This window comes from Cupriavidus necator N-1 (assembly GCF_000219215.1).
GTDB classification, from domain to species: domain Bacteria; phylum Pseudomonadota; class Gammaproteobacteria; order Burkholderiales; family Burkholderiaceae; genus Cupriavidus; species Cupriavidus necator.
The window spans coordinates 3,495,452-3,717,732 of record NC_015726.1; the positions used below are offsets into that span (position 1 = coordinate 3,495,452).

A 222,281-nucleotide genomic window follows, 5' to 3' on the forward strand; every position below is an offset into this window, starting at 1 on the left:
GACCACGCCGTACAGGGTTACGCTCGATTGGGCATAGGCGCCACCAGCGGCCAGAGCGGCGACGGCAGCAGCAAACAGTTTCATCTTCATATCGACACTTTCCTTGTCAACTGATTGGGAAATCTTGGTTGCCCAAGTACTTGGGCGACGCATTAACGTTCACGTCTGTTGCGTATTATGTGCCAGCCCCCCCGGCCGTCAGAAGGCTTTTTCGGCGTAAACCATGCCCACTGGCGGTTTTTGTTGTCGGGGAGCAACAGGAATGGGTAGAAAAATCCCCGTTTTGGTGCAAAACAGGGATGGCAGGCCGACAAGATCTCCTACCTCAGCCGAATTAGTCCGGCTGCGTTTCCCCTGAAGCGGTGGCTTCAGGTGCCGGGCGGCCCACAAAGCGCGCCAGCAGTAGTCCCAGTTCATAAAGCGCCACCAGCGGCACGGCCAGCAGCAGCTGCGACAGCACATCGGGCGGGGTCACGATGGCCGCGATGATGAACGCCCCCACGATCACATAGGGGCGGATCTGCTTGAGCTTTTCCAGTTCCACCACGCCAAAGCGCACCAGCACGATCACCACCACCGGCACTTCGAAGGTAATGCCGAAGGCCAGGAAGGTGGTCATGGCAAAGCTGAGGTACTTGTCGATGTCGGTCGACATCTCCGCCCCCAGCGGGGCGTTGTAGTTCGCCATGAAATGGAACACCGTGGGGAACACCAGGAAATACGCGAACGCCACGCCGCACAGGAACAGGAAATAGCTGCTCGATACCAGCGGCAGGATCAGGCGCTTCTCATGCTGGTACAGGCCGGGCGCGACAAACTGCCAGATCTGGTACAGCACCCACGGCAGTGCGATCAGGAAGGCCACCAGCAAGGTGACTTTCATCGGCACGAAGAACGAGCCGGTGACGTCGGTCACGATCATCTTGCCGCCCTTGGGCAGCGACTCCATCAGCGGCGCGGCAAACAGGTTGAAGATGAGCGGCGCCCAGTAGACCAGGCTGACGAAGACCAGGATGATGCCGGCCACCGCCTTGACCAGGCGTTGGCGCAGCTCGACCAGGTGGGAAATAAAGGTTTCCTGCTGCGACTCGTCTTGCGGGTCTTGGGGATCTGGGGACCGGGTGTCGCTCATGGCGTGAACCGCTCAGCCGCGGGGGCTAGCAAGGTGGATCGATGGGGCCGCAACGCGGCGGCGCGCGAGTGCGACCAGGACTGCGGCCACGACGGCAGCGGCCGGAACGACGGCCGGCAAGGTGTTGCCGCGGCGCATGCTCACTCGAAGAAGGATCGGGATGGCCGGGTGACCGGCCGGTGGCGCTTGACGCGCGCCGCGCCTGACTGCACCCAGACGCGGACATTGTGCTGGCGCTTGAACCAGAGCGGGCGGGCGCCCTGCTTGACGCGCCAGCTCTTGCGCCCGTTGTGCGCCTTGTGGGCCGCATCCCAGCTTGGCACGAAGCCGCCACTGGCGTCGGCGCTGCCGCCGCTGGTTCCCTCGGCACCGCCCAGGGCTTCGTTCAGCGCCTGGGTCTGCTCGCTGACTTCCTTGTGGATGGTGCGCTCGACATCGCGCGCGGCGTCTTCGAATTCCGTGCGCATCTTGCGCAGCTCTTCCAGTTCAACCTCGCGGCTGACTTCGGCCTTGACGTCGTTGATGTAGCGCTGCGCCCGGCCGACCAGCGCGCCCACCGTGCGTGCAACCTTGGGCAGCCGTTCGGGACCGATCACGATCAGTGCCACGGCGCCGATCAGCGCCAGCTTGGAAATGCCGAGATCAATCATGCGGACACATCATGCGGACAACATGCGGAAAAGCGCAGGCGCGGGACGACACGCGGGCAGCGAGGTTTGCGTAGAAGGGATGGCACACCGCCGGATTACTGCTGGCGGGTCTTTTCCTTGGCTTCGACGTCGATGGTGGTGGAGTCGCGCAGTTCCTTGGACTGGGCAGGATCGGCGGCCGCCTTGCCTTCGCCTTCCTTCATGCCATCCTTGAAGCCCTTAACCGCGCCGCCCAGGTCCTGGCCGATATTGCGCAGTTTCTTGGTGCCGAACACGAGCATGACGATCACCAGCACGATCAGCCAGTGCCAAATGCTAAACGAACCCATTTCTTGCTCCTGATGAAGCCGCGGGCGCAATCAGATATGCCCGGACCCGTTGTTCCGTCCCGTTATGGCCGCGCCGGGCGACGGTTGCCGGCGCAGCTTCTGCCCGGGGCGTTTCCGCCGCGGGCGCTCCCATGCCAAGGCTGCCCGGTCAGGGCAGCGGTGCCTTCCACGCGTGGCGCGGCCCACCCAGCACATGCAGGTGCAGGTGGTAGACCTCTTGCCCACCGTCCGGGCCGGTATTGATCACCGTCCGGAAACCGTTGGCACAGCCTGCCGCGCGCGCCAGTTCAGGCACCTTCAGCATCATTCTAGCAAGCACCGCCCCTTCGCCGGCGCCGCAATCGGCCAGCGAGTCGACATGCAACCTGGGAATGACCAGAAAGTGTACCGGGGCCTTGGGATGGATATCGTGGAAGGCCACCATGTCGTCGTCTTCATAGACCTTGCGCGACGGTAGCTGGCCGGCCACGATCTTGCAGAAGATGCAATTATCCTGAGCGTTCATGAAGATTTCATTGCGACGGCCGCGGCACCCGCTGTCACCTTCGCGCGCCCGGCCTGCCCGGCATCAGAACTGCTGATCCGGGTACATCGGCTTGCTGTCATTCAGGTACAGCCAGCCCTTGACGATACGATACAGCATCCACAGCGACAGCACGCCCCAGACCGCAAAGGCCAGCGGTATCAGCACGACTGTCGCAAACAGCACCCCGCCCAGCACGCCCCACACCACCGACCACCAGAACGAGCGGATCTGCCAGGCGAAGTGCGAGGCATAGAGCGAACCGCGCGCGTCGTCGCGCTTGACGTAGTCGATCACGATGGCGATCAGCGCGGTGATGCCGCCGGTCAGCCAGAAGATCGCATACAGGGCATACAGGATGTGCAGCAGCTTGCGCAGGCTGCTCAACTGTTCGCCGCTTGGAGTGGTGACTTGCCCGGTGTAGTCGTTCGCCATCATTGCCCTTGGTTGGAAACCTGCCTTGCGGGCAGGCGGAAGACCGGCCGGCGCCTGCGCCAGCTAGTCCTTGCGCCGGGCCTTTTCCTCGAGGCCGGACAGCCCCTCGCGCCGCGCGAGCTCGTTGACCACATCCGCCGGGGTCAGGCCGAAGTTGGCCAGCAATACCATGCTGTGGAACCACAGGTCGGCCACTTCATAGACCACCTTGCCGGCCTCGGCGCCGCTCTGCCCGGCGGCGCGCGCGTCCTTGGCGGCCATCACGGTCTCGGTGGCTTCCTCGCCGATCTTCTTCAGGATGGCATCGTCGCCCTTGCTGAACAGGCGCGCCACGTAGGACTTGTCAGGGTCGCCGCCGTTGGCGGGCTTGCGCGATTCCAGCACTTCGGCCAGTCGCGCCAGGACATCATTGCTGCTGAGTTGGGTGTCGCTCATGGCTTGGTGTAGATCTGGGCAGGGTCCTTCAGCACCGGCTCGACCGTGTGCCAGTCGCCGGCTTCCACATCGCCCTCGAACTTCTGGAAGAAGCAGGAATGGCGTCCGGTATGGCAGGCGATATTGTCGATCTGGGTCACCTTGAGCAGCACCACGTCTTCATCGCAGTCCAGGCGGATCTCATGCACTTTCTGCACGTGGCCGGACTCTTCGCCCTTGTGCCACAGGCGCTTGCGCGAGCGCGACCAGAATACGGCCTCGCCCAGCTCCACGGTGCGCTGGAGCGCGTCGCGGTTCATGAAGGCGAACATCAGCACGTCATTCGAACCGACTTCCTGCACGATCACCGGCACCAGGCCGTTATCGTCCCATTTGACCTTGTTGAGCCACTTCTTTGCCATGATCAGATCCGCACGGGAATGCCCTCGCGGGCCATGAATGCCTTGGCTTCGCCTACGGTGTGTTGGCCGTAGTGGAAGATGCTGGCGGCCAGCACCGCGTCGGCGCGGCCCTGGGTGATGCCGTCGGCCAGGTCCTGCAGGCCGCCGACGCCGCCCGAGGCGATCACCGGCACCGGCACGGCGTCGCTGACGGCGCGGGTCAGTTCCAGGTCGAAACCACTCTTGGTGCCATCGCGGTCCATGCTGGTCAGCAGGATCTCGCCGGCGCCGCGCGCGGCCATCTCTCGCGCCCATTCGACCGCATCCAGGCCGGTGGCCTTGCGCCCGCCGTGGGTGAAGACTTCCCAGCGCGGCGCTTCGCCCGGGGCGGAACTGCGCTTGGCGTCGATCGCCACCACGATGCACTGCGAGCCGTACTTTGCGGTCGCGTCCGACACCAGCTGCGGATTGGCGATGGCTGACGAGTTGACGCTGATCTTGTCCGCGCCGGCATTGAGCAGGCGCCGCACGTCTTCGACCGTGCGCACGCCGCCGCCCACCGTCAGCGGGATAAAGACCTGCGACGCCACATCCTCGATGATGTGCAGCATCAGGTCACGCCCGTCGCTGGTCGCGGTGATGTCCAGGAATGTGATTTCATCGGCGCCCTGCTCATCATAGCGGCGCGCGATTTCCACGGGATCGCCCGCGTCGCGCAGCTCGACAAAGTTGACGCCCTTGACCACCCGCCCGTTGGTCACGTCCAGGCAGGGGATGATACGTTTGGCTAGCATGAGATTCCTTGTCCGCCGCCAGTTCCGGCCTGGCGGCGGCTGCGCCCGCGGCGCGTTGCCTTATTGCCCGTCGCGCAGCTTGTCCGCCAGTGCCTGCGCGGCGGCAAAGTTGAGATCCCCGGAGTAGATCGCTCGGCCGCAAATGACGCCTTCGACACCTTCGCCCTCGACCGCGCAGAGGTTGTCGATGTCGGCCAGGTTGGACAGCCCGCCGCTGGCGATCACCGGAATCGACATCGATTGCGCCAGCTTGACGGTGGCATCGATATTGATCCCCTGCAGCATGCCGTCGCGGCCAATATCCGTGTAGATGATGGCCTCGACGCCGTAGTCTTCATACTTGCGTGCCAGGTCCGCCACCTCGTGGCCGGTCAGCTTGCTCCAGCCGTCGGTCGCCACCTTGCCGTCCCTGGCATCCAGGCCGACGATGATATGGCCGCCGAAGGCCGAGCAGGCGTCCTTCAGGAAACCGGGGTTTTTCACCGCGGCCGTGCCGATGATGACGTACGACAGGCCGTCATCCAGCCAGCGTTCGATGGTGTTCAGGTCGCGGATGCCGCCCCCCAGCTGCACCGGGATCTCGTCGCCGACCTCGGCGATGATGGCCTTGATGGCCTCCTCGTTGCGGGGCTTGCCCACGAACGCGCCGTTCAGGTCCACCAGGTGCAGGCGGCGGGCGCCCTGCTCCACCCAGTGCCGTGCCATGGCGGCGGGATCTTCGGAAAAGACGGTGGCCTGGTCCATGTCGCCTTGTTTGAGGCGTACACACTGACCGTCCTTCAGGTCGATGGCCGGAATGAGCAACATATGCGTGACGAGCGTGGTTGAGTGATAGAGATTGAGCGAGACCGGCGCTGCCGGTCAGGTCGGGTCGATAGTCGATCGGAAACAGGTCGGGTGACGGGTCGAGTTAGCGGTCGATGATCGGTAAAAAAACGAATCGGGTCAGGGATTCCAGTGGACGAAGTTCCGGTACAGCTGCAGGCCCAGGGCCGCGCTCTTCTCGGGGTGGAACTGCGTCGCGAAAATATTATCGCGCGCTACCGCGCTGGTAAATACGACTCCGTATTCCGTTTCACCGGCAACATGGGCCGGGTCCTGCGCCTGCACATAGTAACTGTGGACGAAATAGAACCAGCTGTCGTCCGGGATACCGTCCCACAGCGGGTGCGGCCTGGCCTGGCGAACCCGGTTCCAACCCATCTGCGGCACCTTGTAGCGCGAGCCGTCGGGCTGCGTCATGCCGTCCAGCGCAAAGCGCACCACCTGGCCGGGCATCAGGCCCAGCGCCGGCGTACGGTCCACGCCGGCCCGGCTTTCGGTGCTGAACTGGAACAGCATCTGCTCGCCCACGCACACGCCCAGCATCGGCTTGCTGGCGGCGGCCTGCACCACCGCCTCCTGCAGCCCGGACGCGCCCAGCGCCGACATGCAGTCGGGCATCGCGCCCTGGCCGGGCAGCACCACGCGGTCGGCCGAGCGGATGCCTTCGGGGGCATTCACCACGCGCACGTCCGCTTCCGGCGCCGCGGCACGCAGCGCCTGCGCCACCGAGCGCAGGTTGCCCATGCCGTAATCCACAATTGCTATGGTAGTCATGATTTCAAAACAGGCAACAATGTCTTCAGCCCGTCCACAATGAATTCCACGGCCAGCGCCGACAGGATCAGCCCCATCAGGCGCGTGCCGATATTGATGCCGGTGCGGCCGATGACCCGGGCAATCGGGTCGGCCGCGCGAAACACCAGGTACACCACCGCACCGATCACCACGCCCAGGCCGACCAGGATCAGCAACTGGTACCAGTGCTGGGTCTTGCCGGCATAGACGATCACCGTGCTGATCGAGCCCGGCCCGGTCAGCAGCGGCAGCGCCAGCGGCACCACCGCGATGCTGGACTTTACCTCGGCCTCGTCCTCTTCTTCCGGCGTGGCCTTGGTGCGGCTGGTCTGCGCGTTCAGCATGTTCATGGCCATCATGATCATGATGAGCCCGCCACCCACCTGCAGCGACGCCACCGAGATATTGAAGAACTCGATGATCTGCTGCCCCAGCAAGGCCGACACCGCCACCACGATCGCCACCGAAACCGATGCGATCTTGATGGTACGCAGCTTTTCCGCTTCCGTCTGCAGGCTGGTCAGGCTGATGAAGAACGGGATCGCCCCGATCGGGTTGATCAGCGCCAGCAGCGAAATAAACGACTTGAGCGTATCCATCGGTTGCGGGTCGCCAGCATCGCTGGCCAGGTTCAGGCTTGGAAGGTCAGCGGGCGCCGCAACCAGCCGGCACGCCTACCGTGGTGGAAAGGTCAGAGCGTACCCTTGGTCGACGGGATCGTGTTCGCCGCGCGCGGGTCCAGCTCCACCGCCATGCGCAGTGCCCGGCCAAAGGCCTTGAACACGGTCTCGCACTGATGGTGGGCATTGATGCCGCGCAGGTTGTCGATATGCAGGGTCACGCCCGCATGGTTGACGAAGCCGCGGAAGAACTCGATGGTCAGGTCCACATCGAAGCTGCCCACGCGCGCACGCGTGAACGGCACGTGGAATTCCAGGCCGGGGCGGCCGGAGAAATCGATCACCACGCGCGACAGGCATTCGTCCAGCGGCACATAGCTGTGGCCGTAGCGGGTGATGCCCTTCTTGTCGCCGATGGCTTTTGCCACGGCCTGGCCGAGCGTGATGCCCACGTCTTCCACCGTGTGGTGGTCGTCGATATGCGTGTCGCCGGTGGCTTCGACCTCCAGGTCGAACATGCCATGCCGGGCGATCTGGTCCAGCATGTGGTCAAGGAACGGCACGCCGGACGCCAGTTTCTGGCGGCCGCTGCCGTCGAGATTCAGGGAAACGCGAATTTGCGTTTCCGAAGTATTGCGGGTGACCTCTGCAACACGCATGGTGTTAATCCTGCAGCGACGCTGCGAATGCCTCAAGGAACTGCGCGTTTTCTTCGGGGGTGCTGACCGTGACGCGCAGACAATTGGCCAGCAACGGGTGCATTTTACTCACGTTCTTGATCAATACCTTGCGGGCCAGCAGCCGGTCGAACGTCTGTGCAGCATCCGGCACGCGCGCCAGCAGGAAATTGGCGGCGCTGGGGAACACCGTCACCCCCGCGTGGGCGGCCATGCCGTCGGCCACGCGGGTGCGTTCGGCGCGCAGCTGCGCGGCCTGTTCGTCCAGCACCGACACATGCTCCAGCGCGAACAGCGCTGTCGCTTCGGTCAGCACATTGACGTTGTAGGGCGGGCGCACCTTGTCGAGCTGCGACAGCCATTCCGGCGCGCCGGCCAGGTAGCCCAGCCGGATGCCGGCCAGGCCCAGCTTGGATACGGTTCGCATCACCAGCAGGTTGCCGAATTCCGTCAGGCGCGGCATCCAGCTGTGCTGCGCGAACGGCTGGTAGGCCTCGTCGACCACCACCAGGCTGTTGCAGACCTCGCCCTGGGCGGCGCGGACGATGGCCTCCATGTCGGCGGCATCGAACAGGTTGCCGGTCGGGTTGTTCGGGTAGGCCAGGTAAATGATGGCGGGCTGGTGCTCGGCCATCGCCGCCAGCATGGCGGCGCGGTCGAGCGTGAAGTCCGCGCGCAGCGGCACGCCGACGAACTGCAGGCCGGCGAACTGCGCCGACATCGCGTACATGACGAAGCCCGGCACCGGCGCCATCACCTTGGCGCCGGGCTTGGCCGCGGCCAGCGCCAGCATGCTGATGATCTCGTCCGAGCCATTGCCGAGCAACACATCCATGCCGGCGGGCACCTGCATCACGGTCTTCAGCTTCGCGCGCAGCGCTTCGCTGCTGGGCACCGGGTAGCGGTTCAGCGCAACCTCGCCCAGGCGCTCGGCCAGTTCGCGGCGCAGATCGGGCGGCAGCCGGTACGGGTTCTCCATCGCGTCAAGCTTGACCAGACCGTGCGAATCCGGCACGTGGTAGGCGCCCATGGCGCGTACGTCGTCACGGATGATGCGTTCGATCAGGGAGGGCTCTACGGCTGACATGGGAACTCCAAAGTTGGCTGCGTTATCAGGCAGCGTGGGTCAGTAGATCAACTGCGTTTGTTGAAACGATATTCCGCGCTGCGGGCGTGGGCCTGCAGGCCTTCGCCGTACGCGAGTTCGGCGGCGATCTGGCCGAGCATCTGCGCCCCGCCCTCGCTCACTTCGATCAGGCTCGAACGCTTCTGGAAGTCATAGACGCCCAGCGGCGAAGAGAAGCGCGCGGTGCGCGAGGTCGGCAGCACGTGGTTCGGGCCCGCGCAGTAATCGCCCAGCGACTCGCTGGTATAGGGGCCCAGGAAGATGGCGCCGGCGTGGCGGATCTTCTCGCTCCACTGGCGCGGGTTCTCGGCGGAGATCTCCAGGTGCTCGGGCGCGATCGCATTGGCGATCTCGCAGGCCTCTTCCATGTCGCGCACCTTGATCAGCGCGCCACGGCCGGAGATCGACGCGGCAATCACCTCGCGCCGCGGCATGGTGCCGAGCTGGCGCTGGATGCTGGCTTCGACGCGGGCGATATAGCCAGCGTCCGGGCACAGCAGGATCGACTGCGCCAGCTCGTCGTGCTCGGCCTGCGAGAACAGGTCCATCGCCACCCAGTCGGGGTCGGTGGTGCCGTCGCAGATCACCAGGATCTCGGACGGGCCGGCAATCATGTCGATACCGACGGTGCCGAACACGCGCCGCTTGGCCGCGGCCACATAGGCGTTGCCGGGGCCGACGATCTTGTCGACCTGCGGCAGCGTCGCCGTGCCGTAGGCCAGCGCGCCAATCGCCTGGGCGCCGCCGATGGTAAACACGCGGTCTACGCCGGCGATCTGCGCGGCGGCCAGCACCAGCTCATTGCGCACGCCACCCGGCGTGGGCACGACCATGATGATTTCCTTCACGCCCGCCACGCGCGCCGGGATCGCGTTCATCAGCACCGACGACGGATACGCGGCCTTGCCGCCCGGCACGTAGATGCCGACGCGGTCCAGCGGCGTCACCTTCTGGCCGAGCATGGTGCCGTCGGCCTCGGTGTATTCCCAGCTGTGGCTGCCGCATTCGATCTTCTGCTTCTCGTGGTAGGCGCGCACGCGCGCGGCGGCGGCCTCCAGCGCGGCGCGGCGCTTGGGCTCGAGGTCTTCGAGCGCGGCTTCCAGCTGCTGCTGCGACACCTCCAGCGCGCCCATCGACGACGCTTCCACGCGGTCGAAGCGCTTGGTGTATTCCAGCACCGCGGCATCCCCGCGCGCCTTCACGTCGGCCAGGATCTGCGCCGCGGCGCGATCGATGGCCTCGTCCTCGCCAGCCTCGAAGGCCAGCACCTGGCCCAGCGCCTCGGCAAAGCCAGGCTTGCTGGAATCGAGCCGGCGGATCGGCAGGTTTTCCATTTCGGTTGCGTTCATGACTACTTTCCTCTCAGTCGGCGCGGGCCTGGTGTGGCCTTACGCCAGCGCCGCCGAAGCTCGTTCGAATGCGTCGAGAATCGGCGCAAGCCGCTCGCGCTTGAGTTTGAGCGCGGCCTGGTTCACCACCAGCCGCGACGAGATCTGCACGATCTCTTCGACTTCGACCAGGTTGTTGGCGCGCAGCGTGCTGCCAGTGCTGACCAGGTCGACGATGGCATCGGACAGGCCCACCAGCGGACCCAGCTCCATCGAACCGTACAGCTTGATCAGGTCGACGTGAACGCCCTTTTTCGCAAAATGCTCGCGCGCCGTCTGCACGTACTTGGTAGCCACGGCCAGGCGCGCGCCCTGGCGCACCGCGTTGGCGTAGTCAAACCCGGCCGGCACCGCCACCGACATGCGGCAGCGCGCGATGTTCAGGTCGATCGGCGCGTACAGGCCGGCCATGCCGCTTTCCATCAGCACGTCCTTGCCGGCCACGCCGAAGTCGGCGGCGCCATATTGGACGTAGGTCGGCACGTCCGAGGCGCGCACGATCACCACGCGCACGGCCGGGTCGGAGGTCGGCAGGATCAGCTTGCGCGAGGTCTCGGGGTCCTCGGTGACGCGGATGCCGGCGGCTTCCAGGAGCGGCAGCGTCTCGGTGAAGATGCGGCCCTTGGACAGCGCCAGCGTCAGCTGGTTGGGCGATGCGTTGAAAGTGGGGCTCATCGGACTTCCTCAGGCAATGCGGCGGATCTTCGCGCCCACTGCCGACAGCTTGTCTTCCATGCGGTCGTAGCCGCGGTCCAGGTGATAGATGCGGTCGATCACGGTCTCGCCATCGGCCACCAGGCCGGCGATCACCAGGCTGGCCGAGGCGCGCAGGTCGGTCGCCATCACGTTGGCGCCCGACAGGCGCGGCACGCCGTTGACCACCGCGGTATTGCCTTCGACCGCGATGTCCGCGCCCAGGCGGTTCAGTTCCTGCACGTGCATGAAGCGGTTTTCGAAGATGGTCTCGGTCACGCGCGCGGTGCCTTCGGCCACGGCATTGAGTGCCATGAACTGGGCCTGCATGTCGGTCGGGAAGGCCGGGTACTCCGAGGTGCGGAAGCTCACGGCCTTCGCGCGCTGCGGCATCGCCAGGCGGATCCAATCGGCGCCGGTCTCGAGCTTTGCGCCGGCTTCGCGCAGCTTGTCGAGCACGGTGTCGAGGATGTCCGGCTGCACGCCGCGCAGCACCAGGTCGCCCAGCGTCGCGGCGGCGGCGCACAGGAAGGTGCCGGCCTCAATACGGTCGGCGATCACGCTGTGGCTGGCGCCATGCAGGCGCTCCACGCCCTGCACCACCAGGCGGTCGGTGCCGATGCCTTCGATCTTCGCGCCCATCTTGACCAGCAGGTGGGCCAGGTCGGTCACCTCGGGCTCGCGCGCGGCATTTTCCAGCACGGTCTCGCCTTCGGCCAGCGTGGCAGCCATCAGCAGGTTCTCGGTGCCGGTCACGGTGATCATGTCGGTGACCACGCGCGCGCCCTTCAGGCGCTTGGCGCGGGCATGGATAAAGCCGTGTTCGATGCTGATCTCGGCGCCCATCGCCTGCAGGCCCTTGATGTGCTGGTCGACCGGGCGCGCGCCGATGCCGCAGCCGCCGGGCAGCGACACGCGGGCCTCGCCGAAGCGGGCCACCAGCGGGCCCAGCACCAGGATCGAGGCGCGCATGGTCTTGACCAGCTCATACGGGGCCTCGAGCACGTTGACGTCGGCGCCGTTCAGGGTCACGCGGGCGCCATCCAACTCGGCCTGCATGCCCATCTGGCGCAGCAGCTTGAGGGTGGTGCGCACGTCCTGCAGGTTCGGCACGTTGTCCAGCGAGACGGTATCCGCCGTCAGCAGGCCCGCGCACAGGATCGGCAGGGCGGCGTTCTTGGCGCCCGACACGCGGATTTCGCCCTTCAGCGGGCCATTGCCGTGGATCTGGAATTTGTCCATGTTCTGTCGTCTGGAGCCGGGCACGCGCCCGGCGTCATGGTTCTGGGGCCGCGCGGGTGGCGCGGCGCATATTGGCGGGGCTTACTTGCCTTCGCCCGCCTGCCACTCGGCAGGCGTCAGCGTCTTCATCGACAGCGCGTGGATCTCGGCACGCATGCGGTCGCCCAGCGCGGCATAGACGCGCTGGTGGCGCTGGATCAGCCGCTTGCCTTCAAATTCGGCGCTGACGATGGTGGCAAAGAAGTGCTGGCCATCGCCCTCGACTTGCAGATGTTCGCAGGGCAGTCCTTGGGCAATGTAATCCCTGACTTGTTCCGGTGTAGGCAGCATGGGGTTCTCTTCAGCGTGATTCAGTATGGCCGGCCACAGTTCAGTGGCGCAGCTTGTATCCGGACTTCAGCAAGCGCAGCGCCAGCGCGGCCAGCACCACGAACGCCGATCCGACCACTGCCAGGCTGAACAGCGGCGACACGTCCGAGACGCCGAAGAAGCCATAGCGGAAGCCGTCGATCATGTAGAAGAACGGATTGGCATGGGACACCGCCTGCCAGAAGGCGGGCAGCGAATGGATCGAATAGAACACACCGGACAGGAAGGTCGCCGGCATGATCAGGAAGTTCTGGAACGCGGCCAGCTGGTCGAATTTCTCGGCCCAGATGCCGGCGATCAGGCCCAGCGTGCCGAGGATGCCCGCACCCAGCAGCGCAAAGACGAGGATCCAGGCCACATAGGCAAAATGCAGGTTGGCAAACCACGCCGTCACCAGCAGCACGCCCAGGCCCACGGTCAGCCCGCGGATCACCGAGGCCACCACGTAGGCGCCGAACATTTCCCAGTGCGACAAGGGCGGCAGCAGCACGAACACCAGGTTGCCGGTGATCTTGGACTGGATCAGCGATGACGAGCTGTTGGCAAACGCGTTCTGCAGCACGCTCATCATCACCAGGCCGGGCACCAGGAAGGCGGTGTAGCTGATCTGGTCATAGACCTTGACCCGGTCTTCCAGCACATGGCCGAAGATCAGCAGGTACAGCACCGCGGTCAGCACCGGCGCGGCCACGGTCTGGAAGCTGACCTTCCAGAAACGCAGCACTTCCTTGTACAGCAGGGTGCGGAAACCCACCAGGCCGCCCACGGCCATCGGCCCAAGGCCGGTGTCGTCCAGGACCTCGATATCGCTAGGCTGCTTCATGCCACGGCCTCCATCGCCGGATCGGGCAACGCACCGGGCATATGCCCCTCGCGGCGCATGATCTGCACAAATACGTCCTCGAGGTCGGCCTTGTTGATTTCCATGTTTTCGATGTCACAGCCCGCTTCGCGGCAGGCGGCCAGGATCGGTTCAACCGCCTGGTAGCCCGACAACCGCAGGCGCACCGCGCGCTCGCCGGGGTTGGCCGGCATGCGCAGCGGCTCCAGCGCCGGCGGCAGGACGCCGCGCGCAAAGGTCAGCACCAGCTGTAGCCCGGCGAACTGCGTCAGCAGGTTGCTGGTGCGGTCCAGCGTCACCACTTCGCCGAACTTGAGCATGGCGATGCGGTCGCACAGGGCCTCGGCCTCTTCCAAATAGTGCGTGGTCAGGATGATGGTGTGCCCTTCCCGGTTCAGGCGCGAGATGAACTTCCACAGCGTCTGGCGCAGTTCCACGTCCACACCGGCGGTGGGCTCGTCCAGCACGATAACCGGCGGGCGGTGCACCAGCGCCTGCGCCACCAGCACGCGCCGCTTCATGCCGCCCGAGAGCTGGCGCATATTGGCGTCGGCTTTCCCGGTCAGGTCCAGGTTGGCCATGATCTCGTCGATCCAGTCATCGTTGCGGGTCAGGCCAAAGTAGCCCGACTGCAGCCGCAGCGTCTCGCGCACCGTGAAGAACGGATCGAACACCAGCTCCTGCGGCACCACGCCCAGCATACGCCGGGCCATCCGGTAGTCGGCGACGACATCGTGACCAAGCACACTGACGCGGCCGGAATCGGCGCGGTTCAGGCCGGCGAGGATCGAGATCAGCGTGGTCTTGCCGGCGCCGTTGGGCCCGAGCAGGCCGAAGAATTCGCCGCGTTCGACGGTGAAGCTGACGCCCTTGAGCGCCTGCAGGTTGCGGTAGCGCTTGCGAACGTCGTGGATTTCAATGGCTTTCATGGCCGATTGTTTGTGGCGGGTCCGGCTTTTTCGGGGCCGGCCGCCGGGAATTGGGGAGCAACTGCGTGCCCGGACTTCCTGGCCCGGCGTGGCATGAACCGGTAACAGGCGGGGGGATGGGCGAACAACCCGGAATTATAGGGGATGCGGGGAGGGTCCCGCTTGATCCGCCCCCAGGGGCTCGGCGACCGCGCAGGGCCGTCGCCGCGGCATCGCTGGCGGCCGCCGTGCTGGCGACCGGCGATGCCGGATCAATGTCGGTGGTGGTGCCCTTGCGGCGCGGCCGCGGGGGCCAGGCCCAGCAGGCCGTCCACGCCGTACAGGCTGGCCAGTTGCGACAGCTGCGGCGGCACGCCGCGCAGCGACAGCGCCTGGCTGCGCGCGGCGGCGGCGCGGTTCCATGCCAGCAGCACGGCGACCGCAGAGGAATCCACCTGCGCCAGGCCGGAGCAGTCGATCTGCACCTCGCCCTGCGCCACGCGTGCCAGCCCGTCACGCAGCACGGCGGCGGCGTTCTGGTTGGTCAGCGAGGTGCCTAGCGAGAGCATGGATGCGTGGCCTGGGGATCGGTAGCTTGAATACGGTGGCAAAAACGACGACTCCCGCACATCGGGCGGGAGTCTGTGCCGCGAACGGCCATTGTAAAGCAGATCGGCGCGCCGTGCTGCATTGCAGCGGCGCACCGTTGGGCACGCGCCTCAGCTCTTGGCGCTGGCCAGCTGGCGGTTGCGGTCCTGCAGCGTCTTGATCACGCCTTCGACGCCCTGCTGGCCGACGATGGTGTTGAAGCTGCCCTTGTAGGCTTCGGTCAGCCAGGCGCCCAGCACGTTGATGTCATAGACCTTCCAGCCCTGGGCGGTCTTTTCCAGGCGGTAGTCCATCTGAATCGGCTCGCCCTTGTTGACGACCTGGGTGCGGATGGTGGCATCAGTATCGTCAGCCGTGCCGCGGTACGGGCGGTACTGCACGGTCTGGTCGCGGATCTGGGCGATGGCGCCGGCATAGGTGCGGATCAGCAGGGTCTTGAACTCCTCGGTGATCTGCTTCTGCTGCTCGGGCGTGGCCTTGGACCAGTTGCGGCCCATGGCGATCTGCGTGGTCTTCTGGAAGTTGGCGTTGGGGATGATCTTCTGCTCGACCAGCGCGGTGATCTTGGCGATATTGCCGGCCTGCATGTCCTTGTCGGCCTTGACGGTCGTCATCACGTCACTGACCACGGCCTTGACCAGCCCGTCCGGGGTCGCTGCGTCCTGGGTCGCCACTTGGGCGTGCGCCGTGCCTGCGAAGGCAACTACCGTAAGGAAGGGGACCAACAGTCGCTTTATCATGGATTTTCCTTCTTTATCAAAGACATTTTTCGCCGAAGGCGAACTGGCCGGGCGCCATTGGTTGGCGCGCGGCCTTGCGGTGATTGGAACATAAGCGCGGAGCGGTGGTTGCCCCCACAAGCGCCTTTTCCGCTACTTATAAACAAATTGTTTCAGCCCTCACAGGGCATTCACAGCCTGGCGCGGGCCCTGGAGCCGCCCGCGCCACGCAGAGTCAGCGGATACGAACACCCGGCACGATCCGCTGCATCGGATCCATGGGCGGTATCGGCAGGCTCTGGCTCTCAGGCTGCAGGTCGCCCGGGGGCGTCTGCGCAGGCTGCGCCGGGGTGGCGGCCGGGGCCGAGGCGTCGGCCGGCGGCGCGGCGGGTGCCGGTGCCGGTGCTGCAGGCTGCGCGGGCGTAGCGGGCGTAGCGGGCGTAGCGGGCGTAGCGGGCGTAGCGGGCGTAGCGGGCGTGGCAGGCTTTTCACCTTCGGCCCCGCCAGGGGCTTCAGGGCGCGCCGCCGGCGCCTCCGGGGCGCTGTCTGCATCCTCGTCGCCTTCCGGCGGGTTGCCGTCGTAGACCAGGTACTGGCGCCGCTGCAGGTAGGAATCGCGCATGAACGAGTACTTGTCCAGCGCCGCCTGCTCCAGCAGGTTGCTCGCGCCCAGCAGCTGCGCCCGGCCGGCGACGATGCGCACGCCGGTCAGCGAGTTGCGCAGCGATACCGGATAGAAATAGGCCGATGGATCGAAACTGCGGTCCACCAGCATGCCGCCGGTGTCACGCACCGTGCTGGGCCCGAACAGCGGCAGCACCAGGTACGGCCCGGGCGGCACGCCCCACACGCCCAGCGTCTGGCCGAAGTCTTCCTTGTACTTGGGCAGGCCGGCCGGGGTGGCGATATCGATCAGGCCACCGATCCCCAGCACGGTGTTCATGGCCACGCGCATGGTGTCCTCTGCGGCGCGGGCGGGCTTGCCCTGCAGCAGGTTGTTCGCCGCCGAGTAGACATCGCTCACATTGGAGAAGAAGTTCTCCACCGCGCGCTGCACCGGCGTGGGCATGTAGTCGGCATAGACCTGGGCCACCGGGCGCAGGATGCCCTTGTCGAAGTCCTCGTTGATCTTCGCGACTTCGCGATTGAACGGCTCCAGCGGATCTTTCGGATTGGCGGTGGGGCCCGTGGCGCAACCGGCAAGCACGGCCGCGGCAGCCACCGCGGCCAGGCCCTTGCAGAAGGATGGGGCAACACTCATTTGAGGTCCCCTGCCGGCGCCGGTGCGCTGGCACCGGCGCCGGCATCTGCAGCCTTGTTGTACAGGAACTGGCCGATCAGGTTTTCCAGCACCACCGCCGACTGCGTCATGGTGATGCGTCCGCCTTCGGCCAGCATGGCGGTGTCGCCGCCGGCTTCCAGGCCGATGTACTGCTCGCCGAGCAGTCCGGATGTCAGGATCTTGGCCGAGGTGTCCTTGGGAAACTGGTAGCGCTTCTCCAGGCTCATCTCGACGGTGGCCTGGTAGGTCTTGTCGTCGAAGCGGATCGCCGCCACGCGGCCGACCACCACGCCCGCGCTCTTGACCGGCGCGCGCGGCTTGAGCCCGCCGATATTATCAAAGCGCGCCTGCACGCTATAGGTGTCCTGGAAGGAAAAGGCGCTCATGTTCCCCGCCTTGAGGGCCAGGAACAGCACGGCGACAAAGCCCGCCGCGACGAACAGCCCCACCCAGAAATCGAGTGCATTCTTTTTCATTGGAATCTCTTTCTTCAACCCCGTAGTGTTCTTGTCGCTGTCTTGTCGTTGGTATGGCCGCGTCATTTGCTGAACATCAGCGCGGTCAGCAGGAAATCCAGCCCCAGCACGGCCAGCGACGCAATCACCACGGTACGGGTGGTCGCGCGCGCGACGCCTTCCGGCGTGGGCTTGGCCTCGAAGCCCTGGTACAGGGCAATAAACGTCACGGCAATGCCAAAGATAAAGCTCTTGATCACGCCATTGAGCACGTCGGCGCGCACATCGACTCCGCCCTGCATCTGCGACCAGAAGGCGCCGGCGTCAACGCCGATCAACTGCACGCCCACCACGTAGCCGCCCAGGATGCCGACCGCGCTGAAGATCGCCGCCAGCACCGGCATGGCGATCACGCCGGCCCAGAAGCGCGGCGCGATCACGCGCTGCAGCGGGTTCACCGCCATCATTTCCATGGCCGTCAGCTGCTCGCCCGCCTTCATCAGGCCGATCTCGGCAGTCAGCGAGGTGCCGGCGCGGCCGGCGAACAGCAGCGCGGTCACCACCGGGCCCAGTTCGCGCACCAGCGACAACGCCACCAGCAGCCCGAGTGCCTGCTCGGACCCGTAGCGGTTCAGCGTGTAGTAGCCCTGCAGGCCAAGCACGAAGCCCACGAACAGGCCCGACACCGCGATGATCACCAGCGACAGGTTGCCGACAAAGAAGACCTGGTCGGTCACCAGCCGGAAGCGGCGCAGCAGCGTCGGGGACAGGCCCAGCAGCGTCAGGAACATGCGCGTGGCATGGCCCAGCCCCGACAGGCTGCGGCGCACGGCCGCGCCGATGGGGGTAAAGAAGTCCGTCACCGCGCACCTCCGGCGAAATCCTCGGCCAGCGAAGGTCCGGCGTAGTGGAACGGCACCGGGCCGTCGGCCTCGGCATGGACGAACTGGTGCACGAACGGGTCGGTGGAGGCGCGCAGCGCCTCAGGCTCGCCCTGCGCGACGATGCGGCCGTCGGCAATGAAATAGACGTAGTCGGCGATCTGGAAGGTCTCGTGCACGTCGTGCGAGACGATGATCGTGGTGGCGCCCAGCGCGTCGTTCAGGCTGCGGATCAGCCGCGCGGTCAGCCCGAGCGAGATCGGGTCCAGCCCGGCGAAGGGCTCGTCATACATCAGCAGCGCCGGATCCAGCGCGATCGCGCGAGCCAGCGCCACGCGCCGCGCCATGCCGCCCGAGATCTGCGACGGCAGCAGGTCGCGCGCGCCGCGCAGGCCGACCGCGTTGAGCTTCATCAGCACCAGGTCGCGGATCATCGAGTCGGGCAGGTCGGTGTGCTCGCGCAGCGGGAACGCCACATTGTCGAACACCGACAGGTCGGTAAACAGCGCGCCGAACTGGAACAGCATGCCCATCTGGCGGCGCACCTCGTACAGGCCGCGGGTATCCAGCGTGTGGATATCGGTGCCGGCAAAGCTGACCGTGCCCGCCTGCGGGCGGATCTGGCCGCCGATCAGCCGCAGCACCGTCGTTTTGCCGCAACCCGAGCCGCCCATCACCGCAATCACCTTGCCGCGCGGGAAATGCATGGTCAGGCCGGACAGGATCGGCTTGCCGTGGTCCGCATAGGCGAAGTCCACCGCAGTCAGTTCGACGAGGTTTTGAGCAGAATCGGTCACGTGGGCACCGGTCAGGACAGGCGCGCATTATAAGGTGTACTACCTAGCCCTGCTGGCGCCCGTGTGCCCCGCGCCACATGCCCCCTCTCTCAGACTTGCCCTAGCCTCCCAAACCGGTCCACCCCTTTGCTGCTCAAGGCTCCTGTGTCGGCGCAACGTCCTTCAGGATCACCTGCCATTGGATCGATTCCGAGCGGATCGCGGTGGCGAACGCCTCCGGCGAGTCGCGCAGCGGCGTGACCCCCGCTGCCTGCAGGCGCGAACGCACCTCGCGCTCGGACATGACGGCGTCGAGCTCGACCGCCAGCCTGGCGACGATCGCGCGCGGCGTCTTGGCTGGCGCCATCACGCCAAACCAGGCGGCCGCGGCATAGCCTTCCAGCCCCGATTCCTGCAGGGTCGGCACCAGCGGCGCCAGCGGCGAGCGGGCCACGCCCGTCACCCCGACCAGGCGCAACCCGCCGCTCCTGACCTGGCCCTGGACCGCGGCAAACGAACAGAAACAGGCACTGATGCGGCCGGCCAGCATTTCCTGGACCACGGCGGCTTCGCCCTTGGCGGTGACCAGCGGCACGCCGCTGCGGATGCCGCGCACGGCGTACTCGGCGTACAGGTGGGAGGGGCTGCCCGATTGGCCGTAGCCATAGCTGTAGGAGCCGGGATTCGACTTCACCGCGGTCATCCATTGCTCGGGCGTGCGCATGGGCAGCCTGGCATCGATCACCAGGAACAGCGGCGTGGTGGCCACGCGCGCCACCGGCGTGAAATCGCGCACGACGTCGTACGGCACCGGCTCCAGTCCGGGCTGGATCAGCATATTGGCCTGGTGCAACAACAGGGTGTGGCCATCGGAGCTGGCCTTGGCGACCACGTCGCCGGCAATGGTGCCGGCGGCGCCGGGCCGGTTGTCGACCTCCACCGGCACGCCCAGCCGGGCGGAAAGACGCTCGGCCAGCATGCGCGCCACCGCATCGGCAACGCCGCCGGCCGGGAACGGCACGATCAGACGCATCGGGCGGTCGGGGAACGACATGCTGCGGGCGAGCTGCTGGGTCCCGGCATGCGCCGGCATGGCTGGCACCGCCAGCGCCAGCGTGGCACACCCCAGGGCATACAGGCACAGGAAAGGCTGGAGCCAGCGCCGGACTGGGCCCATTGGGGGGCGCGGCGCCAACTTTGCTTTACCTCGCCAAAGCCGCGACAACTTGCGCACTTCGGGCATCAATTTCCTCCGGCCGGTCTCCTGAGGAGGCGGCAAGCTGGTTCTGGGGAAAAAGGATTTGCGAGGCAGTTTTCCGTTAGTTGTTTTTGAAAATTGTAAGGACATTACCCAGGCCACCACAGACACGTAAACCATAGCCGGGAGAACCCTGAAGGCCCCGCCAGGCCTTGCCAAACGCGCCATGGCGGCCAGGGCGCACGGACCTCGCCGGCTATAATCGGCCGATGACGATTTACACCCTGCGGCCCATGGTCACCACCGACCTGCCGGCCGTGCTGGCGGTGCAAGCCAGCTGCTATACCGAAGTCCTGCTGGAGAGCCAGGCAGCGCTGGCAAGCCGGCTGGCGCTGTCCCCCGCCACCTGCTGGGTCGCGGACGATCCCGGGCATCCCGGCGCGCTCGCCGCCTACCTCTTTACCCACGCCTGGCCCGAAGCCACCCTGCCGCCGCTGGACGGCGTGCTCGACGATGGCTGGCGTCATGGCGCCGGGCCGGATGCCCCTACCTGGTTCGTGCACGACATGGCGGTGGCGCCCGCCGGACGCGGCGCCGGCCTGGCGCCGCGCCTGTACGCGGCGGCACTGGCGGCCGCGCGCGCGGCGGGGCTGCGGCATTCGCGGCTGATCGCGGTGCAGTCGGCCGCGCCGTGGTGGCGCAGGCTCGGGTACGCCCCGGTGGCGGCGCACACAGCCGCCGCCCATGCGGCCAAGCTGGCCAGCTACGGCGCCAGCGCGATGCTGATGGAGCGCACGCTGGCCGACTGAGCGCTCCATCAGCACACTGGCGCCAGGACGACAAAAAGCCCGCCGGCTTGCGCCAGGCGGGCTTTTTGTTCTTGCCGGGGTGAATCAGCGCGGCAGTTCGGTGTGGCCCATCAGGAAGGCATCGACCGAACGCGCAGCCTGGCGGCCTTCGCGGATCGCCCACACCACCAGCGACTGGCCGCGGCGCACATCGCCGGCGGCGAACACCTTGGGCACGTTGGTGTGGTAAGCACGTTCGCCCTCGGTCGAGGCCTTGGCGTTCTTGCGCGCATCGGTATCCACGCCAAACGCTTCCAGCATCGAGCCCACCGGGTTGGTGAAGCCCATCGCCAGCAGCACCAGGTCGGCCGGCAGGATGAACTCGCTGCCTTCGACTTCCTGCATGCGGCCATCCTTCCATTCGACGCGGCAGGCCTTCAGAGCGGTGACCTTGCCGTTCTCGCCGATGAATTCCTTGGTCGCGACCGACCAGTCGCGCTCGCAGCCTTCATCGTGCGACGACGAGGTGCGCAGCTTGATCGGCCAGTACGGCCACACCAGCGGCTTGTCCTCTTCTTCCGGCGGCTGCGGCAGCAGTTCAAACTGCGTCACCGAGGTGGCGCCATGGCGGTTGGACGTACCCACGCAGTCGGAGCCGGTATCGCCGCCACCGATCACGATCACGTTCTTGCCTTCGGCGCGGATCTCGTTTTCGCCGTCGCCGGCCACTTCCTTGTTCTGCGGGATCAGGAATTCCAGCGCGAAGTGGATGCCGGCCAGGTCGCGGCCCGGCACCGGCAGGTCGCGCGGCACTTCCGAGCCGCCCGCCAGCACCACGGCGTCAAACTGGTCCATCAGGGCCTGGGCCGAGATGGTTTCACGGGCGTAGTTCTTGATCCCGGCCGGCAGTTCGCCGTCGGTCACCATTACGCCGGCGCGGAAGGTCACGCCTTCGGCCTGCATCTGCTCGATGCGGCGGTCGATCAGCGTCTTCTCCATCTTGAAGTCGGGGATGCCGTAGCGCAGCAGGCCGCCGATGCGGTCGTTCTTCTCGAACACGGTCACGTCATGGCCGGCGCGTGCCAGCTGCTGCGCGACAGCCAAGCCGGCGGGGCCGGAGCCGACCACAGCCACGGTCTTGCCGGTCTTGTGGCGCGGCAGCTGCGGCTTGACCCAGCCCTCTTCCCAGGCCTTGTCGATGATGGCGTGCTCGATCGACTTGATGCCCACCGGCAGTTCATTGATACCCAGCGTGCAGGCGGCCTCGCACGGTGCGGGGCAGATGCGGCCGGTGAACTCGGGGAAGTTGTTGGTCTGGTGCAGCACCTCGATCGCCGACTTCCAGTCCTGGCGGTACACCAGGTCGTTGAAGTCGGGAATGATGTTGTTGACCGGGCAGCCGTTGTTGCAGAACGGGATGCCGCAGTCCATGCAGCGCGCACCCTGGATCTTCGCTTCGCTGTCGGACAGCGCGAACACGAATTCCTTGTAGTGCTTCACGCGCTTGACTACCGCTTCGTAGCCTTCGTTCTGGCGCGGAAATTCGAGAAAGCCAGTCGCCTTACCCATGTTGCGTCCTTGGTCATGCTGCGCGGGACCGGCGGCGTCGCCGGCCCTGCGGTGGGGTCAGAATCTTGTCAGGACCGCGGCGGCTGCCGCGGCCCCTCTGCGTCGTTGCGTTGCGCTCGCTCAGGCCGCGATGGCTTCGCGGTCGCTGTCGCGGGCGGCCTGTTCCTTGGCGTACATCTCGCCCAGCGCGCGCTTGTACTCGGTCGGGAAGACCTTGACGAACTTGCGGCGTGCCGTGGTCCAGTCAGCCAGCAGCGCCTTGGCGCGCTCGGAACCGGTGTAGCGGAAGTGCTGCTCGATCAAGTTGCGCAGGATGACTTCATCCAGCACGCGCTTGCCGTCGACCTTGTGCCACGAAGCCTGGGGCTGGCCCTTCTCCTGGTCGGCCGAGGCCAGCACCGCTTCCAGCGCCACCATCGAGGTGTTGCAGCGCTTGTCGAACAGGCCGTCCTCGTCATAGACGTAGGCCACGCCGCCCGACATGCCGGCCGCGAAGTTGCGGCCCGTGCCGCCCAGCACCACCACCGTGCCGCCGGTCATGTACTCGCAACCGTGGTCGCCGGTGCCTTCCACCACGGCAACCGCGCCGGAGTTGCGCACCGCGAAGCGCTCGCCGGCCACGCCATTGAAGAACGCTTCACCGGCGATGGCACCGTACAGTACGGTGTTGCCGACGATGATGTTGCGGGTCGGGTCGCCGCGGAACTCGTGCGGGGCGCGCACGATCACGCGGCCGCCCGACAGGCCCTTGCCGACGTAGTCGTTGCCGTCGCCCACCAGGTCCAGCGTGATGCCATGCGCCAGGAACGCGCCGAACGACTGGCCGGCGGTGCCTTGCAGCTGGATGTGGATGGTGTCGTCAGGCAGGCCTTCGTGGCCATGCTGCTTGGCGACCACGCCGGACAGCATCGCGCCGACGGTACGGTTGACGTTCTTCACCGGCTGGATGAAGGAGACGCGCTCGCCCTTCTCGATCGCCGGACGCGCCTTGGCGATAAGCACGTGGTCCAGCGCCTTGCCGGCTTCCGCCGACAGGCCGTGGTCCTGCACATCGGTGTGGTACAGCGGCACGTCCGCGCCCAGCGACACCTGGTGGAAGATGCGGCTGAAGTCCAGGCCGCGTGCCTTCCAGTGCTCAATGCCCGGCTTGGTGTCGAGCAGGTCGGCGCGGCCGATCAGCTCGTCGAACTTGCGGATGCCCAGCTGGGCCATGATCTCGCGGGCCTCTTCTGCAACGAAGAAGAAGAAGTTGACCACGTGTTCCGGCTTGCCCTGGAACTTCTTGCGCAGCTGCGGATCCTGCGTGGCCACGCCCACCGGGCAGGTGTTCAGGTGGCACTTGCGCATCATGATGCAGCCTTCCGCAACCAGCGGCGCAGTGGCGAAGCCGAATTCATCAGCGCCCAGCAGCGCGCCGATGACGACGTCGCGGCCGGTCTTCATCTGGCCGTCCGCCTGCACTCGGATGCGGTTGCGCAGGCCGTTGAGCAGCAGGGTCTGCTGCGTTTCGGCCAGGCCCAGCTCCCACGGCGTACCGGCGTGCTTGATCGACGACCACGGCGAGGCGCCGGTGCCGCCGTCATGGCCGGCGATCACCACGTGGTCGGCCTTGGCCTTGGACACGCCCGCGGCCACAGTGCCGACGCCCACTTCGGACACCAGCTTGACCGAGATATCCGACGACGGGTTGACGTTCTTCAGGTCGTGGATCAGCTGTGCCAGATCCTCGATCGAGTAGATGTCATGGTGCGGGGGCGGCGAGATCAGGCCCACGCCCGGCACCGAGTAACGCAGCTTGCCGATGTAGTCCGAGACCTTGTGGCCGGGCAGCTGACCGCCTTCGCCGGGCTTCGCGCCCTGCGCCATCTTGATCTGGATCTGGTCGGCCGAAGCCAGGTATTCGGCGGTCACGCCGAAACGGCCCGACGCCACCTGCTTGATCTTGGAGCGCAGCGAATCGCCGTCGCGCAGTTCCAGGTCGTTCTCGATCACGCCGTCGCCCAGCAGGCCCTTGAGGGTATCGCCCTGCTTGATGGGAATGCCGCGCAGCTCGTTGCGGTAGCGCTTCTCGTCCTCGCCGCCTTCGCCGGTGTTCGACTTGCCGCCGATGCGGTTCATCGCCAGCGCCAGCGTGGTGTGGGCTTCGGTCGAGATCGAGCCGAGCGACATCGCACCCGTGGCGAAGCGCTTGACGATCTCCTTGGCCGATTCCACTTCTTCCAGCGGAATCGCCTTGGCCGGATCGACCTTGAACTCGAACAGACCGCGCAGCGTCATGTGGCGCTTGCTCTGGTCGTTGATGATGTTGGCGTATTCCTTGTACGTCTGGTAGGCGCCCTTGCCGTCGTCGGCGCGCACCGAGTGCTGCAGCTTGGCGACCGAGTCCGGGGTCCACATATGCTCTTCGCCGCGGATGCGGAAGGCGTATTCGCCGCCGGCGTCCAGCATGCTTTCCAGCACCGGGTTGTCGCCAAAGGCGTCGCGGTGCAGGCGCAGGGCTTCCTCGGCCACCTCGAAGATGCCGATGCCCTCGACGTTCGACGGGGTGCCATGGAAGTACTTCTGCACCAGTTCGCGCGACAGGCCGATGGCTTCGAAGATCTGCGCGCCGGTGTACGACATGTACGTGGAGATGCCCATCTTGGACATCACCTTGAACAGGCCCTTGCCGATCGCCTTGACGAAGTTCTTGACGGCCTTCTCGGGCGACAGGTCGCCGGACAGGCCCTGAGCCATTTCGGCCAGCGTTTCCATCGCCAGGTACGGATGCACGGCTTCGGCGCCATAGCCGGCCAGCAGCGCGAAGTGGTGCACTTCACGGGCGGTGCCGGTTTCGACCACCAGGCCGGTGGACGTGCGCAGGCCCTTCTCCACCAGGTGGTGGTGGATGGCGGACGTGGCCAGCAGCGCGGGAATCGCGACATGCTCGGCATCCACGCGGCGGTCCGACACGATCAGGATGTTGAAGCCCGAACGCACCGCATCCACGGCTTCGGCGCACAGCGAGGCCAGGCGGGCTTCAATGCCTTCCTTGCCCCAGGTCTTTGGGTAGCAGATGTTCAGCTCGTATGAACGGAACTTGCCGCCGGTGTAGTGCTCGATGTTGCGGATCTTGGCGATGTCCTTGAAGTCCAGCACCGGCTGGGACACTTCGAGGCGCATCGGCGGGTTGATGTTGTTCAGCTCCAGCAGGTTCGGCTTCGGCCCGATGAACGACACCAGCGACATCACCATGTTCTCGCGGATCGGGTCGATCGGCGGGTTGGTCACCTGGGCGAACAGCTGCTTGAAGTAGTGGTACAGCGTCTTGTTCTTGGACGACAGCACCGCCAGCGGGCTGTCATTGCCCATCGAGCCGGTGGCTTCTTCACCTGCCAGCGCCATCGGCGCCATCAGGAACTTGACGTCTTCCTGGGTGTAGCCGAAGGCCTGCTGGCGGTCCAGCAGCTTGGCCACCGGCTTCTTCTCGGCGGCAACGTCTTCCGGCTTGGCGTCGAGCTCGTCGAGCTTGATGCGCACGGCGTCGATCCAGCTCTTGTACGGCTTGGCGTTGGCCAGGTTGTCCTTGAGTTCCTTGTCGTCGATGATGCGGCCCTGTTCCATGTCGATCAGGAACATCTTGCCCGGCTGCAGGCGCCACTTCTCAACGATGCGCGACTCCGGGAACGGCAGCACGCCGGCTTCCGAGGCCAGCACCACGATGTCGTCCTCGGTCACGTAGAAACGTGCCGGGCGCAGGCCGTTGCGGTCCAGCGTGGCGCCGATCTGGCGGCCATCGGTGAAGCAGATCGCGGCCGGGCCGTCCCACGGCTCCATCATGGCGGCGTGGTACTCGTAGAAGGCGCGACGGTTGTCGTCCATCAGCGTGTGCTGTTCCCAGGCTTCCGGGATCATCATCATCATCGCGTGGACGAGCGGGTAGCCGGCCATCGTCAGCAGTTCGAGGCAGTTGTCGAACGATGCGGTGTCGGACTGGCCCGGGTAGATCAGCGGCCACAGCTTGGGCAGGTCGTCGCCCAGCACCGGCGACGAGATCGCGCCGGTACGTGCGTTGATCCAGTTGACGTTGCCCTTGACCGTGTTGATTTCGCCGTTGTGGGCGACCATGCGGTACGGGTGGGCCAGTTCCCAGGCCGGGAAGGTGTTGGTCGAGAAGCGCTGGTGCACCAGGGCCAGGGCCGAGACGGCGCGCTGGTCCAGCAGGTCCAGGTAGTACTCGCCGACCTGGTTGGCCAGCAGCAGGCCCTTGTACACCACGGTACGGGCCGACATCGACGGCACGAAGTATTCCTTGCCGTGCTTGAGCTTGAGCGCCTGGATGGCGTGGCTGGCGGTCTTGCGGATAACGTAGAGCTTACGTTCCAGCGCGTCCGTGGTCATGATGTCGCGGCCGCGCCCGATGAAGATCTGGCGGATCACCGGCTCGGTGGTGCGCACCGTCGGCGACATCGGCATCTTGGCGTCGACCGGCACGTCGCGCCAGCCCAGCACGACCTGGCCTTCCAGGCGGACCGTGCGCTCCAGTTCCTGCTCGCAGGCCAGGCGCGAGGCGTGTTCCTTCGGCAGGAAGATCATGCCCACGCCGTATTCGCCGGCGGGCGGCAGGCTCACGCCCTGCGCGGCCATTTCGTCGCGGTAGAACTGGTCCGGGATCTGGATCAGGATACCGGCACCGTCGCCCATCAGCGCATCGGCGCCGACCGCACCCCGGTGGTCCAGGTTCTCCAGGATCTTCAGGCCCTGCGAGATGATCTCGTGGGACTTCTTGCCCTTGATGTGCGCGACCATGCCGACGCCGCAGGCGTCATGCTCGTTGCTGGGATCGTACATGCCCTGCGCTTGCGGGCGCAGGTCAATGGCGTGGGAAGACTCGCTGGTCTGCGCTTGGGCCGAAAGATTTTTCGTTTGGTCCACGGGCTGAATTCCGGTGAAGGCTGCGCGAACTGGCTGGGCGTACCGGAACGGGGACCGCGCGCTTTCTCGTTTTCTTTATTCCTCCACCCAAACCGGAAACCGGCGGGACGGAAAATGGGGACGAAGCTGTCAGCGGGCCGCAGCGGCGTACACGAGCGTGACGCGCCGCACAATGACTGTGGGTGGAGCAACTATATGGGAATCGCGTTCGTCTCGCAAAATTTTTAAATGGGGTCAGATCACATTAAGTTACGCACCATTTCCGTGATCCATTTAAATAGGGACATATTAATTTTGCGGCGATTCTGACTCATTCGATGATGCGGCTTGCACCTTTTTGGGGCGTCCTTTCGGCAACGGCTGCACGCGCCGCGTTGCATGCCGCTCCAATTGGGCCAGGAACGCTTCGTCGCCAAGCGGCCAGCCGCTATGGGCATGGCCGCGCAGTGTCTCCAGAGTTTTGCCCGACAGGCCCTCGGCGGTCAGCATCCGGTAGTTCGACTGCCGCTCGAACGGCGTATTGCCCAGCTCCCAGTACGCGGAGTGGTCGCTCACAAACGGGCTGGCCTCGATGCCGGCGTGATGGTGGTAACTGCTCCAGCGATCGGCCTCGGGGGTGGTCACCTCGCCCGCGCGCAGCGCGTTACCCTCGACATAGAGCATCGCCGGCAGCATCCACCGGGCGGGGTCGAACACCGCGGAACGGAAGCGCCCTTCCCACAGCGTGCCGGTGCGGCTGGCCACCCGGTTGAAGTAGCGCGCATAGCGCCGCCCCACCGCCTGCATGGTCAGGCTCAGCGAGTCTGCCTCCTTGGGCGTGGCCACCAGGTGCACGTGGTTGGGCCGCAGCGCGTAGGCGTGGATGGCAAGGTCATGCTCGCGCGCGGCCATGCGCAGGCAGTCGAGGTAGTGCAGGTAGTCGTCCGGCCCCAGGAACACGGGCTGGCGGTTGTTGCCGCGCTGCAACACCAGGGCGGGAAGACCGGCGGGGGAAAAGCGGGGAAGGCGTGCCATGACAGGTCATGCGAGCATTGATGCCCGCATGATAGCCTGATCCGTCCCCACTTATGCGGCAGGCTGGCGCGCCGATCGGAGGGCCAGCCCGAACGCGGCCGTCAGTTGCCTTCGCTGACGGCGAAGATGCGGCGGTGCTCGCGGATCGCGTAGCGGTCGGTCATGCCCGCGATGTAGTGGGCAATCAGCCGCGACTGGTCGCCCCCATGGCTGGCCTGGTACTGCGGCGGCAGCAGGCGCGGGTCGGACATGAAGGCCTGGAACAGGTCACCGACAATGCGCTGCGCCTTGGCCGACATGCGCATCACCAGATAGTGCCGGTACAGGTGCCGGAACAGGAAGCGCTTGAGTTCGGCCGCTTCTTCATGCATCTGCGGGCTGAAGCCGACCAGCGGGCCGGCGGCGCGCACCGCGTCGATATTGCGCGGGTTGGCCGCGGCGATATTGCGGCTGGTGGTCTCGATCAGGTCGACGATCAGCGTATTGATCATGCGCCGGACCGTCTCGTTGATGGCGCGCCGGCCGTTGACGGCGGGGAAGACAGCGGCCACCTCGGCGCGGTGGCGGGCCCACATCGGCACCTCGTCCAGCTGCTCCAGCGTCAGCAGCCCCGAGCGCAGGCCGTCGTCGATATCGTGGTTGTTGTAGGCGATCTCGTCGGCCAAGTTGGCCAGCTGCGCCTCCAGCGACGGCTGCGTGCCCTCCAGGAAGCGCCGGCCCAGCTCGCCCAGCGCCGAGGCATTGACCCGCGAGCAATGCTTGAGGATGCCCTCGCGCGTCTCGAAGGTCAGGTTCAGCCCGTTGAAGCCGCCGTAGCGCTCTTCCAGCTCGTCCACCACCAGCAGGCTCTGCAGGTTGTGCTCGAAGCCGCCATGGTTCTTCATGCAGGTATTGAGCGCATCCTGCCCAGCGTGGCCGAAGGGGGTGTGCCCCAGGTCGTGCGCCAGCGAGATCGCCTCGACCAGGTCTTCATTGAGGCGCAGGTTGCGCGCGATCGAGCGGGCGATTTGCGCCACCTCCAGGCTGTGGGTCAGCCGGGTGCGGAACAGGTCCCCTTCATGGTTGACGAAGACCTGGGTCTTGTACTCGAGCCGCCGGAACGCCGTGCTGTGGATGACCCGGTCGCGGTCGCGCTGGAATTCGCTGCGCGACAGCGATGCGGGTTCGGCATGCACCCGCCCGCGCGTCTGCGCAGAGCGGGCGGCGTAAGGGGCGAGATGGCTTTCAAAGTCGGTCATGCGGCGCGTCCGGTGGCTGGGGCGGGGTGGCGAGGCATAACCGATCGGTCAGGCGACCGGGGCCTCGGTGGGAGGTTTGAGCACGGCGTGCGCGAGCGTGGCGCGCAGGTCAGCGTCCGGCACGGTGGTGATGAACGCTTCGCCGAGCTGCTTCAGCAGGATGAACTTGATGCTGCCCGCCTCGGCCTTCTTGTCGACCTTCATCAATTCGATATAGCGGTCGGCACCGAGTTCCGGCGCCACCACGGGCAGGTTGGCGGCCTGCGTCAGCTCGCGGATGCGGGCGCGGGTTTCAGTGTCGATAAAGCCCAGCCGGTGCGACAGGTCGGCGGCCATCACCATGCCGCAGCCGACGGCCTCGCCGTGCAGCCAGGCGCCGTAGCCCATGCCGGCCTCGATCGCATGGCCGAAGGTGTGGCCGAAATTGAGGATGGCGCGCAGGCCGCCCTCGCGCTCGTCCTGGGCCACTACGCCGGCCTTGATCTCGCAGGAGCGCTGCACGGCGAGCGCCATCAGGTCCGGGTCGCAGGCATTCAGCGGCTTGATGTTGCGCTCGATCCAACCGAAGTACTCGGCATCGGCGATCGCGCCGTGCTTGATGACCTCGGCCATGCCGGCGGCCAGCTCGCGCGGGGGCAGCGTGCGCAGCGTGTCGATGTCGGCGATCACCGCGTTGGGCTGGTGGAACGCGCCGATCATGTTCTTGCCCAGCGGGTGGTTGATGCCGGTCTTGCCGCCCACCGACGAATCCACCTGCGCCAGCAGCGTGGTCGGCATCTGGATAAAGGGCACGCCGCGCATGTAGCAGGCGGCGGCAAACCCGGTCATGTCGCCCACCACGCCGCCGCCCAGCGCGACCAGCGTGGTCTTGCGGTCGGCGCCGGCCTGCAGCAGCGCGTCGAAGATCCGGTTCAGCGTTTCCCAGTGCTTGAAGGCTTCGCCGTCGGGCAGCGTCACGGTGCGCACGGTCTTGCCGAGCGCGGCCAGCGCAGCCTCGACGCGCGCCGCGTAGAGCGGGCCGACGGTTTCGTTGGTGACGATGACGGCGTGCTGGCCGCGCACATGCGGGCGCAGCAGTTCGGCGTTGTCCAGCAGGCCGGTACCGATATGGATGGGGTAGCTGCGCTCGCCCAGGTCGACTTCAAGCGTAATCATGGATTGGGGTCCTGCGCCGGCGGCTCCGACGCTTCCTGCGGCGCGGAGGCCGGCTGCGGGGGATCGATCGGGAAACCGGCCATTTCAAGTTGCATCAACACCATATTAGCAAGCTGCGCCACCGAGGGCTTGCCGGTTTCGATGATGAAGTCCGCGACCTCGCGGTAAAGCGGGTCGCGCTCGGCATAGAGCGCCTCGAGCTTGCCCTTGGGGTCCTCGGTCTGCAGCAGCGGGCGGTTGCGGTCGTGGCGGGTGCGCAGCCACAGGTCGTGCGGGCTGGCGCGCAGGTATACGACCGTGCCGCGGGCCTTCAGCACCTCGCGGTTCTCGGCGCGCAGCACGGCGCCGCCGCCGGTGGCCAGCACGATGCCCTGGCGCGCGGCCAGCTCGCGGATCATTGCGGCCTCGCGGTCGCGGAAGCCGGCTTCGCCCTCGACTTCGAAGATCACCGGGATGCGCACACCGCAGTGCGCTTCCAGTTCATGGTCGGAATCGAAAAACGGATAGTGCAGGCGCCGCGCCACCGTGCGGCCAACGGTGGTCTTGCCGGCGCCCATCAGGCCGACGAAAAAGAGGTTGGGTCGATCGGATTCCGGTCGCTCGGAGTCGGATCGATCGGCGTCGCGCCGATCCTGGGCCTGGCGCTGTGCCGCCGGGCCTGTCGCTGAGGCTGTCACTGGACTGTCGTTCGGGAGCGTGGCATGTGGGCCGTCCTCCCCGGTTGGGAACTGCATCATCTTCTTATGTTGTGGCGCGGCCGGCAAGTGGCGAATGCGGCATGGCCCACATGGCTGGCTCGTCCCAGGGCCGCCTCCGGGCCTCCCGCGACGCGCAAAAAAAGGCCGCATCCCTCGATGCGGCCTGCCAGTCTACTGTATCCGGCGCCTCCGGACGCCATGTCCCTACCTGAGCGACACGCTCTCGTTCAGGATGCGCGGGGTCAGGAACACCAGCAGCTCGGTGCGGTTGCGCACCTTGGCGTTGCTCTTGAACAGGTTGCCCAGCACCGGGATATCGCCCAGCAGCGGCACCTTGTCGGTGTCGTTGGACTCGGTCTGGGTGTAGATGCCGCCGATCACCACCGTGCCGCCGTTCTCCACCAGCACCTGGGTCTGCACGTGCTTGGTGTCGATGGCAAAGCCCGAGGTGGTCTGGATGCCCACGCTGTCCTTGTTCACGTCCACATCGAGCAGCACATTGCCTTCGGGCGTGATCTGCGGCGTCACTTCCAGCTTCAGGTTGGCCTTGCGGAACTGCACCGAGGTCGCGCCACTGGAGGTCGCCGCCTGGTACGGCAGCTCGGTACCCTGCTCGATCAGCGCCTTGATGTTGTTGGCCGTGACCACGCGCGGGCTGGAGATGATCTTGCCCTTGCCGTCCGCTTCCAGTGCCGACAGCTCCAGCGCCAGGAAACGCGTGGCGGCGCTGTTGAACAGGCTCACCGCGATATTGGCCGGGTTGGTGCCGTTGATGGCGCCTGCCGGCAGGCTCAGGAACGGGCCGTTGTCCGAGGTGGAGCCCGGCAGCACGTTGTTGTAGGTGTTGCCGACCTTGGCGTTGTTGTACTGCCCGGCAAAGCCCAGCTTCACGCCCAGGTTGCGGCTGAAGGTATCGGTGGCCTCGACGATACGCGCCTCGATGATCACCTGGCGCACCGGGATGTCGATCTTGCCGATGAAGTTCTGCACCTCCTCCAGCTTGGTGGCGATATCCGAGACGAAGAGCTGGTTGGTGCGCGCATCGGCCGTCAGCGAACCGCGCTTGGACAGCATGCGCGTGCTGGCGCCCGCCGCCCCTGCCACGCCAATGGGCGCCGCCGCAGCAGCACCGCCGCCCGCCCCCAGGCCCAGCAGCATCTTGCGCACGTCTTCGGCACGCTGGTAGTTGAGCTGGAACACCTGGCTGCGGATCGGCTCCAGGTCACTGATCTGCTGCTGCGACTCCAGCTCCAGCTTCTCCTTGGTCTGCAGCTCCGCCTTGGGCGCTACCCACAGCACATTGCCGTTGCGGCGCGAGGCCAGGCCCTTGGCATCCATCACGATCTGCAGCGCCTGGTCCCACGGCACGTCCTTCAGGCGCAACGTGATGTTGCCCTGCACGCTTTCGCTGGTGATGATGTTCAGGTTGGTGAAATCGGCGAACACCTGCAGCAGCGAGCGGATGTCGATGTTCTGGAAGTTCAGCGACAGGCGCTCGCCGCGGTAGCCCGGGCCACTGATCAGCTTGGTCGGGTCTTCCTTGACCGGGCGCACCTCTACCACGAACTGGGTATCGGTCTGGTACGAGCTGTATTCCCAGTTGCCGCGCGGCTCGATCGTCAGGCGCGCGTTGCCGTTGGCGTCCGAGGCATGCATGCCCTGCACCGGCGTGCCGAAGTCGCTGACGTCGAAGCGACGCCGCAGGTTGTCTGGCAGCGTGGTGCCGAGGAAATCGACCACGACGTTCTTGCCCTGCTGCGCGATATTGATGCCCGAATCGCGCGAGGACAGGTCCACCACCACGCGCCCGGCGCCATCGGCACCGCGGCGGAAGTCGACATTGCGCACCGACGGCCGCGCCGCAGCGGCTGCAGGCGTCGCCGTCGCCGCCGGCGCAAACGTGGGCGCGGCGTTTTTGAGCGCCGGCGCCACGTTATCCAGCGCCACCACGAAGTAGTTGCCGCGCTGGTCGGTGCGATAGGTGGCGTTGCGCGTGAGGTCGAGGATCACGCGGGTACGGTCGCCGATCTGCACCACGTTGGCGGACTTGACCAGCTTGCCGCCGTAGTCGTACTGCGCGCGCCGGTTGGCAAAGCCGGTATCGAAGAAATCGATCGCGAGCCGTGCCGGGTTCTGCGTGGTGAAATCCGCCGGCTTCTGCGCCAGCGGCCGTTCGAGCTCGATCGTGAACACGGTCTGCTCCCCGACCATGCTGACGTCAACCGCCTTGATCCGGTTGCTCTGTGCCAGCGCGGCCGGCGCGGCAATCACCAGCAACAGCGCCAGCGCCATCGTTGTCTTTGCGGCGCCCGCAAGCGCACGGTACCAGCGCGTAAGGGTCATGCCGCCACCTCCAGCTTCAGGCTGGTCATTTTCTCTTTCCACTCTGATACCCCCTCCCGGACCAATTCGCGCAGCACGATCTCCTGATCGGTGATGCGGACCACCCGGCCATAGCTCTGGCCGAGATACTGACCCACCTTGACATGGTGGATCTTGTTATCAACCCGCACGATGCCGAAGGTCTCCCCGTGCTTCATCATCATCCCGAGCATCTTGAAGTTCTCGAGCGGGTAGTCCTCCAGCGGCTCGCGGCGCCGCCCGGCTTCGGGCGAATCCGCCAGCGTCTTGTTCAGCTCGCCGATCTTGGCCTGCGCGAACGGCTCGGGCGCCTTGGCCGCGGCGTACTCGCGCGGCACATAGGGCCGGGCGTCGGGCAGCGGCTCGGGCGGCTTGGCGCGCGCGCTGCGGGTGGCATCCATCCACTGGCGCAAGGCGTCTTCATCGCTGGCGCCGCAGGCTCCCAGCAGGCCGACGGCCAGCGCCGCCGCCGCGAACGTGCGTGGCGCCGTGGTCCAGGCGAGGCTGCGGGTACGCGCGGTGCGGCTCATTTGGCACCTCCTGCCTTGGCTGCCGCAGCGGTTGCCGCGGCCTTGCGCTGCGCGGCCTGCTCGTCCGGGTCGAGCGCGCGGTAGGCCATCGCCACCGCCTCCATCGACATCCCGCCATCCTTGGTATTGGCCAGCTGCAGGTTCTGCATCGAGACGATCCGCGACAGTGCCGCCACGTCGGCATTGAACTGCGCCACCTCGTGGTAGCGCCCGGTCACGCGCAGGTTCACCGGGATCTCGGCGAAGTAGGGCTTGATCACCGCCCCCTGCGGCTTGAACAGCTCGAACTGCAGCCCGCGTGCGACGCCGGCGTGGTTGACGTCGGCCAGCAGTGCATCCATTTCGGCCTTGTTGGGCAGCTGCCGCTCCAGCAGCGCCACGCGCTGCTCCACCTGCTTCTTCTGCTCGCGCAGCGCGTCCAGGTTGGCCACCTGCGCCACCTTGGACTGGTACGCCTGCTTCAGGCTTTCCTGCTCCTGGCGCTGGCGGTCGAGTTCGTCGAACCTGGCGCTCCAGTAGAACTGCCAGCCCAGCAGCAGCACCACGGCCGCGGCCAGCACCGCGAACAGCACGCGCGGCGCGGCCGGCCACGTCTCCGGTTCGCTCAGGTTGAGCCCGCGGAACTGGCCGGTCAGGTCGGCCAGGTTGATTTCAGTATTGAGCGCCATGGTCAGGCCTTTCCGGCTGCGGGTGCGGGAACTGGGGCGGCTGCGGGTGCGGAGGCGCCCGGCACGGCCTTCTTGCCGTCGGCCGCCGCTTCCGGCGCGCGATACGTGAAGCGCATCGAGAACTCGAACAACCGGCGCTGCTCGCGCAGGTTGTTGGTCATGGTGACGGCCTTGGATTCGACCAGCTCGGCCTTGTCCAGCCAGGCCACCCCGCTCAGGTTGCGCAGCAGCTCGGAAATGCGCTCGTTGGACTGCGCCACGCCCGCGATGGTGAAGGCCTCGCCGGTCTGCTTCAGGCTGGTCAGGTAGACGCCTTCTGGCACCTGCCGCACCAGTTCCTCAAGCAGCTGCACCGGGCGGTTGCGCTCGGTCTGCAGGCTTTCAACGGCCTTCTGGCGCTGCAGCAGCGCGTCGATGTCCTTCTTCAGGCTGTTGACCTCGCGGATCTGCCCGTCCAGCTTGGCGTTCTCAGCGCTCAATACCTGGTTGAGCGCGACCACCGAAGCGATGCGCCCGTCGATATAGTAGCCACCCAGCAGCACCACGGCAGCGCCAGCCACTGCGGCGCCGGCCAGCATCGTATAGACCTTCTTGCGGCGTGCTGCCTTGCGGGCTTCGTGGTAAGGCAGCAGGTTGACCGAAGGCAGTGTGTTCGTAGACATCTGATGCCTCCGGTGCGTTATTGCAGGCCGCGCAGGGCCAGGCCGGCACTGACGATATACGCCGGCAGGTCGCGCTGCAGGTAGCGCTCGTTGACCTTGGCGTTGGTCGCCATGTTGGCGAACGGGTTCGCCAGCGTGGTGGTGATCTTGGTCTGGTGCTGGATCGCCGATTGCACGCCGAGCAGCGACGCATGCCCGCCCGAGAGCAGGATCTCGTCGACCCGGCCCAGGCTGGAACTGGCGATGAAGTTGCCGACCGCGGACTGTACTTCCATCGCCAGTGCATCCAGCGACGGCTTGAGCAGCTGCGCGCGCCAGGCTTCAGGCAGCGTGTTCTTGCGTTTCTTGATCTCGGCCTTGAGCGCGTCGAGGGTGAACATGCGCGCCGCACTCTGCGTGAGCTGATCGCCGTAGCTGTTCAGCGGCTGCTCGTAGAGTTCTTTCCAGCCCTGGTAGAAGATTGCCTTGGAACGGCTGCCGCCCAGGTGGATCACCGCCACCACCGGCAGCGCGCGCGCATCGGCCTCGGGCATCTCATGCGGCACGCCCAGCATCTGTACGATCGAGCGCTGCACCGCGTATTCCTCGACATCCATGACCTGGGGCTTGAGCCCGGCCATCTCGGCCGCGGTCACGCGCTCCTGCACGCGGTCGCTGTTGGCCGCCGTGACGCGCACGCCGATACCGCCTTCGGTCTCGCTGGGGCCGATCACGGCGAAGTCGAAGTTGACCGCCTGCGACGGCGGATAAAGCCGGTGCGCCTCGGATTCGACCTGGGAATACAGCTCGTCTTCGGACAGGTTGTCCGGCAGGCTGACCGTCTGTGACTCCGTCAGCATGGACGGCACGCCCAGCACCACGTCCTTCGAACGGATGCCGGCCTTGCCCAGCGCGCGTTTGAGCGCGATCCCGACGGCCTCGATATTGATGACGTTGCCATCGGCAACGGCGTTGCGGTCCAGCAGTTCGCTGGCGCATTTTTCCAGCCGGTAATCTTGCCTGCTGCCCCCTACGGACAGCTCGACTACCTTGACACTGGACGACCCGATATCCACACCGACCGTAGTCCGGCGTAGAAGCCCCGACAAAATGCCCCGACGCAAGGTGACCCCCTGACTTTTGAACTCGCCCCTGGCTTGAACGCTCTAATCGGGCGAGCCTTGTTTCTTGAATGAAACGTTTGCTCTTTTATGTTGGTCGATTCTCACAAAATCCAGCATCGGTGGCAATGTGCCGAACTGGCGCCGAGTTCTTTTTGAGAAGCCCCTCGCCAATCCGTTGCCAAAACCCCACGGTCGTCGGGTTCCCTTCCGGGCGCGCTTGTGCGCCCGCCCGTACGCCTTTAGCTGCATGCAACGTCGCCGTGCATGCCAGCATTCGCCACATTACATCTTGTAACAGCGCGATAGCGGCGCCCGCACCACTGTACGCCCGGACGGGCCTATGCCGGAAGATATAATCCCGGGCACCCCTGACTAGGTATTTCCCTTATGGCCACCGCACAACACAAGTCCCACCCTGCCCGCCGCTCGATCTGGGCGCGGCTCATGTTCGGGGCGGTCGGACTGGTTGTCGCCGGAGCCGTCGTGATCGCGCTGCTGTTTGGCTACGCGCTGCTGGTGGCTGCGCCCAACCTGCCATCGCTGGACACCATCACCGACTACCGGCCCAAGATCCCGCTACGCATCTACACCGCGGACAATGTGCTGATCGGCGAATTCGGCGAAGAGCGGCGCAACTTCGTGCCCATCGCCGAGATTCCGGACGTGATGAAAAAGGCGGTTCTGGCGATCGAGGACGACCGCTTCTACGAGCACGGCGGCGTCGACTTCGTCGGCGTGCTGCGCGCCGGGCTGGCCAACCTGCGCGGCGGGCTGTCGCAGGGCGCCTCCACCATCACCATGCAGGTGGCGCGCAACTTCTTCCTGTCCAGCGAGAAGACCTACACGCGCAAGATCTACGAGATGCTGCTGGCGTACAAGATCGAGGCCAATCTGAGCAAGGACCAGATCCTCGAGCTGTACATGAACCAGATCTACCTGGGCCAGCGCGCCTATGGCTTCGACAGCGCCGCGCGCGTGTATTTCGGCAAGTCGGTGCGCGACGTGACGCCGGCCGAGGCCGCCATGCTGGCCGGCCTGCCCAAGGCGCCGTCGGCGTACAACCCGGTGGTCAACCCGCGCCGCGCCAAGGTGCGCCAGGAGTACATCCTGCAGCGCATGCGCGACCTGGGCTATATCACGCCCGACCAGTACGAGCAGGCGGTGCATGCCGAGCTGAAGGTGCGCACCGAGGGCAACGAGTTCTCCACCCACGCCGAGTACGTCGCCGAGATCGTGCGCCAGCTGATGTACGCGCAGTACCGCGAAGAAACCTACACGCGCGGCCTGACGGTCTACACCACGCTGACCAAGCCGGACCAGGACGCCGCCTATGAGTCCGTGCGCTCCGGCATCATGAACTACGAGCGCAAGCACGGCTACCGCGGCCCCGAAGCCTTTATCGACCTGCCCTCTGACCCGGCCGAGCGCGAGCAGGCCATCGACGATGCGCTGGTCGAGCACCCCGGCAGCGGCGACCTGCGCTCGGCCGTGGTCACCAGCGTGTCGGCCAGGCAGGTGAAGGCGACGCTGCTATCCGGCGAAGTGGCAACCATCGAAGGCCCGGCGCTGCGCTTTATCTCGCCGTCGCTGTCGTCCAACGCGCAACCCAAGATGAAGATGCGCCCCGGCGCGGTCATCCGCGTGACCCAGGACGAGAAACGCGACTGGTCGGTGACCCAGCTGCCGGAAGTGGCCGCGGCGTTCGTGTCGATCAACCCGCAGGACGGCGAGATCCGTTCGATGGTGGGCGGCTTCGACTTCAACCGCAACAAGTTCAATCACGTGACCCAGGCCTGGCGCCAGCCGGGTTCCAGCTTCAAGCCGTTCATCTACTCGGCCGCGCTGGAAAAGGGCTTCTCGCCGGCCACGGTGATCAACGACGCGCCGCTGACGATCGGCCCCGATACCGGCGGCCAGGTGTGGGAACCGAAGAACTATGACGGCCGCTTCGAGGGCCCGATGACCATGCGCCGCGCGCTGGCCAAGTCCAAGAACCTGGTCTCGGTGCGGATCCTGCGCGCGATCGGCACGCAGTACGCGCAGGACTACATCACGCGCTTCGGCTTCGAGGCGGACAAGCACCCGGCCTACCTGCCGATGGCGCTGGGTTCGGGCGCCGTGACGCCGCTGCAGATGGCGGGCGCGTACTCGGTGTTCGCCAACGGCGGCTACCGCGTCAACCCGTACCTGATCCAGAAGGTGGTGGACGCGCGCGGCAACGTGATCTCCGAAACCCAGCCGCAGCGCGCCGGCAGCGACGCGGTGCGGGTGCTGGACGCACGCACCGCCTTTATCGCCGACACCATGCTGCGCGACGTGGTGCGCATGGGCACCGCCAACAGCGCCAAGCAGCGCCTGGGCCGCAACGACCTGGCGGGCAAGACCGGCACCACCAACGACGCGGTCGATGCCTGGTTCGCCGGCTACACGCCCAACCTGGTGGCGATCGCCTGGATGGGCTACGACCAGCCCAAGAGCCTGGGCGTGCGCGAAACCGGTGGCGGCCTGGCCCTGCCGATCTGGGTGGGCTACATGAGCAAGGCGCTCAAGGGCGTGCCGGAGTCGCCCGAGCGCCCTGCGCCGGAAGGCGTGCTGATGGTGGGCGGCGACTGGACCTTCGAAGAGAACGCCGGCGGCGCCGGCGTGGCTTCGGTGGGCCTGGGCGATCCGTGGCCGGGCAAGCAGGAGGAATCGGCCACCGCGCCGGCCGACACCGAGGCCGAGAAGAAGAAGATCCTGGAGATGTTCGGCGGCGCCTGATCACGGCCGCCAGACAGCAGAAAGCCGGCCACGAGGCCGGCTTTTCTTTTGCCCGCGAGGCAGGCTTTGCGTCAGCCCAGCGTGAGGGCCGCGCCGGCCTGCTCGCTGACGTAGCCCGACAGCGCCGCGTACAGCTCGCCGCCGTTGCGGGTGTCGATCCAGCGCTCGCCGTCGCGGCGGAAGTGGAAGCCGCCGGCGCGCGCGGCCACCCACAGCTCCTGCATCGGCGCCTGGCTGTTGATGATGATCTTGGTGCCGTTCTCGAACTCCAGCTCCATCACGTTGCCGGTACGGCTGATCTCAATATCGGCGTCGGCCGCGTCGGCGGCCGCCTCGACCGTGGCTTCGATGCGGTCCAGCTCCTGCGTGGCCAGGGCCAGGAACTCGCTTTCGCTCAAGGGGGGCATGCTAAACTCCGAGACCGCCGTTGCCGCCGCTGCCCGGACCGGGCGTACGTGGCGCGAACGGCTTTTTTGTTAAGAATCCTTCGGATGCCCGGCCGTTGCGCGTCGGGCCATCCAACGCCTTGCCAACAGCCTAAAGGACGACCCGATGCTGCGTCGTGTTGCGATTGTATCGGCGTTTGCCGCCGCCCTTGCGATGCCCCTACTGGGCGGATGCGGCATCCGCGGGCCGCTGACCATGCCCAAAGTGCCACCCGAGCCGACCCCGCCGACCGTGACGGACCCGGGCCTGGGCCGCGCCGATGCCATGCCGGCCCCGCCTTCCACCCCTGCCCCCGCCACGCAACCGGCCTCGCCCCCTGCCGCCCCCACCACCCGATAACCATGACCGCATTTTTCCATCGCCAGGACGGCGCGCTTGCCGTCGAGCAGGTGCCGCTGGCGCGCATTGCCGCTGAATTCGGCACGCCGACCTATGTGTACTCGCGCGCGGCGCTGACCGCTGCCTACCAGGCCTACGCCGCCGCCTGCCAGGGCCGCAAGGCGCAGGTCCAGTACGCCATGAAGGCAAACTCCAACCTGGCGGTGCTGCAGGTGTTTGCCAAGCTCGGTGCCGGCTTCGACATCGTCTCGGGCGGCGAGCTCAAGCGCGTGCTGGCCGCCGGCGGCGACCCGCGCAAGGTGGTGTTCTCCGGCGTGGGCAAGAGCGCGGCGGAAATGGAACTGGCGCTGGCACACGACGTGCGCTGCTTCAATGTCGAGTCGATCCCCGAGCTGGACCGCCTGAACGAAATGGCCGGCCGCATGGGCAAGCGTGCGCGCGTGTCGCTTCGCATCAATCCGGACGTTGATGCGAAGACGCACCCGTATATCTCCACCGGCCTGAAGGGCAACAAGTTCGGCATCGCCTTCGAGGACGTACTGCCGACCTACCGCGCCGCGGCCGCGCTGCCGCACCTGGAAGTGACCGGCATCGACTGCCATATCGGTTCGCAGATCACTGAGGTGGAGCCCTATCTTGAAGCGCTGGACAAGGTGCTGGACGTGGTCGAGGCGCTGGAGCGCGACGGCATCCGCCTGGAGCATATCGACGTTGGCGGCGGCCTGGGCATCACCTACACCGACGAAACCCCGCCGGACATCACCGGCTTTGCCACTACGCTGCTGGAACGCGTGGCCGCGCGCGGTCACGGCCACCGCGAGGTGCTGTTCGAGCCGGGCCGCTCGCTGGTGGGCAACGCCGGCGTGCTGCTGACGCAGGTGGAGTTCCTCAAGCCCGGCGCGGCCAAGAACTTCTGCATCGTCGATGCCGCCATGAACGACCTGGCACGCCCGGCGATGTACGAGGCCTACCACCGCATCGAGCCGGTGGTGCGGCGCGACGCGCAAGCGGTGACCTACGACATCGTCGGCCCGGTGTGCGAATCGGGCGACTGGCTGGGCCGCGACCGCGCGCTGGCGGTGCAGCCGGGCGACCTGCTGGCAGTGATGTCGGCCGGTGCCTACGGCTTCACCATGAGCTCCAACTACAACACCCGCCCGCGTGCCGCCGAAGTGATGGTCGATGGCGCCACGGTGCACCTGGTGCGCGAGCGCGAACTGGTCGAGGACCTGTTCCGCGACGAACGCCTGCTGCAGGACTGAATCCCAAAACGCCCGGCCCGCCTACGCGGCGGGCTGGCGCGCCCCCGCGGGCTTGCGCAGCCGCCACCACAGCCGCATCCCCAGCAGCACGAACACCACCGCGGCGTAGATCGACACTTCGCCAAAGTCGTTCTTGCCCGCCTTGTGCCACCAGTAGTGCAGGATGGCCAGCACGGCGATCGCATAGACCAGCTTGTGCAGCGCCTGCCAGCGCTTGCCGCCCAGCCAGCGCACCATGCCGTTAGTCGAAGTCAGCGCCAGCGGGATCATCAGCATGAAGGCAGTGAAACCGACCGTAATGAAGGGCCGCTTGTACACGTCCTTGATCATGTAGGCGAGGTCAAAACCGCGATCCACCCCGATCCACAGCAGGAAGTGCTGCAGGCCGTAGAAGAACGCAAACAGGCCCAGCATGCGCCGCAGCTTGATCAGCCAGTTCCAGCCAGTGAGGCGGCGCAGCGGGGTGATGGTCAGCGTCAGGCACAACATCACCAGCGTCCAGGTGCCGGTGGAGCGGGTCACGAATTCAAGCGGATTGGCGCCGAACTGTTCCGTGGCACCCAGGTACAGCAGCCGTACGAACGGCAGCAGCGCCAGCAGCCAGAGCGCAAGCTTGAGCGCGCGCACGCGCTGCGGCGACAACGTGGCCAGGCCGACCGGCTTGCGCGCCGCCACGGCGGCGGCGCTGGTGGATGAGGTAGCCATGTGTTCGCCTTGCATCAGAAGAACTTCTTCAGGTCCATGCCCTGGTACAGCGAGGCGACCTGCTGGCCGTAGCCATTGAACGGCAGGGTCTTGCGCTTGGGTGCGAACAACGCGCCAAAGCCGCTGCCGCGCTCCTCGCCGATGCGGCGCTCGGTGGCCTGGCTCCAGCGCGGATGGTCCACGTCCGGGTTCACGTTCGAATAGAAGCCGTACTCCTGTGGCGCGGCCAGGTTCCAGCTGGTGGGCGGCTGCTTGTCGACAAAGCGGATCTTCACGATCGACTTGGCGCTCTTGAAGCCATACTTCCACGGCACCACCATGCGCACCGGCGCGCCATTCTGGTTGGGCAGGGCCTCGCCATACAGGCCGAAGGTCAGCAGCGCCAGCGGGTGCATGGCCTCGTCCATGCGCAGGCCCTCGCTGTACGGCCAGTCGAGCACGCCGCTGCTGACGCCGGGCATCTGCTTCTTGTCGGCCAGCGTGATGAACTGGATGTACCTGGCACCAGGCTGCGGCTCGACGCGCCGGATCAGCTCGGCCAGCGGGTAGCCGACCCACGGGATCACCATCGACCAGCCCTCCACGCAGCGCAGGCGGTAGACGCGCTCTTCCATTGCCGCCAGCTTCATCAGCTCGTCCAGGTCATAGACCTTGGGCTTCTTCACCAGCCCTTCCACCGACACCTGCCACGGGCGCGGGCGCAGCGTGCCGGCGTTGCGCGCCGGGTCGGACTTGTCGGTGCCGAATTCGTAGAAGTTGTTGTAGGTGGTGACATCCTCGAAGGGCGTGCGCTTGTCGGTGATGATGTAGGCGTTGTTGGGTGTGGCGGCCAGCTTGTGGCCGTGCTGCCCCTGCGCCAGGGCCTGGCGCGCAAACCACGGCGCCAGCGTGCTCCTGGCGGCGCCGGCGGCGGCCAGCGCCAGCACGCGGCGGCGCGCTTCGAAGACGTGACGGGGCGTGATCTCGCTGGCGGCGATATCGCCGCCGCGCAGCCATTTGGGGGAAGGGATCAGCATGGTTTTCCTCGTTGCCTGGCCGTGCCGGCGCCGGTTGCGCCAACACGCTTGCAGAATTGGACTCTGGCCTTGGTCGGAGAGTGCGGGCCAGTCCTGACAGTTTTTTGTGCCTGCGTCGGAATGCCGCGGGTCATGAGGCGTCAGACGCACGCAATGTGCCGCCTGCACCTCGCGCCCGGCTATCCGCCCTGGTATTGCTGGTACACCACCTGCGCCAGCGTCAGCAGCCGCGCCCGTTCCAGCGGGCCCGCCAGCGCAAAGCCGAGGTCGCGGTCGATCCAGTAGAAGGCCATCATTGGGTCGCGGCCGGGGGCTGGCCGCCTGGTGCCCGCGCCTGGCATGCGCTCGACGCGGAAGCCCGTATCGGGCGTGCCCTGTGCCATGCGCCGCAGCTGCAGCGACAGGCGCGTACCGTCGTCCGCTTCATACATCAGGATGGCCGACGGGCCGCCCTCGGCCACGCCCAGCCGGCCGCCGATCAGGTGGAAGCCCTGCGCGCGCAGGTCCGGCACCTGCAGCGCCTTGCCCAGGCGCTTGGACAGCCATGCGATCAGGTGGGCCTCTTCCGTCGCCGCGACTTCCACCGGGTGGCGCATTTCCGGAGCGTAGACCGCGTGCGTGGCCAGCGCCTCGCGCGCAAAGCGCTCGCCGGGCGCCATCGCCACGGACACGCCGCCAAGGCGGCCATGGGCCAGCCAGCCGAGAACGCCGCCGACAGACAGCAGCGCCACCGACGCGCAGGTGGCCGCCAGCGCCATGGTCCAGCGCGGCCGCCGTAGTCGCGCGTTGTCGCGCCGGCCATCGCCATGCAGCCCGGGCGGCAAGGCCGCGAGCGGCACCGGTTCGTTCAATATCGGATCCAGCCCCCCGTGCAAGGCATCGGCCTGCCGGCGCCAGGCGGCAACCTGCGCCGCCGCGTCCGGGTGCTGCGCCAGGTACGCCTCCACGGCCGCACGGCGCGCGCCGGAAAGCTGGCCATCGGCGTAGGCGTGGAGATCGGCTTCGTGGATGGCGGACATCATTTCACCCGCTGCAGGGGCTTGCCGGAAGCCGCCGGCGCGGCAGCGGGCGCCTTGCCGTCGAGCAGCCGGCGCATCTGCTCGCGCGCCCGCGCCAGGCGCGACATGACCGTACCCTGCGGCACGTCGAGCACGCGCGCGGCCTCCGCATACGTCAGTTGCTCCAGGCTGACCAGCAGCAGCACCGCGCGCTGCGCCTCCGGCAGTTGCGCCAGCGCCTGCACCAGGTCGCGGCGCAGGCCGGGGTCGTCAGCGGGGGCGCTGACCTCGGGCAGCGTATCGGTGGTGACCACCAGTTCCTTCCTGCGCACGGTATTCAGGCGCAGGCGGTGCATCAGGGTCAGCAGCCACGGCAGCAGGCCATCGGCGCCGTCGCCCCACCAGGCGCCGGGGCGCAGGCGGAAGCGCCAGCGGTAGCGCAGCGCGCGCTCGAGCGTGTCCTGCACCAGGTCGTCGGCCAGCGCCGCGTCGCCGGTGAGGCCGCGCGCATGGCGCCGCAGCCGCGGCGCCAGCGCGACGAGCTGGCCGTCAAACCCTTCCATGCCGTGGCTGCGGTGGTGGCTGCTGAAGCGTCAGGGCTTGGCCACGTGCCAGACGTTGTTGAGGTTGTCGCCGGCGCGGTCGCCCGGCTTGGCGTCCTTGGCAAAGCGGTACAGCGGCATGCCGCGGTACGCCCACTGCTTGCCGCCGTCCTCGCGCGTGATGATGGTGTACTGTCCTGACGCATTGGTGCCAGGTGCTGCCATCAGCGGCGGCCAGTTGGTGGCGCACGGGCCGTTGCAGGCGCTCTTGCCGCTGCCGGCGGTGTCGCGGTCGAAGGTGTACAGCGTCAGGCCCTGCGGATCGGTCAGCACGCCACTGGTCACCTTCACCGTGGGCGGCATATTGCCGGCAGTGCCGCCCATACCGGCACAGCCGGCGAGCAGGACCGCCGCGCAGCCGAGCGCGAGCGCGGCGGGACGAACGAGGGATGCTGCAGCGTTACGACGCGGACTTGCCATGATCTTGTTCTCCATGCAAACCGGTGCCGCCAACCGGCACCGCTCCTCAAGTAAACACCGGATGTGATGCCTTTATTCCTTTGGCGTCCAAAAAAATTAAAAAAAGACGAAAAAAAACCTGCCCGGAGGCAGGTTTTTGCATTGCAGCATGAGGCCGCGTCACAGTTCGCCGTAGCTGTGCAGTCCCGACAGGAACATGTTGACGCCCAGGAACGCGAAGGTCGTCACCAGCAGGCCGACCAGCGCCCACCAGGCCGCCACCGTGCCGCGCAGGCCCTTCATCAGCCGCATGTGCAGCCACGCCGCGTAGTTCAGCCAGACGATCAGCGCCCAAGTTTCCTTCGGGTCCCAGCTCCAGTAGCCGCCCCAGGCCTCGGCCGCCCACAGTGCGCCCAGGATGGTGGCAATGGTGAAGAAGGCAAAGCCGACCGCGATTGCCTTGTACATCACATCATCAAGCAGCTCCAGCGATGGCAGGCGCTCGGCCAGGATGCCACGCTGCTTGAGCAGGTAGGCTACCGAGACCATTGCCGCCAGCGCAAAGGTGCCGTAGCCGATAAAGTTGGCCGGCACGTGGATCTTCATCCACCAGCTTTGCAGCGCCGGCACCAGCGGCTGGATCTCCTGCGCATTGCGGCTGACCGTGTACCACAGCAGGAAGCCCACCGCGGCCGACACCACCAGCATCACGAACGGGCCCAGCGCGCGCGTGTCGTAGCGGCCTTCGTAGTACAGGTAGAACAGCGAAGTGATCAGCGTGAACAGCACGAACACTTCATACAGGTTGGAAATGGGGATATGGCCGATGTCAGTGCCGATCAGGTAGGACTCATACCAGCGCACCAGCAGGCCGGTGAAGCCCAGCACCACCGCGCCCCAGCACAGCTTGCTGCCGATGCTGTAGCCCGTGTCCGAGCGCGTCGCCAGCCCGAGCCAGTAGAACAGCGTGGACAGGAATACCAGTGCGCTCATCCACAGGATGGCCGACTGGCTCGACAGGAAATACTTCAGGAAGAAAGCCTGGTCCGCGCGCGCCAGTTGCCCCTGGTAGAGCTGGATCGCGAACAGCGACAGCGCGGTGAGCGCCAGCATCAGCGGGCGCACCGCCTTCCAGTGCCAGCCGAGCAGCGCGAAGGTAGGCACGGCGCCGATCAGCACGGCCTTGTCGTAGCCGTCCATCCACTGCCCGTATTGCGACAGCGCCACGCCGGCGCCAACCGCCAGCGCCAGCGCAAAGAGCCAGTCCACCCAGGTCAGGCGGCGCAGGAAGGAAGGTTCGAGATAGGCCTCGTCAGCCGCGCCGGTGTCGGCGCGCGTGGTGCCGCGCATGGCGGGACCGGCCTGGTTCACATTTGAGGACATAGCGTACCTGCTCAATTCAGTGGGGAGTGCCGGCGGGCCCGGGCGCATCGCTGCGGCCCCCTGCGGCGCGGCCGATATCGTCGCGCAGCGCCGTGAATTCCTTTTCGAAATCCATCGTGCGGCGCTGAGTCGACATCGCCATCAGCACATGGCTGCCAGGCTCGGTGTCGCCCTCGGCGGGCTTGTCCTTCACCCAGATCCAGACCCGGCGCTCACGGATATAGAACATCGCGAACACGCCCAGCACCAGCAGCAGACAGCCAAGATACACGATGTTCTTGCCCGGCGCACGGGTCAACTGGAACACGCTGGCCTTGATCTCCTTGAAGTCGTCGAGCTGCAGGAACACCGGCGCGCCGTAGAAGAAACTGTCCGACAGCGCGTTGATGGCCTGCTGCAGGAAGGTGCCGCTCTGGGCGCTGTTGGCCACCACCGGCAGCTTGTCCTGGGCGCGCGCCAGCTGCCACAGCTCCCACATCGAGCCGTTCAGGATCTTCAGGAGCACGTCGGCCGCCTTCTGCTGCTCGGCCGGGGGCACGGATTTCTCCAGGAAGGCCGCGATCGCGGTGAAGCCGCCCGGGGGCGAATCCGGCGAGGGCCGCGTGGCGCCGGCGAACAGGTCGAGCGCACGCAGCGAGCTTTCCGCCAGCTGGCGGCGCAGGTCGGCCTTGTCATCGCCTGGCATCGACGCCAGCGCAAAGCGGCGCGCGGCCTCGCCGCGCAGCGCGCGGTCCTGCAGCGCGGCGCGCAGGCGCATCCAGTCGGCCACGCTGCCCTGGTCGTCGGCGGGGATGCGCAGATAGCGGAATTGTTCGCTGGGCGATTCGCGCATGCCGGCCAGGAACACCGACTGGCCGTCCATCTGCACCGGCACCATGTAGTTGTTGTACTCGCGCGCCTGGCCGGTGCGGTCGCGCAGCTTGTACTGCACCGACGGGCCGACGTTACGCAGCGTCTTGGCGCGGTCGGTGCTGGCGGCGGCGCCCAGGTGCTTCTCCAGCGTCTCGTTGAAGGACTTGCGCGCCACGCCGCGCGCGTCGGGCTTGCCCGAGGCATCGGTGACGTTCTCGATATTCATCAGCCGGAAGTCGCTGAACTCGACCGTCAGGCCTTCGCTGTCGGCGCTGGTGCCGGTGCCCGCCAGCGGCTTGTTGCCGCCCACCGCGCCATCGATGGTGAAGGTGGCGTGGCCGCTGCCCTGCATCGGGTAGCCGACGAACTTCAGGCGCGAGCCGCCGTCCTCGAAGCTGGACTGGTAGATGGCGATGCCGTCGACGATCAGCGGCTCGTTCACCTTGATGGTGGCCTCGGTCTGCTTGCCGGTGGCGCGGTCGGTCACGACCACATCCGAGGCAAACAGCTTGGGCATGCCGGTCTCGTAGAAATCGACTTTGAACTTTTTCAGCGTGATCGCGAACGGCAGGTCCTGCACCAGCGCCCCGTCGGCGATGTTCAGGATGGCGGTGGACACGGTCGAGCCCTCGGGCACGTAAGCGTTGCCGCGAAAGCCCGGGTTGCTCGCCGACAGCCGGTGCTGCGGCGGGATCTCGCTGATGACCGCGTTGCCGCTGATCGGGGACTTGCCGCCCAGCCACATCTGCGCGCGGATCAGCAGGTCGCCATCCAGCAGGCCGCCAATACAGATCACCACGATAGCGGTGTGCGCCAGGATATAGCCGGCCTTGTTGGCCGCGCCGGCCTTGGCCGCCAGCAGCGTGGCGCCGTCATGCTCGACCGCCTTGAGGCGGTAGCCGCGGTTGCGCAGCAGCGCCGACAGGCGGCTCACCGCCTCGGTGCGCGGGCGCGCGCCGTCGAATTCACCGCGGTGATGGAAGGCGCGCAGGCTGCGCTCGCGCACATGGTCCTTCCACGAGCGCATGTCCGCCACCATCTTGGGCGCGTTGCGGATCAGGCAGAGGCTGGTCGACACCACCAAAAAGGCCAGGATCAGCAGGAACCACCAGGACCCGTAGACCTTCTGCAGCGACAGCGTATGGAACACATCGGCCCAGAACGGCCCGAACTGGTTGACGTAGTTGGGATACGGCTCGTTCTGCTTGAGCACGGTGCCGATCACGCTGGCGATGGAGATCACCGTCAGCAGCGCGATCGCGAAGCGCATCGAGGACAACAATTCGACCGCGTCGCGCAGCACGCGGTGAGAGGTCTTCAGGTGCAGCCCTGAAGTGGAAGCGGTCGACATGTGCAGGGAAACCTAAAACAACGTGCGGCTTGGAAATGAAAAAAGGGCGGACATGCTTTGGCAAGCAGGCCACCCTTTTCGATTGTGACAGGCGCGTTCGGTTGCATGCCGCGGCACACCCGCCGGAACGGGGGCCGCCAGACCAACGCGCCGGCGCCTGGCGGGCGCCAGCGGAGTCGCGGAATCGTTATCGAACGCCGGCGACGTAATCCGCCACCGCCTTGATCTCGGCATCCGACATCTTGGCGGCGATGGTCGTCATGACCGGGTTGTTCTTGCGGGTGCCCTGGCGGAATGCCACCAGTTGTGCTTCGGTATAGTCCGCCCACTGGCCGCCGATGCGCGGGTACTGGGCGGGAATGCCGGCGGCAGTAGGACCGTGGCAGGCGGCGCAGGCGGGCACGCCCTTGGCAGCGATGCCGCCGCGGTAGATCTTCTGGCCGGCTTCGATGGTGTCCTTGTTCTTGGCGGTCGCCGGCTTGAGCGACTGCTTGGCCAGGTAGGCGCCGACGTTGCGCATTTCCTCGTCGGTCAGCACCGACGCCATCGGCACCATGATCGCGTTGTTGCGTGCCTTGGACTTGAAGTCGGCCAGCTGCTTGTGGACGTACTCGGGATGCTGGGCGGCCAGCTTCGGGTTGGCGGCGGCGGCGCTATTGCCGGCGGCGCCGTGGCAGCTCAGGCAGGCGGGCACATTGCGGTCGGGGGCACCTTGCGTGTACAGCGTTTCACCCTTGGCCGGGTCAGCCTTTGCGGCGGCCTGCTCTGCGGCAGATGCCATTCCGGAAAGGGCGGCGGCAGGAACGGCCAAAGCCAGGACACCCAGAATCTTCGCAATGCGGTTCATTCGCACACCTTCTCTGAATTGTTTTGGATACCGTGATGCGTGCCGGCCCGGCGCTTTGCAGGCGGTGAGGACGCGCCGGTGCAAAGGCTGGTATCGTGGCGACCCGCGCGCGGCTGACCGATCCGCAAAGCGCTGGCCGTGGCGGCAGACCCCGCCAGCCCGCTCCCGCCGCCGCCGCACCCTCCGGTGCAACACGCAATGCGGGGCAAGGGCCCTGCCCACGATGGAACGACACACTAGGCTTCCCGCCCGGACGACGGCAGCCAAGGCACGCGGCCATGGATGCCACGCGTCACCCGTTCAGGAGACCGTTAACCGGCGTATTGTACAATAAGTTATGTGCCGGATTGATGCCTTGCGCCTTGTCATGCCCCTTTCGGGCTGCGCCAGATCAACCCCGGCGGGCGGCCTGGGCCGCCAGCCATCCCACCCTGGCGAGACCCCGGCCCCGGCATGCGCAATGCGCACAGCCTCCGCGGCCCGCCCCACCGCTCTAGCGCATGTCCCTTCTTCACCAGGCCCGCTTCTTCATCACCGTGAACCACCTGCGCGACCTGCCCGCCACGGCCGTGCCGGAGGTGGCGTTCGCCGGCCGCTCCAACGCCGGCAAGTCCACGGCCATCAACATCCTGTGCAACCAGAAGCGGCTGGCGTTCTCGTCGCGCACGCCCGGGCGCACGCAGCACATCAACTATTTCTCGGTGGCGCCGGTCAAGGCGCCCGACCCGCTCGCCTTCCTGGTCGACCTGCCCGGCTACGGCTATGCCGAGGTCTCGGGCACGGCCAAGTACCACTGGCAGGGGCTGCTGAGCGACTATGTGCAGACGCGCCAGCAACTGTCCGGCCTGATCCTGATGATGGACGCGCGCCGTCCGTTCACGGATCTCGATTGCCAGATGGTGGAGTGGTTCCTGCCGACGGGGCGCCCCATCCACGTGCTGCTGACCAAGGCCGACAAGCTCACCAACAGCGACAACGCCAAGGCGCTGCGCGAGACCCGCAAGATGCTGCAGGGCTACGCCGAGCAGATGGAAACGCCGGTGCCCATGACGGCACAGCTCTTCTCCAGCCTGAAGCGCCGCGGCATCGAAGAGGCGCAGGGCGTGATCGCCGGCTGGCTGAACCTGCCGGAAGCGCAGAAGGCCGAAGCCAAGTCCGCAGCGGAGACGAGCGAGCCGCCTGCGGCCGACCCGGCGGTGTAATCACCAGGTCAGCACACAAAAAAAAGCCCCGCTGCAAGCAACGGGGACAAACTTTCCCGCCGCAGGGGCGGGTACCCGCTCAGGGAGGAGTAGCGGGGGACACCGCGCCACGCAGGGCGCAACGCAAAGTGTCCGCGAGTATGATAGCGGGCACGCTCAAAAGTTTAGTTTTTCTTCGGCCAGCCGCCTTGGACCGCGCTTTGCCGCGCGCGCCGTGCTTGCCGGCCCGCTTTCCTGTCCAGCTCTACAGTCAAGAAGCCCGCCATGTCCACCTTCCCCGAATACCGCCCGCGCCGCATGCGCCGCGATGATTTCTCCCGCCGCATGATGCGCGAGCATCGCCTGTCCCCGGACAACCTGATCTACCCCGTCTTCATCCTCGACGGCCAGAACCAGCGCCAGGCGGTGGCGTCGATGCCGGGCGTCGAGCGCGTGTCGGTCGACCTGCTGATGCCGGTGGCCGAAGACTGCGTCAAGCTGGGCATCCCAGTGATCGCGCTGTTCCCGGTGATCGACCCGTCGCTGAAGACGCCGGACGGCATCGAGGCCACCAACCCCGAGGGCCTGGTGCCGCGTGCCGTGCGCGCGCTCAAGGACCGCTTCCCCGAGCTCGGCGTGCTCTGCGACGTGGCGCTCGACCCGTACACCAGCCACGGCCAGGACGGCGTGCTGGACGACAACGGCTACGTCATCAACGATGTGACCGTCGAGATCCTGGTGCGCCAGGCACTGGCACAGGCCGAAGCCGGTGTCGACATCGTGGCCCCATCCGACATGATGGATGGCCGCATCGGCGCGGTGCGCACGGCGCTGGAAGACAACGGCCATATCCATACGCGCATCATGGCGTACTCGGCCAAGTATGCGTCGGCGTTCTACGGCCCCTTCCGCGACGCGGTGGGCTCGGCCGCCAACCTGGGCAAGGGCAACAAGATGACCTACCAGATGGATCCGGCCAATACCGACGAAGCCCTGCGCGAAGTGGCGCAGGACATCCTGGAAGGCGCCGACATGGTGATGGTCAAGCCCGGCATGCCGTACCTGGACATCGTGCGCCGCGTGAAGGACGAGTTCCGCTTCCCCACCTACGTCTACCAGGTCAGCGGCGAATACGCGATGCTCAAGGCCGCCGCGCAGAACGGCTGGCTGGACCACGACAAGGTGATGATGGAATCGCTACTGGCCTTCCGCCGCGCCGGCGCCGACGGCATCCTGACCTATTTCGCGCGCGACGCCGCGCGGCTGCTGACGGCCTGAGCGGCCAACGGACAGAGCGCCTATGGAACTGCTAGGCTTCTCGGCCAGCCAGGTACACCCGCTCGCCTCGCTCACCGAGGCGGGCAACTTCCTCAACGGCAATGCCGCCGCGCTCTTCGTCTGGGCGGACTTTTCCACCGAGGAAGTCACCGCCGCGCCGGATGCCTGGCGCGAGAGCGTGCGCCAGCTTGCCGGCGCGCCGATCCTGGACCTGCACTTGACCGACGCCACCAATGCCGCGCATCCGTCGTATTTCGATACGACCAATGCGTACGACATGGTGATCTTCCGCAAGCTGACCTTCGAGACCAGCCGCGCCATCGCCGAGGCCGAGCCGCAGGATCCCGCGACCGGCACGGCGAAGCCGCCTGCTGCCGAGACCGCCGCCCGCCAGAAGCGCTATCCGCCCGGCTTCCTCCCGGCACTGGCCAGGATCGACACACAGCCGGTCACGTTCTTCATGTTCGACACGGTGCTGGTCACGGTGCGCTCGGGGCAGTCGCGCACGGTCGACCAGGTGCGCCAGCGCCTGCTGGAGCTGTGCCAGGCACCGCGCCCGCAGGCCACGCCCGTGCGCAACGGCCAGCCGCTGCTGCACGGCGTGCGCCCGCCCAGCCGGCCCGAGGACCTGATGCTGCGCCTGCTCAATGCGATGGTCGACCGCTACCTGGAACTGCGCGCGCCGCTGACGCGCCAGCTCGACCGCTGGCAGCGCGCGCTGCTGAACTCGCGCCGCAGCTTTTCAAGCTGGGAGGGACTGCTGGATGCCCGCATCCAGCTGCGCAAGCTGGAACACCTGAGCGAAGAGCAACGCGACGCGCTGCAGGAATTCCGTGACAGCCTGCTCGATAACCGCTACAGCAGCGACCAGCCCGGCGGCCCGGCCAATGCGCCGGGACGCGACGAGGTGCTGCTGGTGCGCATCAACGACGTGATGGAGCACATCCAGCGCGTGCTGGCGCACGCCAGGCGACTGGAGGATTCGATCGAGTCGGCGGTGCAGATTCACTTCTCGGCGGTGGCGCACCGGACCAACCGCACCATGCGCACGCTGACGCTGATCACGGCGCTGTTCATGCCGCTGACGCTGATCACCGGCGTCTTCGGCATGAACTTCGACCGCATGCCCTGGCTGCGCGAGCCGGACGGGTTCTGGTGGTCGATCGGCCTGATGGGCGCCGTGGCGCTGGGGCTGGCCGCACTGTGGGCGCTGGGGCGGCGGCTGGAGCGCTAGCAGCGCAGCGCCAGGTACGCCTCAGGTACTGGTACGCGTGCCAAAGGCCCGCTCCAGGCTTTCCAAGAAGCGGTTGGCCGACTGGTAGCCGATCACGCGCACCGGGCGCTCGCGCCCGTCGGCCCCGAACAGGATGATGCCCGGCGGCCCGAACAGGCCGAAGCGCTTGAGCAGCGCCTTGTCGTCGGCATTGTTGGCGGTCACGTCCGCCTGCAGCAGCACGATCTCCGACAGCCGCGCGCGCACGCGCGGATCGACGAAGGTTATGTGCTCCATTTCCTTGCAGCTGACGCACCAGTCGGCGTAGAAATCCAGCAGCACCGGCTTGCCTGCGGCCGCGGCCTGCGCCACGCGGGCATCGAGCTCGGCCACGCTGCGCACGCGCTCGAAGCGCACCGTCTGCGCGCCAGAAGAGGCTTCTGCGCCACCGCGTGCCACGCTCAGGTGCGACAGCGGCTGCAGCGGATCGCGCCCGCCCGAGGCCACGCCGATCAGCACGATCGCCGCTGCGATCGCAAACAGCACGCCCACGCCCTTGCCCACCCGCGCCAGGTTGCGCGGATCCGGGCCCAGGGCGTCAAAGGCGCCCAGGAACACCGCCGCCACCAGCAGCAGCACCGCCAGCGCCAGCATCGAGGCCCAGGCCGGCAGCACCGGCCCCAGCATCCACAGCGCCACGCCCAGCAGCAGGAAGCCGAAGAAGCGCTTGGTGACCTCCATCCAGCGCCCGGCCCGCGGCAGTAGGTTGCCCGCGCCGACGCCCACCAGCACCAGCGGCACGCCCATGCCGAGCGCCATGGCGAACAGCGCCGCGCCGCCGATCACGGCATCGCGGGATTGCGCGATATAGGCCAGCGCCCCGGCCAGCGGCGCGGTGACGCATGGCCCGACGATCAGCGCCGAGATCGCGCCCATCGCCGCCGCACCCGCCACCTGGCCGCCCTGACGGCGGTTCGACGATTCGGTCAGGCGGGTCTGCCAGCGCCGCGGCAGTTGCAGTTCGTACAGCCCGAACATCGAGAGCGCCAGCGCCACCATCAGCGCCGCGAACAGTCCCAGCACCCACGGTGTCTGCAGCGCGGCCGACAGGCCCTCGCCCAGCAGCCCGGCAGCCACGCCGACCGCGGTGTACACCACCGCCATGCCCAGCACGTAGGCCAGCGACACCAGCAGCGCACGGCCGCGCGTGACGTGCTCGCCCACCACGATGGATGACAGGATCGGCACCATCGGCAACACGCAGGGGGTGAACGTCAGCAGCAGGCCCAGGCCGAAGAACAGCGCCGCGATCAGGGCCAGGTTGCGGCTCGCCAGCGCACCGGCGATGCGGTCGCTGTCGTCGGCACGCAGCACCGCCGCCGCGCCGGGCGTGGCCGGCTCCGGTGCCAGCGCCGCCGCGGGCGCGTCCGAGCGCCCGCGCTTGCCGAACAGGTCGGCCAGCCCGCTGCTGCCGACCTTGTACACGCTCTCCATCGGCGGATAGCACAGGCCCTTGTCGGCGCAACCCTGCGAAGTGACCGTCAGCGACCACTTGCCGTCCGCCGGCGCCGCGTCCACCGGCACGCGGATGACCACGCTGTCGCGGTAGGTCTCCATCTCCTTGCCGAAGGTCTCGTCGAACTTGACCTTGCCGTGCGGATACACCGGCGTTCCCAGCTTTACGTCGGCGGGCTGCGCGGCAAAGGCGAAGCGCTCGCGGTACATGTAGTAGCCGGGCGCAACCTCGAAGCGCACCTCGACCGTCTTGTCGTCAAGCTGGCTCGCGGCGAAGCGGAAGGCCTGCTCCGGCGGCAGGAAGTCGTCTTCGGTGGCGGCATGCGCGCCGCCCGCCAGGCACACCCAGGCCAATGCCGCCAGCAGCGCTGCGGCAATATGCCGCGCCCAGTCCTGCCCGCGCGCGCGCTCCGGAAGTGCCAAACCGATGTTCATGTCGCTGTTTCCTGTCTGTCTTGAACCGGGGTTACCTGCGTACCCGCTGCTGCGCTGCGGGCGCCGTTGCCCCCTACTTTGCCGGCGCTGCGGCGGTCTCGGTCTCGCTGCGGACCCAGGCCAGGTACGGCGCGTAACCCGCCGTCACCGGCCAGGCAATGAGCTCCGGCACGTCGTAGGGGTGATGTTGCCGGATCACGGCCTCCAGCGCAGCGTAGCGTGCGCGCGTGGTCTTGATCAGCAACGGCCACTCCTGCGCGCGCTCCAGCTTGCCCTGCCACCAGTACTCGGACTCGACCGGCGCCAGGCGGTTCACGCAGGCGGCGGCGCGCGCCTGCAGCACTACCTGCGACAGGTGCGCCGCGGTCTCGGCATCGGGGGTATTGGTGATCACGACGATCACCTCGGCCGGATCGCCCGGGGCGCCGGCATCCGGCTGGCTGGCATGGCTTTGCATCGACATCTCCTTGCGGCAGGCACGGCAGCGGCCCAAAAAACAAAAGAGCCAGGCAGAAGCCTGGCTCGATTGTAAGCGGTGTGCCCGGACCCGTCGCCGCAGCGGCGGGCGGGAAACTACCTTATTCCGCGGCTTCTTCGGCCGGGGCTTCGGTGATTTCCGGACGATCCACCAGTTCGACCAGCGCCATCGGCGCATTGTCGCCCTGACGGAAACCGAACTTCAGGATGCGGGTGTAGCCGCCCGGACGGGTGGCGTAGCGCGGGCCCAGTTCGGTGAACAGCTTGGTGACCATGTCGCGGTCGCGCAGGCGGGCGAAAGCCAGGCGGCGGTTGGCAACGGTGTCCTTCTTGGCCAGCGTGATCAGCGGCTCGACAACCTTGCGCAGTTCCTTGGCCTTGGGCACGGTGGTCTTGATCAGCTCGTGCTGGAACAGCGAGTTGGACATGTTGCGCAGCATCGCGAGACGGTGCGACGAGGTGCGGTTCAGTTTCCGCAGACCATGACGGTGACGCATGATGATTCCTTTCAGTTAAGTGTTTGACCAGCTCTTCTATCGTCCGATGCGGCTGGACGCGGGCCGGTAGTCATACGAGCCCCGGCCGAAGCCAGGGCGGTTACCGCGGTGCGGGACAAGTGCCCCGCACCACAATTACTTCTCCAGACCTGCGGGCGGCCAGTTCTCGAGCTTCATGCCGAGGGTCAGGCCACGCGAGGCGAGGACTTCCTTGATCTCGTTGAGCGACTTGCGACCCAGGTTCGGGGTCTTGAGCAGTTCGTTCTCGGTACGCTGGATCAGGTCGCCGATGTAGTAGATGTTTTCGGCCTTCAGGCAGTTGGCCGAACGCACCGTCAGCTCCAGGTCGTCGACCGGGCGCAGCAGGATCGGATCGATCTGCGGCGTGCGGCTCGAAGCGGCTTCTGCCGCCGACTCGGTGCCTTCCAGCGCGGCGAACACGGACAGCTGGTCGACCAGGATGCGGGCCGACTGGCGGATCGCTTCCTCGGGCGAGATCACGCCGTCGGTTTCGATGTTCATCACCAGCTTGTCCAGGTCGGTACGCTGTTCCACGCGAGCGGATTCCACGGCGTACGACACGCGGCGCACCGGCGAGAACGAAGCGTCCAGCACGATGCGGCCGATGACCTTGCCCGACTCGTCGCCGAACTTGCGCACGTTGCCCGGCACATAGCCGCGGCCTTGCTCGACCTTGATCTGCATGTCCAGCTTGCCGCCGGCGGACAGATGGGCGATCACGTGGTTCGGGTTGATGATCTCGACGTCGTGCGGCAGCTCGATATCGGCAGCCGTGACCACGCCTTCGCCATCCTTGCGCAGCGACACCGTGACTTCGTCGCGGTTGTGCAGCTTGAACACCACGCCCTTCAGGTTGAGCAGCAGGTTAACGACGTCTTCCTGCACGCCGTCGATGGTGGAATACTCGTGGACCACCCCAGCGATCGTGACTTCGGTCGGTGCATAGCCGACCATCGACGACAGCAGCACGCGACGCAGGGCGTTACCGAGCGTATGGCCGTAGCCGCGCTCGAACGGCTCCATCACGACTTTGGCGTGATGGTCGCCCAGAGGCTCGACGGCGATGATTTTTGGCTTGAGGAGTGCTGTTTGCATTAGGTTGTCCTTTTCAATACCCTCGGCTCGTTACACCGATAAGGCTGACGTTTGGAACCTGAAAATCCCATCGCGAGATGGGCGAAGCCCGACCGCGCACACAGCGCGTCGGGCTGAAAGGGAAGCTTTGCGGCGAACGCAAGCTCTGGGCCGTTCCGCTCGCGTGATTAACGCGAGTACAGTTCGACGATCAGGCTTTCGTTGATGTCGCCCGAGATATCGGCGCGATCCGGTACTTGCTTGAAGGTGCCTTCGAACTTCTTCGAATCCACCGCCACCCAGGTCGGGAAGCCCGACTGCTCGGCCAGCGACAGCGATTCAGCGATACGGACTTGCTTCTTCGACTGTTCGCGGATGGTGACGACGTCGCCAGACTTGATCTGGGCCGACGGCACGTTCAGGGTCTGACCGTTCACCAGGATCGCCTTGTGCGACACCAGCTGGCGCGCTTCAGCGCGGGTCGAGCCGAAGCCCATGCGGTACACGACGTTGTCCAGGCGCGATTCCAGCAGTTGCAGCAGGTTTTCGCCGGTGTTGCCCTTGCGGCGGTCGGCTTCGGCGAAGTAGCGGCGGAACTGGCGCTCGAGCACACCGTAGATGCGCTTGACCTTCTGCTTTTCACGCAGCTGGTTGCCGTAGTCGGAGGTGCGGGCACCCGAGGTACGGCCGTGCTGGCCGGGCTTGCTGTCCAGCTTGCACTTGTCGGCGAGCGAGCGGCGGGCGCTCTTCAGGAACAGGTCGGTGCCTTCACGGCGGGAAAGTTTGGCCTTCGGGCCGGTATAACGTGCCACGTTGTCTTCCTTTGATCGATCGCGACGCCTTCAAGACGCGCCGCGAGTCCGCCAACGCAGTGCTTCCGCAGTGCATTTCTGCACCCGGGAGACCGTGACGGACGGTGGGCTTATTAAGCGCGCCCCGTTGCCGGGAACGACGCTGCAAGCATGTACAGTGCGCCGGCATGGGAATGTGCCGTAAGCGACATTCCTTCGACGCAAAACGAAAACCTGCCGCATTAAAATGCAGCAGGTCAGCGAGCGATACTACCATATCCGGAACCGGCAGGTAAACCCACCGGGCCCGGACACACCAACGCTCAGATGCGGCGGCGCTTCGGCGGACGGCAGCCGTTATGCGGAATCGGCGTGACGTCTTCGATGATCGCGATCTTGATGCCCAGCGCGTTCAGCGCGCGGACAGCCGATTCACGACCCGGGCCCGGGCCCTTGATGCGCACTTCCAGGTTCTTGATGCCCTGGTCTTGCGCCACGCGGCCGGCGTTCTCGGCAGCAACCTGGGCAGCGAACGGGGTCGACTTGCGCGAACCCTTGAAGCCCTGGCCACCGGCGGTCGCCCACGACAGGGCGTTGCCCTGGCGATCGGTGATCGTGATGATGGTGTTGTTGAACGAGGCGTGGACGTGCGCAATGCCGTCGGCAACGTTCTTCTTGACCTTTTTACGCGCGCGAGCGGCGTTATTCGGACCTTTTGCCATTAGTTTCTTCCTCTGCCTTCGGCTTTACTTCTTCAGAGCCACGCCGGCCTTGCGCGGACCCTTGCGGGTGCGGGCATTGGTCCGGGTACGCTGGCCGCGCATGGGCAGGCCCTTGCGGTGACGCATGCCACGATAGCAACCAAGGTCCATCAGACGCTTGATGTTCATCGTGGTTTCACGACGCAGGTCACCCTCGACCGTGACCTTGCCCACTTCGTCACGAAGCTTTTCCAGGTCGGCGTCGGTCAGATCCTTGACCTTCTTGTCAAACGGTACACCGGTGGCCTCGCAAATCTTGCGAGCGCGCGAGCGGCCGACACCATAAATGGCCGTCAGGCCGATTTCGGTGTGCTTGTGGTTCGGGATGTTAACCCCTGCGATACGTGCCATTCGTCAATCCTCTTTCCGATTAGCCTTGGCGTTGCTTGTGGCGGGGATCCGACGAGCAGATCACGCGCACGACACCGTTGCGCTTGATGATTTTGCAGTTGCGGCAAATGCGCTTAACAGAAGCCAGCACTTTCATAATTTTCCTCTTCCTTCAATTCCTGTTCGCTCACTTCGTCCGGAAGACGATTCGTGCGCGCGACAGATCATATGGGGTCAGCTCGACCGTCACCTTGTCACCCGGAAGAATCCGGATGTAGTTCATTCGCATCTTGCCGGAGATATGGCCCAGTACTACGTGGCCATTCTCCAGCTTGACCCGGAACGTCGCATTGGGCAGGTTTTCCAGGACCTCCCCCTGCATCTGGATGACGTCGTCTTTTGCCATACCTAGCCTGTACCGATCCGAAGTCAGCGCAAGGTCAGATTGCCCTTGAAATTCGCCTTCTTCAGCAGCGACTCATATTGCTGCGACATCACGTAAGACTGAACCTGAGCCATGAAGTCCATCGTGACGACCACGATGATCAGCAGCGAGGTTCCGCCAAAGTAGAACGGAACGTTCCACCGCAGCACCAGGAATTCCGGCAACAGGCAGACCAGTGTGATATAGACCGCACCAGCCAGCGTCAGGCGCACCAGAATCTTGTCGATATAGCGCGTCGTCTGCTCGCCCGGACGAATGCCCGGAATGAAGGCACCGCTTTTCTTCAGGTTGTCTGCCACTTCACGGCTGTTGTACACCAGGGCCGTATAGAAGAAGCAGAAAAATACAATCGCAGCAGCGTACAGCAGGATGTAGACCGGCTGGCCCGGCGACAGCGTGGCAGCCAGGTCCTTGACGAACCGGCCAACCGCACCCGTCGACTGGGACGTGAACCAGCCTGCAATCGTCGCCGGGAACAGGATGATCGACGATGCGAAGATCGGCGGAATCACCCCTGCCATGTTCAGCTTCAGCGGCAGGTGCGACGACTGGCCGCCGTACACCTTGTTGCCGACCTGACGCTTGGCATAGTTCACCAGGATCTTGCGCTGGCCCCGCTCGACAAACACCACGGCGAAGGTCACACCGATCACGATCGCCACGATGAAGATCGCCGCGATGATGCTCATGGAACCCGTACGGACCAGTTCGAACAGTCCGCCGATCGCGTTGGGCAGGCCCGCCGCGATACCGCCAAAGATGATGATCGAGATGCCGTTGCCCAGACCACGCTCGGTGATCTGCTCACCCAGCCACATCAGGAACATCGTACCGGTCACCAGCGTGATCACTGCCGTGGCCCTGAACATCAGGCCCGGATCCAGCACCAGCCCAGGCTGCGATTCCAGCGCCACCGCAATCGACAGCGCCTGGAACGTGGCCAGGACCACGGTGCCGTAGCGCGTGTACTGCGTGATCTTGCGTTGCCCTGCCTGCCCTTCCTTCTTCAGCGCTTCCAGCTGCGGCAGCACGATCGTCAGCAACTGCATGATGATCGACGCCGAGATGTACGGCATGATGCCGAGCGCGAAGACGGTAAAGCGCGACAGCGCCCCGCCCGAGAACAGGTTGAACATCCCGAGGATGCCACCCGACTGACTCTGGAAAAGCTTCGCAAGCTGCTCCGGATCGATACCGGGCACCGGAATATGAGCGCCGATGCGGTACACGATCAGGGCCAGCACCAGGAACATCAGCCGGCGCTTGAGGTCGCCGTACTTCGCCGTGTTCCTGGCTTGCGCGCTTGCATTGGGTTTCGCCGTGGCCAAACGATGCTCCGACTATGACTGCCTATGCTGCGATAAATGCCTGTCAGGCTGCGATCTGGCCGCCGGCGGCTTCGATCGCGGCCTTGGCGCCAGCGGTGGCGCCCAGACCCTTGATCGTCACCTTGCGGGTCAGTTCGCCAGCCTTGATGACCTTGGCGCTCTTGACCAGCTCGCCCACCAGGCCAGCTTGCTTCAGGACCAGCAGATCGACTTCGGCCGCTTCCAGGCGCTCGATGTCACGCAGCGTGACTTCGGCGTTGAACGCCTTGGTCAGCGAGGTGAAGCCGCGCTTGGGCAGACGACGATACAGCGGCATTTGACCGCCTTCGAAGCCCACCTTGTGGAAGCCGCCCGAACGCGACTTCTGACCCTTGTGGCCGCGACCGGCAGTCTTGCCCAGGCCGGAGCCGATACCGCGGCCGACGCGACGCTTGGCGTGCTTCGAACCGGCGGCCGGTTTCAGGTTGTTCAGTTGCATCTTGCTCTCCGAGTTCCCGGTATCAGGCCAGAACCTTGACCAGGTACGAGACCTTGTTGATCATGCCGCGCACAGCGGGCGTGTCCTGCAGCTCCGACACCGAGTTGATGCGGCGCAGGCCCAGGCCACGAACAGTGGCGCGATGATCCTCGCGCGTGCCGATCAGGCTGCGCACGAGTTGCACTTTTACGGTTTTCTGCGACATTGCGTTCACCTTAACCCAGGATGTCTTCGACCGACTTGCCACGCTTGGCGGCGATTTCGCCCGGCGTGCTCATCTTCTGAAGGCCGTCCAGCGTGGCGCGAACCATGTTGTACGGGTTGGTGGAACCGTGCGACTTGGTCACCACGTTGGTGACGCCCATCACTTCGAAGATCGCGCGCATCGGGCCGCCGGCGATCACGCCGGTACCTTCCTTGGCGGGCATCATCAGCACCTTGGCGGCGCCGTGCTTGCCAACGACTTCGTGTTGCAGCGTGCCGTTCTTCAGCGAGACCTTGACCATCTTGCGACGGGCTTCGTCCATTGCCTTCTGAACAGCAACCGGCACTTCCTTAGCCTTGCCCTTGCCCATGCCGATGCGGCCATCGCCGTCACCAACCACGGTCAGCGCAGCGAAACCGAGAATCCGGCCACCCTTCACCACCTTGGTGACGCGGTTGACCGAGATCATCTTCTCGCGGAGGCCGTCGTCGCGTTCGTCCTGTTGGACTTTTGCTTGCATCTTTGCCATGACGTATCTCTCTCTATGCGCTTAGAACTTCAGGCCGGCTTCGCGGGCGGCGTCTGCCAGGGCCTTAACGCGGCCATGGAAACGGAAGCCGGCGCGATCGAACGCGACGGTTTCCACGCCAGCAGCCTTCGCCTTTTCGGCGATACGCTTGCCAACCACGGTGGCGGCAGCGGCGGTAGCGCCCTTGCCATCCAGTTCCTTGCGCACTTCCACCTCGGCGGTCGACGCGGAAGCCAGCACCTTGGTGCCGCACTCCGAGAAAACCTGGGCGTAAATATGCGAATTCGTACGGAACACGGTCAGACGATTGACTTTCATCTCCGCGATCTTGGCGCGGGTCTGACGTGCACGGCGCAAACGAGCGTCTTTCTTGTTCATCATTGCACCCCTTACTTCTTCTTGGTTTCCTTCAGGATGACGCGCTCGTCCGAGTAACGCACACCCTTGCCCTTGTAGGGCTCAGGCGGGCGGTACGCGCGGACTTCCGCGGCAACCTGACCGACTTTCTGCTTGTCCGCACCCTTGATGATGATCTCGGTCTGCGTCGGCGTTTCCGCCTTCACGCCTTCCGGCATCTCATGGATCACGTCGTGCGAGAAACCAAGCTGGAGCTTCAGCGCAGCGCCCTGCAGCTGGGCACGATAGCCCACGCCGACGAGGTTCAGCTTGCGCTCGAAACCGGTGGTTACGCCCTTGACCATGTTGGCCACCAGAGCACGCATGGTGCCCTGCAGAGCGTTTGCTTCACGCGATTCGTCAGCCGGGCTGAAGGTCAGCGTGTCATTTTCGACATTGACCTTGACCAGGCTGTGAATCGGCTGCGACAGCGTGCCGAGCGGGCCCTTTACGGAGAGCACGCCAGCCGCCACGTTCACTTCCGCGCCCTTGGGGAGCGCGATGGGAGCCTTACCTACACGGGACATGGTTCTCTCCTTAAGCGACGTAGCAGAGAACTTCGCCGCCCACGCCAGTGGCGCGAGCCTTGCGGTCGGTCATCAGACCCTGCGGGGTCGAAATGATCGCCACACCCAGGCCGTTCATCACTTGGGGGATGTCGCTGCGGCCCTTGTACACGCGCAGGCCGGGCTTCGAGACGCGCTCAATGCGCTCGATGACCGGACGGCCGGCGTAGTACTTGAGACCGATGCTCAGTTGTGCCTTGCCGCCATCTTCCTGGACGGCGTAGTCGTCGATGTAGCCTTCGTCCTTCAGGACCTTGGCGATTGCCACTTTCAGCTTCGACGACGGCATGACAACCGACGCTTTCTGCACGCCCTGGGCGTTGCGGATGCGCGTCAGCATATCGGCGATAGGATCGCTCATGCTCATACTGTTTCTCCTGTAGCCTGTGCGTAATTACCAGCTGGCTTTCGTCAGACCCGGGATTTCGCCCTTGAAGGCGATTTCGCGGATCTTGTTACGCGCCAGGCCAAACTTGCGGAAGGTACCGCGGGGACGACCGGTGATCGCGCAGCGGTTACGCTGGCGAGTCGGGTTCGCGTTGCGCGGGAGCTGTTGCAGCTCGAGACGCGCGCTGTAACGCTCTTCTTCCGACTTCTCTTGGTCGTCGATAATGGCCTTGAGGTTGGCGCGCTTGGCGGCATACTTCGCCACCAGCTTGGCGCGCTTCTTCTCACGTTCAATCAGAGCCAGTTTAGCCACGGTTACCCCTTAATTGCGGAACGGGAACTTGAACGCACCGAGGAGTGCCTTGGCTTCCTCGTCGTTCTTTGCCGTCGTCGTGATGCTGATGTTCAGACCACGCAGTGCGTCGATCTTGTCGTACTCGATTTCGGGGAAAATGATCTGCTCTTTCACACCGATGTTGTAGTTGCCGCGACCGTCGAACGACCGGCCCGACACACCACGGAAGTCACGCACGCGCGGCAGGGCCACGGTAACGAAACGATCGAGGAATTCGAACATGCGCTCGCCGCGCAGGGTCACCATCGCACCGATGGGGTAGCCCTGGCGGATCTTGAAGCCGGCGATAGCCTTCTTGGCCTTCGTCACGACCGGCTTCTGACCGGCGATCTTGGTCAGGTCGCCCACGGCATTCTCAATGATCTTCTTGTCATTGATGGCTTCGCCAAGACCCATGTTCAGGGTGATCTTGGTGATGCGCGGCACTTCCATGACCGACTTGTAGCCGAACTGTTCGATCAGCTTCGGCACAACCTGTTCTTTGTAAAACTCTTGCAGACGTGCTGCCATGCTCAACTCCTATACGTGCCCAGAATCAAGCTGCCACGACGGCGCCGGTGGTCTTCAGCACGCGCACGCGCTTGCCGTCTTCCACCTTGATGCCGACGCGCGACGGCTTGCCATTGGCATCCACGAGCGCAACGTTGGAAATATGCAGGGGCATGACCTTGTCGACCACACCACCGGTAGTGCCCAGCATCGGGTTCGGGCGGGCATGCTTCTTGGCGATGTTCACGCCTTGCACCGCAACCTTGTCGCCCAGGACGGCTTGCACGGTACCGCGCTTGCCCTTGTCCTTGCCGGTCAGCACAATGACTTCGTCGCCTTTGCGAATCTTGTTCATGGCGGCTCCTTACAGCACTTCCGGAGCGAGCGACACGATCTTCATGAAGCGCTCGGTACGGAGTTCACGAGTCACCGGCCCGAAGATACGGGTGCCGATCGGCTCGAGCTTGTTGTTCAGCAGGACGGCGGCGTTGCCGTCGAACTTGATCAGCGAACCGTCAGCGCGGCGCACGCCCTTGGCGGTACGCACGACGACGGCGTTGTAGATGTCGCCCTTCTTCACGCGACCGCGCGGCGCTGCGTCCTTGACGGTCACCTTGATGATGTCGCCAACGCTTGCGTAGCGGCGCTTGGAGCCACCCAGCACCTTGATGCACAGCACTTCGCGCGCACCAGTGTTATCGGCTACTTCGAGCCGGCTTTCTGTCTGAATCATGGTGTTTGTCTTCCCAACTTAATCCGTCAGGTGCAAAAAGCGCCCATCGGTCAGTCTTGGTCCCGTCGGCTCCGGCATTGCGCCAGCTCCGTATGGGTTGATCAACTTTGAAGTCGGTAGGAACCAGGCGATCTCAACAACTTGCTGAGGCCGCTCGGCCCTGGCTCGCTTCACAGGCCCGCCCGGGTGGTACTACAAAGGCGAACGCAACAAAGCGGAAGTCCAGGATTATAGCTACATAATCCTGGACTTGCAAGTCAAGCTAAGAACGTGTTGTTCTTAGATGACGCGTGCAGCCTCTACCAGCCGGGAAACCACCCAGGACTTGGTCCGCGACAGCGGACGGCCTTCCTGGATCTCGACCTTGTCGCCTTCCTTGTACTGGTTGGCTTCGTCGTGTGCGTGGTACTTCTTCGAACGCAGCACGTACTTGCCGTACAGAGGATGCTTGACGCGGTTTTCCACCAAGACCGTAACGGTCTTGTCCATCTTGTCGCTCACGACACGGCCGACCAGGGTACGGCGAAGCGACTTTTCCGTTTGTGCAGCTTCAGTCATTTCGCGTTTGCCTTTTGAGTCAGCACGGTTTGCACACGCGCGATGTCCTTGCGAACCTTTTTCAGCTGGCTGGTGTTCTGCAGCTGTTGGGTCGCCTTTTGCATGCGCAGGCTAAATTGGGCCTTCAGCAGCTCGGAGAGCTCCTGGTTCAGCCCGGCGGCGTCCTTGCCGCGAAGTTCGGATGCTTTCATCCCTGCTCTCCTTACGTCCCGACCTGGCGCACCACGAAATTGGTGGCGATCGGCAGCTTGGCGGCTGCGAGGCGGAACGCCTCACGCGCCAGGTCTTCGGTCACGCCATCCATTTCGTACAGCATCTTACCCGGCTGGATTTCAGCCACGTAGTACTCCGGATTGCCCTTACCGTTACCCATACGGACTTCGGCAGGCTTCTTCGAGATCGGCTTGTCCGGGAAGATCCGGATCCAGATGCGGCCGCCACGCTTGATGTGGCGGGTCATCGCACGACGTGCCGACTCGATCTGACGAGCCGTCAGGCGGCCACGGCCCATGGCCTTCAGGCCGAATTCGCCGAAAGACACGGCGTTACCACGGGTAGCCTTACCCGTGTTGCGGCCCTTCTGCTCCTTGCGGTATTTTCTGCGCTTAGGTTGCAGCATCGTTATTCTCCACTCTTCGCATCGCCAGGCGCACCGCGGCGACCGGCACCCGCACCGGCGCCACCGCGACGGTTGCCACCCGGGCGGCCTTCGCCTTCACGGCGGCGGCCTTCCGGACGACCCGGGCGACGACGACGGTCGTCTTGCGGCTCTTCCACCACCGGCGCGTCATTGCGGCCGAGGTGATCACCCTTGTAGACCCACACCTTGACACCGATGATGCCGTAGGTGGTTTCTGCTTCGGAGAAACCGTAGTCGATGTCGGCGCGCAGGGTGTGCAGGGGCACACGGCCTTCGCGGTACCACTCGGTACGTGCGATTTCGATACCGTTCAGACGGCCGGCGCTCATGATCTTGATACCCTGGGCGCCCAGGCGCATCGCATTCTGCATCGCGCGCTTCATGGCGCGGCGGAACATGATGCGGCGCTCGAGCTGCTGGGTGATCGAGTCGGCGATCAGCTGAGCATCGGTTTCCGGCTTGCGGATTTCCTCGATGTTCACGTGCACGGGCACGCCCATGCGACGCTGCAGTTCAGCCTTGAGCAGTTCGATGTCCTCACCCTTCTTGCCGATCACCACGCCCGGACGCGAGCTGTAAATGGTGATGCGTGCGTTGCGGGCGGGGCGCTCGATCACGACGCGGCCAACCGATGCGTTCTTCAGCTTCTTCTTCAGGAAGTCTCGAACTTCGATGTCTTCCTTCAGCATGCCGGCGAACTTCGTGTTGCTGGCGTACCAGCGCGAAGCCCAGTTACGGCTGACAGCCAGGCGGAAGCCAGTCGGATGAATCTTCTGTCCCATCGTGACTCCTTAGTTGCCGAGCGTCACAGTGATGTGACAGGTTTGTTTCTCGATGCGGTTGCCGCGGCCCTTCGCCCGTGCGGTGAAGCGCTTGAGCGAGGTTGCCTTGTCGACGAAGATCGATTTGACCTTCAGTTCGTCGATGTCGGCGCCTTCGTTGTGCTCAGCGTTGGCGATGGCCGATTCGACCACCTTCTTCACGATCCCGGCAGCCTTTTTCGGGCTGAACTGCAGGACATTGAGCGCGCGCTCGATCGGCAGACCACGGATCTGGTCAGCGACCAGGCGCGTCTTCTGGGCGGAGATGCGGGCACCGCGATGAATCGCTTTCACTTCCATGATGGCACCTTACCTCTTCGCTTTCTTGTCAGCCGCGTGGCCCTTGAACGTGCGGGTAATCGCAAATTCACCGAGCTTGTGGCCAACCATGTTTTCCGTAACGTACACCGGCACGTGTTGACGGCCGTTGTGCACGGCGATCGTCAGGCCAATGAACTCCGGCAGAATGGTCGAGCGACGCGACCAAGTCTTGATGGGCTTCTTGTCCTTGCCGCTCGAGGCGACTTCCACCTTCTTCAGCAGGTGGGCGTCGCAGAACGGACCCTTTTTAGCGGAACGAGTCATATCTTTAGCTCCTACCTACCGATTAACGCTTGTGGCGCTTCTGGACGATCATGCTGTCCGTGCGCTTGTTGCTGCGGGTACGGTAACCCTTGGCCGGGGTACCCCACGGCGAAACCGGATCGCGACCAGCGGCGGTCTTGCCTTCACCACCACCGTGCGGGTGATCCACCGGGTTCATCACGACACCACGCACCGTCGGGCGGATACCGCGCCAGCGGGTGGCACCGGCCTTGCCGATGACGCGCAGGCTGTGCTCTTCGTTGCCCACTTCACCGATGGTGGCGCGGCACTCGATGTGCACGCGGCGCACTTCACCGGAGCGCAGGCGAACCTGGGCGTACAGGCCTTCACGAGCCAGCAGCACGGCGGAACCGCCGGCGGCACGTGCGATCTGCGAACCCTTGCCCGGCAGCATTTCCACGTTGTTGATCGTGGTACCGACCGGAATGTTGCGGATCGGCAGGTTGTTACCGGCCTTGATCGGCGCTTCCGAGCCGTTCAGCAGTTGCTGACCGGCAACCATGCCCTTGGTGGCGATGATGTAGCGGCGCTCGCCGTCGGCGAACAGCACCAGCGCGATATTGGCGCTGCGGTTCGGATCGTATTCCAGGCGTTCGACCTTGGCGGGGATGCCGTCCTTGTCGTTACGCTTGAAGTCGACCACGCGGTAGTGGTGCTTATGACCACCGCCCTTGTGGCGGGTGGTGATATGACCATTGTTGTTACGGCCCGACTTCTGGAATTGCTTTTCCAGCAGCGGAGCGTGCGGGGCGCCCTTGTGAAGGTCCTTGTTGACCACCTTCACCATCGAGCGACGACCCGGGGAAGTCGGCTTGGTCTTGACGAGTGCCATGATTACTTGGCCTCCGCTTCAAAATTGATTTCCTGACCCGGCTTCAGCGAAACGTAGGCCTTCTTCACGTGGTTGCGACGCCCCATGAAACGGCCAAAACGCTTCTGCTTGCCCTTCTGGTTCAGGATCTGAACGGACTGCACCTCGACCTTGAACAGCAGTTCGACTGCGGCCTTCACTTCTGCCTTGTTGGCATCGCGGGCCACTTCGAACACGACTTGTTCATTCTTGTCGGCGACCAGGGTTGCCTTTTCGGAAACCACCGGCGCGAGCAGCACCTGCATCAAACGATGATCGTTCTTGGCTACTTGCGTCATTTCAGCAACTCCTCGATCTGCGCGACGGCTGCCTTGGTCACCAGCACCTTCTTGTAGTGCACGAGCGACAGCGGATCAGCCTGGCGCGGCTCGACAACTGCCACGTGCGGCAGGTTGCGCGAAGCCAGGTAGAGGTTTTCGTCGAGGCTGTCGGTGATGATCAGCACCGAGTCCAGGCCCATGGCCTTGAACTTGTCGGCCAAGAGCTTGGTCTTGGGCGCGTCGACAGTGAAACCGTCCACCACGTTGATACGACCTTCACGTGCGAGCTGCGAGTAAATCGAGCGCATGCCGGCACGGAACATCTTCTTGTTGACCTTCTGGGTGAAGTTCTCTTCCGGCGAATTCGGGAAGATACGGCCGCCCCCGCGCCACAGCGGCGAGGAAGACATACCGGCACGAGCACGGCCCGTACCCTTCTGGCGCCACGGCTTCTTGGTCGTGTGCTTGACCTCTTCACGATCCTTCTGCTTACGGTTACCGCTGCGAGCGTTGGCCTGGTAAGCGACGACGATCTGGTGAACGAGGGCTTCGTTGTAGTCACGGCCGAACACTTCGGGCGAAGCGTCAACGCCCGCACCGATCTGGCCATTGTCCTGGAGGAGCTTGAGTTCCATTACATGCGCTCCTTAAGCTTTGGCTTTGGCCTTGACGGCCGGGGTGACGATGACCTTGCCGCCCTTGGAGCCGGGAATGGCACCCTTGACCAGCAGCAGCTTGCGCTCTGCGTCGATCTTGGCGATTTCCAGGTTCTGCACGGTGCGGGTGACATCGCCCAGGTGACCGGTCATGCGCTTGCCCGGGAACACGCGGCCCGGATCCTGCGCCATACCGATCGAGCCCGGCACGTTGTGCGAGCGCGAGTTACCGTGGGTGGCACGGCCGGAGGCGAAGTGATAACGCTTGATGGTACCGGCGTAGCCCTTACCGATCGACACGCCCTGCACGTCGATCTTCTGACCGACTTCGAACAGGTCGACCGACAGCGAACCGCCAGCTTGCAGTTCGGCAGCCTTGGCTGCATCGATACGGAATTCGCGGATGATTTCGCCGGCTTCCACGCCGGCTTTGGCGAGATGACCCGCCAGCGGCTTGGTAACGCGGCTTGCGCGTCGTGCGCCGAAGGTGACTTGAACCGCGGTATAACCGTCGGTCTCGTCCGTCTTGATTTGCGTCACGCGGTTGTCGCCGACCTCGACCACGGTAACGGGAATCGAATCACCGTCGTCCGTGAAAATACGGGTCATGCCAACCTTGCGACCTACAAGGCCAAGGCTCATGGTTTGCTCCATTCCCAGCTGCGATTGGCCGGGGCTGATTGATACACGAAAACTGTGTTTGCTGTGGACTTGCGCTAAAGAAGACTGCGCGCGGCCAAAGTGGCCAGCCCACTACCCGAGGAAACGGGTAGCCTTACACTATATCGCAGCGGTTTGGAAAGGGCAATATGAATTGCGGATTCGCCTGCAGTGTTGTAGGCAGGCTGCCGCAGTAGTGGCGCTTGCGTTGCTTGGGCTGTGGTGTGGAGGCGACGACGGGTAGTTTAAGCGCCGTAAAGTGCATCCAGGGATGGTTTGTTCAGGCGGCGATGCGCACGAAATCGCCGCCATAGAATACCAGCGGTTCGCCCTCCCCGGCGTCGAACGCCTCGACGGCGCCGACGATCAGCAGGTGATCGCCCACCAAGTCGGCCCGCTCCACGCGGCAGGCCAGCGTCGCCAGCGCCTCGTCCAGGTAGGGCACGCCGCGCTCGCAGCGCCGGTGGGCGACGCCCGCGAACTTGTCCGCCGACGGGGTGGCGAAGCGGCGCGCCAGTTCGCCATGGCCCGCGCGCAGAATGCTGACGCCGAAGGGCGCGCCGCGTGAAAACAGGCCCGCATTCGGCGAGTGCATCGCCAGGCTCCACAGGATCAGCGGCGGCGCCAGCGACAACGAGGCAAACGAGTTCACGGTCAGGCCGACGGGCCGGCCCTGCGCCCCGCAGGCGCCGATGACGGCCACGCCGGTGGCATAGCGGCCGCAAACCCGGCGCAGCTCGCGGGGATCATGGACGGAAGTGGCAGGCGTGGCGGCGTGCATGTCAGGCGGCCTCGGCGACGTACTGGTTGATCAGCTGGTGGCAGGCCTGCGGATCCAGCCACCACGGGAAGTAGTCCGGCGGATTGTCGAAGCCGTTGGCGATGCGCGCGGCCAGTGCCGGCGCCTGCCCCGCGGCGCCCAGCAGCGCCAGGATATGCGGCGGCGGCGGGGTCAGCAGCGAGTTGGTCCACGCTACCACGTCGCCCGCGTACTGCCAGTACTGGTCGAAGGTGCGCTCCATCCAGGCCTGGTCGAAGGACTGGTCGCCGCGCGCCAGGATCGCATCGAGATAGACCTTGCAGCATTTGGCGGCGTTGTTCGAGCCCTGCCCCGTGATCGGGTCGTTGACCACCACGGCATCTGCCATGCCGAACACCAGCCGCCCGGATGGCAGCGTCAGCACCGGCTTGCGCACCGTTGGCGCGAAGCGACCGGCAAGGATGCCGTTGTCGTCGGTCAGCGCCACCCGCTCGCAGCGCTCGGCTTCCCACGGCAGGTAGGTCTGCAGGATGCGCAGGCTTTCGGCCAGGTGCTGCGCCGGGGTGCGCGCCTCGGCCCAACGGTCCATCGGGCCGCCCGGGATGCCTTCGAACACCATGATCTCGCACGGCCCGGACAGCGTCAGCGCGGGGAAGACGAAGTACTCGCCCACGCCCGGGATCAGGTTGAAGCAAACCCGCGAGAACGGCGTGCGCGGCTCCATGCCGGTCACATAGGTCAGCGCCAGCGCGCGCTGCGGCTTGTCGAAGGGGCTGCGGGAAGCATCGCGCTCGAAGCGGCTGACGATCTCGCCCTTGCCGGCGGCCAGCAGCACGAGGTCATGCTCGCGGGTCAGGTCCTCCAGCTCGTCCAGGCCGACATCGACGATGCGCAGGTCGCCGCCGCGTGCAACGAAGGTTTCCATCCACGCCGGCATCTTCAGGCGCTGGTCCACCGCCTGCGCCGGGCGGTCCAGGGGCGCGGCCCAGTCGATCGCGCGGGCACCGGCCTGCTCGGGATGCGGCACGGCCAGGCCGATGCCCTCCACCGGCGGGCAGGCATCGTCCCACCAGTTCAGCCCGAGCTCGCGCTCGGCCTGCAGCGCGCGGTCGAACATGCACTGGCTGGACATGACTTTCCCGCCGCGGATCTGCTCGGGTGTCCGGTTGGACAGCAGCGTGACCCGGTAGCCGTTGGCTTGCAGCCCGAGGGCCATTTGCAGGCCCGACTGGCCGGCTCCGACGATGGCGATGCGTTGGCTCATGATTTTCTCCTGAAGGTCGTCCGGCGGCATTCAGCCGGCCAGCTTGCCGATGGCGGGCACATTCTGCTCCGGCCCCATGGCGGAATAGCCGCCGTCGACGGCATAGTCGGCACCGGTGACGAAGCTGGCATGGTCGGAACAGAGGAAGAGCACCACCTGTGCCACTTCATCGGGCTCGCCGACGCGGCCCAGCAGGTGAAACGGCGCGGCCACCGCATCGGTGCGGGCGCGGTTGCCGCCGCTGACCTCATCCATTAGCCGGCACCAGGTCCAGCCCGGCGACACCGCGTTGACGCGGATGCGGTCCGGCGCCAGGTCCATCGCCATGCTCCGCGTCAGCTGCGCGATGGCGGCTTTCGACACCGGATAGAGCCAGCGCCCGGTCTGCGCCACGTTGGCCGAGATACTGGTGAAATTGACGATCGCGCCGCCGCCGCGCGCCCGCATGTGCGGATGCACCGCCTGCGCCAGCATCACGCCCGACACCACGTTGACGTCGAGCGCCGCCAGCCAGTCGGCCCGGCCCGAACGGAAGCCGTCATCGAGATAGGTGCAGGCCAGGTTGACCAGGCAGTCCACGCCGCCAAAGCGCTGCACCACCTGCGCCACGGCATCGCGGACCTGTTCGTCACGCGTGATGTCGGTGGCGATGAAGAGTGCGTTCGGCCCGAGCTGCGCGGCCACGCGCTCGCCGTTGGCGGCATCGATATCGAAGATCGCCACGCGCGCGCCGGCCTCGACAAAGGCCCGCGCCACGCCGGCCCCGATCAGCGTGGCGCCGCCGGTGACAATGGCCACCTTGCCCTGCAGTCCTTTCATGCTTGTCTCCTGTGCCGGCAATCGCCGGCGATGGTTGCGGGCGGGCCTCTGCGGGCCCGTTCCGGACCTATGCCGCGCGCTGCCTACTTGCCATCGCTCTGCTGCCAGCGCGCCATCAGCGTGTTCGACGGCAGCGTCTCGTCCAGCAGCTTGCGCGCGGTCTCCACGCCCGCCACCGGCAAACCCGCCGGGTCCAGCTTGCCGATCTGCACCAGCACGCTGGCCTGGTCCCAGTAGATATGCTCGTGGTACAGCTTGTCACCGCGGAACTTGACGATGGCGATCAGCGGGATCTCCACGCGCTTGCCGGTGGGCGGCACGCCGGGCAGCATCCAGTCGATCTCGCAGGTATGCGTGAAGCAGAACAGCATCTCGTCGACGATCTGCGTGGCCCCGACCGTGCGCGACAGCGGGATCAGCGTGGTGTCGGGCGGATTGCTGTGCACGAAATGGTGCTGGTAGAACCGCCGCAGCTGCGCGTAGCCGACGCCGCCGGTCATGGTCGGGATATGGTTCACATAGGGCTGCGGCACCATCGTCGCCATGGTGGCGTCGACATCGCGGGTGGCGAATTCATACTCGCAGTGCTTGTCCCACAGCGCGGAGAAATCGTAATGCGGCCCCATCTCGCCGCGCAGCGCAGCGATCGAGCGCTGGTGCGCCATCAGCGCCGAGGGCTTGTCGAAGTGCTCGCCGCCCGTGCGTGCAAAGGCATGGTCTACGCCGGCGTAGACGTAGACCTCGATGTTCTCGCGCCCGGCCAGGGCTTCGCAGATCGCAGCCTGGGCCTGCGGCGGGCAGAATCCGTCTTTCTCGGCGATATGCAGCACCAGGCGGCCGCGCACGTTGGCGGCCTCGCCCAGCGCGTGCTCGATGCCCACGCCGTAGTACGCCACCGCGCAGGCCACGTCGGGCAGCCGGCAGGCCGCCAGGTAGGCCAGCTTGCCGCCCAGGCAGAAGCCCAGCACGCCGGTCTGGCCGACGCATTCCGGCCGCGCCCGCAGTGCCTCAAGCGCGGCGCCCACATCCTGCACGCCCGTGGCTTCGTCGAACTGCTGGTACAGGCCCAGCGCCCGCTGGAAGTCCTCGCCGCGGTCGGTCAGCTCGATCCCGGGCGCGATGCGCCAGAACAGGTCGGGCACCAGCACCGTATAGCCCTCCTCGGCGTAGTATTCCGCCACCTGCCGCATGGTCGCGTTGACGCCGAAGATCTCCTGGCACAGCACGATGCCGGGGCCCTTGCCTGCCGCCGGGGTGGCGAGATAACCGCTGAAACTGCCTTCGGGGGTCTGGATCTGGATGGTCTGGCCCATGGCCTGCGCTCCTTGTCGTTCTCTTTCCAGTATCTGGTGGGACTGCCGTGCTGGCTTCCATGATGGTGGCTCCGCACCGCAGCAAACTAGCCGCTGGACGCAGCGGCTATCCGATTAGTGCAGGAAACTTCGGAATCGGTCAACGCCGCAGCGCTGACAGCGGGGCCATCCGCTATAGTGGATCGCGTGGGAAACCGTGCCCGGCCGTCATGCCGGGCCGGCCCCGGAACCAGCGGCGCGCACGGTCACCGGCAGCGCCGCGGCCCCGCCAGAGGAGCGAGACAATGCAGCTGCCCCCCGCCGCCGGACCGCTGGCGAGCGCCCTGCTCGGCGATCCCGCCCGGTGCGTGTTCGCCTCGACCGACCTGGCCGAGACGCGCGCCGCGGTCGGGCGCGTGTTCAAGCCGCACCGGCTCGAGATACGCGGCCCCCGGTTGCAGGCACGCATGCACCATGCGCCGCTTGGCGCGGTCTCGTTCAACCGCCTGGCCTACGGCGCCGACGTCACCATCGACCCCGGCCCGCTCGGCGACTTCCTGCTGGTGCAGATGCCGCTGCAAGGACAGGCCGAGATCCGCTGCGGCGACCAGCACATCGTCTCCACGCCCGACTGCGCTTCGGTGCTGACGCCCAGCGATGCGCTGGCCATGCGCTGGAGCGCCGACAACGACCAGCTGATCGTGCGCATCGAACGCAGTGCGCTGGAACGCGTCTGCGCCGCCCACCTGGGCCGGCGCCCCGAGCAGCCGCTGCGCTTCGCGCTCGGCATGGCCTGGCGCAGCGGCGCCTGGTACGAACTGATGCGCTATCTCGCCGCGATGCTGGAGACCGCGCCCGAGACCGCGCGCCATCCGCTGACCGCCTGCCAGCTGGAACAGCTGGTGATCGGCACGCTGCTGACCTGGCAGCCGCACAGCCTGTCGGACGCTTTGCGCGAGCACGGCAAACCGCTGGCACCACGCCATGTGAAGGTGGTAGAGGAGTACATTCACGCGAACGCCGCTGCGGAGCTGACGCCGGCCTTGCTGGCCGAGGTTGCCGGCGTCAGCGTACGCAGCCTGTTCGCCGGCTTCCGCGAGCATCGCGGCACCGGGCCGATGGCCTATCTGCGCACGGTGCGCCTCGAGCGCGTGCGGCACGACCTGCTGAACGACGCGTCGGTGTCGTCAGTGAGCGGGGCAGCGCTGCGCTGGGGCTTTGCCCATCTGGGGCGCTTCAGCGCGGAGTACCGGCGCGCGTTCGGGGAGTGCCCCGCGCAGACGTTGCGGCGGCGCGGGGCGGGCTAGGCTGGTGATCGCTCAGTTCGTCGCGCAACTGTAGCTGGCAGCAAGACTGGCATCTCCCGACCCCGAGTACTTCGGGAATTTCGGGTACACGCACAGCGGCATGGTGCGCACCACGGTCTGCCGCGCGTCCATCTTCGAACTCTGCAGCTGTTCAGGGGCCACCGATTTCTCGACCCAGTCGATCATGCCCCCGAGATAGTCGACCTGATCCGGGCCGACACCGCCTTGCACATGCCCGACACCCGGCTCGAGGTAGAAGCGTGCATTGGCCGCACCGGCGCCAGCAAGCTGGGGCATCGCCATGAAATTGCGAACGTGGTCCCTGCCGCTGAGCGGCGAGTCGGCGCCGCCGTGCCACGAAATCAGCTACTTGCCCGATGACACGAATTGCGCGATGGCACGCATATCGTGATCCGCCCCAGCCTGCTGCAAGCCGGCGGCGATCGGCGGCAAGTCCCGCGTCACGTCGAACGTTGCCTGCAAGCTGCCCGGCTGCGTGGCGGGCAACGTCTACGCCGCGTTGCCCGTGGCGATGGCGGCGAAGCCGCCGCCGAGGCCCACGTAGTATGGCAAGAATTCGCCAAAATCGGCCCAGTAGTAGCCCGCGTAGACCAGCGCGCCCGCCGCGTCGCTCAGCGGCCCGACCTGTTCCTGAACGGTGCGCAGCTGCCCGGGGGTCAGGCAGGTGGCCGCATCAGCCCCGGGGGCACCGCACGCCAGCGCGGCCGGACTGAAGGTACAGGCGTTCGGGTTGGCGATGATGCCGTCCCTGATCCCATCCAGCCCGTCACATGCTGCGATCGCGGCAGCGTTCAGCGCTGTCCACTGGGCCGCGGCCGGCATGTCGGTCGGAACCGGCACGCCGGGCCAGGTTGAGCCACGCTGCTGTCTGCGTGGCCATGTTCATGGTTTCCGCGCCGGCGATGATCCCGTCATACTGGTCCGGCCAGCGCTGCGCCGCGATATAGGCATTGCGCCCGCCATTGGACGCGCCGTTGAAGTAGGTATAGCTGGGTGCGCGCCCGTAGAACGCCTTGACTGCTGCCTTGGCGAAAGCGATCGTGGTGCCGACCGCGGCATAGGCATAGTCGGACTTCTCGGTTTGGCTCGTCAGGAATTCGGAGGGGTCGCCAGTACGGTTGCCGCCATTCGACGCGGCGTACGCAACGGCCCGCTGGAGCGGCTGGTACAGGGGGAAGCCGGCGCTGAAGCTCTCCACGGTTTTCACCTGCCCATCGAAACCTCCGCCACCCTGGTGCATCAGCCTGCCCGTCCAGTTGTCCGGCAGATCCACTTCGATGTCGAGCAACGTGCCGCTGGTTGCCGAAACCTTGCAGTAGCCCGGCAGCCCGCCCGCCGCCTCGATGCGCTTTACCGCCGTTATGCTGGCCCCGCCGATGGCCCTGCCTTACAGCGTAGCGCACGCCGCCGTGTAGTCGACCGCGGCCACGGTTGAAGCTTCAGGCTGCCCATCGCCGCCGCCGCACTCACTGAGCGTGAGTCCGATGCCCAACGCCAGGGCAATGCCGATGGCATTGCCCGAGCGCGGACGCACGGGTCCGGTGAGTCCTTTCAAACATGATTGTCTCCTCTGGGGGGCGCCACGCTTAGGGTTGCGGCTTTGCCGTCACGACTGAAATAAGGTAAAGCCGCTGCGGGGGACGCGCCGGAGCGCCATTTCGCGCTCCCCTTTTTCAAGATTTCGAACGCATGAAGAGGACCAGCACCGGGACGTTGAGCGGTGCGGGGATTGCTGCTTCTCGGGCAGGGCGCCGGGCACCATGACGGACACGCCGATCAGCGTAGCAGCGTTGGCGTCGCGGCTTTGATTTACATCACTTGCGCCAGTTGCAATCGACGTTAGTGATACAACATGATTCAATCAATCAGTGCTTATGTATCACTTTGCGGCGCGAGATGGCGGCAGCAACCGGATCGATTCGTCGCCCTCGCTCGCACGGTACGGGAGCAATCGGGCGAGCAAGGCAGCTGTATGCAAGCCTTGAAAACAAAAACGGCGAACCATACGGTTCGCCGTTTTGCTGCAGCAGGCCGCGGGCGCGGCCCGAAGCATGATTACACCTTGATCTCGACGTCCACGCCTGCCGGCAGGTCGAGCTTCATCAGCGCGTCAACCGTCTTGTCGGTCGGGTCGACGATGTCCATCAGGCGCTGGTGCGTGCGGATCTCGAACTGATCGCGGCTGGTCTTGTTGACGTGCGGCGAACGCAGGATGTCGAAGCGCTGGATGCGGGTCGGCAGGGGCACCGGGCCCTTGACGATCGCGCCGGTACGCTTGGCGGTATCCACGATTTCCGCAGCCGACTGGTCGATCAGGCGGTAGTCGAAAGCCTTCAGGCGGATACGGATCTTCTGGTTCTGCATGATATTTCCTTAAAAGAGCGATTGGGCAACGTGCCCGTTGAATGGGGACATGCCCGACAGGCATGTCCCAGGAAGTGCTTAGTCGAGGATCTTTGCCACGACGCCGGCGCCGACGGTACGGCCGCCTTCACGGATAGCGAAGCGCAGGCCTTCTTCCATGGCGATCGGGGCGATCAGCTTGACGGTGATCGACACGTTGTCACCCGGCATGACCATTTCCTTGTCCTTCGGCAGCTCGATCGAGCCGGTCACGTCGGTGGTACGGAAGTAGAACTGCGGGCGGTAGTTGTTGAAGAACGGGGTGTGACGGCCGCCTTCGTCCTTCGACAGGATGTACACCTCGCCGGTGAAGTGGGTGTGCGGCTTGATCGAACCCGGCTTGCACAGCACCTGGCCGCGCTCGACGTCTTCACGCTTGGTGCCGCGCAGCAGCAGGCCAACGTTGTCGCCGGCTTGACCCTGGTCCAGCAGCTTGCGGAACATTTCCACGCCGGTGCAGGTGGTCTTCACCGTCGGCTTGATACCGACGATTTCGATTTCCTCACCGACCTTCACCACGCCGCGCTCGATACGGCCGGTCACCACGGTGCCGCGACCCGAGATCGAGAACACGTCTTCCACCGGCATCAGGAAGGTACCGTCAACGGCACGCTCCGGCGTCGGGATGTAGGTGTCCAGTGCGTCGGCCAGGTTCATGATGGCCACTTCGCCCAGCTCGCCCTTATCGCCTTCCAGCGCCAGCTTGGCCGAACCCTTGATGATCGGGGTGTCGTCGCCGGGGAACTCGTACTTGCTCAGCAGCTCGCGAACTTCCATCTCGACCAGCTCGAGCAGTTCAGCGTCGTCCACCATGTCGCACTTGTTCAGGAACACGATGATGTAAGGCACGCCAACCTGACGGGCCAGCAGGATGTGCTCGCGCGTTTGCGGCATCGGGCCGTCAGCGGCCGAGCAAACCAGGATTGCGCCGTCCATCTGGGCGGCACCCGTGATCATGTTCTTCACATAGTCAGCGTGGCCCGGGCAGTCAACGTGCGCGTAGTGGCGGTTGGCCGTTTCGTACTCGACGTGGGCGGTATTGATGGTAATACCGCGTGCCTTTTCTTCCGGCGCTGCGTCGATTTCGTCGTACTTCTTGGCGGCACCGCCGAACTTGGCTGCCAGCACCGTGGCGATTGCCGCGGTCAGCGTGGTCTTGCCATGGTCAACGTGACCGATCGTACCAACGTTCACGTGCGGCTTGGTCCGCTCGAACTTTTCCTTTGCCATTTTTCAGCTCCTAATGGAATTCAGTCTTGTCGATTCATCACGCCGCCGCGCCCCACGCGGGGTGCGGCGGCAAACAGCTTATTACTTGCCCTTGGCCGTCATCACGGCTTCGGCGATGTTCTTCGGTGCTTCAGCGTAGTGCTTGAATTCCATGGTGTACGTGGCGCGGCCTTGCGTGGCCGAGCGCAGCGACGTGGAATAACCGAACATTTCCGACAGCGGGACTTCGGCCTTGATGATCTTGCCGCCGCCCACCATGTCGTCCATGCCCTGCACGATGCCGCGGCGGGACGACAGGTCGCCCATCACGGTACCCGTGTAGTCTTCCGGCGTTTCCACTTCCACGGCCATCATCGGCTCAAGCAGAACCGGGCTGGCCTTGCGCATGGCTTCCTTGAAAGCCATCGAGCCGGCCATGCGGAACGCGTTTTCGTTCGAGTCCACGTCGTGGTACGAACCGAACGTCAGCGTGACCTTCACGTCTACCACCGGGAAGCCAGCCAGGATGCCGTTCGGCAGCGTGTCGACGATACCCTTTTCGACCGCCGGGATGTATTCGCGAGGAATCACACCGCCCTTGATGGCGTCGATGAACTCGAAGCCCTTGCCCGGCTCTTGCGGTTCCAGCGTGATCACAGCGTGACCGTACTGGCCGCGGCCGCCCGACTGCTTGACGAACTTGCCCTCGACGCCTTCGGCCGTCTTGCGAATGGTTTCGCGGTAGGCCACCTGCGGCGCGCCGATGTTGGCTTCCACGCCGAATTCGCGCTTCATGCGGTCGACCAGAATTTCGAGGTGGAGCTCGCCCATGCCCGAAATGATGGTCTGACCCGATTCTTCATCGGTACGCACGCGGAACGACGGATCTTCAGCGGCCAGGCGGTTCAGGGCGATGCCCATCTTTTCCTGGTCAGCCTTGGTCTTCGGCTCGACAGCCTGCGAGATCACCGGCTCCGGGAACACCATGCGCTCGAGCACGATCGGTGCAGCCGGATCGCACAGCGTGTCGCCCGTGGTGGCGTCCTTCAGACCCACTGCAGCGGCGATGTCGCCGGCCAGCACTTCCTTGATTTCTTCGCGCTGGTTGGCATGCATCTGCAGAATACGGCCCAGGCGTTCCTTCTTGCTCTTGACCGGGTTGTACACGGTGTCGCCCGAATTGATCTTGCCCGAGTAGACGCGGAAGAAGATCAGCTGACCAACGAACGGGTCGGTCATGATCTTGAACGCCAGTGCCGAGAACTTTTCGTTGTCGTCAGCCTTGCGCTCGAGCTTCTTCTCGCTGTCGTCCTCGTCCGTGCCCGTAACCGGCGGAATGTCGACCGGCGACGGCAGGAAGTCGATCACGGCGTCGAGCATACGCTGCACGCCCTTGTTCTTGAACGCGGTGCCGCACAGCATCGGCTGGATTTCGCAGGCGATGGTACGGTCACGCAACGCCTTGACGATCTCGGCGCGGGTCAGCTCTTCGCCGCCCAGGTACTTTTCCATCAGCTCTTCGCTGGCTTCGGCGGCGGACTCGACCATCTTCTCGCGCCATTCTTCAGCGGTGGCTTGCAGCTCAGCCGGGATGTCCTGGTATTCGAACTTCACGCCCTGGCTGGCTTCGTCCCAAATGATCGCCTTCATTTCCAGCAGATCGACGACGCCCTGGAAGCCGTCTTCAGCGCCGATCGGCACCACGACGGGCACCGGGTTGGCCTTCAGGCGGGTCTTCAGCTGGTCGTAGACCTTGAAGAAGTTCGCGCCGGTACGGTCCATCTTGTTGACGAATGCCAGACGCGGCACGCGGTACTTGTTGGCCTGACGCCAGACGGTTTCCGACTGCGGCTGCACGCCACCCACTGCGCAGTACACCATGCACGCGCCGTCCAGCACGCGCATGGAACGCTCCACCTCGATGGTGAAGTCCACGTGGCCCGGGGTGTCGATGATGTTGAAGCGATGCTCGGGGTAGTTGCCGGCCATGCCCTTCCAGAAGGCGGTGGTCGCAGCAGACGTGATGGTGATGCCGCGCTCCTGCTCCTGCTCCATCCAGTCCATGGTGGCCGCGCCATCATGCACTTCACCGATCTTGTGGTTCACACCGGTGTAGAACAGGATCCGCTCGGTCGTGGTGGTTTTACCCGCGTCAATGTGAGCCGAAATACCGATGTTACGGTAGCGCTCAATAGGAGTCTTACGAGCCACTTTAATCCTCTATTCGTCCGTGAGGCGCCGGCATCTCATGGCCCGCGCCCCTAACACAAACGGGCGAGATGTGTAAAAACACAGCCCGCCCGGCAACCAACAAACGCTATCGCGCGCTTAGAAGCGGAAATGCGAGAACGCCTTGTTGGCTTCGGCCATGCGGTGCACTTCGTCGCGCTTCTTCATTGCGCCGCCACGGCCTTCCGATGCTTCCAGCAGCTCACCTGCCAGGCGCAGCGCCATCGACTTCTCGCTGCGTTTCTTCGCGGCCTCGCGCAGCCAACGCATCGCCAATGCCAGACGACGCGACGGACGGACTTCGACCGGAACCTGATAGTTGGCGCCGCCCACGCGACGGCTCTTCACTTCCACCACCGGCTTCACGTTGTTGATGGCAACGGAGAACACTTCGATGGGGGCCTTGCCTGCCTTCTTTTCGATCTGGTCGAACGCGCCATAGACGATACGTTCGGCAACCGACTTCTTGCCGTCCAGCATCAGCACGTTCATAAACTTGGCAACTTCAACGTTGCCGAACTTCGGATCAGGCAGAACATCCCGCTTGGGGACTTCACGACGACGTGGCATCTTCTTTCCTTTAGATTCAGTTGAGAGCGCGGTCAGTTTTTCCCGCTCTCCGGCCACCAACTAGCTTGCATGCGATAGACAGCAAATTCGCCGGGTGACCACTTACTCGACGGCACGGTTGCCAAAAAGGCGCTCCGTTGTACCGCCGCCTGGTGACAGCACCATGACTCGCGCCACAGGCTATCGTTTGTTGCTTCGGGTCTTTCCGACCCAGGCTGCTTAAGCTTAGGCTGCCTTCGGACGCTTCGCGCCGTACTTCGAACGAGCCTGCTTGCGGTCCTTCACGCCTTGCAAGTCGAGCGAGCCACGGACGATGTGGTAACGCACACCCGGCAAATCCTTCACACGGCCGCCGCGGATCAGCACGACCGAGTGTTCCTGCAGGTTGTGGCCTTCACCGCCGATGTACGAAATGACTTCGAAACCGTTGGTCAGGCGCACCTTGGCAACCTTACGCAGTGCCGAGTTCGGCTTCTTCGGCGTCGTGGTGTACACGCGGGTGCACACGCCACGGCGCTGGGGGCAGTTCTCAAGCGCCGGGCTCTTGCTCTTGACGACTTCAGAGACGCGCGGCTTGCGAACCAGTTGGTTGATAGTTGGCATTGTTCAATCCAGCTTGGTTTGACGAAAAACGCCACTCGCACCGGCATGCGCCAGGATGGAGAGGCAACTACGGGTTTTGGGCGGGAGAGGTGAGCGGACGCGCTCTGGAGACGGGACTGTGCGGTAACAGCATGCCAAAGAGCGCGAGCCGGCACCCGGATCCCGCGTCTGCCGCCACCGGTCCATGGAAACCCAGTCCGGAAGGCTTGCCGGCAGCGGCCTAAAGGCCACTTGTCCGACGGGCGAGCGAAATCCAAAGCCAAAAACTCGAATCTGGCATCCTAGCAGGGGAATCGTATACCGTCAAGCCGTATACCCTTTCCGGGACGCGCTGACGCTGCCCTCCCGCTCAGACCCCGCGGAGCGCTTCCAGGATGGACTGCCCGTAGCGCTCAAGCTTGGAGGCACCAATCCCGGGAATGCCCTGCATCGCCGACAGGGATCCCGGCGCGGTCCGGGCCAGCTCCGCCAGCGTTGCATCGTGGAAGATGACATAGGCCGGCACCCCGTGCTCACGCGCGGCCTCGGTGCGCCAGCGGCGCAGCGCCTCCCAGTTGGCCAGCATGTCGGCATCCATGTCCGCGGTGTGGTCGGTGCGGGTGCCGCGTGCGGCACGCTCGCCGGACTTGCCCGGCTTGGTGGCCTGGCGACGCAAGATGATCTGGCGCTCGCCCTTGAGCACCGCGCGCGCGTCCTCGCCCAGCAGCAGCGCGCCATGGCCGCCATGGTCGATGGTCAGCAGCCCCTGGGCGATCAGCTGGCGGAACACCGTATGCCATTCATGCACCGAGCGGTCCTTGCCGATGCCGAAGGTGGACACCTTGTCGTGCCCCCACTGGCGGATCTTCTCCGAGCTGTTGCCGCGCAGCACGTCAATCAGGTGGGTGGCGCCGAAGTGAACCCGGCTCGCCTGCGCAGTGCGGTACACGCACGACAGCGCCATCTGCGCCTCACGCGTGCCGTCCCAGGTCGCCGGCGGCTCCAGACAGGTATCGCAGTTACCGCAGGGTTCGCTGGCCTCGTTGAAATACGCCAGGATGCGCACGCGCCGGCAGCCCGCGGTCTCGCACAGGCCCAGCAGCGCATCGAGCTTGGACGACGACACGCGCTTGAAGGCCTCGTCCGCCTCGGACTCGTCGATCATGCGCTTCTGCTGCACCACGTCGCCCAGGCCGTAGGCCATCCAGGCATTGGCCGGCAGGCCGTCGCGGCCGGCGCGCCCGGTTTCCTGGTAGTAGCCTTCCATGCTCTTGGGCAGGTCCAGGTGGGCGACAAAGCGCACGTCGGGCTTGTCGATGCCCATGCCGAAGGCGATCGTCGCCACCATCACCAGCCCTTCTTCCTCGCGGAAGCGCGCCTGGTGGTGCTGGCGCACCTGGGCATCCATGCCGGCGTGGTAGCCCAGCGCATTGATGCCCTGCCCGCTCAGCCACTGTGCCGTGTCTTCCACCTTCTTGCGCGACAGGCAATAGACGATGCCGCTGTCATGGGTGCCGTCGGCCGCGGTGTGCTCGGCCTTGATGAAGGCCAGCAGCTGCTGGCGCGCATTGTCCTTCTCGACGATGCGGTAGCGGATATTGGGCCGGTCGAAGCTGGAGATGAAGACGCGGGCGTTGTCCAGCGCCAGGCGCTCGATGATCTCATTGCGCGTGAGTGCGTCGGCCGTTGCCGTCAGCGCGATGCGCGGCACGTACGGGAAGCGCTCATGCAGCACCGACAACTGGATGTACTCGGGGCGGAAGTCGTGGCCCCACTGCGACACGCAGTGCGCTTCGTCGATGGCAAAGAGCCCGACCCGAATGCGCTCGAGCAAGTCCTGGAAGCGCGGCGTCATCAGCCGTTCCGGCGCCACGTAGAGGATCTCGATGCGCCCGGCCAGCAGGTCGCGCTCGACCGCCGAGGCCTCGGCCCCGGTCAGCGTCGAATTGAGCACCGCGGCGCGCACGCCGGCTTCGGTCAGTGCCGCGACCTGGTCCTGCATCAGCGCGATCAACGGCGACACCACGATGCCGACGCCGTCGCCGGCACGCTGGCGCAGCAGCGCCGGGATCTGGTAGCACAGCGACTTGCCGCCGCCGGTTGGCATCAGCACCAGGCAGTCGCCGCCCGTCGCAACGTGGTCGATGATCTCGGCCTGGCGCCCACGGAAGGCGTGGTAGCCGAACACATCTTTGAGGATCGCCAGCGCGTGCGACATAGACAACGGAATTGCTGAAGCCGGAAAAGCCGTAACCATACCACTAAGGGACCCGGCTTCAGCGACCGCAGGGCAAACTCTGCGACGTTTCTCACGAAAGCAAACGCCGCGTGCACACCAAAAAAAAGCCCGGCTGGATCAGCCGGGCTTTCGGGCCGCCTTGCGGCGGCAAACAGCTTACTGCGATCAGACGTTGTCGCCTTCGCCTTCGGTCGTCGCCTGCACCACCGGCGCCGGCTCGATGAAGAGCGACTGCTCTTCTTCGGCGATCGCCTGGGCGCGTTCGCGCTCGGAGGCCTCGCGCGCCTTGCGGGCGCGGTGGTAGGCCAGGCCGGTACCGGCCGGGATCAGACGGCCGACGATCACGTTTTCCTTCAGACCACGCAGGTCGTCGGTCTTGCCCATGATCGCGGCTTCGGTCAGCACGCGCGTGGTTTCCTGGAACGATGCCGCCGAGATGAAGCTGTCGGTCGACAGCGACGCCTTGGTAATACCCAGCAGCAGGTTCTCGTACGTGGCCGGACGCTTGCCTTCGGCGATCACGCGGTCGTTCTCGTCGAGCAGTTCCGAACGCTCCACCTGTTCACCCGGGATGAACTTGGTGTCGCCGACATCGGCGATCTGCACGCGGCGCAGCATCTGACGAACAATCACTTCGATGTGCTTGTCGTTGATCTTCACGCCCTGCAGACGGTACACGTCCTGGACTTCGTCCACGATGTAGTGCGCCAGCTCTTCGATGCCCTTCAGGCGCAGGATGTCGTGCGGGTCCGCCGGACCTTCCACGATCATTTCGCCCTTGTTCACCACCTGGCCGTCGTGCACCAGCACCTGCTTTTCCTTCGCGATCAGGAACTCGTGGGCATTTCCGTCCAGGTCGGTAATGACCAGACGCTGCTTGCCCTTGGTGTCCTTGCCGAACGAGGTCGTGCCGGTGACTTCCGCCAGCACGGCGGCGTCCTTCGGCGAACGCGCTTCGAACAGCTCGGCCACACGCGGCAGACCACCGGTAATGTCGCGGGTCTTTTGCGATTCGGTCGGGATACGCGCGAGCACTTCACCCACGTGCACCTGCTGGCCATCCTTCACGGTAATCAGCGCGCCGACCTGGAAGCCGATGGTCACGGAATGGTCCGTGCCCGGGATCTTCACTTCCTGGCCGCTGGCGTCGAGCAGCTTCACCTGCGGGCGGATGCCCTTGGTTGCAGCCGTGCGGCGCTTGGCGTCGATCACCACCAGGGTCGACAGGCCGGTGACTTCGTCCATCTGCTTGGCGACGGTCACGCCTTCTTCGACGTTCTCGAACTTGGTCGTGCCGGTGTATTCCGAAACGATCGGGCGAGTCAGCGCGTCCCACGTGGCCAGCTGCGTGCCAGCCTTGATGGCCTGGCCGTCCTGCACCAGCAGCGTGGCGCCGTACGGGATCTTGTGGCGTTCGCGCTCGCGGCCGTGGTCGTCGGTGATCAGCGCCTCGCCCGAACGCGAGATGACGATCAGTTCGCCCTTCGCATTGGTGACGTAACGCATCGTCGCCGTGAAACGCACGGTACCGGTTGCCTTGGCTTCCACGCTCGACGCCACTGCCGCACGCGATGCCGCACCACCGATGTGGAACGTACGCATGGTCAGCTGCGTGCCCGGCTCACCGATCGACTGGGCGGCAATCACGCCAACCGCTTCGCCGGAGTTCACCAGCACGCCGCGGCCCAAGTCGCGGCCGTAGCACTTGCCGCACAGGCCGTAGCGCGTGTCGCACGACAGCGGGGTGCGGACCTTGACTTCGTCCACGCCGATGTTGTCGATCAGCTCAACCAGGTCTTCATCCAGCAGCGTGCCGGCTTCGATCGCGGTTTCCTGGGTTTCAGGGTTCACCACGTCGGCCACGGTCACACGGCCGAGGATACGGTCGCGCAGGGCTTCGATCACTTCACCGCCTTCGACCAGGGCCTTCATGGCCACGCCGTTGGAGGTGCCGCAATCGTCTTCCACCACAACCAGATCCTGCGTCACGTCGACCAGACGACGGGTCAGGTAACCCGAGTTCGCGGTCTTCAGTGCCGTATCGGCCAGGCCCTTACGTGCGCCGTGGGTCGAGATGAAGTACTGCAGAACGTTCAGGCCTTCACGGAAGTTCGCCGTGATCGGCGTTTCAATGATCGAGCCGTCCGGCTTTGCCATCAGGCCACGCATACCGGCCAGCTGGCGGATCTGCGCGGCGGAACCCCGTGCGCCCGAGTCGGCCATCATGTAGATGGAGTTGAACGACTCTTGCTTCACGGTCTTGCCTTCGCGGTCGACCACGTCTTCGTGCTGGAGCTGCTCCATCATCGCCTTGCCCACCTGGTCGCCGGCGGCGCCCCAGATGTCCACGACGTTGTTGTAGCGTTCCTGGTCGGTCACCAGACCCGACATGTACTGCTTGTCGTATTCCTTCACCTTGGCCGAGGCCTCGGCGATGATCTTTTCCTTCTGCGGCGGCACCAGCATGTCGTCGATGGCGATCGAGATACCGGCGCGGGTTGCCAGGCGGAAGCCCGACTGCAGCAGCTTGTCGGCGAAGATCACCGTCTCGCGCAGACCGCACTTGCGGAACGCGGTGTTGATCAGGCGCGAGATTTCCTTCTTCTTGAGCGGCTTGTTCAGCACCGAGAACGGCAGCCCCTTGGGCAGGATCTCGGACAGGATCGCGCGGCCGACCGTGGTGGCCTGCAGCGTGATCTTGGGTGCGAAACGGGCGTCGCCCTCGGCGTCCTTGTCGACCAGCTCATACTCGGTGATACGCACGTTCACGCGCGAAGCCAGTTCGACTTCCTTGTTCTCGTAGGCGCGGATCACTTCGCTGATGTCGGCAAAGGTCATGCCCTCGCCGCGGCCGTTGATCTTGTCGCGGGTCGTGTAGTACAGACCCAGCACCACGTCTTGCGACGGCACGATCGACGGGTCGCCGTTGGCCGGGAACAGCACGTTGTTGGAAGCCAGCATCAGCGTGCGAGCTTCCATCTGCGCTTCCAGCGACAGCGGGACGTGAACAGCCATCTGGTCACCGTCGAAGTCGGCGTTGAACGCCGCGCAGACCAGCGGGTGCAGCTGGATGGCCTTGCCTTCGATCAGCACCGGCTCGAACGCCTGGATACCCAGGCGGTGCAGCGTCGGCGCACGGTTCAGCATCACCGGGTGCTCGCGGATCACCTCTTCGAGGATGTCCCACACCACCGGGGTCTGGCTTTCCACTTCCTTCTTCGCCGCCTTGATGGTGGTGGCGATGCCCATCGTTTCCAGCTTGTGGAAGATGAACGGCTTGAACAGCTCGAGCGCCATCAGCTTGGGCAGGCCGCACTGGTGCAGCTTGAGGGTCGGGCCCACCACGATGACCGAACGGCCCGAGTAGTCGACGCGCTTGCCCAGCAGGTTCTGACGGAAACGGCCGCCCTTGCCCTTGATCATTTCAGCCAGGGACTTCAGCGGACGCTTGTTGGCGCCAGTCATCGCCTTGCCGCGACGGCCGTTGTCCAGCAGCGAGTCAACCGCTTCCTGCAGCATGCGCTTTTCGTTGCGCACGATGATTTCAGGCGCCTTCAGCTCCAGCAGGCGCTTGAGGCGGTTGTTACGGTTGATGACGCGGCGATACAGGTCGTTCAGGTCCGAGGTCGCGAAGCGGCCGCCGTCCAGCGGCACCAGCGGGCGCAGCTCGGGCGGCAGCACCGGCAGCACTTCGAGGATCATCCACTCGGGCTTGATGCCCGAACGCTGGAAGGCCTCGAGCACCTTCAGGCGCTTGGCGAACTTCTTGATCTTGGCTTCGGAGCCGGTGGCCTGCAGCTCGGCGCGGATCTGTTCGATCTGCTTCTCGATGTCGATGCCGCGCAGCAGCTCACGGATGCCCTCGGCACCCATCATGGCGACGAACTCGCCCTCGCCGTACTCGTCGCACTTCGCCAGGTAGTCGTCTTCGGACATGATCTGGCTCTTCTTGAGCGGGGTCATGCCGGGTTCGATCACCACGAATGCTTCAAAGTACAGCACGCGCTCGATGTCGCGCAGCGTCATGTCCAGGACCATGCCCAGGCGCGACGGCAGCGACTTCAGGAACCAGATGTGCGCGGTCGGCGCGGCCAGTTCGATGTGGCCCATGCGCTCGCGGCGCACCTTGGCCAGCGTCACTTCAACGCCGCACTTCTCGCAGATCACGCCACGGTGCTTCAGGCGCTTGTACTTGCCGCACAGGCACTCGTAGTCCTTGATCGGGCCAAAGATCTTGGCGCAGAACAGGCCGTCGCGTTCCGGCTTGAAGGTACGGTAGTTGATCGTTTCCGGCTTCTTGACTTCGCCGTACGACCACGAACGGATCTTCTCGGGCGAAGCCAGGCCGATCTTGATCGCGTCGAACTGCTCTTCCTGCTGTACCTGCTTAAAGAGATCGAGCAATGCTTTCATTGCAACTCCTTGTTTCGCCACCGCCCCGGATTTGGTCCGGGTCGATGGCATTCATCCTGTGGGAAATCCTTCGCCTGTAGTGTCGACGGGGAACCGGCCGCAACCGGCTCCCCTCACCTGCCCGATCAGTAGCGATCGAGGTCGATGTCGATACCCAGCGAGCGGATTTCCTTCACCAGCACGTTGAACGATTCCGGCATGCCGGCATCGATCGAGTGCTCGCCCTTGACGATGTTCTCGTACACCTTGGTACGGCCGTTCACGTCATCGGACTTGACCGTCAGCATTTCCTGCAGCACGTACGACGCGCCGTAGGCTTCCAGTGCCCAAACTTCCATCTCACCGAAACGCTGGCCACCGAACTGGGCTTTACCACCCAGCGGCTGCTGCGTCACCAGCGAGTACGGGCCGGTGGAACGCGCGTGCATCTTGTCATCGACCAGGTGGTGCAGCTTCAGCATGTGCATCACACCCAGCGTGACCGGACGCTCGAACGCCTCGCCGGTGCGGCCGTCGAACAGCGTGACCTGCTGCTTGGAAGCCGTCAGGCCCTTCTCCTTCGCGATCTCTTCCGGATAGGCGAGGTCCAGCATGCGGCGGATTTCGTCCTCATGCGCACCATCGAACACCGGCGTCGCGAACGGCACGCCCTTCTTCAGGTTCTCGGCCAGTTCCAGGACTTCCGAATCCGACAGGCTGTCGAGGTCTTCGACCTTGCCGCTCTCGTTGTAGATCTGCGTGAGCAGCTTGCGCACTTCGGCTGCCTTGGCTTGCGCCTTCAGCATGTTGCCGATGCGCTCGCCCAGACCGCGCGCGGCCCAGCCCAGGTGGGTCTCGAGAATCTGACCCACGTTCATCCGCGAAGGCACGCCCAGCGGATTCAGCACGATGTCGGCAGGCGTACCGTCGGCCATGTAGGGCATGTCTTCGATCGGAGTGATCTTGGACACGACACCCTTGTTGCCGTGACGGCCTGCCATCTTGTCGCCAGGCTGCAGGCGGCGCTTGACGGCCAGGTACACCTTGACCATCTTGATCACGCCCGGCGGCAGTTCGTCGCCCTGCGTGAGCTTCTTGCGCTTCTCTTCGAAGGCCAGGTCGAACTCGTGGCGCTTCTGCTCGATGGCTTCCTTGACGGCTTCCAGCTGGGCAGCCAGTTCCTCGTCGGCCGGACGGATGTCGAACCAGTGGTACCTGTCGATGTCCGCCAGGTATTCCTTGGTGATCTTGGCACCCTTGGCCAGCTTCTTCGGACCGCCGTTGACGGTCTTGTCGATGAGCAGGCGCTCCAGACGCTGGAACGCGTCGCCTTCCACGATACGCAGCTGGTCGTTCAGGTCCAGGCGGTAGCGCTTCAGTTCGTCGTCGATGATCGACTGGGCACGCTTGTCGCGCGTCACGCCTTCGCGGGTGAAGACCTGGACGTCGATCACGATGCCGCTCATGCCCGACGGCACGCGCAGCGAGGTGTCCTTCACGTCCGAAGCCTTCTCGCCGAAGATCGCGCGCAGCAGCTTCTCTTCCGGGGTCAGCTGGGTCTCGCCCTTCGGCGTGACCTTGCCCACCAGCACGTCACCGGCTTCGACTTCAGCGCCGATGTAGGTGATGCCCGACTCGTCCAGGCGAGCCAGCTGGGCCTCGGCCAGGTTCGAGATATCGCGCGTGATTTCTTCCGGTCCCAGCTTGGTGTCGCGGGCAACGACCGACAGTTCCTCGATGTGGATCGAGGTATAGCGGTCTTCGGCCACCACACGCTCCGAGATCAGGATCGAATCCTCGAAGTTGTAGCCGTTCCACGGCATGAACGCCACCAGCATGTTCTGGCCCAGGGCCAGTTCACCCAGGTCGGTCGAGGCGCCGTCGGCGATCACATCGTTGCGGGCAACGATATCGCCAACCTTGACCATCGGACGCTGGTTGATGTTGGTGTTCTGGTTCGAGCGCGTGTACTTGATCAGGTTGTAGATGTCCACGCCGACTTCACCGGCAACGGCTTCGTCGTCGTTCACGCGGATCACGATACGCATCGCGTCGACGTAGTCGACCACGCCGCCACGCATCGCCTGCACGGCCGTACCCGAGTCGACCGCAACGGTACGCTCGATGCCGGTGCCGACCAGCGGCTTGTCCGGACGCAGGCAAGGCACGGCCTGGCGCTGCATGTTGGCGCCCATCAGTGCACGGTTCGCGTCATCGTGTTCCAGGAACGGCACCAGCGAGGCAGCGGCCGACACGATCTGCGACGGTGCCACGTCGATGTACTGCACGCGGTCCGGCGTGACCATGCGGGTTTCACGCTCGGAGCCTTCACGCGCCGACACCAGTTCGTCGGTCAGGTTGCCCTCGGCGTCAACGGTCGCGTTGGCCTGCGCCACCACGTACTTGCCTTCCTCGATCGCGGACAGGTAGTCGACCTGGTCGGTCAGCTTGCTGTCGACCACCTTGCGGTACGGCGTTTCCAGGAAGCCGTATTCGTTCAGGCGGGCATACAGTGCCAGCGAGTTGATCAGACCAATGTTCGGACCTTCCGGCGTTTCGATCGGGCACACGCGGCCATAGTGGGTCGGGTGCACGTCACGGACTTCAAAGCCGGCGCGCTCGCGCGTCAGACCGCCCGGGCCCAGTGCGGAGACACGGCGCTTGTGCGTGATCTCGGACAGCGGGTTGGTCTGGTCCATGAACTGCGACAGCTGCGACGAACCGAAGAACTCGCGGATCGCCGACGAGATCGGCTTCGAGTTGATCAGGTCGTGCGGCATCAGGTTCTCGGTCTCGGCCTGGCCCAGACGTTCCTTGACGGCACGCTCCACGCGCGACAGGCCGGCGCGGAACTGGTTTTCGGCCAGTTCGCCGACGCAACGCACGCGACGGTTGCCCAGGTGGTCGATGTCATCGACCTCGCCCTTGCCGTTGCGCAGGTTGACCAGGATCTTGATAGTCTCGAGGATGTCCTCGTCCTGCAACACCATGGCGCCTTCGCCGGTGGGGCGGCCCAGGCGGCTGTTGACCTTCATGCGGCCAACGCGCGACAGGTCGTACGACTCTTCGCTGTAGAACAGGCGCTGGAACAGCGCTTCCACGGCTTCCTCGGTCGGCGGCTCGCCCGGGCGCATCATGCGGTAGATCGCGATACGCGCAGCGGTCTGGTCGGCGGTCTCGTCCACGCGCAGGGTCTGCGACATGTACGGGCCCTGGTCCAGGTCGTTGGTGTACAGGGTCTGGATCTGCTTGACGCCGGCTTCGCGCAGGTTTTCCAGCAGCGTTTCGGTGAGCTCGTCGTTGGCGTTGGCAATCACCTCGCCGGTATCCGGGTCGATGATGTTCTTGGCCAGCACGCGGCCCAGCAGGTAGTCTTCCGGCACGCTGATCAGCTTGGTGCCGGCCGAATCCAGGTCGCGGATGTGCTTGGCGTTGATCCGCTTGTCTTTCTCGACCACCACGCGGCCGTTCTTGTCGGCGATGTCGAAGCGCGCGACTTCACCGCGCAGGCGCTCGGGCACGAACTCCAGCTGCGCGCCTTCGGCCTGCAGCGTGAAGTTGTCGAACACGAAGAAGTGCGCGAGGATCTGTTCCGGGGTCAGGCCGATCGACTTCAGCAGGATCGTCACCGGCATCTTGCGGCGGCGGTCGACGCGGAAGTACAGGATGTCCTTCGGGTCGAACTCGAAGTCCAGCCACGAACCGCGGTAGGGGATGATACGTGCCGAGAACAGCAGCTTGCCCGAGCTGTGGGTCTTGCCCTTGTCGTGCTCGAAGAACACGCCCGGCGAGCGGTGCAGCTGCGAGACGATGACACGCTCGGTGCCGTTGATGACGAACGAACCCGTGGAAGTCATCAGCGGGATTTCGCCCATGTAGACTTCCTGCTCCTTCACTTCCTTGACCTTGCCAGGATTCTCGCGATCGTTGATGATCAGGCGAACCTTGGCGCGCAGCGCCGAGTGGAAGGTCAGGCCACGCTGTTGACATTCCTTGACGTCGAACGGCGGGTTGGACAGGTGATACGAGACGAACTCCATACGGGCAAGCCCGTTATGCGAGGAGATCGGGAAGATTGCGTTGAAAGCGGCCTGGAGGCCTTCGGTCTTGCGACGCGCGGTCGGCGTTTCCGCTTGCAAGAACTGAGTGTAGGATTCAATCTGGGTGGCAAGCAGGAATGGAACCTGATGTACCGTCGCGCGCTTCGCAAAACTTTTGCGAATGCGCTTCTTTTCGGTGAAGCTGTACGCCATGGGATCTCCGAATCATCGCAGGGCTGGCTGGACCTGGCCGGACCTGAGGTGTTCAGCGACTGGGAGGGGATTTGGCGGTTGGCCGCTACCAACCTCTGGCTGACGGTGTCCGCACGCTGCGGGCGGTGTGGTCGTCGCATCAAGCGCAACGCCTGTACTCGCCCGGGGGACACCCGACCAAACTTGTCTTCTGCAGTCGGTTCAGAAGACAAACATCAGCAGCAACCCCTTAGTGTGCCACTGATGTTTGGCCTCTGCTGAGACTCCGGCATGCCCAAAGGCACCGGGGCTCGCAAACATCACTTTTTCACGCGAAGAGTGCTTCTCAAAACACTTTCGCACAAGCGCAAAAAGGCTGGCGCCGGGAATTTCCCTTTGCCAGCCCCATCCGCGTGCCGGAAGGGCACGCGAGCAATGCCTTACTTGACGTCGACCTTTGCGCCAGCGTCTTCCAGCTTCTTCTTGGCTTCGGCAGCTGCAGCCTTGTCCACGCCTTCCTTGACGGGCTTCGGTGCGCCATCGACCAGGTCCTTGGCTTCCTTCAGGCCCAGGCCGGTGATTTCGCGAACAGCCTTAATCACGCCAACCTTGTTGGCGCCGACTTCGGCCAGGATCACGTTGAACTCGGTCTGCTCTTCAGCAGCGGCGGCACCGCCGGCGCCCGGGGCAGCAGCCACGGCCATGGCAGCGGCGGACACGCCAAACTTCTCTTCAAACGCCTTGACCAGGTCGTTCAGTTCCATCACGGACATCGCGCCAACGGCTTCCAGGATGTCGTCTTTGGTGATTGCCATTTGAAATACTCCTACTAGATTTGATTCGGTATCGGTAATGCGATCTTTCGATGCGAGGCCTGGATTGCCTTAGGCGCCAGCAGCTTCCGCTTCCGCGGGAGCGCCTTCGGCGTTCTTGGCAGCCAGTGCAGCCAGCAGACGGGCGAAGCCCGACACCGGTGCCTGCATCACGCCCAGCAGCTGAGCAATCAGTTCGTCGCGGCTCGGGATCGATGCCAGCGCCTTCACGGCGGCAGCGTCGAGAACCTTGCCGTCATACGACCCAGCGCGCAGGACCAGCTTGTCGTTGGTCTTGGCAAAGTCGTTCAGAACCTTGGCCGACGACACTGCATCTTCGGAAATACCGTAGATCAGCGGACCGGTCATCTGCTCTGCGAGGCTTGCAAACGGCGTACCTTCGACGGCACGGCGGGCCAGCGTGTTCTTCAGAACACGCAGGTACACGCCTTGCTGCCGAGCGGTGGAACGCAGCTTGGTCAGATCGCCAACCGTAATGCCGCGATATTCGGCCACGACGATGGTCTGGGCCTTGGCGACTTGCGCCGAAACCTCAGCAACGACGGCCTTCTTATCTTCAATATTGAGTGGCACGGTTAAGCTCCAAAATGACGCTAGCCCTCCGGCAATACCGGAGTCTTCACGTCAGCACAAACGAACGGCGTCCGATTGGCCCGAATCACCCGGGACAGGCCCGGATTCATCAATCCCTTCGGGTGCGCCATCTGCGCTGGTTGCCCGGGGTTGGTCATGCACGGCACCTGGCCCTGCCTGTACGTCCCGGCCGATTAAGCCCGCATGCCTGACTGCGGTCATGTGGACACCAGCGGTCTTTGATAACCAGCGGCGACTGCCTGAACACCATGTGTCCGGCTGCCGCCACTGCCCAAAGCCTTGCTCCCTATCCTTGTCCCGCCGCTTGACAGAACCAGGTCCGGAGCCGATCCCCGCTTACGCCAGGATCTTCAATTCGCGGCCGACCGGTGTTATCGGGTCCGGTCAGCCCATGCCGTCAGCTCAGGCCGACAGCGAAGCTTGTTCCACGCGCACGCCAACGCCCATGGTGGACGAGACGGCGATCTTGCGCAGGTACACGCCCTTGCTCGTAGCCGGCTTGGACTTCACCAGGGCTTCCAGCAGTGCGGACAGGTTGCTCTTCAGCGCTGCGTCTTCGAACGAGCGGCGGCCGATGGTGGCGTGGATGATACCGGCCTTGTCGACACGGAACTGCACCTGACCAGCCTTGGCGTTCTTCACGGCCTGGGCCACGTCGGGCGTCACGGTACCGACCTTCGGGTTCGGCATCAGGCCGCGCGGGCCCAGGATCTGGCCCAGCGTACCGACGATACGCATCGTGTCCGGCGAAGCGATCACGACGTCGAAGTTCAGGTTGCCGGCCTTGACTTGCTCAGCCAGGTCTTCCATGCCGACGATGTCAGCACCGGCGGCCTTGGCGGCTTCGGCCTTTTCGCCCTGGGCGAACACAGCCACGCGAACCGACTTGCCGGTACCTGCGGGCAGCACCACCGAACCACGAACCACCTGGTCCGACTTCTTGGCGTCAATGCCCAGTTGCACGGCCACGTCGATCGACTCGTCGAACTTCGCCGAAGCGCAGCCCTTCACCAGGCCCAGGGCCTCGTCGATCGGGTAGAACTTGGTACGCTCGATCTTCGCCTTGTTGGCGGCGACGCGCTTGGAAACCTTAGCCATTTACAGACCCTCCACGGTGATGCCCATCGAACGAGCCGAACCGGCGATGGTACGCACGGCGGCGTCCAGGTCGGCGGCGGTCAGGTCAGCGTTCTTGGCCTTGGCGATTTCTTCAGCCTGGGCGCGGGTGATCTTGCCAACCTTGTCGGTATGGGGCTTCGGCGAACCCTTGGCGATGCCAGCTGCCTTCTTGATCAGCACGGTCGCCGGGGGCGACTTCATCACGAAGGTGAAGCTCTTGTCGGCGAAGGCGGTAATCACCACCGGCACCGGCAGACCGGGTTCCATACCCTGGGTCTGGGCGTTGAACGCCTTGCAGAACTCCATGATATTCAGACCACGCTGACCCAGTGCGGGACCAACGGGCGGGGAGGGATTTGCCTTACCAGCCGGAATCTGCAGCTTGATAAAGCCAATGATCTTCTTGGCCATCTCTACTCCAATCCGGATCGCCCTTTCGGGATGCGATCCTGTTGAGTCGTAACGCGCTGTCGCCGCACCTTCGGCACGGCCTCACGCTCCTCTTGGCGCCGCCACCGGGGCGTCGCCGTTGCCAGTTGCCGCCCTTTCAGGCCGCAGCCGGCAAATTCCTTAAACCTTCTCGACCTGGCCGAACTCGAGCTCGACCGGCGTGGCACGCCCGAAGATCGTGACCGAGACGCGCAGGCGCGATTTCTCGTAGTTCACTTCTTCCACGTTGCCGTTGAAGTCGGTGAACGGGCCGTCCTTGACGCGCACCATTTCGCCCACTTCGAACAGCGTCTTGGGACGCGGCTTCTCGACCCCTTCCTGCATCTGGGTCATGATCTTGTCGACTTCGCGCTGCGAAATCGGGCTCGGGCGGTTGCGGGCGCCGCCCACGAAACCGGTGACCTTGCTGGTGTTCTTCACCAGGTGCCAGGTCTCGTCGGTCATTTCCATTTCCACCAGCACATAGCCCGGGAAGAAACGACGCTCCGTGACCGACTTGTGGCCGCCCTTGATTTCCACGACTTCTTCGGACGGCACCAGGATGCGGCCAAACTTGTCCTGCATCTCGGCGCGTTCGATGCGCTCCTGCAGCGCGCGCTGCACGCTCTTCTCCATGCCGGAGTAGGCATGCACGACATACCAGCGCTTCTTCGACGAAGGCGATTCCGGCGCGGTGGTTTCCTGCTGAGCGTTATCCGTCATGTGCTACCTCTTATTTCCAGCCCAGCACGAGCGAGAAGACGACCCACTCGATGAGCTTGTCAGCCGACCACAGGAACAGCGCCATGACGACGACAAAGACGAAGACCAGCCCCGTCATTTGCCCGGCTTCCTTGCGCGTCGGCCAGACGACCTTGCGAACTTCCCGATACGACTCCTTGGCGAACCCGATAAAGTCCTTGCCTGGTACGGACACCAGTGCAACCACGATACCCAGTGCAATACCACCGAACAGTGCGGCGCCACGTACATAAGACGGTTGCTGTGCCAGTGCATAGAAACCGATGACGCCCGCAACCACCAGCAGCACCGCCACGCCAAGCATCCACTTGCCGCTGCTGGCGTTCACGGTTTCAACATTGGGATTGGCCATGTTTCGCAAACGAGACTAAGCCGCGTCACGATTGCTCTTCGCGACGCGGCTGATTGATTTGGCAGGGGCAGAGGGAATCGAACCCCCAACCTTCGGTTTTGGAGACCGACGCTCTGCCAGTTGAGCTATACCCCTAAAACAACTGTGGGGCCGGCGCTGGCGCCAACCCCTTCTGGCAACGAACGCGGCCGGTTGGTGCCGCGTTCGCTATCAAACAACTTAGTCGAGGATCTTTGCCACGACGCCGGCGCCGACGGTACGGCCGCCTTCACGGATAGCGAAGCGCAGGCCTTCTTCCATGGCGATCGGGGCGATCAGCTTGACGGTGATCGACACGTTGTCACCCGGCATGACCATTTCCTTGTCCTTCGGCAGCTCGATCGAGCCGGTCACGTCGGTGGTACGGAAGTAGAACTGCGGGCGGTAGTTGTTGAAGAACGGGGTGTGACGGCCGCCTTCGTCCTTCGACAGGATGTACACCTCGCCGGTGAAGTGGGTGTGCGGCTTGATCGAACCCGGCTTGCACAGCACCTGGCCGCGCTCGACGTCTTCACGCTTGGTGCCGCGCAGCAGCAGGCCAACGTTGTCGCCGGCTTGACCCTGGTCCAGCAGCTTGCGGAACATTTCCACGCCGGTGCAGGTGGTCTTCACCGTCGGCTTGATACCGACGATTTCGATTTCCTCACCGACCTTCACCACGCCGCGCTCGATACGGCCGGTCACCACGGTGCCGCGACCCGAGATCGAGAACACGTCTTCCACCGGCATCAGGAAGGTACCGTCAACGGCACGCTCCGGCGTCGGGATGTAGGTGTCCAGTGCGTCGGCCAGGTTCATGATGGCCACTTCGCCCAGCTCGCCCTTGTCGCCTTCCAGCGCCAGCTTGGCCGAACCCTTGATGATCGGGGTGTCGTCGCCGGGGAACTCGTACTTGCTCAGCAGCTCGCGAACTTCCATCTCGACCAGCTCGAGCAGTTCAGCGTCGTCCACCATGTCGCACTTGTTCAGGAACACGATGATGTAAGGCACGCCAACCTGACGGGCCAGCAGGATGTGCTCGCGCGTTTGCGGCATCGGGCCGTCAGCGGCCGAGCAAACCAGGATTGCGCCGTCCATCTGGGCGGCACCCGTGATCATGTTCTTCACATAGTCAGCGTGGCCCGGGCAGTCAACGTGCGCGTAGTGGCGGTTGGCCGTTTCGTACTCGACGTGGGCGGTATTGATGGTAATACCGCGTGCCTTTTCTTCCGGCGCTGCGTCGATTTCGTCGTACTTCTTGGCGGCACCGCCGAACTTGGCTGCCAGCACCGTGGCGATCGCTGCCGTCAACGTGGTCTTGCCATGGTCAACGTGACCAATCGTGCCAACGTTCACGTGCGGCTTGGTCCGCTCGAACTTTTCCTTTGCCATTTCGCGACTCCTGTCTCGGTAGCGATATTGCCAGTGCGTGGTATTTGGTGCCCATGGGCAGGATCGAACTGCCGACCTCTCCCTTACCAAGGGAGTGCTCTACCACTGAGCCACATGGGCGAAACTTGACGTACTACTCTGACAGCAACCGCGCGACTGGAGCGGGTGAAGGGAATCGAACCCTCGTCGTAAGCTTGGAAGGCTTCTGCTCTACCATTGAGCTACACCCGCCCGGTTCTTTCCTGCTTCTTCACCGGCACTGCCGGCTGCTGTCTTGCATTCTGGTGGAGAGGGCTGGATTCGAACCAGCGTAGGCGTAAGCCAACAGATTTACAGTCTGCCCCCTTTAGCCACTCGGGCACCTCTCCGCAGAGAACTATCGATTATGGGGCTTCTCACCTTGCCTGTCAAGCACTTTCCGTTGCGGATGCTGTACTTGGGCAGACCAGGGAAGGCGTTCCAGCGTGGCGCTTGAACCGCCTGATCGCTCCCACAAGCGCAGTTTAGATTTCTGCGTTCTCACCCTATAGGGGCTTTCCAGCGCGGCTCCTGGAGGCTCTGAGGCGGCCTGGCAGGGCCGCGAGGCCACGCGCGGCGACGGCCGGAAAAGACAAAACCCCTCGCAGCACACGCTGTCGAGGGGTTTTGGGAATAAGAGCCTGGCGATGACCTACTTTCACACGGGTATCCGCACTATCATCGGCGCGGAGCTGTTTCACGGACCTGTTCGGGATGGGAAGGGGTGGTTCCAGCTCGCTATGGTCACCAGGCATAAGGGGTTGCAGCGCTGAGGTTGAGGTCAACGCTGCGAATAGGGATGTAGTTGGGGTTGTGCGTCTTGTGTCAACTGTTTCGGCACAGTCACGATCACACACCAGGCAAAACACACTGGTTATAGGATCAAGCCTTACGGGCAATTAGTACTGGTTAGCTTAACGCATTACTGCGCTTCCACACCCAGCCTATCAACGTCCTGGTCTCGAACGACCCTTCAAGGAGGTCAAGCCTCCAGGGAATCCTCATCTTCAGGCGAGTTTCCCGCTTAGATGCTTTCAGCGGTTATCTCTTCCGTACATAGCTACCCTGCGATGCCTCTGGCGAGACAACAGGTACACCAGCGGTACGTCCACTCCGGTCCTCTCGTACTAGGAGCAGCCCCCGTCAAGATTCCAACGCCCACGGCAGATAGGGACCAAACTGTCTCACGACGTTTTAAACCCAGCTCACGTACCTCTTTAAATGGCGAACAGCCATACCCTTGGGACCGGCTACAGCCCCAGGATGAGATGAGCCGACATCGAGGTGCCAAACACCGCCGTCGATATGAACTCTTGGGCGGTATCAGCCTGTTATCCCCAGAGTACCTTTTATCCGTTGAGCGATGGCCCTTCCATTCAGAACCACCGGATCACTATGTCCTGCTTTCGCACCTGCTCGACTTGTCGGTCTCGCAGTTAAGCACGCTTTTGCCATTGCACTTTAGGTACGATGTCCGACCGTACCAAGCGTACCTTCGAACTCCTCCGTTACACTTTGGGAGGAGACCGCCCCAGTCAAACTGCCTACCATGCACTGTCCCCGACCCGGATTCACGGGTCAAGGTTAGAACCTCAAACAAACCAGGGTGGTATTTCAAGGACGGCTCCACGTGAACTAGCGTCCACGCTTCAAAGCCTCCCACCTATCCTACACAGATCGGTTCAAAGTCCAATGCAAAGCTACAGTAAAGGTTCATGGGGTCTTTCCGTCTAGCCGCGGGGAGATTGCATCATCACAAACACTTCAACTTCGCTGAGTCTCGGGAGGAGACAGTGTGGCCATCGTTACGCCATTCGTGCAGGTCGGAACTTACCCGACAAGGAATTTCGCTACCTTAGGACCGTTATAGTTACGGCCGCCGTTTACCGGGACTTCAATCAAGAGCTTGCACCCCATCATTTAATCTTCCGGCACCGGGCAGGCGTCACACCCTATACGTCCACTTTCGTGTTTGCAGAGTGCTGTGTTTTTATTAAACAGTCGCAGCCACCATTTTATTGCAACCCCTTCACCCTTCTGGCGCAGGCCAGTCAAGCTACCAGGGCGTACCTTATCCCGAAGTTACGGTACCAATTTGCCGAGTTCCTTCTCCCGAGTTCTCTCAAGCGCCTTAGAATACTCATCTCGCCCACCTGTGTCGGTTTGCGGTACGGTCTCGTATGACTGAAGCTTAGAGGCTTTTCTTGGAACCACTTCCAATTGCTTCGCAGCACTAGGCCGCTCGCCCCACATCCTTGAATTCCGCGCCCGGATTTGCCTGAGCGCCTTCTCCAATGCAGGGACCGGGACTTCCAACACCCGGACAACCTTCCGCGATCCGTCCCCCCATCGCATCATACGACGGTGCAGGAATATTAACCTGCTTCCCATCAGCTACGCATCTCTGCCTCGCCTTAGGGGCCGACTCACCCTACGCCGATGAACGTTGCGTAGGAAACCTTGGGCTTACGGCGAGGGGGCCTTTCACCCCCTTTATCGCTACTCATGTCAGCATTCGCACTTCCGATACCTCCAGCATCCTTTACAAGACACCTTCACAGGCTTACGGAACGCTCTCCTACCACGCACATTGCTGTGCGTCCGCAGCTTCGGTATATAGCTTAGCCCCGTTACATCTTCCGCGCAGGACGACTCGATCAGTGAGCTATTACGCTTTCTTTAAAGGGTGGCTGCTTCTAAGCCAACCTCCTGACTGTTTTAGCCTTCCCACTTCGTTTCCCACTTAGCTATATTTGGGGACCTTAGCTGGCGGTCTGGGTTGTTTCCCTCTTGACACCGGACGTTAGCACCCGATGTCTGTCTCCCGTGATTGCACTCTTCGGTATTCGGAGTTTGCTATGGCGGGGTAATCAGCAATAGACCCCCCAACCATGACAGTGCTCTACCCCCGAAGGTGAGACACGAGGCACTACCTAAATAGTTTTCGGAGAGAACCAGCTATTTCCAGATTTGTTTAGCCTTTCACCCCTATCCACAGCTCATCCCCTAACTTTTCAACGTTAGTGGGTTCGGTCCTCCAGTACGTGTTACCGCACCTTCAACCTGGCCATGGATAGATCATCTGGTTTCGGGTCTACACCCAGCGACTCAACGCCCTGTTCGGACTCGCTTTCGCTACGCCTTCCCTAATCGGTTAAGCTTGCCACTGAATGTAAGTCGCTGACCCATTATACAAAAGGTACGCCGTCACCCCTTACGAGGCTCCGACTGTTTGTATGCATGCGGTTTCAGGATCTATTTCACTCCCCTCCCGGGGTTCTTTTCGCCTTTCCCTCACGGTACTGGTTCACTATCGGTCGATCACGAGTATTTAGCCTTGGAGGATGGTCCCCCCATCTTCAGACAGGATTTCACGTGTCCCGCCCTACTTGTCGTACACCTAGTTCCACAACGCTGTTTTCGCATACAGGGCTATCACCTGCTATGGCCGGGCTTTCCATCCCGTTCTGCTAACAATGCTGCTAAAGAGTACAAGGCTCTTCCCATTTCGTTCGCCACTACTTTGGGAATCTCGGTTGATTTCTGTTCCTGCAGCTACTTAGATGTTTCAGTTCGCCGCGTTCGCTTCCCTGACCTATGTATTCAGTCAGGGATGACCCATACGGGCCGGGTTTCCCCATTCGGACATCTCCGGATCAAAGCTTGTTTGCCAGCTCCCCGAAGCTTTTCGCAGGCTACCGCGTCCTTCATCGCCTGTGATCGCCAAGGCATCCACCACATGCACTTGTTCGCTTGACCCTATAACGAGTGTGTCTCGATTGCTCGAAACAGTCGCTACAGGATGAGTTCTCGCATTTGTGCCGTATTCCAAGTCATCTTTCGATCACTTAAATACATTTTGGTTGATACAATCACAACCCGGTATCGCGTTTGTACTGCAGCGTCTCATCAACGCTTCGCGACACCTTTACTACATCCCATATTTTTAAAGAACAGCCGATCATTCGATCGCTTGGCAATGCCAAATGCAAACGCTCAATGCTAAGCGCTTGCATTTGACAACCAATCCAAGGTACCAGGTAGTGGTGGAGGATGACGGGATCGAACCGACGACCCCCTGCTTGCAAAGCAGGTGCTCTCCCAGCTGAGCTAATCCCCCTTCGGATAACTTGGTGGGTCTGGTAGGACTTGAACCTACGACCCCCGCCTTATCAAGACGGTGCTCTAACCACCTGAGCTACAGACCCTTGGCTGTAACAGCAAACAAACCGATAAGTGTGAACGCTAGGCTTGAGACACAAGCCTCTAGAAAGGAGGTGATCCAGCCGCACCTTCCGATACGGCTACCTTGTTACGACTTCACCCCAGTCATGAACCCTGCCGTGGTAATCGCCCTCCTTGCGGTTAGGCTAACTACTTCTGGCAAAACCCACTCCCATGGTGTGACGGGCGGTGTGTACAAGACCCGGGAACGTATTCACCGCGGCATGCTGATCCGCGATTACTAGCGATTCCAGCTTCACGTAGTCGAGTTGCAGACTACGATCCGGACTACGATGCGTTTTCTGGGATTAGCTCCCCCTCGCGGGTTGGCAACCCTCTGTACGCACCATTGTATGACGTGTGAAGCCCTACCCATAAGGGCCATGAGGACTTGACGTCATCCCCACCTTCCTCCGGTTTGTCACCGGCAGTCTCTCTAGAGTGCCCTTTCGTAGCAACTAGAGACAAGGGTTGCGCTCGTTGCGGGACTTAACCCAACATCTCACGACACGAGCTGACGACAGCCATGCAGCACCTGTGTCCACTTTCCCTTTCGGGCACCTAATGCATCTCTGCTTCGTTAGTGGCATGTCAAGGGTAGGTAAGGTTTTTCGCGTTGCATCGAATTAATCCACATCATCCACCGCTTGTGCGGGTCCCCGTCAATTCCTTTGAGTTTTAATCTTGCGACCGTACTCCCCAGGCGGTCAACTTCACGCGTTAGCTACGTTACTGAAGAAATGAATCCCCAACAACTAGTTGACATCGTTTAGGGCGTGGACTACCAGGGTATCTAATCCTGTTTGCTCCCCACGCTTTCGTGCATGAGCGTCAGTGACGTCCCAGGGGGCTGCCTTCGCCATCGGTATTCCTCCACATCTCTACGCATTTCACTGCTACACGTGGAATTCTACCCCCCTCTGACATACTCTAGCCTTGCAGTCACAAGCGCCATTCCCAAGTTGAGCTCGGGGATTTCACGCCTGTCTTACAAAACCGCCTGCGCACGCTTTACGCCCAGTAATTCCGATTAACGCTCGCACCCTACGTATTACCGCGGCTGCTGGCACGTAGTTAGCCGGTGCTTATTCTTCCGGTACCGTCATCGACCCCGGGTATTAACCAGAGCCATTTCTTTCCGGACAAAAGTGCTTTACAACCCGAAGGCCTTCTTCACACACGCGGCATTGCTGGATCAGGGTTGCCCCCATTGTCCAAAATTCCCCACTGCTGCCTCCCGTAGGAGTCTGGGCCGTGTCTCAGTCCCAGTGTGGCTGATCGTCCTCTCAGACCAGCTACTGATCGTCGCCTTGGTAGGCTTTTACCCCACCAACTAGCTAATCAGACATCGGCCGCTCCTGTAGCGCGAGGCCTTGCGGTCCCCCGCTTTCACCCTCAGGTCGTATGCGGTATTAGCTAATCTTTCGACTAGTTATCCCCCACTACAGGGCACGTTCCGATGTATTACTCACCCGTTCGCCACTCGCCACCAGGCCGAAGCCCGTGCTGCCGTTCGACTTGCATGTGTAAGGCATGCCGCCAGCGTTCAATCTGAGCCAGGATCAAACTCTTCAGTTCAATCTCTGTGTGGAAGCCTCGCGGCTCCCTCGCTCTTTCGAGCGGTCGCTCACTCTCAGAAAACTGACTGACCAGATCCGAAGACCCAGTCACGTTTTGCTGTGCGAGCACTGTATAACTTGTGAAGCAACACTGTCCGAAGACAGCGGCGTCCGCTACCCAGCGCCCACACTTATCGGTTGTTTGGTTGTTAAAGAACTTCGCTGCCGGCTTTGCCGTTCAGCGCTGCTGCGTTGTCTGCAGCAGAGAAACGAGATTATGCAGAGCTTTCTTCGTTTCGTCAACCGTTTCAGCAACTTTTTTCGCTGCGGCCGGCGCGCTAACTTCGCTGCGCCAACCTACCCGGTCGACCCCGCAAACCCTTGCTGCGTCTGCTTTGCAGCGCTGCGTTGTGTTGCGAGGGGGCGAATATTAAGGGACGCAGGACCGACTGGCAAGCGATTTCGCGAAATAATTCGAAGTACTCGAAAAAGCGGCGCATGGGGCGCAAATGTCGCGCTGGTGACAACATTCAGCAACGCCTCGGCTTAAGCTGGCGCCGTGGGCGTTGGCCCAACCCGAAACGCCTTCCTCTATATAGCCGTCGAATGCCAAGCAGAGCAGTTGAAGGAGACAAGATGACCCGACCCGTGACGCCCGGCCTCTCCCTGGTCGCCGGCAGCACCGACATCCCCCTGTCTGATCAGACGATTCCGGCACTGCTGGCGCGCTCTGTCGCCGCAAACCCGGACGGCCCGGCCGTGGTGTTCCGCGAGCATGGCGTGCGCTGGAACTGGGCGGAGTTCAGCGACCAGGTCGATCGCCTGGCCAGCGGCCTGCTCCAGCGCGGCATCCAACCGGGCGACCGCGTCGGCATCTGGGCGCCGAACCGGCCCGAATGGCTGGTGACTCAGTTCGCCACCGCGCGCATCGGCGCCATCCTGGTCAATATCAACCCGGCCTACCGCCAGGCGGAGCTGGAATATGCGCTGAACAAGGCGGGCGTGCGCATGCTGATCACGGCCGCGCGTTTCAAGAGCAGCGACTACCTGGCCACCCTGCAGGCGCTGGCGCCGGAACTGGCCGAGGCCGAGCCGGGTGCGCTGCGCGCCGCACGGCTGCCTCGGCTGCAGTGGGTGGTCCGCATGGGATCCGAGGCGACGCCCGGCATGCTCAATTACGATGCACTCCTGGCCGAACCCGATACTGCGCGCCTGGACGCGGTGACCGCGACGCTCTCCGCGCACGATGCCATCAATATCCAGTTCACCAGCGGCACCACCGGCAACCCCAAGGGCGCCACCCTGACGCATCACAACGTGGTCAACAACGGCCGCTTTGTCGCCATGGCGATGTGCCTTGGCGACAGTGACGTACTGTGCATCCCGGTACCGCTCTATCACTGCTTCGGCATGGTGCTGTCGGTGCTGGCCTGCGTCTCGGTCGGCGCCTGCATGGTGTTCCCGGGCGAGGCCTTCGATCCGCTCGCGACCATGCAGGCGGCCAGCGAGGAACGTTGTACCGCCCTGCATGGCGTGCCGACCATGTTTATCGCCCAGCTGGACCATCCGGAGTTCAGCCGCTTCGACTTCTCGACCCTGCGCACCGGCATCATGGCCGGCGCCCCCTGCCCGATCGAGGTCATGAAGCGCGTGGTGGCCGACATGCATATGTCCGAGGTCACCATTGCCTATGGCATGACCGAAACCAGCCCGGTCTCGTTCCAGAGCGCCACCGACGATCCGCTGGACAAGCGCGTCGCCACCGTCGGGCGGGTGCAACCGCACCTGGAATGCAAGGTGGTCGACGCCCTCGGCGAGGTCGTGCCGACCGGCGCCACCGGCGAGCTTTGCACCCGCGGCTATTCCGTGATGCAAGGCTACTGGGAAGACGACGAGCGCACCCGCGAGGCCATCCGCGACGGCTGGATGCACACCGGCGACCTCGCCACCATTGACGACAAGGGCTACTGCAACATCGTCGGCCGGGTCAAGGACATGCTGATCCGCGGTGGCGAGAACATTTACCCGCGCGAGATCGAGGAATTCCTGTTCCGCCATCCCAAGGTGCAGGCGGTGCAGGTCTTTGGCGTGCCTGACCAGAAGTACGGCGAGGAGGTCTGCGCCTGGATTGTGCTCAAACCCGGCCAGTCCGCCACCGAGGACGAGATCCGGACGTTCTGCCGTGACCAGATCGCCCACTACAAGATTCCGCGCTATATCCGCTTTGTCTCGGAAATGCCGATGACTGTGACGGGCAAGGTGCAGAAGTTTGTCATGCGCGACACCATGATTCATGATCTGGGACTTTAGCCGGACGCACTCGCGTCGGCAGACATGAGCGGGATCCTCCATGACCATCCGAATCGTAAGACTCGGCGCGCCGCGCGCGGCCGATGAAGGCCTGCGCATCGGCACCGTGCGCCGGCCGCCGCGGGGCGTGCCCAAATCCGAGTTTGCCAGCCGCGATTTCTACGATGTCTGGTATCCCGTGCTGTCGCCATCGTCCGAACTGGTGGCCCAGGCGCTGCAGGCCACCGATGACAAGCAATGGCGGGCGTTCGTGCGGCACTTCCGCAAGGAAATGGCCGCGCCGGACCCCAGCCGCACGCTAGACCTGCTGGCGGCGCTGTCGCACCAGACCAATTTCTCGGTAGGCTGCTACTGCGAGAATGAGGCGCACTGCCACCGCTCGGTCCTGCGCAAGCTGCTGGCCGAACGCGGGGCCGTGATCGGCTGAGCTGCACGCCGTGCCGGGGATCTCCCCGGCTTTGATTCCCCCGCTTCCCGCATTCCGATGGCCCTGAACGTTGTCTGGCTCGGTTTCTTCCTGATTTCCTTTGTCGCCGCCTGCGTCCGCCTGGCCAGCGGCGATCTCACCGTGTTCCCCGCCATGCTGGCGAGCCTGTTCGACAGCGCGCGCACGGCCTTCGAGATCGCGCTCGGCCTGGCCGGGGTGATGAGCCTGTGGCTTGGCATCATGCGCATCGGCGAGCGCGCCGGCGTGGTCGATGCCTTCGCCCGGCTGGTGAACCCGCTGCTGCGCCATTTCTTCCCCGGCGTGCCGCAGGGCCATCCGGCACAGGGGGCGATGATGATGAACGTGTCGGCCAACCTGCTCGGGCTGGACAATGCCGCGACGCCGCTCGGCCTGAATGCCATGCGCGAGCTGCAGACGCTGAACCGGCGCCCGGACGTCGCCACCGATGCGCAGATCATGTTCATCGTGCTGAATACGGCCGGGCTGACGCTGATTCCGACCTCGGTGATCGCGATCCGGCAGGCCATTGCGGTCAAGCAGGGGCTGGTGGGTTTCAATGCGGCAGATATCTTCCTGCCGACGCTGCTGGCCACCGGCGGCTCATGCCTGGCCGGCCTGCTGGCAGTGGCGTGGGTGCAGCGGCTGAACCTGCTGCGCCCGGCCGTGCTGGTGGCGTTCGGGCTGGTCGCGGCGCTACTGGGCGGGATGTTCGCCTGGCTGCGGCACGCGCCGCCGGAGCAGGTCGGCAGCGTGACGGCACTGGCCGGCGCCGGCTTCATCCTGTCACTGATCACGCTGTTCCTGGTCTGCGGCGCGCTGCGCCGGGTCAATGTCTATGAAGCCTTTATCGATGGCGCCAAGGAAGGCTTTGGCGTCGCCGTGCAAATCATTCCCTACCTGGTGGCGATCCTCGTAGCCATCGGCCTGTTCCGGGCCACCGGCTGCATGGACGTGCTAATGGGCTGGCTGACGCTGGGCTTCGCCCAACTGGGCGTCAATACGGACTTCGTGCCGGCGCTGCCGGTCGGGCTGATGAAGATCCTGTCCGGCGCCGGCGCGCGCGGGCTGATGGTGGATGTGATGACGACCTATGGGGTGGACTCGTTCCAGGGACGGCTGGCCGCGATCATCCAGGGCTCGACCGAGACCACTTTCTATGTGCTCGCGGTCTACTTCGGCAGCATCAATGTGCGCAATACGCGCCATGCGCTCGGTTGTGCGCTGGTGGCCGATGCTGCCGGGATCGTGTGTGCGGTAGGTGCCGCCTATCTGTTCCGTTAGGACACGGCTCGATCGTTGGAAACCGGAATTTGTCGCATCGATACAACGTCATTGTGCGTATTGTCAGACATTGACACATGACCGCTTGGTGCGTCGCAACAAACCAGGTATAGTGGAGTCTGTCTCCTCCACCACCTCGGTGGATTCCAACCCACGCACAACCTGCGTGGGTTTTTTTTCGCCTTCGCGCCGGAACGGTCACAACCCCTGTGCACGTTTGCCCCTGCTGGCGCTGCAATCGTGCTTGGGGCCTCGCCACGCGGCTTTCTCGCCCCAACGTGGTGCGGCGAGCCGCTGCTGTGGGCAACAAACCAGCTTTGTTGCAACGCAGCAAACGGTATCGTAGAGTGGTCTCACGACGGGCGCCCGACCTGGCTGGCTCGCGTGGATCCTGGCCCCGCATGTTCGCCTCCGCCCTCCTTGCCCGCTACTGGCCTGACCCCATGCTGCTCCGGCGCGGGATCATCTATGCGCTGTCGTTCCTGGCCCTTGCCGGTATTGGCTGGCTGACCGGGGATGCAGGCTACCTGTGGTCGGCCACGGCCTCGATCTGGGCCTGCCTGGCGGACCGGCAAGGCACGGCGTCGGCACGGCTTTCCAGCCTGGGAGCGGTCGGCATTGGCGGGGCGGTGGCCAGCGCGCTGGGCGCGGCCGTGGCGCCGACGCCCTGGCTGGCCGTGCTGGTGGTGATGGCGGGAGGGCTTGCCGCAGGCCTGGCAGAGACGCGCGGCCCGGCCAGTGCGCTCGCGGCCAAGCTGCTCTATGTCGTGCTGGTGGCCGCGTGCCTGCAGCCTGCGGCCGGGCCTGACCTGGCCGTGCAGGCCCTGCAGAGCGGGCTCGACTTCCTACGCGGCGGCGTGTTCGCGTGCCTGGCTTGCCTGGCGCTGATCCCTTCGGCCCGCGACGACCGGCCGCGCACCGAGATCGTGGCCGCCTACGACGCGCTGGTCCGGCTCGCCACGGCACTCGCCGACACCCGCCACGGCAATGACCTCGCCACCTGCAAGCAGGACATCCGCAACCGCATCGAGGCCGCGCGCCGGGCCATCGAGGCCCGACGCAGCCTGCACGACCCCAGCAGTCTCCTGCACTATGCCTATGCCGTGGGTGTCGCCGACGCCCTGTTTGCGCTGCTGATCGTCGCGGGCGAACTGCGCGAGCGCGCCGGCGCCGCCCATGGCTTGCCGATGCAGCCGCCGTTGCGTCATATCGCGCGCTGTGTCGCCGACGCCCGGGAGCAAGTCGGCCAGGCACTGGCGCGGCACGCGCCCGACCTGCCGGCGTTGAGCGCGGCGCTGCGCCACGAACTGCGGCGACTGACCGCGCCCGTGGCCAATGCCAGCGCACCGCCCCCCTATCAGTCGGCACTATCCGCCCTGGCGCACCATCCGGATTTCGACCGATGGCGCGCAAGCTTCCGCTGGCCGCGGCGCGGCATCGGGCACGGGCTAGCCCAGATGCTGCGCGGGCTGGCCGACCACGCCGCAGGCGATGCCCTGGTCACGCGCCACGCCCTGCGGCTGGCGCTGGCCGGCAGCCTCAGCCTGGTGCCGGCGCAGTGGTGGCGGCTGGACCACGGCTACTGGGTGGCGGTGACCGTGATCATGGTGCTCAGCCCCCAACTGCAGACCACCCGGCAGGTTTCCGTGAAACGCTTTGCGGGCTCGCTGGCGGGCGCCCTGTGCGCCTGTGTGATTGGCCTGCTCCATCCGGCGCCGGTGGTGGCGCTGGGCATCAGCGCGGCCTTCCTGGCCGGGGCTTATGCCAGCCGCCTCGCCGGGCAGCCCGGGGCATTCGCGTTCTGCCTGACGCCGGCCGTGATCCTGTTCTCATGGGTGGGCGCGCCGGCCGTCGACAGCAGCCACTTTGCCGCGCTGCGCGGCATCGACACCGCGCTCGGCTGCCTGATCGCGCTGGCGACTTACTTTGTGCTGGCACCGCGCGTGGAAATGTCGCGCGTGTTCCGCCATGCCGTCGACGCGGTGGCGGTCAACGCGGTCTACCTGCGTGCCGCCTTCGCCGCCAGCCGCGTGGCTGAGGCCGCGACGCCGCGCGCCGTGCTGCGGCTGGAAGCCTTGCGCATTGCCGCCGGCCGGGCTTCCACCCGCGCCGAACTCACGCTGGCACAGGCCGCCGGCGCGCTCGCGCCCGACTATGCCGGGGCCTACCAGCGCGTGCATGCGTGCGCGCGCCGCATGGCCGCGCTGGCCGGCGTGGTGCGAGCCGGGGTGGAGTCGGGCGTTTTCACGCTGCCCGCCGGTGCTGAAGTGCGCATGCTCCTGACGCAACTGGAAGCGCAACTGGCCGAGCTGGCGATGCGGCCGGGCCTGGCAGACACTACCGGCAGCGCCGAGCGCCCCGCGCTACCACCCGCTGCCGCGCTCGACGCCTTCCTGGCGGAACAGGCCGACTACGCCGCCGCGCATATCGCCGCCGCCCATGCCGCGGTGGCGGACCTGCGCACGCTGGGCGCGGCCGCGCGCAAGCTGCCGGGGCGGCGGCGGGCGCACAGCGGCTGAGCGGAACCAAAAAAGAAGGTTGCCGGACCGGCCAGCGGACTGGCCGGGCTTTACGGAACGCGGCGATGGCCTATATTGATTGAATACGCCCGCCGCCAGCACGAGGCACGCCATGTCCGACATCACGTTCCCTCGCAGCCTCCCGACCTACTGCGCAGCCAGCCTCACGCTGTCCTGCCCTGCGACGGTCAACGGCAGTCCCACCTTGTATTCCGTCACCGCCGAGGCCCTCGAGGCCCATTTCGGCGCGCGTTCGCCGCGCGAGGAAGACCTGGTCGCAGCCTTCACCAGCAACCGCCAGCGCATCGAGCGCCTGGCCGAAAGCCTGTTCGAGTTGACCGAGGCGCGCGAGATCGTGCTGCGCAGCGGCCATTTCCGCTTCGCCGGCTGAATCCCGTCAGTGTCCTGACGCCCCCGATCGGGGGCGTGATTTCATCGGCCATTCAGTCGGCCTTCGCCTCGCCGCGCACCAGCAGCACCGGCATGGTGGACTGGCGTATCACCGCCTCGGCCACGCTGCCCAGTACCAGCCGGCGCACGCCGCGGCGTCCGTGCGTGCCGATCACCAGCAGGTCGGCGCCCCACTGGCGCGCGGCCTCGTTGATCGACGCCCCCATGTCGCCGGGCACCGGCGCTTCGGTCACCAGCCGGGTTTCATGCGCCACACCGGCCGCGGCCAGCCGCTGCGAGGCGGCCTGCAGCGCGCGCTGGCCGCTTTCCTCGAACGCCTTCTGCAGCTGGCTCGGGTCGTAGTACCCGGCATCGAACATGGGCGTGCCGGTGTCCACGACATAGAGGGCCAGCACGGTGGCGCCGCCCGGAGCCGCCACGCGGATGGCTTCGCCCAGCGCCAGGTCGGACGTGCTGCTGCCGTCCACCGCCACCACGATCTTGCTGTATGCCGTGCTAGTCATAGGTATTGCCTCCGTTGACAGGGAAAGGGATGGCGGCGGTAACGCCGCCTGCCTTCGATCCTACCCGTGCGGCAGCCGCCACGTGGCGAGCAGGATCAAGCACGGGTCACGGTAGCGGGCTTTCCCTTAAATTGACCGACCGGTCGGCATATATATAATAGGGCCAGTCGCTGTCCGCGATCCGAGCGGCATTCCCGCCAGAGGAGACAATATGTACACGCAGAGTCTTGACCTGCCCGGCCAGCACGCCGATGCGGCGCAGGCCAGCGCGCCCCAGGACGAAGCCGCCTGCCAGGCCGCGTTCGACGCCTGCATGGCCGCCGACGGCAAGATCGAGCCGCAGGACTGGATGCCGCAGGCCTACCGCAAGACCCTGGTGCGCCAGATCTCGCAGCATGCGCACTCGGAGATCGTCGGCATGCTGCCGGAGGGCAACTGGATCAGCCGGGCCCCGTCGCTCAAGCGCAAGGCCATCCTGTTGGCCAAGGTGCAGGATGAAGGCGGCCATGGGCTCTACCTGTATTCCGCCGCCGAGACGCTGGACGCCTCGCGCGATGACCTGGTCGACGCGCTGCACAGCGGCAAGGCCAAGTATTCGTCGATCTTCAACTACCCGACGCTGACCTGGGCCGACGTGGGCGTGATCGGCTGGCTGGTCGACGGCGCGGCGATCATGAACCAGATCCCGCTGTGCCGCTGCTCGTACGGCCCGTATGCACGCGCCATGATCCGCATCTGCAAGGAAGAGTCGTTCCACCAGCGCCAGGGCTTCGACGCGCTGCTGGCGATGATGCGCGGCACCGAGGCCCAGCGCGAGATGGTGCAGGATGCGGTCAACCGCTGGTGGTTCCCGGTGCTGATGATGTTCGGCCCGCCCGACGCTGCCTCGACCAACAGCGCGCAGACCATGGCCTGGGGCATCAAGCGCATCTCCAACGACGACCTGCGCCAGAAGTTTGTCGATGCCACGGTCGAGCAGGCCCGCGTGCTGGGCGTGACCCTGCCCGACCCCGGCCTGCAATGGAATGCCGAGCGCGGCCACTATGACTACAGCCCGCTGGACTGGGATGAGTTCTGGCGCGTGATCAACGGCGACGGACCCTGCAACCGCGAGCGCCTGGCCACCCGCGTGAAAGCGCATGAGGACGGCGCCTGGGTGCGCGAGGCCGCGCTGGCGCACGCCGCCAAGGTGGCCGAACGCGAAGCCCGCGCAAGCCGCGCCGCGGCCTGAACCCCGCGCCCGAGGGCGGAGGAGACAATCGATGCAACGCAAGGAATGGCCGCTGTGGGAAGTGTTCGTACGCAGCAAGCAAGGCCTGGAACACAAGCATTGCGGCAGCCTGCACGCCGCCGATGCGCAGCAGGCGCTGCACATGGCGCGCGACGTCTATACGCGGCGCCAGGAAGGCGTGTCGATCTGGGTGGTGCCGTCCGCGGCCATCACCGCGAGCGTGCCCGAGGAAAAACCGGAGCTGTTCGACCCGATGGCCGACAAGATCTACCGGCACCCGACGTTCTACCAGCTGCCCGACGAAGTCAACCACATGTAAGGCCCGCACCATGACCGCGTCCCCACAGCCGACTGTGCCCGCCTCGCTCGATCACCTGCCGCCGGCGCGCACCGCGGCCTTGCGCTACGTGCTGCGCCTGGCCGACAACGCCCTGGTCCTGGGCCAGCGCAACGCCGAATGGTGTGGCCACGGCCCCGTGCTTGAAGAAGACATCGCACTGGCCAACATCAGCCTGGACCTGATCGGCCAGGCGCGGCTGCTGTACGGCCGCGCCGGCGAGTTGGAAGGCGAGCTGACCGGCCTGCCCCACCATGAGGACGACTACGCCTACTGGCGCGCCGAGCGCGACTTCCGCAACTGGACACTGCTGGAGTTGCCGCACCGCGGCCCGCTGGCCGGCAACGCCGCCGCCGAGCGCGACTACGCCGTCACCATCATGCGCAACTTCCTGTACAGCGCGCTGATGGTCGAGCTTTGGGAAGCCTTGCTGGCCAGCCGCGATGACCAACTGGCCGCGATCGCCGCCAAGTCGGTCAAGGAAGCGCGTTACCACCTGCACCACGCGGCTGGCTGGGTAGTGCGCCTGGGCGACGGCACCGAGGCATCGCACGCGCGCATGCAGCGCGCGCTGGAACACCTGCTGCCCTATATGAACGAGTGCTTTGCCGAAGACGCGGTGGAAGCCGAGGCCGCCGCGCAGGGCATCGGCGTCATCACGGCCACGCTGCGCCCCGCCTGGGATGCCACCGTCGCCGAGACGCTGCAGGCTGCCACGCTAACCCTGCCCCAGGCCACGCGCTTTGTCTCGACCGGCAAGCACGGCGTGCACTCCGAACACATGAGCTACCTGCTGGGCGAGATGCAGGGGCTGGCGCGGGCCCATCCGGGCGCGCAATGGTAAGCGCCCGCTTCGCCGCAAAGGATTGACCAACATGACCATCGCCGCCCTCCCCCTACGCAACGACCGCGCCATCGATGGCCGCATCGCGCGTGCATGGGCGGCGCTGGAGGCGGTGCCGGACCCGGAGATCCCGGTGGTGTCGATCCGCGACCTGGGCATCTTGCGCGATGTCCTGACCGGCGCCGACGGCGCGCTTGAGATCGTCATCACGCCCACCTACTCCGGCTGCCCGGCGATGTCGCAGATCGCCGAGGACATCGGCCGGGCGCTGGACGGCGCCGGGCTGGCGCCGTGGCGCATCCGCACCGTGCTGGCGCCGGCCTGGACCACCGACTGGATCACCCCGGCCGCGCGCGAGCGCCTGCGCGCCTTCGGCATTGCGCCGCCGGGCCAGTGCGGCATGCCGGCCGAGGCGCAGCCGCTGCGCTTTGTGCCTAGCGCCGCCCGCGCGGGCGCACCGGATGTCGTGGCCTGCCCGCGCTGCGGCAGCGTGCATACGCAGGAAATCTCGCGCTTTGCCTCGACCGCCTGCAAGGCGCTGTACCGGTGCCTGGACTGCCGCGAGCCGTTCGACTATTTCAAACCCTACTGAGCCCCGCCGGGCCGAAGCCAGGCTGCCATGACTCCACAGTTCCATCCGCTGCGCGTGGCGAAGGTGCGCCCCGAGACCGCCGACACCATATCGATCGCCTTCGAGGTGCCGGACACGCTGCGCGATGCCTACCGCTTCACCCAGGGCCAGTTCCTGACGCTGAGGGCGCCGGTCGACGGCAAGGACCTGCGCCGCTCCTACTCGATCTGCTCGGCCGTGCAGGACTACGACGCGCACGGCGAGTTGCGCGTGGCGGTCAAGCTGGTCGAGGACGGACTCTTTTCCACGCACCTGCATGACTCCATCGCCCCGGGCCAGGTGATCGACGTGATGACCCCCGACGGGCGCTTCCACGTGCCGCTCGATGCTGGCGCGGCGCACCACTACGTGGCCTTTGCCGCCGGCAGCGGCATCACGCCGGTGCTGTCGCTCGTCCGCACCACGCTGCTGGCCGAGCCGCACAGCCGCTTCACGCTGGTCTATGGCAACCGCAACGTCGACAGCATCATCTTCTCCGAGGCGCTGGAAGACCTGAAAAACCAGTATCTGGCGCGCTTCACGCTCTACCACGTGCTGTCGCGCCAGCCGCAAGAGGTGGACCTGCTGCACGGCCGGCTCGACCATGCCCGCGTGACGTCCTTCCTGCAGACCCTGATCCCGGTCGAAGACATCGACGCGGCCTTTGTCTGCGGGCCGGCCTCGATGATCGACGAGGCCGAGGCGGCGCTGCGCGATGCGGGCCTCGACCCGCACCGCATCCACGCCGAGCGCTTCGGCGTGCCGCTGGCCCAGGCCAGGCGCAAGCCGCCCCCCGCGCACGCCGACGATGCCGGCACCGCCGAACTGGTGGTGGTGCTCGACGGCAAGCAGCACAGCATGCGCCTGCCGCTGGAAGACGCCAACGTGCTCGACACCGCGCTGGCCGCCGGGCTGGACCTGCCCTACGCCTGCAAGGGCGGCGTCTGTTGTACCTGCCGCGCCAAGGTGCTGGAAGGCCAGGTGGAAATGGAAAAGAACTACACGCTCGAGCCGTGGGAGATAGAAAAGGGCTTCGTGCTCACCTGCCAGGCGCGGGCGCTCACGCCGCGGGTAGTGGTCAGCTACGACGAACGCTGATCCGGGCACGCCGGCGCGTGCGTATTCAGACAATTGCCGACATTGGCCAGCACGGGCCGTGACTACAATGGCGGCAGGCTGCTTCCTGCTGGCGCGATGCTTGCAGGGCAGCGACCGGGCGGGCGGCGACCCCGCCTGTCGCATCGCCGCCGCGGCGGTGCCAGCGAACCGTCCCACCCATATACAATCACGGCCATGCAATATATCCACGTCGTCAATGGTGATGTAGCAGGCACGACCCTGCGCCAGGCCCTGGCCCAGGCTGCGCGGCCGGACCCTGTCGTGGTGCTGCGCGACGACCTGGCGGTGGGACCGCTGGCCGACATCGACAGCACCGGCCTGATCCGCTCCGGCTTCTGGCAGCGGGTCGCCCCGCATACCGACATCGATTTCGGCGCCGAGATGCGCCAGGCGCTGGACCAGCTCCAGGCGCTGCGCCAGGACGACATGGAAGTGGCCATCTGGCACGGCCAGAGCGCGGCCGACCAGCTGATGCTGCGCCGGGTGGTATTCCACCTGTACCAGGCGCCGCAGCGGATCAATGAAGTCGCCATGGACCTGCGCGAGCTGGAAATGCCCGCGCAGGGCAACCTGGCGGCGATCGGCATGTACACGCCCGCGCGGCTGGCGCGGCGCTTTTCCACCATCGCCCCGGTCTCGGTGCTGCGCCTGGGCCGCCTCGGCTACGAGTGGCAGCAGAACGTCAAGGAAAACGCCGACGTGCGGCTCTGGAAGGGCAACACGCTGGTACCGGCGGCCTATCACACCATCGACGAGATCATCATGGAACGCGCCCCGTCCGAGTGGACGCCCGCGGCGCAGATGGTGGGCAGCGTGATGGGCGCGATCGAAGGTCTGCTGGCCAGCGACTGGTTCGTGTTCTGGCGCTGCCGCGAGCTGATCGCCATGGGCCAGCTGGTGCTGCGCGGCAATGCTGACTCGCTCGATACCTGCGAACTGCGCCGCCATGTCGGCAGCGGTGGCACCGGCGGCGAATAAACGAGAATATGGCCCGTACCAAGGCACCCGATTTCGAGGCGCAGCGCGAGCAGATCCTGGACCTGGCCGCCGCCGCCTTTGCCAACAGCAGCTACCCCAGCACCTCGATGGCCGACCTGGCCGCCGCCTGCGGCACCTCCAAGGCGCGGCTGTACCACTATTACGAGAGCAAGGAAGCGATCCTGTTCGACCTGCTGGACCGCTACACGCGCCGGCTGATGCTGCTCGTCACTGAAGTGGAGGCCGACGCCGAGCGCCACGCGCGCACCGACAAGGAAGCCTTCGGCAACCTGATACGTGCCTTCCTGGCGGAGTACGAGACCTCGCAGACGCGCCATATCGCGCTGATCAACGACGTCAAGTTCCTGGCCGAGACCCAGCGCGACCTGATCCTGGGCCGCGAGCGCGACGTGGTCGCGGCCTTCTCGCGCCTGCTGCGCCGGGCCTACCCGGAGCGCGTCACGCGCGAGAACCAGACCGCGCTGACCATGACCATCTTCGGCATGATCAACTGGACCTTCACCTGGCTCAAGCCGGGCGGCCGGCTGTCCTATGCAGCGTTTGCCGAGATGGTGGTCGACCTGCTCGAAGGCGGCCTGCCCGGCCGGGCCGCGGCCGCGCGCTGACGCGGCGCTGGCCCGTCGCCCTGCCACTCACATCCACTCGGCCTCTTCGCGCTGGCGCCGCTGCTCGCGGTCCTGGCGGAACATCTCTTCCAGTTCGTCGCGCGCCTGGCGCGCCAGCGAGACCAGCTTCTTCTGGTCGGTGTAGTGCGGATAGAAGCGGTCGATCGCCTGGATGTTGTGGCGCCGGAAACGCAGTGCCACGTTGCGGGCCTCGGCCGGATCGAAGCCCAGCCCCTCCAGCACGCGGCGCCCCAGCATCAGCGAGCCCTCGAACATCTCGCGCTCGAACAGGTGCACGCCGCGGTCCTTGAGCTGGTAGACATGCGACACATGGCGCGCCCGGGCGTAGATCTGCAGTTCCGGAAAGCGCTGGCGCACGCGGTCGATCAGTTCCAGGCCCTCGTCCATGCCGTCGATGGCGACCACCAGGATGCGCGCGTCGGCAATGCCCGCGGCCTCCAGCAGGTCCAGCCGGGTGGCGTCGCCATAGAAGACCTTGAAGCCGTACTGGCGCAGGAACTCGATCTGGTCGGGGTCGTGGTCCAGCACTGTCACGCCCACGCCCTGGGTGTACAGCAGGCGGCCGACGATCTGGCCGAAGCGCCCGAAGCCGGCGATCAGCACCGGATTGTGCTGCGGCGTGATGGCCTCGTCCGGCCGGGCCTTGCCGCTGCCCAGGCGCGGCGCTACCAGCCGGTCATAGGCCAGCAGCAGCAAGGGCGTGGACACCATCGACAGCGCCACCACCAGCACCAGCAGGGCCTCGGTCTCGCGCGGCAGCAGGCCGGCGGTGCCGGCCACGCCGAACACCACGAAGGCGAACTCACCGCCCTGCGAGATCAGCAGCGCAAACAGCAGCCGCTGGCCGCGAGCGATGGCGAAATACCGCGCCAGCAGCGCCAGCAACGCGGTCTTGGCAACCACGAAGGCGGCCACCAGACCCAGCACCAGCCAGGGCGAGCGCGCCAGCACGGCAAAGTCGATCGACATGCCGACGGCCATGAAGAACAGGCCCAGCAGCAGGCCCTTGAACGGCTCCAGGTCGGCCTCGAGCGCGTGGCGGTATTCCGAATCGGCCAGCAGCACGCCGGCCAGGAAGGTGCCCAGCGCCATCGACAAGCCCACCGCGTCCATCATCAACGCAATGCCCACCACCAGCAGCAGCGCAAACGCGGTGAACATCTCGCGCATGTCGGTGCGGGCGATAAAGCGCAGCGCCGGGCGCACCAGATAACGGCCGCCGACCACCACCGCACCGATCACCGCCACCGCCTTGCCTGCCGCCAGCCAGCCGGCCGCGCCCGGACCCGCGCCTTCTGCGCCCTGCGTGGCCAGCAGCGGCAACAGCGCGATCATCGGGATCGCGGCGATGTCCTGGAACAGCAGGATGCCGAAGCTCGCCGCCCCCGCCGGCGTGCCGAAGAGGTTGCGCTCGGTCAGTGTCGCCAGCGCGATCGCGGTGGACGACAACGCCAGCCCCAGGCCCGCCACCAGCGCCACCTGCCACGGCGCGCCCGCCAGCGCCGCCACCGCGCCAATCACCAGCGCGCAGGCGGCCAGCTGCGCGCCGCCATAGCCAAATATGCTCCGCCGCAGTGCCCACAGCTTGCGCGGCTCCAACTCCAGGCCGATGACGAACATCATCAGCACCACGCCGAACTCGGAGAAATGCAGGATCGATTCGACATTGGTCACCAGGCGCAACGCAAACGGCCCGATCGCCGCCCCCGCCAGCAGGTAGCCCAGCACCGCGCCCAGGCCGCCGCGCCGCGCCAGCGGCACCGCCACCACCGCCGCCACCAAGAACACCAGCAGCGCAATCAGGAAATCGTGCTGGTTCATGCCTGCCTCCCCGCCGGCGCGGTGCCGGTGCCCAGCCGCCCGCAGACGTGGGCGATATGCTCGGCCAGCGCCTGGGCGTCGGCATTGTTGGCGTCATGCAGCACCACCGGCGGCAGCCAGTTCATGCCGCACAGCAAGGCGGTCTGCTCCAGCGGCAACAGGAAGTCCCCGATCGGGTGGCCATGGGTGCCGTCCGGCCCGTAGGAATCGGCTGTGCCGCCGGTGCTCACCACCGCCAGCAAGGACTTGCCACGCAGCGCGGTGCCGCCGGGGCCATAGGCCCAGCCTGGCTCCAGCACCTCATCGAGCCACAGCTTGAGCAGCGCCGGCACGCTGTACCAGCGCACCGGGAACTGCAGCACGACGGTGTCAGAGACCGACAGCACGCGCTGCTCGGCGACGACGTCGATGTCATAGTCGACATAGCTGCGGTAGAGATCGCGTACCTGTACCTGCGACAGCGCGGCCAGCGCATCGGCCAGGGGCCGGTTGACGCGCGAACGGCTGGGCGTGGGATGCGCGTAGATCACAACGATTGGGGGCTCGGTCATCAAAGGCGATCGGCTGGGCAAGGAAAGCAGACGAACCTGCGGGAAAGCGCGGAATTGTGGCGTTGCACCAAATCCACATCCGGCGTCCGGCAACAATTCATCACATTTTTTCAAGCTATTGATTTTATTCGATTTTTAATGGTGCTGTGGCGAGACAACGGCCTGCTGCGGCGCGGGAAGCTTACGCCGAACTGACAATTCCACTACAATACTTTTGGCGCCGCATCAAGATGGTGTTTCCCCGAGTCCTGCACCGATGCAGGGAAAAGTGCCTGAAAAAACACCAACGCAGTGCTATGTTTATCTGTGACCGCACCAGGAAGGAATTAACGTGAATCCGCTCGAACTGAGCAAGGCCGTCGGCGCACTGACCGACGAAGATCTGCGCAAGGCAGCCGAAGCCGCACAGGCCACCCACCGCGCCACCGTACTGGTGCGCGAGCTGGCGGCCCACCATCGCTCGCGCCTGCTGAAGCATTTCCTCGCCCTGGGCGAGGAGGATCGCCTGCTCCGTTTTGGCCAGTCCGTGGGCGACCACGTGATCGAAGCCTATGTCGACAGCATCGATTTCGACCATGACAGCGTGTTCGGCGTGTACGACGACAAGCTCGAGCTGATCGGGGTGGGCCACTTCGCCAACCTGCGCGACAACGCCCAGGGCCGCGTGGCGGAGTTCGGCGTGTCGGTGTCGGGCAGCGCCCGCGGTCGCGGCATCGGCAGCGCGCTGTTCGAGCGTGCCGCGATCCATGGCCGCAACACTAATGTGCGCACGCTGTACATGCACTGCCTGTCGCGCAACGCAGCGATGATGCACATTGCCAAGAAGGCCGGCATGAAGGTCCAGTACGCCTATGGCGAGGCCGATGCCTACCTGGAACTGCCGCCGGCCGACACCGCCAGCCGCCTGACTGAAGCGCTGGACGAGCAGCTCGCCGACCTGGACTACGCGGTGCGCCGCAACCTGCGTGACGCACGCCGCTTCGGGCTGCGCTTCTGGCGCACCATGATGCCGCAGAAGCACACCGCCTGAGCTCCGCGAGGTCCGCTTATTGCGGATTCCACGCCAACGGCGCATCGCATCGATGCGCCGTTTTTGTTTGCGGCCTCAGGTTTGCCGCATCAGGCCGCGCCACCCACCGGCAGCGCCGTGGTGTCCTTGATGCTTTCCAGCGCAAAGCTGGAGCGCACGTCGATCACCGACGGATGCGCCAGCAGCTGTTCCTGCATGAAGCGCGCGAAGTGCTCCATGTCTTCCACGTAGACCTTGAGCAGCAGGTCCATTTCGCCGGTCATGGCGTGGCACGCGGCCACCTCCGGCCAGACCGCGATCGAGGCGCGGAACAGGTCCAGCGGTGCCTTGCCCTTGGGCGCGCCGCCATGCTTTTCCAGCCGGACATTGATATAGGCCAGCAGGCCAAGTCCGATCTTGTTGGGCTCCAGCAGCGCTGCGTACTGCCGGATCACGCCGATCTCCTCCAGCCGCCGGATGCGGCGCAGGCAGGGGCTGGGCGACAGGTTGACGCGCTCGGCCACTTCCAGGTTGGTCAACCGGCCGTTGGTCTGCAGCACTTCCAGGATCTTCCGGTCGATCTTGTCCAACTCCACCTTGCTCACGATATTGTTGCTCCGCAATATGTTTATTGGCAATTTTTTTGCGCAAATTTAGCAAGCCGTGCACAAGTACGCAATTTTTTGTGCAATTACGTCCGATACAGGGCCGCTTCTGATGAGCTGACAGCCTTATCGGTCACTCGCGCGGCAGCCGGTCGGGCTGGGCAAACCTGTGCGGTGGCGCCTCCGCGAATCGCGGCCGCGCCCCGCCGGCCGGAAGCAGGCAAGGATGGTGCCAAGCCCGGCAAACAGGGAAGCGGCATTCTACGGGCGTTTGCGAGCGAGGTCAGATTCTTCCTGGTGCACGAACAAGGCGGACAGGCAAAGAAAAAGCGCGCGAACCCTAAGGCTCGCGCGCTTGGTGGCGTCGCTGGCAGTGTCCGCTGGCGCGGCCCTGCCAGGGCCGGTCAGCCGCCGCTGGTAGACGGAGAGCCCGGTGCCGCGGGTGCCGGCTGGCTGCCCGGAGCCCCCTGGCCACGCGGGCCGCGGTCGCCGCGCTGCGAGTGCTCGCGGTGCATCTTTTCCATGCCGGCGCGGATTTCGTCGCGGGTCAGCTTGCCGTCGTGGTTGGCGTCGAGCTGGTCGAAGCGCTTGGCCAGGCGCGGCATGCCGGCATTGGCCTCAGCCTTGGTCAGCGCGCCGTCGCCGTTCTTGTCGGCCGCCTTGAACTTCTCGTCGAAGGCTGCCTGCATGCGCGCATGATGCTCGGCCATGGCGGCCTTGCGGTGCGCATCCATCTCGGCCTTGTCGATCTTGCCGTCGTGGTTGGTGTCGAGCTTGTTGAACCAGGCGTCGGCTTCCGCCTTGGAGATCGCGCCATCGCCGTCGGTATCGATCGACTTCATCCACATGCCGCCACCGTGGTGGTGATGCTGACCCATGCCGGGCTTGCCGGCCGGCGCAGCGGGTGCGGCAGGGGCGCTGGCCTGGGCAAATGCGCCACCGGCGACCAGGAGGGCGGCCGATGCGGCCAGGAACTGCTTCAGGATCTGCGGCTTGTGATTGCGTTGCATGTCTTGCTCCTTTTCATCACGTTTGGCATGTACGGATTAGAACGCAGACGATGCGGGGAAGTTGGCGCTTTTAATACGATGTTACCCGGCTCACAGAAAGGCCCGCGCGCCGTAAGGGAACGCAAGCAAGCGCGAATATTTGGTGCCCTGTATCAGTCCTTCGGCGCCAGCTGGTCTTCGCCGGCCGCCTGCGGTGCCATCAACGGCTGGTACTGGCGCGGATCGACCGGTTGCGGCTGCGGTTGCGCGGGCTGGGCCTGCTGCGCAGGCGCCTGGCCTTGCGGCTGCTGGCTCACGACCGGCGCCGGGGGCGGCATCGGCGTTGCCATCGGTGCCGCGGCGCCGGCGGGCGGCGTGGGCAAGGCACCGGCCGCTGCCGGTGCGCCGCGCGTGGCGCCGGCCTGCAGCGGCAGCACGATTTCCTGGCGCACGCCGCCGCGCTCGATCACCACCGCACGCTGGCGGATCTCCGCCAGCCGGATCTGCGGCGACAGCTCGGCGCCGGCGCGCACCGCCTTGGGCGGGCCGCCATCGATCGACACGATTGCCGCGCCCGCGCCGCCATCCACCTCGGCCACTACGCCGATCAGCTGCACGTCGCGCGGGCCGCCCTGCGCCGAGCCGCCAAACAGCGTCGCGACCGCGCCGGTCTCGACCGCCTCGGTCTGGGCTACGCGCGCGTTCTGCGGCACCGGGATGGTACGCATCGCGCTGAAGGTCAGCACCCAGTAGGTGGCAAGCGCACATAGCGCTATGAACAACACCAGGCTGGCCAGGCGCGACAGCCAGGGCGCGGAGGCATCGAAGCGGAGCGAAGGCCGGAGGGACAGTTGCATGGGATCGGGACCTGGATACCCACAAGGCGGGCAATGGCGCGTGAGCGCAGACGCGCCAAGCGTACCAGAGCCCCATGACACTGTCTGCCGTGCCGGTGCCGCCCCGCCGACGCTTAGAGCAGGTCGTCCAGCAGGTCCGGCCCGAACACCTCGCGCTCGATATGCGCCACCGGCACGCCCGCGCTGACCAGCGCATGGCGCTGCTCCTGCATGAAGCCGAGCGGTCCGCACAGGTAGAAGCTGCCGTCAACAAAGCGCTGCAGGTCGGGCTGGCGCAGCAGTTCGGCCACCGGCATTGTGCCGGCGTGGTCGTAGTCGCGGCCGGCGACGTCGCCCGCTTGCGGGGTTTCATAGCTGATGTGCGTGGCGAGCTGCGGCAGGCGTTCGCGCGCCCATTGCAGGTCGGCGCGATGGGCGTGGTGGCGGCCATCGCGCGCGGCATGGGCAAACAGCACCTGGCGCTGCGATCCCTGCGCGGCCAGCGTGCGCAGCACCGACAGCATCGGCGTGATGCCGATGCCGGCCGATAGCAGCACCAGCGGACGGCGCCCGTCGAGCGCCGGCGTGAACTCGCCGAACGGCGCGCTCACCTTGAGTTCCGTGCCCACCTGGGCGTTGGCGTGCAGCCAGTTGGACACCGCGCCGGCCGGGGTGGTGCGGTCGCCCGCCTCGCGCTTGACCGAGATGCGCCAGGTCGGCAGCCCGCTTTCGGCCGACAGCGAATACTGGCGCAGCTGGCGCTGGCCATCGTCGAGGCGCGCCTCGACGCTGATGTACTGGCCCGGGCGGAACGCACGCAGCGGCTGGCCGTCGGCGGCAGCCAGGGTGAGCGCCACCACCTGGTCGCCCTGCGCCTCGCGTCGCACCACGCGCACCGGCGTCAGCTCGCCGGCGGCCACGCCGGTGCGCTGGTACAGGCGCGCCTCGGCGGCGATCAGCTCGCCGGCCAGCAGCCAGTAGGCCTCGTCCCAGGCGGCCAGCAGCGGCGGCGTGGCGGCCTCGCCCAGCACCGCGGAGATGGCGCCCAGCAGGTGGCGGCCGACGATCGGGTAGTGCGCGGGCGTCAGGCCCACGGCCGCATGCTTGTGGACGATGCGCTCGAGCACCGGCCCCAGCGCCGCGGCGTTATCGATATTGGCCGCATAGGCGAACACGGCCGAGGCCAGCGACTGCTGCTGGCTGCCGTTGGCCTGGTTGCCCATGTTGAACATTTGCGTCAGCTCGGGCCGGTCCGCGAACATCTCGCGGTAGAAATGCGTGGTGATGGCCAGGCCGTGCTCGCGCAGCACGGGGACGCTTGCATCGATATAGGGGCGGGAAGCGGCGGACAGCATCAGGAAACACTCCGTTTTAAATCATGCAAATAAAATGCATGTTTTTGCTCAAAATAAAACCGGCTCTCGCCGGCCCGGGGCGGACACGATCCGCTCAGGCCGAATGCCGGTTCAGGAAATCGCGATGCAGGCGGATGATCGACTCGGCCGTCTGGCTGCCGGTGACATCGGCCAGCGTGACGTCGTCCAGCGCGCGGTAGAAAGCCTGCTCGGCCACGTCCAGCGCGCGCTTCAGTCGGCAGTTGCCGTTCAGCGCACAGGGCGGGTTGTTGCAGTCGATCACCGCCTTGTGCCCTTCCAGCTCGCGCAGGATGGTGCCGATGGTCAGCCGCTCGGCGCCGGGGCCCAGCTGCAGGCCGCCGTGGCGGCCGCGCGTGGCACTGATCCAGCCCAGCTTCGACAACCGCGCCGCCACCTTGACGAGGTGGTTGTGCGAGATGCCGAACTGCTGCCCCACCTCGGCAATGGTGATCGGCCGGCTGCCATCGCCACGGGCGACGTACATCAGCAGGCGCAACGCATAGTCGGAAAAGCGGGTCAGTTGCATCGTGTCGCCATCTTAAAAAAGATGCATCTAGGATGCAAGTTATTTCCCTGCCGGATGCCCGTCCTCAGTAACTGTGATCCGGATCAGACAATGCTGAGGTGCCGAAGGGGCCGCCCATAAAACAGTCATGTGGCGCCGGTTATACTGACTGGCGAACCCGGCCCGCCGCCCCCCAACCGGTGCGGGCCCAGCCATTCCAGCCAAGAGGTCCACTGACGATGCGCAGATTCACTTCCCAGATTGCCAGCCCCGCCCGTTCCGTGCGTGCCCGCCGTGCGCGTGGCTTCACCCTGATCGAGATCATGGTCGTGATCGTGATCCTTGGCGTGCTGGCGGCGCTGGTGGTGCCCAAGATCATGAGCCGTCCGGACGAGGCCCGCATCGTGGCCGCGCGCCAGGACATCTCGTCGATCATGCAGGCGCTCAAGCTGTATCGCCTGGACAACAGCCGCTACCCCACCACCGAGCAGGGCCTGCCCGCGCTGGTGGCCAAGCCCACCACCGAGCCCGTGCCCAACAACTGGAAGGGCGGCGGCTACCTGGAAAAGCTGCCCAAGGATCCCTGGGGCCATCCGTACCAGTACCTGAACCCGGGCGTGCGCGGCGAGATCGACGTGTTCAGCTTCGGCGCCGACGGCCAGGCCGGCGGCAACGGCAACGACGCCGACATCGGCAACTGGGAATAAGCACCGCCCCGCCGCCCCCCCTGCAACCATGACCACGGCGCCGCGCCGCCGCGCGACCGGCCCCCGGCGCCGCGGCTTTACACTGCTAGAGCTGCTGGTGGTCATGGTGATCGCCGGCATCGTGATCTCGCTGGTGGCGGTCAACGCCTCGCCCAATGAACGGGGCCGCGTGCTAGACGACGGCCAGCGCATCGCGCGGCTGTTCGAACTGGCGCAGGAAGAGGCACAGCTTGGCGCCCGCCCGCTCGCCTGGGAGGGCAATGCCAGCGGCTGGCGCTTCCTGGAATTGACCCCCAACGGCTGGATCCCCATGCGTACCGACGTGTTTGCCCCAGGCCACTGGCGCCTGGCGCTGGACCAGGTGATCGTGTCCGAAGGGGGCCGCAGCACCGGGACCAGCAGCCCGCCCCGGCTGATCTTCGGGCGCGAGCTGATCGATGCCCCGCAGCGGCTGATCCTGGTGCGCGGCGATATCCGCGTGGACGTTGCCGGCGACGGCAGCGGCCGCTATTTCGCCAGCACGCCATGAAACCCTGCCCCCGCTCCTTGCCGCGGCCGGCCCGGCGCGGGCGCAACGCTGGCTTTACGCTAATCGAAGTGCTGGTGGCGCTGACCATCCTGGCGGTCGCGCTGACCGCGGCAATGCGGGCGATGGGCTCGATGGTCGATGCCAGCGCGTCGCTGCAGGCGCGCATGCTGGCCGAGTGGAGTGCCGAGAATCACCTGGCCGCGCTGCGCCTGGCCAAGACCTGGCCCGAGCCCGGCGTCAGCGGCTATGCCTGCCCGCAGGGCGGCACGCCGCTGTATTGCGAGCAATCCGTCTCGGGCACGCCCAATCCCGTTTTCCGCCGCGTCGAAATCGCGGTCTACCCGTCCGCCACGGACAAGTCCGTACGCCTGGCGTGGCTGGTCACCATAGTCCCCAATGAAACCCGCAACGTGCTCTGAGCGCCGCCGCCCGCGGCGGCCCGGCGGCTTCACGCTGCTGGAGATGCTGGTCGCCATCACGCTGCTGGCGGTGATGGCGGTGATCGGCTGGCGCGCGCTGGACAGCCTGACGCGCAGCCGCGAGCGCCTCACCGACCACGACGCGCGCCTGGACGCGCTGAAAGTGCTCTACGGCCAACTCCAGGCCGACTGCGAGCACCTGGCCAACCCCACGCTGCTGCAGGCCAGCCCGGTCGAGATCGGCCAGAACCGGCTGCTGCTGGTGCGCGACCGGCGCGACGAAGGCCAGCCGCCGACCTGGCAGGTGCTGTCGTACCAGCTCGACGGCAATACCCTGGTGCGCGTGGCGGCACCGCCGGTGAACAGCAGGGCCGGCCTGCAGTCGGCGCTGCTGGCCCTGCGCCAGGGCGGCGGCAACACCGCGCAGGTGCGGCGCGTGCTGGCCGACGTGGACGGCATGAGCATGCGCGCATGGGTGGAGCCCGCCGGCTGGCAGGCCGACAGCGGGCGCATCCGCAACGTGCTGTTCGCGGGCAATGCCGCCAGCGCCGTGGCCGCCTCCGCGCCCGGCGCGGCACAGTCCAACACCGCGGTGCGCGCAGTGGAACTGACCATCTTCGCCCGCATGGGCGATGGCGATGCGCCGCGGCAGTTCCAGAAGATCTGCATGACCGGGCTATGAGGCAAGCCGGCCGCCCGCCTCGCCTGGTGCCGTTGCGCCGCCGCCCGCGCGGTGCGGCCGTGGTCACCGCGCTGCTGATGGTGACGCTGGCCGTGGTGGTGGTGTCCGGCATGCTGTGGCGCCAGCAGGTGCAGATCCGCGCCATCGAGAACCAGCGGCTGCTGGCCCAGGCCACCTGGATCGAGCGTGCCGCCGTGGACTGGGCGCGGCTGATCCTGCGCGACGACCAGCGCCGCACCAATGTCGACGAACTGGGCGAGCCGTGGGCGGTGCCGATCGCCGAGACGCGGCTGTCGGACTTCCTCGGCGCGGCACTGCGCACCGATGTCGCGGGCGAGACCTCGTTCCTGTCGGGCCGCATCCTGGATGCGCAGGCGCGCCTGAACCTGGCCAACCTGGTGGTGTGGACCGCCACTGGCGGCGAAGGCGGCCAGGCAGGCCGCGCGGCCTCGGTCGACCCGGCGGCGCAGGCCGCATACCGCCGCCTGCTGCAGACGGTCGGCCTGAACCCGGCGCTGGCCGAGACCACGGCGCGCTACATGCTGCAGGCCGCGCAGGGCGGCAATGCCAGCGGCCAGCCGGCGCCGCGCCCGCTGGACAGCGTGCAGGGGCTGATGGCACTGCCCGGCTACACGCCGGAGATGGTGGCGGTGCTGGAGCCCTTTGTTACCGTGCTGCCCGAGCGCACGCTGGTCAACGCCAACACCGCCGAGGCCGAGGTGCTGGCTGCGGTCATCGACAAGCTGCCGCTGGAGCGCGCGCGCGAACTGGTGCGCCAGCGCGACCGCGCCTACTTCAACAACCTGGGCAACCTGCAGACCCAGCTGGCCGCGGTGGCGCCGCAGGCGGATGCCGCCAACCTCGGCAACCTGCTCGACGTGCGCACGCACTACTTCCTGGTCTACGGACTGGTGCGGCACGAGCGCGCCACCCGGCTGCAGGTGTCGCTGATCTTCCGCGGCGAGCCGCTGGGCACGGCCAACACCACCCGCGTGGTCTGGATCCAGGATGCGGACCGGCTGCCGGACCTGCGCTGAGCGGCGCCCACCAAACCAGGCAACAGGCCGAATTTGCACGCGCAAGCAACCGGGGAGAATGGTATTGACGCGGTTTAGTCACACAGGCAAGGTATGCTGCGGCGCTGGCGCGAGCGTGGCCCCAGCCCACCCGCCGCCGTCCGGCCTTCCTGGCCGCCCGCCGGCATCCCCGCGCCCCGGCAAGTTTCTGACTCCGGGGCGATCCAGGGCGCATCCCAACCGGCCATGCGCCTGCCCGAGCCGTTCCACTGACGCCAAAGCAAGGAAACCTTGAGCACCACCCTGTACGTCCGCCTGCCGCACCGGCCGCATGACCAGCCGCAACCGTGGCAGTTCGGCACCCTGCCGTTCGCGCTGGTGCGCACGGCCACGGCCGACGCGGCGCGGCGTGGCCAGGCCCGTGCGGCACCGGAAGTGTTGCGCGAAGGCCACGCCCGCATCGCTGACCTGCCCGCGGCCGAGCGCCTGGTGCTGATCCTCGCCGCCAGCGACGTACTGCTGACCACCGCCAGCGTGCCGCCGCTGCCGCCCGCCCGTTTGAAACAGGCGCTGCCCAACCTGGTCGAGGACGCGCTCGCCACCGATGCGCAGCCGTGCCATATCGGCGTGGGCCCTGCCCTGGACGGCAGCGCCGCGCGCGGATCGCGCCAGCGGCTGCTGATGGTGGCCGACCGCGCCTGGCTGCGCGCCGTGCTCGACGCCTTTGCCGAACACCGCCACCGGCGCCGCCATGTGCTGGCCGCGCAGCTGTGCGTGCCGCTGGCCGCCGCCGCGCAAGCCAGCACCGAGCCGTCAATGGCGAGCACCGACGCGCCGCCGCCGGCGGCCACGCTGGTGGTCGAAGCCGCCGCCAGCGCCCTCGCCCGGAGCGGCGAGTTGAGCGATGCGTTAAGCGGCGAACTGCCCTCCGCCGCCTCCGACGCCGCGCGCCAGTGGCAACTGACCGTGCGCACCGGCGCCCACGCCGGCTACGGCTTGCTGCTGGGCGACGATGCCCTGGCCGCGTGGCAGGCGCTTGCGCCTGCCGGCACCTGGTATGCCGATGCCGACGCTGCCGCCGCGGCGCCGGTGCCCGACCTGCGCCAGGCCGCCCGCACCAGCTGGCAGCTGTGGATCGAAGGCGCGCAGGACTGCCTGCGCGAGCCGGCGCTGGACCTGGCGCAGTTTGAATTCGCGCAGGGCCGTGCCGACCGCTGGAACCTGGTGGCATGGCGCGTGCCGCTGGCATTGCTGGCGGGCATCGTGCTGGTCCAGGTCATTGGCATGAACACGCACTGGCTGCTGCTGCGGCGCGAGCAGCAGCGGCTGGAAGCCGCGCAGCTGCAGGCGCTTCACGGCGCCTTCCCGCAGATCCAGACCGTGCTCGACGCGCCGCTGCAGATGCGGCGGCAGGTCGAGCAGCTGCGCACCGCCAGCGGCCGCAGCACGCCGGAAGACTTCCTGCCGCTGGCCGACCGCTTTGCCCAGGCCGCGCGCAGGCTGCCGCCCGACGCGCTGCAGGCGCTGGAGTACCGCGGCCGCATGCTGGTGGTGACGCTCAAGCCAGGCACGGACACCGCTGGCCTGCGCAGCGCCGCGCGCCAGGCCGGACTGCAGATGGAAGAAGACAAGGCCGGAAGTGCCGCTGGCAGTACCAGCAGCAGCGCAGGCACCCCGGTGACGCCCGGCTCCCGCTGGACCGTCAGGCCCGGCCTGTAAGCGGGCCCACCAGCATGAACCCCATGAAAGACACAGCCCGAAGCCAGACGCCACGCGCCAGCCGGCCAGGCGCGACCTCTGCGCTGCGCACGCGCCTGGCGCGGCTGCGCCCGTCCGTGCCGCAGGCGTGGCAGGAGCGCTTCAACGCCTTCTGGTCGGCGCGCAACCCGCGCGAACAGGCCATCCTGGGCGGCGGCGGCGCCGTGCTGGCGCTGGTGATCGGCTACCTGGTCCTGTGGGAGCCGGCCGCCGACGGCCGCGAGCGCCTGGCGCGCAACCTGCCCAAGCTGCGCGCCGACCTGGCCGAAATGGAAACCCTGGCGCAGGAAGCCCGCGGCCTGAAGGCCACGCCGGCGCCATCGCTGCGCGGCGACGCGCTCACGCAGGCGCTGCAGGACAGCCTGGGCCAGCACGGCCTGAAGGCGACCCGGCTGGCCGCCGGCGCCGACAACAGCGTGCAGGTGCAGCTGGACAAGGTGCCGTTCGGCGCGGTCAGCGGCTGGCTGCAGGACGTGCGCCAGCAGCAGCGCATGAAGGTGATCGACGCCCGTATCGTCTATGTCGGCGCCACGGCGCTGGTGAACGTCAGCGCGACCCTGCAGGGTCCGGGCGGCCGCAGCTGATGGTACGGCTGGAAACGCTGCGCCTGCCGCGCCACAAGCTGCGCCAGCCGGCCGCATGGCGGCGCCTGCGCTGGCTGGGGCTTGGCCTGGCGAGCGCCGCGGTGACCGTGGTGGCGATGCTGCCGGCGGCATGGATCGCCGCGCGCGTGGCCACGCAGACGCAGGGACGGGTACTGCTGGCCGATGCCAGCGGCTCGCTCTGGCATGGCAGCGCCACGCTGGCGCTGTCGGCCGGCGCCGGCAGCCAGACCGCGACCGTGCTGCCCGGCCGGCTGCAATGGACGCTGGCGTTCTGGCCGCTGCTGGGCGGCAGCGCGCGCCTGGTGGTGAGCCATTCCGAGGCCATGGCCGCACCGGTCGCCATCACCGTGACCCCCGGCGGCTGGAGTGCGCAGGCAGGCGCCATCCGGCTGCCCGCGGCGCTGCTCGAAGGCATCGGCGCGCCGTTCAATACGCTGCGCCCGGACGGCCTGATGCGCGTGGACTGGTCCACGCTGCAGGGACGCTTTTCGGGCCAGGGCATGCGCGGCCATATGACGCTGCGCATCGAACAGGTGTCGTCGGCCGTGAGCCGGCTGCGCCCGCTGGGCAGCTACCGCGCCGAAATCGACTGGACCGGCGAGGGTGGCGGCAAGCTGCAGCTGAGCACCATCGCCGGGCCGCTGCACCTGGAGGGCAGCGGCACGCTGGGGCGGCAGGCGCGCTTCGAGGGCACCGCGCACGCCGAGCCCGAAGCGGCAACGCAACTGACCAGCCTGCTGAGCCTGCTGGGACGACGAGACAACCATGTGACAAGGCTGCGCTTCTGATGCCTGGCCAATCCAGGAGCGCCCGGAAATGACTATGAAAACCCACGCCATCCGACCTGTTTTCCACACCGCCTGCGCCCGCGCCGTGGCCCTGCTGTGCGGGCTCTCGCTGCTGGCGCCCGCGCCGTTGTGGGCCCAGCCCGGCGCGCGCACCGGCACCCCGCCCGCGCCGCCCGACATCACGCCGTCCAACCGCGACCAAGTGGTGCTGAACTTCGTCAACGCCGACCTTGATTCGGTGGTCAAGGCGGTCGGCCAGGCCACCGGCAAGAACTTCGTGATCGACCCGCGCGTGAAAGGCACGGTCAACCTGGTCACCGAGCAGCCGGTCTCGCGCGCGCAGGCGCTGCAGACGCTGGGCTCGGTGCTGCGCATGCAGGGCTATGCCATGGTCGAGAGCAACGGCTTCACCAAGGTCGTGCCCGAGGCCGACGCCAAGCTGCAGGGCTCGCCCACGGTGATCGGTGCCAGCCCCAGCCGCGGCGACCAGGTGGTGACGCAGGTGTTCCGGCTGAACTATGAATCGGCCAACAACCTGGTGCCGGTGCTGCGGCCGATGATCGCGCCCAACAACACCATCACCGCCTACCCGGCCAACAACACGCTTGTCATCACCGACTACGCCGACAACCTGCGCCGGCTGGCGCGCATCATCGCCGCGGTCGATGCGCCGGCCTCGGGCGAGGTCGAGCTGGTGCCGCTCAAGCACGCCCTGGCCAGCGATACCGCGGCGGTGCTGCAGAAGCTGCTCGACCCCGGCGCCGCGGGCGCCACCGGCGGCGGCGCACCGGGCGTCGACGCCAGCCTGCGCACCTCGGTGGTGGCGGAGCCGCGCAGCAATTCGCTAATGATCCGCGCCACCAGCCGCGCGCGGCTGCAGCAGGCGCGCCAGCTGATCGAGAAGCTCGACCAGCCCTATGCGCGCCCCGGCAATATCTGGGTGGTGCCGCTGAAGAACGCCGATGCGGTCAAGCTGGCGGCCACGCTGCGCGCCATTGTCGCCGCCGACAGCAGCTTTGCCAGCGCCACCCAGCCCGGCGGGCAGGCCGGCGGCATCGGCGGCGCGGGGGGCATGACCAATGTCTCGACGCCGGCCGGCGGGCAGTTCACCGGCGGCGCTACCGGCACCCAGGCCAGCATGCGGACCGGCGCGGCGGGAGGCTCGGGCGGCGCCTATGGCAACTCGGCCTTCGCCGCATCGTTCGGCACCAGTACCCAGCCGGCCACCGGCGGCATCATCCAGGCCGACCAGTCCACCAACTCGCTCATCATCACCGCCAGCGAACCGGTCTACCGCAACCTGCGCGGCGTGATCGACGACCTCGACGCGCGCCGCGCGCAGGTCTACATCGAGTCGATGATCGTCGAGGTGACCTCCACCCAGGCGAGCGAGCTGGGCATCCAGTGGCAGGGCCTGATCAGCTCGTCGAGCGGCAACAACAACGTCTTTGCCGGCACCAACTTCGGCACCGGCGGACAGAACATCCTGAACCTGACCCTGGCCGGGGCGCTGGCCGACACCAACCGCACCGCCGCCATCGGCGTGGCGCAAGGGTTCGTGAAGGACATCGGCGGCCTGAACCTGGGCATCGTCAACAAGGCGATGGGGCTGGGCGCGCTGCTGCGCGCGCTGGGCACCAACGGCAGCGTCAACCTGCTGTCCACGCCGAACCTGATCACGCTGGAGAACGAGGAAGCCAAGATCCTGATCGGCCAGAACATCCCGATCACCACCGGCTCCTATGCCCAGACCGGCGGCGCGGCCTCGGTCACGCCGTTCCAGACCTTCGACCGCAAGGACGTGGGCATCACGCTGCGCGTGAAGCCGCAGATCACCGACGGCGGGCTGGTGAAGATGCAGATCTTCCAGGAATCGTCGTCGGTGGTGCAGTCCACCGCCAACCTGATCCAGGGCCCGACCACCAACGTGCGCTCGATCGAGACCAATGTGCTGGTCGACGACGGCCAGATCATCGTGCTGGGCGGCCTGATCGAGGACTCATACGGCGACGGCGTGCAAAAGGTGCCGCTGCTGGGCGACATCCCATGGATCGGCGGCCTGTTCCGCTCCGAGAACAAGAACCGTTCCAAGACCAACCTGCTGGTGTTCCTGCGCCCCTATGTGATGCGCACGGCCGGCGCCGCCGACCGCCTGACGCAGGACCGCTACGACTATATGCGCGCGCAGCAGCAGGGCTTTGTTTCGCCTAACATCATGGTGCGTGATACCAACACGCCGTTGCTGCCGCCGGCCGACGCACCGGCCACGCCGTTCGTCGATCCGCGCGCAAACGGCCCGCTTGCCGCCCCGCTGCCCCTGCAGCAGTCCCTTCCGCAGAATGCCCCGCAGCCCGGCGTGCCGGGCCAGCCACAGCCCGTGCAGCCGGCACCGCAGCAGCTGCCGCAACCACCGGCGAATGCACCCCAGCCGCTGAGCCTGCGCGGCGAGTCTGCGTTCCAGAACTAGGCCCCGACATGGCTAGCGAAGTCCAAACTGCCCTGCCCGCCGGCGCCAGCGCGCCGGCCGAGACCCTGGAGCCGCCGTCGCCGATGGCCGCGCGGCTGGTCTCGTACGGCTTTGCGCGCGAGGCGCCGCTGCTGGTCGCGCACCAGCGCCCTGACGGACTGGAAGTCTGGGTGACCCGCGCCACGTCCCCGACCGCGCTGGCCGAGGTCGCGCGCGTGCACGGCGCGCTGCGCCTGCGCGTGCTTGAGCCCGAGGCACTGGAACTCGCCATGGCCGATGCCTACAACCGCCAGGACGCCGGCAGCGCCGCGCAGGTGGTCGGCGAGGTCGAAGGCGAGGTCGACCTGTCGCGCCTGATGCAGGACATCCCGGCGGTGGAGGACCTGCTTGAATCCGAGGACGACGCGCCGATCATCCGCATGATCAATGCGCTGCTGACGCAGGCCGCGCGCGAAGGCGCCTCGGATATCCATATCGAGCCGTTCGAGTCGTCGTCGGTGGTGCGCTTCCGTGTGGACGGTACGCTGCGCGACGTGGTGCGGCCCAAGAAGGCGCTGCACGGCGCGCTGATCTCGCGTATCAAGATCATGGCGCAGCTCGACATCGCCGAGAAACGCCTGCCGCAGGACGGCCGCATCACGCTGCGCGTGGGCGGGCGCCCGGTCGACGTGCGGGTCTCGACCCTGCCCACCGGCCATGGCGAGCGCGCGGTGCTGCGCCTGCTGGACAAGGAAGCGGGCCGGCTCGACCTGGCCAAGCTGGGCATGGCGCCCGGCACGCTGCGCGGCTTCGACCACCTGATCCGCCAGCCGCACGGCATCGTGCTGGTGACCGGGCCGACCGGCTCGGGCAAGACCACCACGCTGTATGCGGCGCTGTCGCGGCTGGATGCGCGCACCACCAACATCATGACGGTGGAAGACCCGATCGAGTACGACCTGGACGGCATCGGCCAGACCCAGGTCAACGCGCGCATCGACATGACCTTCGGCAAGGCCCTGCGCGCGATCCTGCGCCAGGACCCGGACGTGGTCATGATCGGCGAAATCCGCGACCTGGAAACCGCGCAGATCGCGGTGCAGGCCTCGCTGACCGGCCACCTGGTGCTGGCCACGCTGCACACCAACGACTCGGCCTCGGCGGTGACGCGGCTGGTCGACATGGGGATCGAGCCGTTCCTGCTGTCGTCATCGCTGCTGGGGGTGCTGGCACAGCGGCTGGTACGCCGCCTGTGCCAGCACTGCAAGAGCGAGGAAGTGATCGAGGTCACTGCCGCCGAGGCCGAGGTGCTGCACGCGCAGGGCAAGCCGCTGCAGACCGTGTGGCACCCGGTGGGCTGCGACAAGTGCGGCCAGTCCGGGTACCAGGGGCGCATGGGCGTGTATGAGCTGCTGACCGTCGGTGACGAGATCCGCACCATGATCCACCGGCAGGCGCCGGAGTCCGAGATCAAGCAGGTGGCACTGGCGCACGGCATGCACACCATGCGCGGCGACGCGCAGCGCTGGGTCGACAGCGGCGCGACCTCGCTTGAGGAAGTGCTGCGCGTGACGCGCGACTAAAGCGGAGCCGCCCGAATGCCAGCCTTCCGCTACGAAGCCGCCGACGCCGCCGGCAAGACCGACCGCGGCGTGATCGAGGCCGACAGCCCGCGCCAGGCGCGTTCGCAGCTGCGCGCGCGCGGGCTGACACCGCTGACCGTCGACCCGCTGGCTGGTGCCGGCCTGGCGCCGCGCAGCGGCAGCCAGCTGTTTGCGCGCAGGCTGTCGACGCAGGAGCAGGCGCTGTTCACGCGCCAGCTGGCCAGCCTGATCGTGGCCGGGCTGCCACTGGACGAGGCCCTGGGCGCACTGGCCGACCAGGCCGAGCGCGCCTATGTGCACGAGCTGCTGGCCGGCATCCGCGCCGAGGTGATGGGCGGCAGCTCGCTGTCGGTGGCGCTGGCGCAGCACCCGCGCGACTTCCCCGACATCTACCGCGCGCTGGTCTCGGCCGGCGAGCACTCCGGCCACCTGGGACTGGTGCTGGAGCGGCTGGCCGGCTATATCGAGTCGCGCAACACCCTGACCTCCAAGATCCGGCTGGCCTTCACCTACCCCGCCATCGTCACGGTGGTGGCGTTCGCCATCGTGATCTTCCTGCTGTCGTACGTGGTGCCGCAGGTGGTGAGCGTGTTCGCCAACACCAAGCAGAAGCTGCCGACGCTGACCATCGTCATGCTGGCGCTGTCGGACTTCGTGCGCAACTGGTGGTGGGCGGCGCTGGCGGTGATCGCGGTGGCGGCGTTCAGCATCCGCCGCCTGCTGCGCCAGCCCGCGGTGCGGCTGGAATGGCACCGCTGGCTGCTGACCGCGCCGCTGCTGGGCAAGCTGATCCGTGGCTACAACACCGCGCGCTTTGCCGGCACGCTGGCCATCCTGGTGTCGGCCGGGGTGCCGATCCTGCGCAGCCTGCAGGCCGCGGGCGAGACGCTGACCAACGAGGCGCTGCGCGCCAACGTGGAAGACGCCAACACCCGCGTGCGCGAAGGCGCCTCGCTGGCGCGCGCGCTGGCGGCGCAGAACCAGTTCCCGCCGGTGCTGGTGCACCTGATCCGCTCCGGCGAAGCCACTGGCAACCTGCCGGTGATGCTGGACCGCGCGGCCCAGGGCGAGGCGCAGGAACTGGAACGCCGCACGCTGTTCCTGACCAGCCTGCTGGAACCGCTGCTGATCCTGACCATGGGCGTGGTGGTGCTGCTGATCGTGCTGGCGGTGCTGATGCCGATCATCGAAATCAACCAGCTGGTGCGGTAAGGACCTCTGCAAAAGAAAACGCCGGCGCGATGCCGGCGTTTTCTTTTTGGCGGGTGGGGCCGGCCTGACGCCGGCCGGCCACATTACTCCGCTTTCTTGGCCGGGCGCTTGCGCGTCTTCCTGGCCGGTGAGCGGGCGGGCGCCGCCTCGGCAGCGGCTGCCTCGGGCTGGGGCTGGGCCTCTGGCTGCGCTTCAACCTGCGCCGACAGCACCGTCGTGCCCGGTGCGGCAAAGATCGACTGGTCGATCGGCCACGGGGTTTCGCTCAGCGTCACGTCAGGGCGGCGCGTGGCGCGTTTGCGTGCGGGGCGGGCCTTGGACTCAGCCTGCGGCGCTGCCTCCGCCACCGGCTCGGCCACGGGCTCCGGTTCGGCCCCTTCGGCGGCGATGACAGACTGCCCGATCGCGGGTTCGCGCACTGGCGCCGGCTCAGGCGCCGCCTCTGGCTGGGCCACGACGGGTGCAGGCGGATCCGCGGGCACGGGCGCCGGTGCCGGCTGGCGGCGCGCTTCAGGCTGTGCCTGGGCCTGCTGGGCCTGGCGCTGCTGCTGCGACTGCTGCGACTGCTGCGACTGCTGCGACTGCTGCGGTTGGGATTGCTGCGGCTGCGGCTGGCCACGCCCGTCGCTCTCCCCGCCACCCTTGGAACGCTTCTTGAGCCGGATCCAGATGGTCTTGTTGTTGCCGCCGTTGCGGGTCTCGACCTCGAACAGGCCGGTGGCCTGCACCAGCTCGGAAAGCTTGCCGTAGCCGTAGTTGCGCGAGTCGAATTCCGGCGCCTGCTTGGCGATATGGTTGCCCATGCTGCCCAGCGTCAGCCAGCCGTCTTCATCCGACACGGCCTGCGCCGCGTTCTGCAGCAGGCGCACCAGGCGCGAGTCCTGGCGCAGTTCGCCGGTGCTGCGCTTGCGCGTGGGCGCGGCAGCCCCGTCGACGCCTTCGGTCCCTTCCGTATCCGCGTCGGCGCGCAGCACGTCGGAGTAGATGAACTTGTCGCAGGCGGTGACAAAGGGCTTGGGGGTCTTGCGCTCGCCGAAGCCATAGACGGTCAGCCCCTGCTCGCGGATGCGCGAGGCCAGGCGGGTGAAGTCGCTGTCGCTGGAGACGATGCAGAAGCCGTCGAAGCGCCCGGTGTAGAGCAAGTCCATGGCGTCGATGATCATGGCGCTGTCGGTGGCGTTCTTGCCCACGGTGTAGCGGAACTGCTGGATCGGCTGGATCGAGTGCGACAGCAGCCGCTCCTTCCAGCCGGCCAGGTTGGGCCGGGTCCAGTCGCCGTAGATGCGCTTGACGGCGGCCACGCCGTACTTGGCGACTTCGGCCAGCAGGCCTTCGACGATGGCGGGCGCCGCGTTGTCGGCGTCGATCAGCACGGCCAGGGTCGCGGTGCCCTGGCGGGGGGAATTGGTCATGTTCAGGTAGTCACTGGTTTGCCCGTCTCATGCGTACATCAGGACGGGCAATCGGAAATCAGGTTGCACCAGGCTGGCTGTGCAGGTGTGGCGCATCGCGGACAGCCTGGCAGCGGCACGGGCCGTCTCGATGCAACGCAGTGTACACGCGAACCCCTGTCCATACGGGAAATCACGGGCGCGACGGGCACGCTTTGTGCTGCATTGCAAGGTACCGCCAATTATGTGGCGGTGCTACCATGCCGCGCAGAGACACGACCGCCCTACACCTTCACAAGAGGCTACGAGGCGGTCGCCCACAACTGTAGGTGTCGGTGATCCCGACAGCACGCCCATAGAGGAGCACCTATGAATGCCCCCCTGACCCCTCCGGTCAGCGACGCCATCCGCCGCGCGCTCGAAAACGTTTCCCTCGAAGATAAATACACGCTGGAGCGTGGCCGCATCTATATCAGCGGCACGCAGGCGCTGGTACGCCTGCCAATGCTGCAGCAGGAGCGCGACCGTGCCGCCGGCCTGAACACCGCCGGCTTTATCTCCGGCTACCGGGGCTCGCCGCTGGGCGCGCTGGACCTGTCGCTGTGGAAGGCCAAGAAGCACCTCGCCGCGCACAACATCGTGTTCCAGGCCGGCCTCAACGAGGACCTGGCCGCTACCTCGGTGTGGGGGTCGCAGCAGGTCAACATGTACCCGGATGCCAGGTTCGATGGCGTGTTCGGCATGTGGTACGGCAAGGGGCCGGGCGTGGACCGCACCGGTGACGTGTTCAAGCATGCCAACTCTGCGGGATCGTCGAAGCATGGCGGCGTGCTGGTGCTGGCCGGTGACGACCATTCGGCCAAGTCCTCGACGCTGGCGCACCAGTCCGAGCACATCTTCAAGGCCTGCGGCCTGCCGGTGCTCTATCCGTCGAACGTGCAGGAGTACCTGGACTACGGCCTGCACGGCTGGGCCATGAGCCGTTACTCCGGCCTATGGGTGGCGATGAAGTGCGTGACCGACGTGGTGGAATCGTCGGCCTCGGTGGAACTGGACCCGCACCGCGTGCAGATCGTGCTGCCGGACGACTTCATCATGCCGCCGGGCGGCCTGAATATCCGCTGGCCGGATCCGCCGCTGGAACAGGAAGCGCGACTGCTCGACTACAAGTGGTACGCGAGCCTGGCCTATGTGCGTGCCAACAAGATCGACCGCATCGAGATCGATTCGCCGCACGCGCGCTTCGGCATCATGACCGGCGGCAAGGCCTACCTGGACACGCGCCAGGCGCTGGCCGACCTGGGCCTGGACGATGCCACCTGCTCGCAGATCGGCATCCGCCTGTACAAGGTCGGCTGCGTGTGGCCGCTGGAGGCGCACGGCGCCCGCGCATTTGCTGAAGGCCTGCAGGAAATCCTGGTGGTCGAAGAGAAGCGCCAGATCATGGAGTACGCGCTCAAGGAAGAGCTGTACAACTGGCGCGATGACGTGCGCCCCAAGGTCTACGGCAAGTTCGACGAGAAGGACAACGCGGGCGGCGAATGGTCGATCCCGCAGAGCAACTGGCTGCTGCCGGCGCACTATGAGCTGTCGCCGGCGATCATTGCCAAGGCCATCGCCACGCGCCTGGACAAGTTCGAGCTGCCGATGGACGTGCGCGCGCGCATCACCGCGCGCCTGGCCATCATCGAGGCCAAGGAAAAGGCGCTGGCCACGCCGCGCGTGACGGCGGAGCGCAAGCCCTGGTTCTGCTCGGGCTGCCCGCACAACACCTCGACCAATGTGCCCGAGGGCTCGCGCGCGCTGGCCGGCATCGGCTGCCACTACATGACGGTGTGGATGGACCGCAATACCAGCACCTTCAGCCAGATGGGCGGCGAAGGCGTGGCGTGGATCGGCCAGGCGCCGTTCGCGGGCGACCAGCACGTGTTCGCCAACCTGGGCGACGGCACCTACTTCCACTCCGGTCTATTGGCGATCCGCGCGTCGATCGCGGCCAACGTCAACATCACCTACAAGATCCTGTACAACGATGCGGTGGCGATGACCGGCGGCCAGCCGGTGGACGGCCAGCTGTCGGTGCGGGACATCGCCTGGCAGGTGCACAGCGAAGGCGCGAAAAAGATCGTCATCGTCAGCGACCAGCCGGAGAAGTACAACGGCGCGATCAAGCTGCCCGAAGGCGTCACGATCTATCACCGCGACCAGCTCGACAGCGTGCAGCGCGAGCTGCGCGAGGTGCCGGGCTGCACCATCCTGATCTACGACCAGACCTGCGCCACCGAGAAGCGCCGCCGCCGCAAGCGCGGCACGATGGAGGATCCGCAACGCCGCGCCTTTATCAACGACGCGGTGTGCGAAGGCTGCGGCGACTGCTCGGTCAAGTCCAACTGCCTGTCGGTGGAACCGCTGGAAACGGATTTCGGCACCAAGCGCCAGATCAACCAGTCGTCATGCAACAAGGACTTCTCGTGCCTGAATGGCTTCTGCCCGAGCTTTGTCACGGCCGAAGGCGCGCAGGTGCGCAAGCCCGAGCAGCACGGCGTGTCGATGGACACCCTGCCCGCGCTGCCTGACCCGGAACTGCCGCCGATCCGCCGTGCCTACGGCATCCTGGTGACCGGCGTGGGCGGTACCGGCGTGGTGACCATCGGCGGCCTGCTCGGCATGGCCGCGCACCTGGAGAACAAGGGCGTCACGGTGCTCGATATGGCGGGCCTGGCGCAGAAAGGCGGCGCGGTGCTGTCGCACGTGCAGCTGGCCGCGCGCCCGGACGACCTGCATGCCACCCGGATCGCCATGGGCGAGGCGGACCTGGTGATCGGCTGCGATGCGATCGTGTCGGCCACCGACGAAGTCATCTCCAAGACCCAGGCCGGCCGCACCCGCGCCGTGGTCAACACGGCGCAGACGCCGACCGCCGACTTCATCAAGAACCCGAAGTGGCAGTTCCCGGGTCTGTCGGCCGAGCAGGACGTGCGCACCGCCGTGGGCGAGAAGTGCGAGTTCATCAACGCCTCGGGTCTCGCCGTGGCGCTGCTGGGCGACGCGATCTACACCAACCCGCTGGTGCTGGGCTACGCCTGGCAGAAGGGCTGGATCCCGCTGACGCTGCAGGCACTGGAGCGCGCCATCGAACTCAACGGCGTCGCCGTCGAGAAGAACAAGGCCGCGTTCGACTGGGGCCGCCATATGGCGCACGACCCCGAGCACGTGCTGTCGCTGACCGGCAAGCTGAAGAGCACCGCGGAAGGCGCGGAAGTGGTCAAGATGCCGACTTCCAGCGGCGCGATGCTGGAGAAGCTGATCGCCCGGCGCATGGAACACCTGACGGCCTACCAGGATGCCGCCTACGCGCGCACCTACCGCGAAGCCATCGACCGCGTGCGCGTGGCAGAGAGCACGCTGGCTGGCAGCGGCAAGGCCCTGCCGCTGACCGAGGCCGCGGCGCGCAACCTGGCCAAGCTGATGGCGTACAAGGACGAGTACGAGGTGGCGCGGCTCTACACCGACCCTGCCTTCCTCGACAAGCTGCGTGCGCAGTTCGAAGGCGAACCGGGCAAGGACTACCAGCTCAACTTCTGGCTGGCACCGCCGACGACGTCAAAGCGCGACGACAAGGGCCACCTGGTCAAGCGCAAGTTCGGTCCGTCGACGATGAAGCTGTTCCGCGTGCTGGCCAAGCTGAAGGGCCTGCGCGGCGGTGCCTTCGACATCTTCGGCAAGACCGAGGAGCGCCGCACCGAGCGCGCGCTGATCGGCGAGTACCGGGCCTTGCTGGATGAACTGGTGGCGGGCCTCAATGCCGCCAACTACGACACCGCGGTGACGCTGGCCAACCTGCCGGACGATATTCGTGGCTTCGGGCATGTGAAGGAAAACAACCTGAAGGCGGTACGCGGACGCTGGGCCAAGCTGCTGGAGCAGTTCCGCCATCCGGAGACGGCGCAGCGCGCGGCCTGACTGGCCACGGCATGACACAACGGCCTCGCTTCGCATGAAGCGAGGCCGTTGTGCTTTCAGGGCTGTGCCAGCGTCGCTTCTCCCGGCTTCACATACATCGAGTTGCGCGGTTGCGCCAGCACGCGCCGCACCATCGGCTCGAAGAACGACAGCGGCAGCGTGTCGTAGTCCGTCATGAAGGCGGCACCGTCGTACTTGCGGCAGAACTCCGCGGTGCGCTCGAACAGTTCGGGCTGGCTGCGGTACTGCTCGCGCAGGTTGCGGTCCAGGCCGAGGTGATGGAAGAAGTAGTAGCCCTGGAACACGCCGTGCTTTTCCACCATCCACAGGTTCTCGGGGCTGACGAATGGCTTGAGGATGGCGGCGGCGATATCGGGATGGTTGAAGCTGCCGAGCGTATCGCCGATATCGTGCAGCAGCGCGCAGACCACGTATTCCTCGTCCTGGCCGTCGCGGTGCGCCAGCGTCGCGGTCTGCAGCGAATGCGTGAGCCGGTCCACGGGGAAGCCGCCGTAATCGCCATCCAGCAGGCGCAGGTGCGCCAGCACACGCTCCGGCAGCGCCCGCGCGAATGGCATGAACTCGGCGGAGATGGCGGCCCAGTCTTCGCGGGTGCCGTGTTCCATATGGCTGAAGGTGGCGCGTGCAGGCGCGTGGATGTCGCTCATGCGGGTCTCCTGTTGTGGGAGCGTGCGCGATGGCCGCGCATCGTCTCGTCATGTTTTGCAGGCATTGTGGCACCCGCAGCGGCGCTAAACTGTCAAAAAGCCAACAATGTGCCGGCATATTGCGGCGCACCACCAAGCATGCTGATCCGTCCTTTCCGACCGGAAGACCAATCCTGCGTCATTGCCTTGTGGCAGGCCTGCGGCCTGACCCGTCCGTGGAACGACCCGCAGCGCGATATCGCGCGCAAGCTGACCGAGCAACCTGAACTGTTCCTGGTCGGTGACATCGACGGCCATCCCGTCGCCACTGCCATGGTGGGGTTCGACGGGCATCGCGGCTGGGTCTACTATCTGGCGGTACAGCCCGGCCTGCAGGGCAAGGGGTACGGGCGCATGCTGATGGCGCATGCCGAACAGCTGCTGATCGAGCGGGGCTGTCCCAAGATCAACTTGCTGGTACGCGCAGGCAACCGCGCCGTGATCGATTTCTACGACAAGCTGGGCTATGCGCCCGACGAGGCGGTCAGCCTGGGCAAACGACTGATTCCCGATATTTAGCGGGCACGCCGGACCGACAACAAGGAGACGACATGACTTTCCACGGAAGCTGCCACTGCGGCGCCATTGCCTTCGAAGTGGAGGCCGACAGCATCCCCAGCGTGATCCGCTGCAACTGCTCGATCTGCCGCCGGCGCGGCCACCTGCTGTGGTTCGTGCCGCGCGCGACGTTCAAGCTGGAAACGCCGGAGAGCAATGCCTCCACCTACCGCTTCAACACCATGAAGATCGCGCACCGCTTCTGCCCCGTGTGCGGCTGCGGCCCGTATGCGGACGGGCAGGACAAGGACGGCAAGCCGATGGCCGCGGTCAATGTGCGCTGCCTGGACAATGTCGACCTGGACAGCCTGAAGGTCATCGACTACGACGGGCTGCACCACTGAGGCCGCCATGTTCCGCATCCTGGGCATCGACCACCTGGTACTGCGCAGCCCCGACGTGGACGCGCTGCGGCGCTTCTATGTCGAGGTGCTGGGCTGCAGCGTGGAGCGCGAGCAAACCGAACTGGGCCTGACGCAGCTGCGCGCGGGCAGCGGGCTGATCGACCTGGTCGCGCTCGACGGCCCGCTCGGCCGCGCCGGTGGCGCGGGACCGGGTGCGCAGGGCCGCAACCTGGACCATTTCTGCCTGCGCATCGACCCGTTCGATGCCGACGCGGTGCGGGCGCAACTGGCACGGCATGGCGTGCAGGCCGGCGAGGTGGCGCAGCGCTTCGGCGCCGAAGGCAAGGGACCGTCGCTCTATGTGAGCGATCCGGACGGCAACGTGGTCGAGCTCAAGGGACCGCCCGCGCCGGTGACCGCACAGTAACGCGCGCGCCCCACGGCACCCCGCGCGCAGGGTGCGCGCGGGATCGCTACAATTTCCGACTGGCCCCACGCGCCGCCACCCATGGCGACCACCCCCGCCGGGCCCGCCATGACAACATTGGAAGCCAGCTCCGACGCGGACGCCGCCAGCACAGACCCAGACGCCAGCCCGGCACGCACCGGACCCGCGCACCCCGCCACGCCGCCGCGCCGGCTGGTCTGGATCCTCGGCCTGACCGAGACCATCTCCTGGGGCACGCTGTTCTTCGCCTTCACTGTTTTCATCGACCCCATGATCCGCAGCCTGGGCTGGTCCAAGCCCTTCCTGGCGGGCGGCTATTCGCTGGGGCTGCTGGTATGGGCGCTGTGCTCGTTCGCGGTGGGGCGGCTGCTGGACCGCGCACCGGCGCGCAAGGTGATGGGCGCGGGCTCGGTGCTGGCCGGGCTGGGCCTGCTGCTGTGGGCATGGACGCCATCGCAGCCGGTGTTCCTGCTGATGTGGGTGCCGATCGGGCTGGCCATGGCGACCACGCTGTACGAGCCCGCCTTCGTGGTGCTGCGCCAGGCCTATGGCGACCAGTACCAGAAGCCGATCGTGGTGGTCACGCTGATGGCCGGCTTTGCCAGCACGATCTTCGTGCCGCTGGCGCAATGGCTGGTGATCCATCTGGGCTGGCGCCCGACGCTGATCGGCTTTGCCGCACTCAACCTGCTGGTCTGCGCGCCGCTGCACGCGCGCATGCGCTACGCGCTGCATCCCACCTACACCGGCATGACCCCCGCCGACGGCCAGGCCGGCAGCCGCGACATTGCACGCGCCACGCTGCGCCAGCCGGTGTTCTGGGCGGTGGTGCTGGCCTTTACCGCGACCGCCGTGGTGGCCTCGCTGCTGGGCGCGCACCTGATCCCGATGCTGACCGAAAAGGGCATGCCGGTGGCGCAGCAACTGGTGGTGGCCGCGCTGATCGGCCCGGCCCAGGTGGCGGGCCGCATGCTGATGATGCGCGCGGGGGTGCGCCACCCGGTGCGGCTGTCGCTGCCGGTCTATGCGCTGATGGGCGCCGGGCTGCTGTGCTTTGCGCTGGGGCACGGCGCCTGGCTGATGGTGGCCGCGGTGCTGTACGGCTGCGCCAATGGCGTCAACACCATGCTGCGCGCGATGGCTATGCCGGAACTGATCTCGCGCCATCACTACGCCACGCTCAACGGGCTGATGATGACGCCGGTGCTGCTGATGCAGGCCGCCGCGCCGTGGCTGGGCGCGCTGCTGTGGCGTGCCGCCGGCGGCTACTGGCTGATGCTGTGGGTGATGGTGGCGCTGGCGCTGGGCGCGCTGCTGGCCTTTGGCTACGCGCTGCACCGGCGCGGGCTGCTGCGCGTGGATGTCGCCAGCCGGTAGCGCTAGTGCGGCGCTGTCATGCCCGCCCCACGCCGATGCGGGACAATGACGGCTTTTGCAGGGGCACCGCTGCCCCGCCTGCCGCACCCTCCCATGCCTGATCCGCATTCCCCGACCGCCTCCGCGCCCTTGCCGGCCGTGGTGTCGCGCGCCACGCGCGGCACCATGGCGCTATTCTTCGTTAATGGCGCCACCTTTGCCACGTGGGGCGTGCATATCCCCACCATCAAGGCACGCTTCGGCCTGTCCGACGCCATGCTCTCGCTGGCGATGCTGGCCGTGGCCGGCGGCGCCATCCTGGCGATGGGCCCCGTCGGGCGCTGGGTGGCACGTGCGGGCAGCGCACGGGCGTCGATGACGGGCGGGCTGCTGTTCGCGCTGGCCACGGTGGCGATCCTGGCGATGCCGTCGTTCTGGCTGCTGCTGCCCGCGCTGGCGGCGTTCGGCATGGCCAATGCGGCCTTTGATGTCGCCATGAACGCGCAGGCCGCCACGGTCGAGGCCGGCCGCACGCGGCCCGTGATGTCGGCGCTGCACGGCATGTTCAGCCTGGGCGGCATGGCGGGTGCGGGCGCGGGCGGCCTGATGCTGTCGCTGGGCGTGGCGCCGCTGGCGCATGCGGCGATGATGGCGGGCATGACCGCGACGGTGGCGCTCGGTACGCTGCCCGGGCTGCTGGCGGATCATCCGGTGCTGCCATCGGCGGCCCACCATCGCGACCATGCGGTGCGCGCGCTGTGGCTGCTGGGGCTGCTGGCCTTCCTCGGGCTGATCGGCGAGGGCGCGATGTACGACTGGACCAGCGTCTATATGCGCGACGTGGCGCAGGCGCCCGATGGCTGGATCAGCCTGGGCTACGCCGCGTTCTCGGGCGGGATGGCGTGCGGGCGCTTCGGCGGCGACCGCCTGCGCGCGCGCTTGGGCGACGGCGCCACGCTGACTGGCAGTGCCTGGCTGGGCTTTGGCGGCATCGCGCTGGCGCTGCTGGTGCCGCTTCCGCTGGCTGCGCTGGCGGGCTTTACGCTGATGGGGCTGGGCGCGGCCAATATGGTGCCGATCTTCTTCGTTGCCGCGTCGCGGCTGCCGGGCGTGGCGCCGGCCGAAGCAATTTCGCGCGTGGCGCGCTTTGCCTACCTGGGGCTGCTGCTGGGGCCGGTGCTGATCGGTGGGGTGGCGCACCTGGCCAACCTGCGCATCGGGCTGGCGCTGGTGGCGCTGACCATGGGCTGGATTGCGCTGGCGGGCGCGCGCTCGGCACGGCGCTACCTGCCGGCGCGCGCCGGCACGCCGGCGGCGCAGGCCGCGGCCGAGCGGTAAGGCATCAGGCGGCCGCGCGCAGCGGCGCGCCGGCGCCCAGGCCCTCGAACACGAAGCTGTCCATGGCGAGCACGCCATAGGTCACTTCATCGGCAACCCGCGACACGCTGGCCGGCGCCGCTCCTGCGCCCCTGGCAGCCTGCGGCCCCAACGCCGCGCCCAGCGCCACGAAGAGCGGCAGCAGGTGCTCGTCGGTCGGGTGCGCGCGGCGCGCATATGGCGCCTGGGCGCGGTAGTCGGCAATACGGCCGGTATCGCCGGTGGCCAGGGCCTCGTCCAGGGCATCCGTCATCCAGCCGCGGAAGGCTTCCACATACGGCTCGGCCTGCGGCCCATGCTGGTCGCGCCGGCCGCCGCCAAACACTTCCTGCAGGTTGTGCGTGAAGCTGCCGGACGCCAGCACCAGCACGCCCTCGTCGCGCAGCGGGGCCAGCGCGCGGCCGATCTCGATCTGCGTGGCGGGCGACAGGTAGGGGTTCAGCGCCAGCTGCACCACCGGCACGTCGGCATCCGGGAAGAAGTGGCGCATCGGCATCCAGGCGCCATGGTCCAGCGGGCGCTCGTCGTCCTGGCCGACAAACCCGGCGCCGGGGACGGCCGCCGCCTCGACCAGGGCCTTGACCCGCTCGGCCAGCGCCGGCGAGCCCGGGGCGTCGTAGCGCAGTGCATACAGCTCGCGCGGGAAGCCGCCAAAGTCGTGCCAGGCTTCCTGGCGCTCGCGGCTGGTGACAGCCAGCGTGCTGTAGATCCAGTGCGCCGAGATCACCAGCACCGCGCGCGGGCGCCGGGCGCGCAACTGCCCGCCCAGCGCATCGAAGGCGGCGCCGGTGGGGCCGGGGTCGATGGCGAGCATCGGGGAACCGTGGGAAATATAAAGCGAGGGAAGCATGGCGGGACCACCTTCAAACTGTTTGTGTACCTGCATCCAGTTTGGCAAATATCCGAGCTCGGCACGGGCGCCATTTGCGGACACATCGTGCAAAAAAGTTGAACGGCCGGACTCAGCGTGGCGTGGCGCACACAGCGCCTGGGGCACTGGCAGCGCAGCCAGGGGCGATCAGCCTATGATGCAACCGTGAGTCCGCCGGCGGTGTCATCCGGCGGGGTCCTGCAACGCCTTGATGCCACCGGCACGCCCCGCGCGCCATGTGTGGCCGGAGACTTCGGTGGTACCGCGCATCCCGCGCCGCCCCGGGCGGCACCCTCCCTTCCTGGCCCACTGGTGGCAACCGGGCGTCTACGGCAGCGTGCCCGCCGTCGCCCTGTGGATCCTGGCGCGCCTGCCGGCCGGCTTGCTGGCATCCCTGGCCGGCACGCCCTCGGCGGCAGCCTGGCTGAACCATGCCGGCGACACCGTGTTCGTGACCGGCTGGGCCGCCAGTGCCCTGCTGCTGTGGCTCACGCGCCGCCGGCCGGCGCCCGCCTGTCCGGCCATGCCGGCTACGCCGCCCTCCCCGCCTGCCTCACCCTCCAGGCCGTCAACCCGGCGCCATCCTGCCGGCTGACCGGCGCCGCCGCGCCGATGTAAGGCGGCAACAGTCCGATCTGAAAGATTTCGCGCGACGCTCCCACCCTATCCTGCGTCGCTAGAATGCGCGGGAGACCGCCGCATGCCGCACTGCAGCGCGCACCGGCACCGACTGCACAGAGATTGTCCATGTCCGCACGCCAGCGACACCGCCGGTTCCACCCCGCGCCAAGCCGCCGCTCGCGGCCTCTTTGGCGGGCGGCCCTGGCCGCCACGGGCGCGGCGGCGCTGCTGGCCGCCGGCGCGGCACATGCCCAGGGCACGCCCGGACTGCGCCTGGCCGGGGCCAATGTGCAGCGGCACGCCAACGCGGTGCTGTCGCTGATGGCGTACTCGGTGGTGCCGGACCTTACCTCCAGCTCGCTGTCGATCAACAACACCAGCACCAACGATCCCGGCATCGTCATGTCGCAGCTGGGCGGCGGCTTCACCATCAGCAAGTCGTTCCCGCTCTACCTGGAAGGCGCCATCGCCTACAGCCGCTACGATCCCACCTTCGTTGCCACCAATGGCGCCGAGTCCCGCGCCATCCCGACCCGCTGGAACACCTTTTCCGGCACCATCGGCTTGGGCTGGGACTTTCCGCTGACGGCCAACAAGGAACTGGTGTTCCGGCCCATCTTCAACGCCTCGCTGGGCAATGTCTCCAGCGACCTGTCAATCGGCAAGTTCGCGGTCGAGCAGGTCACCGACCGCCAGATCAACTTCCTCGACGGCGGCAGCCTGAACGCCTACGGGCTGGGCGGCTCGGTGATGCTGGACTGGGAGCACTACCGCGAGAACTATGAGATCGACGTGGAACTGCGCTACACCAATATCCACCTGCAGAGCTTCGGCGGCACGACCAGCTCGGTGACGGGCACGGCCACGGCGCAGACCGCCAACCTGTGGGCGCGCTGGCGGGCGCCGACCGGGATGCACGCGTTCGACCGGCCGGTGCGGTACGTGCTTGAACTATCCCATTCACACTACCTCGGCAGCCAGGCCGGCATCCTCGGCTTCAACTACCTGACCACGCTCGGCACCGGGCTGGAACTGGGCACCAGCGCACACGAGGTCTTTGTCACGCGGATCCGGGCGGTGGTGCGCTATGTGTTCGGCAACAACGTGTCGGGCGTCTCGCTGGGGCTGGCGGCCAGCTTCTGAGCGCGTTCACAGCGGATCAGGGGCGGATCGAAAATTAAGGAATCGCTTAACATTGCGGTTTCCCTGCATTTCCGACGCTTCATGACCGCGACTACCGCCCCCATCCCCGACATTTCCGCCGCCACCCGACGAAAGGCGATCATCGCCGCCACTATCGGCAACGGCCTGGAATGGTTCGACTTCACCGTCTACAGCTTCTTTGCCGTCATCATCGCCAAGCTGTTCTTCCCGACCGGCGATGACCTGACCTCGTTCCTGCTGACCGTCGCCACCTTCGGCGTGGGCTTTTTCATGCGCCCGGTCGGCGCCATCGTGCTCGGCGTCTACGCCGACCGCGTGGGCCGCAAGGCGGCACTGACGCTGACCATCCTGCTGATGGCGCTGGGTACGGCCATCATCGGCCTGGCCCCGACCTACGACCAGATCGGTCTGTGGGCACCGGCGCTGATCGTGCTGGCGCGCCTGATCCAGGGCTTCTCCGCCGGCGGCGAGGTGGGCGGCGCCACCGCCTTCCTGATCGAGCACGCGCCCGACGCGGAGCGCGGCGCCTACGCCAGCTGGCAGCAGGCCAGCCAGGGCATCTCCTTCATGCTGGGCGCGGCCATGGGCGCGCTGGTCACCAACGGCCTGTCGCCCGAGCAGATCGATGCCTGGGGCTGGCGCATCCCGTTCCTGTTCGGCCTGCTGATCGGCCCGGTCGGCATGTATATCCGCTCGCACCTGGACGAGCCACCCGAGTTCGAGGCGCGCCAGGCCGCCCGCAAGGCTGCCAAGGTCAAGTTCTCGCCGCTCACGCAGGTGCTGCGCGACCACCCGCGCGAAGTGCTGGCCGGCCTGGGCGTGACCATCCTGTGGACGGTGTGCACCTACGTGCTGGTGTTCTACATGCCGTCGTACGCCAAGCAGCAGTTGGGCCTGCCGCTGGGCGCGACCTTCAAGTCGACCGCGCTGTGCGGCGCCATCATCCTGGTGCTGTGCCCGCTGATGGGCATGCTGTCGGACCGCATGGGCCGCAAGCGCATGCTGGGCATCGTGGCGCTGCTGATCGGCGTGCTGGCCTATCCGCTGTTCCACTGGCTCAATGTGTCGCCGAGCACGCAGACGCTGCTGCAGGTGCAGATCGTGCTGGGCATCCTGCTGGCGGCCTTCACCGGCCCGGCCCCGGCGGTGCTGGCCGAGCAGTTCCCGACCGAGGTGCGCTCCACCGGGCTGTCGCTGGCCTACAACTTCGCCGTGACCATCTTCGGCGGCTTTGCGCCGCTGATCGTGACGTGGCTGATCGAGTCGACGCAGAACAAGCTGGCGCCGGCTTACTACGTGATCGCTGCTGCCGTGGTGAGTTTTATCGCGCTGGTGTTCATGCACGACCGTACGGGCAAGAAGCTGGCCTGAGCCGTCTGCGCCAGTTCCCAGCAAGAAAGCCAGCCGCGAGCTGGCTTTTTTTTTGTTGGTGCGCCCAGCATGGGCGCACTCCCGTGGGTGCAAGTCCCACCGTAAGTTGATCACAGCGAACGAAGTGAAGCGCAACTGCGTGAGGGTAACCGAGCGTGGGGAGGAAGCGTGGAGCGAAGCTGCGAGCCGAGGGACACGAACCGGATAGAAGGCGGTGCCGACCAGGACGAGCGGGCCAATAACCGCGAAGTTCTCGTGATCAAGGGGCGGCGACGTAAATCCGGCGGTTGTGCAGTGAAGGAGTGCGGTCTTACCTGGGGACGCCCCGCCTTGCGCCTGAAAGGGCGACGGCGTCGAGCCGGAGCGGGGTCTCAGCAGAGGTCATAGTAGTCGGAGGTAGCGCCGGGAAGGCTCGAGTCCGCCGACGAAGGACCGAACGAGAGGGAGTGTTTGAAGCCGTGTCGATGCAACAGGCATTGCGTCAGAAGCCCGCGCGAGCGGGGCGAGCGAGGGGAACGGACGGTGAAGCCGGCCGGGAACGCGCCTGCGACGAAGCCTGCGGCCCGCGACGCGAACCGGAGAGCACAGGGTCGGCGCTGCTGACAGCGGCGCTGACGCGAGAGAACCTGAAGCAGGCGTTCAGGCGGGTCCGACGCAACAAAGGCGCCGCTGGCGTGGATGGTCTGGATATTGATCAGACCGCTCGCTATCTGGTGTCGGCGTGGCCGGAGATTCGCCAGCAACTGCTCAAGGGGACGTACCGGCCCAGTCCGGTACGGCGGGTAACGATTCCGAAGCCGGACGGAGGCGAGCGCGAGCTTGGTATCCCGACGGTGACGGATCGATTGATCCAGCAGGCGCTGCTGCAGGTGCTGCAGCCGATTCTGGACCCTACCTTTAGCGAGCATAGCTACGGCTTCCGGCCCGGCAGGCGTGCGCATGACGCGGTGCTAGCCGCCCAGTCGTACGTGCAATCGGGTCGGCGAGTCGTGGTGGACGTGGACTTGGAAAAGTTCTTTGACCGGGTCAACCACGACATCCTGATTGACCGTCTACAGAAGCGCATCGAGGATCCCGGAGTCATCCGTCTGATCCGGGCGTATCTGAACAGCGGGCTGATGGATGGCGGGGTGGTGCTGCAACGGAACGAGGGCACGCCGCAGGGCGGTCCCCTGTCGCCGTTGCTGGCCAATGTGCTGCTCGATGAGGTGGACAAGGAGTTGGAGCGCCGAGGCCATTGCTTCGTGCGCTACGCCGACGATGCGAACGTGTACGTGCGCAGTCAGCGGGCGGGCGAGCGGGTGATGGCGCTGTTGCGGCGGTTGTACGGCAACCTGCGTCTGAAGGTCAACGAGGCAAAGAGCGCGGTGGCAAGCGCGTTCGGCCGCAAATTCCTCGGCTACAGCTTCTGGGTGGCTGCAGGGCGTGTGGTCAAGCGCAAAGTGGCAATTAAGCCGCTGCTGACGTTCAAACAACGCATCCGCGAACTGACCCGCCGCTCCGGCGGGCGAAGTCTACAGGTAGTGGTGGATCGGCTGCGGCCCTACGTTCTAGGTTGGAAGGCCTACTTCCGGTTGGCCCAAACGCCCAAGGTCTGGCGTGAGCTAGACCAATGGATCCGTCACCGGATGCGGGCCATTCAGCTCAAGCACTGGAAACGTGGCGCGACTATCTACCGGGAGCTGCGGGCCCTAGGCGCGGCGCCCGCGATTGCCCATCGGGTGGCGGCGAACAGCCGTCGCTGGTGGCGCAACAGTGACGGCGCGCTGAATCGGGTGCTGGACATCGACTACTTCGACCGGCTGGGCCTCCCCCGCCTCGCCTAACCTCAACCTCTCGAACCGCCCGGTGCGGACCCGCATGCCGGGTGGTGTGGCAGGGGCGCAGCCACGATGGCTGCCCCCTATGCCGATTCCGCTGACAGGCTCCCTAGCCGGCTTCGTCCTCGTCCCGGTGGATATTGATCACATGCCGCGCCTCGAAGCACAGCGGCATGCCCGGGTTCATCTCCTCGGTGCAATACGGCTGGTTGTCGAGCTCGCCGGTGTAAAGGCTACCCTCGCGCCCGGTGACGATCACCCACATCCGTTCGACGTGGACCTCTTCGCTGCCCGCCTCGTCGGCGACCAGGATGCGGAAGATCAGCTTGACCAGCTGGCCGGGTGCGAGTGCATCACGTTCCTCGCGCGGCGGCATCCAGAAGGTATCGGGATGGGCGGCGGCGATGGGCTCGGCGTCGTCGAGCTCCCATCCGTCTTCGTCCAGGGTTGTCAATCGCATGTCCATTTTCAGCCTTCCGCAATCTCTCAGGTGCGGGCATGATCGCAGCAAATGCGCCGGTCGGCGAGAGCCTGGCCGGCGTCCGGGACTTTCAACAGGGAACAGGTACCCATGACAAGCAAGAAGGAAGCATCGGTGCGCTGCGGCTGGTGCGGCACGCTGGAGGACTATTGCCACTACCACGACACCGAGTGGGGATTCCCGGTCGCCGATGACCGCCGGCTGTTCGAGAAACTGTGCCTGGAAGGCTTCCAGTCCGGGCTGAGCTGGCTGACCATCCTGCGCAAGCGCGAGGCCTTCCGCAAGGCGTTTGCCAATTTCGACATCGAGAAGGTGGCGCGCTTCAGCGAGCGCGATATCGCTCGCCTGCTGGGCGACGCCGGCATCGTGCGCCACCGCGGCAAGATCGAGGCGGCCATCAACAATGCGCAGCGGGCCCGCGAACTGCTGGAGACGGAATCGTCGCTGGCCGCCTACTTCTGGCGCTTCGAACCCGATCCGGCCAGCCGGCCCAGGGTGCTGACACCCGAGGTGCTGCGCACCATGGCGACCTCGCCGGAATCCACCGCGCTGTCAAAGGACCTGAAGAAGCGCGGCTGGCGCTTTGTCGGTCCCACCACCATGTACGCGCTGATGCAGGCGATGGGCCTGGTCAATGACCACCAGGAAGGCTGCACGACCCGTGCCGAGGTACTGGCTGCGCGCAAGGCCTTCAAGGTGCCGCGCTAGCGTTGCGCGGACGTATACCCGGTGCGCGCCAGCTATACGTCCGCGTGCGCTGGCTGGCGGCGCCGGTATACGCCGGCGCATAGCCATGCCCGCATAAACGTCAGGCCACCGCGAACAGCGCAACGGTCCTACCTATGTCTTTAATATTGTTTACATATGTAAACATAGTAGTAGTAGGTAAACCAGGCTTCAGGCCGTGGATAAGTCACCTTTTCCCTTTCGGCTCAGGGACTTGCAGCAAAGATAACCACTCCGGGATAACCCTGATTCGCCGGGATAGCCCGGCAGCCGCGTATACGTCGGCGGCGTGGGTGCCGGAGTTATCCGTATACGTCCCACAAGGCGCCCCCAGGCGGGGCACAGCTTGTCCGGGCGGTTATCCCCAGCAAGCTGCGAAGATATCCACAGGCCGGGCTCAGGCAGCGCTGGCCTGGCTGGTCATGTATACGGGGTCGACGTGGGTCATCACGTTGAGCACGTGATGATGTTCCAGGGCGCGGCGCCGAGCTTCGACCGCGATGGCATGGCCCTGCGCCACCGTCAGCGTGGCATCGATCTCCAGGTGCACGTCCACCAGCACCTGGTCGCCCATCTTGCGGGTGCGCAGGTCGTGCAGGCCCAGCACGCCGGGCGTGCCCAGCATGGTCGCGCGGATCTCCGCGACGGTCTCCTCGTCGGCCGCGCGGTCCATCAGGTCGTCGAGCGCATCCCAGCCGAAACGCAGGCCCATGCGCGCCACCATCAGCCCCACCACGATGGCCGCCACCGGATCGAGCATGTGGTAACCCAGCAGGTTGCCGCCAATGCCCAGTGCCACCACCAGCGACGAGGCCGCATCCGAGCGCGCATGCCACGCATTGGCCACCAGCATGCCCGAGCGCACGCGCCGCGCCACCGCCAGCATGTAGCGGAACAGCAGCTCCTTGGACACCAGCGCGGCCAGCGCCACCCACAAGGCCACCGGCTGCACCGGCTGCAGGCTGGCCGGATGCTGCAATTTGTCCACTGCCGCCCACAGCATGCCCGCGCCCACCGCCAGCAGCAGCGCGCCGAGCGCCAGCGACGCCGCGGTCTCGAAGCGCAGGTGGCCGTACTGGTGGTCGGCGTCCGGGTCCTTGCGGCTCTGCCAGCCGGCCAGCAGCACCACGAAATCGGACAGCAGGTCTGAGAGGGAATGCGCGGCGTCGGCGATCAGCGCCTGCGAGCCAGAGATGACGCCGGCCACCGCCTGCGCGGCGGTGAGGCCGATATTGACGGCCACGCTGACCATCGTGCTGCGCCGGCCGGCCCGGTGGCGCGCGTCGGCCTCGGCCGGGCTGGCGGCGGTGGCGTCGTCCGGCAGGCCGGCCGAGGCGGGCCGCAGAGGGTTGTGTTCCGATTCCATCGGGTGACTATAGCCCAACATCCGCGATGGGCGGAGTGGGCCATGGCGGCGCTGCCGTGCCGATTTCGTAACAGCGCTGGCGAAGTTTTGGTGTCGCCTTTACCGTTACACAGGACGGGCCATACCCGGACACTGCAAGGAGGACCCAACGATGGCGATTCGGTCACTTGCCTCGCACAGCACATCCCAGCTGCGCCGCCTGGTCGGACAGATGCAGGCGGAAGTCGATGCATTAGAGAACCTTTCCACCCCTGACGCCGACGCGCAAAGCCGCCTTGGCTATGCCATCGGCCGCCTGCGCGACGGCATCGAGGCGGTCGAGGACGCGCTGCAGTCGCTGCGCGCGCTGCAACAGGTACGGCCGTCGGCGATGAAGGCCCGCCGGCCGACCCGGGTGGCCTAGCCTACCCGCGCCTGCACGCTGGCGCGATCCACACGGCCGGGCAGATCACTCGCGCTCCTAGTTGTCCCCACGGGCCGGCTCACGCCGCCGGACAATAGCGCAGCGCCTGCGACATGGCTTCGCACGCGGCCGGCACCGGGCCGATGACCGGAATCGGAAAGCGCTGGCCCAGCGCCCGGGCGGCCTCGCCCAGCGGGCCGCCGCCGATGATCACGGCTTGCGCGCCATCGGCGCGGATGCAGGTATCGACCGCGCCCGCCAGCAGGTCTTCCTGCTGCTGCGGCGTGCCGCCCAGCGCGCGCGGATCCCCCTCGGTGAAGCGCGCGCCGGTGAAGAGTTCGTCCAACCCCTGCCGGCGCACGCTGGCGCTGATCGACGCCGCCAGCCGCGGCGTGGTGGTGGCAATGCCGAAGCGCCGCCGCCCGGCCGCGGCCGCATGCATCGAGGCTTCGCCGATGCCCACCACCGGCACCGACAGGTGCGCGCGCAGGGCCTCGATGCCGGGGTCGCCGAAGGCGCCGACGATCACGCCGTCGGCACCGCCGGCCAGTCGCAGCATGTCTGCATCGCAGATCGCCTCAGCGGCCACGGCAAGATCGTCTTCGTCGATGATCATCGGCGCCCCGCGCGTGACCGTCGCGCCGACCACGGCCGGCGGCGCGGCCATGGCCTGCGCGAACCAGGCGCGCGCGATCTCAACCATCATCTGCGTGGTGGCGCTCGACGTATTCGGGTTGATCAGCAGGATGTGGCTCATGGATGTCTCTTGAGATTCAGGATTGCCAGCGCAGGTACATCGCCAGCGGGTGGCCCGATTTCCTGTTGGCTTGCATGGGATCGAACAAGGCCCCGGCGGGTGTGGATTGACGGCGGCACAAGGCGCGTACGCCTGTGCCGAGGGGTCAACGATAGCGTATGGCGGCTGCCAGCGCGAGATGGCGGACAGCGCAGGCGGCAGAAACACAAAAGCCCCGGAAAGCGTTGGCTTTCCGGGGCTTTTGCGCGGGATATCTGGTGGACCGAAGGAGGATCGAACTCCCGACCTCTGCATTGCGAACGCAGCGCTCTCCCAGCTGAGCTATCGGCCCGTGGCGGTTGATTGTAGCGTAATACGGCGGCGCCCTTCAATCCTCGCGGCGGCGCATGAGGGTGCTGTGCAACATCAGGCTGCCATGCCCGGATTGCCGTCCATGCCGCGCACGCGCGGCAGGTTCAGCGGGCGGGCGCTGACTTCCTTCGTGCTGCGCAGCCACTGCGCCATCACGTCCCAGATCGGGGCGCCGCCGGCCTGGCGCGCCTCTTCGGCCACCGGGGCCCAGCCCGCCACCTTGTAGGTCTTGCCGGCTTCCAGCGGCTTGCCGCCCAGGCGCATGTCGCTGATGCGCTTGCCCATGCCGGCGGTCGGATCGATGGTGTACTGCAGCCCACCCACGCGAACCATGTCGCCGCCCTGCTGGTAGTACGGGTCGGGGTTGAACAGGTTGTCGGCCACATCTTCCAGGATGGTCTTGATGGTCTCGCCGCTCATTTGCGTCACCGTGGTGTACGGGTAGGTGATGGCGGTCTGGTCCATCAGGTGTTCCATGGTGATGGCCTCGCCCGGCAGCAGCGTGGTGCCCCAGCGGAAGCCCGGCGAGAACGCGATCTGCGCGCCCTGGGCCTGCATCAGGCCGTCCAGGATCAGCTGGTCGAAGGTGCCGTTGAAGTTGCCGCGGCGGTACAGCAGGCCGCGGTTGACGGCCAGCACTTCGCCCAGTTTTTGCTCATAGGGCGCGCGAACCTTCTTGATCAGCGCGTCCATGGCAGGGTCGGCCGGCAGGTAGTTGGCGAACACCGGCAGCAGCCGGTAGCGGAAGTCCGCGACCTTGCCGCCCTTCACGTCAAAGTCCAGCACGCCGAGGAACTTGCCGTTGGAGCCGGCATTGGTCACCAGCGTGGTGCCGCCGGCATTCTTCACTGGCACCGGCGCCGGCATGCCGTCATGGGTGTGGCCGCCCAGGATGGCGTCGAGCCCGCGCACGCGCGAGGCCAGCTTGAGGTCCACATCCATGCCGTTGTGGGACAGCAGCACCACCGCCTGCGCGCCCTTGCCGCGCGCTGCGTCGATGACCTGCTGCAGGTTCTCTTCCTGGATGCCGAAGGTCCAGTCCGGCACGAAGTAGCGCGGATTGGCAATGGGCGTGTACGGGAAGGCCTGGCCGATGATGGCCACCGGCACGCCGTTGATCTCGCGGATCACATACGGATCGAACACCGGATCGCCGAAATCGTTGGTCTTGATGTTCTGCGCCAGGAAGGCGACCTTGCCCTTGAAGTCCTTGTCGACGATCTCCTTGACGCGGTCCGCGCCGAGGGTCATTTCCCAGTGCGGGGTCATCACGTCCACGCCCAGCGCCAGTGCGGCATCGACCATGTCCTGGCCTTTGGTCCACAGCGCGGTGGCCGAGCCCTGCCAGGTATCGCCGCCGTCCAGCAGCAAGGCGCCCGGCCGGCCCGCCTTCAGCCGTTTCACCAGCGTGGCCAGGTGCGCAAACCCGCCGACCTTGCCAAAGCGGCGCGCGGCCTCGTTGAAATCCAGGTATGTGAACGCATGCGCCTGCGGCGTGCCGGGGCGGATGCCGTACTGGCGCAGCAGCGCGTCGCCGACCAGGTGCGGCGGCTTGCCAGCATAGTCGCCGATGCCGAGGTTGACATTGGGTTCGCGGAAGTACACCGGCCGCAGTTGCGCATGGCAGTCGGTGAAATGCAGCAGGTGGACGTTGCCAAAGCGCGGCAGGTCGTACATGGCCTCGGCGGCCTGCGCGGCGTGCGCGTCTTGATGGGGGAACGTCATGCCGCCGGCGCCGGCAATGGCCAGCACCTGCAGGAACTCGCGTCGGTTCATGTCTCTTCCTGGAATTGGCGGTGGCGGTCGGCCCGTGGCGCGAGCGTCCGCCATCGCCTGGCTATGGCCGCGCGTACCGCTCCAGCGCCGCCACGTCGTCTTCAAGCATTTCGCCCACTTCCTTCTGCACCACGCGGCCACGCGCGTCGATCACGTACAACTCCGGCAGCCCCTTGCGCTTGCCGAACACGGCCTGCAGCGCGGGCGAATCCATCGTCGCCGGGAAGGTGTAGCCGCGCTTCTTCATGTAGTCGGCGGCCTCGCGTGGATCCTTGTCGATGCTGATGGTCAGCACCTGCAGCGGCGTGCCGCGCGTACGTTCATGGAGCTTCTGCAGGCGCGGGTTCTGCATCGCGCAGAAAGGGCACCACGAGGCCCAGTACTCGACCACCAGCGGCTTGCCGGCCAGCGCGGCGGCGCTGAGGGTGCGGCCGTCGAGCGTGCGCACGTCGGGCAGGCGCACGGTGTCGCCCACCTCCAGCGCTGCCGCGCCTGCTGCAGCGCCGGCCAGGCTGAAAGCCAGCAGCCAGCGCAGCAACACGGCAGGCGCGCGCATCGGCCTTACTGGTTGACCGGCGAGGCCGGGTCGAGCAGCAGCGCCATCACGTCGCGGATCTGGGCTTCGGTCAGGATGCCCTTGTGGCCGAAGCGCGGCATGTTGGAGCAGGCGGCGTAGGCGCTGGAGTCCCAGATCTTGCCCCAGGTGTACTTGATGACCTCCTGCGAGTTGCCGCGCAGCTTGCCGTACTGGTACAGCGACGGACCGATATTGCCGAACGAGATCTCGGCCTTGGTCATCTGGTGGCAGGCGTAGCAATTGCCGCCGTTGGTGCCGCCGACCTGGTCGGTGAACTGCATGCCGCGGCCGTTCTGGGCGACCTTTTCGCCTTCCTTCCAGTCGCCCAGCCATTTGTCTTCGGCGGGGTATTTCACCTGCTTGAGCTCGGCGGCTTCGATCTTCCTGGCAAGCTTTGCCGGCACCTTGGTGCGGTCCGGGTACTGGCTGCAGGCCTGCTGCATGCCGTCCTGGTTGAGCACGCCCTCGACCGTGACGGGGCCGCGCGACGAGAACGAGTCCTCGATCAGGTGCTTCATGTCGGCGCCGCTGACGGCGGCGGGCTTGCCCTTGGGCGTGCGGGCCTTGGTGCTGTCCTGCGCGTTGGCGCCGGTTGCCAGCAGGGTGGCCAGGGCCGCGATGGCCAGTGCCTGGTGTTGTCGTTGCATGTTGTCTCTCCCGTACTGGTCAGCGCTTCATCGCCGGGCCGTCGTAGGTCCCGCCGTTGGCGTTCTTCGCCAGGAACATGGTCAGCGCGGTGATCACGTCCGAGCCATAGGCGGGTTCGGGAAAGCGCTGCTGGCGCAGGCAGTCGTACAGGCGGTGCTGCATGGTGCGGACCTCGCCCTGCGAGACGCGGTAGGCGGGCCAGGTGGTGTAGGCCGCCTGCGCGCCCTTGTCGGTCAGCAGGTTGGGCAGGTCCTGCAGGCGGATGCGCTGGCCGTCCACTGCATGGCAGGTGGCGCAGGCAAAGTCATAGGCGCCGCCGCGGTAGAAGAACATCTTCTCGCCCAGCGCATAGGTGCGCTTTTCTTCGGGATGGCTGAGCTGCACGTTCATCTTCACGCCGCGCGACTCGCCGGTCAGGTAGGCCACCAGGCGCTCGATCTCGGACGGCTTGCCCGACGACGAGAACGGGTTCTTCGTTGCCTCTTCCTTGGTCAGCCCCTGCAGCGTCATGCGGCAGTAAGCCAGCCGCTGCTCCAGGTCCATCACCTTGCTGGCGTCCTTGAAGTAGCGCGGCAGCTCGGCGTAGGCGCCCTTCGTCACGCCCGGGCCCTTGCCCAGGTCACACTGTTCCAGCGAGGCGTTCTTCGGGCCGGCCGGCTTCTTCCACAGCTCTTCGCCGGCGGCTTCCCACAACTCGGCGGGATTGCCTTCGGCCAGCATCTGGCGGTACTTGGCGATTTCTTCGGCGGTGCTGCCCTGCGCATGCACGGCGGCGGCAGAGGCCACCGCAGCGGTGGCCGCCGCGGCCAGCGCGGCGCGCCGGGCCAGGCTTCGGATGGTGTTCATGGGGCTTCTCCTCGCGGCCTCGCACCGTGGCGGGCCGTTCTCTCTCTTGTTGCCGGAAGCTACGCCGCCCGGCTCATGGCTTGATATAGGCGTAGCCTTCTTCGGCCTGCAGGCGCGCAATCTCGACCACGCCGGCCGGTACCACCTTGGCTTCCATCAACAGGCTCGATTCCGGGATCTTGCGCGCCGTCAGCGTATTGCGGCACACGCGGAACTCCACCCCGGCCGAGGCCAGCGCGCCCACCGGGCCGTCAAAGGTGTTGCCGCGCGCATCCTTGGCGCCTTCGACCAGGAAATCGATGCCGTAGCCGAACGCGACCACCACGATCTTCGTTCCCGGCGCGCCGTTCAGGTGGTTGCGCAGGTTGCCCATCGCGCGCACCGCCTGGTCGATGCCTTCGGACAGCTGGTACACCACCTTCACGCGCCCGCCCTTGCCGGCGGACGGGGCAGCCTGCGCCGCCGCCCTGGCGCTCAGGCCGATGGCGGCCAGTGCCGCCGATGCTCGAATAAATGCTCGCCGCATGTTGTTCCTTCCCGCCGGGCCAGTCCCGGCATCCGTCCCGAACCTTAGCAGAGGACGGCATGGCCTGCCGGCCGCGGAACGGCTGTCAGGCGATGGTCGCTTCGTCGGTGCGCTTGTCGCCCTTGTTGTCGATCCAGGTCACGGCGACCTTGTCGCCCTTGGCGCCGCCCTTGAACTTGAAGTTCAGGAACGGGTCCTTCGACACCGCCGGTCCGAACTGGGCGCGGAACACTTCCTTGCCCTTGCACTGGGCGGTCACGGACTGGATATGCCAGGCCGGCACGACCTTGCCGGACGCGTCCTTGCGCTGGCCGGTTTCCATGTCGTGCTTCATCAGAATCTTGACGTCAACCACGCCGCCGTTTTCGGTGGCGCGTACGCGCATCGGGTCTGCCATGTGTTTCTCCTGTTGCAGTTTGGGAATCTCGATCCGGGGCGCGGCGTCAGCCGCCGCAGCCGCCCAGCGTGACCTTGATTTCCTTCGATGCCACGTACCACTTGCCGCCGGCCTTGACCGCGGCATGCACGACCGAGGTCTGGCCCATCTTCACGCGCGTGGAGACGAACGGCTCCGTGCCGGCCGGGATGACGAAGTCGGCGGCCAGCGTGTTGGGGTTCTTTTCCACCAGGATCGCGATCTGCTCGGTATCCGGGATGGTGCTGGTCACGGCCACCGGCACCACGGCGCCGTTCTCGGCGATATCGGGGGCGGTGAAGGTGATGGCGGTGCTTTTCTCGGTGCCGCTGCCGCCCAGCGCCTTGATCACGTCGGCAACGCTCTTGCCGTCAAAGGCGTTCTTGTTCCACTCCGCCGCCTGCGCTTCGCTGATCAGGCCGGTGGCGGCCATCAGCGACAGGACAGCGGTGACCCGCAGCACTTCTCGTCGTTTGGAATTCATTCTTTGCTCTCCGGCTACTCCGTTCCAGTCGGTCGATGACCGCTTCGGGGATCTTCATGCGGCCGGTACATGGCCGGCCGCTGGTCTGTCCTGGCCGCGCGGCATTCACCGCCCGGCCTGGTGCATCGGCGGACTGCCCGCCTGGTCGGTCAGGCTTACTTGGCCGGGGCGCCAGCCAGCACCCACTCGACCACGGTCTTCAGGTCGGCGTCGCTGACCGCCGCATTGGCGGGCATCGGCACCGGGCCCCAGACGCCCGAGCCACCGCTCTTGACCTTCTTGGTCAGGGTCGCGAGGGCGTTCTTGTCGCCCTTGTACTTGGCGGCCACGTCCTTGTAGGAAGGACCGACCAGCTTCTTGTCGACCTGGTGGCAACCCATGCAGGCGTTCTTGTTGGCGATCTCCTGTGCCTTGGCGGCATCGACCGCGTGGGCCGATGCGGCGGCGCCGAGCATCAGCGCTGCGATGACAAACTGCTTCATTGTTAAGCTCTCCAAACTCTGTAAAGCCGTGGGGACGGCAAAGGCCGCTGGGTCGTACTGCAATGGCTTCGCGGCACACACTGGCCGCCGCCCGGGGGCACTGCGGTGGCCAGTCCGCTATTTTGCCTCAAGAATCCAGCCCACCATGGCCTGCACGTCCGAATCCGGGATCTGCGGCTGCGGCGGCATCGGCACGCTGCCCCATGCGCCCTGCCCGCCCGCCTTGACCTTGCGCGCCAGCGCGGCATGCGCGTCCTGGCCCTTGTACTTGCCGGCGATGTCGGCAAACGACGGCCCCACCAGCTTGCGGTCCATCGCGTGGCAGGCCATGCACTGGTACTGGCCGGTGAGGCGCGCGCCCGGCGCGCCCGGTTCCGAAGACGCTGATGCAGCACTTTTCGATGCGGCATTGCCCGCGGCCACGCCGCGCACCGGGCCGAAGGCCCGCTGCTGCTGCGCCAGCTCGCCATGGGCATCGCGAGCATAGTCCGGTATCGACGAGGCAATCACCACCTTGCCGGCGCAGTCCTGCATGCAGGCCGTATTGCGCGTGTCCGGCCGGCCGCGCCCCGGCCACAGGCCGTGACCGGTGGTCATGCCGTCGCGGTTGGGCATGCGCCGCTGGACCTCGGCGATATTGGCGTCAGACAGCGTGAAGTCGGCCGGGACGATCTCGCCCAGGTGCAGCATATAGGCGGTGACGGCGTAGACGTCGCTCACGCTCAGGCTCTTGGGCGCATTCCACGGCATGGCACGGTGGATGTAGTCCCACAGCGTGCTGACGGTGCTGACCTTCATCAGCGTGGTGCGGTACGGCTGGTTGCCGGTCATGCCGGCCACGCGGCCGCGCCTGATGTCTTCGGCCGTGGTGCCGCCAACCAGCGGCGAGAACACCTCGTTGGATTCACCGAAGTCGCCGTGGCAAGACGCGCACTTGCCGTCCCAGACCTTCTGCCCCTGCGCCACCGTGCCGCTGCCCCTGGGCAGGCCCTGGAAGTCCGGGCGCACGTCGATGTCCCACGCGGCGACTTCGGCGGGCGAAGCGGTGCGGCCAAGCGCCGCGCGCGCGTCGGCCGTGCCTGCCCAGGCCGGGGCGGCGCTGACGGCTGCCAGCACCAGGGCAGCGGCGGTCCTGAACTCAGCCCACATGGACATTGGACACCTCGCCGCCTGCCGCCACCTGCCAGCTCTGGATCGCGTTGTTATGGTAGATCGAGCGCGTGCCGCGCACCGCGCGCAGCTGCCCCAGCTTCGGCTGCACGTAGCCGGTGTCGTCGATGGCGCGGCTTTGCAGGATGGCGGGGCCGCCGTCCCAGACCCAGTCCAGGTTGAAGCGCGTCAGGCACTTGGACAGCACCGGCGCCTCCAGCCGCGCGGTGCGCCAGTTGCGCCCGCCGTCGGTCGAGACATCGACACGCCTGATGCGCCCGCGCCCCGACCACGCCAGCCCGCTGATGTTGTAGAAGCCCTTGCCCACCAGCTGCTGCCCGCCCGAAGGCGTGGTGATGACCGACTTGCACTCCTGGATCGAGGTGTACTGGCGCAGCTTGCCGTCCGGCATCATGTCCACGTAGTGGATGGTCTCGTCCTTGGCGTTCCAGGGCTGGTCGCCCAGCTCCAGCCGGCGCAGCCACTTGACCCACGACACTCCCTGCACGCCCGGCACCACCAGGCGCAGCGGATAGCCGTTCTCGGGGCGCAGCATTTCGCCGTTCATGCCCCAGGCGACGATGATCTCGTCGGCCAGCTCCATCGGGATGGTGCGCGTCATCGACGAGCCATCGCCACCTTCGGCCAGCAGGTAGCGGCCGCGGCGCAGGTCGGCGCCGGCATCGTCCAGCAGCACCCGCAGCGGCACGCCGGTGAACTCGCAGCACGACAGCATGCCGTGGGTGTACTGGACCGTGGGCACGGCCACATTGCCCCATTCCATGCCGGTATTGGCGCCGCATTCGATGAAGTGCATGCGCGACACCGCCGGCAGGCGCATCAGGTCGTCCATGGTGTAGACGCGCGGCGTGCGCACCAGGCCGTTGAGCATCAGGCGGTGACGGGCCGGGTCGATATCGTGCCAGCCCTGGTGGTGGCGCTCGAAATGCAGGCCGTTGGGCGTGATGATGCCGAAGAAGCCCTGCAGCGGCGCGAAGGCCACCGAAGCGGCAGAGACGCGCGTCAGGCCCGGCGACTCGCGCCGGACCAGGTTTTTCTCATGCACGGAGGGTTGCCCGTACGGGCGTGCCGCCACCGGCTGGCCGAGCGAGGTGGCCCAGGGCTGCGGCTGCAGGATGGCGGGATCGCCGTCGGCCGCCAGCGCCTGGCGGCCGACGGCGATCCCCGCGGCCGCGCCCAGGAAGCTCTTGCGCAGGAAGTCGCGCCGCGGCGCGTCCAGGCCGTGCCGGCCGATGTCCTGCTGCAGCGATGCGCTGACGAAGTGCTCGGGCGCGGGCACGATGCGCCCGGGCCGGTTCCGTTCCTGCAAATCAGTCTCCTCCGGCGCGCTCGCCACGGTCCTATGGACCGGTCGGCGTGCCTGTTATCGGGCCGCTGCAACGGGTGCGGCAGCGATCCGTTTGCCGGAAGAGCTGAGCTAGCCAGCGGTGCGCCGCCTGCGCGCCGGGGCTTCGGGTGCCGGCTGTGCCATGAAGCGGTCGACCACGCCGGAGGACAAGGCGCTGTCCTCCAGCCGGCTCGCCACCTGCACGCAGACCGTGCGGCACAGCTCGATCACGCTTTCGTCCGCAATGGCATAGAACACCAGGTTCGCCTCCTTGCGGCGCGACAGCACGCCCGAGCGGTACATCGCGTTGAGATGCCGCGACACATTGGTCTGCGACGAACCCACCGTCTCGACCACCGTGCTGACCGGCTTCTCGCCATCGCACAAGGCGTGCAGGATCTTCAGCCGCGTCGGCTCCGCCAACAGGCTGAAGTAGCCCGATACCTTTTCGAATACGCGATCCAGCTCTTCCATGGCATCCAATATATTCGTATATGCGTGAATGCGCATATAGTGTTTACCCACTGATGCAGCACAGCATAAGCGCGGCGGCGAGGATCAGCGGCGCGCCAGCGCCCTGCCCGCCCACAGGCGCTGGCCGAACACGTTGAGCAGCAGCCCGGTCATCACCACTGCCGCGCCCGCCCACTGCGCGCCGGAGAGGCCCTCGCCCAGCAGCACATGCGCCGACACCAGCCCCACCACCGGCACCAGCAGCGTCAGCGGCGCCACCTGGCTGGCCGGGTAGCGCGTCAGCAGGCGGCCCCACATGGTGTAGCCGAACACCGTCGCAGCAAAGGCCAGGTAAGCTACGGCGAACACGGCCATGCCCGACACATGGGTGACGCTCTGCATGATGCGCGCCGGGCCCTCGACCCACAGCGACAGCAGCGCGAACGGCACGATCGGGATCAGCGCGCCCCAGATCACCAGCCCCAGCAGGTCGACCGGGCCGATCTTCTTGCTGACGATATTGCCGCTGGCCCAGCAGAACGCCGCGCACAGCGTCAGCACGAAGCCCGCCACGCTCATGCCGCCGGCGCTGCCGGCACCGGCTCCGATCAGGGCCAGCCCGCCCGCCGCCACTGCCATGCCCGCAATGTTGTGCCAGCGCACCGGCTCGCCCAGCCACAGCGCCGCAATGGCCAGCGTGAAGAAGGCCTGCGACTGCAGCACCAGCGAGGCCAGTCCGGCCGGCATGCCGACCGCCATGGCGTAGAACAGGAAGGCGAACTGGCCCAGGCTGATGGTGACGCCGTAGGCCAGCAGCAGCCGCCACGGCACGCGCGGGCGCGGCACGAAGAAGATCGCCGGGAACGCCACCAGCAGAAAGCGCAGCGCACCCAGCAGCATCGGCGGCATGCCCGCTAGGCCAACCTTGATCACGACGAAGTTGACGCCCCAGACGCAGACAATGGCGAGGGCGAGGAGACGGTCTCTGGCTTGCATGAGGGGGCTGGGGGTGCGGCCCGGCGCAGTGCCGGACAAAACCCATAGGGTAGCAGCCCGCGGCCTTCGGGGCATGGCTCGCGCCTGCCGCGCGGCAGGGCGAGCCGTCCTGCCCCTACCCCAGCATCTCCGCCCAGATGCCCTTTGCCCACGCCAGCGCGTAGTCGCCTTCGAGCTGGTTCGGCGCCTCCGACAACCCGCCCGATCCCGGCACCGTGACCATGGTCTTCTGCGCCGCGTCATAGCGGTGCACGCTGGCCACATGCACCGCCTCGCGGTCGGAGGTGAAGCTGTAGCAGGTGTTGTTGTAGAGCGGCTGCGGGTCAGGTGCCCGGCCCGACAGCAGCGCGACCATGGCCGCGGCCGCGACCTTGCCGTGCTGGTTGGCCATATGGCCCGACTTGGGCATCAGCGGCGCGATCTGGATGGCATCGCCGATCACGTGGATATTGGCCGCGGCGCGCGACTCGAAGGTGACGAAGTCCACCTCGCACCACTTGCCATTGGCCGTGGCCAGCCCCGCCGACACCGCGATCGCGCCGGCGCGCTGGGGCGGCAGCACGTTGAGCACATCGGCGCGCTCGTCGTCCTGCACGTCGAACTTGAGCGTGCGCGTGGCGGGGTCCACATCCACCGCGTTGAACTGCGGCCGGTATTCCACCAGGCCGGGGTACTGCGACGCCCACACCTTGCGGAACAGCCCGGCCTTGGAGGTGATGTCGGGGTTGGCATCGAGGATCAGCACCTTGCTGCGCGGCTTGTGCTGCCTGAAGTAGTACGCCACCTGGCAGGCGCGCTCGTACGGTCCCGGCGGGCAGCGGTACGGCGCCAGCGGGATGCTGATGACATAGGTGCCGCCGTCCGGCATGGCCTCCAGCTGGCGGCGCAGCGCCACGGTCTGTGGGCCGGCCTTCCAGGCGTGCAGGACCTGGTCGCCGCCGGGCTGCTTCAGCCCGGGCAGCGCATCGCTCATCATCTCGACGCCCGGCGACAGCAGCAGGCGGTCGTACGGCAGCGTGGAGCCGCCCGCTAGGCGCACGGTCCGCTTGGCCGGGTCGATGGCCACGGCGGTATCGCGCACCAGCCGCACGCCGTGGCGGCGCACCAGCGCGTCGTACGGCAAGGTCAGGTCCGCCAACTGCCGGCTGCCGCCGAGCACCAGGTTCGACAGGGGGCAGGAGACAAAGGCCGGATTGGGTTCGACCAGCGTGACCTCGATCGCCTGTCCGCTCCACTCGCGCAGGTAGCGGGCGGCGGTGGCGCCGCCGTAGCCGCCACCCACCACCACCACCTTGGCCGGCGACGCGGCGCGTGCCGCCCCGACCCCGACCGAACCCAGTACTGCGGCGCCCGCGGCGCCCAGGAAGCTTCGTCTTTGCATGGTAGTCCCCCGCTGTCAGCGCACCGCGGCGAACCACGCCGTGATGGCCGCGATCTGGTCGTCGCTGTAGCCCTTGGCAATCTGGTGCATCACCGTGGCCGGCCGCGTGCCGGCTTTGAAGGCCTGCATCTGCGCGGCCAGTTCCGCCTGCGGGCGGCCGGCCAGCGGCGGGATCGTGCTGCCCGCTGGCGCCCGCCCGGCGGGGCCGTGGCAACTGGTGCAGGCAGCGGCCTGGCTGCGCGCACGCAGCGCGGCATCGGTGGCAGGGGCGGCGCTGTCTGCCGGCAGCGCCGGCCGGGCGCCGCACAGCGCCGCGGCCAGCAGCGCCAGCCGCAGCAACACAGCGGGCCGGGGGAAGATTGTCATGGTCTCGCTCCGTGTGGGGGCCGGCGCTGGACTCCGCTGGGGGCGGCCGGCGTGGCAACCGTAGCACATCGGGCGGGGCGGTGTGCGGTGAAAACCGCAGAAGGACAAACGGCGTCCGCATGAGCGGACGCCGTCGAGATCGGCCCCGGCAGCTGGACCGGGGGCGCTCAGGGCAGGTTGCGGCCCGGCGGCAGTGTCACCGGCGAAGTCACCGGTGCGGCGACCGGGCTGGTGGTCGCCGCCGTGCCAGCGGCGGCACCGGCCGGCGCATCGACCGGACCGCCCACGCCCGGCACCGACTGCACCGGCGCCGGCGTGCCGACATTGCCGTCGAACGACGGGTTCTGCGAGGTGGAAGCCGCGTCCAGGCGCGCGCGCTCGGTGTCGTTGACGTAGTCGAAGGCCTTGACCACCTTGGTCACGCCCGAGGCATTGCGCGCCACGTCGGTGGCGCGGTCGCCCTCGGCCGCGGTCACCACGCCCAGCAGGTAGACCACGCTCTTCTCGGTGGTGATCTTGATCGAGTTGGACGGCACGCCCTCGGCGGTCATCATCAGCGTCTTGACCTTGCTGGTCAGGTAGGCGTCCTGGCTCTGGGTCATGAAGCCGGGCGAGTTGACGATCTCAAGCTCGTTGATCACCACGCGCGCATTGGGCAGGCCGCGCACGTACTGTTCGATCTGCTGCTTGACGTTGTCGTTGCTGGCTTCGCCGGTCAGCAGCACCTTGCGGTTGAACACGGTCACGTTGACGCGTGCCTGGCCGCTGTAGCGCGAGTTGATGGTGCTCTCGGCCTCGAGCTGCAGGCCGCGGTCCACGGTCTGGGTGGCGGCCGGGCGGCGGTCGGTGGCCATGGCCACGCCGGTCCCCATGGCGCCGGCGATCACGGGGAAGCAGCCGGCGAGCTGGGTGGCGCAGACCAGCACGGCCGCCGCGGCCAGGCTGGCGCGGCCCAGGCCGGCGGTGCGGGAAGGATGGCGCGCGCCGGCGCCGTTCCGGGGGGCTTGCGTAGTGGGCAGGTTCGTCATGCGGTCCTTGCTGTGGCTGGATGTTGGGAATGGGAGGAAGGCAGGATCAGGCTTCCCCGAGCAGTGCCTCGTCGATGCCGTCGCACAGGCAATGCAGGGTCAGCAGGTGCACTTCCTGGATGCGCGCGGTGCGCTCGCTCGGCACGCACAGGTGGATATCGAATTCATCGAGCAGGCCGGCAATGGTGCCGCCGCCCCTGCCGGTCAGCGCAATCACGGCCATCTCGCGCTGCCGCGCGGCTTCGATGGCGGCGATCACGTTGGCCGAATTGCCCGAGGTGGAAAGCGCCAGCAGGATGTCGCCGGGCTGGCCCAACGCCTCGACCTGCTTGGAAAACACCTTGCTGAAGTCATAGTCGTTGCCGATCGCGGTCAGGATCGAGCTGTCGGTGGTCAGTGCGATCGCGGCCAGGCCCGGGCGCTCGCGCTCGAAGCGCCCGACCAGTTCGGCGGCAAAGTGCTGCGCATCGGCTGCGGAGCCGCCGTTGCCGCAGGCCAGGATCTTGTTGCCGCTGGTCAGCGCGCCGACCATGCGTTCCACGGCGGCGTCGATATAAGGGGCCATCACCGCCGCAGCCTGTCGCTTGGTCTCGGCGCTGTCTAGAAACTGTTGCTGGATACTGTCGATACTCATGGCTCTGGGGGCCTTGTTGTTGCCATTGCGATCCGCGGATCGTACCTCAGGGTCTGCCGCGGATATGAAACAGCCCCGGCGGCATTCTGGTCAAAGGCATGCTGCAGCCAGTCCAGCCGGCCGGGTTCCAGGGCCACCACGTCGAAGCGGCACGGCGGCACCTGCGCCAGCGTGGCCAGGTAATGCGCGGCCGCCAGCAGCACGCGGCGCTGCTTGGCCGGCGTGACGCTGGCGGCGGCGCCGCCGAAGCCCCGGCCGCTGCGCTGGCGCACCTCCACGAACGCCAGCGTGCCGTCCGGCGCCCGCATGACCAGGTCGATCTCGCCGCCTTTGCAGCGATAATTGCGAACCACGGGCTCCAGGCCCTGGCGCCGCAGGTGTGCCAGGGCCCGGTCCTCCGCCTGCGCACCGCGTAGCTGTGTGGTTTGCAACTGCGTGGTGGATTTGAATGATCGCATCAACGGAAGTTCTCAAGCATGAGTGACTGGATCTCCCTGGCGGCCAGCCAGTCCTACCCGGCCGGCACCCTTTATGTCGTGGCCACGCCCATCGGCAACGTCGCCGACCTGTCGCTGCGCGCGCTGCATGTGCTCGGCCTGGCCGACGCCGTGGCCTGCGAAGACACCCGCAATACCGGCCAGCTGCTGTCGCGCGTGGGCCTGCAGCGGCCGCTGGTGGCCGTGCACGAGCACAACGAGCGCGAGGCCGCGGTCCGCATCGCGGCGCGCCTGGCGGTCGGCGAGCGCATCGCCTACGTCTCGGATGCCGGTACGCCGGGCATCTCCGACCCGGGTGCGCGCCTGGTCGAGGCGGTGCGCGCCGCCGGCCATCCGGTGGTGCCGCTGCCCGGGCCCAGTGCCGCGGTGGCCGCGCTGTCGGTGGCGGGCGACATGCTCGATGCCGGCGAGGGCCGCTTCACCTTTGTCGGCTTCCTGCCCAACAAGCCCAAGGCGCGCACCGAGGCCATCGCCCGGCTGGCGGCGCTGGACCACGCCTGGGTCTGCTACGAGGCGCCGCACCGCATTGCCGACACGCTGGCCGCGCTGGCCGCGGGCCTGCCAGGCGAGCGCCGGCTGCTGGTCGGGCGTGAACTGACCAAGCTGTTCGAGGACATCGCGGTGCTGCCAGTGGCGCAGGCGCCGGCCTGGCTGGCCGCCGACCCGAACCGGGCCAAGGGGGAATTCGTGCTGGTGGTGGAAGGCGCTGGCGTCGCAACGGCCGCGGACGGCTTGCCGGATGCCGAAGCCCAGCGCGTGCTGGCGCTGCTGCTGGCGGAGCTGCCGGCCAAGCGCGCCGCCAAGCTCGCGGCCGCCATCACCGGCGCCGGCACCGATGCGCTCTACCAGCTGGCGCTGGCGCAGCGCGCGGGGCAGGCAGAGGACTGACGCGGCCCGCGCGTGGTCCCGGGATGGGGAGGAGGAAGGTAAAGCGGAGGTGTCAGCGCGCGGCGGCATGCGGCGGCGCTGCGCTGGTCAGCGCCGTGTGCGCTTGACGGTCTTGCCGCTGGCCCTGGTCCACTTGCGCGCCTTGGCGGGCGCCAGCGAATTGGCCAGTTCCGGCACGGATACGTCGTCGTCGCCGGTGCCGTCGCCGGCCTCGGTGCCGCCGGCCTCGACCTGCGGACCCAGCGCGGCCACTTCGGTGCGCGTCAGGCGGCGGATTTCAACGTTGGTGGCGCCGCGGTCGACGAAGCCGAGGCGGCGTGCAGCGCCGAAGGACACGTCCAGTACGCGGTTGCCGTGGTACGGCCCGCGGTCATTGATGCGCAGCACTGCTACCTTGTTATTGCGCAGGTTGCGCACCAGCACCCAGCTGTCGAGCGGCAGCGAAGGATGGGCGGCGGTCATGGCGCGCATGTCGAAGCGTTCGCCGTTGGCGGTCTTGCGGCCGTGGAAGCCCTTGCCGTACCAGGACGCGACGCCGCGCTGCTCGTACGTGCCGATGTCGGCGCGCAGGCCTTCCAGCGAGCTGCCGCTGCGGCCTTCGTCCGCGTCATAGCCGAACAGGTTCCAGCTGCCGCTGTCCGAGGCACGCGCGGACTTGTCGGCGTCGGTGCGATCGGTCCTGCCGGCCTTGCCGCTCTTCGTCGCGCGCGTGGGCACGGCGCCTGCGTTGTCGTTGCTTGCGTGGTCGCCTTCAGGGGGCGTGGCACAGGCGGCCAGCACCACGGCGCATGCGGTGCATGCGCCGAGCTTGGCAAGCCGTTGCCAGCACTTGGCGAGAGCGGAGATCCGTAACATGGGCGGCAGTCTAACATTGACTCTTTACGACTATCTCTTTCAATTTGTTACGAAGTCTGTGCGATTTCGCACCATCGTGGCCTATCTGCCCGGAATCCCGCTTGTGGCAAGGGATTTCCGCCTGAGACGGGGCTTTCGCACGGGTAACGCATAAAGCACGGGGCTTGCCTTGCGGGCGGTGAATCGCCGCCCGGCGCTACAATGCTGGGCACCGCCCGCCGTTCGTGCGGGCCAGTCCGTGGCGCCCGACCAGAAGGCGCCCGGCGCACAAGAAATCGTCCATGAAAGCCCTGCTCATTCCCGTCACGCCCTTCCAGCAAAACTGTTCGCTGCTGATCGATGAAAGCACCGGCCGCGCCGCGGTCTGCGATCCCGGCGGCGACCTGGATCGCATCCGCGCGGCGGTCAAGGAGCAAGGCGTCACGCTGGAAAAGATCTTCCTGACACATGGCCATGTCGATCACTGCGCCGGCGCCGCGGCGCTCGCGCGCGAGCTGGGCATCCCGATCGAAGGCCCGCAGCAGGACGAGCGCTTCTGGATCGAGCAGCTGCCCGAACAGACGCGCCGCTTCGGCTTCGGCCAGGCCGAGAGCTTCGAGCCAGACCGCTGGCTGGAGAACGGCGACACCGTGCAGTTCGGCAACGAGACGCTGGAGGTCTACCACTGCCCCGGCCACACGCCCGGCCACGTGGTGTTCTTCTCGCGCGCAAACCGGCTGGCGGTGGTGGGCGACGTGCTGTTCGCCGGCTCGATCGGCCGCACCGACTTCCCGCGCGGCAACCACGCCGACCTGATCCGCTCGATCCGCACGCGGCTGTGGCCGCTGGGCGAGGACGTAACCTTCATCCCCGGCCACGGCCCGGTCTCGACCTTCGGCGAAGAGCGTCGCAACAACCCCTACGTGGCTGACCATCTGATCGACGTGGGCTGACGCCATGGCCAAGCGACAGGCGCCCGACACCCGCCCGGAGATCTACGTCAGTACCGACGTGGAGGCCGACGGCCCGATCCCGGGCCCGCATTCGATGCTGTCGTTCGCGTCCGCGGCGATGCTGGCGGACAAGACCGTGGTGGGCACGTTTTCCGCCAACCTTGAGACCCTGCCCGGCGCCGCCGGCCACCCGGTGCAGATGCAGTGGTGGCAGACCCAGCCCGAGGCCTGGAGCGCCTGCCGGCGCGACCTGCAGCGGCCCGAGGACGCCATGGTCCGCTATGTCGAATGGGTCGAGAGCCTGCCCGGCAAGCCGGTCTTCGTGGCCTTCCCGGCCGGCTTCGATTTCACCTGGATGTTCTGGTACATGATGCGGTTCGCCGGGCGCTCGCCCTTTGGCTGGGCCGCCCTCGACATCAAGACGCTGGGCTTTGCGCTGACCGGGCGCCCCTATCGCAAGACCGTCAAGGCGGCCTTCCCGGCCGCGTGGATGGATCCGCTGCCGCACACCCATGTGGCGCTGGACGATGCGCTCGAACAGGGTGCGCTGTTCTGCAACATGCTGGCTACGCTACGTGAGCGCGAGGCCGCACTGGCCAGCCTGGTGCCCGACGAGGAAACGGACGGTAGCGAGCCCTCACCTTCGCCCGGGCAACCCTGAATCGGTTGCTGCGCCGCGGCAGCCCCGGCGGCACGCCCCTTGCAGGCTTGCGTTAGCATCTGACGCCAGCGCGCCTATAGTAGAAGCGGATATGGCGTACCGGGCGAAACGAGCCACAGACTATCCGGCGCACTTGCGCAGCCACGCCATATGCCATTTGAGCCATGTTGCCCGGATCGCGCGGCGCCTGCCGAGGAGGTGTCGATCATGCGTTTTCATACCGACCTGCACTTGAGAGACCTGGCCGGCCGGATTCATTGGCCGCATGCCACGCGGGGCGCCACACCCATTACCCATCGCCACACCTCGGATGAGGACGCCGAAGTCGCCAAGGCCACGCTATACGTCAGCACGGTGACGCTGGTGGTGCTGCTGGTCGTGCTTGCGGCCATCGCTTTCGGTCAGGAGGCCATGCACTGGCTGGGTGTTCATTAGACGACCCGCCTGAAGCTGTTTGCCTCAAGCACCGGCCGGCCCCCACAACGTGGGGGCCGGTTTTATTTGGGGCCGTGCATTGGCTAGCTCAGGCCCAGCAGCGGTGCCACGTTCTCGGGCGGCCGGCCGATCGCGGCGCGGCGGTTGCGCACCACCACCGGACGCTGCAGCAGGATCGGGTTGTCAGCCACGGCCGCCAGCAGCTCGGCCTCGGTCAGGCCGGGATCGGCCAGGCCCAGCTCGGCATACGGCGCTTCGTTGTCGCGCAGCATCTCCCGCACCGGCACGCCCAGCATGGTGTGCAACTGGCGCAGCGTGGCCAGCGACGGCGGCTCTTTCAGGTATTCCACGATTTCCACCGGTTCGCCCAGCCGCTCGCTGGCGGCCTGGACCAGGGCGAGCGTTTCGCGCGACTTGGAGCAGCGGGGGTTGTGGTAGATGGTGATCATGGCAGGGTCCTTTCTTGTCGTTGCCGTGCCTCGCCCCGGGGCGTTGGCACTAATGCGGTGCAAATCAATCCGCACTATATACAAGACACCGGCCCTCGCGCAGCATCACGCTGGTGCATGTGCCCGGCACGCATCCTGCGTTGCCCCAAGTCCTTGCATAGGGCGCCATTCCCGATGACTTCCACTACCCTTTCCGCCACGACGCCGTCCGCCGGCACGCGCAAACCCTTTACCCTGCGCGACGCCACGCCCGCCGACGTCCCCGCCATCCACGCCATCTACGCGCACCATGTGCTGCACGGCCGCGCCTCGTTCGAGGAAGCGCCGCCGGGCCTGGACGAGATGCAGCAGCGTTTTGCCGAAGTGCAGCGCAAGGGCCTGCCCTACCTGGTCGCCGTGCGCGACGGCGAGGTGCTGGGCTATGCCTATGCCTCGTCCTACCGCGCGCGCAGCGCCTACCGCTTTGCCATCGAGGACTCGATCTATATCGACCACCGCCGCGTCGGCGAGGGCCTGGGCCAGGCCCTGCTGGCCGAACTGGTCGCCCGCTGCGAGACCGGTCCCTGGCGCCAGATGGTCGCCGTGATCGCCTGCACCGCCGGCGGCGAAGGTGCCGGTTCGCTGGCCGTGCATGAGCGGCTGGGCTTTCGCACTGTCGGCCGGCTGGAGGCGGTGGGGTTCAAGCATGGGCAGTGGATCGACACGGTGCTGATGCAACGGGTGCTGGGGGCGGGGGCGATGACGCTGCCGGGATAAGAGACTTTTCCGTTGTTGCGGCAGACGAGTCTGCTTGAGCGATGGGATGGCAGTCTGAAGAATGGCTATGGTCAGAGCACCTCATCGGAACCTGCCCATGCCCAAGAAAACTGACTTCACCATTACGCTGGATGCAAAGCTCAAATTCGCATTCCTGCAGGCGATCGAGGTTGAACAGCGTCCCGCTTCGGATGTAATCGCTGACCTGATGCTCGTGTACTGGAGTTTTGCGAGCATGTCTACGATGACGACGACTACCTGCGCGCCAAGGTTGAAGCAGGCAGAGCGAGCATCCGAGCTGGGGAAGGAATACCTCACGAGCGAGTCGAAGCCGAGTTCGCGGCCTGGCGGGCGGAAATACTGCAGAGTCCCGGAATGTCAGACTCGAAGTGAGCGGCGGGATCAATCCCATCCCGCCCGCATCAAACAAAAACGCCACGGATTCCTCCATGGCGTCTTGCGCAGCAAAGCCCGGCGCCTTCCGGCGCCCAAGCCTTACTTCATTAGGTCCGACAGCGCCAGCGCCACCACCTTGGTAGCGCGGTTCAGGTCGTTCAGGCGCAGGTTCTCGTCCGAGTTATGGCCGCGGGCTTCCATCAGCGTGCGCGGGCCGGCGCCGTACAGCACGGTCGGGATGCCGCGCTTGGTGTAGTGACGGGCGTCGGTGTAGAGCGGCACGCCTTGCACCGGGATCTCCACGCCGAACACGGACTCGGCACGGCTCTTCAGGGCGCCGATCAGCTTTTCCACGCCCGGCAGTTCCGACAGCGGCTCGGCCAGGATGATGCGCTCGACCTTCACTTCGATGCCCGGACGGTCCTTGGCGGCCTTTTCCACCACGGCGCGGATCTCGCCTTCGGCGTCGAAGCCGATTTCCTCAGGGATCATGCGGCGGTCGACGCGGAAGGTCACCAGGTCAGGCACTACGTTGGTGTTGATGCCGCCCTTGATCAGGCCCACGTTCAGCGTGGCGGTGTCGATGCCCGGCACCTTGGACTTGCGCGTGGCCAGCTCGGCACGCAGGCCGTAGATGGCTTGCAGGATGTGGGTGGCGGCTTCGATCGCGTCCACGCCGGTGTGCGGCATGGCGGCGTGGCCCTGCTTGCCCTTGACCGTCACTTCGACGTGCAGGCAGCCGTTGTGCGACGAGGTGATGCCATACGAGAAGCCGGCCGAGATGGCGTAGTCGGCCTTGCTCAGGTTGTTGTCGAGCAGGAACTTGGGACCGATGTCGCCGCCGGTTTCCTCGTCATAGGTGAACTGCAGCTCGACCGCGCCGTTGATCGTTGCGCCCTGCTTCTCGGCCTCCATCAGTGCCAGCACGGCGTAGGTGTAGGTGGCGAAATCCGACTTGGACACCGCCACGCCGCGGCCGTACATGACCGGGCCGTGCTCGCTGTCTGCCACTTCGCCGCCGTACGGGTCCTTGGTCCAGCCCAAGCCCGGGGGCACCACGTCGCCGTGGGCGTTCATGGCGATGGTCGGGCCGCCCGTGCCGAACTGCTTGCGCACGACCAGGTTGGTGGCGCTGATCATGCCGGCTGCCTTCACCAGCTCGTCCGGCACCTTGTGCGCCTCCACCGTGAAGCCCAGCCCCTCCAGCAGTTCCTTGGCGCGCTTGCCATGGGCGTCGCAGTCGCCTGCGGGGTTGTCCGAGGGAACCTTGACCAGTTCGGCCAGGAAGGCTTCCTGTTCCGGACGGTGCTGGTCGATGAATTGCGTCAGCGTGGTTTCAGTCGGGTTCATATTGTCTCGTGCGGTCATGACTTGTTCTCTTAACTACGGAGGAGGGTTCGGGTGGGTTCCGGGGAGTCTGCGCTGGCTTACTGCGGCAGGCGGAAGTGCTCGACGAAATCGCTGAACACGCGCGCGGACAGGGCTGCGTCCTCGGCGGTCATGGTTTCGGTGGGATGGTGGCTGATGCCGCCGTTGCCGCAGCGCACAAACAGCATGGCGACGTCGGCGATGGCGGCAATGGCCATGGCGTCGTGGCCGGCGCCCGACGGCAGGTGGCGCACCGGCACGCCCTGGCGGGCAATCGCGGCGGCCCATTGCTCTTGCAGCCACGGGGCACACGGCACACTCTTCGCCTCGTGGGTCTTGCGCACTTGCGCGCGCACGTTGCGGCGCGCGCACACACGCTCGATCTCGGCCAGCACGTCGTTGGCGGCGGCCTCGCGCTCGGCATCAATGCCCGAGCGGATGTCGATGGAGAACACCGCATGGCCGGGCACCACGTTGGTGGCGCCGTTGGGCACGTTGAACTGGCCGACCGTGCCGACCAGGCCCGGCTTGCCGCCGCAGCGCTTCTCGATATACAGGCCGATCTCGGCCCCGGCCATGGCGGCGTCGCGGCGCATGTCCATCGGCACCGTGCCGGCGTGGCCAGCCAGGCCTTCGAGCTCGACGATAAAGCGGGTGGCGCCGGAGATGGCGGTCACCACGCCCACCGGCAGGTTTTCATTGAGCAGCACCGGACCTTGTTCGATATGGACTTCGATGAAGGCCGCGACCTGGCTGCGGTCATGCCTGGCGGCGGGCAAGGCAGCGGGGTCGAAACCGGCCTCGCGCATCACCTGGCGCATGGTCTTGCCGCTGTCGTCGACGTTGTCCAGCACGTTGTTGTCGAAGGTGCCGGCGATGGCGCGGCTGCCCAGCAGCGTGGCCTTGAAGCGCACGCCCTCTTCCTCGGCAAAGCCGACCACCTCGATCGCAAACGGGAAGCGCTTGCCCTGGCGGTTCCATTCGGCCACGCACGCGGTCGGCAGGATCACGCCGAGGTTGCCGTCATAGCGGCCGCCGTCGCGCACGGTGTCGAAGTGCGAACCGGTCAGCAGCGCTGGCGCGTCGGGCGTGGTGCCCTCATAGCGGCCGATCACGTTGCCGGCGGCGTCGCGCCGCACCGTCATGCCGGCCTGCTGCATCCATTCGGTCAGCTGCGCGGCGGCGCCGTGGTGGGCCTCGGTCAGGTAGGTACGGGTGAGCATGCCGGGCTGCTCGGTGTGGACGGCCAGGGCGTCGGCCCAGGCCATGATGCGCGTGCCAGTCTCTGCGGCGGACGGCGACGGATTTGCTGCCATGCGTTGTCTCCTGCTGGAAGTGCGTGAACGCCGCGGCGGGTGGTCCGGCAAGGCCCGCCGGTGTCTGCCGCAAGGCCTGCCGGCGCGGGCGGGGCGCCCGGGCCGAAGCTCTATTCTGTGCGATTCATGTTAGCACAGTGAATTCAAAAATTGCATACAAAAATGATATGCACTATATTCGCTTCCACGTTCAGACAATTTGCCGCGGACAATCCGGTCCGCACAGGCGATTGCGTGGATTCCGCCTCAACAGGGGGGCTATCCGCGAGGTGGCGCGCTCCCGACCCGGAAGCCCCGCACGGAACGTAAGGCCGGCAGCCACCCGCCAGTAGAGCAGTACGGGGCCGCCGGTGATTCCTGGATCAGATGGGCCAGCCAGCACCAGCCAATGCACAGGCGCCGGACCGGCCCGGTACGGAGACAACCATGCAGCATGCAGTTCCCTCGCAGCCCCGCCCCGGCACCCCCCAGCCCCGTTTGCATACCCGCTTCACCCGTTCGCTGTTTGGCCAGGTGCTGATTGCCCTGGTGATTGGCACGGCACTCGGCCTGGCATTCCCCGAGTTCGCCGCCAAGCTCAAGCCGCTTGGCGATGCCTTTATCAAGCTGATCAAGATGCTGATCGGCCCGATCGTATTCTGCGTGGTGGTGGCCGGCATCTGCGGTGCGGGCGAGCTGAAGAAGGTCGGCCGCGTCGGCATCAAGGCGGTGGTGTACTTCGAGATCGTCACCACCATCGCGCTGGCGCTTGGCATCCTGCTGGCCTATGTGTTCCAGCCCGGCGTCGGCATGAATGTCGACCCGCGTTCGCTCGATGCGTCGGCCATCGCCGGCTATATCGACAATGCCACCAAGGTGAAGGACCAGGGCACCGTCGATTTCCTGCTCAAGCTGATCCCCAATACCGTGTTCGGTGCCTTTGCCAATGGCGACGTGCTGCAGGTACTGGTGGTATCGATCCTGTTCGGCTGCGCGCTGTCGCTGGTGGGTGAGCCGGGCCGGCCGCTGGTCAGGCTGATCGATACCTTCTCGCACACGCTGTTCAAGATGATGGGCTTCATCATCAAGCTGGCGCCGCTGGGCGTGCTGGGCGCGGTGGCCTTTACCGTGGGCAAGTACGGCATCGGCTCGCTCAAGCAGCTGGGCTTCCTGGTGTTCCTGTTCTACGGCGCGGTGGCCATCTTCGTGCTGGTGGTGCTGGGCACGATCATGCGCGTGTGCGGTTTCTCGGTGATCAAGCTGATCCGCTACCTGCGCGCCGAGCTGCTGGTGGTGCTGGGCACGGCCTCGTCCGACAGCGTGCTGCCGCAGGTGATGAAGAAGCTGGAGTTCATGGGCATCAAGAAGTCGGTGGTGGGCCTGGTGATCCCGACCGGCTACTCGTTCAACCTGGATGCGTTCTCGATCTACCTGACGCTGGCCGCGGTGTTTATCGCGCAGGCGACCAACACGCCGCTGGCGCTGGGCGACCTGCTTGGCATCCTGGCGGTGGCGCTGGTCACCTCCAAGGGCGCGCACGGCATCCCCGGCTCGGCCATCGTGATCCTGGCGGCAACGCTGTCGGCGCACCCGGCGATTCCGGCGATCGGGCTGGTGCTGGTGTTGTCGGTGGACTGGTTCATCGGCATCGCCCGCGCGCTCGGCAACCTGATCGGCAACTGCGTGGCCACCGTGGTGGTGGCCGCCTGGGAGAAGGATATCGACCGCGAACGGGCCCATGGCGTGCTCAACGGCACCATTGAAGCGACCGACCTGGATGCGGGTCTGGCCGCGATGGCGGAGGACGGCGTGGACGCCGGATCTCCGGTCGCCGTGCCAGGGCGATAGAATCACGCATCTCCCCAACCGCGCAGCCTCTGCGCAAGTGCGCTGCCATGCCCGAGCATATCGATCCTGACATGACCGCCGAGGCGATCGCCGAAGACATAGTCGCGGCCATCGTTTCGCACCGCCTGCCACCCGGCACCAAGCTGCGCGAGGAGGCCCTGGCCAGTGTCTACCGCGTCAGCCGCACCAAGGTGCGCGCGGCGCTGCTGATGCTGTCCAAGGACAAGGTCATCCAGATCGTGCCGGACAAGGGCGCCTTCGTGGCCAAGCCCAGCGCCGAAGAGGCGCGCGAGGTCTTCGCGGTGCGCCGCATCCTGGAAGCGGCGCTGGCGCGCGAGTTCGTCGCCAAGGCGACGCCCGCCGACTACAAGCGGATTGACAAGCACCTGGCGGCCGAGCGCAAGGCGCTGACGGGCAACGATGCGCAGGTGCGCACCCGGCTGCTGGGCGACTTCCATATCGTGCTGGCCGAGGTGGTCGGCAACGGCGTGCTGACCGAGATGATGCGCGAGCTGTCGACGCGCAGCGCGGTCATCACCATGCTGTACCAGTCGCGCCGCGACGCGGCCTGCTCCTCCGACGAGCACCGCGAATTCATCGAGGCCGCCCGCGCCGGCGATGTCGAGCGGGCCGTCGCGCTGATGGTGGACCACCTGGGCCACGTGGAAGGTGCGCTGCATTTCGAGGAAACCGCGCCGGTGTCGCGCGGCAAGGACCTGGTGACCGCGCTGCTCGCGTAGGCGTCCGCTTGATGTGAGTCAAAGCGGCCCCAGCCGCCCACGCGCACACTTGACCCCGCCATGAAGACGCGGGGGCGCACTTCATGAGCACTCCGCCTTCCGGCACCTCATCGTCGGAAGGCTGCCCGCACGCTGCAACGGTGTGCGGGCTTTCTTTTTTCTGAGGACTGGGTTTTGCGCTGCGGAATGGCGCCCTGTCCCGCCCCTTCGCCGCCACGCTGCCGCACCCGTTTTTCCCTTTCCCGCCAGCTAGTTGCAGCCCCCGGACGGCATTCCCGGCGCCGCCATTGTTGCGTCCGTGGCGGCCGGCATTGCCGGCAATACGCGAAATCGAATCCCGGCTTCGGGTTAGGATGCCGGAGGCCAGAGGCCGGCGCCGCCCCCGCAGCATCGGGAGCGGACGCACACCAGAACAGAAACATGGAGACCGTCATGCGCCATCGCGCGATACCTGCCGTGCAGCGACGCCGCCGGCGCTAGCCCTCCCCTGCATTTCGCCCCGCCACGGTTCTGCCTGACGCCGGATCGCGGCCCGCATCGCCTGACCATCGATCGAGAGGACTTCCAATGCCCAGTGCCTTCCGCCCCGACGCCTTTGCCGGCAAGACCGTATTCGTCGCCGGCGCCTCCTCCGGCATCAACCTCGGCATCGCGCACGGCTTCGCGCGCGCCGGGGCGAAGCTGGCGCTGATCAGCCGCACCGCCGAGCGCATCCAGGCCGCCGCCGACACCATCACCGCGGCCGGCGGCACCGCCATCGGCATGGCCGCCGACGTGCGCGACTATCCCGCCGTGGAAGCGGCCTTCGCGCGCGCCCAGGACGAACTGGGGCCGATCGACGTGGTGATCTCCGGCGCCGCGGGCAACTTCCTCGCGCCCGTGGTCGGCATGTCGGCCAATGCCTTCAAGACCGTGGTCGATATCGACCTGCTCGGCACCTTCAACGTGTTCCGCGCCAGCTTCGACCACCTGGCCAAGCCGGGTGCATCGCTGATCGCCATCACCGCGCCGCAGGCGGTCAACGCCATGATGTTCCAGGCCCATGCCTGCGCCGCCAAGGCCGGCATCAACATGCTGATCAAGTGCCTGGCGATGGAATGGGGCCCGGCCGGCGTGCGCGTGAACGGCATCTCGCCCGGGCCGATCGCCGACACCGAAGGCATGGCGCGGCTGGCGCCCACGCCCGAGATGGAGGCGCGCTACAAGGCCCGCCTGGCGCTGCGCGACTACGGCACCAAGGACGATATCGCCGATGCCGCGATGTACCTGAGCAGCGACAACGCGCACTACGTCACCGGCACCATCCTCGACTGCGACGGCGGCAGCAAGCTGGGCGACGCCTCGGCCGATGCGCTGAAGAAGCCGCAGTAAATCACCGTACCGAATACCGACCACGAGACCAGGAGACCCCCCATGACGGCATCCGTCCTCTATCAAACCAGCGAAGGCGTGGCCACGCTGACCCTGAACCGCCCGGACGTGCTCAACGCAATGAACGGCGACCTGATGCGCGAGCTGCGCGAGGGCGTTGAGCGCGCCGCCGGCGACGCTGACGTGCGCGCCGTGCTGATCACCGGCGCGGGCCGCGGCTTCTGCGCCGGCGCCGACCTGGCCGCGCGCGGCAAGGATGGCATCACCGATTCCGGCACGCTGCTACGCGAGCGCTACCACCCGATCATCATGGCGCTGCGCCAGATGCCCAAGCCGGTCGTCACCGCGGTCAACGGCGTGGCCGCCGGTGCCGGCATGAGCCTGGCGCTGGCGGGCGACGTGGTGCTGGCGGCTCGCTCGGCCAGCTTCCTGCAGGCCTTCTCCAAGATCGGCCTGGTCCCGGACGCCGGCAGCACCTACTTCGTGCCGCGCTATGCCGGCGAGATGCGCGCCCGCGCGCTGGCCATCCTGGCCGAAAAGATCGATGCCGAGGAGGCCCAGCGCATCGGCCTGGTGTGGAAGGTCCACGCCGACGACGCGCTGCAGGACGAGGCCGGCAAGCTAGCCCGCCACCTGGCCACCATGCCGACCATGGCCTACGGCATGATCAAGGAAGCCCTCAACCAGAGCTTCGACAACGACCTGGCCGCGCAGCTCGAAGTGGAAGCCACGCTGCAGTCGCGTGCCAGCCGCAGCGATGACTGCAAGGAAGGCGTGGCCGCCTTCATGGAGAAGCGCAAGCCGCAGTTCAAGGGCCGTTGAGCACCCACATCACAAGGAGCCAGCGCATGAGCGCCAGCAGCAACGAACGTATCCTCGTCACCATCGAAGACGGCGTCGCCGACGTCCGCCTGAACCGCCCCGACAAGATGAACGCGCTCGACCAGGCCATGTTCGACGCACTGATCGAGACCGGCGAGCAACTGGCGCGCATGCCCGACCTGCGCGCCGTGGTCCTGTCAGGCGAAGGCCGCGCCTTCTGCGCGGGGCTGGACATGGGCAGCATGGCGGGCATGTTGTCGGACGGTGGCGGCGAATCCCACAACGACAGCATCGGCGCGGGCCGCCTCGGCAAGCGTACCCACGGCATGTCCAATCGCCCGCAGTACGCGTGCATGGTCTGGCGCGAGCTGCCGGTGCCGGTCTTCGCGGCGGTGCACGGCGTGGCTTTCGGCGGCGGGCTGCAGGTGGCGCTGGGGGCGGACGTACGCTACGTCGCGCCCGATACCAGGCTGTCGGTCATGGAAATGAAGTGGGGGCTGGTGCCCGACATGGCCGGCATGGTGCTCACGCGCGGCCTGGTGCGCCCCGACGTGCTGCGCGAGCTGATCTACAGCGCGCGCGTGCTGAGCGGCACCGAAGCCTGCGAACTGGGCCTTGGCACCTACCTGGCCGACGACCCGCGCGCCGCGGCGCTGGAAGCCGCGCGCCAGGTGGCACAGAAGAACCCGGATGCGATCCGTGCGGCCAAGCGCCTGATGGCGGTGGTGGAGCGCGGCGACAATGCCGCCATCCTGCAGGCCGAGTCCGATGAGCAGGACCGGCTGGTCGGCTCGCCCAACCAGCGCGAGGCAGTGCTGGCCAATATGCAGAAGCGCGCGCCGCGCTTCGAGCCGGCGGGCTGAAGCAACGCGCTCAGTGGTGGCGCCGTCGGCGCCACCACAGCACATAGACCGCCACGTTGACCGCCAGCACCACCGCGCCGAGCCACAGTTGCACCGCCGGCGTAAGCCCGGCCGGATAGATCAGCGGCAACAGGTAGCGCTCGACAAAACCGCCGCTGTAGCCCGCCTGCCCGGCAGCCTGGCGCAGCGTGTTTTCCAGCGGCGTCAGCGGGCAGATCCAGCCGGACCATTCGATCAGCACGCCCCATGCCGCCGCGGGCAGGTGCAGCCATGCAACACGCGGCCATCGCAATACCAGCAGTCCGCCCGCCACCACGAACAGGATAAACAGCCCGTGCACGATGACCACCAGGTCGGCCAGCCAGGCTGTGATCGGCATCGCGCTCGGCGGCGGCCTCAGTTGCCGCCCGCCGTGTCCATCCAGTAGCCCGGGCGCGCGAACTGCGCCTTCAGGTGCTCGATGAAGAAACGAATCTTGGCCGGCACCGGGCGCTGCTGCGGGTACACGGCAAGGATGTCGTAGGCCGGCAGCGCGTATTCGTCCAGCACCGTGATCAGCTCGCCGCTCTCCAGCTGCGGCAGGATCTCCCAGGTCGAGCGCCAGCCCAGGCCCAGGCCCTCGCCGGTCCAGCGGTGCAGCAGCTCGCCGTCGTTGCAGTCCAGGTTGCCGTTGACGCGCACGGTCACGGTCTTGCCGTTCTGGCTGAAGTACCAGCCGCGCTGCTGGCCGCCCTGCAGGTTGAACGCCAGGCAGTTGTGCTGGGCCAGGTCGTCCAGCGTCTGCGGCACGCCGTACCTGGCAAAGTACGCCGGCGTGCCGCACACCACGCGCTTGTTCGACGCCAGCTTGATCGCGACAAAGTTCGGGTCGATGGCGCCGCCGATGCGGATGCCGACGTCATAGCCTTCGCGCACCAGGTCGACCACGCGGTCGGTCAGGTTGAATGAGATCTGCACTTCCGGGTTGGCCGAGAGGAACGCCGGCGCGTGCGGTGCCACGTGCTTGCGCCCGAACGCCGCCGGTGCCGAAACGATCAGGTGGCCGGTGGCCTTGTGCTTGCCTTCGGCAATCAGCATCTCGGCGCGGTCCAGGTCGGCCAGCGCCTTCTTGCACTGCTCCATGAACACCGCGCCCTGCTCGGTCACGGCAATGCGGCGCGTGGACCGGTGCAGCAGCTTGACGCCGATGCGGGCTTCCAGCGCGTTGATGCGGCGGCCGATCATCACCGGCGTCACGTTCTGCGTGAGCGCCGCGGCCGCCATGCTGCCGTGCTCCACCACGGCGATAAAGGCTTCGATTTGCTTTAGTTTGTCCATCGGATATTCGTCTCCCGGGCGCCATTGTGCGGCATCCCCGGGGATGTGACATCCCTGCGCGGCTGATGGGCAGGATCGCGGCATCCGCATACGGCCGCGTCAGCGCCGCTGCCAGGGGCACGCCGCGTCACCCGGCGCCGGTGCGGAATCAGCCGCCCGGAGCCGCCCGCGCCCTGACCTGCGCGTTCATCTCGGCCGCTTCGCCCAGCACATGGGCCAGCCGCCGCAGCGGGCGGCTGCATTGCACATGCAGGTACAGGTAGCAGGCCGCGCCGGTCACCACCATCACGCCGTAGATCCACAGCAGCGCCCCGGCCATGGCCTGCTGACGCGGCAGCGCGGCCACCACGGCCGCGGCCGGCGCCAGTGCCAGCAGCATTGCCAGGGTGCGCGCAGCACCTTCCCACAACCGCAGTTGCAACACCACGCGCCGCTGGCGCGCCTGCAGCTGCGGCGGCGGGATGCGCGCCAGCCGGCGCAGCAGCGCATCCTCGGCCACGCTGTGGCGGTCCATCTCGGCGGCCTGCCAACGCAGCGGATGGCGCAGCCTGGCCAGCACGGTGCCGGCGCGCGTGAGTCCGGCGCCGACATAGCAGGCGGCGGACAGGGCCAGCAGCGCCTCGAAGGTCCGCAGCGACCACGGCGGCACCGGGTGCTTCAGCCACAGCCGCCAGACGGCCAGGGCCGCGCCGCTCAGGATGGTCGCGACCAGCGCCGCGATAAAGCCCACCCACAGCGCGCGCCCGAGGCGGCCGCCCTGCGCCGCACGGTCGGCGGCCGGCCCGGGCGGGGCGGCGGCAAGCGCTTCAAGCAGTTCGTAGGTAGACGGCAGCCTGGAATACATGGTCGGCCCGGATGGCGATGAATCCCGCCATTTTGCCGCACTGCGCTGCGGCGGCCGGCCGGCGCCGGCCCGTACCCACCGCTGCGCTGCGTGCCCGCACCGTCACACCACATATCCAATTGCGTACCCCGGCGTACCCCCGCCGACCGTCCGATCGGGCTTCCAAGGCGATATTGCGTACCCCAGGTATCGAATCAACTGATCTCCCTTCTGTTTATCCCACCCCGCCTGCGGGAATAGGATCGACTCCAACGGAATTCACACCATCACTGGAGACAAGATCATGGCAAAGATGAGAGCAATCGACGCGGCAATCGCCGTGCTGGAGAAGGAAGGCGTGACCACGGCATTCGGCGTGCCGGGCGCGGCAATCAACCCGTTCTACTCGGCAATGCGCAAGTCGGGCAACATCAACCACGTGCTGGCCCGCCACGTCGAGGGCGCCTCGCACATGGCCGAAGGCTACACCCGTGCCGAGCCGGGCAACATCGGCGTCTGCGTCGGCACCTCGGGCCCCGCCGGCACCGACATGATCACCGGCCTGTACTCGGCCTGGGCCGATTCGATCCCCATCCTCTGCATTACCGGCCAGGCCCCGCGCGCCCGCCTGTACAAGGAAGACTTCCAGGCCGTCGATATCGAATCGATCGCCAAGCCCGTGACCAAGTGGGCCGTGACCGTGCGCGAGCCGGCACTGGTGCCGCAAGTGTTCCAGCAAGCCTTCCACATCATGCGTTCGGGCCGCCCGGGTCCGGTGCTGATCGACCTGCCGTTCGACGTGCAGGTGGCCGAGATCGAATTCGATGTCGACACCTACCAGTCGCTGCAGCCGTACAAGCCGGCTGCCTCGCGCGCCCAGATCGAGAAGGCCATCTCGATGCTGAACGCGGCCGAGCGCCCGCTGATCGTGTGCGGCGGCGGCGTGATCAACGCCGACGCGGCGGAACTGCTGGTCGAGTTCGCCGAACTGGTCAACGTGCCGGTGGTGCCGACCCTGATGGGCTGGGGCGTGCTGGCCGACGACCACCCGCTGCAAGCCGGCATGGTCGGCCTGCAGACCTCGCACCGCTATGGCAACGCCACGCTGCTGGCTTCGGACTTCGTGATGGGCATCGGCAACCGCTGGGCCAACCGCCACACCGGTAGCGTCGATGTCTACACCAAGGGCCGCAAGTTCGTGCACGTCGATATCGAGCCCACCCAGATCGGCCGCGTGTTCGGCCCGGACCTGGGCATCGTGTCGGACGCCAAGGCCGCGCTGGAACTGTTCGTCGAAGTTGCCCGCGAAATGAAGATGGCCGGCCGCCTGCCGTGCCGCAAGTCGTGGGTGGCCGACGTGCAGAAGCGCCGCCGCACCATGCAGCGCAAGAGCGACTTCGACAACGTGCCGGTCAAGCCGCAGCGCGTGTACCGCGAGATGAACCAGTACTTCCCGCGCGACGTGCGCTACGTCAGCACCATCGGCCTGTCGCAGATCGCCGCGGCGCAGTTCCTGTCGGTCAATGAGCCGCGCCACTGGATCAACTGCGGCCAGGCCGGCCCGCTGGGCTGGACTATCCCGGCCGCGATCGGCGTGAAGACCGCCTCGCCGGATTCGGATGTGGTGGCGATCTCGGGCGACTACGACTTCCAGTTCATGATCGAAGAGCTGGCCGTGGCCGCGCAGTTCAAGGTGCCGTACATCCACGTGGTGGTGAACAACTCCTACCTCGGCCTGATCCGCCAGGCGCAGCGCAACTTCGAGATGGACTACTGCGTGCAGCTGGCCTTCGACAACGTCAACTCGCCCGAACTGAACGGCTATGGCGTGGACCACGTCAAGGTGGTCGAAGGCCTGGGCTGCAAGGCGATCCGCGTGTTCAAGCCGGAAGACATCGCCCCGGCCTTCGCCGAAGCGCGCGACCTGATGGCCGAATTCTCGGTGCCGGTGGTGGTCGAGGTGATCCTGGAGCGCGTGACCAATATCGCGATGGGCACCGAGATCGACAACGTCAACGAGTTCGAGCCGATCGAAGACCTCGAGGACATCGAGGAAGCGATCCTGAAGGAAGAAGTGGAAACGGCGTAAGCAGCACCATTCCAACATGGAAGCGCGGGCTACGGCCCGCGCAAATCCAGCGCCCCTGCATCACCGGTTCTGCACCGGCAGAACGACAACACAACTAAACCGGAGAGACTCATGACTAAACTTGCGGCCAACCTCACCATGCTGTTCAACGAAGTGGGGTTTCTCGACCGCTTCGAAGCCGCCGCGCGCGCGGGCTTCCGCGGCGTGGAATTCCTCTTCCCCTATGCCTTCCACGCGGACCAGATCGCTGACCGCCTGAACCGCTTCCAGCTGGACCTGGTGCTGCACAACCTGCCCGCCGGCAAGTGGGAAGCGGGCGAGCGCGGCATTGCCTGCCACCCGGACCGCGTCGGCGAGTTCCAGGACGGCGTGGGCGAGGCCATCAAGTACGCCAAGGTGCTGGGCGTGCGCCAGCTGAACTGCCTGGTCGGCATCCAGCCGCAGAACGTCAAGCGCGAGCAGGCCCAGGAAACGCTGGTGGAAAACCTGCGCTTCGCCGCCAGCGCGCTCGCCGCCGAGCATATCGACCTGCTGGTCGAGCCGATTAACACCTTCGACATCCCCGGCTTCTTCCTGTCGCGCACGCAGCAGGCAGTGGACCTGATCAACCAGGTCAATGCGCCCAACCTGTACGTGCAGTATGACATCTACCACATGCAGCGGATGGAGGGCGAGATCGCCAACACCATCAAGGCCAACCTGCCGAAGATCAAGCACGTGCAGCTGGCCGACAACCCGGGCCGCAATGAACCGGGGACCGGCGAGCTGAACTACCACTTCCTGTTCAAGTTCCTGGACGAGATCGGCTACAAGGGCTGGATCGGCTGCGAGTACAAGCCGAAGACCACCACCGAAGCCGGCCTGGGCTGGCGCGCCGAACACGGCGTGCAGTAACGGGTTACCACCTACGCCAACCAAGACAGACTTAATCTCATTCAAGGAGACATCAACATGGCAAACCAACGCAACGTCGGCTTCATCGGCCTGGGCATCATGGGCGCACCGATGGCGGGCCACCTGCGCGCCGCCGGCCACACGCTGTTCGTGCATGACGTCAACCCGGCCCCGCAAGCGCTGGTCGATGCAGGCGTGACCGTCTGCACCAGCGCCGAGGAAGTCGCCAAGCGTGCCGACATCATCGTCATCATGGTACCGGACACCCCGCACGTGGAAGCCGTGCTGTTCAGCGAAAAGGGCGTGGCCGCCGCGTTCAAGGCCGCCGGCAAGGAAGCCAGCCACAGCAAGATCGTGGTCGACATGAGCTCGATCTCGCCGATCGCCACCAAGGACTTCGCCGCGCGCATCAACAAGCTGGGCGCCTCGTACCTGGACGCGCCGGTGTCGGGCGGTGAAGTGGGCGCCAAGGCCGCTTCGCTGACGATCATGGTCGGTGGCCCGCAGGAAGCCTATGACCAGGTCAAGCCGCTGTTCGACCTGATGGGCAAGAACGTCACGCTGGTCGGTGGCAACGGTGACGGCCAGACCACCAAGGTGGCCAACCAGATCATCGTCGCGCTGAACATCCAGGCCGTGTCCGAAGCCCTGCTGTTCGCCTCCAAGGCGGGCGCCGATCCGGCCAAGGTGCGCCAGGCGCTGATGGGCGGCTTTGCGGCCTCGCGCATCCTGGAAGTGCACGGCGAGCGCATGGTCAAGCGCACCTTCGACCCGGGCTTCCGCATCGAGCTGCACCAGAAGGACCTGAACCTGGCGCTGCAGGGTGCCAAGGCCCTGGGCGTGGCACTGCCCAACACCGCCACCGCGCAGGAGCTGTTCAATACCTGCGCCGCCAACGGCCTGGGCAAGCAGGACCATTCGGCCCTGTGCCGCGCGATCGAGATCATGTCTAACCACCAGATCGCCAAGTAAGCAGCAACCAAGTCGTCCCCGCCCTGCGGGGACGACTAGCTTTCCCCGTCAGCACCAGGACTTTTCATGCTCGCCACCGAACCTCAAGCCGCCCTGCTCTCGCCCCAGCGCGCCGCAGCGCATCCCGGACAGTCCGAAGCGCGCGCGTTGCTGCGCGACCTGTTCGATACCGCGGTCGCTTCCGTCAGCGCCAGCCACTGCCTGCCGCCGCACCTGCCCACGCCGCCCAAGGGCCGCACGGTAGTGATCGGCGCCGGCAAGGCCGCTGCCGCGATGGCGCAGGCGGTCGAGGCGAACTGGCAAGGCGAGCTGTCGGGCCTGGTGGTGACGCGCTATGGCCATGGCGCCGAGTGCCAGCGCATTGAAGTGGTGGAAGCCGCGCACCCCGTTCCCGATGAAGCCGGTGCGCGCGCCGCGCAACGCATGGTGGAACTGGTGCAGGGCCTGACCGCCGACGACCTGGTGCTGTGCCTGATCTCCGGCGGCGGCTCGGCCCTGCTTGCCGCGCCAGCACCCGGCCTGACGCTGGCCGACAAGCAGGCCGTCAACAAGGCGCTGCTGCGCAGCGGCGCCAGCATCGGCGAGATGAACTGCGTGCGCAAGCACCTGTCGGCGCTCAAGGGAGGCCGGCTCGCGCTGCACTGCGCACCGGCACGCGTCGAGACGCTGCTGATTTCCGATATCCCCGGCGATGACCCGACCCTGATCGCCAGCGGCCCGACGCTGCCCGACGCGACCACCTGCGCCGACGCGCTGGCCGTCATCGCCAAGTACGGCATTGAAGTCCCCGCCAACGTGCGCGCCCACCTGGAAAGCGGCGCCGGCGAAACGCCCAAGCCCGGCGATGCCCGCTTCGAGGGCCACCGCAACGTGACGCTGGCTACCGCGCAGCAATCGCTGGAAGCCGCGGCCGCGCGCGCGCGTGCACTGGGCTACGAGGCCCATATCCTGTCCGACTGCATCGAAGGCGAAGCCCGCGAAGTGGCCGAAGTGCACGCCGCCATCGCGCGCCAGGTCGCACAGCGCGGCCAGCCCTTCAGCAAGCCCTGCGTGATCCTTTCCGGCGGCGAGACCACCGTGACCGTGCGCGGCAAGGGCCGCGGCGGGCGCAATGCCGAGTTCCTGCTGGCGCTGGCGGTGGCGCTGGACGGCCTGGCCGGCGTGCACGCGATCGCCGGCGACACCGACGGCATCGACGGCTCCGAGGACAATGCCGGCGCGCTGCTGTCGCCCGACACCCTGACCCGCGGCGCCGCGCGCGGGCTGTCGGCGCGCGCGCACCTGGACAACAACGACGGCTACGGCTTCTTTGCCGGCGTGGACGACCTGATCGTCACCGGCCCGACCCGCACCAACGTGAATGACTTCCGCGCCATCCTGATCGTGTAGGCCTGCAGTCGCCAGCGCAGTACCGCCGTACCGAAGCAGTCGTTCACCTGAACAGCATTACCCGGCGCGCCACGTGGCGCGCCGTCCGAGAATGGAAGAGGAGACATCATGAGACGCCAGCGCAAAGCGAAGATCGTTGCCACGCTTGGACCCGCAAGCACCGACATCGCGGTGATCCGCGAACTGTTCGAGGCGGGCGCCGACGTGTTCCGGCTGAACTTCAGCCACGGCACGCACGAAGACCACCGCGCGCGCTACGACGCCGTGCGCAAGATCGAGGCCGAGACCGGCCGCCCGATCGCGATCCTGGCCGACCTGCAGGGCCCCAAGCTGCGCATCGGCACCTTCGCCGCCGGCAAGGTCGCGGTGCGCGCGGGCGATGTGTTCGTGCTCGACAGCGATCCCACCCCGGGCGACGGCACCCGCGTCTACCTGCCGCACCCCGAACTGTTCGCCGCTGCGCAGCCGGGCCAGTCGCTGCTGATCGATGACGGCAAGGTACGCCTGTCGATCGAAGCGGTGACCACCGGCACCATCACCACGCGCGTGGTCAACAACGGCACGCTGTCCGACCGCAAGGGCGTGAACGTGCCCGACGCCGTGATCCCCATCCCCGCGTTGACCGAGAAGGACCGCAAGGACCTGGACTTCGCGCTGGCGCTGGGCGCTGACTGGATCGGCCTGTCGTTCGTGCAGCGCCCGTCCGACATCGTCGAAGCGCGCGAGATCGTCGGCACCCGTGCCGGCATCCTGTCCAAGATCGAGAAGCCGGCCGCGCTGCAGCAACTCGAAGAGATCGTGCGCGTGTCCGATTCCGTGATGGTGGCGCGCGGCGACCTCGGCGTGGAGTTGCCGCCCGAGCGCGTCCCCGGCGTGCAGAAGCGCATCCTGCGCGTGTGCCGCCAGCTGGGCAAGCCGGTGGTGATCGCCACGCAGATGCTGGAATCGATGATCGACTCGCCGGTCCCGACCCGCGCCGAAGCATCGGACGTGGCCAGCGCCATCTATGAAGGCGCCGACGCGGTAATGCTGTCGGCCGAGTCGGCCAACGGCCGCTACCCGGTGCCGGCGGTGTCGATGATGAACCGCATCGTCACCGAGGTGGAACGCGACCCGCTGTACCGCAATCTGCTTGATGCCCAGCATGAGACCCCGCTGAACACGCGCCAGGATGCCATCTGCGCGGCGCTGCGCGAAGTCACGCAGATCATCGGCGCCGCCGCGACCGTGACCTACACGTCCTCGGGTGCCACCGCGCTGCGCGCCGCACGCGAGCGGCCGTGCGCGCCGATCGTCAGCATCACGCCGAACCTGGAAATCGCTCGCCGCCTGGCCATTGCCTGGGGCGTCCACTCCACCGTGAGCCCGGATGTGCAGAGCGTGGATGAAATGGTCGAAGCCGCCACGCGCGCGGCGGTGGCCGAAGGCTATGCCGTGCCGGGTGACCAGATCACCATCGCCGCGGGGATGCCGTTCGGGCAAGGCGGGACTACCAACCTGCTGCGCGTGGCTGAAGTTGGCGCCAGCGCGGTGGCAACCGCACCGGCTGCGCGTGAGGCTGCTTTGGCGTAATTGCGCTGTTGCGTTCCCGTCCCGGAACGTTCAGGTCATGACGAAACCGGGTGCAAACCCGGTTTCTTTGTTTTGCCGCACACCGCCTGCGTTGCCCGTCTCCAGGGTGAGTGGGTGGTGTTTTTTTGTTGTGCGCCTGGATGCGGCTGGCTGATGGCGGAAGCAGCACCAACCCCCGGATTGCTATACTGATTGCCACCCCCTCCAACTCACCCCCCCCAATCGCGGAGCCCCCATGCGCCTAGATGACGAAGCCGAAAGCCAGAACGTTGAAGACCGCCGCGGCGGATTCGGCGGCGGGTTCGGCGCCGGGCCAAAGACCATTGGCATCGGCACGATCGTCATCGCACTGGCAGCGTCCTATTTCTTCGGCATCGACCCGATGCTGATCATGCAGGGCGCCTCGGTGCTGCAAGGCTCCGGCCCGCAGCAGCAGCAACAGCATCAGGTGAACCGCCCGCCGGCGACGGATCAGATGACGGTGTTCACGCGCAAGGTGCTGGGCAATACCGAGCGCACCTGGCAACACATCTTTGAAACCCAGCTGAACCGCCGCTATGCACCCCCCACGCTGGTGCTGTTCTCCGGCGCCACGCCCACGGCCTGCGGCACCGGCCAGTCGGCGATGGGCCCGTTCTACTGCCCCGGCGACCAGAAGGTCTATATCGACCTGGCTTTCTATGACGAGCTGCGCCAGCGCTTCGGCGCCAGCGGCGACTTTGCCCAGGCCTATGTGATCGCGCACGAGATCGGCCATCATGTGCAGAACCTGCTGGGCGTATCGGACAAGGTCGACAGCGCGCGCCGCCGCATGGGCGAGGCGCAGGCCAACCAGCTGTCGGTGCGCATGGAACTGCAGGCCGACTGCCTGGCGGGTGTCTGGGCCGCCACCGCGCAGCGCGCCAACCAGCAGCTGCTGGAGCCTGGCGATGTCGAAGAAGGCCTGAAGGCCGCCGCCGCGATCGGTGACGACCGTCTGCAGCGCCAGTCGCAGGGCTATGTCGTGCCGGAGGCCTTTACCCACGGCTCCAGCGAGCAGCGCGTGCGCTGGCTGCGGCGCGGCATTGAGTCCGGCGATATCCGCAAGTGCGATACCTTCGCCTCGCGCGACCTGTAAGCGCGAACTCCACCCCCGACGTCTGAGGGGTGCCGGCAATGTGACGTTTGCGTTGTCCGGACCCTGTTCCCTGTCTATAATCGCCGGCAAGGCCGCATGACGACGGCCAGTCGCCGGCGTCGATCCTCACCGATCCTTCCTGCCGCAGCGCCGGGTTCTCCCCACAGGACCCCTGCAAGCGCCGCGGTGCACGCCGGCCCCGGTCGACGGGCCACGCGCCCCCTGACCGACAGGCGACTCCGCGGCCAGATCGGCACCATCAGCAACATCGGCCCAGCTTTGCCGCGACTTGCCGCCTCTTGCCGCTGAGCCTTGCGGCGTCTCCACACCCAAGCCGTTCCGTTCCAACCGCACCGGAGCCACGGCCGATCTTCACTTGCCGTGCGCCCGTGCCAGCCCTGACCTGACATGGCGTCGTTTTTTCTGAAGCGCCCGGCGTTTGCCTGGGTGCTGGCCATCCTGACCGTGGTAGCGGGCCTGGTGGCCCTGAACCGCATCCCCATCGCCCAGTACCCGGCGGTGGCGCCGCCCACGGTGATCATCTATGCCGATTACCCGGGTGCGTCCGCGCGCACGGTGGAGGACCGCGTCACCGCGGTGCTGGAGCAGCAGATGCATGGCATCCCCGGCCTGCTTTACCTGGATTCCAGCAGCGAGGGCGGCACCGCCACGGTGACGCTGGGCTTCCGCCAGGGCACCGACCCGCAGCTGGCGCAGGTCAACGTGCGCAACCGCGTGGCGCAGGCCGAGCCCTTGCTGCCCGAGGCGGTGCGCCGCGGCGGCGTCTATGTCGACCAGGCCAGCAGCAGCGCCTTCATGTACGTGTCGCTGGTGTCCGGCAGGGGGCAGCTGGACGAGACCGCGCTGGGCGACTTTGCCGCCGGCTCGGTGCTGCCGCTCCTGCGCCGCCTGCCCGGCATCGGCAAGGCCGAACCGTATGGCGCCGAATACGCGCTGCGGATCTGGTTCGATCCCGACAAGCTGCATGCCTTCAACCTGACCACGGCCGAGGTCGAGGCCGCCATCCGCGCGCGCAACGGCAACGTGACGCCGGGCCAGCTGGGCGCCGCGCCTGCGGTGCCGGGACAGCCGTTCCAGGCGATCGTGCGCCCGCCCGCGCCGCTGAGCGATGCACAGGCGTTCGGGCGCATCGTGGTGCGCGCGGCCACCGACGGCTCCGCCGTGCTGCTGCGCGACGTGGCGCGGGTGGAGCTGGCCGCCAGCGACTATCGCTACGGCTCCACGCTCAACACGCGCAATGCCGCGTCGATCGGGCTGAAGCTGGCCGACGGTGCCAACGTGCTGCAGACCTCGCGCACCGTGCGCGCGGCGCTCGATGCCGCCAGCAAGGGCTTTCCGGGCGACGTGCGCTATGAGATCTCTTACGACGGCGCCACCTTCGTGCAGGCGTCGATCTCGCGTGTGGTGCTGACGCTGGTCGAAGCCACGGTGCTGGTGTTCCTGATCCTGTACCTGTTCCTGGGCAACCTGCGCGCGACGCTGATCCCATGCATCGTGGTGCCGGTATCGCTGCTGGGCACGGTCGCCTGCCTGTACGCGCTGGGGCTGTCGCTGAACGTGATCACGCTGTTTGGCGTGGTGCTGGCGATCGGCATCCTGGTGGACGACGCCATCGTGGTGGTCGAGAACGTCGAGCGCATCATGCGCACCGACGGCGTGGGCGCGATGGAGGCCGCGGCGCGCTCGATGCGCGAGGTCTCGGGCGCGCTGGTGGCGGTGACGCTGGTGCTGTGCGCGGTGTTCGTGCCGATGGCGTTCTTCGGCAGCGCGGTGGGCGTGATCTACCGGCACTTTGCGGTGACGCTGGCGGTGTCGATCGCGTTCTCGCTGTTCTTTGCGCTGACGCTGGCGCCGGCCATGTGCGCCAGCCTGCTGCGCCACAGCGCGGCGCCGGCGCGCGGGCCGCTGGCCTGGTTCGATGCGCGCTTTGCCGCCTTCACCGGGCGCTATGCCGGCTGGGTGCAGGCGCTGCAGCGCAGGCGGCTGCGCTGGCTGGCGGTCTACCTGGCGTTGACGCTGGCATGCGGCTACGCCTTGTGGAAGATGCCCAGCGGCTTCCTGCCGGAAGAGGATACCGGCGAGATCGTGGTCGATGTCGAGCTGCCCGCCGGCAGCACGCAGGCCGACACGCGCCGGCTGGTTGCCGGGCTGGAACAGTGGATGCGCGACCAGCACTACCCGGTGCATTCGAGCTTTGCCGTGCTGGGCTGGTCCAGCGGCGGCAGCGGCGAGCAGCGCGCCAGCCTGTTTATCGGCCTGACCGACTGGAAGGCGCGCGGGCGCAAGCACACGGCCCAGGCCGTGCTGGAGCGGCTGTCGGCCGGGCTGGAAACCTGGCCGGGACGCGGCGCGGCGCAGCTGTTTGCGTACAACAGCTCGGCGCTGCCCGAACTGGGCAGCATCGGTGGCCTCGACATGCGCCTGGTGGCGCGCCAGCCGGTGGGGCGCGAGGCGCTCTTCGCCGCGCGCGACAAGCTGCTTGAGCGCGCCAGACAAGACCCGGTGCTGGGCGAGGTACGCGCCACCACCGGCCAGCCGGTGCCCGCGCTGGACCTGAAGATCGACTACCGCAAGGCCGAGGCCTTCGGCGTCGATGCCGATACCGTGCACCACACGCTGTCGGCCACGCTGGGCTCGCGCTATATCGACGAAGTCGCGCGCGAGGGCCGCGTGCGGCGCGTGATCCTGCAGGCCGACGCGCCCTTCCGCATGCGGCCGGATCAGCTCGCGCGCGTGCACGTGCGCAACGCACAGGGCGCGATGGTGTCGCTGGCCGCGTTCGCCTCGCTGGAATGGGGACGCGGCGAGGTCACGCTCGAGCGCTTCGACGGCTTCAGCTCGGTGCGCATCAATGCCGAGGTGGCGCCGGGCTACACCACCGGCGCGGCCATGACGCGGCTGGCCGAACTGGTGCGCGAGCTCGGGCCGGAATACGACGTGCGCTGGACCGGGCGCGCCTTCGAACAGGAGCAGACCGGCACGCAGGCGCCGTGGCTGTTCGCGCTGTCGCTGCTGTTTATCTTCCTATGCCTGGTGGCGCTGTATGAAAGCTGGACCCTGCCGCTGGCGGTGATCGCGATCGTGCCGACCGGCCTGATGGGCGCGGCCGCGGCGATCTGGCTACGCGGCATGCCCAACGACGTCTACTTCAAGGTGGGCGTGGTGGTGATCATGGGGCTGGCGGCCAAGAACGCGATCCTGATCGTCGAATATGCCGAGCAGTTGCGGCGCAGCGGTGCGGGCACCATGGGCGCGGTGGAGGCCGCCACGCGCGCGGCGCGCCAGCGGCTGCGGCCGGTGGTGATGACCTCGCTGGCCTTTGTGCTGGGCGTGGTGCCGCTGGCGATCAGCACCGGCCCGGGCGCGGGTGCGCAGCAGGCGGTCGGCACCGGCGTGCTGGGCGGCATGCTAGGTGCGACGGTGCTGGGTACGCTGGCAGTGCCGCTGCTCTATGCAGCGATCGCGCGCAGGTTGCCGCGCGCGCAGCCGGAACCCGGACACGACGCGACCGCCACGCAGCCGCCTTCGGCATGAGGGGCATGCCTGCGCGCTGACGCGGTCACGAGCCGACGGAAGAGAAAAGCGCCTGCCTGGCGAAGAGAGAAGGAGGAGGAGGTCAGCCGGGCAGGCGGGAGAGAAAACTTGCGGCCACCGCAGTGGCCGCACGAGGTCTTTGGGAAGACCTACGAGGATCAGACGCGATAGCCGTACAGGGAACCGTCACCCGAGCGGGAATTGTCGAGCGCACGATCGGCAATATCACCGGTGAAGGTGTGCGTACCTTCGCTGAAGGTATCGAACTTGCCTTGCTTGGAGATCTCGCCACTGAAGCTATGCGAGCCTTCGGTGAAGCTGTCGAACTTGCCGTCGCGGCGCGAACCTTCCGAGTACGGGTCGAAGCGGCCGGTGCGGGCTCCGTCCGTGTACGTATCGAACTTGCCTTGCTTGGCGCCGTCCGTATATACATCGTACTTGCCGGCCTTCAGCGCATCGGCATACACATCAAATTTGCCAACCTTGCTGGCAGCGGGGGCAGCCAACGCCACAGCGGACGCGGCGACAGCCGCGAACACGAGCGCGCCGCCAAGGATACGTCTGGCGATCATTTGGGACTCCTTCAACTGATTTCGTCGTTCTTTCTTGTATGGACCGGGATGAGACTCCGGCCGCTCTGCAATCTATGTTGCGATGCGAGCACGGACTGAAGATTAGTCACAGTCCACGCAAGCAGAAATACCGCTGCGACGAATGGTGCGTTGCGAGTCGTGAAACGACTGGCTTGCCGATGAATGGTGTCGATGGATCGCCAGGCACACGCGGCGCAGGACGCGCCGGCGTGGCCCCGGCAGCACGCCTCAGGCGGCCGGGATGCGGCTCGGGATGCGGCTCAAAGCGTGTACTGGCCGCTGGCTTCCGGCTGGAACGCGATCCCGGCGACACTCACCTGCTGCTCGCGGCCGTCGGGCAGCCGGTAGCTGACGGTCTGGCCGGCGCGCGCGCCCAGCAGCGCCTGGCCCACTGGCGACAGCACCGACAGGCGGCCGGCATCAAAGTCGGCCGCGTCGGGGTACACCAGCGTCCAGTTGCGCGGGGCCTGCTCGCCCGGCAGGTTGCAGACCAGGCGCGTGTTCATGGTGACCACGTCGGTCGGGATCTCTTCGGGCGCGACGATGGTGGCGCGCGCCAGCAAGCTGTCGAGCATGTCCTCAAGTTGCGCCGAGGCGGCGCGGCTGGCGATGCGCTCCAGGCGGGTCACGTCGAGTTCGGTCAGGTACAGGGTGGCGGTATTCGTTTTGGTGGCCGTCATGGCGGGTCCTCCGGCAGTCAGGTGGTTGGCGCGGCCCGGCCAGCATGGCAGGCGGCGGCGGTCAGGTCTGGCAGGTATGGCGTTTGCGCGGCAGCGCGGACATCAACGAATCCGGCGCGGGCCTTGCGGCAGTGGCCGGAAAAACTGAAAACGCTGGCTCGGGCCCGGTTCGGCCCGGGCCCCGCTATGGAGACGAATCAGGCTGGGAACCGGGCGGAATCAGGCGGTGCGCTGATCCGGCGGGGAGAGACTGCGCGCGTGGCGCGCTGGGGCAGGATGTTGGCCGTGGCGATCGCGCACGCGTGCGCGCGGCCGGTCCGCATCAGGCGGACAGGCGCATCGGGCATCGGCGTCAGGCGATCAGTCATGGTCATGCAGAATGTTTGATAAGGGGCAGCGGATGGTTCTCTGAACAGGCGAGCCGCGTAAGTCGTTGCTCACTACATCGCTCACTGGCTGCGCTGCCGCCGGGGCCCGTGCACCGCAGTGGTGCGATCACGGGAACAGCCATCGTAGCACAGCGACGCGCCTGCGCGCCTCACCCGTTGGCAGCATGCCCAGCCTCGTGCGCGCCCGCATGGCATTCACAGGCCGCGCCGGCCGCGGCCTGCTGCAGGTTCTGCAGGATGCCGCACTCACTGGCGGGCTGGTGGTGGTGGCAGGTCTCGCGCAGCGCGCGCAACTGCCCCTCAAGCGCCTCCAGCGCCACCCGCTGCGCATGGATCTGCGCGATCTGGCGGTCCAGCAGCGTATTGATGTCGTCGCAGTCCTGCGACGGATTGCGCTCGAACTCACGCAGCCGCCGTACATCCGACAGGCCCATGCCGAGCGAGCGGCAGTGGCGCACGAAATTCAGCTGGACCAGGTGGCCGTCGTCATAGCGGCGATAGCCGTTGGCCTCGCGCCGCGGCGCGTCGAGCAGGCCTTCGCGTTCGTAATAGCGGATGGTCTCAACATCGCAGCCGCTGGTACGGGAGAGTTCGCCGATGCGCATGATCCATGGTCCTCGCTTTGTACCCTGTAACTACTACAGGGTTAGTGATAGTGTAGGCCAGTCCGGCAGGTCTTGCCAGGGTGCCAGATGCAGCACTTACTGAACGGGTGACGCCGGCGTGCGACGGGCCCTGCGGGCGGCGCCTGCGCCATGCCGCATCCTGTAGAATTCCTTCCACATCTACCGATAAACCGTCCCCCCTTCGTGCGCTCCCTCCGGCTACTCCTGCTGGTCATGATGCTGGCCTTCCTGCCCCTGCCGGGCTGGGCGGCAGCGTTCGCGCACGCCGTGGTGGCCACCGGCGACATGTCGGCCGCGCCAGCGGCCGGCATCGGCAACGACGACGCTGCCGGAACCGCCGCAACGGGCGAGCCGTCACCCGCTTCCGAAGCCGCCGAGCCGCAGTGGCAGCCCGGCGCCGACCTTGCCGAGCAACTGCTGCCGGCATCTCCCTTGCGCCTGGCCGCCTGGGGCGGCCGCGCCGGACCGCCGCGCTATGCCGGCGCCCCGCTGCCCGACCCCGATCTGCCGCGGCTGCCGCGTCCGCCGAGCGCCTGAGTCCCACCGGCGCGGCCTGGCCGTGCCCGCCTGTTCCTGCGTGCCGCGCCTGAGCGTGCGGCGCGCGTCTGCGGCCCGTCCGCATCCTCGCTGTACCGCCCTACACACCACTGCTCCACACACACATGAAACGCGTATTGCTTTTCCTGGCGACCAACCTCGCCGTCATGCTTGTCCTCAGCATCACCGCCAGCGTGCTGGGGGTGAACCGCTTCCTGACCGCCAACGGCCTGAACCTGGGCACGCTGCTGGCGTTCGCCGCCCTGATGGGCTTCGGTGGCGCCTTTATCTCGCTGCTGATGTCCAAGACCATCGCCAAGTGGTCGACCGGCGCGCAGGTCATCACCCATCCCAGCACCAGCACCGAGTTGTGGCTGGTGCAGACCGTCGAAAAACTGGCGCAGCGCGCCGGCCTGCCGATGCCGGAAGTCGCCATCTACGATGGCGAACCCAATGCCTTCGCCACCGGCGCGACCAGGAACAGTTCGCTGGTAGCGGTGTCCACCGGCCTGCTGCAATCGATGTCCCATGAAGAAGTGGAAGCGGTGCTGGCGCACGAGGTCGCACACGTGGCCAACGGCGACATGGTCACGCTGACGCTGATCCAGGGCGTGGTCAACACGTTTGTGATCTTCCTGGCGCGCGTGGTCGGCTACTTCGTCGATTCGATGCTGCGCAAGAACGATGAGGAATCGAGCGGCCCGGGCATCGGCTACATGGTCACGGTGGTCATCTGCGAAATCGTGTTCGGCATCCTGGCCAGCATCATCGTGGCCTGGTTCTCGCGCCGCCGCGAATTCCGTGCCGATGCGGGCGCGGCCGGCATGATGGGCACGCCCACGCCGATGGTGGCGGCGTTGCGCCGCCTGGGCGGCCTGGAGCCGGATGGCCTGCCGCAGAACATGCAGGCGATGGGCATTGCCGGCGGCAAGTCGTGGATGGCGCTGTTCTCCAGCCACCCGCCGATCGAGCAGCGCATTGCCGCGCTGCAATCGGCGCGCTGATACCAGACGCTATTCGAACACCCGGCCGCGCAGCGACTTGACCTGGCCGCGCTGGCTCTTGCTGTCCAGCCGGCGCCGGCGCGAGGCCAGCGTCGGCCGCGTGGGCCGGCGCACGCGCGGCGGCGTGGCCACGCTGCGCACCAGTTCGTGCAGCCGCCGCACCGCTTCGTCGCGGTTCTGGTCGAGGCTGCGGAACTGCTGCGCCTTGATCACCACCACGCCGTCGCGCGTGATGCGGTGGTCATGCAGCGCCAGCAGGCGCTCCTTGTGGTCGGGCGCGAGCGAGGAGGCATGCACGTCGTAGCGCAGGTGCACGGCATTGGACACCTTGTTGATGTTCTGGCCTCCCGCACCCTGCGCCCGAATCGCCGTGATCAGGTATTCGTGATGGGGGATGACTAGGTCGTCGGTCATGGCCGTATCATAGCAAGCGCCTCTGCGCCCGCTGCGCGGCGACGATCGCATGCCGGAGCCCGCGCCGGGAAGCGCCCCCCGGCTCCCGCCGGAACGAACTGACGGTGGCCGGCCGCAGGTCTTCGCCTACACTTGCTGCCTCATACCAACACTCGGCAAAGATATGCGAAAAGCGGGTCGCATCAAATCGTGGCATGCCGAGAAGGGTTTCGGCTTCATCAACGTCCATGCGGACACGAAAGATGTCTTCTTCCACATCACGGCATTGCAAACGCGCGCCGTGACGCCCAAGCCCGGCGACCGAGTCAGCTTCGTACTCTCCAGGGGGAAGGATGGCCGGATACAGGCGCTTGACGTCGCCATCGCCGGCGCGCCCAGGCAGGCCGAAGAGGCAAGCTGGCTGCCAGCGCTGGCCGGCCTCGCGGCCGTGGTGGTCATCACCGCCTGCGCCCTCGGTGGCTACCTGCCCCGGCAGGTCGGCATCGCCAGCCTCCTCGCCAGCATCATCGCGTTCCTTGCCTACGCGGAGGACAAGGCGCGCGCCCGCCGCGACGCATGGCGCATCCCTGAAGCCCATCTGCACCTGCTCGCACTCTGCGGCGGCTGGCCAGGCGCGCTGGCCGCCCAACATCTGCTTCGGCACAAGAACCGCAAGGCGGCGTTCCAGGCAATTTTCTGGGGAACCGTCGGGCTGAACATCGGCGCGATGGTGCTATGGAAGACCGCCCTGGCTGCATGACGGTATCGGGCTTCGGCCCGGCACGCGTGTCCGCACGACCGGCGTCACCGCACTACACATCGGGAAGAAATTTGGCGCGCCCGGCTGGGATCGAACCAGCAACCCCTGCCTTCGGAGGGCAGTACTCTATCCATTGAGCTACGGGCGCACAGGACGGTTTTGCAACCGGTTTGTGGGTACAGCGGTTGCGGCGGGCGAGTGCCGCCGCAGGAAAGTCGCATAGGATACCGCTTTTGCCCCGTGCCGTCCATGCGGGCCCGCCATGGGCTTCAGGGAACGTCTCGCAACCGCCGCTTTTTGGCACTGGCGGGGGGCCTTTGGCGCTATAATCGCCAGCTATTTGCGTCAAATCGTGCCCGCCACACCGCCGATGCAATGAGTCGACCGGGGTCAAGGCCGCGCGGCTTGTTGTCGGCGACAATCAGGCCCGGTCCGGGAGACAGTCCGCAGCGCGCAAATAACGACAGACCCAAGTCAGGCAAGGGCCGCAGCCAGCACGGGCGGTCCGGATGGGGCCGGACAGCGGTCAGCAAATGACCAGACCGGGCCAGAATAAGCAAGCCGAGCGTAAGCGGCCAGAAGGTTTCCTGCAAAACTGAGAGTTCTGTATGAGCGACGTCCACAACGAACACGACGAACACGAGTCTCCCATCAAAACCCCGAAGCAGCTGATCGCAGTCGTGATCGCGGCTTTCCTGGTGCCGATCATCGTGATCATTCTGCTGGTCAACTTTGTCGGACACGGCTCGACGGAAAGCGCCGGAGCTGCCACCACGGCGGAAGCCGTCAACGACCGCATCAAGCCGGTTGCCTCGCTCGAAATCAAGGATCCCAACGCGCCGCGCGTCTTCAAGACGGGCGAGCAGGTCTACAAGGAAATCTGCGCCGCGTGCCACGCTACCGGCGCCGCGGGTGCACCCAAGTACGCCAACGCCGGCGACTGGGCCGCGCGCATCGGCCAGGGCTTTGACGGCCTGATGAAGTCGGTGATGAACGGCAAGGGCGCGATGGCCGCGCGCGCCGGCACCACGCCGGACGACTACGCCGACTACGAACTGGCCCGTGCCGTGGTTTACATGGCCGATGCCGGCGGCGCCAAGTTCCCGGAGCCGGCTGCCCCGGCTGCCGCCGCGCCGGCGACCGCCGCAGCCCCTGAAGCAGCCGCCGCTCCGGCCGCCGCTGCCGCGCCTGCACCGGCAGCGCCCGCTGCTGCGGCCCCGGCAGCTGCTGCCGCCGCACCCGCTGCTGCGCCGGCCGCTTCGGCCGACGTGGGCAAGAAGGTCTACGAGCAGGTCTGCGCCGCCTGCCACGCCGCCGGCGTAGCCGGTGCGCCCAAGTTCGGCGACAAGGCCGCCTGGGCGCCGCGCCTGAAGGAAGGCATGGACGCGGTCCACAACTTTGCGCTCAAGGGCAAGGGCGTGATGCCGCCCAAGGGTGGCTACGCTGGCCCGGACGCGGACGTGATCGCCGCCTCGGACTATATGGCCAGCGCCGCCAAGTAAGTCCTTCCGCTGCAAACGAAAAGCCCGCGCAATGTGCGCGGGCTTTTTTTGTCCGTACCGCCTGCGCGGCCGCTACACCACGCGCGAGTACCGCGGCACGAAGCGCACCGGCTGCGCGCCATCGTTGGCGGCAGCGGCCCGGGCACCAGCGTCCGCGGGCCGCGCGGCATCCTCGCGCAGGTAACGGTCGAACACCATCGCCACGCGCCGCACCAGCAGCCGGCCCAGCGGCGTCACGGTGATGCGTTCCGGCGCGCATTGCACCAGCCCGTCCGCGCCCAGTGCGGCGAGGTCGGCCAGCTCAGGCGCAAAGGCCGTGCTGAAGCGGATGCCGTGGCGCGCTTCCAGCGCCGGGATATCAAGTACCCCGTTGCACATCAGGTCGCCGATGATCTCGCGCCGCAGGTGGTCGTCGGCGTTCATCGCCACGCCGCGCGCCAGCGGCAGGCGGCCGTGGTCGAGCGCGCCGTAGTACTCGTCCAGCGTGCGCGCATTCTGCACGTAGCGCCCCGCGATCGCGCCGATCGCGGAAATGCCGAGCCCGACCTGGTCGTAGCCGGCGTGCGTGGAGTAGCCCTGGAAGTTGCGCTGCAGCCGCCCTTCGCGCTGGGCCACGGCGAGGTCGTCGTCGGGCAGCGCGAAATGGTCCATGCCAATATAGACGTAGCCCTCGGCGGTCAGCCGCTCGATGGTGGAGACCAGGATGTCGAGCTTCTCGCCGGCGGGCGGCAAGGCATTTTCGTCGATGCGGCGTTGCGGCTTGAACACATGCGGCAGGTGCGCGTAGCTATAGACTGAGAGCCGGTCGGGGCGCAGCGCCAGCACCTGCTCGATGGTGCGGCCAAAGCGCGCCGCGGTCTGGTGCGGCAGGCCGTAGATCAGGTCCAGGCTGACCGAGCGGAAACCCAGCGTGCGCGCGGCATCCACCACGGCGCGGGTCTCTTCGAAGGGCTGGATGCGATGGATGGCCTGCTGGACCTCGGGATCGAAATCCTGCACGCCCAGGCTGACGCGGTTGAAGCCCAGTTCGGCCAGCAGCGCCATGCGGGCGTGGTCGACGCGGCGCGGATCGATCTCGATCGAATGCTCGCCCTCGGCCGCCAGCTCGAAATGCTCATGCAGCAGCGCCATCACGCGGCGCATCTCGTCAGGGTCGAGGAAGGTCGGCGTGCCCCCGCCCCAGTGCGACTGCAGCACCTGGCGGCGCGGCCCGAGCCGGCCTGCCACCAGCGCCATCTCGCGGCCCAGGTAGTTGACGTAGCGGGCGCTGCGGCCATGGTCGCGCGTGATGATCTTGTTGCAGCCGCAGTAGTAGCAGATGTTCTCGCAGAACGGGATATGCAGGTACAGCGACAGCGGCGCCGGCGCATCGGCCCGGCAGGCGGCCAGTGCGTCGTGGTACAGCGACAGGTCGGGGCCGCTGCGGAAGCGGTCGGCCGTCGGGTACGAGGTATAGCGCGGGCCGTTGCCGTCGATGCGGCCGGCCAGCGCGCGGAAGTCGGATAGCGCGCGGCGGTCGGGCGCAGGGGAGGTCATGGCAGACGGGGTCATGGGGGCGCGGGGGTATGGGTGTGTGACGGCCCATCGTAGGGCCGCACCGCCGCTGGCGCGTTGACCGCCGTCAAGCGCGGGCCTTGGACCTGCGGGCGGCGGGCGTCACATTGGTGTCATGTGTGGCGGATACGCTGCGCGCCACCGCCGGCCTGCGCGTCACCTGCCCCTGCAATGCCAACTCCCGACCAGACTCCGATGTTTCCGCCGTACCCACCGCTGCGCAGCCACCTGGCAGCACCGGCCCGGCAACGGCGCCGCCTGCTTGCCGCCGCCGGCGCGGCACTGGCCCTGCCCGCCTGGCCAGCGCTGTCGCAGACGCAGGCGCAGGCGCGCCGCACGGTCGTGGTCGGCCACCTGCTCGACCGCGGCGGCGCACAAGCCGACCTTGCGCGCGACTACCTGGCCGGGGCCAAGGTCATGTTTGACGCCGTCAACGCCAGCAACGGCCCGGTGCGCATCGCGCACGTCGTCCGCGATGCCGATCCCGACCCGCACCGCGCGCTGGCGCAGGCGGTGTCGCTGGCCGATACCGACCGCGCCGAGCTGCTGTTCGGCCCCGGCGACCGGCTGTTGCCGGCGCTGGCCGCATCGGCCGAGCTGGGCCGGCGCGGCGTCCAGATCGTGGCGCCGCTATCGGGCCTTGGGCTGACGGCCGACAACGTCTGGTTCACCCGCGCCGACTACCAGGCCGAACTGGACGCGGCGGTACGTCAGCTGCGCAGCTATGGCCTGACCAGCATCGCGCTGGCCCTGGCGCCGGACTTCGCTGCCCCCTCGCTGGCCCGGCTTGAGGCGCAGACCGGCGCGCGCGCGGTGCCGCTCGACGCCAATCCCGATGCCGCCGCCCGGCGCATCGCCGCCACCCGCCCGGGCGCGGTGATCGTGGCGGGCGATACCCTTGCCTACGCGGGGCTCGGCCGCGCGCTGGCGGTGCAGGGCTGGTACGGTTTCCTGGTCGGGCTGTCGTCGGTCAGCGCCACCGCCGCGCGCGAGATCCTGGGCGCTGGCTACAGCGGGGGCATGGTGCTGACCCAGGTCGCGCCCGGGCCGCAACAGGCCACGCTGCGGGTGGTGAAGGAACACGTGGCGCGCATGAAGCAATACCTGGATGAGCCGCCGTCGCCGGCCACGCTGGCCGGCTATATCGGCGCGGCGTGGCTGGCGCGCGCGCTGGCTGGCCTGCGCGGCAGCGGCGCGGCCGAGATGCGGCGGGCGCTGCAGGGGCGCGTGGACGTGGGCGATTTTTCGCTCGACTTCACGCACGGGCAGCGCGGCTCGCAGTACGTCACGCTGGCGGCGTCAGCCGCGCGGTAAGGACAGGCGCGCGCGCAGGCCGCCTTCAGGGCGGTTGCTCAGGGTCAGCTCGCCGCCATGGCGCGCGGCAATGTCGGCCGCGATCGACAACCCCATGCCGACCCCGCCGGTGGCGCGGCTGCGCGAGGATTCGACGCGGTAGAACGGCTCGAGCACGCGCGGCAGCTCGTCGGGCGGGATGCCGGGGCCGTTGTCGCAGATGTCGATCAGCACCCGCTGCGGGCTGTCGGTCAGCACGATGCTGGCCGCGCCGGCGTAGCGCCGCGCATTTTCCACCAGGTTCACCACCGCGCGCCGCAGCTCGGACGGGCACGCCAGCAGCGGCTGCGCCTGGCCGCCGAGCCCGACCTTGTGGCCGGTCTCGGCGGCATCGTCGACCACCGCCTGCAGCAGCGCCAGCACATCCACGCGCTGGCGCGGGCCGCCGGCTTCGTCGCGGTCGCGCAGGTAGTACAGCGTGGCATCGATCAGGCCGTTCATCTCGGCCAGGTCCTGGCGCAGCCGGTAGCGCACGTCACGGACATCCGCGCTGTCCATGCGCTCGATGCGCAGGCTCATGCGCGTAAGCGGCGTGCGCAGGTCGTGCGACACCGCCGCCAGGAAACGCGATTGCTGTGCCAGCTGCGTGCGGATGCGCTGCTGCATATGGTTCAGCGCCTGCGCCGCGGCACGCGCTTCGGCCGGGCCGGCGCGCTCGTCCAGCGGCGCGGCGTGCACGTCCTGCGCCAGCCGGCCGGCACCGCTGGCCAACTCCTGCACCGGGCGCGCCAGCAGGCGCGCGCCGGCCCACGAAGCGGCCACAATCGCCGCCACCTGGAACAGCAGGCCCAGGTGCGGCGGCCAGGGCCAGCGCGGCGGCGGCGGCCGGGGCGGCATGCGTTCGCCGGACACCCCGGCGGGCGCGCCTTCCGGCCGCGGCCCGCCGGGGCGGTCACGCAGCACGCGCTCGCTGCCCGGCCGCGGGAACAGGCTTTCGATCACGGTCATGCCGAGCAGGTGCATGGCCAGCATGATGGCAGCCATCACCACGAACAGCCGCACGAACATCGAATCATGGCGCGCCAGCCGGCCCATCGCGTTCATCCTTCCTGCGTGGCGGTAAAGACATAGCCCACGCCGCGCACGCTGCGGATCAGCGTGGGGTCGCGCGGATCGTCGCGCAGCTTCTGGCGCAGCCGTGACACCAGCAGGTCGATGCTGCGGTCGAACACATCGAGGCCGCGGCCGCGCGCCTGGTTGATCAGCAGTTCGCGGTCGAGCACGCGGTTGGGCTGTTCGACAAAGGCCAGCAGCAGGCGGAATTCGGCATTGGACAGCGGCACCACCACCTCGTCGCGGTCGACCAGCTGGCGCAGCGTGGTGTTCAGGCGCCAGTCGCCGAAGCGCACCTCATGCCCGGAGGGCGCCGCGCCCTGGCGCGCGTCGGCGCCGTGGCCACGGATACGGCGCAGCACGGTGTGGATGCGCGCCACCAGTTCGCGCATCTCGAAGGGCTTGGTCACGTAGTCGTCTGCGCCAACTTCCAGCCCGACCACGCGGTCGGCCAACTCAGCGCGCGCGGTCAGCATGATGACCGCGACTTCGGTGCGCGCGCGCAGTTCGCGACACAGCGCCAGGCCGTTTTCGCCGGGCAGCGACAGGTCAAGGATCACCAGGTGGTAGCGCGTGGCGGCCATCGCCTGCCGCATCTCGGCACCGCCCTCGACGCCATCGGCCTGCATGCCGAAGGTGGACAGGTAGTCGGCCAGCATGGCGCGGATCTGGGGATCGTCGTCGACGATCAGCAGGCGGATGGGAAGCGTGGGGGTGAATTCCATAAGCGAAGGGATCGGCATATACCGGCAGCAAGGGCCGGTGCCGGGGGCATGCGGTGCCCAACTTTACCAGCCCGCGATGCCCCCACTATGCCGGCTTTGTATCAGCCCTGATACGCAGTCTTGCCGGCCAGCCATGCTTTGTACGGGATTGCAGTACGGGCCTGACCAACTGCTCAAGCATTGGCATGCGGCCTTCCCTAGCATGGACCGGCATTGACCCGAGCCAACCGCGGGCATCGCGCGGCACGTTGCCACGACGGTGTCTGCCATCACAGGAGAACGCCATGCCATTTCCGCCGACCCGCCTGCGCACCGCCGCTTCCCTGCTGGCGCTGTGCACCGCGTGCCTGCTGGCCACGCCGGCCAGCGCGCTGCAATCCGGCCCGCCGCCGACAGGGGCGATGCCGCCACCGCCCTCCGCGCCGGCATCCGCCGAGTCGCTGGGACTCAGTGCCGCGCAGGCCAGGCTCTGGCAGGCCGCACGCAGCGACACGCGCGAAGCCGAGGCCCATGCACTGGAACTGCACGCGCGCCTGCTGCGCGAGACTGCCGACGAAACCCCCGACGCACCGCTGCGGCCGCGCGCGCAGGCCATGGACCGACTGCACGATGCGCTGGAGCAGGACCGCCGCGCGGTGCGCGAACGCTGGCTGGCGCTGGACGACAGCCTCGACCCGGCCCAGCGCCGGCGCCTGCGCGCCGCGCCCGAAGCCGCGCGCTGGATGGGCCTGCCGCCCGCGGGCGCGATGATGATGCCGCCGCCGGGCGGACCGCAGCGGTAGGTTCGCGGCCGCCGCAAAAAAACGCCCCCGCACGCTCGCGCGCCGGGGGCGAATAACAGGGAAGTTCCGAACGAGACGTCCGGCGCAGCAGGCAGACCGGGCGGGCCTGCCGCGGCGCCACCCGCGCACACGGCGCGAGCAGCACAGCCGCCATACTAGGGACGCCTGCGCCCGGCGTCTTGTCAGCCTGGTAGGCCTTTGTATCGGGACTGTAGCGCCCGTTCAGCCCGGGGCCGTCTTGCCGCCGGTTCCCAGCAGTGCCTTGAGCGCGCCGAGCCGGTCCTTGGGGCTCATCGCCGGGGTTTCATCGACCGGCGCAGGCGCTTCCTCCAGCTTCATCTCGCCGATAAAGCGCGAAGGCTGGCACGAGTAGGTCTCGCGCGCGCGCTTGCGCTTCTTGCACCAGCTGACATGTAGGCTGCGCTGCGCGCGGGTGATGCCGACATACATCAGCCGCCGCTCTTCCTCGATCTTTTCGTCGCTCATGTCCTCGTCTTCGCGGCAGTGCGGCAGGATGCCCTCTTCCACGCCGACCAGGAACACGTGCGGATATTCCAGCCCTTTGGACGCATGCAGCGTGGACAGCCGCACCGCGTCGGGGTCTTCCTCGCGGCCTTCCAGCATGCTCATCAGCGCCACGGTCTGGGTCAGTTCGAGCAGGTTCTTGCCTTCGCTGCCGAAGCCGTCGGCATTGTCGAAGCCGGTGGCTTCCTCGCCCTCGGCGCCTTCTGGCTTGGTGCCCTTGCGCTTGAGCCAGTCCAGGAATTCCAGCGTGTTAGTCCAGCGCGACTGCGCCTGCCGTTCGTCGAAGCTGTCGTACAGGTAGGCCTCGTAGTGGATGCCTTCCATCAGGTCGTCCAGCACCACGGTGGCCGGATCCTTGGCCGCGCGGTCGGCCAGCCGCACCATCGATTCGCAGAATATGCGCAACGGCTCTAGCTGGCGCGGCTGCAGCTTGCCTTCGATGCCGCCCATCATCGCGGCCTCGAACAGCGACACCTTGGCCTGGCCAGCAAAGGTGCCCAGCGCTTCCAGCGTGGTGTTGCCCACGCCGCGGCGCGGCGTGGTAATGGCGCGGATAAAGGCGGGATCGTCGTCGGGGTTGGCAATCAGGCGCAGGTAGGCGCAGATGTCCTTGATCTCGGCCTTGTCGAAGAAGCTCTGGCCGCCCGACAGTACATAGGGAATGCGCTCGCGCCGCAGGATCTGCTCGAACAGCCGCGCCTGGTGGTTGCCGCGATAGAGGATGGCGTAGTCGCGGAACTGCGCGCGGCGCTCGAACTTGTGCGCGGACAGGCGGAACACCACCGACTCGGCCTCGTGCTCCTCGTCGTTCATCGGGTGGATGGCGATGGGGTCGCCCATGCCGTGCTCGCTCCACAGCTTCTTGTCGAACAGCTTGGGGTTGTTGGCGATGACCGCGTTGGCCGCTTCCAGGATGCGCACGGTGGAGCGGTAGTTCTGCTCCAGCTTGATCACCTTCAGGTCCGGGAAATCGGTCTGCAGCCCGCGCAGGTTGTCCAGCGTGGCGCCGCGCCAGCCATAGATGGCCTGGTCGTCGTCGCCCACCGCGGTAAAGGCCGGCGCGCGCAGGTGCGAGCCGCCCGCCAGCAGTTTCAGCAACTGGTACTGGCAGGCGTTGGTGTCCTGGTATTCGTCGACCAGGAAGTAGCGCAGGCGGTTCTGCCACTTGAGTTGCACGGCTTCATTGCGCGCGAACAGCTCGGCAGGCAGGCGGATCAGGTCGTCGAAATCCACCGCCTGGTAGGCGTGCAGCGTGGCCACGTAGTTGCGGTAGACCAGCGCGGCCTGGTGCTCGTCGGCATTGGCGGCCTGCGCGATCGCTGCCTCCGGATCGACCATGCCGTTCTTCCACAGCGAGATCGTGCCCTGCACGCCGCGGATCAGCTTCTTGTCGGTGGTGCCCAGCTGCTCCTGGATCAGGCCGAAGCAATCATCCGAATCCATAATCGAAAACTGCGGCTTCAGGCCCACGTGCTCGGCCTCCATGCGCAGGATTTGCACCCCGAGCGAGTGGAAGGTACAGACCGTCAGCTGCTTGAGCGGGATGCGCTTGCCCTCGCGCGTGGTCTTGCCCTCCATCAGCTTGCCGATACGCTCCTGCATCTCCTTGGCGGCCTTGTTGGTAAAGGTGACGGCGGCGATATGGCGCGGCTCGAAACCCTTGTCCTCGATCAGATGCGCGATCTTCTGCGTGATCACCCGGGTCTTGCCGGAGCCCGCCCCGGCCAGCACCAGGCAAGGGCCGTCCAGGTAGCGGACGGCTTCAGATTGGGCGGGGTTCAGGCCATGGGTCATGCGAGGGATGCGGTTGGAGGCGGGGAAATCAGCAGGAACAGCGGAAGGCCAGGCGGGACACGCCGGCACCCCAAAAACGGGCTCGGCGGCAAAGCTGACGATGTTAACACGCTGGCCGCGGCAGGTCAGTCAGCGCAAACCGCGTTGACAGGGCCGGTTGTGTCACTGGCGTAACACTTCGTAAAGGCCGGAGCCAATCGCGCAACGCAACGCTCTAACTGATATGTCCCCCGGCCTGCGCGGCGGGGGTGACATGCTTGAATCATCACACCGGAGCCAATAATGAAAACCCTGCAGACTTTGACCAAGGTGACCCTGATCGGCGCGACCGTCGCGGCCTTTGCCGGTTGCGCGGACATGACCCCGAAGCAGCGTAATACCGCCATTGGCGCGGGCGCGGGTGCCGTGGGCGGCGCCATCCTCACCGAAGGCAGTGCGCTGGGTACGCTGGGTGGCGCGGCCGTGGGCGGCGTGATCGGTAACGTTGTCACCGACGACAAGAAGAAGTAAGCCAGACCCGCAGCGACAGGTACGGCAGGCTCCCTGGCCGGTTTGACAAAGGCCGGGGCCTCCCGTACATTGCGCGCATCCGACCGGGAGAGCGCGCATCGCCTGCGCCGCCGAAGGGGTATCACCCGAAAACTCTCAGGCACCACGGACCGATCGGATCGGCATGCAATATGCACACGATGCATGCCGCACTCTGGAGAGCGGCACCCGCCATTCGTGGCGAGCGTGCCCACCGAAGGGGCGCACGAGGATGGGGTCCGGCAGGATCCGCCTTGTAATCTCTCAGGTATCGAGGACAGAGGGGTCATCCGCCGCAGCGGATTGCTACGCCACATTCAGGCGCGGCGAGCGTTGCGGCGGATGGCCCTTTTTTGTTTTCGCCAACCGAGATTGCCCCCGAGGATTCCATGACGCTCCAGGCCACGCCCCTCAACGCCATCCACCGCGCCCTCGGCGCCCGCATGGTTGATTTCGGCGGCTGGGACATGCCGGTCAACTACGGCTCCCAGATCGAAGAACACAATGCCGTGCGCACCGACGCCGGCATGTTCGACGTGTCGCACATGTGCGTGGTCGACCTCACCGGCGCCAATACCCGCAGCTTCCTGCGCGGCCTGCTGGCCAACAATGTCGACAAGCTGCAGACCCCGGGCAAGGCGCTCTACTCCTGCATGCTGGATGAGAAAGGCGGCGTGATCGACGACCTGATCGTCTACTTCTTTGCCGAGGACCGCTTCCGCCTGGTCGTCAACGCCAGCACCGCGCTGGGCGACATCGAATGGATCCGCGCGCGCAATGCCGCCACCGGCAGCGATGTGACCATCACGCCGCGCCGTGAAGATGTTGCGCCTGCAGGCGTGCAGCCTCTGGCCATCGTCGCCGTGCAGGGGCCCAACGCCCGCACCACGGTGTGGAGCACCTTCCCCTCGACCCAGCCGTCGGACACGCTCAAGCCCTTCAACGCCGCCGTGGTCCAGGACCCGGCCATCGGCGAGATCATGGTGGCCCGCACCGGCTACACCGGCGAAGACGGCTTCGAGCTGGTGGTGCCGGCCGAAAACGTTGCCGCCGTCTGGGAAAAGCTGAACGCCGCCGGCGTGCGTCCGGCGGGCCTGGGCGCGCGCGACACCCTGCGCCTGGAAGCCGGCATGAACCTGTACGGCCAGGACATGGATATCAACACCTCGCCGCTGGATGCGGGCCTGGCCTGGACGGTGGACCTGCAGAGCGAGCGCGATTTCACCGGCAAGGCAGCACTGGGCGCGGCCGGTTCGCGCCAGCAATTCCTCGGGCTGATCCTGCGTGACAAAGGCGGCGTCCTGCGCGCCCACCAGAAAGTGATCACCCCGGCCGGTGACGGTGAAATCACCAGCGGCACCTTCAGCCCGTCGCTGTCGCAGTCCATCGCCTTTGCCCGCCTGCCGAAGGATGTCGCCGTGGGCGATACCGTGCAGGTGGAGATCCGCGACCGCAAACTCAACGCGACTGTGGTTAAACTGCCGTTTGTGCGTAATGGCAAGGCACTCGTGAGCTGAGGCTCATACCAACGGTCGCCCTCGCCTGCCGGCGCTTGCCGGGCAGGCATCACCCAACAAGAAACAGATCTGTATCCGGAGAACCTCCATGAATTTCCCCGCTGACCTCAAGTACACCGAGTCGCATGAGTGGGTACGCGTCGAAGCCGACGGCACGCTCACCATCGGCATCACCGACCACGCGCAGGACGCGCTGGGCGACATCGTCTTCCTGGAACTGCCCGAAGTGGGCAAGTCGGTCGGTGCCGGCGACGCGCTGGCAGTGGTCGAATCGGTAAAGGCCGCTTCTGACATCTACGCCCCAGTGGCCGGCGAAGTGATCGCCGTCAACGAGGCCGCCACGGCCGCGCCGGAAAGCGTCAATGCCGACGCCTTCGACGCGTGGCTGTTCAAGCTCAAGCCGGCCAACGGCGACGACGTCAACGGCCTGATGTCGGCCGACGCCTACAAGGCCAGCGTCGGCGCCTGACGCCGGCGGCGCCGGTCCAACGATGGACCGGCCACTGCAGACTGACGCGCGCCATCCCGGCTGACCACCGGCCGGCGCGCACCCCACGAGGTTCTTGCCAATGAACGCCCCGCTTCCCATGAACGCCGCCCAAGTAACCCGGCCCACGCTGGCCGAACTGGAGGCGCGCGACGCCTTCGCCGCCCGCCATATCGGCCCCGATACTCCCGAACAGCAGCACATGCTGAAGGTGCTCGGCTATGACAGCCGCGCCGCGCTGATCGACGCCGTCATCCCCGCCGCCATCCGCCGCCGCGACGGCATGCCGATGGGCGAGTTCACCGAGCCGCTGAGCGAGGAAGCCGCGCTGGCAAAGCTGCGCGGCCTGGCAGGCAGGAACAAGGTGCTGAAGAGCTTTATCGGCCAGGGCTACTACAACACCGTCACGCCCGGCGTCATCCTGCGCAATATCTTCGAGAACCCGGCCTGGTACACCGCCTACACGCCTTACCAGCCGGAAATCTCGCAGGGCCGCCTGGAAGCGATGCTGAACTTCCAGCAGATGGTCACCGACCTGACCGGCCTGGACATCGCCAATGCGTCGATGCTGGATGAAGGCACTGCCGCGGCCGAAGCCATGACGCTGCTGCAGCGCGTGAACAAGCACGACTCGAACACCTTCTACGTGGCCGACGACGTGCTGCCGCAGACGCTGGAAGTGGTACGCACGCGCGCGCTGCCGATGGGCATCGAGGTCAAGGTCGGCCCCGCCGCCGAGGCCGCCGCGGCCAACGCCTTCGGCGTGCTGCTGCAGTACCCGGGCGTGAACGGCGACGTCAACGACTACGGCGCCATCGCCGATGCCGTGCACGCCGCCGGCGGCCTGGTGGTGGCTGCCGCCGACCTGCTGGCGCTGACGCTGATCGCCGCACCCGGCGAATGGGGTGCCGACGTGGCCGTGGGCAACTCGCAGCGCTTCGGCGTGCCGCTGGGCTTCGGCGGCCCGCACGCCGGCTATATGGCGGTGAAGGACGCCTTCAAGCGCTCGATGCCGGGCCGCCTGGTGGGCGTGACCATCGATGCGCAGGGCAACAAGGCCTATCGCCTGGCCCTGCAGACGCGCGAGCAGCATATCCGCCGCGAGAAGGCCACCTCGAACATCTGTACCGCGCAGGTGCTGCTGGCCGTGATGGCCTCGATGTATGCCGTCTACCACGGCCCGCAGGGCCTGAAGCGCATCGCGCAGCGCGTGCACCGCCTGACCGCGACGCTGGCCGCCGGCCTGCAGGCGCTGGGCTTCGCGCGCACCAACGCCAGCTTCTTTGACACGCTGACGCTGGAAACCGGCTTCAACACCGATGCGATCCATGCCGCGGCCACCGCGCGCGGCATCAACCTGCGCCATATCAGCGCCACGCGCGTCGGCATCTCGCTGGACGAGACCGCCAGCCGCGCCGACGTGGTCGCGCTGTGGGAAGTGTTCACGCAAGGCAAGCCGCTGCCCGCCGAACTGGACTTCGACAAGCTCGAGGCCGTCGCGCAGGACGCCTTCCCGGCGGCACTGGCACGCGCCAGCGAATACCTGACCCACCCGGTCTTCAACACGCACCACGCCGAGCACGAGATGCTGCGCTACCTGCGCATGCTGGCCGACAAGGACCTGGCGCTGGACCGCACCATGATCCCGCTGGGCTCGTGCACGATGAAGCTGAACGCCACCAGCGAGATGATCCCGGTGACGTGGCCCGAGTTCAGCCAGATCCACCCGTTCGCGCCTCTGGACCAGACCGTGGGCTACCGCGAGATGATCGACCAGCTCGAGGCCATGCTGTGTGCCGCCACCGGCTACGCCGCGGTCAGCCTGCAGCCCAACGCCGGCTCGCAGGGCGAGTACGCGGGCCTGCTGATCATCCACGCCTACCACGCCAGCCGCGGCGAGAGCCATCGCGACATCTGCCTGATCCCGTCGTCGGCGCACGGCACCAACCCGGCGTCGGCGCAGATGGCCGGCATGAAGGTGGTGGTGGTGGCCTGCGATGAGGACGGCAACGTCGACCTGCAGGACCTGGCGAAGAAGGCCGAGCAGCACAGCAAGAACCTGGCGGCTATCATGATCACCTACCCGTCGACGCACGGCGTGTTCGAGCAGGGCGTGCAGCAGATCTGCGAGATCGTGCACCAGCACGGCGGCCAGGTTTATGTCGACGGCGCCAACATGAACGCGATGGTCGGCACCGCCGCGCCGGGCCAGTTCGGCGGCGACGTCTCCCACCTGAACCTGCACAAGACTTTTTGCATCCCGCACGGCGGCGGCGGCCCGGGCGTGGGCCCGGTCGCGGTCGGTGCGCACCTGGCGGACTTCCTGCCCAACCAGGACAGCGTCGGCTACCGCCGTGACGACCGCGGCATCGGCGGCGTGTCGGCGGCGCCGTTCGGCTCGGCCAGCATCCTGCCGATCTCGTGGATGTATATCGCAATGATGGGTTCGGCCGGCCTCACCGCCGCCACCGAGAACGCAATCCTGGCGGCCAACTACGTGGCCAAGCGCCTGGCGCCGTACTACCCGGTGCTGTACACCGGCCAGCACGACCTGGTCGCGCACGAGTGCATCCTGGACCTGCGCCCGCTGCAGAAGGACACCGGCATCAGCAATGAAGACGTGGCCAAGCGCCTTATGGACTACGGCTTCCACGCCCCGACCATGAGCTTCCCGGTGCCGGGCACGCTGATGATCGAGCCGACCGAGAGCGAGGCACTGCACGAGCTGGACCGCTTTATCGACGCGATGATCGCGATCCGCCAGGAAATCGGCCGCGTTGCCGACGGCACCTTCGACCGCGACGACAACCCGCTCAAGCACGCGCCGCACACCGCCGCGGTCGTGACCGCCGACGAGTGGACCCACAAGTACACGCGCGAGGAAGCCGCGTACCCGGTGGCATCGCTGCGCACGCAGAAGTACTGGCCCCCGGTCGGCCGTGCCGACAACGTGTACGGCGACCGCAACCTGTTCTGCGCCTGCGTGCCGGTCAGCGACTACGTGGTCGACTGAGCTTCGGACGGGCCGCCCGCGGCACTGGGCGCCCGCCAAAGCGCTATGCTCGATATGAAGGGCGCCGCGCCGTGCGGCGCCCGTTCTGAGCGAAGGCTGCAAAACGACAAGAGCCCTGCGCGGGCCATCGACATTCTGGAGACTTCCCGTGGCAGTCAGCGTTTTCGATCTGTTCAAGGTGGGTATCGGCCCGTCGAGCTCGCATACCGTGGGCCCGATGCGCGCGGCCCTGATGTTTGCGCAGGGGCTTGAGCGCGATGGCCTGCTGCCGCAGGTGGCCAGCGTGCGCGTGGAGTTGTACGGTTCGCTTGGCGCCACCGGCAAGGGCCACGGCACCGACAAGGGCGTGATCCTCGGCCTGATGGGCGAGGCGCCCGACACCATCGACCCCGATACGATCGACACGCGCCTGGCCGCGCTGCGCGCGAGCCGCGAGCTGTCCTTGCTGGGCAAGCATATCGTGCCCTTCGTCGAGAAGGAGCACATCGCCTTCTACCGGCGCGAGGCCATGGCCGAGCATCCCAACGGCATGAAGTTCCATGCCTTCGACGCCAGCGGTGCATCGCTGCGCGAGGCGCGCTACCTGTCGGTCGGCGGCGGCTTCGTCGTGACCGCGGGCGCACCCAATACACAGGTGCTCAATGCCGCGCAGCAGCTGCCGCACCCGTTCCGCAGCGGCAAGGACATGCTCGAGATGGCCAGCGCCAGCGGCAAGAGCATCGCGCGGCTGATGATGGAGAACGAGCTGACCTGGCGCAGCGAGGCGGAAGTCACCAGCGGCCTGCTGCATATCTGGGACGTGATGCAGGCGTGCGTCGCGCGCGGCTGCCGCACCGACGGCGAGCTGCCGGGGCCGTTCAGGGTCAAGCGCCGTGCGCCCGAGCTGTTCCGCAGCCTGACCGAGCGCGCCGAGCGCACGCTGTCGGACCCGCTCTCGGTGATGGACTGGGTCAACCTGTACGCCATTGCCGTCAATGAAGAGAACGCCGCCGGCGGGCGCGTGGTCACGGCACCTACCAACGGCGCGGCCGGCATCATCCCCGCGGTGCTGCACTACTACGACCGCTTCGTGCCGGGCGCCAACAAGCAAGGCGTGGTCGACTTCCTGCTGACCGCGGGTGCGATCGGGCTGCTGTACAAGCTCAATGCGTCGATCTCCGGCGCCGAGGTCGGCTGCCAGGGCGAAGTCGGCGTGGCCTGCTCGATGGCCGCCGGCGCGCTGGCGGCGGTACAGGGCGGCAGCCCGGCGCAGGTCGAGAACGCTGCCGAGATCGGCATGGAGCACAATCTCGGCCTTACCTGCGACCCCGTTGGCGGACTGGTGCAGATCCCATGCATCGAGCGCAACGCGATGGCCTCGGTCAAGGCGGTCAATGCGGCACGCATGGCGCTGCGCGGCGACGGCACCCACTATGTCTCGCTCGATTCGGTCATCAAGACCATGCGCGAGACCGGGGCCGACATGAAGACGAAGTACAAGGAGACGGCGCGGGGTGGGTTGGCGGTGAATATCGTGGAGTGCTGACAACCCCTGCTGCTAGTGCCCAACGGCATGGCGCGGCGTATCATGGCGGCGTTCCCCGATGGCAAAAGAAGAGGACCGCCATGCAGACCTTCCACCAGTTGTTCGACGAAACCTCGTCCACCTTCACCTACCTGCTGATCGATGCCGCCACGGGGGACGCGCTGCTGATCGACCCGGTCGACCACCAGCTCGAACGCGACATGGCGCTGCTGCAAGACACCGGCGCGCACCTCGCGTGGGTCGTCGAGACCCACGCCCATGCCGACCACATCACCTCGGCAGGCCACCTTGCGCTGCAGACCGGCGCGCACACGGCGGCGCCGTCCGGCTGCGATATCAAGCCCGCCCAGAAGCAGCTGATCGACGGCGACACTGTCGCCTTCGGCAAGCAGGTGCTGCGCGCCATCCATACGCCGGGGCATACCGCCGGCAGCATGAGCTACCTGTGGGAAGAGCCTACGCCCGACGGCATCGTACGCCGCGTCTTCACCGGTGATGCCCTGCTGATCGACGGCTGCGGCCGCACCGACTTCCAGTCGGGCGACGCCGGCACGCTCTACGACAGCCTGACCAGAAAGCTGTTTGCGCTGCCCGACGACACGCAGGTCTACCCGGCCCACGACTACAAGGGCCGCACCTCGTCCACCATCGGCCAGGAGCGCGCCCACAACAGCCGCGTCGCCGGCCGCACGCGCGAAGAGTTCATCGAGATGATGCGCAACCTGAACCTGCCGCGCCCGAAACTGATCGATGTCGCCGTGCCGGCCAACCAGCGCCTGGGCCTGCGCGACGGCGAAAGCGTACCGCACGGCGCCTGAGGTTTTCCTAACGCTAGGAGTCTTTGCATGTCCACATACACCGCAGAGGTCCTGTGGCAACGCGACGGGCAGGATTTCGCCGGCAACCGCTACAGCCGCAGGCATGTGCTGCGCTTTGACGGCGGCGCGGAAGTCCCGGGATCGTCGTCGCCCCATGTGGTGCCATTGCCGATGTCGGATGCGAGCGCGGTCGATCCCGAGGAGATGTTGATCGCCTCGCTGTCCAGCTGCCACATGCTGTGGTTCCTGTCGCTGGCGGCGAAGCAGCGCTTCGTCGTCGACCGCTACCTCGATGCGGCCACTGGTGTGATGGCAAGGAACGCCGACGGGCAGATGGCGATGACCGTGGTAACGCTGCGCCCGCAGGTGACGTTTGGCGGCGAGCGCGAGCCCACGCGTGAAGAGCTCGATGCCCTGCACCACGCCGCGCATGACGCCTGCTTTATCGCCAACTCGGTCAGGACCGAGGTGCGCTGCGAACCGGTGTTCGCCGGCGCCTGAGCGCGTTGCCATGCCTGCCATCGTCCCGGCACCGGCGCCAGCGCGGCTGGTGTCGCCGCGGACTGGATCGGTCCGCCGCGGGGTGCTGCGCTGGCTCGGCGCGGGGCTAGTCCTGCTTGCCGGAATCAGCATGCTGCAGGATCACTTCCTCTACTTCCCGGACAAGGCGTCGGTCGATGACATGGTCTCGCCCGGGCTGCGCGCCTGGCCGGGGCCGCAGGACTTTCGCGGACTGGTCGCGGAGCCGGCCGGCCCGGCGCGCGCCACCGCCATGGTCTTTCATGGCAATGCCGGGCACGCCGGGCATCGCGACTACTACGCCAGCGCGCTGACGAAGCTGGGCCTTCGCGTGATCCTGGCCGAGTACCCGGCCTACGGCCCTCGCACCGGCACGCTGGGTGAGCGCAGCTTCGTGGCAGACGCGGAACAATCCATCGCGCTGGCCCGGCGCCAGTTCGGCGGCCCGCTGCTGCTGATCGGCGAGTCGCTGGGCGCGGGCGTGGCCGCAGCGGCCGCGGCGCGCCAGCGCGAGAGCGTCGCCGGCGTGCTGCTGATCACGCCGTGGGACAAGCTTGCGCATATAGCCTCGCATCACTATCCCTGGCTACCGGCCGGCTGGGTGCTGCGCGACCGCTATGACAGCGCGGCCAGCCTGGAAGGCTTCGGCCGCCCGGTGATGGTCGCGGTCGCGGAACGCGACACCATCGTACCGGCACGCTTCGGCCAGGCGCTCTATGCGTCGCTGGGCGAACCCCGGCGGCTGGCGGTGATCGGCGGCGCCGGGCATAACGACTGGACCGGGCATGTCGACACGGCCTGGTGGCAGGAAGCGGTCGCATTCCTGCTGTCCCCGCCACCCACCACAAACAAATAACATCAGGCCGTCAAAACGCTGATTTGACATACCCCTGCGGGCCGCA

Annotated in this window: 223 protein-coding genes, 8 tRNA genes, 3 rRNA genes and 2 riboswitches (1 of these 236 cut by a window edge); of the genes, 75 read left to right on the top strand and 159 right to left on the bottom strand. The window is 66.6% G+C overall.

The genetic code is table 11. From position 1 onward, the window contains the following. From CNE_RS16335 to CNE_RS16465, 27 genes are all read right to left on the bottom strand, one after another. Nucleotides 1–90 carry the 5' end (the start) of a porin gene (locus CNE_RS16335; RefSeq protein WP_041228196.1) on the bottom strand. The gene continues 1,029 nt to the left of window position 1, outside the view, so only the first 90 of its 1,119 coding nucleotides appear in the window; its start codon is at nucleotides 88–90; the stop codon falls past the left edge of the window. A 244-nt stretch (nucleotides 91–334) separates the two neighbouring features. Beyond that, nucleotides 335–1,132: a twin-arginine translocase subunit TatC gene (gene tatC, locus CNE_RS16340; RefSeq protein WP_013958193.1), complete on the bottom strand. Its 798-nt coding sequence runs from the start codon at nucleotides 1,130–1,132 to the stop codon at nucleotides 335–337. Between the two features lie 140 nt (nucleotides 1,133–1,272). Continuing rightward, nucleotides 1,273–1,782, bottom strand: a complete 510-nt coding sequence (gene tatB / locus CNE_RS16345) for a Sec-independent protein translocase protein TatB (protein WP_013958195.1) — start codon at nucleotides 1,780–1,782, stop codon at nucleotides 1,273–1,275. Nucleotides 1,783–1,877: 95 nt separating this feature from the next. After that, nucleotides 1,878–2,111 (bottom strand): Sec-independent protein translocase subunit TatA, encoded by a 234-nt coding sequence (tatA, locus tag CNE_RS16350; protein WP_013958196.1) that lies wholly within the window; start codon nucleotides 2,109–2,111, stop codon nucleotides 1,878–1,880. A 148-nt stretch (nucleotides 2,112–2,259) separates the two neighbouring features. After that, nucleotides 2,260–2,616 (bottom strand): histidine triad nucleotide-binding protein, encoded by a 357-nt coding sequence (locus CNE_RS16355; protein WP_013958197.1) that lies wholly within the window; start codon nucleotides 2,614–2,616, stop codon nucleotides 2,260–2,262. A 63-nt stretch (nucleotides 2,617–2,679) separates the two neighbouring features. Continuing rightward, nucleotides 2,680–3,072, bottom strand: coding sequence for a DUF4870 family protein (locus CNE_RS16360; RefSeq protein ID WP_041228198.1), 393 nt, complete (start codon nucleotides 3,070–3,072; stop codon nucleotides 2,680–2,682). Between the two features lie 60 nt (nucleotides 3,073–3,132). Beyond that, nucleotides 3,133–3,504 (bottom strand): phosphoribosyl-ATP diphosphatase, encoded by a 372-nt coding sequence (locus CNE_RS16365; protein ID WP_013958199.1) that lies wholly within the window; start codon nucleotides 3,502–3,504, stop codon nucleotides 3,133–3,135. Beyond that, nucleotides 3,501–3,905, bottom strand: coding sequence for a phosphoribosyl-AMP cyclohydrolase (gene hisI / locus CNE_RS16370; RefSeq protein WP_013958200.1), 405 nt, complete (start codon nucleotides 3,903–3,905; stop codon nucleotides 3,501–3,503). Before hisI ends, CNE_RS16365 begins: the two co-directional genes overlap by 4 nt. A 2-nt stretch (nucleotides 3,906–3,907) precedes the next feature. After that, a complete protein-coding gene (hisF, locus tag CNE_RS16375) occupies nucleotides 3,908–4,678 on the bottom strand; it encodes an imidazole glycerol phosphate synthase subunit HisF (RefSeq protein ID WP_013958201.1) in 771 nt (256 codons plus the stop codon). 60 nt (nucleotides 4,679–4,738) lie between these two features. Beyond that, nucleotides 4,739–5,485 (bottom strand): 1-(5-phosphoribosyl)-5-[(5-phosphoribosylamino)methylideneamino]imidazole-4-carboxamide isomerase, encoded by a 747-nt coding sequence (gene hisA / locus CNE_RS16380; protein ID WP_010812327.1) that lies wholly within the window; start codon nucleotides 5,483–5,485, stop codon nucleotides 4,739–4,741. Between the two features lie 138 nt (nucleotides 5,486–5,623). Then, a complete protein-coding gene (hisH, locus tag CNE_RS16385; RefSeq protein WP_013958202.1) occupies nucleotides 5,624–6,277 on the bottom strand; it encodes an imidazole glycerol phosphate synthase subunit HisH in 654 nt (217 codons plus the stop codon). Further along, the gene (locus CNE_RS16390; protein WP_010812329.1) at nucleotides 6,274–6,897 is read right to left on the bottom strand and encodes a YchE family NAAT transporter; all 624 of its coding nucleotides are present in this window, start codon (nucleotides 6,895–6,897) and stop codon (nucleotides 6,274–6,276) included. Before CNE_RS16390 ends, hisH begins: the two co-directional genes overlap by 4 nt. A 92-nt stretch (nucleotides 6,898–6,989) precedes the next feature. Beyond that, entirely contained in the window at nucleotides 6,990–7,577 is a 588-nt protein-coding gene (hisB, locus tag CNE_RS16395) for an imidazoleglycerol-phosphate dehydratase HisB (RefSeq protein ID WP_013958203.1), read from the bottom strand. A 4-nt stretch (nucleotides 7,578–7,581) separates the two neighbouring features. Then, nucleotides 7,582–8,682 (bottom strand): histidinol-phosphate transaminase, encoded by a 1,101-nt coding sequence (gene hisC, locus CNE_RS16400; RefSeq protein ID WP_013958204.1) that lies wholly within the window; start codon nucleotides 8,680–8,682, stop codon nucleotides 7,582–7,584. 47 nt (nucleotides 8,683–8,729) lie between these two features. Continuing rightward, the gene (gene hisD, locus CNE_RS16405) at nucleotides 8,730–10,070 is read right to left on the bottom strand and encodes a histidinol dehydrogenase (protein WP_013958205.1); all 1,341 of its coding nucleotides are present in this window, start codon (nucleotides 10,068–10,070) and stop codon (nucleotides 8,730–8,732) included. A 39-nt stretch (nucleotides 10,071–10,109) separates the two neighbouring features. Next, nucleotides 10,110–10,784 carry an ATP phosphoribosyltransferase gene (hisG, locus tag CNE_RS16410; RefSeq protein ID WP_010812333.1) on the bottom strand — a complete coding sequence of 225 codons (675 nt, stop codon included), beginning with the start codon at nucleotides 10,782–10,784 and terminating at the stop codon, nucleotides 10,110–10,112. 9 nt (nucleotides 10,785–10,793) lie between these two features. Then, nucleotides 10,794–12,044, bottom strand: coding sequence for a UDP-N-acetylglucosamine 1-carboxyvinyltransferase (gene murA, locus CNE_RS16415; RefSeq protein ID WP_013958206.1), 1,251 nt, complete (start codon nucleotides 12,042–12,044; stop codon nucleotides 10,794–10,796). A gap of 81 nt (nucleotides 12,045–12,125) precedes the next feature. Then, nucleotides 12,126–12,374 carry a BolA family protein gene (locus tag CNE_RS16420; protein WP_010812335.1) on the bottom strand — a complete coding sequence of 83 codons (249 nt, stop codon included), beginning with the start codon at nucleotides 12,372–12,374 and terminating at the stop codon, nucleotides 12,126–12,128. Nucleotides 12,375–12,414: 40 nt separating this feature from the next. Then, on the bottom strand, nucleotides 12,415–13,236 hold the full coding sequence (locus CNE_RS16425; RefSeq protein WP_013958207.1) for an ABC transporter permease: 822 nt from the start codon (nucleotides 13,234–13,236) through the stop codon (nucleotides 12,415–12,417). Next, nucleotides 13,233–14,183, bottom strand: a complete 951-nt coding sequence (locus tag CNE_RS16430) for an ABC transporter ATP-binding protein (RefSeq protein ID WP_010812337.1) — start codon at nucleotides 14,181–14,183, stop codon at nucleotides 13,233–13,235. Before CNE_RS16430 ends, CNE_RS16425 begins: the two co-directional genes overlap by 4 nt. Nucleotides 14,184–14,434: 251 nt before the next feature. Then, the gene (locus CNE_RS16435) at nucleotides 14,435–14,731 is read right to left on the bottom strand and encodes an STAS domain-containing protein (protein ID WP_013958208.1); all 297 of its coding nucleotides are present in this window, start codon (nucleotides 14,729–14,731) and stop codon (nucleotides 14,435–14,437) included. A gap of 150 nt (nucleotides 14,732–14,881) precedes the next feature. Further along, entirely contained in the window at nucleotides 14,882–15,511 is a 630-nt protein-coding gene (locus tag CNE_RS16440) for an MlaC/ttg2D family ABC transporter substrate-binding protein (protein ID WP_013958209.1), read from the bottom strand. Nucleotides 15,512–15,725: 214 nt separating this feature from the next. Next, nucleotides 15,726–16,751, bottom strand: coding sequence for an MlaA family lipoprotein (locus CNE_RS16445; protein ID WP_013958210.1), 1,026 nt, complete (start codon nucleotides 16,749–16,751; stop codon nucleotides 15,726–15,728). Then, complete coding sequence (mlaD, locus tag CNE_RS16450; RefSeq protein WP_041228201.1) at nucleotides 16,748–17,248, bottom strand: outer membrane lipid asymmetry maintenance protein MlaD; 501 nt, start codon at nucleotides 17,246–17,248, stop codon at nucleotides 16,748–16,750. Before mlaD ends, CNE_RS16445 begins: the two co-directional genes overlap by 4 nt. A 62-nt stretch (nucleotides 17,249–17,310) precedes the next feature. After that, the gene (gene mlaE, locus CNE_RS16455) at nucleotides 17,311–18,090 is read right to left on the bottom strand and encodes a lipid asymmetry maintenance ABC transporter permease subunit MlaE (RefSeq protein ID WP_013958212.1); all 780 of its coding nucleotides are present in this window, start codon (nucleotides 18,088–18,090) and stop codon (nucleotides 17,311–17,313) included. After that, the gene (locus CNE_RS16460) at nucleotides 18,087–18,905 is read right to left on the bottom strand and encodes an ABC transporter ATP-binding protein (RefSeq protein WP_013958213.1); all 819 of its coding nucleotides are present in this window, start codon (nucleotides 18,903–18,905) and stop codon (nucleotides 18,087–18,089) included. The genes mlaE and CNE_RS16460 overlap by 4 nt, the downstream gene beginning before the upstream one ends. Nucleotides 18,906–19,038: 133 nt before the next feature. Continuing rightward, nucleotides 19,039–20,061: a Bug family tripartite tricarboxylate transporter substrate binding protein gene (locus tag CNE_RS16465; protein ID WP_371827379.1), complete on the bottom strand. Its 1,023-nt coding sequence runs from the start codon at nucleotides 20,059–20,061 to the stop codon at nucleotides 19,039–19,041. A 290-nt stretch (nucleotides 20,062–20,351) separates the two neighbouring features. Between CNE_RS16465 and CNE_RS16470 the strand changes: the two genes are divergently transcribed. Continuing rightward, nucleotides 20,352–20,891: a GNAT family N-acetyltransferase gene (locus CNE_RS16470; protein ID WP_013958215.1), complete on the top strand. Its 540-nt coding sequence runs from the start codon at nucleotides 20,352–20,354 to the stop codon at nucleotides 20,889–20,891. An 84-nt stretch (nucleotides 20,892–20,975) separates the two neighbouring features. On the opposite strand, the gene CNE_RS16475 is transcribed toward CNE_RS16470, so the two are convergent. The 11 genes from CNE_RS16475 to pilM all read right to left on the bottom strand — a co-directional run bounded on the left by CNE_RS16475 (nucleotide 20,976) and on the right by pilM (nucleotide 36,767). Further along, entirely contained in the window at nucleotides 20,976–22,439 is a 1,464-nt protein-coding gene (locus CNE_RS16475; RefSeq protein WP_013958216.1) for a glutamate synthase subunit beta, read from the bottom strand. Between the two features lie 120 nt (nucleotides 22,440–22,559). After that, a complete protein-coding gene (locus CNE_RS16480) occupies nucleotides 22,560–27,353 on the bottom strand; it encodes a glutamate synthase-related protein (protein WP_013958217.1) in 4,794 nt (1,597 codons plus the stop codon). 288 nt (nucleotides 27,354–27,641) lie between these two features. Further along, entirely contained in the window at nucleotides 27,642–28,367 is a 726-nt protein-coding gene (locus tag CNE_RS16485; protein WP_013958218.1) for a transposase, read from the bottom strand. 101 nt (nucleotides 28,368–28,468) lie between these two features. Beyond that, the gene (locus tag CNE_RS16490; protein WP_013958219.1) at nucleotides 28,469–29,605 is read right to left on the bottom strand and encodes a deoxyguanosinetriphosphate triphosphohydrolase; all 1,137 of its coding nucleotides are present in this window, start codon (nucleotides 29,603–29,605) and stop codon (nucleotides 28,469–28,471) included. Nucleotides 29,606–29,653: 48 nt separating this feature from the next. Then, a complete protein-coding gene (gene aroB, locus CNE_RS16495) occupies nucleotides 29,654–30,760 on the bottom strand; it encodes a 3-dehydroquinate synthase (protein WP_013958220.1) in 1,107 nt (368 codons plus the stop codon). Continuing rightward, entirely contained in the window at nucleotides 30,757–31,317 is a 561-nt protein-coding gene (locus CNE_RS16500; protein WP_041228204.1) for a shikimate kinase, read from the bottom strand. Before CNE_RS16500 ends, aroB begins: the two co-directional genes overlap by 4 nt. A 345-nt stretch (nucleotides 31,318–31,662) precedes the next feature. Then, nucleotides 31,663–33,801, bottom strand: a complete 2,139-nt coding sequence (gene pilQ, locus CNE_RS16505) for a type IV pilus secretin PilQ (protein WP_013958222.1) — start codon at nucleotides 33,799–33,801, stop codon at nucleotides 31,663–31,665. Then, the gene (locus tag CNE_RS16510) at nucleotides 33,798–34,349 is read right to left on the bottom strand and encodes a pilus assembly protein PilP (protein WP_013958223.1); all 552 of its coding nucleotides are present in this window, start codon (nucleotides 34,347–34,349) and stop codon (nucleotides 33,798–33,800) included. Before CNE_RS16510 ends, pilQ begins: the two co-directional genes overlap by 4 nt. Further along, nucleotides 34,346–35,017, bottom strand: coding sequence for a type IV pilus inner membrane component PilO (locus tag CNE_RS16515; RefSeq protein ID WP_013958224.1), 672 nt, complete (start codon nucleotides 35,015–35,017; stop codon nucleotides 34,346–34,348). Before CNE_RS16515 ends, CNE_RS16510 begins: the two co-directional genes overlap by 4 nt. Before the next feature lie 2 nt (nucleotides 35,018–35,019). Continuing rightward, complete coding sequence (locus CNE_RS16520; RefSeq protein WP_013958225.1) at nucleotides 35,020–35,679, bottom strand: PilN domain-containing protein; 660 nt, start codon at nucleotides 35,677–35,679, stop codon at nucleotides 35,020–35,022. Between the two features lie 17 nt (nucleotides 35,680–35,696). Then, nucleotides 35,697–36,767 carry a type IV pilus assembly protein PilM gene (gene pilM / locus CNE_RS16525; RefSeq protein WP_035820419.1) on the bottom strand — a complete coding sequence of 357 codons (1,071 nt, stop codon included), beginning with the start codon at nucleotides 36,765–36,767 and terminating at the stop codon, nucleotides 35,697–35,699. A 402-nt stretch (nucleotides 36,768–37,169) separates the two neighbouring features. On the opposite strand from pilM, the gene CNE_RS16530 reads away from it, so the two are divergent. Beyond that, entirely contained in the window at nucleotides 37,170–39,542 is a 2,373-nt protein-coding gene (locus tag CNE_RS16530) for a penicillin-binding protein 1A (RefSeq protein ID WP_013958227.1), read from the top strand. A gap of 71 nt (nucleotides 39,543–39,613) precedes the next feature. On the opposite strand, the gene cyaY is transcribed toward CNE_RS16530, so the two are convergent. Beyond that, nucleotides 39,614–39,949 carry an iron donor protein CyaY gene (cyaY, locus tag CNE_RS16535; protein WP_010812358.1) on the bottom strand — a complete coding sequence of 112 codons (336 nt, stop codon included), beginning with the start codon at nucleotides 39,947–39,949 and terminating at the stop codon, nucleotides 39,614–39,616. A gap of 381 nt (nucleotides 39,950–40,330) precedes the next feature. Here cyaY and lysA point away from each other — a divergent pair, with 381 nt between their 5' ends. Then, nucleotides 40,331–41,590, top strand: a complete 1,260-nt coding sequence (gene lysA / locus CNE_RS16540; protein WP_041228208.1) for a diaminopimelate decarboxylase — start codon at nucleotides 40,331–40,333, stop codon at nucleotides 41,588–41,590. 21 nt (nucleotides 41,591–41,611) lie between these two features. Here the strand turns inward: lysA and msrQ are convergent, their stop codons facing one another. From msrQ to CNE_RS16580, 8 genes are all read right to left on the bottom strand, one after another. Then, nucleotides 41,612–42,310 (bottom strand): protein-methionine-sulfoxide reductase heme-binding subunit MsrQ, encoded by a 699-nt coding sequence (msrQ, locus tag CNE_RS16545; RefSeq protein WP_013958229.1) that lies wholly within the window; start codon nucleotides 42,308–42,310, stop codon nucleotides 41,612–41,614. Further along, the gene (msrP, locus tag CNE_RS16550) at nucleotides 42,310–43,311 is read right to left on the bottom strand and encodes a protein-methionine-sulfoxide reductase catalytic subunit MsrP (protein WP_013958230.1); all 1,002 of its coding nucleotides are present in this window, start codon (nucleotides 43,309–43,311) and stop codon (nucleotides 42,310–42,312) included. The genes msrQ and msrP overlap by 1 nt, the downstream gene beginning before the upstream one ends. A 179-nt stretch (nucleotides 43,312–43,490) precedes the next feature. Further along, nucleotides 43,491–44,333, bottom strand: a complete 843-nt coding sequence (locus CNE_RS16555) for an anti-sigma factor family protein (RefSeq protein WP_041228210.1) — start codon at nucleotides 44,331–44,333, stop codon at nucleotides 43,491–43,493. Continuing rightward, nucleotides 44,330–44,872 (bottom strand): RNA polymerase sigma factor, encoded by a 543-nt coding sequence (locus CNE_RS16560; RefSeq protein ID WP_013958232.1) that lies wholly within the window; start codon nucleotides 44,870–44,872, stop codon nucleotides 44,330–44,332. Before CNE_RS16560 ends, CNE_RS16555 begins: the two co-directional genes overlap by 4 nt. A gap of 30 nt (nucleotides 44,873–44,902) precedes the next feature. Beyond that, nucleotides 44,903–45,331, bottom strand: a complete 429-nt coding sequence (locus tag CNE_RS16565; RefSeq protein WP_013958233.1) for a COG4315 family predicted lipoprotein — start codon at nucleotides 45,329–45,331, stop codon at nucleotides 44,903–44,905. Nucleotides 45,332–45,490: 159 nt separating this feature from the next. Beyond that, the gene (ccsB, locus tag CNE_RS16570) at nucleotides 45,491–46,660 is read right to left on the bottom strand and encodes a c-type cytochrome biogenesis protein CcsB (protein ID WP_049800627.1); all 1,170 of its coding nucleotides are present in this window, start codon (nucleotides 46,658–46,660) and stop codon (nucleotides 45,491–45,493) included. Nucleotides 46,661–46,709: 49 nt separating this feature from the next. Further along, nucleotides 46,710–48,896 carry a cytochrome c biogenesis protein ResB gene (locus CNE_RS16575; protein WP_013958235.1) on the bottom strand — a complete coding sequence of 729 codons (2,187 nt, stop codon included), beginning with the start codon at nucleotides 48,894–48,896 and terminating at the stop codon, nucleotides 46,710–46,712. Nucleotides 48,897–49,083: 187 nt separating this feature from the next. Then, the gene (locus CNE_RS16580) at nucleotides 49,084–49,743 is read right to left on the bottom strand and encodes a c-type cytochrome (protein ID WP_010812367.1); all 660 of its coding nucleotides are present in this window, start codon (nucleotides 49,741–49,743) and stop codon (nucleotides 49,084–49,086) included. 500 nt (nucleotides 49,744–50,243) lie between these two features. On the opposite strand from CNE_RS16580, the gene yihA reads away from it, so the two are divergent. The 3 genes from yihA (at nucleotide 50,244) to CNE_RS16595 (ending at nucleotide 53,436) form a co-directional block, all read left to right on the top strand. Then, a complete protein-coding gene (gene yihA, locus CNE_RS16585) occupies nucleotides 50,244–50,945 on the top strand; it encodes a ribosome biogenesis GTP-binding protein YihA/YsxC (protein ID WP_013958236.1) in 702 nt (233 codons plus the stop codon). A gap of 264 nt (nucleotides 50,946–51,209) precedes the next feature. Further along, nucleotides 51,210–52,202 (top strand): porphobilinogen synthase, encoded by a 993-nt coding sequence (gene hemB / locus CNE_RS16590; protein WP_010812369.1) that lies wholly within the window; start codon nucleotides 51,210–51,212, stop codon nucleotides 52,200–52,202. A gap of 22 nt (nucleotides 52,203–52,224) precedes the next feature. Further along, nucleotides 52,225–53,436, top strand: coding sequence for a magnesium transporter CorA family protein (locus CNE_RS16595; protein WP_013958237.1), 1,212 nt, complete (start codon nucleotides 52,225–52,227; stop codon nucleotides 53,434–53,436). Between the two features lie 21 nt (nucleotides 53,437–53,457). On the opposite strand, the gene dsbD is transcribed toward CNE_RS16595, so the two are convergent. The 34 genes from dsbD to CNE_RS16765 all read right to left on the bottom strand — a co-directional run bounded on the left by dsbD (nucleotide 53,458) and on the right by CNE_RS16765 (nucleotide 74,455). Then, the gene (gene dsbD / locus CNE_RS16600; RefSeq protein ID WP_013958238.1) at nucleotides 53,458–55,365 is read right to left on the bottom strand and encodes a protein-disulfide reductase DsbD; all 1,908 of its coding nucleotides are present in this window, start codon (nucleotides 55,363–55,365) and stop codon (nucleotides 53,458–53,460) included. Nucleotides 55,366–55,438: 73 nt separating this feature from the next. Further along, entirely contained in the window at nucleotides 55,439–55,822 is a 384-nt protein-coding gene (gene cutA / locus CNE_RS16605) for a divalent-cation tolerance protein CutA (RefSeq protein ID WP_013958239.1), read from the bottom strand. Nucleotides 55,823–55,943: 121 nt separating this feature from the next. Next, on the bottom strand, nucleotides 55,944–56,339 hold the full coding sequence (gene rplQ, locus CNE_RS16610) for a 50S ribosomal protein L17 (protein WP_010812373.1): 396 nt from the start codon (nucleotides 56,337–56,339) through the stop codon (nucleotides 55,944–55,946). 135 nt (nucleotides 56,340–56,474) lie between these two features. Continuing rightward, the gene (locus CNE_RS16615) at nucleotides 56,475–57,455 is read right to left on the bottom strand and encodes a DNA-directed RNA polymerase subunit alpha (protein WP_010812374.1); all 981 of its coding nucleotides are present in this window, start codon (nucleotides 57,453–57,455) and stop codon (nucleotides 56,475–56,477) included. 167 nt (nucleotides 57,456–57,622) lie between these two features. Beyond that, nucleotides 57,623–58,246 (bottom strand): 30S ribosomal protein S4, encoded by a 624-nt coding sequence (gene rpsD, locus CNE_RS16620; RefSeq protein WP_013958240.1) that lies wholly within the window; start codon nucleotides 58,244–58,246, stop codon nucleotides 57,623–57,625. A gap of 302 nt (nucleotides 58,247–58,548) precedes the next feature. After that, a complete protein-coding gene (gene rpsK, locus CNE_RS16625) occupies nucleotides 58,549–58,947 on the bottom strand; it encodes a 30S ribosomal protein S11 (protein WP_010812376.1) in 399 nt (132 codons plus the stop codon). Between the two features lie 24 nt (nucleotides 58,948–58,971). Then, the gene (gene rpsM / locus CNE_RS16630) at nucleotides 58,972–59,337 is read right to left on the bottom strand and encodes a 30S ribosomal protein S13 (protein ID WP_010812377.1); all 366 of its coding nucleotides are present in this window, start codon (nucleotides 59,335–59,337) and stop codon (nucleotides 58,972–58,974) included. Nucleotides 59,338–59,356: 19 nt separating this feature from the next. After that, a complete protein-coding gene (rpmJ, locus tag CNE_RS16635) occupies nucleotides 59,357–59,473 on the bottom strand; it encodes a 50S ribosomal protein L36 (RefSeq protein WP_008642959.1) in 117 nt (38 codons plus the stop codon). Nucleotides 59,474–59,503: 30 nt separating this feature from the next. Then, on the bottom strand, nucleotides 59,504–59,722 hold the full coding sequence (gene infA, locus CNE_RS16640; RefSeq protein ID WP_010812378.1) for a translation initiation factor IF-1: 219 nt from the start codon (nucleotides 59,720–59,722) through the stop codon (nucleotides 59,504–59,506). 23 nt (nucleotides 59,723–59,745) lie between these two features. After that, nucleotides 59,746–61,089 carry a preprotein translocase subunit SecY gene (secY, locus tag CNE_RS16645; protein WP_013958241.1) on the bottom strand — a complete coding sequence of 448 codons (1,344 nt, stop codon included), beginning with the start codon at nucleotides 61,087–61,089 and terminating at the stop codon, nucleotides 59,746–59,748. A gap of 43 nt (nucleotides 61,090–61,132) precedes the next feature. Beyond that, nucleotides 61,133–61,567 carry a 50S ribosomal protein L15 gene (gene rplO / locus CNE_RS16650; RefSeq protein WP_010812380.1) on the bottom strand — a complete coding sequence of 145 codons (435 nt, stop codon included), beginning with the start codon at nucleotides 61,565–61,567 and terminating at the stop codon, nucleotides 61,133–61,135. Nucleotides 61,568–61,589: 22 nt separating this feature from the next. Continuing rightward, nucleotides 61,590–61,772 carry a 50S ribosomal protein L30 gene (rpmD, locus tag CNE_RS16655; RefSeq protein WP_010812381.1) on the bottom strand — a complete coding sequence of 61 codons (183 nt, stop codon included), beginning with the start codon at nucleotides 61,770–61,772 and terminating at the stop codon, nucleotides 61,590–61,592. A 10-nt stretch (nucleotides 61,773–61,782) separates the two neighbouring features. Next, on the bottom strand, nucleotides 61,783–62,301 hold the full coding sequence (rpsE, locus tag CNE_RS16660) for a 30S ribosomal protein S5 (protein WP_006160449.1): 519 nt from the start codon (nucleotides 62,299–62,301) through the stop codon (nucleotides 61,783–61,785). A gap of 21 nt (nucleotides 62,302–62,322) precedes the next feature. Further along, nucleotides 62,323–62,679, bottom strand: coding sequence for a 50S ribosomal protein L18 (rplR, locus tag CNE_RS16665; RefSeq protein ID WP_010812382.1), 357 nt, complete (start codon nucleotides 62,677–62,679; stop codon nucleotides 62,323–62,325). An 11-nt stretch (nucleotides 62,680–62,690) separates the two neighbouring features. Continuing rightward, complete coding sequence (rplF, locus tag CNE_RS16670) at nucleotides 62,691–63,224, bottom strand: 50S ribosomal protein L6 (protein ID WP_010812383.1); 534 nt, start codon at nucleotides 63,222–63,224, stop codon at nucleotides 62,691–62,693. Nucleotides 63,225–63,234: 10 nt separating this feature from the next. Further along, entirely contained in the window at nucleotides 63,235–63,630 is a 396-nt protein-coding gene (gene rpsH / locus CNE_RS16675) for a 30S ribosomal protein S8 (RefSeq protein WP_010812384.1), read from the bottom strand. Nucleotides 63,631–63,657: 27 nt separating this feature from the next. Beyond that, nucleotides 63,658–63,963, bottom strand: a complete 306-nt coding sequence (gene rpsN, locus CNE_RS16680; protein WP_010812385.1) for a 30S ribosomal protein S14 — start codon at nucleotides 63,961–63,963, stop codon at nucleotides 63,658–63,660. Between the two features lie 9 nt (nucleotides 63,964–63,972). Next, entirely contained in the window at nucleotides 63,973–64,515 is a 543-nt protein-coding gene (gene rplE / locus CNE_RS16685) for a 50S ribosomal protein L5 (RefSeq protein WP_010812386.1), read from the bottom strand. A gap of 25 nt (nucleotides 64,516–64,540) precedes the next feature. Next, complete coding sequence (gene rplX, locus CNE_RS16690; protein ID WP_010812387.1) at nucleotides 64,541–64,849, bottom strand: 50S ribosomal protein L24; 309 nt, start codon at nucleotides 64,847–64,849, stop codon at nucleotides 64,541–64,543. A 9-nt stretch (nucleotides 64,850–64,858) separates the two neighbouring features. Further along, the gene (gene rplN / locus CNE_RS16695; RefSeq protein ID WP_010812388.1) at nucleotides 64,859–65,227 is read right to left on the bottom strand and encodes a 50S ribosomal protein L14; all 369 of its coding nucleotides are present in this window, start codon (nucleotides 65,225–65,227) and stop codon (nucleotides 64,859–64,861) included. 279 nt (nucleotides 65,228–65,506) lie between these two features. Continuing rightward, nucleotides 65,507–65,785 carry a 30S ribosomal protein S17 gene (gene rpsQ, locus CNE_RS16700; RefSeq protein ID WP_010812389.1) on the bottom strand — a complete coding sequence of 93 codons (279 nt, stop codon included), beginning with the start codon at nucleotides 65,783–65,785 and terminating at the stop codon, nucleotides 65,507–65,509. Further along, nucleotides 65,782–65,976: a 50S ribosomal protein L29 gene (gene rpmC, locus CNE_RS16705; protein WP_010812390.1), complete on the bottom strand. Its 195-nt coding sequence runs from the start codon at nucleotides 65,974–65,976 to the stop codon at nucleotides 65,782–65,784. The genes rpsQ and rpmC overlap by 4 nt, the downstream gene beginning before the upstream one ends. 11 nt (nucleotides 65,977–65,987) lie before the next feature. Beyond that, the gene (rplP, locus tag CNE_RS16710) at nucleotides 65,988–66,404 is read right to left on the bottom strand and encodes a 50S ribosomal protein L16 (RefSeq protein ID WP_013958242.1); all 417 of its coding nucleotides are present in this window, start codon (nucleotides 66,402–66,404) and stop codon (nucleotides 65,988–65,990) included. A 2-nt stretch (nucleotides 66,405–66,406) separates the two neighbouring features. Then, the gene (gene rpsC, locus CNE_RS16715) at nucleotides 66,407–67,207 is read right to left on the bottom strand and encodes a 30S ribosomal protein S3 (protein ID WP_013958243.1); all 801 of its coding nucleotides are present in this window, start codon (nucleotides 67,205–67,207) and stop codon (nucleotides 66,407–66,409) included. 9 nt (nucleotides 67,208–67,216) lie between these two features. After that, on the bottom strand, nucleotides 67,217–67,546 hold the full coding sequence (gene rplV, locus CNE_RS16720; protein ID WP_013958244.1) for a 50S ribosomal protein L22: 330 nt from the start codon (nucleotides 67,544–67,546) through the stop codon (nucleotides 67,217–67,219). A 9-nt stretch (nucleotides 67,547–67,555) separates the two neighbouring features. Beyond that, nucleotides 67,556–67,831, bottom strand: a complete 276-nt coding sequence (gene rpsS / locus CNE_RS16725; RefSeq protein ID WP_010812394.1) for a 30S ribosomal protein S19 — start codon at nucleotides 67,829–67,831, stop codon at nucleotides 67,556–67,558. A 22-nt stretch (nucleotides 67,832–67,853) separates the two neighbouring features. Further along, nucleotides 67,854–68,684, bottom strand: coding sequence for a 50S ribosomal protein L2 (gene rplB, locus CNE_RS16730; protein WP_013958245.1), 831 nt, complete (start codon nucleotides 68,682–68,684; stop codon nucleotides 67,854–67,856). Nucleotides 68,685–68,686: 2 nt separating this feature from the next. Further along, a complete protein-coding gene (gene rplW / locus CNE_RS16735) occupies nucleotides 68,687–69,001 on the bottom strand; it encodes a 50S ribosomal protein L23 (protein WP_006576245.1) in 315 nt (104 codons plus the stop codon). After that, nucleotides 68,998–69,618 carry a 50S ribosomal protein L4 gene (gene rplD, locus CNE_RS16740; protein WP_010812396.1) on the bottom strand — a complete coding sequence of 207 codons (621 nt, stop codon included), beginning with the start codon at nucleotides 69,616–69,618 and terminating at the stop codon, nucleotides 68,998–69,000. Before rplD ends, rplW begins: the two co-directional genes overlap by 4 nt. Before the next feature lie 12 nt (nucleotides 69,619–69,630). Beyond that, nucleotides 69,631–70,281 carry a 50S ribosomal protein L3 gene (gene rplC / locus CNE_RS16745; RefSeq protein ID WP_013958246.1) on the bottom strand — a complete coding sequence of 217 codons (651 nt, stop codon included), beginning with the start codon at nucleotides 70,279–70,281 and terminating at the stop codon, nucleotides 69,631–69,633. A gap of 298 nt (nucleotides 70,282–70,579) precedes the next feature. Further along, a complete protein-coding gene (locus tag CNE_RS16750; RefSeq protein ID WP_013958247.1) occupies nucleotides 70,580–71,080 on the bottom strand; it encodes a flavin reductase family protein in 501 nt (166 codons plus the stop codon). A gap of 1 nt (nucleotide 71,081) precedes the next feature. Further along, nucleotides 71,082–72,323, bottom strand: a complete 1,242-nt coding sequence (locus CNE_RS16755; protein WP_013958248.1) for a styrene monooxygenase/indole monooxygenase family protein — start codon at nucleotides 72,321–72,323, stop codon at nucleotides 71,082–71,084. Nucleotides 72,324–72,353: 30 nt separating this feature from the next. Further along, entirely contained in the window at nucleotides 72,354–73,142 is a 789-nt protein-coding gene (locus CNE_RS16760) for an SDR family oxidoreductase (RefSeq protein WP_013958249.1), read from the bottom strand. Nucleotides 73,143–73,225: 83 nt separating this feature from the next. Further along, nucleotides 73,226–74,455, bottom strand: a complete 1,230-nt coding sequence (locus tag CNE_RS16765; protein ID WP_013958250.1) for a dienelactone hydrolase family protein — start codon at nucleotides 74,453–74,455, stop codon at nucleotides 73,226–73,228. Between the two features lie 284 nt (nucleotides 74,456–74,739). On the opposite strand from CNE_RS16765, the gene CNE_RS16770 reads away from it, so the two are divergent. Then, a complete protein-coding gene (locus CNE_RS16770; RefSeq protein ID WP_013958251.1) occupies nucleotides 74,740–75,741 on the top strand; it encodes an AraC family transcriptional regulator in 1,002 nt (333 codons plus the stop codon). Nucleotides 75,742–75,753: 12 nt separating this feature from the next. Here the strand turns inward: CNE_RS16770 and CNE_RS16775 are convergent, their stop codons facing one another. The 13 genes from CNE_RS16775 to rpoB all read right to left on the bottom strand — a co-directional run bounded on the left by CNE_RS16775 (nucleotide 75,754) and on the right by rpoB (nucleotide 93,639). Beyond that, nucleotides 75,754–76,107: a tannase/feruloyl esterase family alpha/beta hydrolase gene (locus CNE_RS16775; RefSeq protein WP_080569559.1), complete on the bottom strand. Its 354-nt coding sequence runs from the start codon at nucleotides 76,105–76,107 to the stop codon at nucleotides 75,754–75,756. Beyond that, entirely contained in the window at nucleotides 76,108–76,248 is a 141-nt protein-coding gene (locus CNE_RS41540; RefSeq protein ID WP_013958253.1) for a hypothetical protein, read from the bottom strand. 3 nt (nucleotides 76,249–76,251) lie between these two features. Next, the gene (locus CNE_RS43065; protein ID WP_013958254.1) at nucleotides 76,252–76,584 is read right to left on the bottom strand and encodes a tannase/feruloyl esterase family alpha/beta hydrolase; all 333 of its coding nucleotides are present in this window, start codon (nucleotides 76,582–76,584) and stop codon (nucleotides 76,252–76,254) included. Beyond that, complete coding sequence (locus tag CNE_RS43070) at nucleotides 76,529–77,140, bottom strand: tannase/feruloyl esterase family alpha/beta hydrolase (protein WP_080569560.1); 612 nt, start codon at nucleotides 77,138–77,140, stop codon at nucleotides 76,529–76,531. Before CNE_RS43070 ends, CNE_RS43065 begins: the two co-directional genes overlap by 56 nt. A 9-nt stretch (nucleotides 77,141–77,149) precedes the next feature. Continuing rightward, a complete protein-coding gene (locus CNE_RS41545) occupies nucleotides 77,150–77,317 on the bottom strand; it encodes a hypothetical protein (protein ID WP_153955111.1) in 168 nt (55 codons plus the stop codon). A gap of 500 nt (nucleotides 77,318–77,817) precedes the next feature. Continuing rightward, nucleotides 77,818–78,126, bottom strand: coding sequence for a 30S ribosomal protein S10 (gene rpsJ, locus CNE_RS16790; RefSeq protein WP_006160488.1), 309 nt, complete (start codon nucleotides 78,124–78,126; stop codon nucleotides 77,818–77,820). Between the two features lie 78 nt (nucleotides 78,127–78,204). Then, nucleotides 78,205–79,395, bottom strand: a complete 1,191-nt coding sequence (tuf, locus tag CNE_RS16795) for an elongation factor Tu (RefSeq protein WP_010810470.1) — start codon at nucleotides 79,393–79,395, stop codon at nucleotides 78,205–78,207. 81 nt (nucleotides 79,396–79,476) lie between these two features. After that, complete coding sequence (fusA, locus tag CNE_RS16800; protein WP_013958257.1) at nucleotides 79,477–81,585, bottom strand: elongation factor G; 2,109 nt, start codon at nucleotides 81,583–81,585, stop codon at nucleotides 79,477–79,479. Between the two features lie 117 nt (nucleotides 81,586–81,702). Continuing rightward, on the bottom strand, nucleotides 81,703–82,173 hold the full coding sequence (gene rpsG / locus CNE_RS16805; protein WP_010810459.1) for a 30S ribosomal protein S7: 471 nt from the start codon (nucleotides 82,171–82,173) through the stop codon (nucleotides 81,703–81,705). Nucleotides 82,174–82,398: 225 nt separating this feature from the next. Beyond that, the gene (gene rpsL / locus CNE_RS16810) at nucleotides 82,399–82,776 is read right to left on the bottom strand and encodes a 30S ribosomal protein S12 (protein ID WP_010810460.1); all 378 of its coding nucleotides are present in this window, start codon (nucleotides 82,774–82,776) and stop codon (nucleotides 82,399–82,401) included. A 349-nt stretch (nucleotides 82,777–83,125) separates the two neighbouring features. Continuing rightward, complete coding sequence (gene recQ, locus CNE_RS16815) at nucleotides 83,126–84,973, bottom strand: DNA helicase RecQ (RefSeq protein ID WP_041228215.1); 1,848 nt, start codon at nucleotides 84,971–84,973, stop codon at nucleotides 83,126–83,128. A gap of 186 nt (nucleotides 84,974–85,159) precedes the next feature. Further along, a complete protein-coding gene (gene rpoC, locus CNE_RS16820) occupies nucleotides 85,160–89,407 on the bottom strand; it encodes a DNA-directed RNA polymerase subunit beta' (protein ID WP_013958259.1) in 4,248 nt (1,415 codons plus the stop codon). 125 nt (nucleotides 89,408–89,532) lie between these two features. Next, a complete protein-coding gene (gene rpoB, locus CNE_RS16825; protein ID WP_013958260.1) occupies nucleotides 89,533–93,639 on the bottom strand; it encodes a DNA-directed RNA polymerase subunit beta in 4,107 nt (1,368 codons plus the stop codon). Here rpoB and CNE_RS41665 point away from each other — a divergent pair. Then, a complete protein-coding gene (locus CNE_RS41665) occupies nucleotides 93,520–93,900 on the top strand; it encodes a hypothetical protein (protein WP_162097553.1) in 381 nt (126 codons plus the stop codon). The genes rpoB and CNE_RS41665 overlap by 120 nt on opposite strands. 158 nt (nucleotides 93,901–94,058) lie before the next feature. On the opposite strand, the gene rplL is transcribed toward CNE_RS41665, so the two are convergent. From rplL to CNE_RS16905, 16 genes are all read right to left on the bottom strand, one after another. Continuing rightward, nucleotides 94,059–94,433, bottom strand: coding sequence for a 50S ribosomal protein L7/L12 (rplL, locus tag CNE_RS16830; RefSeq protein ID WP_010810464.1), 375 nt, complete (start codon nucleotides 94,431–94,433; stop codon nucleotides 94,059–94,061). 69 nt (nucleotides 94,434–94,502) lie between these two features. Beyond that, complete coding sequence (gene rplJ, locus CNE_RS16835) at nucleotides 94,503–95,024, bottom strand: 50S ribosomal protein L10 (protein WP_010810465.1); 522 nt, start codon at nucleotides 95,022–95,024, stop codon at nucleotides 94,503–94,505. Between the two features lie 423 nt (nucleotides 95,025–95,447). Beyond that, nucleotides 95,448–96,143, bottom strand: a complete 696-nt coding sequence (gene rplA, locus CNE_RS16840; protein WP_013958262.1) for a 50S ribosomal protein L1 — start codon at nucleotides 96,141–96,143, stop codon at nucleotides 95,448–95,450. Next, a complete protein-coding gene (gene rplK, locus CNE_RS16845; RefSeq protein ID WP_013958263.1) occupies nucleotides 96,144–96,575 on the bottom strand; it encodes a 50S ribosomal protein L11 in 432 nt (143 codons plus the stop codon). Between the two features lie 159 nt (nucleotides 96,576–96,734). Then, nucleotides 96,735–97,316: a transcription termination/antitermination protein NusG gene (nusG, locus tag CNE_RS16850; protein WP_010810468.1), complete on the bottom strand. Its 582-nt coding sequence runs from the start codon at nucleotides 97,314–97,316 to the stop codon at nucleotides 96,735–96,737. Nucleotides 97,317–97,326: 10 nt separating this feature from the next. Next, nucleotides 97,327–97,707 (bottom strand): preprotein translocase subunit SecE, encoded by a 381-nt coding sequence (secE, locus tag CNE_RS16855; RefSeq protein WP_013958264.1) that lies wholly within the window; start codon nucleotides 97,705–97,707, stop codon nucleotides 97,327–97,329. A 59-nt stretch (nucleotides 97,708–97,766) separates the two neighbouring features. Further along, a tRNA-Trp gene (locus tag CNE_RS16860) sits at nucleotides 97,767–97,842 on the bottom strand. Between the two features lie 84 nt (nucleotides 97,843–97,926). Continuing rightward, complete coding sequence (gene tuf, locus CNE_RS16865) at nucleotides 97,927–99,117, bottom strand: elongation factor Tu (RefSeq protein ID WP_010810470.1); 1,191 nt, start codon at nucleotides 99,115–99,117, stop codon at nucleotides 97,927–97,929. Between the two features lie 45 nt (nucleotides 99,118–99,162). Next, nucleotides 99,163–99,237, bottom strand: a tRNA-Thr gene (locus tag CNE_RS16870). A gap of 37 nt (nucleotides 99,238–99,274) precedes the next feature. Continuing rightward, nucleotides 99,275–99,348, bottom strand: a tRNA-Gly gene (locus tag CNE_RS16875). Nucleotides 99,349–99,399: 51 nt separating this feature from the next. Further along, nucleotides 99,400–99,485 (bottom strand) — tRNA-Tyr (locus CNE_RS16880). A gap of 289 nt (nucleotides 99,486–99,774) precedes the next feature. Beyond that, nucleotides 99,775–99,887: ribosomal RNA gene (rrf, locus tag CNE_RS16885) — 5S ribosomal RNA — on the bottom strand. Between the two features lie 126 nt (nucleotides 99,888–100,013). Further along, nucleotides 100,014–102,894, bottom strand: a 23S ribosomal RNA gene (locus tag CNE_RS16890). Nucleotides 102,895–103,179: 285 nt separating this feature from the next. Further along, nucleotides 103,180–103,255: transfer RNA gene (locus CNE_RS16895), tRNA-Ala, on the bottom strand. Nucleotides 103,256–103,266: 11 nt separating this feature from the next. Beyond that, nucleotides 103,267–103,343 (bottom strand) — tRNA-Ile (locus tag CNE_RS16900). 62 nt (nucleotides 103,344–103,405) lie between these two features. Next, a 16S ribosomal RNA gene (locus tag CNE_RS16905) occupies nucleotides 103,406–104,937 on the bottom strand. The 16S, 23S and 5S rRNA genes sit together here with 5 tRNA genes alongside, the layout of an rRNA operon. Nucleotides 104,938–105,554: 617 nt before the next feature. On the opposite strand from CNE_RS16905, the gene CNE_RS16910 reads away from it, so the two are divergent. The 5 genes from CNE_RS16910 (at nucleotide 105,555) to CNE_RS16930 (ending at nucleotide 111,867) form a co-directional block, all read left to right on the top strand. After that, a complete protein-coding gene (locus tag CNE_RS16910) occupies nucleotides 105,555–107,228 on the top strand; it encodes an AMP-binding protein (RefSeq protein WP_013958265.1) in 1,674 nt (557 codons plus the stop codon). Between the two features lie 40 nt (nucleotides 107,229–107,268). Continuing rightward, nucleotides 107,269–107,655 (top strand): DUF488 domain-containing protein, encoded by a 387-nt coding sequence (locus CNE_RS16915; RefSeq protein ID WP_013958266.1) that lies wholly within the window; start codon nucleotides 107,269–107,271, stop codon nucleotides 107,653–107,655. A gap of 57 nt (nucleotides 107,656–107,712) precedes the next feature. Further along, nucleotides 107,713–108,957: a nucleoside recognition domain-containing protein gene (locus CNE_RS16920; RefSeq protein WP_013958267.1), complete on the top strand. Its 1,245-nt coding sequence runs from the start codon at nucleotides 107,713–107,715 to the stop codon at nucleotides 108,955–108,957. Nucleotides 108,958–109,358: 401 nt separating this feature from the next. Continuing rightward, nucleotides 109,359–111,476, top strand: coding sequence for an FUSC family protein (locus CNE_RS16925; RefSeq protein ID WP_013958268.1), 2,118 nt, complete (start codon nucleotides 109,359–109,361; stop codon nucleotides 111,474–111,476). A gap of 112 nt (nucleotides 111,477–111,588) precedes the next feature. Beyond that, nucleotides 111,589–111,867 (top strand): DUF1488 family protein, encoded by a 279-nt coding sequence (locus CNE_RS16930; RefSeq protein WP_013958269.1) that lies wholly within the window; start codon nucleotides 111,589–111,591, stop codon nucleotides 111,865–111,867. A 52-nt stretch (nucleotides 111,868–111,919) separates the two neighbouring features. On the opposite strand, the gene CNE_RS16935 is transcribed toward CNE_RS16930, so the two are convergent. After that, on the bottom strand, nucleotides 111,920–112,390 hold the full coding sequence (locus CNE_RS16935; RefSeq protein WP_013958270.1) for a universal stress protein: 471 nt from the start codon (nucleotides 112,388–112,390) through the stop codon (nucleotides 111,920–111,922). A gap of 211 nt (nucleotides 112,391–112,601) precedes the next feature. Between CNE_RS16935 and paaA the strand changes: the two genes are divergently transcribed. The 7 genes from paaA (at nucleotide 112,602) to CNE_RS16970 (ending at nucleotide 118,135) form a co-directional block, all read left to right on the top strand. Then, complete coding sequence (gene paaA, locus CNE_RS16940) at nucleotides 112,602–113,621, top strand: 1,2-phenylacetyl-CoA epoxidase subunit PaaA (protein WP_013958271.1); 1,020 nt, start codon at nucleotides 112,602–112,604, stop codon at nucleotides 113,619–113,621. Nucleotides 113,622–113,652: 31 nt separating this feature from the next. Next, entirely contained in the window at nucleotides 113,653–113,940 is a 288-nt protein-coding gene (gene paaB, locus CNE_RS16945; protein ID WP_012354162.1) for a 1,2-phenylacetyl-CoA epoxidase subunit PaaB, read from the top strand. A gap of 10 nt (nucleotides 113,941–113,950) precedes the next feature. Next, on the top strand, nucleotides 113,951–114,802 hold the full coding sequence (paaC, locus tag CNE_RS16950) for a 1,2-phenylacetyl-CoA epoxidase subunit PaaC (RefSeq protein ID WP_013958272.1): 852 nt from the start codon (nucleotides 113,951–113,953) through the stop codon (nucleotides 114,800–114,802). Between the two features lie 31 nt (nucleotides 114,803–114,833). Then, nucleotides 114,834–115,394: a 1,2-phenylacetyl-CoA epoxidase subunit PaaD gene (gene paaD, locus CNE_RS16955; protein ID WP_013958273.1), complete on the top strand. Its 561-nt coding sequence runs from the start codon at nucleotides 114,834–114,836 to the stop codon at nucleotides 115,392–115,394. 27 nt (nucleotides 115,395–115,421) lie between these two features. Further along, nucleotides 115,422–116,510 (top strand): 1,2-phenylacetyl-CoA epoxidase subunit PaaE, encoded by a 1,089-nt coding sequence (paaE, locus tag CNE_RS16960; protein ID WP_013958274.1) that lies wholly within the window; start codon nucleotides 115,422–115,424, stop codon nucleotides 116,508–116,510. 195 nt (nucleotides 116,511–116,705) lie between these two features. After that, the gene (locus CNE_RS16965; RefSeq protein ID WP_041228219.1) at nucleotides 116,706–117,509 is read left to right on the top strand and encodes a DUF1835 domain-containing protein; all 804 of its coding nucleotides are present in this window, start codon (nucleotides 116,706–116,708) and stop codon (nucleotides 117,507–117,509) included. An 8-nt stretch (nucleotides 117,510–117,517) separates the two neighbouring features. Beyond that, nucleotides 117,518–118,135: a TetR/AcrR family transcriptional regulator gene (locus tag CNE_RS16970; protein WP_013958276.1), complete on the top strand. Its 618-nt coding sequence runs from the start codon at nucleotides 117,518–117,520 to the stop codon at nucleotides 118,133–118,135. Nucleotides 118,136–118,162: 27 nt separating this feature from the next. Here the strand turns inward: CNE_RS16970 and kefC are convergent, their stop codons facing one another. Then, nucleotides 118,163–119,977: a glutathione-regulated potassium-efflux system protein KefC gene (kefC, locus tag CNE_RS16975; RefSeq protein WP_013958277.1), complete on the bottom strand. Its 1,815-nt coding sequence runs from the start codon at nucleotides 119,975–119,977 to the stop codon at nucleotides 118,163–118,165. Beyond that, nucleotides 119,974–120,528, bottom strand: a complete 555-nt coding sequence (kefF, locus tag CNE_RS16980; protein WP_013958278.1) for a glutathione-regulated potassium-efflux system oxidoreductase KefF — start codon at nucleotides 120,526–120,528, stop codon at nucleotides 119,974–119,976. Before kefF ends, kefC begins: the two co-directional genes overlap by 4 nt. A gap of 331 nt (nucleotides 120,529–120,859) precedes the next feature. Between kefF and CNE_RS16985 the strand changes: the two genes are divergently transcribed. Further along, the gene (locus CNE_RS16985) at nucleotides 120,860–121,558 is read left to right on the top strand and encodes a GNAT family N-acetyltransferase (protein ID WP_013958279.1); all 699 of its coding nucleotides are present in this window, start codon (nucleotides 120,860–120,862) and stop codon (nucleotides 121,556–121,558) included. Between the two features lie 89 nt (nucleotides 121,559–121,647). Here CNE_RS16985 and CNE_RS16990 read toward each other — a convergent pair whose 3' ends face one another. The 5 genes from CNE_RS16990 to CNE_RS17010 form a co-directional block, all read right to left on the bottom strand. Next, entirely contained in the window at nucleotides 121,648–122,142 is a 495-nt protein-coding gene (locus tag CNE_RS16990; RefSeq protein WP_010813460.1) for an Lrp/AsnC family transcriptional regulator, read from the bottom strand. A 404-nt stretch (nucleotides 122,143–122,546) separates the two neighbouring features. Beyond that, nucleotides 122,547–123,152: an EF-hand domain-containing protein gene (locus CNE_RS16995; protein WP_013958280.1), complete on the bottom strand. Its 606-nt coding sequence runs from the start codon at nucleotides 123,150–123,152 to the stop codon at nucleotides 122,547–122,549. Nucleotides 123,153–123,304: 152 nt separating this feature from the next. Further along, entirely contained in the window at nucleotides 123,305–123,988 is a 684-nt protein-coding gene (locus tag CNE_RS17000; RefSeq protein WP_013958281.1) for a type II secretion system protein N, read from the bottom strand. Nucleotides 123,989–124,101: 113 nt separating this feature from the next. Further along, entirely contained in the window at nucleotides 124,102–125,322 is a 1,221-nt protein-coding gene (locus CNE_RS17005) for a globin domain-containing protein (RefSeq protein ID WP_013958282.1), read from the bottom strand. Between the two features lie 94 nt (nucleotides 125,323–125,416). After that, nucleotides 125,417–125,869 carry an RrF2 family transcriptional regulator gene (locus CNE_RS17010; RefSeq protein ID WP_013958283.1) on the bottom strand — a complete coding sequence of 151 codons (453 nt, stop codon included), beginning with the start codon at nucleotides 125,867–125,869 and terminating at the stop codon, nucleotides 125,417–125,419. A 218-nt stretch (nucleotides 125,870–126,087) separates the two neighbouring features. On the opposite strand from CNE_RS17010, the gene gspG reads away from it, so the two are divergent. The 11 genes from gspG (at nucleotide 126,088) to gspF (ending at nucleotide 137,614) form a co-directional block, all read left to right on the top strand. Then, complete coding sequence (gene gspG, locus CNE_RS17015) at nucleotides 126,088–126,555, top strand: type II secretion system major pseudopilin GspG (protein ID WP_013958284.1); 468 nt, start codon at nucleotides 126,088–126,090, stop codon at nucleotides 126,553–126,555. 28 nt (nucleotides 126,556–126,583) lie between these two features. Continuing rightward, nucleotides 126,584–127,084 (top strand): GspH/FimT family pseudopilin, encoded by a 501-nt coding sequence (locus CNE_RS17020; RefSeq protein WP_013958285.1) that lies wholly within the window; start codon nucleotides 126,584–126,586, stop codon nucleotides 127,082–127,084. Then, a complete protein-coding gene (gene gspI / locus CNE_RS17025; protein ID WP_013958286.1) occupies nucleotides 127,081–127,503 on the top strand; it encodes a type II secretion system minor pseudopilin GspI in 423 nt (140 codons plus the stop codon). Before CNE_RS17020 ends, gspI begins: the two co-directional genes overlap by 4 nt. Then, complete coding sequence (locus tag CNE_RS17030) at nucleotides 127,481–128,185, top strand: PulJ/GspJ family protein (protein WP_041228221.1); 705 nt, start codon at nucleotides 127,481–127,483, stop codon at nucleotides 128,183–128,185. Before gspI ends, CNE_RS17030 begins: the two co-directional genes overlap by 23 nt. Then, the gene (gspK, locus tag CNE_RS17035; RefSeq protein ID WP_013958288.1) at nucleotides 128,182–129,222 is read left to right on the top strand and encodes a type II secretion system minor pseudopilin GspK; all 1,041 of its coding nucleotides are present in this window, start codon (nucleotides 128,182–128,184) and stop codon (nucleotides 129,220–129,222) included. The genes CNE_RS17030 and gspK overlap by 4 nt, the downstream gene beginning before the upstream one ends. Before the next feature lie 270 nt (nucleotides 129,223–129,492). Beyond that, complete coding sequence (gene gspL / locus CNE_RS17040) at nucleotides 129,493–130,920, top strand: type II secretion system protein GspL (RefSeq protein WP_013958289.1); 1,428 nt, start codon at nucleotides 129,493–129,495, stop codon at nucleotides 130,918–130,920. Nucleotides 130,921–130,934: 14 nt separating this feature from the next. Continuing rightward, a complete protein-coding gene (locus tag CNE_RS17045) occupies nucleotides 130,935–131,543 on the top strand; it encodes a type II secretion system protein M (protein WP_013958290.1) in 609 nt (202 codons plus the stop codon). Further along, nucleotides 131,543–132,352: a type II secretion system protein N gene (locus tag CNE_RS17050; protein ID WP_013958291.1), complete on the top strand. Its 810-nt coding sequence runs from the start codon at nucleotides 131,543–131,545 to the stop codon at nucleotides 132,350–132,352. Before CNE_RS17045 ends, CNE_RS17050 begins: the two co-directional genes overlap by 1 nt. Before the next feature lie 34 nt (nucleotides 132,353–132,386). Continuing rightward, nucleotides 132,387–134,819, top strand: coding sequence for a type II secretion system secretin GspD (gene gspD, locus CNE_RS17055; RefSeq protein ID WP_041228223.1), 2,433 nt, complete (start codon nucleotides 132,387–132,389; stop codon nucleotides 134,817–134,819). Nucleotides 134,820–134,827: 8 nt separating this feature from the next. Further along, nucleotides 134,828–136,381 carry a type II secretion system ATPase GspE gene (gene gspE, locus CNE_RS17060; protein WP_238553009.1) on the top strand — a complete coding sequence of 518 codons (1,554 nt, stop codon included), beginning with the start codon at nucleotides 134,828–134,830 and terminating at the stop codon, nucleotides 136,379–136,381. A gap of 15 nt (nucleotides 136,382–136,396) precedes the next feature. Then, nucleotides 136,397–137,614: a type II secretion system inner membrane protein GspF gene (gene gspF, locus CNE_RS17065; RefSeq protein ID WP_013958294.1), complete on the top strand. Its 1,218-nt coding sequence runs from the start codon at nucleotides 136,397–136,399 to the stop codon at nucleotides 137,612–137,614. An 83-nt stretch (nucleotides 137,615–137,697) separates the two neighbouring features. Here the strand turns inward: gspF and CNE_RS17070 are convergent, their stop codons facing one another. Further along, complete coding sequence (locus tag CNE_RS17070) at nucleotides 137,698–139,026, bottom strand: NYN domain-containing protein (RefSeq protein ID WP_013958295.1); 1,329 nt, start codon at nucleotides 139,024–139,026, stop codon at nucleotides 137,698–137,700. A 348-nt stretch (nucleotides 139,027–139,374) separates the two neighbouring features. Between CNE_RS17070 and CNE_RS17075 the strand changes: the two genes are divergently transcribed. Continuing rightward, nucleotides 139,375–142,968 carry an indolepyruvate ferredoxin oxidoreductase family protein gene (locus CNE_RS17075; protein WP_013958297.1) on the top strand — a complete coding sequence of 1,198 codons (3,594 nt, stop codon included), beginning with the start codon at nucleotides 139,375–139,377 and terminating at the stop codon, nucleotides 142,966–142,968. 56 nt (nucleotides 142,969–143,024) lie between these two features. On the opposite strand, the gene CNE_RS17080 is transcribed toward CNE_RS17075, so the two are convergent. Then, the gene (locus CNE_RS17080; protein WP_013958299.1) at nucleotides 143,025–143,636 is read right to left on the bottom strand and encodes an HD domain-containing protein; all 612 of its coding nucleotides are present in this window, start codon (nucleotides 143,634–143,636) and stop codon (nucleotides 143,025–143,027) included. 138 nt (nucleotides 143,637–143,774) lie between these two features. Here CNE_RS17080 and CNE_RS17085 point away from each other — a divergent pair, with 138 nt between their 5' ends. From CNE_RS17085 to CNE_RS17105, 5 genes are all read left to right on the top strand, one after another. Further along, a complete protein-coding gene (locus CNE_RS17085) occupies nucleotides 143,775–144,194 on the top strand; it encodes a GNAT family acetyltransferase (RefSeq protein ID WP_041228224.1) in 420 nt (139 codons plus the stop codon). Nucleotides 144,195–144,226: 32 nt separating this feature from the next. Then, nucleotides 144,227–144,577 (top strand): GFA family protein, encoded by a 351-nt coding sequence (locus CNE_RS17090; protein ID WP_013958300.1) that lies wholly within the window; start codon nucleotides 144,227–144,229, stop codon nucleotides 144,575–144,577. A 7-nt stretch (nucleotides 144,578–144,584) separates the two neighbouring features. Then, on the top strand, nucleotides 144,585–145,004 hold the full coding sequence (locus CNE_RS17095; protein WP_013958301.1) for a VOC family protein: 420 nt from the start codon (nucleotides 144,585–144,587) through the stop codon (nucleotides 145,002–145,004). 81 nt (nucleotides 145,005–145,085) lie between these two features. Then, the gene (locus tag CNE_RS17100) at nucleotides 145,086–146,402 is read left to right on the top strand and encodes an MFS transporter (protein ID WP_013958302.1); all 1,317 of its coding nucleotides are present in this window, start codon (nucleotides 145,086–145,088) and stop codon (nucleotides 146,400–146,402) included. A gap of 93 nt (nucleotides 146,403–146,495) precedes the next feature. Further along, complete coding sequence (locus tag CNE_RS17105; protein ID WP_041228227.1) at nucleotides 146,496–147,719, top strand: MFS transporter; 1,224 nt, start codon at nucleotides 146,496–146,498, stop codon at nucleotides 147,717–147,719. Between the two features lie 4 nt (nucleotides 147,720–147,723). On the opposite strand, the gene CNE_RS17110 is transcribed toward CNE_RS17105, so the two are convergent. Further along, nucleotides 147,724–148,608, bottom strand: coding sequence for a DODA-type extradiol aromatic ring-opening family dioxygenase (locus CNE_RS17110; protein WP_013958304.1), 885 nt, complete (start codon nucleotides 148,606–148,608; stop codon nucleotides 147,724–147,726). Between the two features lie 232 nt (nucleotides 148,609–148,840). Between CNE_RS17110 and CNE_RS17115 the strand changes: the two genes are divergently transcribed. From CNE_RS17115 to ltrA, 4 genes are all read left to right on the top strand, one after another. Continuing rightward, the gene (locus CNE_RS17115; protein WP_013958305.1) at nucleotides 148,841–149,224 is read left to right on the top strand and encodes a hypothetical protein; all 384 of its coding nucleotides are present in this window, start codon (nucleotides 148,841–148,843) and stop codon (nucleotides 149,222–149,224) included. Nucleotides 149,225–149,376: 152 nt separating this feature from the next. Further along, on the top strand, nucleotides 149,377–150,393 hold the full coding sequence (locus CNE_RS17120; protein WP_238553010.1) for a hypothetical protein: 1,017 nt from the start codon (nucleotides 149,377–149,379) through the stop codon (nucleotides 150,391–150,393). 81 nt (nucleotides 150,394–150,474) lie between these two features. After that, nucleotides 150,475–151,785: an MFS transporter gene (locus CNE_RS17125; RefSeq protein ID WP_013958307.1), complete on the top strand. Its 1,311-nt coding sequence runs from the start codon at nucleotides 150,475–150,477 to the stop codon at nucleotides 151,783–151,785. A 458-nt stretch (nucleotides 151,786–152,243) separates the two neighbouring features. Beyond that, on the top strand, nucleotides 152,244–153,611 hold the full coding sequence (ltrA, locus tag CNE_RS17130) for a group II intron reverse transcriptase/maturase (protein WP_041228481.1): 1,368 nt from the start codon (nucleotides 152,244–152,246) through the stop codon (nucleotides 153,609–153,611). Nucleotides 153,612–153,714: 103 nt separating this feature from the next. Here the strand turns inward: ltrA and CNE_RS17135 are convergent, their stop codons facing one another. Further along, nucleotides 153,715–154,071 (bottom strand): hypothetical protein, encoded by a 357-nt coding sequence (locus tag CNE_RS17135; RefSeq protein WP_013958309.1) that lies wholly within the window; start codon nucleotides 154,069–154,071, stop codon nucleotides 153,715–153,717. Between the two features lie 105 nt (nucleotides 154,072–154,176). Here CNE_RS17135 and CNE_RS17140 point away from each other — a divergent pair, with 105 nt between their 5' ends. Next, complete coding sequence (locus CNE_RS17140) at nucleotides 154,177–154,794, top strand: DNA-3-methyladenine glycosylase I (RefSeq protein WP_013958310.1); 618 nt, start codon at nucleotides 154,177–154,179, stop codon at nucleotides 154,792–154,794. Nucleotides 154,795–155,209: 415 nt separating this feature from the next. On the opposite strand, the gene CNE_RS17145 is transcribed toward CNE_RS17140, so the two are convergent. After that, the gene (locus tag CNE_RS17145) at nucleotides 155,210–156,178 is read right to left on the bottom strand and encodes a cation diffusion facilitator family transporter (RefSeq protein WP_041228229.1); all 969 of its coding nucleotides are present in this window, start codon (nucleotides 156,176–156,178) and stop codon (nucleotides 155,210–155,212) included. A 151-nt stretch (nucleotides 156,179–156,329) separates the two neighbouring features. Here CNE_RS17145 and CNE_RS17150 point away from each other — a divergent pair, with 151 nt between their 5' ends. Next, complete coding sequence (locus tag CNE_RS17150) at nucleotides 156,330–156,581, top strand: hypothetical protein (RefSeq protein ID WP_010813430.1); 252 nt, start codon at nucleotides 156,330–156,332, stop codon at nucleotides 156,579–156,581. A gap of 79 nt (nucleotides 156,582–156,660) precedes the next feature. On the opposite strand, the gene CNE_RS17155 is transcribed toward CNE_RS17150, so the two are convergent. From CNE_RS17155 to CNE_RS17245, 19 genes are all read right to left on the bottom strand, one after another. Then, nucleotides 156,661–157,338: an aspartate/glutamate racemase family protein gene (locus CNE_RS17155; RefSeq protein ID WP_013958312.1), complete on the bottom strand. Its 678-nt coding sequence runs from the start codon at nucleotides 157,336–157,338 to the stop codon at nucleotides 156,661–156,663. A 255-nt stretch (nucleotides 157,339–157,593) separates the two neighbouring features. Continuing rightward, nucleotides 157,594–157,669 (bottom strand) — tRNA-Ala (locus tag CNE_RS17160). Nucleotides 157,670–157,743: 74 nt separating this feature from the next. Then, nucleotides 157,744–159,465, bottom strand: coding sequence for a thiosulfohydrolase SoxB (soxB, locus tag CNE_RS17165; RefSeq protein ID WP_041228231.1), 1,722 nt, complete (start codon nucleotides 159,463–159,465; stop codon nucleotides 157,744–157,746). Nucleotides 159,466–159,526: 61 nt separating this feature from the next. Beyond that, entirely contained in the window at nucleotides 159,527–160,021 is a 495-nt protein-coding gene (locus tag CNE_RS17170) for a TlpA family protein disulfide reductase (protein WP_013958314.1), read from the bottom strand. 5 nt (nucleotides 160,022–160,026) lie between these two features. Beyond that, nucleotides 160,027–160,689, bottom strand: a complete 663-nt coding sequence (gene soxX, locus CNE_RS17175; protein WP_013958315.1) for a sulfur oxidation c-type cytochrome SoxX — start codon at nucleotides 160,687–160,689, stop codon at nucleotides 160,027–160,029. A 19-nt stretch (nucleotides 160,690–160,708) separates the two neighbouring features. After that, nucleotides 160,709–161,536 carry a sulfur oxidation c-type cytochrome SoxA gene (soxA, locus tag CNE_RS17180; protein ID WP_013958316.1) on the bottom strand — a complete coding sequence of 276 codons (828 nt, stop codon included), beginning with the start codon at nucleotides 161,534–161,536 and terminating at the stop codon, nucleotides 160,709–160,711. A 73-nt stretch (nucleotides 161,537–161,609) separates the two neighbouring features. Then, nucleotides 161,610–162,062, bottom strand: a complete 453-nt coding sequence (locus CNE_RS17185) for a DsrE family protein (protein WP_013958317.1) — start codon at nucleotides 162,060–162,062, stop codon at nucleotides 161,610–161,612. An 85-nt stretch (nucleotides 162,063–162,147) separates the two neighbouring features. Next, nucleotides 162,148–162,459, bottom strand: coding sequence for a thiosulfate oxidation carrier complex protein SoxZ (gene soxZ / locus CNE_RS17190; RefSeq protein ID WP_013958318.1), 312 nt, complete (start codon nucleotides 162,457–162,459; stop codon nucleotides 162,148–162,150). Nucleotides 162,460–162,505: 46 nt separating this feature from the next. After that, the gene (gene soxY / locus CNE_RS17195; protein ID WP_013958319.1) at nucleotides 162,506–162,961 is read right to left on the bottom strand and encodes a thiosulfate oxidation carrier protein SoxY; all 456 of its coding nucleotides are present in this window, start codon (nucleotides 162,959–162,961) and stop codon (nucleotides 162,506–162,508) included. A gap of 155 nt (nucleotides 162,962–163,116) precedes the next feature. After that, nucleotides 163,117–163,443, bottom strand: a complete 327-nt coding sequence (locus CNE_RS17200) for a c-type cytochrome (RefSeq protein WP_013958320.1) — start codon at nucleotides 163,441–163,443, stop codon at nucleotides 163,117–163,119. 117 nt (nucleotides 163,444–163,560) lie between these two features. Continuing rightward, complete coding sequence (locus CNE_RS17205; protein ID WP_013958321.1) at nucleotides 163,561–164,598, bottom strand: c-type cytochrome; 1,038 nt, start codon at nucleotides 164,596–164,598, stop codon at nucleotides 163,561–163,563. Beyond that, nucleotides 164,582–165,922 (bottom strand): sulfite dehydrogenase, encoded by a 1,341-nt coding sequence (soxC, locus tag CNE_RS17210; protein WP_013958322.1) that lies wholly within the window; start codon nucleotides 165,920–165,922, stop codon nucleotides 164,582–164,584. The genes CNE_RS17205 and soxC overlap by 17 nt, the downstream gene beginning before the upstream one ends. Nucleotides 165,923–166,030: 108 nt before the next feature. Beyond that, nucleotides 166,031–166,450 carry an ArsR/SmtB family transcription factor gene (locus CNE_RS17215; protein WP_013958323.1) on the bottom strand — a complete coding sequence of 140 codons (420 nt, stop codon included), beginning with the start codon at nucleotides 166,448–166,450 and terminating at the stop codon, nucleotides 166,031–166,033. A 48-nt stretch (nucleotides 166,451–166,498) separates the two neighbouring features. After that, on the bottom strand, nucleotides 166,499–167,389 hold the full coding sequence (locus tag CNE_RS17220) for an O-acetylserine/cysteine exporter (RefSeq protein WP_013958324.1): 891 nt from the start codon (nucleotides 167,387–167,389) through the stop codon (nucleotides 166,499–166,501). A 115-nt stretch (nucleotides 167,390–167,504) separates the two neighbouring features. Beyond that, on the bottom strand, nucleotides 167,505–168,770 hold the full coding sequence (locus tag CNE_RS17225) for an NAD(P)/FAD-dependent oxidoreductase (protein WP_013958325.1): 1,266 nt from the start codon (nucleotides 168,768–168,770) through the stop codon (nucleotides 167,505–167,507). A 15-nt stretch (nucleotides 168,771–168,785) separates the two neighbouring features. After that, complete coding sequence (locus CNE_RS17230; RefSeq protein ID WP_013958326.1) at nucleotides 168,786–169,136, bottom strand: c-type cytochrome; 351 nt, start codon at nucleotides 169,134–169,136, stop codon at nucleotides 168,786–168,788. A 167-nt stretch (nucleotides 169,137–169,303) separates the two neighbouring features. Then, the gene (locus CNE_RS17235; RefSeq protein ID WP_013958327.1) at nucleotides 169,304–170,164 is read right to left on the bottom strand and encodes a BON domain-containing protein; all 861 of its coding nucleotides are present in this window, start codon (nucleotides 170,162–170,164) and stop codon (nucleotides 169,304–169,306) included. A 46-nt stretch (nucleotides 170,165–170,210) separates the two neighbouring features. Next, a complete protein-coding gene (locus CNE_RS17240; protein WP_013958328.1) occupies nucleotides 170,211–170,798 on the bottom strand; it encodes a phosphoheptose isomerase in 588 nt (195 codons plus the stop codon). Further along, complete coding sequence (locus CNE_RS17245) at nucleotides 170,795–171,256, bottom strand: YraN family protein (RefSeq protein WP_013958329.1); 462 nt, start codon at nucleotides 171,254–171,256, stop codon at nucleotides 170,795–170,797. The genes CNE_RS17240 and CNE_RS17245 overlap by 4 nt, the downstream gene beginning before the upstream one ends. Nucleotides 171,257–171,274: 18 nt before the next feature. On the opposite strand from CNE_RS17245, the gene rsmI reads away from it, so the two are divergent. Further along, nucleotides 171,275–172,183 carry a 16S rRNA (cytidine(1402)-2'-O)-methyltransferase gene (gene rsmI, locus CNE_RS17250; RefSeq protein ID WP_013958330.1) on the top strand — a complete coding sequence of 303 codons (909 nt, stop codon included), beginning with the start codon at nucleotides 171,275–171,277 and terminating at the stop codon, nucleotides 172,181–172,183. Between the two features lie 87 nt (nucleotides 172,184–172,270). Here rsmI and CNE_RS17255 read toward each other — a convergent pair whose 3' ends face one another. Next, nucleotides 172,271–173,038: a septal ring lytic transglycosylase RlpA family protein gene (locus tag CNE_RS17255; RefSeq protein WP_013958331.1), complete on the bottom strand. Its 768-nt coding sequence runs from the start codon at nucleotides 173,036–173,038 to the stop codon at nucleotides 172,271–172,273. Between the two features lie 281 nt (nucleotides 173,039–173,319). Between CNE_RS17255 and CNE_RS17260 the strand changes: the two genes are divergently transcribed. From CNE_RS17260 to CNE_RS17270, 3 genes are all read left to right on the top strand, one after another. Continuing rightward, nucleotides 173,320–173,970, top strand: coding sequence for an MBL fold metallo-hydrolase (locus tag CNE_RS17260; protein ID WP_013958332.1), 651 nt, complete (start codon nucleotides 173,320–173,322; stop codon nucleotides 173,968–173,970). Between the two features lie 4 nt (nucleotides 173,971–173,974). Then, the gene (locus tag CNE_RS17265) at nucleotides 173,975–174,631 is read left to right on the top strand and encodes an exonuclease (protein ID WP_013958333.1); all 657 of its coding nucleotides are present in this window, start codon (nucleotides 173,975–173,977) and stop codon (nucleotides 174,629–174,631) included. Between the two features lie 207 nt (nucleotides 174,632–174,838). Next, a complete protein-coding gene (locus CNE_RS17270) occupies nucleotides 174,839–175,066 on the top strand; it encodes a hypothetical protein (RefSeq protein ID WP_010812133.1) in 228 nt (75 codons plus the stop codon). An 83-nt stretch (nucleotides 175,067–175,149) separates the two neighbouring features. On the opposite strand, the gene arsC is transcribed toward CNE_RS17270, so the two are convergent. Continuing rightward, nucleotides 175,150–175,515 carry an arsenate reductase (glutaredoxin) gene (arsC, locus tag CNE_RS17275; protein ID WP_013958334.1) on the bottom strand — a complete coding sequence of 122 codons (366 nt, stop codon included), beginning with the start codon at nucleotides 175,513–175,515 and terminating at the stop codon, nucleotides 175,150–175,152. A 174-nt stretch (nucleotides 175,516–175,689) separates the two neighbouring features. Between arsC and CNE_RS17280 the strand changes: the two genes are divergently transcribed. Beyond that, entirely contained in the window at nucleotides 175,690–176,271 is a 582-nt protein-coding gene (locus CNE_RS17280) for a GNAT family N-acetyltransferase (RefSeq protein WP_013958335.1), read from the top strand. Nucleotides 176,272–176,766: 495 nt separating this feature from the next. Here the strand turns inward: CNE_RS17280 and CNE_RS17285 are convergent, their stop codons facing one another. Beyond that, on the bottom strand, nucleotides 176,767–178,035 hold the full coding sequence (locus CNE_RS17285) for a M20/M25/M40 family metallo-hydrolase (protein WP_013958336.1): 1,269 nt from the start codon (nucleotides 178,033–178,035) through the stop codon (nucleotides 176,767–176,769). Between the two features lie 59 nt (nucleotides 178,036–178,094). Next, a complete protein-coding gene (locus tag CNE_RS17290; RefSeq protein WP_013958337.1) occupies nucleotides 178,095–179,351 on the bottom strand; it encodes an allantoate amidohydrolase in 1,257 nt (418 codons plus the stop codon). 426 nt (nucleotides 179,352–179,777) lie between these two features. On the opposite strand from CNE_RS17290, the gene CNE_RS17295 reads away from it, so the two are divergent. From CNE_RS17295 to CNE_RS17315, 5 genes are all read left to right on the top strand, one after another. Beyond that, complete coding sequence (locus CNE_RS17295; RefSeq protein ID WP_041228234.1) at nucleotides 179,778–181,178, top strand: C4-dicarboxylate transporter DctA; 1,401 nt, start codon at nucleotides 179,778–179,780, stop codon at nucleotides 181,176–181,178. Nucleotides 181,179–181,225: 47 nt separating this feature from the next. Further along, nucleotides 181,226–181,918 (top strand): GntR family transcriptional regulator, encoded by a 693-nt coding sequence (locus CNE_RS17300; protein WP_013958339.1) that lies wholly within the window; start codon nucleotides 181,226–181,228, stop codon nucleotides 181,916–181,918. A 567-nt stretch (nucleotides 181,919–182,485) separates the two neighbouring features. Then, entirely contained in the window at nucleotides 182,486–183,289 is an 804-nt protein-coding gene (locus tag CNE_RS17305) for an SDR family oxidoreductase (RefSeq protein WP_013958340.1), read from the top strand. 42 nt (nucleotides 183,290–183,331) lie between these two features. After that, nucleotides 183,332–184,111 carry an enoyl-CoA hydratase-related protein gene (locus tag CNE_RS17310; RefSeq protein WP_013958341.1) on the top strand — a complete coding sequence of 260 codons (780 nt, stop codon included), beginning with the start codon at nucleotides 183,332–183,334 and terminating at the stop codon, nucleotides 184,109–184,111. Between the two features lie 26 nt (nucleotides 184,112–184,137). Continuing rightward, entirely contained in the window at nucleotides 184,138–184,974 is an 837-nt protein-coding gene (locus CNE_RS17315) for a crotonase/enoyl-CoA hydratase family protein (protein ID WP_013958342.1), read from the top strand. A gap of 10 nt (nucleotides 184,975–184,984) precedes the next feature. Here the strand turns inward: CNE_RS17315 and CNE_RS17320 are convergent, their stop codons facing one another. The 3 genes from CNE_RS17320 to CNE_RS17330 all read right to left on the bottom strand — a co-directional run bounded on the left by CNE_RS17320 (nucleotide 184,985) and on the right by CNE_RS17330 (nucleotide 187,135). After that, on the bottom strand, nucleotides 184,985–185,353 hold the full coding sequence (locus CNE_RS17320; protein ID WP_013958343.1) for a DUF2784 domain-containing protein: 369 nt from the start codon (nucleotides 185,351–185,353) through the stop codon (nucleotides 184,985–184,987). Between the two features lie 17 nt (nucleotides 185,354–185,370). Then, nucleotides 185,371–186,291: a LysR family transcriptional regulator gene (locus CNE_RS17325; protein WP_010812145.1), complete on the bottom strand. Its 921-nt coding sequence runs from the start codon at nucleotides 186,289–186,291 to the stop codon at nucleotides 185,371–185,373. Between the two features lie 148 nt (nucleotides 186,292–186,439). After that, a complete protein-coding gene (locus tag CNE_RS17330; protein ID WP_013958345.1) occupies nucleotides 186,440–187,135 on the bottom strand; it encodes a hypothetical protein in 696 nt (231 codons plus the stop codon). Nucleotides 187,136–187,418: 283 nt separating this feature from the next. On the opposite strand from CNE_RS17330, the gene gcl reads away from it, so the two are divergent. The 7 genes from gcl (at nucleotide 187,419) to CNE_RS17365 (ending at nucleotide 198,702) form a co-directional block, all read left to right on the top strand. After that, entirely contained in the window at nucleotides 187,419–189,203 is a 1,785-nt protein-coding gene (gene gcl, locus CNE_RS17335; protein WP_013958346.1) for a glyoxylate carboligase, read from the top strand. A gap of 111 nt (nucleotides 189,204–189,314) precedes the next feature. Beyond that, entirely contained in the window at nucleotides 189,315–190,097 is a 783-nt protein-coding gene (gene hyi / locus CNE_RS17340) for a hydroxypyruvate isomerase (RefSeq protein WP_013958347.1), read from the top strand. A 57-nt stretch (nucleotides 190,098–190,154) separates the two neighbouring features. After that, on the top strand, nucleotides 190,155–191,069 hold the full coding sequence (gene glxR / locus CNE_RS17345) for a 2-hydroxy-3-oxopropionate reductase (protein ID WP_010812149.1): 915 nt from the start codon (nucleotides 190,155–190,157) through the stop codon (nucleotides 191,067–191,069). Nucleotides 191,070–191,135: 66 nt separating this feature from the next. After that, nucleotides 191,136–192,458: a glycerate kinase type-2 family protein gene (locus CNE_RS17350; RefSeq protein WP_013958348.1), complete on the top strand. Its 1,323-nt coding sequence runs from the start codon at nucleotides 191,136–191,138 to the stop codon at nucleotides 192,456–192,458. Between the two features lie 108 nt (nucleotides 192,459–192,566). Beyond that, a complete protein-coding gene (pyk, locus tag CNE_RS17355; protein ID WP_013958349.1) occupies nucleotides 192,567–194,030 on the top strand; it encodes a pyruvate kinase in 1,464 nt (487 codons plus the stop codon). Nucleotides 194,031–194,265: 235 nt separating this feature from the next. Further along, nucleotides 194,266–195,147: a KPN_02809 family neutral zinc metallopeptidase gene (gene ypfJ / locus CNE_RS17360; protein WP_013958350.1), complete on the top strand. Its 882-nt coding sequence runs from the start codon at nucleotides 194,266–194,268 to the stop codon at nucleotides 195,145–195,147. A gap of 408 nt (nucleotides 195,148–195,555) precedes the next feature. Next, entirely contained in the window at nucleotides 195,556–198,702 is a 3,147-nt protein-coding gene (locus CNE_RS17365) for a multidrug efflux RND transporter permease subunit (RefSeq protein WP_013958351.1), read from the top strand. Between the two features lie 158 nt (nucleotides 198,703–198,860). Here CNE_RS17365 and CNE_RS17370 read toward each other — a convergent pair whose 3' ends face one another. The 4 genes from CNE_RS17370 to CNE_RS17380 all read right to left on the bottom strand — a co-directional run bounded on the left by CNE_RS17370 (nucleotide 198,861) and on the right by CNE_RS17380 (nucleotide 200,969). After that, nucleotides 198,861–199,274: a hypothetical protein gene (locus tag CNE_RS17370; protein ID WP_013958352.1), complete on the bottom strand. Its 414-nt coding sequence runs from the start codon at nucleotides 199,272–199,274 to the stop codon at nucleotides 198,861–198,863. Nucleotides 199,275–199,555: 281 nt separating this feature from the next. After that, nucleotides 199,556–199,975, bottom strand: coding sequence for a nucleoside diphosphate kinase regulator (rnk, locus tag CNE_RS17375; RefSeq protein ID WP_013958353.1), 420 nt, complete (start codon nucleotides 199,973–199,975; stop codon nucleotides 199,556–199,558). Nucleotides 199,976–200,172: 197 nt separating this feature from the next. Then, on the bottom strand, nucleotides 200,173–200,349 hold the full coding sequence (locus tag CNE_RS41550; protein WP_153954241.1) for a hypothetical protein: 177 nt from the start codon (nucleotides 200,347–200,349) through the stop codon (nucleotides 200,173–200,175). Nucleotides 200,350–200,513: 164 nt separating this feature from the next. Further along, nucleotides 200,514–200,969 (bottom strand): Cd(II)/Pb(II)-responsive transcriptional regulator, encoded by a 456-nt coding sequence (locus tag CNE_RS17380; protein WP_013958354.1) that lies wholly within the window; start codon nucleotides 200,967–200,969, stop codon nucleotides 200,514–200,516. A gap of 204 nt (nucleotides 200,970–201,173) precedes the next feature. Here CNE_RS17380 and CNE_RS17385 point away from each other — a divergent pair, with 204 nt between their 5' ends. Together CNE_RS17385 and htpX are read left to right on the top strand one after the other, a co-directional pair. Then, entirely contained in the window at nucleotides 201,174–201,527 is a 354-nt protein-coding gene (locus tag CNE_RS17385) for a hypothetical protein (protein ID WP_238553012.1), read from the top strand. Between the two features lie 125 nt (nucleotides 201,528–201,652). After that, a complete protein-coding gene (gene htpX / locus CNE_RS17390; protein WP_013958356.1) occupies nucleotides 201,653–202,531 on the top strand; it encodes a protease HtpX in 879 nt (292 codons plus the stop codon). A 9-nt stretch (nucleotides 202,532–202,540) separates the two neighbouring features. Here the strand turns inward: htpX and arfB are convergent, their stop codons facing one another. After that, a complete protein-coding gene (gene arfB, locus CNE_RS17395) occupies nucleotides 202,541–202,945 on the bottom strand; it encodes an alternative ribosome rescue aminoacyl-tRNA hydrolase ArfB (protein WP_018310122.1) in 405 nt (134 codons plus the stop codon). Nucleotides 202,946–202,994: 49 nt separating this feature from the next. Here arfB and CNE_RS17400 point away from each other — a divergent pair, with 49 nt between their 5' ends. After that, entirely contained in the window at nucleotides 202,995–203,684 is a 690-nt protein-coding gene (locus CNE_RS17400) for a DUF1294 domain-containing protein (RefSeq protein ID WP_013958357.1), read from the top strand. A gap of 72 nt (nucleotides 203,685–203,756) precedes the next feature. On the opposite strand, the gene CNE_RS17405 is transcribed toward CNE_RS17400, so the two are convergent. Further along, nucleotides 203,757–203,832 (bottom strand) — tRNA-Arg (locus tag CNE_RS17405). 460 nt (nucleotides 203,833–204,292) lie between these two features. Between CNE_RS17405 and CNE_RS17410 the strand changes: the two genes are divergently transcribed. Further along, nucleotides 204,293–205,186: a c-type cytochrome gene (locus tag CNE_RS17410; RefSeq protein WP_013958359.1), complete on the top strand. Its 894-nt coding sequence runs from the start codon at nucleotides 204,293–204,295 to the stop codon at nucleotides 205,184–205,186. Between the two features lie 72 nt (nucleotides 205,187–205,258). On the opposite strand, the gene hemN is transcribed toward CNE_RS17410, so the two are convergent. After that, nucleotides 205,259–206,737: an oxygen-independent coproporphyrinogen III oxidase gene (gene hemN / locus CNE_RS17415; RefSeq protein WP_013958360.1), complete on the bottom strand. Its 1,479-nt coding sequence runs from the start codon at nucleotides 206,735–206,737 to the stop codon at nucleotides 205,259–205,261. Nucleotides 206,738–206,911: 174 nt separating this feature from the next. Here hemN and CNE_RS17420 point away from each other — a divergent pair, with 174 nt between their 5' ends. After that, complete coding sequence (locus CNE_RS17420; RefSeq protein WP_013958361.1) at nucleotides 206,912–208,054, top strand: ABC transporter substrate-binding protein; 1,143 nt, start codon at nucleotides 206,912–206,914, stop codon at nucleotides 208,052–208,054. On the opposite strand, the gene CNE_RS17425 is transcribed toward CNE_RS17420, so the two are convergent. Together CNE_RS17425 and CNE_RS17430 are read right to left on the bottom strand one after the other, a co-directional pair. Next, nucleotides 208,040–209,137: a sensor histidine kinase gene (locus tag CNE_RS17425; RefSeq protein ID WP_238553017.1), complete on the bottom strand. Its 1,098-nt coding sequence runs from the start codon at nucleotides 209,135–209,137 to the stop codon at nucleotides 208,040–208,042. The two genes, CNE_RS17420 and CNE_RS17425, sit on opposite strands and share 15 nt — an antisense overlap. After that, the gene (locus CNE_RS17430; RefSeq protein ID WP_041228239.1) at nucleotides 209,134–209,871 is read right to left on the bottom strand and encodes a response regulator; all 738 of its coding nucleotides are present in this window, start codon (nucleotides 209,869–209,871) and stop codon (nucleotides 209,134–209,136) included. Before CNE_RS17430 ends, CNE_RS17425 begins: the two co-directional genes overlap by 4 nt. A 284-nt stretch (nucleotides 209,872–210,155) precedes the next feature. Between CNE_RS17430 and CNE_RS17435 the strand changes: the two genes are divergently transcribed. Beyond that, on the top strand, nucleotides 210,156–210,653 hold the full coding sequence (locus CNE_RS17435; protein ID WP_013958364.1) for a hypothetical protein: 498 nt from the start codon (nucleotides 210,156–210,158) through the stop codon (nucleotides 210,651–210,653). Between the two features lie 222 nt (nucleotides 210,654–210,875). On the opposite strand, the gene CNE_RS17440 is transcribed toward CNE_RS17435, so the two are convergent. After that, nucleotides 210,876–212,972 (bottom strand): UvrD-helicase domain-containing protein, encoded by a 2,097-nt coding sequence (locus CNE_RS17440; RefSeq protein WP_041228241.1) that lies wholly within the window; start codon nucleotides 212,970–212,972, stop codon nucleotides 210,876–210,878. A 282-nt stretch (nucleotides 212,973–213,254) separates the two neighbouring features. Here CNE_RS17440 and CNE_RS17445 point away from each other — a divergent pair, with 282 nt between their 5' ends. From CNE_RS17445 to CNE_RS17480, 8 genes are all read left to right on the top strand, one after another. Continuing rightward, a complete protein-coding gene (locus tag CNE_RS17445) occupies nucleotides 213,255–213,482 on the top strand; it encodes a glycine zipper 2TM domain-containing protein (RefSeq protein ID WP_013958366.1) in 228 nt (75 codons plus the stop codon). Nucleotides 213,483–213,556: 74 nt separating this feature from the next. Next, a riboswitch (glycine riboswitch) is annotated at nucleotides 213,557–213,644 on the top strand. A 21-nt stretch (nucleotides 213,645–213,665) separates the two neighbouring features. Continuing rightward, nucleotides 213,666–213,791, top strand: a riboswitch (glycine riboswitch). Nucleotides 213,792–213,889: 98 nt separating this feature from the next. Continuing rightward, on the top strand, nucleotides 213,890–215,017 hold the full coding sequence (gene gcvT / locus CNE_RS17450; protein WP_013958367.1) for a glycine cleavage system aminomethyltransferase GcvT: 1,128 nt from the start codon (nucleotides 213,890–213,892) through the stop codon (nucleotides 215,015–215,017). Between the two features lie 88 nt (nucleotides 215,018–215,105). Next, nucleotides 215,106–215,486 carry a glycine cleavage system protein GcvH gene (gene gcvH, locus CNE_RS17455; RefSeq protein WP_010812169.1) on the top strand — a complete coding sequence of 127 codons (381 nt, stop codon included), beginning with the start codon at nucleotides 215,106–215,108 and terminating at the stop codon, nucleotides 215,484–215,486. A gap of 100 nt (nucleotides 215,487–215,586) precedes the next feature. After that, nucleotides 215,587–218,517, top strand: coding sequence for an aminomethyl-transferring glycine dehydrogenase (gcvP, locus tag CNE_RS17460; RefSeq protein ID WP_013958368.1), 2,931 nt, complete (start codon nucleotides 215,587–215,589; stop codon nucleotides 218,515–218,517). Nucleotides 218,518–218,665: 148 nt separating this feature from the next. Then, nucleotides 218,666–220,042, top strand: a complete 1,377-nt coding sequence (locus CNE_RS17465; RefSeq protein ID WP_013958369.1) for an L-serine ammonia-lyase — start codon at nucleotides 218,666–218,668, stop codon at nucleotides 220,040–220,042. Nucleotides 220,043–220,122: 80 nt separating this feature from the next. Further along, nucleotides 220,123–220,860, top strand: coding sequence for an MBL fold metallo-hydrolase (locus tag CNE_RS17470; protein WP_013958370.1), 738 nt, complete (start codon nucleotides 220,123–220,125; stop codon nucleotides 220,858–220,860). A gap of 27 nt (nucleotides 220,861–220,887) precedes the next feature. Then, nucleotides 220,888–221,361 (top strand): OsmC family protein, encoded by a 474-nt coding sequence (locus tag CNE_RS17475; RefSeq protein WP_013958371.1) that lies wholly within the window; start codon nucleotides 220,888–220,890, stop codon nucleotides 221,359–221,361. A gap of 10 nt (nucleotides 221,362–221,371) precedes the next feature. Beyond that, nucleotides 221,372–222,235 (top strand): alpha/beta hydrolase, encoded by an 864-nt coding sequence (locus CNE_RS17480; protein WP_013958372.1) that lies wholly within the window; start codon nucleotides 221,372–221,374, stop codon nucleotides 222,233–222,235. Nucleotides 222,236–222,281 lie beyond the last annotated feature (46 nt).

Bases quoted from the DNA above. Each gene is read 5' to 3' on its own strand.
- CNE_RS16970 (WP_013958276.1), top strand. From the start codon at position 117,518: ATGGCCCGTACCAAGGCACCCGATTTCGAGGCGCAGCGCGAGCAGATC.
- paaA (WP_013958271.1), top strand. From the start codon at position 112,602: ATGTACACGCAGAGTCTTGACCTGCCCGGCCAGCACGCCGATGCGGCG.
- CNE_RS17105 (WP_041228227.1), top strand. From the start codon at position 146,496: ATGCCTGATCCGCATTCCCCGACCGCCTCCGCGCCCTTGCCGGCCGTG.
- CNE_RS16560 (WP_013958232.1), bottom strand. From the start codon at position 44,872: ATGGAAGGGTTTGACGGCCAGCTCGTCGCGCTGGCGCCGCGGCTGCGG.
- rplL (WP_010810464.1), bottom strand. From the start codon at position 94,433: ATGGCAATCACCAAAGACGACATCCTGGAAGCCGTTGGCGCGATGTCC.
- tuf (WP_010810470.1), bottom strand. From the start codon at position 79,395: ATGGCAAAGGAAAAGTTCGAGCGGACCAAGCCGCACGTGAACGTTGGT.
- murA (WP_013958206.1), bottom strand. From the start codon at position 12,044: ATGGACAAATTCCAGATCCACGGCAATGGCCCGCTGAAGGGCGAAATC.
- rpmJ (WP_008642959.1), bottom strand. From the start codon at position 59,473: ATGAAAGTGCTGGCTTCTGTTAAGCGCATTTGCCGCAACTGCAAAATC.
- ypfJ (WP_013958350.1), top strand. From the start codon at position 194,266: ATGCGCCTAGATGACGAAGCCGAAAGCCAGAACGTTGAAGACCGCCGC.
- CNE_RS17245 (WP_013958329.1), bottom strand. From the start codon at position 171,256: ATGCGATCATTCAAATCCACCACGCAGTTGCAAACCACACAGCTACGC.
- CNE_RS17155 (WP_013958312.1), bottom strand. From the start codon at position 157,338: ATGAGCCACATCCTGCTGATCAACCCGAATACGTCGAGCGCCACCACG.
- CNE_RS17050 (WP_013958291.1), top strand. From the start codon at position 131,543: ATGGTACGGCTGGAAACGCTGCGCCTGCCGCGCCACAAGCTGCGCCAG.
- CNE_RS17030 (WP_041228221.1), top strand. From the start codon at position 127,481: ATGAAACCCGCAACGTGCTCTGAGCGCCGCCGCCCGCGGCGGCCCGGC.
- gcl (WP_013958346.1), top strand. From the start codon at position 187,419: ATGGCAAAGATGAGAGCAATCGACGCGGCAATCGCCGTGCTGGAGAAG.
- secE (WP_013958264.1), bottom strand. From the start codon at position 97,707: ATGGCCAATCCCAATGTTGAAACCGTGAACGCCAGCAGCGGCAAGTGG.
- CNE_RS17260 (WP_013958332.1), top strand. From the start codon at position 173,320: ATGAAAGCCCTGCTCATTCCCGTCACGCCCTTCCAGCAAAACTGTTCG.
- CNE_RS17085 (WP_041228224.1), top strand. From the start codon at position 143,775: ATGCTGATCCGTCCTTTCCGACCGGAAGACCAATCCTGCGTCATTGCC.
- CNE_RS17265 (WP_013958333.1), top strand. From the start codon at position 173,975: ATGGCCAAGCGACAGGCGCCCGACACCCGCCCGGAGATCTACGTCAGT.
- CNE_RS17470 (WP_013958370.1), top strand. From the start codon at position 220,123: ATGCAGACCTTCCACCAGTTGTTCGACGAAACCTCGTCCACCTTCACC.
- rpmC (WP_010812390.1), bottom strand. From the start codon at position 65,976: ATGAAAGCATCCGAACTTCGCGGCAAGGACGCCGCCGGGCTGAACCAG.
- rplB (WP_013958245.1), bottom strand. From the start codon at position 68,684: ATGGCACTCGTCAAGACCAAGCCGACTTCCCCGGGTCGTCGCTCGATG.
- dsbD (WP_013958238.1), bottom strand. From the start codon at position 55,365: ATGAACATCGGTTTGGCACTTCCGGAGCGCGCGCGCGGGCAGGACTGG.
- CNE_RS17300 (WP_013958339.1), top strand. From the start codon at position 181,226: ATGCCCGAGCATATCGATCCTGACATGACCGCCGAGGCGATCGCCGAA.
- rplE (WP_010812386.1), bottom strand. From the start codon at position 64,515: ATGGCAGCACGTCTGCAAGAGTTTTACAAAGAACAGGTTGTGCCGAAG.
- CNE_RS16920 (WP_013958267.1), top strand. From the start codon at position 107,713: ATGGCCCTGAACGTTGTCTGGCTCGGTTTCTTCCTGATTTCCTTTGTC.
- CNE_RS17100 (WP_013958302.1), top strand. From the start codon at position 145,086: ATGGCGACCACCCCCGCCGGGCCCGCCATGACAACATTGGAAGCCAGC.
- rplK (WP_013958263.1), bottom strand. From the start codon at position 96,575: ATGGCCAAGAAGATCATTGGCTTTATCAAGCTGCAGATTCCGGCTGGT.
- rplN (WP_010812388.1), bottom strand. From the start codon at position 65,227: ATGATTCAGACAGAAAGCCGGCTCGAAGTAGCCGATAACACTGGTGCG.
- CNE_RS16575 (WP_013958235.1), bottom strand. From the start codon at position 48,896: ATGTCGACCGCTTCCACTTCAGGGCTGCACCTGAAGACCTCTCACCGC.
- CNE_RS17400 (WP_013958357.1), top strand. From the start codon at position 202,995: ATGCCGGAGCCCGCGCCGGGAAGCGCCCCCCGGCTCCCGCCGGAACGA.
- paaB (WP_012354162.1), top strand. From the start codon at position 113,653: ATGCAACGCAAGGAATGGCCGCTGTGGGAAGTGTTCGTACGCAGCAAG.
- CNE_RS17220 (WP_013958324.1), bottom strand. From the start codon at position 167,389: ATGCAAGCCAGAGACCGTCTCCTCGCCCTCGCCATTGTCTGCGTCTGG.
- hemN (WP_013958360.1), bottom strand. From the start codon at position 206,737: ATGACCCCGTCTGCCATGACCTCCCCTGCGCCCGACCGCCGCGCGCTA.
- CNE_RS17255 (WP_013958331.1), bottom strand. From the start codon at position 173,038: ATGTTACGGATCTCCGCTCTCGCCAAGTGCTGGCAACGGCTTGCCAAG.
- hisC (WP_013958204.1), bottom strand. From the start codon at position 8,682: ATGTCAGCCGTAGAGCCCTCCCTGATCGAACGCATCATCCGTGACGAC.
- CNE_RS16475 (WP_013958216.1), bottom strand. From the start codon at position 22,439: ATGGGTAAGGCGACTGGCTTTCTCGAATTTCCGCGCCAGAACGAAGGC.
- kefF (WP_013958278.1), bottom strand. From the start codon at position 120,528: ATGACCGAGCCCCCAATCGTTGTGATCTACGCGCATCCCACGCCCAGC.
- CNE_RS41550 (WP_153954241.1), bottom strand. From the start codon at position 200,349: ATGACCATGACTGATCGCCTGACGCCGATGCCCGATGCGCCTGTCCGC.
- hisB (WP_013958203.1), bottom strand. From the start codon at position 7,577: ATGCGTGTTGCAGAGGTCACCCGCAATACTTCGGAAACGCAAATTCGC.
- CNE_RS16355 (WP_013958197.1), bottom strand. From the start codon at position 2,616: ATGAACGCTCAGGATAATTGCATCTTCTGCAAGATCGTGGCCGGCCAG.
- hisD (WP_013958205.1), bottom strand. From the start codon at position 10,070: ATGAACGCAACCGAAATGGAAAACCTGCCGATCCGCCGGCTCGATTCC.
- CNE_RS17150 (WP_010813430.1), top strand. From the start codon at position 156,330: ATGGCGATTCGGTCACTTGCCTCGCACAGCACATCCCAGCTGCGCCGC.
- CNE_RS16510 (WP_013958223.1), bottom strand. From the start codon at position 34,349: ATGAGCCGCACCGCGCGTACCCGCAGCCTCGCCTGGACCACGGCGCCA.
- CNE_RS17420 (WP_013958361.1), top strand. From the start codon at position 206,912: ATGCCAACTCCCGACCAGACTCCGATGTTTCCGCCGTACCCACCGCTG.
- CNE_RS17320 (WP_013958343.1), bottom strand. From the start codon at position 185,353: ATGCCGATCACAGCCTGGCTGGCCGACCTGGTGGTCATCGTGCACGGG.
- CNE_RS17440 (WP_041228241.1), bottom strand. From the start codon at position 212,972: ATGACCCATGGCCTGAACCCCGCCCAATCTGAAGCCGTCCGCTACCTG.
- aroB (WP_013958220.1), bottom strand. From the start codon at position 30,760: ATGATTACGCTTGAAGTCGACCTGGGCGAGCGCAGCTACCCCATCCAT.
- CNE_RS17115 (WP_013958305.1), top strand. From the start codon at position 148,841: ATGCCACCGGCACGCCCCGCGCGCCATGTGTGGCCGGAGACTTCGGTG.
- gspD (WP_041228223.1), top strand. From the start codon at position 132,387: ATGAAAACCCACGCCATCCGACCTGTTTTCCACACCGCCTGCGCCCGC.
- cyaY (WP_010812358.1), bottom strand. From the start codon at position 39,949: ATGCCCCCCTTGAGCGAAAGCGAGTTCCTGGCCCTGGCCACGCAGGAG.
- CNE_RS16515 (WP_013958224.1), bottom strand. From the start codon at position 35,017: ATGGCGCTCAATACTGAAATCAACCTGGCCGACCTGACCGGCCAGTTC.
- CNE_RS17120 (WP_238553010.1), top strand. From the start codon at position 149,377: ATGTCCGCACGCCAGCGACACCGCCGGTTCCACCCCGCGCCAAGCCGC.
- CNE_RS16360 (WP_041228198.1), bottom strand. From the start codon at position 3,072: ATGATGGCGAACGACTACACCGGGCAAGTCACCACTCCAAGCGGCGAA.
- cutA (WP_013958239.1), bottom strand. From the start codon at position 55,822: ATGCAAAGCCATGCCAGCCAGCCGGATGCCGGCGCCCCGGGCGATCCG.
- rplA (WP_013958262.1), bottom strand. From the start codon at position 96,143: ATGGCTAAGGTTTCCAAGCGCGTCGCCGCCAACAAGGCGAAGATCGAG.
- paaE (WP_013958274.1), top strand. From the start codon at position 115,422: ATGACTCCACAGTTCCATCCGCTGCGCGTGGCGAAGGTGCGCCCCGAG.
- CNE_RS17235 (WP_013958327.1), bottom strand. From the start codon at position 170,164: ATGACGAACCTGCCCACTACGCAAGCCCCCCGGAACGGCGCCGGCGCG.
- rpsC (WP_013958243.1), bottom strand. From the start codon at position 67,207: ATGGGACAGAAGATTCATCCGACTGGCTTCCGCCTGGCTGTCAGCCGT.
- rplD (WP_010812396.1), bottom strand. From the start codon at position 69,618: ATGGAACTCAAGCTCCTCCAGGACAATGGCCAGATCGGTGCGGGCGTT.
- rsmI (WP_013958330.1), top strand. From the start codon at position 171,275: ATGAGTGACTGGATCTCCCTGGCGGCCAGCCAGTCCTACCCGGCCGGC.
- msrP (WP_013958230.1), bottom strand. From the start codon at position 43,311: ATGCTGATCCCTTCCCCCAAATGGCTGCGCGGCGGCGATATCGCCGCC.
- CNE_RS16445 (WP_013958210.1), bottom strand. From the start codon at position 16,751: ATGAGTGTTGCCCCATCCTTCTGCAAGGGCCTGGCCGCGGTGGCTGCC.
- CNE_RS17020 (WP_013958285.1), top strand. From the start codon at position 126,584: ATGACCACGGCGCCGCGCCGCCGCGCGACCGGCCCCCGGCGCCGCGGC.
- rpoC (WP_013958259.1), bottom strand. From the start codon at position 89,407: ATGAAAGCATTGCTCGATCTCTTTAAGCAGGTACAGCAGGAAGAGCAG.
- CNE_RS16520 (WP_013958225.1), bottom strand. From the start codon at position 35,679: ATGTCTACGAACACACTGCCTTCGGTCAACCTGCTGCCTTACCACGAA.
- rpsE (WP_006160449.1), bottom strand. From the start codon at position 62,301: ATGGCAAAGATGCAAGCAAAAGTCCAACAGGACGAACGCGACGACGGC.
- CNE_RS17475 (WP_013958371.1), top strand. From the start codon at position 220,888: ATGTCCACATACACCGCAGAGGTCCTGTGGCAACGCGACGGGCAGGAT.
- rplW (WP_006576245.1), bottom strand. From the start codon at position 69,001: ATGACGCAAGTAGCCAAGAACGATCATCGTTTGATGCAGGTGCTGCTC.
- rpsG (WP_010810459.1), bottom strand. From the start codon at position 82,173: ATGCCACGTCGTCGTGAAGTCCCCAAGCGGGATGTTCTGCCTGATCCG.
- gspK (WP_013958288.1), top strand. From the start codon at position 128,182: ATGAGGCAAGCCGGCCGCCCGCCTCGCCTGGTGCCGTTGCGCCGCCGC.
- CNE_RS16435 (WP_013958208.1), bottom strand. From the start codon at position 14,731: ATGCTCTCGCTAGGCACCTCGCTGACCAACCAGAACGCCGCCGCCGTG.
- CNE_RS17295 (WP_041228234.1), top strand. From the start codon at position 179,778: ATGCAGCATGCAGTTCCCTCGCAGCCCCGCCCCGGCACCCCCCAGCCC.
- hisI (WP_013958200.1), bottom strand. From the start codon at position 3,905: ATGGCAAAGAAGTGGCTCAACAAGGTCAAATGGGACGATAACGGCCTG.
- CNE_RS17285 (WP_013958336.1), bottom strand. From the start codon at position 178,035: ATGACCGCACGAGACAATATGAACCCGACTGAAACCACGCTGACGCAA.
- rplX (WP_010812387.1), bottom strand. From the start codon at position 64,849: ATGAACAAGATTCGCAAAGGCGACGAAGTCATTGTGCTGACCGGCAAG.
- pyk (WP_013958349.1), top strand. From the start codon at position 192,567: ATGAGACGCCAGCGCAAAGCGAAGATCGTTGCCACGCTTGGACCCGCA.
- CNE_RS16750 (WP_013958247.1), bottom strand. From the start codon at position 71,080: ATGCACGCCGCCACGCCTGCCACTTCCGTCCATGATCCCCGCGAGCTG.
- CNE_RS16485 (WP_013958218.1), bottom strand. From the start codon at position 28,367: ATGGCACGCCTTCCCCGCTTTTCCCCCGCCGGTCTTCCCGCCCTGGTG.
- rplF (WP_010812383.1), bottom strand. From the start codon at position 63,224: ATGTCCCGTGTAGGTAAGGCTCCCATCGCGCTCCCCAAGGGCGCGGAA.
- gcvH (WP_010812169.1), top strand. From the start codon at position 215,106: ATGAATTTCCCCGCTGACCTCAAGTACACCGAGTCGCATGAGTGGGTA.
- rplC (WP_013958246.1), bottom strand. From the start codon at position 70,281: ATGAGCCTTGGCCTTGTAGGTCGCAAGGTTGGCATGACCCGTATTTTC.
- lysA (WP_041228208.1), top strand. From the start codon at position 40,331: ATGACCGCATTTTTCCATCGCCAGGACGGCGCGCTTGCCGTCGAGCAG.
- nusG (WP_010810468.1), bottom strand. From the start codon at position 97,316: ATGACGGATAACGCTCAGCAGGAAACCACCGCGCCGGAATCGCCTTCG.
- CNE_RS16470 (WP_013958215.1), top strand. From the start codon at position 20,352: ATGACGATTTACACCCTGCGGCCCATGGTCACCACCGACCTGCCGGCC.
- CNE_RS17140 (WP_013958310.1), top strand. From the start codon at position 154,177: ATGACAAGCAAGAAGGAAGCATCGGTGCGCTGCGGCTGGTGCGGCACG.
- CNE_RS17090 (WP_013958300.1), top strand. From the start codon at position 144,227: ATGACTTTCCACGGAAGCTGCCACTGCGGCGCCATTGCCTTCGAAGTG.
- rplP (WP_013958242.1), bottom strand. From the start codon at position 66,404: ATGCTGCAACCTAAGCGCAGAAAATACCGCAAGGAGCAGAAGGGCCGC.
- arfB (WP_018310122.1), bottom strand. From the start codon at position 202,945: ATGACCGACGACCTAGTCATCCCCCATCACGAATACCTGATCACGGCG.
- arsC (WP_013958334.1), bottom strand. From the start codon at position 175,515: ATGATCACCATCTACCACAACCCCCGCTGCTCCAAGTCGCGCGAAACG.
- hisF (WP_013958201.1), bottom strand. From the start codon at position 4,678: ATGCTAGCCAAACGTATCATCCCCTGCCTGGACGTGACCAACGGGCGG.
- gspF (WP_013958294.1), top strand. From the start codon at position 136,397: ATGCCAGCCTTCCGCTACGAAGCCGCCGACGCCGCCGGCAAGACCGAC.
- infA (WP_010812378.1), bottom strand. From the start codon at position 59,722: ATGGCAAAAGACGACGTCATCCAGATGCAGGGGGAGGTCCTGGAAAAC.
- tatB (WP_013958195.1), bottom strand. From the start codon at position 1,782: ATGATTGATCTCGGCATTTCCAAGCTGGCGCTGATCGGCGCCGTGGCA.
- hisA (WP_010812327.1), bottom strand. From the start codon at position 5,485: ATGTTGCTCATTCCGGCCATCGACCTGAAGGACGGTCAGTGTGTACGC.
- tuf (WP_010810470.1), bottom strand. From the start codon at position 99,117: ATGGCAAAGGAAAAGTTCGAGCGGACCAAGCCGCACGTGAACGTTGGC.
- CNE_RS17070 (WP_013958295.1), bottom strand. From the start codon at position 139,026: ATGACCAATTCCCCCCGCCAGGGCACCGCGACCCTGGCCGTGCTGATC.
- hyi (WP_013958347.1), top strand. From the start codon at position 189,315: ATGACTAAACTTGCGGCCAACCTCACCATGCTGTTCAACGAAGTGGGG.
- tatC (WP_013958193.1), bottom strand. From the start codon at position 1,132: ATGAGCGACACCCGGTCCCCAGATCCCCAAGACCCGCAAGACGAGTCG.
- mlaD (WP_041228201.1), bottom strand. From the start codon at position 17,248: ATGAAAAAGAATGCACTCGATTTCTGGGTGGGGCTGTTCGTCGCGGCG.
- CNE_RS16615 (WP_010812374.1), bottom strand. From the start codon at position 57,455: ATGCAAACAGCACTCCTCAAGCCAAAAATCATCGCCGTCGAGCCTCTG.
- CNE_RS17010 (WP_013958283.1), bottom strand. From the start codon at position 125,869: ATGCAACTGACCCGCTTTTCCGACTATGCGTTGCGCCTGCTGATGTAC.
- CNE_RS16465 (WP_371827379.1), bottom strand. From the start codon at position 20,061: ATGGGCCCAGTCCGGCGCTGGCTCCAGCCTTTCCTGTGCCTGTATGCC.
- glxR (WP_010812149.1), top strand. From the start codon at position 190,155: ATGGCAAACCAACGCAACGTCGGCTTCATCGGCCTGGGCATCATGGGC.
- CNE_RS16500 (WP_041228204.1), bottom strand. From the start codon at position 31,317: ATGGGCGCCGGCAAGACCACCGTTGGCCGCACGGTGGCGCGGCGCCTG.
- CNE_RS17425 (WP_238553017.1), bottom strand. From the start codon at position 209,137: ATGAACGCGATGGGCCGGCTGGCGCGCCATGATTCGATGTTCGTGCGG.
- soxB (WP_041228231.1), bottom strand. From the start codon at position 159,465: ATGAACCGACGCGAGTTCCTGCAGGTGCTGGCCATTGCCGGCGCCGGC.
- CNE_RS16490 (WP_013958219.1), bottom strand. From the start codon at position 29,605: ATGACCGACTTTGAAAGCCATCTCGCCCCTTACGCCGCCCGCTCTGCG.
- CNE_RS16555 (WP_041228210.1), bottom strand. From the start codon at position 44,333: ATGATGTCCGCCATCCACGAAGCCGATCTCCACGCCTACGCCGATGGC.
- CNE_RS16770 (WP_013958251.1), top strand. From the start codon at position 74,740: ATGCAGCTGCCCCCCGCCGCCGGACCGCTGGCGAGCGCCCTGCTCGGC.
- rpsS (WP_010812394.1), bottom strand. From the start codon at position 67,831: ATGACTCGTTCCGCTAAAAAGGGTCCGTTCTGCGACGCCCACCTGCTG.
- rpsJ (WP_006160488.1), bottom strand. From the start codon at position 78,126: ATGCAGAACCAGAAGATCCGTATCCGCCTGAAGGCTTTCGACTACCGC.
- soxA (WP_013958316.1), bottom strand. From the start codon at position 161,536: ATGAACACCATCCGAAGCCTGGCCCGGCGCGCCGCGCTGGCCGCGGCG.
- rpsK (WP_010812376.1), bottom strand. From the start codon at position 58,947: ATGGCAAAAGGTCCGAATAACGCCGCTCGCGCGCGTAAAAAGGTCAAG.
- CNE_RS17000 (WP_013958281.1), bottom strand. From the start codon at position 123,988: ATGCAACTGTCCCTCCGGCCTTCGCTCCGCTTCGATGCCTCCGCGCCC.
- CNE_RS17305 (WP_013958340.1), top strand. From the start codon at position 182,486: ATGCCCAGTGCCTTCCGCCCCGACGCCTTTGCCGGCAAGACCGTATTC.
- CNE_RS43065 (WP_013958254.1), bottom strand. From the start codon at position 76,584: ATGCCGGCCGCGGCCCAGTGGACAGCGCTGAACGCTGCCGCGATCGCA.
- CNE_RS17370 (WP_013958352.1), bottom strand. From the start codon at position 199,274: ATGATCGCCAGACGTATCCTTGGCGGCGCGCTCGTGTTCGCGGCTGTC.
- CNE_RS17225 (WP_013958325.1), bottom strand. From the start codon at position 168,770: ATGCAAAGACGAAGCTTCCTGGGCGCCGCGGGCGCCGCAGTACTGGGT.
- pilQ (WP_013958222.1), bottom strand. From the start codon at position 33,801: ATGACCCTTACGCGCTGGTACCGTGCGCTTGCGGGCGCCGCAAAGACA.
- CNE_RS16925 (WP_013958268.1), top strand. From the start codon at position 109,359: ATGTTCGCCTCCGCCCTCCTTGCCCGCTACTGGCCTGACCCCATGCTG.
- CNE_RS16915 (WP_013958266.1), top strand. From the start codon at position 107,269: ATGACCATCCGAATCGTAAGACTCGGCGCGCCGCGCGCGGCCGATGAA.
- CNE_RS17200 (WP_013958320.1), bottom strand. From the start codon at position 163,443: ATGAAGCAGTTTGTCATCGCAGCGCTGATGCTCGGCGCCGCCGCATCG.
- CNE_RS16425 (WP_013958207.1), bottom strand. From the start codon at position 13,236: ATGAAGCAGCCTAGCGATATCGAGGTCCTGGACGACACCGGCCTTGGG.
- gspI (WP_013958286.1), top strand. From the start codon at position 127,081: ATGAAACCCTGCCCCCGCTCCTTGCCGCGGCCGGCCCGGCGCGGGCGC.
- CNE_RS16935 (WP_013958270.1), bottom strand. From the start codon at position 112,390: ATGACTAGCACGGCATACAGCAAGATCGTGGTGGCGGTGGACGGCAGC.
- CNE_RS17350 (WP_013958348.1), top strand. From the start codon at position 191,136: ATGCTCGCCACCGAACCTCAAGCCGCCCTGCTCTCGCCCCAGCGCGCC.
- hemB (WP_010812369.1), top strand. From the start codon at position 51,210: ATGTCCACCTTCCCCGAATACCGCCCGCGCCGCATGCGCCGCGATGAT.
- rpsM (WP_010812377.1), bottom strand. From the start codon at position 59,337: ATGGCACGTATCGCAGGGGTTAACATCCCGAACCACAAGCACACCGAA.
- CNE_RS16765 (WP_013958250.1), bottom strand. From the start codon at position 74,455: ATGGGCCAGACCATCCAGATCCAGACCCCCGAAGGCAGTTTCAGCGGT.
- CNE_RS17430 (WP_041228239.1), bottom strand. From the start codon at position 209,871: ATGGAATTCACCCCCACGCTTCCCATCCGCCTGCTGATCGTCGACGAC.
- CNE_RS17075 (WP_013958297.1), top strand. From the start codon at position 139,375: ATGAATGCCCCCCTGACCCCTCCGGTCAGCGACGCCATCCGCCGCGCG.
- rplR (WP_010812382.1), bottom strand. From the start codon at position 62,679: ATGAACAAGAAAGACGCTCGTTTGCGCCGTGCACGTCAGACCCGCGCC.
- rpsQ (WP_010812389.1), bottom strand. From the start codon at position 65,785: ATGACTGAAGCTGCACAAACGGAAAAGTCGCTTCGCCGTACCCTGGTC.
- CNE_RS17290 (WP_013958337.1), bottom strand. From the start codon at position 179,351: ATGGCAGCAAATCCGTCGCCGTCCGCCGCAGAGACTGGCACGCGCATC.
- CNE_RS17095 (WP_013958301.1), top strand. From the start codon at position 144,585: ATGTTCCGCATCCTGGGCATCGACCACCTGGTACTGCGCAGCCCCGAC.
- CNE_RS17380 (WP_013958354.1), bottom strand. From the start codon at position 200,969: ATGCGCATCGGCGAACTCTCCCGTACCAGCGGCTGCGATGTTGAGACC.
- CNE_RS17170 (WP_013958314.1), bottom strand. From the start codon at position 160,021: ATGCGCGCGCCTGCCGTGTTGCTGCGCTGGCTGCTGGCTTTCAGCCTG.
- recQ (WP_041228215.1), bottom strand. From the start codon at position 84,973: ATGTCGCACGCGCTGGCGATCCTCAAAGATGTGTTCGGCTACCACGCC.
- hisH (WP_013958202.1), bottom strand. From the start codon at position 6,277: ATGACTACCATAGCAATTGTGGATTACGGCATGGGCAACCTGCGCTCG.
- paaC (WP_013958272.1), top strand. From the start codon at position 113,951: ATGACCGCGTCCCCACAGCCGACTGTGCCCGCCTCGCTCGATCACCTG.
- CNE_RS17310 (WP_013958341.1), top strand. From the start codon at position 183,332: ATGACGGCATCCGTCCTCTATCAAACCAGCGAAGGCGTGGCCACGCTG.
- CNE_RS17135 (WP_013958309.1), bottom strand. From the start codon at position 154,071: ATGGACATGCGATTGACAACCCTGGACGAAGACGGATGGGAGCTCGAC.
- soxY (WP_013958319.1), bottom strand. From the start codon at position 162,961: ATGAATTCCAAACGACGAGAAGTGCTGCGGGTCACCGCTGTCCTGTCG.
- CNE_RS16365 (WP_013958199.1), bottom strand. From the start codon at position 3,504: ATGAGCGACACCCAACTCAGCAGCAATGATGTCCTGGCGCGACTGGCC.
- gcvT (WP_013958367.1), top strand. From the start codon at position 213,890: ATGACGCTCCAGGCCACGCCCCTCAACGCCATCCACCGCGCCCTCGGC.
- hisG (WP_010812333.1), bottom strand. From the start codon at position 10,784: ATGAGCCCCACTTTCAACGCATCGCCCAACCAGCTGACGCTGGCGCTG.
- CNE_RS17270 (WP_010812133.1), top strand. From the start codon at position 174,839: ATGCGTTTTCATACCGACCTGCACTTGAGAGACCTGGCCGGCCGGATT.
- CNE_RS16995 (WP_013958280.1), bottom strand. From the start codon at position 123,152: ATGCAACGCAATCACAAGCCGCAGATCCTGAAGCAGTTCCTGGCCGCA.
- CNE_RS17145 (WP_041228229.1), bottom strand. From the start codon at position 156,178: ATGGAATCGGAACACAACCCTCTGCGGCCCGCCTCGGCCGGCCTGCCG.
- CNE_RS16595 (WP_013958237.1), top strand. From the start codon at position 52,225: ATGGAACTGCTAGGCTTCTCGGCCAGCCAGGTACACCCGCTCGCCTCG.
- kefC (WP_013958277.1), bottom strand. From the start codon at position 119,977: ATGAACCAGCACGATTTCCTGATTGCGCTGCTGGTGTTCTTGGTGGCG.
- CNE_RS17205 (WP_013958321.1), bottom strand. From the start codon at position 164,598: ATGTCCATGTGGGCTGAGTTCAGGACCGCCGCTGCCCTGGTGCTGGCA.
- CNE_RS17315 (WP_013958342.1), top strand. From the start codon at position 184,138: ATGAGCGCCAGCAGCAACGAACGTATCCTCGTCACCATCGAAGACGGC.
- CNE_RS16580 (WP_010812367.1), bottom strand. From the start codon at position 49,743: ATGAACCGCATTGCGAAGATTCTGGGTGTCCTGGCTTTGGCCGTTCCT.
- CNE_RS17435 (WP_013958364.1), top strand. From the start codon at position 210,156: ATGCCATTTCCGCCGACCCGCCTGCGCACCGCCGCTTCCCTGCTGGCG.
- CNE_RS16930 (WP_013958269.1), top strand. From the start codon at position 111,589: ATGTCCGACATCACGTTCCCTCGCAGCCTCCCGACCTACTGCGCAGCC.
- CNE_RS17480 (WP_013958372.1), top strand. From the start codon at position 221,372: ATGCCTGCCATCGTCCCGGCACCGGCGCCAGCGCGGCTGGTGTCGCCG.
- CNE_RS16430 (WP_010812337.1), bottom strand. From the start codon at position 14,183: ATGAAAGCCATTGAAATCCACGACGTTCGCAAGCGCTACCGCAACCTG.
- yihA (WP_013958236.1), top strand. From the start codon at position 50,244: ATGTCCCTTCTTCACCAGGCCCGCTTCTTCATCACCGTGAACCACCTG.
- gspG (WP_013958284.1), top strand. From the start codon at position 126,088: ATGCGCAGATTCACTTCCCAGATTGCCAGCCCCGCCCGTTCCGTGCGT.
- CNE_RS17410 (WP_013958359.1), top strand. From the start codon at position 204,293: ATGAGCGACGTCCACAACGAACACGACGAACACGAGTCTCCCATCAAA.
- rpoB (WP_013958260.1), bottom strand. From the start codon at position 93,639: ATGGCGTACAGCTTCACCGAAAAGAAGCGCATTCGCAAAAGTTTTGCG.
- rpmD (WP_010812381.1), bottom strand. From the start codon at position 61,772: ATGTCGCAGAAAACCGTAAAAGTGCAACTCGTGCGCAGCCTGATCGGC.
- CNE_RS17445 (WP_013958366.1), top strand. From the start codon at position 213,255: ATGAAAACCCTGCAGACTTTGACCAAGGTGACCCTGATCGGCGCGACC.
- CNE_RS17230 (WP_013958326.1), bottom strand. From the start codon at position 169,136: ATGACAATCTTCCCCCGGCCCGCTGTGTTGCTGCGGCTGGCGCTGCTG.
- soxX (WP_013958315.1), bottom strand. From the start codon at position 160,689: ATGCAACGACAACACCAGGCACTGGCCATCGCGGCCCTGGCCACCCTG.
- CNE_RS17215 (WP_013958323.1), bottom strand. From the start codon at position 166,450: ATGCGCATTCACGCATATACGAATATATTGGATGCCATGGAAGAGCTG.
- tatA (WP_013958196.1), bottom strand. From the start codon at position 2,111: ATGGGTTCGTTTAGCATTTGGCACTGGCTGATCGTGCTGGTGATCGTC.
- soxZ (WP_013958318.1), bottom strand. From the start codon at position 162,459: ATGGCAGACCCGATGCGCGTACGCGCCACCGAAAACGGCGGCGTGGTT.
- CNE_RS16530 (WP_013958227.1), top strand. From the start codon at position 37,170: ATGGCCACCGCACAACACAAGTCCCACCCTGCCCGCCGCTCGATCTGG.
- rplV (WP_013958244.1), bottom strand. From the start codon at position 67,546: ATGGAAGTGAAAGCGATTCATCGCGGTGCCCGCATCTCCGCCCAGAAG.
- CNE_RS16965 (WP_041228219.1), top strand. From the start codon at position 116,706: ATGCAATATATCCACGTCGTCAATGGTGATGTAGCAGGCACGACCCTG.
- msrQ (WP_013958229.1), bottom strand. From the start codon at position 42,310: ATGCAAGGCGAACACATGGCTACCTCATCCACCAGCGCCGCCGCCGTG.
- CNE_RS17005 (WP_013958282.1), bottom strand. From the start codon at position 125,322: ATGCTGTCCGCCGCTTCCCGCCCCTATATCGATGCAAGCGTCCCCGTG.
- CNE_RS16420 (WP_010812335.1), bottom strand. From the start codon at position 12,374: ATGCTGCCTACACCGGAACAAGTCAGGGATTACATTGCCCAAGGACTG.
- CNE_RS17365 (WP_013958351.1), top strand. From the start codon at position 195,556: ATGGCGTCGTTTTTTCTGAAGCGCCCGGCGTTTGCCTGGGTGCTGGCC.
- CNE_RS17045 (WP_013958290.1), top strand. From the start codon at position 130,935: ATGAACCCCATGAAAGACACAGCCCGAAGCCAGACGCCACGCGCCAGC.
- CNE_RS17185 (WP_013958317.1), bottom strand. From the start codon at position 162,062: ATGCGGCGAGCATTTATTCGAGCATCGGCGGCACTGGCCGCCATCGGC.
- rpsH (WP_010812384.1), bottom strand. From the start codon at position 63,630: ATGAGCATGAGCGATCCTATCGCCGATATGCTGACGCGCATCCGCAAC.
- rpsL (WP_010810460.1), bottom strand. From the start codon at position 82,776: ATGCCAACTATCAACCAACTGGTTCGCAAGCCGCGCGTCTCTGAAGTC.
- rplO (WP_010812380.1), bottom strand. From the start codon at position 61,567: ATGCAACTGAACAACCTGAAACCGGCCGCCGGTTCGAAGCACGCCAAG.
- CNE_RS16760 (WP_013958249.1), bottom strand. From the start codon at position 73,142: ATGAAAGGACTGCAGGGCAAGGTGGCCATTGTCACCGGCGGCGCCACG.
- CNE_RS17080 (WP_013958299.1), bottom strand. From the start codon at position 143,636: ATGAGCGACATCCACGCGCCTGCACGCGCCACCTTCAGCCATATGGAA.
- rplQ (WP_010812373.1), bottom strand. From the start codon at position 56,339: ATGCGTCACCGTCATGGTCTGCGGAAACTGAACCGCACCTCGTCGCAC.
- ccsB (WP_049800627.1), bottom strand. From the start codon at position 46,660: ATGCGCGGCACCACGCGCGCCGACACCGGCGCGGCTGACGAGGCCTAT.
- CNE_RS17110 (WP_013958304.1), bottom strand. From the start codon at position 148,608: ATGCTTCCCTCGCTTTATATTTCCCACGGTTCCCCGATGCTCGCCATC.
- paaD (WP_013958273.1), top strand. From the start codon at position 114,834: ATGACCATCGCCGCCCTCCCCCTACGCAACGACCGCGCCATCGATGGC.
- CNE_RS16910 (WP_013958265.1), top strand. From the start codon at position 105,555: ATGACCCGACCCGTGACGCCCGGCCTCTCCCTGGTCGCCGGCAGCACC.
- rnk (WP_013958353.1), bottom strand. From the start codon at position 199,975: ATGACGGCCACCAAAACGAATACCGCCACCCTGTACCTGACCGAACTC.
- CNE_RS16440 (WP_013958209.1), bottom strand. From the start codon at position 15,511: ATGATAAAGCGACTGTTGGTCCCCTTCCTTACGGTAGTTGCCTTCGCA.
- CNE_RS16565 (WP_013958233.1), bottom strand. From the start codon at position 45,331: ATGGCAAGTCCGCGTCGTAACGCTGCAGCATCCCTCGTTCGTCCCGCC.
- CNE_RS17325 (WP_010812145.1), bottom strand. From the start codon at position 186,291: ATGGACAAACTAAAGCAAATCGAAGCCTTTATCGCCGTGGTGGAGCAC.
- CNE_RS17280 (WP_013958335.1), top strand. From the start codon at position 175,690: ATGACTTCCACTACCCTTTCCGCCACGACGCCGTCCGCCGGCACGCGC.
- CNE_RS17125 (WP_013958307.1), top strand. From the start codon at position 150,475: ATGACCGCGACTACCGCCCCCATCCCCGACATTTCCGCCGCCACCCGA.
- htpX (WP_013958356.1), top strand. From the start codon at position 201,653: ATGAAACGCGTATTGCTTTTCCTGGCGACCAACCTCGCCGTCATGCTT.
- CNE_RS16390 (WP_010812329.1), bottom strand. From the start codon at position 6,897: ATGGATACGCTCAAGTCGTTTATTTCGCTGCTGGCGCTGATCAACCCG.
- gcvP (WP_013958368.1), top strand. From the start codon at position 215,587: ATGAACGCCCCGCTTCCCATGAACGCCGCCCAAGTAACCCGGCCCACG.
- CNE_RS16755 (WP_013958248.1), bottom strand. From the start codon at position 72,323: ATGAGCCAACGCATCGCCATCGTCGGAGCCGGCCAGTCGGGCCTGCAA.
- CNE_RS17330 (WP_013958345.1), bottom strand. From the start codon at position 187,135: ATGTATTCCAGGCTGCCGTCTACCTACGAACTGCTTGAAGCGCTTGCC.
- CNE_RS17240 (WP_013958328.1), bottom strand. From the start codon at position 170,798: ATGAGTATCGACAGTATCCAGCAACAGTTTCTAGACAGCGCCGAGACC.
- gspE (WP_238553009.1), top strand. From the start codon at position 134,828: ATGGCTAGCGAAGTCCAAACTGCCCTGCCCGCCGGCGCCAGCGCGCCG.